Consider the following 228,054-nt stretch of genomic DNA (forward strand, 5'->3'; position numbering starts at 1 on the left):
TCGCTGGTGCACGGGGACGACGGCGTGTTCCGCCGCGTCGCGGCCAATGGCCAGCCGGCGCCGGCCATGCCCGCCGATCCGACCTTGCGCGTCATGCCCGGGGTGCTGGAGGGCAGCAATGCCAATGCCGCGTCGTCCATGGTCGGCATGATCGAGAATTCGCGCCGTTTCGAGATGCAGATGCAGGTCATCCGCGACGCGCAGACCAACGAGGACAAGGCCAACACCTTGCTCTCAGTCAGTTAAGTATTTCAGTAAAGCATTCATCGTGACGCGGCTATCGCGCCGCGCACCCAGGAGCCCCAAACACCATGCTACGTTCGCTGTGGATCGCCAAGACCGGCCTGGAAGGCCAGCAGACTTCGCTGGACGTCATTTCCAACAACCTGGCCAACGTCAACACCAATGGCTTCAAGCGCGGCCGGGCCGTGTTCCAGGACCTGATGTACCAGACGCTGCGCCAGCCCGGCGCCCAGGTCGGCGACGCCAACCAGCTGCCGTCGGGCCTGCAGCTGGGTACCGGTACGCGCGTGGCCGCCACGGAACGCCTGCACACGGAAGGCAACCTGACCAATACCAGCGACCCCATGGACATCGCGATCCAGGGGCAGGGTTTCCTGAACGTGCAGTTGCCCGACGGCACGGACGCCTATACGCGCGACGGATCGCTGCAGGTCGACCAGAACGGCCAGCTGACCACCGCCGGCGGCCTGGTGATCCAGCCGCCCATCAACGTGCCCAACAATGCGCTGTCGTTGACCATCGGCAAGGACGGCACCGTCTCCGTGACCCAGCCCGCCGCGCCCGGCACCAACGTGCAGATCGGCCAATTGCAGCTGGCCAATTTCATCAATCCCAACGGACTGCAGTCGGTTGGCGATAACCTGTACCTGGAAACGGACGCCTCCGGCGCGCCCAACATCGGCCAGCCCACGGTGGACGGCCTGGGCAGCATCCTGCAGCAGTACGTCGAAACCTCCAACGTCAATGTCGCGGAAGAACTGGTGAACATGATCACCACCCAACGCGCCTACGAAATGAACAGCAAGGCGGTCGAAACGTCCGACCAGATGCTCGCCCGCCTGACCCAGCTTTGATGAAACGACCCATGCGCGCCGTGCTTTTCCTTCGATCCGTGTGCTTCCTGGCGGTGGGCAGGCCGGCCTGGCGCGGCGTGGTGGCGTCTTTGCTGTTGACCGCCGGACTGGCGGGTTGTTCGCTGGTGCCGCCCGAGCCGGTCGTGCTGGGGCCGACGACGGCCATGCCGCCCATGCCCACGGCGCCGACGCCCTTGCCCGATGGGTCGATCTACCAGCCCACCGTCTACGGCAACTATCCGCTGTTCGAGGACCGCCGCCCGCGCAACGTCGGCGACGTCGTGACCGTGGTGCTGGAAGAGCGAACCGCGGCCGCCAAGAACGTCGCGACCAATACGACGCGCACGTCCAGCACCGACAATTCCATCGCCGCTTCGCCGGGTTTCCTGGGCAGCTGGTTCAATGCCAAGCTCGATACCAATACCACCGGCAGCAATGTGAACAAGGGCGCGGGCGACAGCAGCGCCAACAACACCTTCACGGGCGTGCTGACGACCACGGTGGTCGGCGTGCTGCCCAATGGCAACCTGCAGGTGGCCGGCGAAAAGCAGATCGCGATCAATCGCGGCAGCGAATACATCCGTTTCTCCGGCGTGGTGGATCCGCGCTCGGTGACCGGAGTGAATACCGTGTCTTCGACCCAGGTGGCCGACGCTCGCATCGAATACCGCAGCAAGGGCGTCATGGACGAAGTCCAGACGATGGGCTGGCTGCAGCGCTTTTTCCTGATCGCGAACCCGTTCTAATTCCGATATGACTTATCTCACAGCCTATCCCGACGCGCTCCGCCGCCTGGCGGGGGCGCTGCTGGCGGGCGTGCTGCTGGCCGCGGCCGGCCTGGCGCATGCCGAGCGGCTGAAGGACCTGGCCAGCATCCAGGGCGTGCGCGGCAACCAGTTGATCGGCTACGGCCTGGTGGTTGGCCTGGACGGGACCGGCGACCAGGTGCGCCAGGCGCCGTTCACCCAGCAGAGCGTCACCAACATGCTGTCGCAGCTGGGCGTGACCATGCCCAACAACAGCAATATGCAGCTGAAGAACGTCGCGGCGGTCATGGTGACCATGAGCCTGCCGGCGTTCTCGCGGCCCGGGCAGACCTACGACGTCAACGTGTCGTCGATGGGTAACGCCAAGAGCCTGCGCGGCGGCACCCTGCTGCTGACGCCGATGAAGGGCGCCGATGGCCAGGTCTATGCCCTGGCCCAGGGCAACATCCTGGTCGGCGGCGCCGGCGCGTCCGCCGGCGGATCCAGCGTGCAGATCAACCAGCTGAACGGCGGCCGCATCAGCAACGGCGCCGTCGTCGAGCGCGGCGTGCCGACGACCTTCGCGCGCAACGGCAGCATGTTCGTCGAGCTGAACGAACTGGATTTCGGCACCGCGCAGAACGTCGCGGCCGCCTTGAACCGGCATTTCGGCGGCGGCGTGTCGCAGGTCGTCGACGGCCGCACGATACGCGTGCAGGCGCCCACCGACCCGGCCGCACAGGCCGCCTTCATTTCGCAGATGGAAAACCTGCAGGTGACGCGCGCGCCCGCGAGCGCCAAGGTCATCGTCAATGCCCGTACCGGTTCGGTGGTGATGAACCGTACCGTGATGCTCGAAGAATCGGCCGTCGCCCATGGCAATCTGTCGGTGGTGGTCAACCAGACCAATGCGGTGTCGCAGCCCAACACCCCGTTCGGCGGCGGCCAGACCGTCGTGGTGCCGAACACGCAGATCGACGTCCGCCAGGAAAACGGTTCGCTGCAGCACGTGCGCACCAGCGCCAACCTGGCCGACGTGGTGCGGGCGCTGAACGCCCTGGGCGCCACGCCGCAGGACCTGCTGGCCATCCTGCAGGCCATGCAGACCGCCGGCGCCCTGCGCGCCGAGCTGGAGATCATCTAAGCCATGGCGCTCGGCTCCTCCCACACCGCGGGCGCCGGCCAGCCCTCCATATTCGACTTCGGCTCGCTCTCCAGCCTGCATCGCGACGTGACGACCCAGCCGGGCTCCGCCGAGAAGCAGGCCGAGGTGGCGCGCCAGTTCGAAGCCGTCTATATCCAGATGCTGCTCAAGCAGATGCGCCAGGCCACCATGAAAAGCGGCCTGCTCGATTCCAATGAGTCGCAGATGATGCAATCGATGGCCGACCAGCAGCTGGCGCTGCAACTGGCCAATCCCGGCATCGGCCTGGCGCAGTCGCTGCTGAAGCAGATGCAAGCCAACCAGCCGGCCGCCGGACAGGACGGCGCGGCGCAGGACGGCGCCGCCCAGGACGGCGCCCAGGCCATGAAGCCCCTGGACCTGGCCGCCCGCACGGTGACCTCCGGCTCGTCGAACCCGGAAATCGCCGCACTGCTGCGCGTGCTGCGGCGGGGCGGGGCGTCCGACCGCGCCCTGGCCGCGGCGGAAGGCGCGCCCGACCATGTGGTGGACTTCGTCGCCCAGATGGCGCCGGCCGCGAAGGCCGCGGAACGCCAGAGCGGCGTGCCGGCCCGCCTGATCATGGGCCAGGCCGCCCTGGAATCCGGCTGGGGCCAGCGCGAGATCCGCTATCCCGATGGCCGCACCAGCTACAACCTGTTCGGCATCAAGGCCGGCGACAGCTGGAAGGGCAAGACGGTCAATGTCCTGACCACCGAATACGAGAACGGCACGCCACGCAAGGTCACGCAGGCGTTCCGCGCCTACAACTCCTACGAGGAATCCTTCGCCGACTACGCGCGCCTGCTGGGGACCAATCCGCGCTACGACGCGGTCGCCGACGCGCGCGACGAGATCGACGCGGCCCGCCGCATCCAGGCCGCCGGCTACGCCACCGACCCCCGCTACGCGGACAAGCTGATCGGCGTCATGGGCCAGCTGCAGGGTGCCGGACGTCTGGCCAAGGTGTCCGACGCCGCCGGGCTGGACGGCAAGGCAGAGCTGCTGGGCAGCGATTTCGAGGGCGCCGGAGACCCCTAGGACAGGGAAACGCGGCGGCCGCACTGCCGGCGCGGAGCATCACTTTGCATTTCATTAAGTTTCGAACGCGCTTGCCGTTAAGCCAATATCCAGACGTTTCAACACGGTTATTCGAGAGGCATCCCGACCATGAGTTTGTACAGCCTGGGCCTGAGTGGTCTGAATGCGGCGCAAGCGGGGTTGACCACCACCGGCCATAACATCGACAACTCCACGACGGACGGCTACAACCGCCAGCGCGTGCTGACGTCGACGGCGGGCTCGACCGCCAGTGCGGCCGGCTTCTACGGTCGCGGCGTACAGGTCGACACGGTCCAGCGGCAGTACGACAGCTTCCTGTACAAGCAACTGGTAGGCTCGCAGAGCACCAGCTCCTCGTACTCGACCTATCTGGACCAGGTCACCCAGATCGACAACATGATGGGCGACGAAACGGTGGGGATCTCCCCGGCGCTGGCCGATTTCTTCGCCAGCGTGAACGCCGTGGCCAGCAAGCCGGCGGATGCCGCGACCCGGCAGGACCTGATCGGCAAGGGCCAGGCCCTGGTGTCGCAGATCAATTCCGCCTACCAGGACCTGCAGACCCAGCGCGACGGCCTGAACCAGCAGATCAGCCAGACGGTGAATTCCGTCAACGGCTACCTGAACCAGATCAACAAGCTGAACCAGGAAATCGTCGTGGCCCGCGGCCAGGGCGGCGGCAATGCGCCCAACGACCTGCTGGACCAGCGCGACCAGCTGCTGTCCGAACTGTCGAAGACGGTAGGCATCCGCTACACCACCCAGGGCGACACGGTCAGTATTTCACTGGAATCGGGCCAGGCGCTGCTGTCGGGCACGACGGTCTACTCCCTGCAGGCCATTCCGTCGGCGTCCGACCCGACGCGCACGGTGGTGGCCTACAACCTGCCGTCCGGCCCGGGCGGGGCCACGACCCCGGTCGAACTGAACGACGCCAAGCTCACCAACGGCACCCTGGGCGGCCTGCTGCAGTTCCGCTCGAACTCCCTGGACGTGGTGCAGAACCAGCTTGGCCAGATGGCGGCCGGCCTGGCGATGACCTTCAATGCGCTGCACCAGCAGGGCGTCGACCTGCAGGGCAACGCTGGCGGCGATTTCTTCTCGCTGCCGCCGTCCACCGCGCTGACGGGCGCCAAGAACACCGGTAACGGCAGCCTGACGGCGACCTACACCGACGCCAGCCAGCTGACGGCCAGCGACTACAAGATCAGCTACGACGGCACCAACTATACGGTCACGCGCCTGCCGGACAACACCTCGGTGACGGCGACGGCCACGGGCACGCCGCCTACCGCGCTGGACTTCGACGGGCTGACGGTCAGCATCTCCGGCACGCCGAACGCCGGCGACAACTGGACGCTGCAACCGACCCGCAACGCGGCGCGCGACCTGGGCATGGCGATCACCGATCCGGCCAAGATCGCCGCGTCCAGCACGACGAATCCGGGTTCGGCCAACGGCGACAACGCCCTGGCCCTGGCCAAGCTGCAGACCACGCGCAACCTGTCGGGCGGTTCGCTGAGCGTGACCGACATGTTCTCGCAGATCGTCAACAACGTCGGCCAGCAGACCGCCGATGCCAAGGCCAACGACAAGGCGCAGACGTCGGTGGTCAACCAGCGCACGGCGAACAACGCGTCGATTTCGGGCGTGAACCTGAACGAAGAGTACGTGAATCTTTCGCAGTACCAGGAGCAGTATCAGGCCGCCGCCAAGATCATCGACGTGGCGAGCACCGTCTTCGACGCCTTGCTGGGCCTGAAGTAAACCTGCCACCCGTATCAAGATAAAGCGCTTCCGGAGTAACACAGCATGATTCGCCTGAGCACCGCGACGATTTACCAGAGTGGCCTGAACGGCATTCTGAAGAACGAGTCGGACGTCAACTACCTGCAGCAGCAGCTCAGTTCCGGCCGTCGCGTGGTGACGCCTTCGGACGATCCGCTGGCGGCCGGACAGGCGATCACGGCTTACCAGAATCTGAATATGGCGGAGGCGTACGGCAGCAACCGCGACGACGCCAACAACTCGCTGGGCAATGAGTCCAATACGCTGTCCACCGTGGTGTCCACGCTGACCGACGTGTTGACGCGGGTGGTGCAGGCCGGCAACGGCACGCTGGCGGACCAGGACCGCAACACGCTGGCCACGGTGCTGGAGCATGCGCGCGACGCCTTGTTCGCCCTGGCCAATACCACCGACGGCAACGGCCAGTACCTGTTTTCGGGCACCGCAGGCAACGCGGCGGCCTATGTCAAGGATCCGACCACCGGCGCGGTCACCTACAACGGCAACAGCGGCCAGCGTGTGGTCCAGGTCGAACAAAGCCGCCAGATGAACAGCTCCGACGTCGGTTCGGACATCTTCAATCGCGCGACGCCGGGCAGCACCGCCTATGTCGCGTCGGCCGGCGCCGGCAACACGGGCACGGCGACCTTCGTGACGCCCAGCGTGGCGTCGGGCGGCGGCTCGGGCAACAACTTCAAGATCGATTTCGCGGCCGACCCGGTGACCGGCGACATGATGTACACGGTCACCACGACGGACGCCGCCACGGGCGCCACCACTACCAGTACGCCGGCCGCTTACACGCCGGGCGACGCCATCGACACGGGCGGTGGCGTCACCATGGTGGTCAACGGCGCGCCGGCCGATGGCGACAGCCTGTCCATCAACACCGCCGGCACGCCGTCCTATGTCGCGGCGCCTGGCGCGACCAACGCGGGTACGGCGACGAGTTCGCAGCTGACCGTCGCCCCCGGCGGCGCGTCGGGCAACAATTTCCAGATCGACTTCGCCAAGGATGCGGTGACCGGCGACGTCACCTACACGATCACCACCACGGATCCCGCGAGCGGCACCAGCACCACGACCGCGCCGACGGCGTACACGCCGGGCGACGCCATCGACACCGGCGGCGGCGTCAGCGTCGTCATCGATGGCAATCCGGAAGACGGCGACAGCTTCACCGTCAATCCGACCAATAGCGCCAGCGTCGATATGTTCGCCACGCTGGGCGAACTGATCACCGCGTTGAAGTCCCCGGCGCAGAACGATCCGGCGGCCCAGACCAAGCTGGTGAACCTGCTGGCGACGGCCAACAAGACTTTGTCGATCAACCTGGACAACGTGTCCACCGTGCAGGCCTCCGTCGGCGCACGCCAGAACGAACTGGATGCCTTGGACACGACCGGCACGCAACGGACCTTGACGCTGAACAAGACGCTGACCGACCTGACGCAGATCAACTACTACGACGCCATTTCCAACATGAGCATGCGCCAGTTGTCGCTGCAGGCGTCGATGTCGGCATTCAACGCGGTCAAGGGCACCACGCTGTTCAGCATGAATAAGTAGGCGAGCGACTTTCCTTTTTTATGAGACAAACGTTTCCCCATGGGGAACGACGGTTCTGTGGATAGATAACGATATGTTCACCAATATGAAAATCCGCACGTCCATCATCGCGTTGCTGGCGTTATACCTGGCCGCGATGCTGGTATCGAACGCCGTCGCATGGCTCGGACTGCAATCGAGCAATAGCAAGCTGGACGCGGTCAACAATATCTATAGCGACCAGGTCGTCAACCTGTATGCCTCCTATGCCCAGGTGCTGCGTGCGCGGCAGGTGCTGAACAATGCCTACGAGATGATCCAGGCCAATCGCAGCGACGACGGCATGAACCAGATCTCGCGCGCGGCCGGGTTCAAGGCCGATGCCGACAAGCGCATGAACCTGTTCAGCCAGTCGCCCAAGCTGCCCGCGACGGTGGACATGTCGCAGGCCATCATGGCGAACTACAAGGCCTACGCCGGGCTGATCGAAGAGCAGATCAACACGCTGCGTTCGAAGCAGATCGATGCCTACCTGGCGTCATCCAAGGCGTCGTCGGCCGCCAACCAGACATTGGATAAGTCGGTCCAGGGCATGCTGGACTACCTGGACAAGGCGACGGACGACATGGTGACGCTGGGACACCGCGATTTTTCGCTCGCGCGTACCGTGACCGTGGTCATGGTCATCTTCGCGCTCCTTCTGACCGTCGCCTGCTGGCTGGTCCTGAGCCGCCTGGTGTTGCGTCCGCTGCGCGAAGCCGGCCAGCACTTCGACAAGATCGCCGCCGGCGACCTCAGCCAGCATGTGGAAGTGCGCAGCACCAACGAAATCGGCCTGCTGTACAGCGCCGTCAGGCGCATGCAGGAAAGCCTGACGCGCACGGTGTCTGCGGTACGCCGCGGCGTGGACGAGATCAACGTGGGCTCGCGTGAAATTTCCGCGGGCAACACCGACCTGTCCAGCCGCACCGAGCAGCAGGCGGCGTCGCTGGAAGAGACGGCGGCGTCGATGGAGGAACTGGCCTCGACGGTCAAGCAGAACGCCGAGAACGCGCGGCAGGCCAACCAGCTGGCGGCCAGCGCGTCGGACGTGGCCGAGCGCGGCGGTTCGGCGGTGGCGGAAGTCGTGAACACGATGCAGGAGATCTCGGGCAGCTCGCGCAAGATCTCGGAAATCGTCAGCGTGATCGACGGGATTGCGTTCCAGACCAACATCCTGGCGCTGAATGCGGCGGTGGAAGCGGCGCGGGCGGGCGAGCAGGGCAAGGGATTCGCGGTGGTGGCGGGCGAAGTGCGCTCGCTGGCGCAGCGCAGCGCGCAGGCGGCCAAGGAAATCAAGTCGCTGATCGAGGATTCGGTGACCAAGGTGGGCGCGGGTTCGCAGCAGGTCGAACGCGCGGGCGCGACCATGCAGGAGATCGTGGCCTCGGTGAAGCGGGTGACCGACATCATGGGCGAGATCTCGGCGGCGTCGGAAGAGCAATCCAGCGGCATCGACCAGGTCAATCGGGCGGTGTCGCAGATGGACGAAGTCACGCAGCAGAACGCGGCGCTGGTGGAAGAAGCGGCCGCCGCGGCCGGATCGCTGCAGGAACAGGCCCAGCGCCTGGCCGAGGCGGTGTCCGTCTTCAGGATCAACGAAGGCCAGGTCATCGACGTGCCGGCGCAGCAGCTGGCCGGTGGCGCGGCCTACGCCCCGCTGGCAGCCGGCTGACGCGCTATATCACAGCAGGTCCTGCAGAAAAAGGCGGCCCGCGAGGCCGCCTTTTTTGCTTTCTGTCCACGGCCTTTTGCTTTTGGCCGCTGATTTTGCGCGTTCTGCCCTCGATCGGCCGATCAGCGTTGGAGATACGTGAAACAGACGATGCTCGGCAGGCCGCCATCGTCGAATCTATTCATCTCCACTGTTTCTAACCCAGCTCTCCATTCTTTCGAACGGCTCGATGGGATGTCGGCGTAGCGGTGCGGTGGGTTCGGTAGCGCATGCGACGGCGTGCCCCGGGCCCACACCCACGTGTCTTCGTCCTTTCCGGGTCCAACGACTCGCTCCGCTTCCTTTCACCCTCGCGCTTCCCGGTCCTTCAACAGCCTCCGTACCGTCATTCCCCACGGCCTGCCGGAATGGCTGATCCTGTTCTATACGGCGGGGGCCTACCTGGCGCTGGACGGTTTCTTCGCGATCCAGCGATTCCACACCATAGGCTTGAACGTGCAGGGGCATTTCGGCCTGGCGGAATACCTGAGGCAGGGTGTCTTCATACTCGAATACCTCGTCGCCATCCTGGCGCTATATGCCGCCACGCGGGTGCGGCCGGCCGCGGGATTGCTCTTGCTGTTGCTGCTGTGGCTGCTGGTGACGGTCGACCTGTCGGCGCACGCCGTCTACGGCCGGCCCGCCGGCATCGGCAACATCAGCGCATTGAACGCGTCGGCGGGGATGCTGGATGCGGCCTTGCAGGAATACGGCCATCTGATCGGCCTGGCGGCGGGCAAGGCGGCGATATTGTTCGTGCCGCTATTGATGAAATGCCTGGTTCCGCGTCGCTCGCGCGCCCCGTTCGCGTTGCTGGCCATCATGATCCTCGCGCTCGGCGGCATGTACGGCTACATCCTGACGCAGCGCGGACCGCCGGCCCTGATCGGCTTTCCCAAGGGCTTTTCCTATGGTTTCGGCTCCCTGGCCACCCAGGCCAACGATCTTCTGGACCATCCTCGCTATCGGCCGGCCCACGTCATGGCCGCCGACGATATCCATGATTTCCGCAACGTCATCGTGATCGTGGACGAGTCCGTGGAATACACGCATTTCGAGCAGGAGTTCCAGGGCAAGGGCGCGGCCTACGCCGATTTCGGCCTCGCCTACAGCGGCGGCAACTGTTCCGCCGCGTCGAACTACATCCTCAGGAAAGCATGGTGGCCCCGCGCCGACAGCGGGCACGTGGACATCGCCCGCACCGACAGCCTGTTCGCGCTGGCCCGGCAGCGCGGATACACCACCACGTATATCGACAACCAGGGGGTGCTGGACGATCCGTCGACGCGCAACTACATCAACCGCGACGAGCTCGCGGACATCGATCACGTCATCGCCAACAACGGCCCGCTGTACGAGCGCGACGCACGGGCCGCGAAGCAGATCCTGGCGCGCGCGGCCACGGGCAGGAACTTCATCCTGATCAACAAGGACGGCGCGCATTTCCCGTACGCGGACTACATTCCGCCGGCGTCGGTGTCGGGGGACAAGGTCACCGACTACCGGGCGGCGATCCGCCACAACTCGGCCGATTTCCTGGCGACGCTGCGGCACGGGCTGTCCGCCGATACCATCGTTTTCTACACGTCGGACCACGGCCAGAACCTGACGACGCGCGCCACGCACTGCAATACCGGCGACGAAGCCACCGCCGAGGAATACCGCGTCCCGTTCCTGGTGCTGGCGACGGACCCGGCCGTCCAGGCCCGCCTGCGGCAGGCCGCCCTGATCCAGCACGACAGGCTGACCCACCTGGAATTCTCCGAATCGGTGCGCGAGGCCCTGGGCTACCGCTTCGAAGGCGTGAAGTCGCTGTATGCCGCCGCGCCCATCGATACACCGTTCTGCGGCCTGTATGGGTCGCCCAAGGTGTTCTTCGGCGTCCGGCCGGCATGCAAGCCCTTGCCGGCGCCAACAGCAGCTATCCCGCCATCAGTCCCGCCAGCCGCTCCATCGCATTGATGCCTTCCTGGAACAGTTCCGCCAGCGACCCCGTGCTCTGCGGCAGCGCGACGGCCAGCAGGATGACGCCCGCCGACAGGGTGATGGGGAAGCCCACCGCGAACACCGACAGCTGCGGGGCCGCGCGGTTCAGTATCCCGAGCGCCAGCTGTATCGCCAGCAGCGACGCCAGCAGCGGCAGGGCCAGCAACAGGCCGGAAGAAAAGATCTTGGTGCCCAGATGCGCCACCATCTGCCAGCCATCGGCATGCAGGGATGCCGTGCCGATCGGCACCAGGGTAAAGGTCTTGATCAGCATGCCCAGCATCAACAGATGCACGTTCAGGCTCAGGAAGGTCAGCATGGCCAGGATGTTGAACAGCCGGGCCAGTACCTCCGTGTTCGCCTGGGTGGTCGGGTCGAAGATCGTGGCCAGCGACAGGCCCATTTGCAGCCCGACGAAATCGCCCGCCGTCTGCACGGCGGCGAAGCAGATGCGCATGCAGAAGCCCATGGCGATGCCGATGAAAACCTGCTGCGCGAGTATCCACAATCCGGCCAGCGAACCTGGCGACACGGTCGGCATGGGCGGCAGCGACGGCGCGATCGCCACCGCCAGCACCGCGGCCAGGCCGATCTTGGTGGTTCGCGGCGCGCTGCTTTCGCCGAACAGGGGCGCGATGCCGATCAGCGCCAGCAGGCGCGTGAATGGCCACAGGAAGGTGTTGATCCACCCGTACCATTGATCCAGCGTGAAGGTGATCATGGCGCCATGCCGCGACCTCGGGTCACGATACCAGGTTGGGGATCTGTTCCATGATCTGGCGGATGTAGTCGGTCATCATGCCGATCAGCCAGGGTCCCAGCAGCACCAGCGTGGCGGCGACGGCCACCAGCTTGGGAATGAACGATAGCGTCATTTCGTTGATCTGCGTCGCCGCCTGGAAGACGCTGATCAGCAGGCCCACCGCCAGCGTGACCAGCAGCAGCGGCCCGGCCACGACCATGATCATGCGCATGGCCTGGTACGTCATCGTCATTACGGTTTCGGCGTCCATGGCGGGCCTCCGGTCACTGGTAGAAACTGCGGGCCAGCGAGCCCAGCAGCATGTGCCAGCCGTCAGCCAGCACGAACAGCATCAACTTGAACGGCAGCGCGACCGATATGGGCGGCACCATCATCATGCCCAGGCCCATCAGCACGCTGGCCACCACCATGTCGATGATCAGGAAGGGGATGAAGATGGTGAAGCCGATCTGGAAGGCGGTCTTCAATTCGCTGGTGATGAACGCCGGCACCAGCACCTTCATCGGCACGGCCGAGGGATCGTCCATCGGCGCCTGGTTCGCCAGATTGGCGAACAGCGACAGGTCGGTCTCGCGCGTCTGGTGCATCATGAACGTGCGCAGCGGCTGCGCGCCGCGATCGATCGCGGTCTCGAAGGAAATCGTGCCGTTGGACAGCGGTTCGTAGGCGTCCTTGTAGATCTGGTCGAATACCGGCGACATGGTGTAGGCCGTCAGGAACAGCGCCAGGCCCACCAGCACCAGATTGGGCGGCGTGGTCTGCGTGCCCAGCGCGTTGCGCATCAGGCTGAGCACGATGATGATGCGTGTGAAACCCGTCATCATCAGCAGCGCGGCCGGGATGAACGTCAGCGACGTCAGCATCAGCAGCGTCTGCACGCTCAGCGAATAGGTCTCGCTGCCGTTCGGACCGGGCGTCGCGGTCAGCGCCGGCAAGGTGGCTTGCGCCGACGCCGCCAGCGGCGCGCACGCGAGCGCCAGCAGCGCCAGGCCGCACAGCACGCGGCGCAGGGGACCGGCTACGCCGTGTCGAGCGCGTAAGAATCGATTCATGGGACCATCCAGCCGTATCCGCCGCGTCAGCCGCGGCGCAAGGCCTGGGTAAGTTTGCTGGCGAAGGAAGCATCCGCGCCGCCGCGCCGGCGCGCGAGCAGGGAGGTCACCAGGGCGCCGGGCTGCTGCGCCGGCACGGCGGCGTCGCCCGCGGGCAGCGTATGCAGCAGATTCATCTGGCCGACCGTCACGCCGACCAGCAGCCAGGCGTCGGCGACTTCCACCAGCACGATGCGCTGGCGCGGGCCCAGTGTCAGGCTGTCGACGACGCGCATCGTGCCGCCCGCCGCGCGCCCGGCCAGGCCGGCGCGGCGCGCCAGCCAGCCGCAGGCCAGGATCGCCGCGATAACGACGACCAGGCCCACGATGACACGGAAGGTTGCGGCGTCGCCCATGTCGTGCTCAGCGCCGGCCGTTCAGGCGGTTGATGCGCTCGGCGGGCGTGATGATGTCGGTCAGGCGGATGCCGTACTTGTCGTCGACGACCACCACTTCGCCCTGGGCGATCAGGTAGCCGTTGACGAAGATATCCATCGGCTCGCCGGCCAGGCCGTCCAGCTCCACCACCGACCCTTGCCCCAGCTGCAGCAGGTTCTTGATGGTCAGCCGCGTGCGGCCCAGTTCGACCGTCAACTGGACGGGCACGTCCATGATCAGGTCGATGTCGGCGTTGGACTTTTCGGCGGAGCCGGTCAGGGGCTTGAATACCGACGCACCGGCCGGCTTGGCCGCGGGCGCGGCGGGGGCGGGCGCGGCGGCCGTCGCGCCCGCGCTGGCGGCGGTCTGCTCGGCCAGGGCGTCCGCCCAGTCGTCGGCGGGCTTCAGGCCGTCGGCCTGCGTCGGCGGCGCGGCGCGCGACTGTTCCGCCAGGGCGTCGGCCCAGTCGTCGCTGGCCGCGGCGGGTTTGTTTTGATCGGGCCGCTCGGCGTTCTGGTCAGTCATGGTCGGGGGCCTCGTTCTCGGGGTCCAGAGGTGTAAGCAGTTTGTGTACGCGCAGCGCGTACTGGTTGTTGAACACGCCGTAGCCGCAGTCCATGACGGGCACGGCGTCGATGTTGGCGGTCACGATTTCCGGCACGTCGACCGGCAATACGTCGCCCACCTTCAACTTCATCAGTTCGCGGATCGACGACGGGATGCGGGCGAATTCGGCGATCAGCTCGACGTCGGCGCTGCGGATCTGGCGCGACAGCTGGCGCGCCCAGCGCTGGTCCACGGCTTCCAGCGCGGTTTCCTGCAAGGGGCGGGTCAGCAAGTCCCGCACCGGTTCGATCATCGAATAGGGCAGGCAGATGTTCAGGTCGCCGCCGGTGGCGCCGAACTCGATATGGAAAGGCGTGACCACCACGACCTCGTTCGAGCCCGTGATGCTGGCGAACTTCGTGTGCATCTCGGAGCGCACGTACTCGAACTCGACCGGATACACGGCTTCCCAGGCTTTGCCATAGCTTTCCAGCGTCAGGTTCAGCAGGCGCCGGATGATGCGCTGTTCGGTGGTCGTGAAGTCGCGGCCTTCGACCCGGGTGTGGTAGCGGCCATCGCCGCCGAACAGGCTGTCGATGACCAGGAACACCAGGTTGGGGTCGTAGCTGAACAGGGCGGTGCCGCGCAGCGGCTTCATCTGCACCATGTTCAGGTTGCTGGGCACCGGCAGGTTGCGTTCGAAATCCGAGTACTTCAGGATGCGGATCGAGCCGACGGTGATGTCGGCGTTGCGGCGCATGAAGTTCAGCAGCACATTGCGCATGTGCCGCGCGAAGCGTTCGTTGATCAGCTCCAGCGTCTGCATGCGACGCCGCACGACCCGTTCCGGAGAGCTCAGGTCATAGGCGCGTACGCCGTCCTGTTCGCTCTGGCTGGTTTCCTTGCCGTCGCTTTCGCCGGTGACGCCCGCCAGCAGGGCGTCTACTTCGTCCTGCGATAGGAACGCCTCGTAAGCCATGCTTATTGCACCACGAATTCGGTGAACAGCACGTCGGTGACGTACTGCCCGTCAGGCAGGGGCGTGAAGGGTTTGTTGATCGCCTTCAGCAGGGCGCTGGCCAGGTCGACCTTGCCTTGCGGCGTCTGCACGCTTTCCGGCGTCTGCGCCGACAACAGCATCAGGACGCGGCTGCGCACTTCCGGCATGTACTTTTCGATGCGCTGGCGCGATTGCTCGTCGGCCACCCGCAAGGTCATGGCGACATGCACGATGCGCTCGCGGTCGGCGCTCTGCAGGGTCACCGTGAACGGCGTGATGGGTATGAAGATGGGCGCGGGCACGGCCTGCGGGGTCTGCGGCGGCGCGACGAAGGTCGTCGGCGAGGCGCCCACGGCGGGTTGCTGCGCCTGCCCCACATTGATCTGCACGGCGGAATTGGCCGCGTTGCGCTGCGAGCGTGTCGTGATCATCCAGGTCGTCGCGACGCTGGCGCCGGCGACGATCAGCAGGACCAGCAGGCCGATGATCGGGCGGAGGAAGCGCGACGAGCCGCTGTTACGCATCGGCAGGGTGCTGCGCGGCGGCATGGTGGGGGTTTTTGATGTCGCCATCTCGGATGGTGGTTGGTTTACCGGGAAAACGGATATCTATTGTTCGCTTGCATTTTGCCTCACTTGGGCAGGCAGGACGCAAGGGAAAAACAGGGCGAAAACTGGGTATCTCCGCCTATTGCGTGACGGGTTTCGATGGTGCCTGGGAAGGCGGTCCGTGCGGTCCGGCGGCGCGCGCTCATGCGAAGGTGTCGACCCGTCCGGCTTCCACGCCGCGCGCCGTGGGTACGGCGATCTGCACGGTATCGCCCGACGTGTCCGCCTGTGCCTGCGCGGCGCCGCCGCCGCCATGGCCGGGGCGGTCGCCGCCCTGGTTCATGCCGCCGAAGCCGGCCTGCGCGCCCTGGTCGCTGACGTTGGCCTGCCCCAGCGAAATGCCGGCCTGCGCCAGGCTCTGCTGCAGCTGCGGCAGGGCGGACTCGACGGCCTGGCGCACGGCGGCGTGGGCCGATACGAACGACGCTTCCGCCACGCCGTTGTTCAGCTTGATCGTGACGCTGAGCGGGCCCAGGTCGGGCGGGTCGAGGCGCAATTGCGCGGTTTGCGCGTCGTTGCCGGCGCGATGGGTCATCAGGACCAGCTGGCTGCCCAGTTCGGCGCCCCATTGGGGCTGGCCGACCGGCGTGTGGATGGCGGGGGCGGCGACGTTCGCGCTGGCGCTGGGCGCTGGCGCCTGCCAGGCGGACGCCAGGGCCTGGGCCATGTCGCCGGGCGTGGCGTGGGCGCCGACGCGCGGCGCGGTGGCGTCGGCTTGCGTATCCCTGTCGCCGTTGGCGCGGGTCGCGTTGGCCGCGGCGCGCAAGGCATCGTCCTGCGGCCGCGCGGCGGCATCCGTGCCGGCGTCGGTCCCGGTCCCGGCGCCGGCCTCGGCCTGCCGGCCGGCGCGAGGATCGACGGCCAGATCGGCGGCATGGGTGTGGTCGGCGCCGCGGCCGGCGGCGTGCGCGGTCTCGCCGGAATGGACTCCGGGGGCGGCGGCCGTCCGCGCATCCGCGGCGGCGCCTTGTGCGGCCACCCCGGGCAGGGGCGCGCCAAGGGCTTGCGCCGGCGCGGGATCGGCGTTTTGTCCATTCGCGGGCGTCGTGGCGCCTGGCGCCGGCGCCGTAGCCGTGGCGCCCGCGTCCGCGGTCGCCAGTTCGATGGTGCCGGTCAGCGCGGTGGCCGCGCCGGCCGTGGCGGTGACGCCGGCGGGCGCGCCGGCCTGGCCATCGGTGGATGCCGGCTTGCCCTGGTCCGCGCCACCGCCCTGCAGCTGCAGCGACAGGGTGGCGATCGCCAGCGCCTGTTGCGCCAGCGTCGGCGCGGCGTCGGCGCCGGCCGCGGCGGCGAGCTTGTCTTCGTCAAGATGGCCGTCGTCCGCCTTGGCGTCCTCGCCCGCGGGCGTGGTGTTCTGCGGCGGGGTGCTGGCGGCGTCGGCCGGCGTGCGCACGGCGCCGTCGGCGGGCGTGGCCGCATCCTGGCTGGCGCGCTGGCGCGCCATGATGTCGGAAAAGCGCGAGGCGTCCTTGCCGTCGCGCGCGCCGCGGCCTTCCGGGGCCGAGGCGGCGGGCCGCGTGGCGCCGGGCGTTGCCGCGCCGGCGGCCGACGGGCCGGAAGGGGGAGCGGAGGGCGTGGCCAGGGCAAGCATGGCAAGCGGGGAAGTCATGGTCGGCGTCCTCTTCAATGCAGTCCCCCGCCGCGCCGGACCAGGCGCGCGGAGTACTCGTCATTCAGGCGTTGTTCGCGGCGCGCGTCCTCGCGCGCCTGCACTTGCTGCTGGCGTTGCGCCAGCGCGTCGAAGGAGTTCAGCTTGCGGCGTTCTTCGCGCCAGTGTTCCTTGCCTTGCTCCAGATGCGTCGCGGCCTGCTCGAGCACCGCTCGCTGCTGGTCGATCGCATCGTCCAGCGTGGCGATGAAGCGTTGGTAATTGTGGCAATCGGCGGCCGACATGCCGGTCATCATGGCGGTCTGCAGGCGTTGCAGATAGTCGGCGCGGTAGTCGTGCAGCATGGTCAGCTGCTGCTCCGCCTTGTTGCGCGCGACATGCAATCCGCCCAGCTGCTTGGCCGCTGCGTCCGTGTGGTCCTGGGCCAAGGAGATCAGCATATCCAGGGGGAGTTGGCTAGGCATGCGATTCACCTGTCTGTAATGTGGCCTGCAGTTGCGCGACGGCCGTGCCGTAGTCCACTTTTTCGCCGACGTTCTGTTGCAGGAAGGCTTCCAGGCGCGGATAGCGCGCGATGGCGTCGTCCAGCGCCAGGTCGTGTCCGGGCGCGTATGCGCCCACGGCGATCAGGTCGCGGTTGCGCTGGTAGCGCGAGACCACCTGCTTGAAGCGCCGGACCACCGCGAACTGGTCGGTGCTGATCAGGGACGTCATGGCGCGCGAAATCGACGCCTCGATGTCGATGGCCGGGTAATGGCCAGCCTCGGCCAGGTGGCGCGACAGCACCACGTGGCCGTCGAGGATGGCGCGGGCGGAATCGGCGATGGGATCCTGCTGGTCGTCGCCTTCCGCCAATACGGTATAGAACCCGGTGATCGAGCCGGCCTTGCCGTTCGGCCCGGGCGCGCCCATGCCCGCGCGTTCGACCAGGGCGGGCAGCCGCGCGAATACGGACGGCGGATAGCCCTTGGTGGCCGGGGGTTCGCCGATGGCCAGCGCGATCTCGCGCTGCGCCATCGCGTAGCGGGTCAGCGAGTCCATGATCAGCAGTACGTCCAGCCCCTGGTCGCGGAAGTGTTCCGCGATACGGGTGGCGTAGGAGGCGCCCTGCAAGCGCAGCAGCGGCGACACGTCGGCGGGCGCGGCCACCACCACCGAGCGCGCGAGGCCGTCGGGACCCAGGTTGTGCTCGATGAATTCCTTGACTTCGCGGCCCCGTTCACCGATGAGCCCGACCACGATGACGTCGGCCTTGGTGTAGCGCGCCATCATTCCCAGCAGCACGCTCTTGCCCACGCCAGAACCGGCGAACAGGCCCATGCGCTGGCCACGGCCCACGGTCAGCAGGCCATTGATCGCGCGCACGCCGACGTCCAGCACCGTATCGATGGGCGCGCGCGACAGGGGGTTGATGGGCAGCGCGGACAAGGGCGCCGCGTCGGCGCCGACCAGCGGGCCGAGGTCGTCCAGCGGCCGTCCGCCGCCATCCAGCACGCGTCCCAGCAGGGCATTGCCCACCGGCAGGTGGCGGCCCAGCGCGGGCTTGGCATTGCCGTTCAGGATGGCCTTGCGGGGCAGGGGGATCTGCCGCTGCAGCGGCGGCTCGCCGGGAACGACGCGCGCGCCGGGCGGCAGGCCGGAGATGTCCGACTGCGGCATCAGGTAAAGCGTATGGCCGTCGAAGCCGACCACCTCTGCGTCGGCCCAATGGTCGTGGCCGGGCGCGATTTCGATGCGGCACACCGCGCCGACAGGCAGGCGCAGGCCGGTGGCCTGCAGCACCAGGCCGGTGGCGCGGGTCACGCGGCCGGTCGCCAGCCACGGGTCGGTGGAGTTGGCCCGGATGGAGCCGATCTGCAATTGCGTGACCCAGCGGTCCACCACCGGAACGGCGGGGACGCCGGGGATGGTGGGGGCGGCGTGGGCGTCGCTCATTCCTCGCTCTCCAGCGGCATGTCGCGGCCCAGCGAGGCCGCGACGCGGCGCCAGCGCGTTTCCAGCGTGGCGTCGATTTCGCCCAGCGAGGTTTCCGCGCGGCAGCCGCCGCGCGTGATCGATTCGTCGACCAGCACGCGCCAGGGGCCGGTCTTGAGTTCTTCGGCCAGGTGCAGGCGGACCAGTTCCAGGTCGAGCGGATGCAGCCACAGGCGCAGCGGCGCGGCCGCCGTGGGATTCATGTGCAGCACTTCACGGACGGCGGCAAGCAAGGCATCGGACTGGTTCGCGACGGTGATGCGCACGACCTGGCGCGCGATGTCCAGCGCCAGCGTCATCAGCGCCTGCCCGGTCTTTTCCTCGAGCTGCGCCAGGGACGTCGCCGTGGCGTCGGCGATCGCGCGCAGGCGTTCGGCTTCCTCCGCGCCTTGCTTGCGGGCATCGGCCAGGCCTTCGGCGTGGCCCGCCTTGCGGCCTTCCTGCAGGCCTTCTTCGTAGCCACGCGCGCGGCCTTCGGCGACGCCCAGGTCGTAGCCTTCGGCACGGCCTTCCTTCAGGCCGCGGGCATGGCCGGCGCGGCGGGCTTCTTCCTGTACCTGGCGGGGATCGGGGCCCGGGTCCGGCAGTATTTCCGGCGCGCGGGCGGCCGCGTCCTGTTCCTCGAACGACGCCAGGCGCCAGCGCTGCCAGGGCGCGTTGGCGGGCGGCGCTGGAACGGCACGGCGTTCAGACATACGCGTCGTCTCCCTGGCCGCCCAGCACGATCTGGCCGCTCTCGGCCAGGCGGCGCGCGACCAGCAGGATCTTCTTCTGCTCGGCCTCGACCTTGGACATGCGGATGGGGCCTTGCGCTTCCAGGTCCTCGCGCAGCATTTCCGCCGCGCGGCTGGACATATTGCGCAGGAACTTGTCGCGCAGGTCCTCGACCGCGCCCTTGAGCGCCACCATGAGGGTGTCGTTGTCGACTTCCTTGAGTATGAGCTGGATGCCGCGGTCCTCGACCTCGAGCAGATTCTCGAACACGAACATTTCGTCGACGATCTTCTGCGCCAGGTCGGCGTCGCGCTCGCGCAGGCTGGCCACGACGTTTTCCTCGTCGGAGGAATTCATCATGTTCAGGATCTCGGCGGCGGTGCGTACGCCACCCATCTTGCTGCGCTTGGCGCCCTGGCCGGCCAGCACGGCATTCAGCGTTTCCGTCAGCTCGGACAGCGCCGCTGGCTGCACGCCGCCGAAGGTCGCGATGCGCAGCATCACGTCGTTGCGCAGGCGTTCGGTCAGGCGGGTCAGCACGGCGGCGGCGCGGTCGCGCTCCAGGTGGACCAGGATGGTGGCGATGATCTGCGGATGCTCGTCGCCGATCAGTTCGGCCACGATGTGCGGATCCAGCCAGTTCAGGGCATCGATGCCGCTGCCGCTGTCGCCCGCTTCCAGGATGTCCTCGATCAGGCCGGCGGCGCGGTCGCTGCCCAGCGCCTTGGTCAGCACGCTGCGGATGTAGTCGTCCGAACCCAGCGTCACCGCGATGAACTGGTCGGATTCCTGGCGGAATTCCTCCAGCACCTCGGCCACGTCTTCGCGCGTCACCTGCTTGAGTTGCGCCATCGCGGCGCCGACCTGCTGGACTTCGCGCGCGCTCAGGAAGCGGAAGACCTCCGCCGCGGCGTCTTCGCCGAGCGACATCAGCAGCACCGCCGCACGCGTCATGCCATCGATGGGTTTATCACTTGGCATCTTTGCTCATCCAGGTACGCAGCACCATGGCCACCGCGCGCGGATCCTTGTTGGCCATATCGCGGGCGCGTCTCATGTTGTCCTCGAAACGATCCATTTCCTTGGCGCGCGCCTGTTCCTGGGCGTCGCGCAGCGCGTCCTGGCGCTCGATCTCGGCGATTTCCGGATCGATGGGCGGATTCATATACCGCTCGTAGATCGGACGGACCAGCGAGCGCCACACCCACACCGCCAGGATTGCCAGCACCAGCCAGCCCAGCACGGTCTTGGCCATCGAGATGTTCGACGGATCCTTCCACCACGGCGTCGCCGGTTCGCTGTCGTTGAACTGGCTGTTCACCACGTTCAGGGAATCGCCACGCGCTTCGGAATAGCCCATGGCTTCCTTCACCAGCGTGGTGAGCTTGTTCAACTGTTCTTCGGGCAGCGCCTTGGGTTCGCCTTCCTTGTCGGGCATGTAGTTGATCACCACCGCCACCGACAGGCGCTTCACCGCGCCGACCGGTTGCTTGATATGGCTGATGGTGCGATCGACTTCGTAATTGGTGGTGTTCTCGCGGCGCGACGTCGACGGACCCTGCTGCGCGGCCGCGCCGGTGGTGGACGTGGTCTGCTGCTGTTGGCCGGCCTGCCCGGGCTGTTGGGCGCCCGGCTGGCCGGGACGCTGCTGCGTCGCGGGCGGATTGGCGATGGGCGCCTGCGCGTTGGCCGGCGGCTCGTTGCTCAGCGCGCCCGGGATGCCCTGCGCGGGATTGACGCCGTTCTGCTGGGAATCGTTGGTCTGCTGGCTGCGCACCGCGCCCTGGCCCGGTTCCTGATTGGGCCGGTATACCTCCGACGTTTCCTCGCGGCGGGCGAAGTCCATGTCGACGCTGGCCTGGGCGTGCACATTGCCCGGGCCGACCAGGGGATTCAGGATCGCCAGGATGCGCTCGACGGTGCGCTGCTCGGTCTCGCGTACGTAACGCGTCTGGTCGGCATCCATGCCGCGGCCTTCGCCGCTGGGCGAGGACAGCAGGCGGCCGTTCTGGTCGACGATGGAAACGTTGCTGATATTCAGGTCGGGAACGCTGGACGCCACCAGCCAGGAAATGGCCGACACCTGCGAATCGCCGATGCTGCGGCCCGGGTAGAGCGTCAGCACGATGGAGGCCGTCGGCGGACGGCGGTCGCGCACGAACAGGGTCTGGCGCGGCAGCGCCAGGTGCACTCGCGCGTGCTGCACGGCGTTCATCGATTCGATGGAACGCGCCAGTTCGCCTTCCAGGCCGCGCTGGTAATTGATCTGTTCGGTGAACTGGCTGGCGCCGAAGCGGGTATTGTCCAACAGCTCGAAGCCGACCGAGCCGCCGCGCGGCAGGCCCTGGCCGGCCAGTTGCAGGCGGGCGTCGTAGACCTTCTCGGACGGCACCAGGATCGCCGTGCCGGTCTCGTTGAAGCGATAGGGCACGTTCATCTGGTTCAGGGCGGCGACGATGGCGCCGCCGTCCCGGTCGTCCAGATTGGAGAACAGCACCTTATAGTTAGGGTCGCGTCCCCACATCACCGCCGCGACGATCAATGCGATGACCGCCGCCGCCGCGCCCAGCAGCAGCGGTTTCGGAACGTTCCGCAGTTTCTCCAGCACGGGAAACCGCGAAATCAGGGAAGAGGTCAGTGTGGCCTGCTGGTTCATCGGCTGCCCCCGCTCGCCAAACGGCGCGAGTTCCGGGGATGTATGTCGGGGGTGGGCAAGTTACACATGCAACGTGCTTCGGGTATCGGAGCGTGGATTATGGCTGCGCGGTCCGACATCCCAAGGGGAGAAAAACCTGGGTTTTTGGCGTCATTTGCCATTTATGTCTTGCGCGGTACAAGCCTCCGGCGCCAAGCAGGGGAAATATCGGGTTTTTTGACTTCATTTGTGCCGTATGCTGTCGCCCCTGGAGCGGTAGTCTCTAGCCACCGACAAATAAGGATAGATTTGCCATGGCAATAGCCGGACTGGCCGGAATTGAGAACATGCTGGAGCGGATGCGCCAGGTCGTGCGGGTCGCCGAAGGCGGCGCCCTGGACGGCACCAACGGGATGCAGGCCGCCTCGAATGGCGCGTCGGCGATCGGCGGCGGTTTCGCGGCGGAGCTTCAGCGCTCGCTGCAACGGGTGTCCGGCGCCCAGAACGCGGCTGTTACGCAGGCCAAGGCTTTCGAACTTGGGGCACCCAACGTTTCCTTGAACGACGTCATCGTCGATATGCAAAAGGCCAACGTCGGATTCCAGACGGCGGTGCAGGTGCGCAACCGCCTGGTTTCGGCCTACAAGGAAATCTCGTCCCTGACGGTGTGAGACTTGCCTGTTTTGTGCAAGAATCCTGCCCGTGCGGCACGCTTCGGACTATTTCCGTTATCGCCGTTGACGGTGTGCGATGCTTGACACTCTTACATTGCTTGTCGTAGCCGTAATCCAGTTCGAAATCATCGGCGTCGTGCTGCTGACAACGTGGTTCATTTCCCGGCGCGCCCGCGGCGCGCTCGGAGGTGGCGGCGCCATGGCGCTGGTCGCGGCGATGTGCCTGTTGCCGATCTGGTATCTGTGGGATACCGGCATCGCGCACATCGTCGGATTCCACTGGATACTGCTCACGCTTATCGTGGTGGTGCCCTCGGGCCTGCTGCTATTCCTGGCTTTGCATCTGGTGCGTTCGGAAGCCATCCTGCGCGCGGTGCGCATTACCCGCAGCGGCCAGAGCGTGCTGGGGCTGTCGCAGGTCGCCGATTCCGAAGCGCTGGAAGAAGACCTGCGCCAGGCCATGCAGGAAGTCGGGCAACTCTACGTCCACTATCAGCCTATCTATAGCGCGGGCACGCGCACGCTGGTGGGCTTCGAAGCATTGTTGCGCTGGAACCACCCGCATCGCGGGCTGGTCGCGCCCATGCAGTTCATCCCGCTGGCGGAACAGACCGAGCTGATCGTGCCGCTGGGCGCCTGGGTGCTGGAAACCGCCTGCGCCGAAGCCGCCACCTGGCCGGAACCCTGGTATCTATCGGTCAACCTGTCGCCGGTCCAGCTGGAAAAGATCCAATTGGTACGCGACGTGCGGGCGGTCCTGGACCGCACCGGGCTGAAGGCGGAACGCCTGGAGCTGGAGATCACCGAAGGCGTGCTGGTCGCGGCGGAAGGCGGGGAAATCTCGCGCCTGGCCGAACTGCGCCGCGCCGGCGTGCGCATCGCCATCGACGATTTCGGCACGGGTTATTCCAGCCTGGGGTATCTGCGGCAATTGCCGTTCGACACGATCAAGATCGACCGGTCCTTCGTGCGCAACCTGGAAACCGATTCCAGCGCGCAGGCGATCGTCGGCACCATCGTCGAACTGTCGCGCCGCCTGAACCGCGAGATCGTCGCCGAAGGCGTTGAAACGGAAGGCCAGTACGCCATCCTGAACGCGCTGCAATGCCATCGGGTGCAGGGCTGGCTATTGGGCAAACCCATGCCGCCCGAGGAAATCGCCGCGCATTACTTCCCGTCGGCGACGGAAGAAGGCGAAGCGCGCGAAGTGCCCTGGATCGACCAGGCCGGCACCGCCTGAGCCTGGGCCGGCCGCGCCTCGCCGGCCGCACCTGGCCGGCCGCACCTCGCCGGCCGCACCTCGCCGGCCGCACCTGGCCGGCCGCACCTGGCCGGCCGCACCTGGCCGGCCGCACCTGGCCGGCCGCATATTTCTTTCAGCTGGTGGTGGCGCGCGCCTTTTCCAGGCGCCAGACGACCTGCTGCAGCCATGCTTCCTGACGCCCGCTCAGGGCGGCGAATTCCGCGCCGATGTGCGTCAGCGGATCCTGCAGCGTCAGGCTCGGCCGGATGGTGACCGGCTCGGCCGCCCCCGGCTGCGCCTCGTCCGTCGCCTGCGGCATCGGCTGGCCGGACAGCGGGATCACCGTGCGCACCTGCAGATCGGTGGTCATGTTGCCGAAGTCCCCGAAGTCCAGGTAGACGTCCCGCATGATGGCGCCCTCGGCCGGCATCTCGCTGGCCGGGCGCTCGACGCGCAGGCCTATGCCTTCGACCGAGATATCGCGGATGGTGAACAGCACCGGCTTGGATGCCAGGTCCGGCCGCCATTGCCCCGCGCAACGCACCGCCGTGCCGATGATCGACGCGCGGAACAGCTTGCGCCGCTGGATGCGCGACACGCGTTCCGGCAGCGGCGACACGAAGGCCGCGCTGCCGTCGTCGAAGCGCACCAGGTCGGGCCGCGGCACGCGGAAATGGATCTGCACGCCGCCGTAGCCGTTGCCATGGAATTGCAGCACCGTGCCCACCCGCAGGCCGCGGCTGTCGTTGGTGGCGAAGTCGGACCCCGCGAAATCGCGCGGCCGCCAGAAGAAATGGTCGGTCTGCTTATCGATGCCCAGGACCAGGATCGCGGTCTCGCGATCGGCGGCATCGCGCACCAGTGTCGTGCAATCCTGGTGCGTCAGTTCGAAGATGGCGGAGCGTATTTCCTCCGGCCGCGTCAGCAGAAAGTCCGATTCGGGCTCTTTCAACGGCATGGCGAATTCCAGCGTGGATATCAATCGTTACGGTCAGGGGGCAGGCCGGGTAGCGCCTTGTCGGGGCGCGCTTCCAGGCGATAAAGCCATGCCAATAGTTCGGCGACCGCCAGGTACAGCTGCGGCGGTATGTGCGCATCCAGGTCGACCTGCATCAGCAGTCCGACCAGTTCGGGCGACTGGTGCACGTACATGCCGTTTTCGCGGGCGGTGCGGATGATGGTGTCGGCCAGCGTGCCATAGCCCTTGGCCACGACACGCGGCGCGGCTTCGCCGTCCTGGTAGGACAGCGCGACCGCGGCGGCGCGGCCCGGCTCGTCGTGGCCGGCGGAGGGTGGCAGCGTCATGAACCCTCCCGGGCGCCAGGGCGGCTAGAAACGTTCATGGCGCCGGCTCCGGCGCCGGTGCATGGGCGCTGATGGACAGCTGCGTCAATTGCAGTCCCGCGCCTTCCATGCGCTTGCGCAGGTCGGCGCCGCCCGCGGTGATTTCGCGCTCGCCTTCGGGCGCGACGATCTGCAGGGACAGTTTCTGCCCGGACAGGGAGATATTCGCTTCGACCGTACCCAGGCGCGGCATGGTCAGCACCAAGCGGGTGGCCCAGCCGGCCGGTTCGTCGACGTCGCCCATATAGGCCGACGCGTCCTGCTGTTCGCGGCGGATTTCCCACCACATGCCGGTGCCGGGCCAGGCCGTGCCTTCCCATGCCAGGGTCTGGTTGGCCAGGACTTCCAGTTGCTGGCGCACCAGCAGGGTAGCGTCCGGATGGATGCCGGGCGGCGCCGCCGGCGCATGGGCGGGCGCGGAGCCCGACCAGGTCGGCGCGGAACCGGAGGTCGGTGTCCCGTCGGCCTGCGGCATCGTCGGCGCGGCGCTGGTCGGCAGGTTGAACCGGGGGTTGTCGGCCAGGATCGATTGCTTGGGGACGGGCGTCTGTATCGTTTCCGCCTGGCTGGCATCCAGGCCGGCCTGGGGCTCGGCGCGCAGTTGGTCGAGCCCGCGCTTGCCGTAGGCGGCATCGCTCAGATGCGACTCGTAGAACAGGCCGCTGGTCTCGATCGCCTGTTTCAGCGCCTGGGCCAGGGGGCCCGCCTGCGGAGCCCCGGGATGCAGGGCGGCGGCGCGCGCCGCGTCCGCGCCCTGGGTACCCGTGGCGGCGTTGCCGGCGCCGGGGCGCGCGCCATTGGCGAGTTGCGTCAGGTCGTCCGCCGCATCCGGCGTAGCCACGGCCGCCGCGGCCTTGCCGGCGCCGCCGGCGGCCGCGTCGCGGGCCGATCCCGCGGACGCCTGCGCGCCCGGGTTCTGGCTGTCCATGTCCTGTTGCGCGCCGTCGCCGCGTTCCTGCACCGGGCGGGGTTCACCCGCCACCGCGCCCATGCCGCCGGGGCGCGCGCCCGTGCCTTGCGGGGCGCCGTCGTGGCCCGTGTCGGTCGAACCGTCGCCCGACCAGAGCGGCGCCTTGCCGGCCAGGGCAGGGGCTGTCTCGGGGTACTGGGCGAGCAGGGTCAGGATGACGCGGGCGGTCTGTCCCAGCGTGGTGGGCGCCGATGGCGTGGTGCCGGTGCTGACGAAGCGGCTGCGCAGCGCGGCGGCCAGTTCGGCCTGTTCCGCGGCCTCGCGCAGGGCGGCGCGCTCGCGTCCCGTCAGGTTGCCCAGCTGGTCGTTGCCGCGTCCCTGCGGATCCGGCCTGACGCCGTCGGCGCCGCCGGGCGGAATGACCGCATCGCGTAGCGCGGTATTCGTGCTGCCTTGCTGTGCGAGCTGCGTTCCCAGCACGGCGTCCAGCCGCTGCACCAGCAGCGAACTGAGCGCTGTCGGGCCGATGCTCATGGGTGGGCGCTCATGCTACGGGTGCCTTGAACCCATAAGCGTTCAGCGCCGCCTGTTGCCGCTTCATGCGGCCGAGCAGCTCGCTCATGCGGGCCAGTTCGGGGATGGCCAGATCGCGTGTGTTCGCGTCGTTTTCCAGGATCTGCACCAGCATGTCATGCTTCTGGCGCCGCTCGGCGTCGTCCAGCGGTTCGGTCACGCCTATCGTGCGCAGCCGTTCGACGATCTCGCAATAGGTTTGCCCGAACTGCAGGACACTGGTCCAGTCCTGCGCGCGGGCGGAGTTCAACATCGCCGCGGTAACCGCGACGATCTCGCGATAAAGCTCGAGAATGATTTGCGAGGACGGAGACGACATAGAGAGTCTTGTGACAGCGTCGAATAGTGTTAATGGGCCCGGGACGATCAGCTCTTCGCCGCTTCGCCGGTGCGATCCACGGATGTCTGCCAGGCTTCCTGAAGCTGGGCCAGCAGCGTGTCGGCGGTTTCCAGCAGCTGGGCATCCCCCTTCAGGTTGGCGTTGATCAAGGTCCGCAGAACGTAGTCGTAAAGGTTGTTCAGGTTGGCCGCGATCTCGCCGCCGTTTTCCAGGTCGAGCGCCTGTTTCAGCCCTTCGTCCACCAGGCGGGTCGCCTTGCTGATCGCGATGGCTCGCGCGGAACCGTTGCCTTGTTCGATATGGATGCGCGCCTGCCCGATGGCGGCTCGCGCCGCCGTGTAGAGCAGCGTGATGAGCCTTTCGGCGCTCGCGCTCATGACTTGCGTTTCGAGTCCTACGTCCGCGTAGGAGCGCACGGAGTAGGCATTATCCGGACGGCGGTATGCGTAGGTCATTTGAATTATTTCTGGTTGGAGAGCGCGGCGAACTGCTGCGTCAGGTACGAGCTGGTGCTGTTCATCTGCGCGACGAAGGAATCCAGCTGCACGAACTGCGCGCGCAGGTTGGCGATATCGGCGTCGATGCGGTCGCTCACGCTGTCGTACTGGTCCTGCAGCGACTTCTTGGTTTCGGTCAGGCCGGCGGTGCGGTTGGACAGCAGGCCGTTCGTGCCCAGGATGCCCTTGATCGCGGTGCCGACGCTGGTGCCCAGGGCGGTCAGGATGTCGCCGACGTCCTTGGGATTGCTGGACAGGGAATCGTTCAGCGAGTGCAGGTTGTTGCTGTCGATCGTGTTCAGGTTCAGCACCAGCGTGCCATCGTCCGGCGACGTCGTGATGCCCAGGTCCTGGATCGTGCGCAGCGTGTCCGTACCGGACGCCAGCACGCGCATGGCGCTGGCCAGGCTGGACGAAATGGAACGGGTGGTGCTGTCCCCGGTCAGGGCCGAACCCTGGTCCGTCGTCGGATCGTACTTGGTCAGCGACGTCACCAGCGTCTGCAGCGTGTTGTACGCGCTGACGAAGCCCTGCACCGCCGACACCACGCCGGACGAGTCCGTGCTGACGTTCACCGTCACCGGGCCGTCGGTTACGTCGGTCAGCGAGATGGTGACGTTGTCGATGTTCTTGTCCAGCGTGTTGGAGCCGCTGACGATCTGCACGCCGTTGATGGTGGCCTTGGCATCCGCCGCCGCTTCCTGCTGCGTCATGCCGCCGGTGGGCGTCGCCGCGGCGTCGTAGCCGATGGCGCTCTGGATGTCGGTATTGGTCGACGTGATCTTGGTCACCGCCGCCTTGGTGCCGGTGTTCGTCGAGGTCAGCTGCAGATAGCTCTTGCCGTCGCCGTCGGTCAGGATGGCCGCGGTGACGCCGGCCTTTTCATCGGCGTTGATGGCCCGGGCGATACCGTTCAGCGAGGTGTCCTTGCTGACGTCGATGGTCTTGCTGGTGCCGTCGGCCAGGGTCACGGTGATGCTGCCGCCCGTGCCGATCTTGGCGGTGCGGTCGCCGATCGCGTCGGACTTCAACTGTTCCGCGGTGGCCAGCTGGTCCACCTGGACCTTGTACTTGGCCGGCGTGGCGCCCGGCTGGGTCTTCACTGTGAAGGCGGTGCTGCCGCCAACGACGGTCGCCGTCGTGACGTTGTAGGTCTTGGGATCGGCCAGCGTGCCCGCGGCCGTCTGCAGGGTCTCGATCGCCTGCTGCAGCGTGCCGTATGCGGAAAGCTGCGTGGTAACCAGGGTCTGCTGGTTCTGGATGGGCACCAGGGCCAGCTTTTCGTTGTCCTTGAGGCTGTCCAGGATGCCCTGCAGGTCCAGGTTCGAACCGGAGCCCAGGGAGGTGACTGGCGGTAGGGAAGAGGTTGCCATCGTGCTGTTTCCTTGATGCGCTTATTCTGTCAAACCGGCAGCCGGCCCGATAAGTCGGGCAAGCGGCATAAGGCCGGCTTGTTCGTGGCTTTCAGCGGTGGTCGGCGGTCGCCGGTGGGTCAGGCGCTGGTTTCGACGCCGCCGCCCTGCATTTTGGTGATCATCTTGGCGATGTTCAGGACCGTCTCGCTGGGGATGGTCTTCAACGTGTCCCCGGTTTTGGAGTCCTTGATGGAAATCACGACCCGATGGGTGTCGGGGTCGATGCTGAACTCCATCTGCGTGGACCAGGCGGTCATCTGCTCATTGATTTTCTGCAGGGCCCGCTCCAGGGAGGACTGTGGGTCGGACGAGTTTCCCGACGTGCCGCCGTCGCCGGCAGTGGCGGAGCCTTTCTGGGCATCCCCGGCGGGGGTCACCAGAACGGCCGCATCGGGCAACGGTGCAGGTTGAGCCTCGGCGGGCTGGACCGGAAGGGCCGCGGGGGCGATAGGGCTGACAGCCATAAGGACTCCACTTCTGCTGTGCGTCGGCGACGCGGGGTTTCTGGGTAGACAACCTCGTAACGGCAGAGGTAGGGAAAACTTAAACGGGCGGGGCGGCTGTTAAAATCGGGGTTGCTTCAGCTTCGCCTTCCGCCATGTCCCTCATCGCCCCGCCAGACGCCGGCGCCACGCTCACGCAGTGGCTGGCCTACCTGGAATCGCTCCACCCGAAAACCATCGATCTGGGCCTGGAGCGGGTCCGCCAGGTACAGCAGCGGCTGGGAATCGAGCTGGACTGCGTCAAGATCGTCGTGGGTGGCACCAATGGCAAGGGGTCGACCTGCGCCATGCTGGAAGCCATGCTGCTGGCCGCGGGCTTCAAGACCGGCCTGTACACCTCTCCGCACCTGATCGACTTCAACGAACGCGTCCGCGTGAATGGCGAACTGGCGTCCGACGCGGACCTGATCGTCCAGTTCCAGGCGGTCGAAGCCGCCCGCGGCGATATTTCGCTGACCTATTTCGAATTCACCACGCTGGCCGCGCTGCGGCTGTTCTCGCGGTCGCGGCTGGACGCGGTGGTGCTGGAAGTCGGCCTGGGCGGCCGACTGGACGCCGTCAACATCGTCGATGCCGATTGCGCCGTCGTCACCAGCGTCGACCTGGACCACATGGACTGGCTGGGCGACACCCGGGAAAAGATCGGCTACGAAAAAGCCCACATCTATCGTCCCGGCAAGCCGGCCATCTGCGCCGATCCCGTGCCGCCGCAAAGCCTGCTCGATCACGCCGCCGCCATCGGCGCCGATCTGTGGCTCTTCGGGCGGGACTACAACTATTCCGGCGACCGCCAGCAATGGGCCTACGGCGGCCGCGCCCAGCGCCGCGGCGCCTTGGCCTATCCGGCGCTGCGCGGCGCCAACCAGCTGTTGAACGCCGCCGCCGCCCTGGCGGTGCTGGAAGCCCTGCGCGACCGGCTGCCCGTGCCGCAACAGGCCGTCCGGCAGGGCTTGCTGCAGGCCACGCTGCCCGGCCGCTTCCAGATACTTCCAGGCCAGCCCACCGTCATTCTCGACGTCGGCCACAACCCGCACGCGGCCGCGGTCCTGGCGCAGAACCTGGACAACATGGGCTTCCATCCCTACACCTACGCGGTGTTCGGCATGCTCAACGACAAGGACGTCGCCGGCGTGGTGGCCAGGCTGGCGGGACGCATCGACCGCTGGTACTGCGCCGGCCTGCCCGGTCCGCGCGGCGGCACCGGCGAAGCCCTGGCGGAGCAGGTGCGCGCGGCGCTGCCGCCGCCCGCCGCGGGCGACGACGTACCGCTCATCTGTCCGCACGCCGATCCCGCGCAGGCCTATGCCGCCGCGCGCGCCCAGGCGGGTGAGAATGATAGAATCGTGGTGTTCGGATCGTTCTTCACGGTCGCCGCCGTGCTCCAGTACCTGGGGCGAAAAGCCTGAATTTTCCATCGCGCATCGGGCGCGCCGGCTGCAAGGAATTCGTGCTTCATGGGTTTGTTCAATCGCAAAGATTCCTCGTCGGACACGCCGGCGGGCCGTCCTCGTCCGTCGGTCTCCAGCGAAGCGCAGGCAGCCGAACTCCGTTCGCGCGCGCGGCGCCGCCTGGCTGGCGCGGTCGCCCTGGTGCTGGCGGCCGTCATCATCCTGCCCATGGTGCTGGATTCCGAACCGGCACGCGTCAGCGACGACATTCCTATCCGCATCCCCGACCGTAATTCGCCTTACCAGCCGGCGGTCTCCGATCCGCAGGCGCAGGCCGATGCCGGCGCGGGCAGCGGCGCCATGCCCGCCACCCCCGCCACGGCCGGCGTGGCCGCCCCCGGCGCCGCCGCCCCGCAGGGCCAGGGCGGACAGCCCGCCGCCGGCCAGGCGCCGTCGACCGGCGCCACGCCGCCCGCCGACGCCGGCAGGACTGGTACCCAATCCCGCGCCGACACGGCCCGGACCCCGGGCGATCCCGCGCATGCCGACACCGGCCGCGTCGAGACCAGCCGTGCCGATGCCGCGCGCACCGACGCCAGCCGGACGACCCCGCGCCCCGACACCCGTGCCGACGCCACGCGCCAGGAATCCAAGCCGGAAACCCGCACCGAATCCAAGCCGCCCGCCAAGCCCGAGCCCGCGCCCCGCACCGACGACGGCAGCAAGGCGCTGGCCCTGCTGGAAGGCCGCACAGGCAGTTCCACGCCGCCGAAGCCGGCCACCGATACCCGCGCCAACGCCGACACCAAGGGCAATTTCGTGCTGCAGATCGCCGCGTACACCACGCAGGCGGACGCTCAGGCCCGCCGCGACAAGCTGCATGCGGCCGGGGTGACCAATGCATTTGTCCAGGAAGCCAGTGTGGGCGGCAAACAGCAATACCGGCTGCGCGTGGGGCCGTTCCCTTCGCGCGAGGCGGCCCAGGCGGCCCAGGCGCGCTTGCGCACCTTGGGCTATGACAACGGTTTCATCGCCGCGCAGTGACCGGGTTCGATTTCGTCGTGCTGGCGATCATCGCCATATCGGGGCTGCTGGGCCTGGTGCGCGGCTTGCTCAAGGAAGTCCTGTCCCTGCTGGCGTACATCCTGGCGTTCGTGGCGGCGATCTGGTGGGGCCCGACGGTCTACGGATGGCTGGCCCAGTGGATAGAAACGACGGTGCTGCGCATGGGCGCGGCCTATGCGGCCGTATTCCTGGTCGTGCTGCTGGGGGTCGGCCTGGTCAACATGACCCTGTCCGCGCTGATCCGTACCACCGGCCTGTCGCCGGCCGACCATGGGCTGGGCGGCCTTTTCGGCCTGATCCGCGGCGCGCTGATCGTGCTGGTACTCGTCACGGTGGCCGGCTATACGCCGCTGCCGCAGGAAGCCTGGTGGCGCGACGCGATGTTCTCCCATACGGCCACAGAAGCCGTCAAACATACCAAAGTGTGGCTGCCGCCATCCCTGGCGTCCATGCTGCCTTATTGAATATGGCCTTATCGTGGCCATATTGAGCATATACGTATCGTTCGAAAGAACGCGGTAGGATCAACAGGAAATTGCCATGTGTGGAATCGTCGGCGTCGTGGGGCGCAATCCCGTCAACCAGCTGCTCTACGACAGCCTCCTGCTGTTGCAGCACCGCGGGCAGGATGCGGCCGGTATCGCCACGGCCCAGGGTAGCCAGTTCAATCTGTTCAAGGCGCACGGGCTCGTCCGCGACGTCTTCCGCACCCGCAACATGCGGGCGTTGCCCGGCAACAGCGGGGTCGGCCAGGTCCGCTATCCCACGGCGGGCTCCAGCGCCAGCGAAGAAGAAGCCCAGCCGTTCTACGTGAATGCCCCTTTCGGCATCATGATGACGCACAACGGCAACCTGACCAATTGGCGGGAACTGCGCGAGTCCCTGTTCCGCGTCGATCGCCGCCACATCAATACCAATTCCGATTCCGAAGTCCTGCTGAACGTGCTGGCCCACGAGCTGCAATCCGCGGCCAACGGCATTTCGCTGGATGACGACGCGATGTTCCGCGCGGTCACGGCGGTGCACCGGCGCGTGCGCGGCGCCTACGCGGTGGTGGCGCAGATCGCCGGCTACGGCCTGCTCGCGTTCCGCGATCCCAACGGTATCCGTCCGCTGTGCATCGGCCGGCAGGAAACCGAGCAGGGCGACGTCGAATGGATGGTGGCTTCCGAATCCGTGGCGCTGGAAGGCAGCGGCTTCAGCTTCGTGCGCGACGTGGCGCCCGGCGAAGCCGTGTTCATCGACCTGGACGGCAAGTTCTATAGCCGCCTGTGCGCCGAAAATGCCCAGCTGGTGCCGTGTATTTTCGAATACGTGTATTTCGCCCGCCCGGATTCGCTGATGGACGGCGTGTCCGTCTACGACGCCCGCCTGCGCATGGGCGAGTACCTGGCCGACAAGGTGGCGCGCAGCATGCGCCTGGGCGATATCGACGTCGTCATGCCGATTCCCGATTCTTCGCGTCCGGCCGCCATGCAGCTGGCCGCCCGCCTGAACCTGGACTACCGCGAAGGCCTGATCAAGAACCGCTATGTCGGCCGGACGTTCATCATGCCGGGGCAGGCGGTGCGCAAGAAGTCGGTGCGGCAGAAGCTCAACGCCATCGGCCGCGAATTCCAGGGCAAGAATGTGCTGCTGGTGGACGATTCCATCGTGCGCGGTACGACCAGCCGGGAAATCGTCGAAATGGCGCGCGCCGCCGGCGCCAACAAGGTGTTCTTCGCCTCCGCCGCGCCGCCCGTGCGTTTCCCCAATGTCTATGGCATCGATATGCCGACGCAGCGCGAACTCATCGCCACCGGCCGCAGCGACGAGGAAATCGCCCGCACCATCGGCGCCGATGCCCTGGTCTACCAGGATCTGGACAATATGCAGCAGGCGGTGCGCGACCTGAATCCCGCCATGTCGCGTTTCGAGGCGTCCTGCTTCGACGGCCAGTACATTACCGGCGACATCACGCCGGAATACCTGGAGCGCCTCGGCCAGAGCCGTGGCGAGGCCGACGAAGAGGCGCGCGGCGGCCTGTTGTTCAACATGGGCTACGCCGCCAACGACGCCTGATCTCCAGCCGCGTATATACAGAAAGAAACGGCGGACTGGGAATACCCGGTCCGCCGTTACGTTTCAGGGGGCCGGCCGGCTAGGCGCGGCCGGCTAGGCGCGGCCGGCTAGGCGCGGCGCAGCAGCGCCCGCAGGCTCAACAGCGCCAGGATGGCGAACAGCGCCAGGCTCCAGATCGCGTATTCGACGCCCAGCACCTTGACCATGGCGTCCATGCAGGTGGCATAAATCCCGAACACGGACGGCAGCGCCGCGTCGAGCCCGCTGCCGGCGATGAACTTGTCGGCAAAGGTCTGGGCGCACGACAGCAGCTTCGACGCCACGGTGTACTGGTAATACGCGGCCCATATGCCGCACAACGACAGGATCAGCCCCAGCAGCGCGCCCACGCGCCGCATCACCGGTCCCAGGAAGGCCAATACCAGGCAGACGATGCCGATGACGATATAGATCAGCCGCTGCAGGACGCACCACGCGCAGGGTTGCAGGCCGAAAGCGTATTGGGACACCAGCGCGATGCACACGGCGCCGAAAGCCAGGATGGCGATCAGTACCAGGGTGCGTTGCGAAGTCGACATCATGATGTTTCTTATCCTGTAGCGTCGGAAAGGGAGGTAGGCGGTATCAGTGCGCGGCGCCGGCCGCGCTGGCCTTGGCGGCTTCGACCATCACGCTCAACAAGAGTTCATGCACGCCGTCCCAGACGATCTGCACGCCCAGGCACAACAGCACGAAAGCCGACAGCCGCATGAATACCGCCGTGCCGTTGTCGCCCAGCCGGTACAGGAACTGGGCCGCGAAACGCAGGCAGACGTAAAGCGTCAGCGCGGTCACCAGGATGCCGGGCAGCGAGCCGACCAGCTTGACCAGGCTGACGATACGGTCCGGTTCGCGCAGGGAGGCGCCCACCGTGATCGCCGCGGCGATCGAGCCGGGCCCGCAGGAAATCGGGAAGGTGAGCGGATAGAAGGCGCGCGCCTTGGCCATTTCCGGCGTGAAGGACTCGGCGGCGCGGGCGGCGCTTTGGGCACCGGCATCGGGCGAGTTCACCAGGCGCCACGCGCTGGCGATGACCAGCAGCCCGCCGCCTACGCGGACGATTGCCAGGGAGAGTCCGAAGAAAGTCAAAAGCACGTTGCCGGCCACCATCGCGATGGTCAGCATCACGCCCACATTGATGGCCACCCGCTTGGCCAGCGCCGTGCGGGTCGCGTTGGAAGCGCCTTCAGTCAGCGTCCAGAAAATGGGGGCGACCGCTGGAGGATTCAGGAAAGGCAGCAGGGTGGCCAGCGCGAATAGGAAACTGCGACCGAATACGAGCAGATAGTCGTGCGCGAGCATGAGGAAAGGGGCCTGGCCGACGAGGAAAGGTGGATTGTAAGCGTCGGCCGTTCGTTCCGGCCACGTCAACGTGGATGTAAGGCGCTATCCGAAGCCGCAATCCCTCGTCGGATTTCATCCACGCCCCACGCGGCGACAAACAGATGCCCGCCCAACCCGGGACGCCGAGGATCCGGGCGGGCGGCCAGCCCTTCGCCGGTCCTCCAGCGTCGCCCCCCTGCGGGGAAGCGCGCAGCGCTTCGGGGGGACCCTCAAGCAGCCACGCGCTGCGTACCGTCGCCGGAAAGGGCGTCCAGGATCGCGCGTTCGAATTGCATCTGCGAGCGCGGCCGTTCCAGGGTCGAGCCTTCGATGATGAAGACGTCTTCCACGCGGTCGCCCAGCGTCATGACCTTGGCCATCTGCAGGTTCACGCCATGTCCGACGAACACCCGCGCCAGGGCATGCAGCAGGCCCGGCCGGTCCGTGGCCGTGACGGACAGCCGCCAGGATTTGCTGCGGTCGTCAGGCTGCAGCTCGGCTTGCGGCGGCACCGGGAATACGCGTGACATCCGCGATTGCCGCAGCCGGCCATAGGTCGCGCCGGCGCCCGCGGCGGCCGGAGAAGCCGCGCCGGCTTCCTTGAGCCGCGTGGCCAGTTCGTGCTCGACCAGCGACGCCTGCGCGCGCAGGTCGCTGGCGCCGTCCGGCAGCAGCACGATAAAGCTGTCAAGCGCCCAGCCATGGCGCGTGGTATGGATGCGCGCGTCCTGGATGCTCAGCGACTTGGCATCGAAATAGCCGCAGATCGCCGCGAACAGGTCGGGCGCGTCGCGGGTGTACACCATGACCTGCAGGCCTTCGCCCTGTTCGGTGGGCCGGGCCTTGACGACGGCCTGGTCCGGAGCCGGGCGGTGGTACAGATGGCGTGTATGCCAGGCGATGTCGGAAGCGTCGTGGCGCAGGAAATAGGCCACGTCCAGCTGTTTCCAGAACGCCTCGCGCGCGTCGTCGCGCAGGCCGGCCAGCCGCGTCAGCCGCGCCGCTTCCGCCTTGCGATGATTCAGCACCGTGTCGGCATCGTGATGCGCGCCACCCAGGGCGCCCAGCGTCAGGCGGTACAGGTCTTCCAGCAGCTTGCCTTTCCAGGCATTCCATACCTTGGGGCTCGTGCCGCGGATATCGGCGACCGTCAGCAGGTACAGGGCGGTCAGATGGCGTTCGTCCTTGACCGTGGCGGCGAACTCGCGCACGACGTCCGGATCGGACAGGTCGCGCTTCTGCGCCACGGTGGACATCAGCAGATGCTGCCGGACCAGGAATTCCACCAGCTCGGCGTCTTCCGGTGCCAGGCCGTGATCATGGGCGAACTTGCGCACCTCGCGCGCGCCCAGCTCGGAGTGGTCGCCGCCGCGTCCCTTGGCGATATCGTGGAAAAGCGCGGCGACGTAAAGCAGCCAGTGCCGGTCCAGCTCGGAAATCAACTGGCTGGCCAGCGGATATTCCTGCGCGTGTTCGGGCATGGTGAAGCGGCGCAGGTTGCGGATGACCGTCAGCGTGTGCTGGTCCACCGTATAGACGTGGAACAGGTCGTGCTGCATCTGGCCGACGATGCGGCGGAACACCGGCAGATAGCGCGGCAGGATGTTCAGCATCGTCATGCGGCGCAGCTCGTGCACGATGCCCGACGGCTGCTGCAGGATCTGCAGGAACAGCCGGCGATTGACCGGATTGCGCCGGAACTGTGCGTCGATGCGATGGCGCGAGTGCCAGATGGCCCGCATGGTGCGCGCCGACATGCCGTTCAGGTGCGAGTGCTGCTGCATGACCAGGAAGGCGCGCAACAGGAGCGTCGGATTGCGTTCGAACGCATCGTCGCGAATGATGTCCAGCCGGTCGTGCAGGCTGCGGAAATCGTCGTCGATATCGCGCGCGTCGCACGCCGGACGCGGAAACAGCCTTTCCTCGATATTCTGGACCAGGATGGAGTTCAGCTGCGTGACCAGGCGCGCGGCCCAATAATAGCGCTGCATCATCAATTCGCTGGCGCGCCGCGTGGCGGTCGCCTTGATGCCGTAGACCTCCGCCAGCGCCGGCTGCAGATCGAACAGCACGCGGTCTTCGCGTCGCTTGGACATCAGGTGCAGCTCGATGCGCAGGCGCTTGAAGGCCTGTTCGGCGCGCCGCAGGCCGCGCGCTTCGGACGCCGTGAGCAGGCCGGCCCTGGCGATCTCGCGCCAGGTCTCGCCGAAGCCCGCGGCCCGCGCCATCCACATGATGACCTGCAGGTCGCGCAAGCCGCCCGGGGATTCCTTGCAGTTCGGTTCGAGCGCGTACGGGGTGTCCTGGTAGCGCGCGTGGCGCTGCTGCATCTCGACCCGCTTGGCGCGGAAGAACCCCGCCGGATCCAGGCGCGCCCGCATCGCGGTGTCGAAGGTTTTCATCAGCGTGCGGTTGCCTGCCAGCCAGCGCGATTCCAGGAGCGCGGTTTCCACCGTGATGTCGGCATCCGCCTCGCGTTCGCAGTCGGCGATGGTGCGCACGCTGTGGCCCGGCTCCAGGCCCAGGTCCCACAGGGCGGCCACCAGCCGCTCGATGGCGGTTTCCTCGTCGGGCGAGGGCGGGTGCGGCAGCAGGATGAGCAGGTCGACGTCGGAATGCGGGTAGAGCTCGCCGCGGCCGTAGCCGCCGACGGCGGCCAGCACCGCGCCGGGCGGCAGCGGGCATTGCTTGATCAGGTCGCGCAGGGTCTGGTCGGTGATCCGGCGCAGTTCATGCAGCAGCGGATCGGGCCGCTCATGTTCCCGAAAGGCGGTGATGGCGGCTTCGCGCCGCGCGCGCATGCGGGCGCGCAGCGCGGGCAGGTCCGCGGCCACGTCGGGCGCCGCGAGCAGGGATTCGGCTTGCGTACTCATACAACGGTCCTTCCCGTGTGTCTGGGCGGCGATCGGCGCGGCGCGCGCGGCTAGGCGGCCGGTACCGCGACCGCTTCCGTCACGAAGGCGGGCGGCGCCGGCATGCCCGGCGATACCGTCAGCACTTCATAGCCCGTCTCGGTGACCAGGATCGTATGTTCCCACTGGGCCGACAGGCTGTGGTCGCGCGTGACCACGGTCCAGCCGTCGGACAGCTGGCGGATCTCGCGGCGACCCGCGTTGATCATCGGTTCGATGGTGAAGATCATGCCCGGCACCAGTTTCACGCCGGTGCCCGGCTTGCCGTAGTGCAGCACCTGGGGATCTTCATGGAAGCGGCGCCCCACGCCGTGGCCGCAGAATTCGCGCACGACCGAAAAACCGCTGCCTTCCGCATGCTTCTGGATGGCGTTGCCGATGTCGCCCAGGGTGGCGCCGGCGCGCACCTGGCGGATGCCCAGCCACATGCATTCGTAGGTGACGTCGGTCAGCCGGCGCGCCAGGATGGACGGTTCGCCGACGTAGAACATCCGGCTGGTGTCGCCGAACCAGCCGTCCTTGATGATGGTGACGTCGATATTCAAAACGTCCCCATTTTTCAGGACCTTGTCGCCGGGGATGCCGTGGCAGACCTGGTGGTTCACCGACGTGCAGATGGCGCCGGGGAAGGGCGGGTAGCCGGGGGGCGCGTAGCCGACGGTGGCCGACTTGACCTTCAATTCATTGGTCAGGTAGTCCAGCGCCAGGCGGTCCAGCTCGCCGGTCGTGACGCCGGGTTTCACGTAGGGCGTGAGGTAATCCAGCACGCGCGCGGCGTCCTGGCAGGCCAGGCGCATTTGGTCGAGATCGGCGGGGTCGGTGACTATGCCCATGTATCAGCTTGAGGATTGTCTTGGAAAAATAGTAGAATTATAGGCTTCCCTGGAAAAGCAGGGGAGTGTGCACTTCGATAGCACATCGAAAACGACATCGACGCGACATCGAAAACGCACTTCAATCGCGCGCCCAGCCAACGAGGGTGTCGACGGTACTGCCCGGCAACGAATACGAATGCCGCAGTGTCCGGACGATGCAGGCCTGGCGCAAGTCCAAACCCTTGGAGAATACTATGTCCCTCATGCGTGAAATGCTGGAAGCTGGCGTCCACTTCGGCCACCAGACCCGTTACTGGAATCCGAAGATGGCTCCCTTCATCTTCGGTCAGCGTAACAAGATCCACATCATCAACCTGGAACAGACGGTCGGCAAGTACGTCGAAGCCACCAAGTTCGTCAAGCAGCTGGCCGCGCGTGGCGGCAAGATCCTGTTCGTGGGCACCAAGCGTGCCGCGCGCGAACTGATCGCCGCCGAAGCCGCCCGCTGCGGCATGCCTTTCGTCGACGCCCGCTGGCTGGGCGGCATGCTGACCAACTTCAAGACGGTCAAGACCTCGATCAAGCGCCTGAAGGACATGGAAGCCGTGGTCGCCGAAGGCGGCGCGGAACGCATGATCAAGAAGGAAGGCCTGCTGTTCGAGCGCGAACTGGAAAAGCTGAACAAGTCCATGGGCGGCATCAAGGACATGAACGGCCTGCCGGACGCGCTGTTCGTGATCGACGTCGGTTACCACAAGATCGCCATCGCCGAAGCCCGCAAGCTGGGCATCCCGGTCGTGGCCGTGGTCGACACCAACCACTCGCCGGACGGCATCGACTACGTCATTCCGGGCAATGACGACTCCGCCAAGGCCATCGCGCTGTATGCCAAGGGCATCGCCGACGCCGTGCTGGAAGGCCGCGAGCAGAACCTGAACGGTCTGGTCGAAGAAGGCGGCGAAGGCCAGGAAGAGTTCGTCGAAGTGCAGGACGGCCAGGCCTGAGCAGGCGCCCGCGGGCGCACTGTGCCGGATGCGCTCCGCGGAGCGCATCCCCGAATCGAAACACAACATGCCCCGGCTTGCCGGGGCGTGCTTTAGAAAGAATGGAGCGAACATGGCTGAAATTACCGCCTCGATGGTCAAGGAACTGCGCGAAAAGACCGACGCGCCCATGATGGAATGCAAGAAGGCGCTGACCGAAGCCGAAGGCGATCTGGCCCGCGCGGAAGAAATCCTGCGCGTCAAGCTGGGCAACAAGGCCAGCAAGGCCGCCGCGCGCGTGACGGCCGAAGGCCTGATCGGCCTGTACATTTCGCCCGATGCCAAGCAGGGCGCGGTCATCGAAGTCAATTGCGAAACCGACTTCGTCGCCAAGAACAACGACTTCGTCGCCTACGTGAACACGCTGGCCGAACTGGTCGCCACCAAGAATCCCGCCGACGTGGCCGCGCTGTCCGACCTGCCGCTGGAAGGCGGCACGGTGGAAACGGTGCGCACCGCCCTGATCGGCAAGATCGGTGAAAACATCTCGATCCGCCGCTTCGAGCGCATGGAAACCGCCAACAAGCTGGCCAGCTATGTGCACGGCGGCAGGATCGGCGTGCTGGTCGACTTCAGCGGCGCCGACGGCGTCGGCAAGGACCTGGCCATGCACATCGCGGCCACCAAGCCCAAGGCGCTGAACGCCGACGGCGTCCCGGCCGCCGACATCGCCACCGAGCGTTCCGTGGCCGAGCAGAAGGCCGCCGAATCCGGCAAGCCGGCCGACATCGTCGCCAAGATGGTCGAAGGTTCGGTGCAGAAGTTCCTGAAGGAAGTCACGCTGCTGTCGCAGCCCTTCGTCAAGAACGACAAGCAGACCGTTGAACAGATGCTGAAGGCTGAAAACGCCGGCATCGCGCGTTTCGCGCTGTTCATCGTCGGCGAAGGCATCGAAAAGAAGACCACCGACTTCGCGGCGGAAGTCGCCGCCGCCGCTGCCGGCCGCGCCTGATAAGTTCCCGACACGACTTATCCGTCCGCATTGCAGTTCTTTTTATTACAGGCCGGCGCGTGACCGGCCTGTTTCTTGTCTTACACTTCCGTCGGATCGTTTTCAGGGATATCGCTCATGGCCAGCAGATCGTATAAGCGGGTTCTTCTCAAACTGTCCGGCGAAGCGCTGATGGGCGAGGACGCCTTCGGCATCAACCGCGCCACCATTGCCCGGATGACCGAGGAAATCGCCGAGATCGTCAATCTGGGCGTGGAGCTGGCCATCGTCATCGGCGGCGGGAACATCTTCCGCGGCGTGGCGCCCGGCGCGCAGGGCATGGACCGCGCGACCGCCGACTACATGGGCATGATGGCCACCATCATGAACGCCCTGGCCCTGCAGGATGCCCTGAAGCACCGCAGCGTCGACACCCGCGTGCAGTCGGCCCTGAACATCGAACAGGTGGTCGAGCCTTACATCCGCCCCAAGGCCTTGCGCTACCTGGAAGAAGGCAAGGTGGTGATTTTCGCCGCCGGTACCGGCAATCCCTTCTTCACCACCGACACCGCGGCGGCGCTGCGTGGCGCGGAAATCGGCGCCGAAATCGTGCTGAAGGCGACCAAGGTGGACGGCATCTACAGCGCCGACCCCAACAAGGACCCGACGGCCACGCGTTATTCCCGTATCAGCTTCGACGAGGCCATCGTGCGCCGCCTGGAAGTCATGGACGCCACGGCATTCGCCCTGTGCCGCGACCAGAAGCTGCCCATCAAGGTGTTCTCCATCAACAAGTCGGGCGCGCTGAAGCGCGCGGTCACCGGCGAAGATGAAGGCACACTGGTACACGTTTGAATCAAGGAGTCGCAATGAGCGTCGCAGACATCAAAAAATCGGCCGAGTCCCGGATGGCCAAATCCATCGAAACGCTCAAGGTCAATCTGTCCAAGATACGGACCGGCCGCGCGCACACCGGCATCCTGGACCACGTGCAGGTCGAGTACTACGGCTCGCCCGTGCCCATCAGCCAGGTGGCGAACGTCAACCTCGTCGATGCGCGCACGATCAGCGTGCAGCCCTATGAAAAGAGCATGGCGGGCCCGGTCGAAAAGGCCATCCGCGAATCCGATCTGGGGCTCAATCCGGTGTCCATGGGCGAAACCATACGCGTCCCCATGCCGGCGCTGACCGAAGAACGGCGCCGCGACCTGACCAAGGTCGTCAAGAACGAAGGCGAGGACGCCAAGATCGCCGTGCGCAACCTGCGCCGCGAAGGCAACGAAGCCTTGAAGAAGCTGGTCAAGGACAAGTCCATCTCGGAAGACGAAGAGCGCCGCGCGCAGGACGAAATCCAAAAGCTCACCGATCGCTGCGTGGGTGACATCGACAAGATGATCGCGCAGAAAGAAGCGGAGATCATGACCGTCTGACGCGGGCGCCGCGCGGTCTTTGCAACCTCATGACTATCAGTTCCACCCAGGCCGTCCCGCCGACGTCCGATATCCCGCAGCACGTTGCCATCATCATGGATGGCAACGGCCGCTGGGCCACGCGTCGGCATCTGCCCCGCACCGCCGGGCACGCCAAGGGCGTGCAGGCCGTGCGCCGGGTCGTGGAGGCCTGCGGCCGCCGTGGCGTCCGTTACCTGACCTTGTTCGCCTTCAGCTCCGAAAACTGGCGCCGTCCGGCCGAAGAGGTCTCGCTGCTGATGCGCCTGTTCGTGCAGGCGCTGGAGCGGGAAGTCGACAAGCTCGACGGGCAAGGCGTCAGGCTGCGCGTGGTGGGCGACCTTTCGCCCTTCGAGCCGCGCTTGCGTGAACTGATCGAACAGGCGCAGGCCCGTACCGCGCACAACGACCAGCTGCATCTTTCGGTGTGCGCGAACTACGGCGGCCGCTGGGACATCCTGCAGGCCATGCGCCGCATGCTGGCGGAAAACCCGGGGCTGGCGCAGGCGCCGGACGGCATCGACGAAGCCACGTTGAGCCGCTATCTGTCGATGGCCTGGGCGCCCGAGCCCGACCTGTTCATCCGCACCGGCGGCGAGCAGCGCATCTCGAACTACCTGATCTGGCAACTGGCGTACACCGAGCTGTTCTTCACGGACCGTTACTGGCCGGATTTCGGCGGCCCGGAGCTGGAAGAAGCCTTCGAATGGTATCGGACCCGCGAGCGGCGTTTCGGGCGCACCAGCGCCCAGGTCAATGCGGCCGGAAAACGCTAGCCTGGCCGGATCCGTTCCCCCGCCGCCACGCGGCCGCATGAAAAGGGGGCAGAATACGGTGTGCCCGCCATTGCGGCGGGCGGTCGCCCTGGTCCCGGAACAGGCCCCGAACACCTGACCAGGCACCTGCCCAAGCACCTGCCCAAGATTTGGAGACTCCATGCTGCGCCAGCGCATCGTCACAGCCGTCATCCTCCTCGCCGTTCTGGCCGCCACGATGGCGGCGCCCACCCCCTGGCCTTTCATGGTGCTGCTCGCCGTCGCGACCGCCTGCGCCGGCTGGGAATGGGCCCGCCTGACGCTGCCGGCGGGCGGCGGGGCCGGGGCGATCGCCGTGGGCGTACTGCTGGGCATCGCGGCGCTGTGCGTCACCTTCTGGTGGACCGGCGGCAGCCGCCACGATTTCGCCGCCGAAGCCTCCAGCGCGCTGCTGTTCAACTGGGTCGTGCCCCTGTCGGCCCTGTTGTGGATCTTCGCCGCCACCGTCGCCGTGGTGCGCGGACGCAGCGACGCGCCGCCGGCCAGCGTGCCGCTGACGCTGTTCGCCATCCTGGCGCTGCTGGCGGCCTGGGCCGTCCTGGCCCTGTTCTTCATGACGCACGGGGCGATCTTCCTGCTGTCCCTGCTGGCGCTGGTGTGGGCGGCCGATATCGCCGCCTATTTCGGCGGCCGGGCCCTGGGGCGCCGCAAGCTGGCGCCGCGCGTCAGCCCCGGCAAGACCATCGAAGGCGCCATCTGCGGCGTTGCGGCCGCCGTCATCTGGATCGGCGTCAGCAGCCTCTGGCCGGGTACGTTCGGCCATGCCCTGGTCCAGCGCTGGACGCTGTGGGGCGCGCTGCCCATCGCCGCGCTGTTGGGGGTGCTTTCCATCGTCGGCGACCTGTTCGAGTCGCTGCTCAAGCGGCGCGCCGGACGCAAGGATTCCAGTCATCTGCTGCCGGGGCACGGCGGCGTCTACGACCGCATCGATGCCATCCTGCCGGTGGCGCCGGTGGCCCTGCTACTCAGTGGAGTACTGTTTTGACAGCGTTTCAGCGTATCGCCGTGCTGGGGTCCACGGGATCGATCGGCGACAGCACCCTGGACGTCATCGCGCGCCATCCCGACAGGCTGGGCGTGCATGCGCTTTCCGCCCATAGCCGCATGGAAAAGCTGGCGGAACAGGCGCTCGCCAGCCTGGCCCGCGTGGTGGTCGTGCCCGACGAGGATGCCGCCACCCGTTTCCGCCAGGCCTGGGCGCAACTGCGGACCCAGGGCGCCACGCCGCCGGAGATCCGCGTCGGCGCGCAGGCGCTGGCCGACACCGCGGCCGACCCGGATTGCGACACCGTCATGGCGGCCATCGTCGGCGCCGCCGGCCTGCCGTCGGCGCTGGCGGCGGCGCGGGCCGGCAAGCGGGTCTTGCTGGCCAACAAGGAAGCGCTGGTCGCGGCCGGGTCGCTGTTCATGGCCGCCGTGCGCGACCACGGGGCCGAGCTGCTGCCCATCGACAGCGAGCACAACGCCATATTCCAATGCCTGCCGCATGGCGAGCGCGCCTCCGCGCCCACGCGGCCCGCCGCCGGCGTGCGGCGCCTGATCCTGACCGCGTCGGGCGGTCCGTTCCGCCAGCACGATCCGGACGAACTGCACGCCATCACGCCCGCACAGGCGTGCAAGCATCCGAACTGGAGCATGGGCCGCAAGATCTCCGTCGATTCGGCCACCATGGCGAACAAGGGGCTGGAAGTGATCGAGGCGCACTGGCTGTTCGCCATGCCCGCCGACCGCATCGAGGTGCTCATCCATCCGCAGAGCGTCGTCCATTCCATGGTCGAGTATGAAGACGGCTCGGTGCTGGCGCAACTGGGCCAGCCGGATATGCGTACGCCCATCGCCTACGGATTGGGTTTCCCCGACCGCCTGGCGAGCGGCGTCGGGCTGCTGGACCTGGCGCGCTGCGGCCGCCTGGATTTCGAAAAGCCCGATCTGCGCCGTTTCCCCTGCCTGGGCCTGGCCTTCGATGCGCTGGCGGCCGGGCAGGGCGCCTGTATCGCCTTGAATGCCGCCAACGAGATCGCCGTCGACGCTTTCCTGCGGGAAACGGTGCCCTACACCCGTATTCCCGCCGTGATCGCCCAAACCCTCGAGTGGCACGCCGGTCGGCCATCTGTTACGCTCAACAGCCTCGACGACGTCCTGGCGGAAGACGCCGCCGCGCGGGCACGGGCTGAACAGGTCCTGGCGCATTCCCGGGGCACCACCGCCACCCAGTCCGGGGCCCGTTGACGCCACGACGCGCCGCGCCCCTTCATTTGGTACGCCTCCATGCTCTTCACCTTGCTTGCCTTCGCCGTCGCGCTGGGTATCCTGATCACCTTCCACGAACTCGGCCACTACTGGGTGGCGCGGCTGTGCGGCGTGCGGGTACTGCGGTTTTCCGTGGGCTTCGGCAAGGTGCTGTTGCGGCGCATCGACCGCCACGGCACCGAATGGGCCGTGTCGGCCATCCCCCTGGGCGGCTACGTCAAGATGCAGGACGACCCGCCGCCCGGCGCCACGCCGGCGGAATCGGCCGAGTCGTTCAATCGGCAGCCGGTGGGCAAGCGCATCCTGATCGTCGCCGCCGGTCCCGTTTTCAACCTGATCCTGGCGGTTTTCCTCTATGCCGGCCTGAACCTGGCCGGGGTCGAAGAGCCGGCCGCCTTCATCGCCCAGCCCGCCGCCGGCACCTCGGCCGCCCAGGCCGGCTTGCAGGCCGGTGACCGTATCGTCTCGATCGATGGCGAGCCGATCACGTCATGGAACGATGCCCGCTGGCAGTTGATGGACCATATCTCCACCGGCGGGCGGGTGCAGGTGGGCGTGCGGACCGTGCAGGGCGCCGTCCACGAACGCGAGCTGACGCTGGGCGAAAACCGCCTCGATCCCTCCCAGGGCGACCCGCTGGCCGTGGCCGGCCTGCGCCTGCAGGAACCGCGTCCCGTGGTGCGTGGCCTGGTGGCCGGCTCGGCGGGCGAGCAGGCCGGGCTGCGCAGCGGCGACGTCGTGCTGGCCGTTGGTGGCCAGCCCGTGCAGGACGTCGGCTCGGTGATCCGCGTCGTCCAGCAGCACGTCGGCCAGCCGGTGCCCTTGGTGGTGCGGCGCGATGGCGCGGATGTCTCCCTGATGGTGACGCCCCGCGCGGAACGCCTGGAAAACGGCGAAACCGTCGGCCGCATCGGGGTGCAGCTGGGGGGCGACGTGCCCATGGTGACGGTGCGCTACGGCCCCATCGACAGCGTGTGGCAGGGGGCGACCCGCACCGCCGACACGGCCTGGTTCTCGCTGCGCATGATGGGTCGCATGGTCACCGGCGCGGTTTCCTGGCGCAATATCAGCGGTCCGGTGACCATCGCCGACTATGCCGGCCAGACGGCGCGGGTCGGTTTGGCCGCCTATATCGCCTATCTGGCGCTCATCAGCATCAGCCTGGGCGTCCTCAACCTGCTGCCCATCCCCATGCTGGACGGCGGCCATCTGCTGTACTACCTGCTGGAAATCGTCCGCGGCAGCCCGCCGCCTTCGCGCTGGCTGGACATCGGCCAGCGGGCCGGCCTGGGCCTGCTGGCGGGGCTGATGGGGCTGGCCCTGTTCAACGATTTCGCCCGGCTTTTCACCTAGGTGCCCGGGTCCGGCATGCCCGTATCGGCCCCTTCCGGCCCACGTCCGGCCCACGTCCGGCGATCGGGGCGGCAAGGGCGGAAGGCGTGTGCCTTTCGCTCGGGCGGGTTCTGCCTTAAAATCCTCCGCCATTTGCACCTATAACTCCGCCATTTGGACCACCAAGGATCCCCCAGGATGTTTTTCCGCTGGATGTTTAAGCCCAACAAGGGTATTTGGGCGGGCCTGATCGCCGTGCTGATGCTGCTGCCGGCGCTGGCCAACGCCTTCGAACCCTTCGTCGTCAAGGACATTCGAGTGGAGGGCATCCAGCGTATCGATGCCGGCACCGTATTCGGCTATCTGCCGTTCAAGGTGGGCGATACCTTCACGGAAGACACCGCCACGGAATCGGTGCGCCGCCTCTACGGCAGCGGCTTCTTCAGCGACGTGCGCATCGACACCAACAACAACGTGGTCGTCGTCGTGGTGCAGGAGCGCGCGACCATCGCGTCCATCACGTTCAATGGCATGCGGGAGTTCGACAGCAAGGCGATCCTGGAATCGCTGCGCAACGTCGGCTTCGCGGAAGGGCGCATTTTCGACCGTTCCATGCTCGAGCGGGCCGAACTCGAACTCAAGCAGCAGTACATGTCCAAGGGCAAGTACGGCGTGGAAGTCACCTCCACCGTGACGCCGCTCCCGCGTAACCGCGTCGGCATCAGCTTCGACATCTTCGAAGGCGACGTGGCGCGCATCCGCGAAATCCACTTCGTCGGCAACAAGGCCTTCTCGGAAAGCGAGCTGCTGGACCAGATCCAGATGACCACGCCCGGCTGGCTGACCTGGTACACCGATACGGACAAGTACTCGCGCGAAAAGCTGGAAGGCGACGTCGAGCGGATCCGTTCGTTCTACCTGGATCGCGGCTATCTCGAAGTGGCGGTGGAGCCCCCGCAGGTCACGATCTCGCCCGACCGCAAGGACATCTACATCACCTACACCCTGCATGAAGGCGAGCCCTACAAGGTGCGCAGCGTCAAGCTGGCCGGCAACCTGCTGGGGCTGGACAAGCAGATCGAGGCGCTGGTGCAGGTCAAGGCCGGCGAGACCTTCTCGGCCGCCAAGACCAACGACAGCGCCAAGGCCATCACCGACTACCTGGGCGAACTGGGCTACGCCTTCGCCAACGTCAACCCGAATCCGCAGCTGGATCGCGCCAAGCATGAGGCCGACCTGACGTTCTACATCGATCCGAGCCGCCGCGTGTACGTGCGCCGCATCCAGATCGGCGGCAACACCCGTACGCGGGACGAGGTCATCCGCCGCGAAATGCGCCAGGAAGAAGCCGCCTGGTACGACGCCGGCGACATCAAGATGTCGCGCGACCGTGTCGACCGCCTGGGCTACTTCAACGACGTCAACGTCAAGACCGATCCGGTCCCGGGTTCGCCCGACCAGGTCGACGTCAACGTCGACGTCAAGGAAAAGCCGACCGGCATGGTCAACCTGGGCGTGGGCTACGGTTCCACGGACCGCGCCATCTTCAGCGCCGGTATCAGTGAAGACAACGTGTTCGGCAGCGGCACCAACCTGACGCTGCAGCTGAATACCAGCAAGACCAACCGCGCCGCGGTGCTGTCGCATACCGACCCGTACTGGACCAAGGACGGCATCAGCCGCACCACGTCGCTGTACTACCGCCAGCAGCGTCCGTTCATCGACAACGACGGCGAATACCGCGTCGATACGTTCGGCCTGGGCATGAATTTCGGCGTGCCCATTTCGGAATACGACCGGATCATCCTGGGCGCGTCCTTCGAGCGCAACCGCGTCCACCTGGACAGCAACTCGCCGCTGGCCTATCAGGAATACGTCGACCAGTACGGCGCGTCGACCAATTCGGTGCTGTTGACCACCGGCTGGAACAAGGACACCCGCGACAGCGCCCTGGCGCCGACCAAGGGCTACTTCACCAAGCTGCAGGCCAACGTGTCGACGATGGACCTGAAATACACCATGCTGACCGGTCAGCAGCAGTACTACCTGCCGCTGGGCCGCAGCTACACGCTGGCCCTGAACGGCATGATCGACTGGGGCCAGTCGTACGGCGGCAAGGATTTCCCGGTCATCAAGGACGTCTACGCGGGCGGCATCGGTTCGGTGCGCGGCTACGAAGGCGCGTCCCTGGGCCCGCGCGACTCCCTGACGGGCGATTACCTGGGCGGCGCGCGCCGCATCGTGGCCAACGCGCAGCTCTACCTGCCGTTCCCGGGGGCGACCAAGGACAAGACCCTGCGCTGGTTCGTGTTCACGGACGCGGGCCGGGTGCAACCGGGCACCGGCCTGACCTGCACGGCCGGCAAGAACAACGAAGTCGAAGATCCCTGCGGATGGCGTTATTCCGCCGGCGTGGGCCTGTCCTGGCAATCGCCGCTGGGCCCGCTGCAGCTGTCCTACGGCCGGCCGCTCAACGCGAAGTCGGGTGACGATACCCAGAGCTTCCAGTTCCAGATCGGTACTGGTTTCTAAACGCAAATCAAAGGTGGCCGGATGTTTCCGGCCGCCCAATTGGGTGCCGGTTTAGTGGCACAATAGCGGTTTGCTTGACCTTATCGGAAGGTGAAATTTTCATGATGTCTATTTTCGTACGCAAATTGTCCCGTTCATCGCGCAAGAGCTCCGTTTCGCTGACGGCTGTGCTGGCGCTGGCGGGCGCGCTGCTGCTGGGCGCGTCGTACGCGGCGCCCGCCGCTGCGCAGGGGACGAAAATCGGCTTCGTCAATACCGAGCGTATCCTGCGCGAATCCGGCCCCGCCCGCGCGGCGCAAGCCAAGATCGAGTCCGAATTCAAGGCCCGTGACGCCGACCTGCAGCGCCTGGCGACCAATCTGCGCGCCCAGGCGGAAAAGTTCGACAAGGACGCGCCCGTCCTGTCCGAGTCCGATCGCATGAAGCGCCAGCGCGACCTCAGCAATATGGACGCCGACCTGCAGCGCCGCCGCCGCGAATTCCAGGAAGACTTCAACCGCCGCCGCAATGAAGAATTCTCGGCCATCGTGCAGAAGGCCAACGCGGCCATCAAGAATATCGCCGAGAAGGAAAACTACGACCTGATCGTGCAGGACGCCGTGACTGTCAGCCCGCGCGTGGACATCACCGACAAAGTGATCCAGGCCCTCGGCAAGTAAGCGTCGCCCATGCCGGTTCTGCTAGATCCCGCTCGCGCGCCCTTACTTGACGAGTTATTGGCGGATACCGACACCCAAGGCCTGACGTGGCAGATCAGCGCTCCACCGGATGGGGCGCTACCCCGGATACAGGGGCTGGGAACGCTGGCCTCCGCCGGGCCGGCTGAAATCAGCTTCCTCTCCAATCCCCGCTATCAGAACCAGCTGCCCGCCACGCGGGCCGGCGCGGTCATCGTGACGCCGGACGTGGAACAGGCCTTGGCCGCCCAGCCGGCGCCGGCGGCCTTCACCCGCGTCGTCACCGCGAATCCCTATCTGCTCTACGCACGCATCGCGCAGTGGTTCGACCGTGCGCGGCGTCCGGCATTGCCCGGCGGCGTGCATGCCACCGCGGTGGTCGCCGACGACGCGGTGATCGAAGCCGGCGCGCGCGTCGGGCCGCATTGCGTGATCGAGTCCGGTGCGCGCATCGGCCGCGACACCGTGCTCGGGGCCGGCTGCATCGTTGGCGCCGGATCCTCGGTCGGGGCTGGCGGACTGCTACATGCTCGGGTAACGTTGTATGCGGGCGTAACCGTGGGCGCGCGCGCCGTCATCCATACGGGCGCGGTCCTGGGCGCCGACGGCTTCGGTTTCGCGCCGGATCCGACGCTGGGCAAGGGCGCCTGGGGCAAGATTCCCCAGTTCGGCGGCGTGACCGTGGGCGATGACGTGGAAATCGGCGCGAATACCACCATCGACCGGGGCGCGCTGGAAGACACGGTGATCGGCGACGGCGTCAAGCTGGACAACCAGATCATGGTCGCGCATAACGTCCGGATCGGGGCGCATACGGCAGTGGCGGCTTGCGTGGGCATCGCGGGTTCCACCACCATAGGCGCGCGCTGCACCATAGGCGGGGCATCGATGTTGTCCGGCCACCTGACGCTGGCGGACGACGTCCATATATCGGGCGGCACCGCCATCACGTCGAATATCTCCAAGCCTGGCCGCTACACCGGGGTCTATCCCTATGCGGAACATGGCGATTGGCAGCGCAATGCGGCTGTCATCCAGCAGTTGGGCCAGTTGCGCCGCCGCGTGCGGACGCTGGAACAGGAATAACATCGCGGCGCGCGGCCAGCCCGCGTGCCGTAAGAAGAATCGCAATGCAGGAACATACTCATGGAACTCGACATTAAGGGGATCCTGGATCGCTTGCCGCATCGGTATCCGATGCTGTTGATCGACCGGGTGCTCGACATCCAGCCCGGCAAATCCATCGTTGCCTTGAAGAACGTTTCGATCAACGAGCCGTTCTTCACGGGGCACTTCCCGCACCATCCGGTCATGCCGGGCGTGCTCATCCTGGAAGCCATGGCGCAAGCCGCCGCGCTGTTCTCGTTTTCGGATGAGTCCGCGCTGAAGAATGACGCCGGGGGTTCGTCCACGGTGTATTACTTCGTCGGCATCGACGGTGCGCGTTTCCGCCGTCCGGTGCTGCCGGGCGACCAGTTGCGCATCGAAGTCGACGCCGAGCGCCTGAGCCGCAGCATCTGCAAGTACGCCGGCCGCGCGCTGGTGGACGGCCAACTCGTCGCCGAAGCCAAACTCATGTGTGCCATCCGCAACCTGGACGCATAAATGACCGATCGCATCCATCCCACCGCCGTGGTCGATCCGGCTGCTGAGATCGACAGTTCCGTCGTCATCGGTCCATACAGCGTCGTCGGCGCGCGGGTGCGCATCGGCGCGGGAACGGAGATCGGATCGCATTGCGTCATCGACGGCGTGACCACCATCGGGCGCGACAACCGTTTCTACCGGTTCTGCTCGATCGGCGGCATGCCGCAGGACAAGAAGTACGCCGGCGAACCGACACGGCTGGAAATCGGCGATCGCAACACCGTGCGCGAGTTCACCACCTTCAACACCGGTACCGTGCAGGACGGTGGCGTCACCACCATCGGCAGCGACAACTGGATCATGGCGTATGTGCACATCGCCCATGATTGCCACGTGGGCAGCAACACCATCCTGGCGAATGGCGTCCAACTGGGCGGGCATGTGCGGGTGGGCGACTGGGCCATCCTCGGCGGCCTGACCGGCGTGCATCAGTTCAGCACCGTAGGCGCGCACAGCATGACGGGCGGCAACAGCTCGCTGATGCAGGATACGCCTCCCTACGTGCTGGCGGCGGGCAACCCGTGCCGGCCGGTGGGCATCAATGTGGAAGGGCTGAAGCGGCGCGGCTTCACGCCTGCCGTCGTATCGGCGCTGCGCGACGCCTACAAGGCGATCTACCGGCGCGGCCTGTCCCTGGACGAAGCACGCGCCGAACTGCGCGCCCGGCAGGACAGCGAGCCCGAGACGCGCGAAGTCCTGCAGGTCATGCTGGACTTCCTGGATCAATCGCAACGCGGCATTATCCGGCCGTGACCACGCGTATCGGCATGGTGGCCGGCGAGCCCTCCGGGGACCTGCTGGCCGGCCGCATCATCGAAGGCCTGCGCGAATACGATGCCTCGATGTCCTGCGCCGGGATAGGCGGGCCGCGCATGCAGGCGCGCGGCTTCGACAGCTGGCATCCCATGCATGCGCTGACGGTGTTCGGCTACGTGGACGCGCTCAAGCGCATTCCCAGCCTGCTGGCCATCTACGGCGACGTCAAGCGGCGCATGCTGGCCGAGCCGCCCGCCGTGTTCGTCGGTATCGACGCGCCGGATTTCAATCTGAAGCTCGAATTGCAGCTCCGGCAGGCGGGCGTTCCGACCGTGCATTTCGTCGGGCCGTCGATCTGGGCCTGGCGCTACGACCGCATCCACAAGATCCGCCAGGCGGTCTCGCACATGCTGGTGCTGTTCCCCTTCGAAGTCGATATCTATCGCAAGGAAGGCATACCGGTCACCTATGTGGGCCATCCGCTGGCCGGCACCATCCCCATGGTGCCGGATCGCGCGGCCGCCCGCGCGCGCCTGGGCGTGGACGCCGGCGCCCGCGTGCTGGCGATGCTGCCGGGCAGCCGCTCGTCGGAAATCCGCGTGCTGGCGCCGCGTTTCCTGCAGGCCCTGCAGCAATTGCAGGCGCGCGATCCGGCCCTGCAATGCCTGGTGCCCATGGTGAACGCCGCCCGTCGCGCCGAATTCGAAGGCTTCCTGCGCCAGCATCCCGTCAGGAACCTGCGCATCGTGACGGCGGATGACGTCGCACCCGCCGAAGGCCATCCCGTGGCATGGTCGGTCATGGAAGCCGCGGACGCCGTGCTGGTGGCCAGCGGCACGGCCACGCTGGAAGCCGCGCTCTACAAGCGCCCCATGGTTATTTCCTATGTGCTGTCGCCCTGGATGCGACGTATCATGGCGTGGAAATCCGGGCAGCAGCGTCCCTATCTGCCCTGGGTGGGGCTGCCCAACGTGCTGCTGCGCGACTTCGCCGTACCCGAGCTGCTACAGGACGACGCCACGCCGGACAAGCTGGCCGAAGCCACCTGGCGCGCGCTGACGGATGAAGCCGGCGCTGCCCGTATCCAGGCGCGGTTCACGGATCTGCATGGCGAGCTGCTGCGCGATACGCCGGCACTGGCGGCCCGGGTCATCAACGAGGTGGCGCATGGCGCAAAGTGACATGTTCGGCGACGAAGGCCTGCGAGATGTGATCATCTCGGGGGTGGACGAAGCTGGGCGCGGACCGCTGGCCGGCGCCGTCTATGCCGCCGCGGTGATCCTGAACCCGGTGCGTCCCATCGAAGGGCTGGCGGATTCCAAGGTGCTGAGCGCCCCGCGCCGCGAGGAACTGGCGCTCGAAATCAAGGAATATGCCGTGGCCTGGTGCGTCGCCAGCGCCAGCGTGAAGGAAATCGACTCCCTGAACATCCTGCGGGCGACCTTGCTGGCGATGCGCCGCGCGGTGCTCGGGCTGGGCATCAAGCCGGGCCTGGCGCTGGTGGACGGCAACCAGGCGCCGCGCCTGCCTTGCGGCGTCAAGACGGTGATCCAGGGCGACGCCCTGGTGCCGGCGATTTCGGCCGCCTCGATACTGGCCAAGACCGCCCGCGATGCCGACCTGGTGCGCCTGCATGGCGAATATCCCAACTATGGCTTCGACCAGCACAAGGGCTACGGCACGGCCATGCACCTGGAACGCCTGCGCGCGCATGGGCCGTGTCCCGAACACCGGCGCAGCTTTTCCCCCGTCAAGGATCTGTTGATCCTGTCATGAAGCACATTGCTTCACGCGACAACCCCCTGGTCAAGACCTTGCAGCGCCTGGCCGCATCGGCGGGGCGGCGCGAATCCCAGGTACTGCTGGACGGCATCCATCTCTGCCAGGCATGGCTGCGGCATCACGGCGCGCCGGTGCGGGCCCTGTTCGACGTCGCACGGCTGGACCATCCCGAAATCGCCGAGCTGGCGCGCGCGCTGCCGGAGGAAACCTGCGTCAGCCTGGACACGCGTCTGTTGCGGGGCCTGGCCAGCGTCGAAAGCGACCAGGGCGTGGCCTTCGTCGTGCAGCCGCCGCAGCCGGCCTTGCCCGAGCGCATCGAGGAAACCTGTGTCCTGCTGGATCGCGTGCAGGATCCCGGCAATGTGGGTACCTTGATCCGCACCTGCGCGGGCGCCGGTATACGGCGCATCCTGCTGTCGGAAGGCTGCGCCGCGGCATGGTCGCCCAAGGTACTGCGCAGCGCGCAGGGCGCGCATTTCGCGCTTGCGCTGCACGAGCGGGTCGACGTTTCGGACTTGCTGCCCCGGCTGGGCGTGCCCCTGGTGGCCACGGCCCTGCAGGAATCGATCTCGCTTTACGACGCCAACCTTCCGGCGCATTGCGCCTGGGTTTTCGGCCACGAAGGGCAGGGCGTCTCGGCGGAATTGCTGCGCGCCGCCGACCTGCGCGTGCGCATCCCGCACGACGCGCAAGCCGTGGAATCCCTGAACGTCGCGGTATCGGCGGCGATCTGCCTGTTCGAGCAGAGGCGCCGTTTCCCGTCGGCGACGGTGGGCGGCTAGGCCGCCGGCGCGGCCGCGCCCCGCCTCAACCGCCTCAACCGCAACCGTCTCAGCCGCCGCGGTCCAGGCCGACTTCCTGCAGCACCGTGGTGGAAATCTCCTCGATGGATTTGGTCGTGGTGGACAGCCACTCGATGCCTTCGCGGCGCATCAGGCGCTCCGCCTCGGCGACTTCATAGCGGCACTGCTCGATCGACGCGTACGGGCTGTTGGGCCGCCGTTCGTGCCGCACTTCGGCCAACCGGTCGGGCTGGATGGACAGGCCGAACAGCTTGCTGCGATGGGGCGCCAGCGTCGAAGGCAGCACCCCGCGCTCGAAGTCGTCGGGCGTCAGCGGGAAGTTGGCCGCCTTGACGGCGTACTGCATGGCCAGGTACAGGCTGGTCGGCGTCTTGCCGCAGCGGGACACGCCGACCAGGATGACGTCCGCCTGGCCCAGATTTGTAACGAACTGGCCGTCGTCATGGGACAGGCTGAAATTGATCGCGTCGATCCGATTGCGATATTTCTCGCTGTTGGCGGCCATGTGCGAGCGGCCGATCGAGTGGCTGGACTTCAGGCCGAGCTCGTGTTCGATGTGGCTTACAAACGTTCCAAATAGATCCAGGAAGATACCGTTGGCCTGGCGCACCCGCGCCATGATTTCGGGATGCACCAGGGTGCTGAAAACGATGGGCTGCATGCCGGTTTCGGCGGCGTTGCGGTCGATGCGCAGGGCGGCTTCTTCGGCCTTCTGCAGCGTGTCGACGAAGGGCAGGCGGATCTGCCGGAACGTCACGTTCTCGAACTGCGCCAGGACCGAATGGCTGAAGGTCTCGGCCGTGATGCCGGTGCTGTCCGAGACGATGTAGACAGTGCGTTCGAGCGGTTGGTTGGTCATATGTAAAAAATTCCGACGAGGCTGGAAGTAGGGCGGATCCTAGCGGGTACAATCAGCCCCCGATAAGTCACCCCAATGCGGTCCCAAGGCCAGTTTGGCCAGCGCGCGTTTCCGTGCCCTGACCAAACTCGCTTTCTTTCCATTGTAAAAGGTGACTTCAATGTCGTACGTCGTTTCGTTCGAGCAGCTCCGCATGGCGGATGTGGACTCGGTAGGAGGCAAGAACGCATCACTAGGTGAAATGATCAGCCAGCTGGCGGGCGCGGGTGTGCGCGTGCCGGGTGGCTTCGCAACCACGGCCGAGGCTTTCCGCGATTTCCTGAAATCGTCGGGCCTGGACAAGCGTATCGCCGATCGTCTCGCCACGCTCAATCCGGAAGACGTACGCGAACTGGCGACGGCCGGGGCGGAAATCCGCCAGTGGCTGACCGACGCCCCGTTCTCGCCGGAATTCGAACAGCAGATCCGCACCGCCTTCGCCGCCCTGGATGCGGACGGCAAGGGCTCGTTCGCCGTCCGTTCGTCCGCCACCGCGGAAGACCTGCCCGACGCGTCGTTCGCGGGCCAGCAGGAAACCTTCCTGAACGTCGTCGGCATCGACGACGTGCTGGACAAGATCCGCCACGTCTTCGCGTCGCTGTACAACGACCGCGCCATCTCCTACCGCGTGCACAAGGGCTATGCCCATGCCGAAGTCGCTCTGTCGGCCGGCGTGCAGCGCATGGTCCGCTCGGACAAGGGCAGCGCCGGCGTCATGTTCACCATCGACACCGAATCCGGCTTCAAGGACGTGGTGTTCATCACCTCGTCCTATGGCCTGGGCGAAACCGTGGTGCAGGGCGCCGTCAATCCCGACGAGTTCTACGTTTTCAAGCCCACGCTGGAAAAGGGCATGTACCCCATCGTCGGCCGCCGCATCGGCTCCAAGCTGATCAAGATGGAATTCGATCCGGAACGTCCGCAGGGCCGCGCCGTGCGCACGGTGGATGTGCCGGTGTCCGAACGCAATCGCTATTCGCTGACCGACGATGAAGTCACCGAACTGGCGCGCTATGCGGTCATCATCGAAAAGCATTACGGCCGTCCCATGGACATCGAATGGGGCCGCGACGGCGTCGACGGCAAGCTGTACATCCTGCAGGCCCGTCCGGAAACCGTGAAGTCCCAGCAGACCGGCAACGAAGTGCAGCAGCGCTACCGCCTGAAGGCCACCGGCCGGGTCGTGGTGACCGGCCGCGCGATCGGCCAGAAGATCGGCGCGGGCCGCGTGCGCATCGTTGCCGACGTCTCGGAAATGGACAAGGTGCAGCCGGGCGACGTGCTGGTCACCGACATGACCGATCCCAACTGGGAGCCGGTGATGAAGCGTGCCGCGGCCATCGTCACCAACCGTGGCGGCCGCACCTGCCATGCCGCGATCATCGCGCGTGAACTCGGTATCCCGGCGGTGGTGGGCTGCGCCACGGCGACCGACGACCTCAAGGAAGGCCAGGCGGTGACCGTGTCCTGCGCCGAAGGCGATGAGGGCCGCATCTACGACGGCCTGATCGAAACCGAGGTCGAGGAAGTGCGCCGCGGCGAAATGCCGGCCATCGACGTGAAGATCATGATGAACGTCGGCAATCCCCAGCTGGCTTTCGACTTCGCGCAGATTCCCAACGAAGGCGTGGGCCTGGCTCGCCTGGAATTCATCATCAACAACAACATCGGCATCCACCCGAAGGCGGTGCTGGATTATCCCAACGTCGATGCCGAACTGAAAAAAGCGGTGGAGTCGGCCGCGCGCGGCTACGCCAGCCCGCGTGCCTTCTTCGTCGAAAAGCTGGCCGAAGGCATCGCCACCATCGCCGCCGCGTTCTGGCCCAAGCCGGTCATCGTGCGCCTGTCCGACTTCAAGTCCAACGAATACCGCAAGCTGGTGGGCGGTTCGCGCTACGAGCCGGAAGAAGAAAACCCCATGCTGGGCTTCCGCGGCGCCTCGCGCTATATCGCGCAGGAGTTCGACGAGTGCTTCCGCATGGAATGCGAAGCGCTGAAGCGGGTGCGTGGCGAAATGGGCCTGTCCAACGTCGAGATCATGGTGCCCTTCGTGCGTACGCTGAGCCAGGCCGGCCGGGTGGTGGACCTGCTGGGCAAGAACGGCCTGAAGCGCGGCGAAAACGGCCTGAAGCTGATCATGATGTGCGAAGTCCCGTCCAACGCCATCCTGGCCGAGTCCTTCCTGGACTACTTCGACGGTTTCTCGATCGGCTCCAACGACATGACGCAGCTGACGCTGGGCCTGGATCGCGATTCGGGCATGGAGCTGCTGGCGGCCGATTTCGACGAACGCGACGAAGCGGTCAAGTTCATGCTGCGGCGCGCGATCCAGGCCTGCCTGGCCAAGGGCAAGTACGTCGGTATCTGCGGCCAGGGACCCAGCGACCATCCGGACTTCGCGCAATGGCTGAAGGACGAAGGCATCCTGTCGATGTCGCTGAATCCGGATACCGTGGTCGACACCTGGCAGCGTCTGGCGGGCTGATGCCCGACAAGCTCGCGGCCGGCCACGCCGGCCGCGTTCAACGCGGCTGGCCGCTTTCGCGCGCCAGCAGCTCCAGCTTGCGCGTCACGCCCCAGCGGTAACCGCCCGCGCCGCCGTCCGTACGCACGACGCGGTGGCACGGAATGGCCAGGGCGATGTCATTGCTCGCGCAGGCACGCGCGACGGCGCGCACGGCCGCCGGCGCCCCGATGCGGCGGGCGATTTCCGCATAGGTAGCGGTGCTGCCCAGCGGGATTTCGCGCAGGGCTTGCCAGACACGTTGCTGGAAGGCCGTGCCGCGTACGTCCAGGGGCAGGGCGAGGCCTATCTTCGGGTTTTCGACGAAGCCGACCACCTGCGCCACCCATCTTTTGAATTCGTCGTCACCGCCTTCCAGTTCAGCCTGGGCATAGCGGTCCTGCAGCGCCTGCACCAGCGCCTGAGGGTCGTCGCCCAGGGAGATCTGGCAAATCCCCTTGCCGGTCGCGGCGACCAGCAGGGCGCCCAGCGAGCACTGGGCGACGGCGAAGCGGATGCTCAGGCCGGCGCCGCCACGGCGGAACTCGGTCGGCGTCATGCCCAGGATGGCGGGCACGCTTTCGTAGAAGCGGCCGCTGGAGTTGAATCCCGCTTCGTAGATGGCGTCGGTGACCGAGCGTCCGCGCGACTGCGCGCGGTCCAGCTCCTGGCGCGCGCGCGAGGCGCGGAGGGCTTGGGCGTAGGCCTTGGGGGTAATGCCGGTGACCGCCTTGAATACCCGGTGGAAGTGGAAACGGCTCATGCCGGCCTGTTCGGCCAGCGTGGCAAGGTCCGTCGCCGTCCCGCTTTCCATGGCGCGGCAGGCCTGTTCGACCAGCGCCGCATGGGGATGCACGGGTGGGGCGGATGGATTCATGGATCGCGCCGTGGAAGAAGATGCCGCCATCGTATCGCGCATGGCTATGTCCGTTGTGACCAGCACCCAGCATGCAAGATCCCCCCCACCCCCGCACTCCGGTTTTTGCGCCGGGCGTCGCACGCTGGGCGTCACACGCCGGGCGTCAGACCCCGGCCGTCAGGCCGGTTCGGGCAGGTGCGAGGCGGTGACGTAAAGATCCAGGAAGCGGCGCAGCAGTCCGGCGGCTTCGGGCGTGGGCCGCACGTCCGCGATCAATCCGGGGACATCCAGGTTCTCCCCGCCGTACTTTTCGGCATTGCGCGCCAGATTTTCCCGCACGAACTCCGGCGGGAACTCCGGGTGGAATTGGGTGGACACGATGGCCGGTCCCAGGCGCAGGATCTGGTGCGCGTCCAGCGCCGAACTGGCCAGCACCGTCGCCCCGGGCGGCGGCTGGATGACGGACTGCATGTGCATCATCTGTGCCGGGAAGTCGCGCGGTACCCCGGCCAGCAAGGGGTCTTCGGCCAGGTGCCGGACCAGGTGCGTGCCGACTTCGCGACCCGCGGGGTTGTAGCCCACCTGGCCGCCCAGCGCGTGCGCCAGCAACTGGTGGCCGTAGCAGATGCCGAACATCGGCAGCCCCTGGGCGGCGGCGGCGCGCAGCCATTGGCCGGTCTGCTCGCTCCACGGCGCGCGGTCGGTGACCATGGCCGGGGAACCGGTGATGAAGGCGGCGCGGTAACGCTCCGGATTGGCGGGCTGCGGGCCCATGAAAACCGGCACGATGTGGACGTCGTCGGGGGCCAGGCCCGCGGCCCGGCGGACGAAGCCCGCATAGCTGTCGTGGGCGGCCTTGATGGCGTCTTCCGGGTCGCCGGTATGGATGATGAGTACGGGAAGGTCTTTGGCGGTCATGATGTGTGGCGCCACGAAATGGCATGGCGGTGCACGATCATAATGGACCGGCGGCGCCCGCCCGTTGAATCGGCGTTGAGACCCCCGCGCGATTCACAGCGGGATCCATGCCGGCCATGCTCATCCGTGCGCCTGAATTTCTGCAAAATCGTACAATCGGTCGCTAACTGCAATAAAAGGCTCATGCGATGTGGATATGGTTCGGGCTGGCCGTGCTGGCGCTCATAGGGGAAGTCGCGACCGGCACGTTTTATCTGCTGCTGGTGGCCACCGGCCTGGCGGCCGGCGGCCTTGCCGTCGTGGCGGGCCTGGCGCTGGAAGGCCAACTGCTGGTCTGCGGCGCGGTGGTGATCGCCGGCCTGCTGGTGTTGCGCGGCACGGGCGTATTGAAAAAGCGTGAAGTCGACGCCCAACGCAATGCCGACGTCAACCTGGATATCGGCCAGATCGTGAAAGTGGACGATTGGGCGGGCGGCCGCACGGCCAGGGTCTGGTATCGCGGCGCGAGCTGGGACGCGGTGCTGGCGGCCGGCTGCGACCCCATCGCGGGCGAACAGGTCATCACCGAGGTGCGCGGCAGCCAGTTGATCGTCCAGCCCAGACCCTCCGTTTCCACTCTATCCGAAGGCTGATGCCATGCTAGATCCGTCCACCATCGTACTGCTCGTCGTCGTCCTGCTGGCGATCCTCATCGTCGTGAAGTCCATCGCCATCGTCCCGCAGCAGCACGCCTGGGTCGTGGAGCGCCTGGGCAAGTTCGACCGCGTGCTGTCGCCGGGCGCCGGCTTCGTCATTCCCTTCGTCGAGCGGGTGGCCTACAAGCATTCGCTCAAGGAAATCCCGCTGGACGTCCCCAGCCAGGTCTGCATCACGCGGGACAACACGCAATTGCAGGTGGATGGCGTCCTGTACTTCCAGGTCACCGATCCCATGCGGGCATCCTACGGATCGTCCAATTACATTTCGGCGATCACGCAGCTGTCGCAGACCACGCTGCGCTCGGTGATCGGCAAGCTGGAACTGGACCGCACTTTCGAGGAACGCGAGTTCATCAACACGACCATCGTCGCGTCGCTGGACGAAGCGGCGCTGAACTGGGGCGTGAAGGTGCTGCGCTACGAAATCAAGGACCTGACGCCGCCGAACGAGATCCTGCGTGCGATGCAGGCGCAGATCACCGCCGAGCGTGAAAAGCGCGCGCTGATCGCGGCGTCCGAAGGCCGCCGGCAGGAGCAGATCAACATCGCCACGGGCGAACGCGAAGCCGCCATCGCGCGGTCCGAAGGCGAAAAGCAGGCGCAGATCAACCAGGCGCAGGGCGAGGCCGCGGCCGTGCTGGCGATCGCCGAGGCGACCGCGCGCGCGGTGAGCCAGGTGGCGGAATCCATACGGCAGCCCGGCGGCATGGAAGCCGTCAACCTGCGCGTGGCGGAACGCTACGTCGACGCCTTCGGCAACGTGGCGCAGAAGGGCAACACACTGATCCTGCCGGCCAATCTCGCCGATGTCGGCGGGCTGATCGCATCGGCGATGACCATCGTCAAATCCACTCCAAGATAAGGCTGCATCCGGCGGGAGGTCGCCGGTAGCAGGCACCGCGCGCGATCAATGTCTCCCTCCGTCGTTCTGCTCATACTCACGGCGCTGACCAATTGCCTGATGCTGGTGGTGCTGGGGTCGCTGGCTCGCAGCGGCATCAGCGGTATCCGCGAATCCATACGCGGCGCCTTCCTGGTGTTCGTCTCATTGATCGGCTTCGCCGCGCAGCCCGCGCTGCCGCCCATCCTGGGTATCGTCCTGGCGAATTTCCTGATGGCCGCGGGCGTCGCCTATTTCTATGCGGCGGTGCTGCTGTTCTTCGGCCGGCCGGTGCCGCGGCGCACGCTGGCCTGTGCGGTGCTGGCGACCACGCTGGGCATCGTGCTGTTCTGGTATGTGTCGCGCGACACCAATACCCGCATCCTGATCGTTTCCATCCTGCATTGCGTGCTGATGGCGTGCATCGCGCGCGCCATCCAGCGCAACCGGCCCCGCAACCGGCCGGGCTACCCCTACGTATTCGCCTTGTCGGTGGCGTGGTTCGAATCGGTGGGCCACGGCCTGCGCGGGCTGATCTACGGCGTGCGCTGGGAAGTGATGCCCATGCTGGCGACGGATACGCCCCTGCACCTGATATTCCTGTCGATCGGCGTGCTGGCGGTGCCCAGCCTGACGCTGGGCATGGTGCTGATGGTGCATGACCGCATGCTGGAAGAGCGCGAAAGCGAAGCCAATACCGATTCGCTGACGGGCGTGCTGTCGCGCAAGGCGTGGTGGCTGCTGGCGGAAAAGACGGTGGCGCGGGCGACGCGGGCGGACCAGCGGCTGTCGTTGCTGATGCTCGACATCGACCGCTTCAAGGACATCAACGACACGCACGGACATGCCCAGGGCGACGCCGTCCTGAAGCACTTCGGCGCGCTGGCGACCACCGCCTTGCGGCAGGAAGACCTGTTGGGACGCCTGGGCGGCGAAGAGTTCGCCGTGCTGTTCCCCGACACCCGTATCGACGCCGCCGCGTTCGCCACGAATCGCCTGCAGGAGGCCATCCGCGCCAACGGCTGCGCGCCCGGCGGGGTGACGATCCCTTATACCTTCAGCGGCGGGCTGGTGGAATGGGACGGCGAGGAAAGCATGGAAGCCCTGGTGCAGCGCGCCGACCGCGCGCTGTACGCGGCCAAGCTGGACGGGCGCGACAGGGTGGAGATCAGGTAGGTCAGGCGATGGGTCACGCGTCATCGCGCTTCGACGCGCGCGTGTCGTGCTTCATCAGGCGTTCCTTTTCGCGCGCCCAGTCCTTGTCGCGGGCGGTGTCGCGCTTGTCGTGCAGCTTCTTGCCGCGTCCCAGCGCGAAGTCGAGCTTCACGCGTCCGGCCTTGTAGTGCAGGTTCAGCGGCACCAGGGTATAGCCGCGCTGTTCCACCTTGCCGATCAGCTTGCTGATTTCCTCGCTGTGCAGCAGCAGCTTGCGCGTGCGCGCGGCGTCGGGATGGATATGGGTGGACGCGGTGGGCAGCGGGCTGACGTGCATGCCCAGGATGAACAGTTCGCCATCGCGCACGATGACGTAGCTTTCGTTCAGTTGCACGCGGCCTTCGCGTATGGCCTTCACTTCCCAACCCTGCAGGACCAAGCCGGCCTCGAAGCGGTCTTCGATGAAGTATTCGTGTGACGCTTTCCGGTTTTCTACAATGCTCATTTGGACTCACGCCTGGTTCGGACCGCCCGCTGTTCAGACCCGCCGCGCGGCGTCGTCGGCGTATAGCCGGTAAAATCTTGCCATTCTAGCGATTTGCGACCGCCGATGCACAAAGTCCAGCGTTCCGTTCTTGTCCCCTACAGCGATGCCCAGATGTTCCAGCTGGTGGCTGGCGTCGAACATTATCCCGAGTTCATGCCGTGGTGCGGCGGCGCCGAGGTGCTGTCCCGCGACGAGCACGGCATGCAGGCGTCCATCGTCATCAGTTTCGCGGGCATCAAGCAGCGTTTCACCACGCGCAATACCCATCAGTTTCCCCATCGCATCGATCTCGAGCTGGTGGATGGGCCGTTTTCCATGCTGGTGGGCCACTGGGAATTCCAGGCGCTGGCGGCCGATGCCTGCAAGGTGCTCTTCACCATGGAATACGAATTTTCCAGCCGCCCGCTAGAACTGGTCGTGGGGCCGGTGTTCAACCGTATCGCGACCAGCTTCATCGATTCCTTCACCAAGCGCGCCCAGAGCGTTTATGGGGAATGAGTCCACCCTGACGGTCTGGGTTTGCCACGCGCGGCCGCATGCGGCCTGGCAGCGCGAGCTGCGGCTGCCCGCCGGGGCCACGGCGCGCGACGCCATCGCGGCCAGCGGCTTCGCGGATGCCTTTCCCGCCATCGATCCCTGGACCGCCGGCGTCGGCGTATTCGGCCGCGCCGTCCAGCCCGCCCAGCCTTTGCGCGACGGCGATCGCGTGGAAGTCTATCGCCCCCTGGTTTTCGATCCCATGGAATCGCGTCGCCGGCGCGCGGCGCACAAGGCGCGCGCCGGCAAGGCGGCACGGCCGCCGCGCACGCCTAAAGCGCCACGCTGACCCCCGCGGGCTCTTGTCACGGCGTTTCCGTTTACGTTAACGTAAAGAATCGGCTGTAAACGTCGACCGCAGAAAATCGACGTAAGACTTCGACGTAAAGCATCGACAATCGCCCGGCAGCCGGGGCGCGCCTGTGATCCAGCGCGCCGGCAGGCGCCGGCATTCCAGGAGGAGACCGGAACATGGACATGGACTTGAGCGACGATCAGCAGGCCTTCGCGCAGGCGGCGCGCGAATTCGCCCAGGGCGAGCTCGCGCCGCACGCGGCCAGTTGGGATGCCGCAGGCATATTCCCCAAGCAGACCTTCCACCGCGCGGGCGAGTTGGGCTTCTGCGGCATGTACGCGCCCCAGGATATCGGCGGCCTGGGCCTGCCGCGCCTGGATGCCACGCTCGTTTTCGAGGAAATGGCGGCGGTCGATCCGTCCACCACGGCCTTCCTGACCATCCACAACATGGCCGCATGGATGCTGGGCACCTGGGGCGGTCCGGCGTTGCGCGAAACCTGGGGTCCGCGCCTGTGCTCCGGCAGCCATCTGGCTTCCTACTGCCTGACCGAGCCCGGTTCGGGATCGGATGCCGCGTCGCTGCGCACGCGTGCCGACCAGGATGGCGGGGACTATGTGCTCAACGGGTCCAAGGCCTTCATTTCAGGCGGCGGCGACACCGATCTGCTGATCGTCATGGCGCGCACCGGTGGTGCAGGCGCTGGCGGGGTGAGCGCCTTCGCCGTTCCCGCGGACAGCGCCGGCATCACCTATGGCCGCAAGGAAGACAAGATGGGCTGGAACAGCCAGTCCACGCGCGCCATTGCCTTCGAGAACGTGCGCGTGCCGGCCGGGAACATGCTCGGCGAACCGGGGCAGGGCTTCAAGATCGCCATGCGCGGCCTGGACGGCGGGCGCATCAATATCGCGACGTGTTCGGTGGGCGCGGCGCAGGGCGCGCTGGACGCCGCGCGCCTTTATATGCGCGAGCGGCGCCAGTTCGGGACGCCCCTGGCCGATTTCCAGGCCTTGCAATTCAAGCTGGCCGACATGGCGACGCATCTGGTGGCCGCGCGCCAGATGGTGCGCCTGGCAGCCTGCAAGCTGGACGGCGGATCGCCGGATGCCGGCGCGTACTGCGCGATGGCCAAGCGCTTCGCCACCGACATGGGTTTCCAGATTTGCCTGGATGCGCAACAGATCCACGGCGGCTACGGCTATCTGAAGGACTACCCATTGGAACGGCTGGTGCGCGATACTCGCGTACATCAGATACTGGAAGGCACCAACGAGATCATGCGCGTGATCGTCGCCCGCCAGTTGTTGGAGAAAGGAGCAGACCTGCGATGAACCAGCCGGTGCTTTTCGAGGAACGTCCCACCGCGAACGGAATGCGCATCGGCGTGGCCACGCTGAATGCGCCGCAGACCTTGAATGGCCTGTCGCTCGACATGGCGCGCATGCTCGACGAAAGACTGCGCGCCTGGGCGGTGGATCCGGGCCTGGCGGTGGTGGTGCTGCAGGGCGCCGGCGACAAGGCGTTCTGCGCGGGCGGCGACCTGCACGGGCTGTATCGCAGCATGCGCGAAACGCCGCCCGGCAAGCCCTGGGCCAACCGCCATGCCCGCGATTTCTTCGAAACCGAATACCGGCTGGACTATCGCATCCATACCTATCCCAAGCCGGTCCTGTGCTGGGGCGATGGCTTCGTGATGGGCGGCGGCATCGGCCTGATGATGGGCGCCAGCCACCGCGTGGTCAGCGAGACCTCCAGGCTGGCCATGCCGGAAATCAGCATCGGCCTGTTCCCGGACGTCGGCGGCAGTTGGCTGCTCAATCGCATGCCGGGCAGCACCGGCGTTTTCCTGGCCCTGACCGGCGCCCAACTGAACGCCGCCGACGCGTTCTTCACCGGCCTGGCCGATTTCCACGTGCGGCAGGCCGACTGGCCGGTCCTGCTGGAGCGGCTGCTGGAACTGCCCTGGGCGGGCAGCGGCGTCGGCATCAATACCGACGAAGAGGCCCCGGCATTCGCCCCGCGCTCCATGAACGACGGCCTGCTGCGGCAGGCGCTGCTCGCGCTGGAGCCCTCGCAGGGCCTGGAGCCCGGGCCCCTGAAGCAGCATGCCTTCCAGATCAACAACCTGTGCTCCGGCACGGACCTGGAGGAAATCCACGAGAGCATCGCGTCGCTGGCGCAACACGACGATCCCTGGCTGTCGAAAGCTGCGCGCACCATGCTGGCGGGGTCGCCCGGGTCGGCGCGGCTGGCGTTCACGCTGTTGCTGCGCATGCGCCAACGCTCACTGGAGGACGTGTTCCGCGCGGAATACGTGGCCGCGCTACAGGCCGCCGCCCATGGCGATTTCGCCGAGGGCATACGCGCCTTGCTCATCGACAAGGACCGTAAGCCGCGCTGGAATCCCGCCGCCCTCGAGGCCGCGGACAAGCAATGGGTGCTCAAGTTCTTCGAAGAACCCTGGCCCGAAGGCCAGGCGCATCCGCTGGCGGACCTGGGCGCCGCCTGACGGCGCCTGCTTGCGGCGCGCGCGCCGGCATCACCTGCTTTTCGCACCGCGGCGGCCACGAGCCGGCGCGCGGCATCACAGGGCGGCGGCACGTCCCGCCGGCCGACAACAAGGAGACAGCCGTGAGCAAGATCGCATTCATCGGGTTGGGCAATATGGGCGCGCCGATGGCCTCGAACCTGGCCAAGGCGGGCCATGCGCTGGCCGTCCACGACCTGGTGCCCGCCAGCGTCGCCAGGCTGGCGGAAGCGGGCGCGCGCGCGGCCGCGTCGGCGCACGACGCGGTGGCCGGGGCCGACATCGTCATCACGATGCTGCCGGCCAGCCGCCATGTCGAAGGCCTGTACCTGGCCGACGACCTGCTTGCCCATATCGACACCCGCGCGCTGGTGATCGAATGCAGCACCATCGCGCCGGAATCGGCGCGCAAGGTGGCGGCGGCGGCGCAGGCGCGCGGCATTGCCATGCTGGATGCGCCGGTGTCCGGCGGCACGGCTGGCGCGGCCGCCGGCACGCTGACCTTTATCGTCGGCGGCGAAGCCGATGCCCTGTCGCGCGCGCGCCCGGTGCTGGAGCAAATGGGCAAGAATATTTTCCATGCCGGTCCGGCCGGCGCGGGACAGGTGGCCAAGATCTGCAACAACATGCTGCTCGGTGTGTTGATGGCCGGCACCGCCGAAGCCTTGGCGCTGGGCGTGGCCAACGGCCTGGACCCGAAGGTGCTCTCCGATATCGTCGCCAAGAGCTCGGGCCGCAACTGGGCGACCGAACTGTACAACCCCTGGCCGGGCGTGATGGACCATGCGCCCGCGTCCAAGGGCTATGCGGGCGGCTTCGGCAGCGACCTCATGCTCAAGGACCTGGGCCTGGCGGGCGAGGCCGCGCAGGCGACGCGCTCGGCGATACCCCTGGGCGCGCTGGCCCGCAACCTGTATGCGATGCATGGCGCGGCGGGGCACGGCGCGCTGGATTTCTCGAGCATCCTGAAGCTGTACAAGCCCGATTGAATTCATACGGGTACTATCTCGGCGATCCGTCCTTGGGTTGAGCGGTCATCCACGCGGGATGGCCCATTGAGGACGGTTTTTATTCGCATCGATTCGTCCGAGGTAGCATGCCGGCACCGCAACATCATCGTATACATCGCACCGGGTGGCTGCGCGCCGCCGTACTGGGCGCCAACGATGGCATCGTCTCGACCGCCAGCCTGATCGCCGGTGTGGCGGCGGCGCAGGGCAGCCATGGCGCCATCCTGACGGCCGGCCTGGCGGGCCTGGTGGCGGGCGCGTTGTCCATGGCGGCCGGCGAATACGTGTCGGTCAAGTCGCAGTCGGATATCGAGAACGCCGATCTCAGGCTCGAGCAGAGCTCGCTGTTGCGCAATTCGGCGATGGAGCTGGAGGAGCTTACCGACATCTACGTCAACCGCGGGGTGCCGCACGACCTGGCGCTGCAGGTGGCGCGCGCCTTGACCGCGCACGATGCGCTGGACGCGCATGCGCGCGACGAGCTGGGGATCTCGACCCACTCGCGCGCGCGCCCATTGCAGGCGGCCGTCGCGTCGGCGCTCAGTTTCGCCGCCGGGGCCGCGCTGCCGCTGGTGCTCGCCGTGCTGACGCCCCAGGCCGCGTGGCGCCTGCCGGTGGTGGGCATCGGCTCGGTGGCCTGCCTGGCCGCGCTGGGCGCCGTGGCGGCGTGGGCGGGCGGCGCGCCGAAAGGGAAGGCGGTGTCGCGCGTCGTGCTGCTGGGCGCCGCGGCCATCATCCTGACGGCGGGCGTGGGATCGCTGTTCGGCGTGGCGGGCTGAGGCGGCTCTGCTCCTGGCTATCTGTCACTGGTTCGCCGCGATTCGGCGATATTGGGGAATACACCCAGTGACAGCCTGAATGCCAGCTTTCAGAATACGCGCCACATCGTGGTTTGCCCAAGAAGCCGGTGATGCACGATACGCCCTGGAACATCCTTCCGTACGGCTGCCACGTGCAGAGCCGCTCAACCCTAGCGGAGATCTCTCGCATGACTATGCTGCAACGCCTTACCCCGATCGCGCTCACGCTGGGGGCGCTGACGCTCGCCGGCGCAGCGCATGCCGCCGATACCATCAAGATCGGCATCCCCCAGCCCATGACGGGTCCCAACACCCAGTACGGCGATCAGATCCAGGCGGGCGCGCTGACTGCCATCGAAACCATCAATGCCAAGGGTGGCGTCAAAGGCAAAAAACTCGAACCCATCCTGATCGACGACGGCTGCGAGCCCAAGCAGGCCGTGCCCGCCGCCAACCGTGTCGTCAATTCCGGCGCCAAGTTCGCCGTGGCGCACGCATGCTCGGGCGTGACGGTGCCCGCCGTGAATGTCTACGAGCAGGAACATATCGTCGGCATCACCCCCGGCGCGACCTCGCCGCTGGTCACCGACACCATCAAGCCGCATTACTTCTTCCGCACCATCGGCCGCGACGACCAGCAGGGTCCGTACGCCGCCAACTACATCGCCAAGACCGTCAAGCCGACCAAGGTCGCCGTGCTGCACGACAAGCAGACCTACGGTTCCGGCGTGGCCACGCAGGTGCGCGATACGCTGAAGAAAGACGGCGTGAACGTCGTCATGTTCGAAGGCATCAACGTCGGCGACAGCGACTATTCGGCCGTGATCACCAAGCTGAAGTCGGCGGGCGTGGACTTCGTGTACTTCGGCGGCTACCACCCCGAACTCGGCCTGCTGCTGCGCCAGTCGCGCGAGCAGGGCCTGAACGTGCAGTTCATGGGACCGGAAGGCACGGCCAACCAGGACCTGGTGGCGATCGCCGGTCCGGCCATCGAAGGCCTGCTGGTGACGCTGCCGTCGGACTTCACCAAGCTGCCCGGCAATGAAGGCATCGTCAAGGCCTTCCATGACAAGAAACGCGATCCGGACGGCGCCTTCCAGATGCCGGCCTATGCCGCCGTGCAAATCCTCGCGGACACCATCAACGCGGTGGGCGAGGATCCGACCAAGGTCGCCGACTACATGCATCAACACTCTTTCAACACCGCCATCGGCAAGGTCGAATACGATGCGAAGGGCGACCTGAAAAATTTCGAATTCGCGGTTTTCAAGTGGGATAAGAACGGCAAGAAAACCCAGCTGTAATGGCGACTGCCCCATGCCAGGGGGCCTCAATTCGAACGCCCAGGTTTCCGGCTCCGGGTCGTATTACCGGGGCCGGTGCTATTTGGAGCCTGCATAAGACATGTCTGACCTTCTCCCCCAACTAACGCAACAATTCTTCAATGGATTGTCGCTAGGCGCCATTTATGCCCTGATCGCCATCGGCTACACGATGGTCTACGGCATTATCGGCATGATCAACTTCGCGCACGGCGAGATCTACATGATCGGCGCCTACGTCGGCCTGGTGACGCTGACGGCGATCGGCACGCAAAGCGGCGCGCCGGTGCCCTTGATGGTCGCCGCCATGCTGATCGCGGCGATGGCCGTCACCGGCGTCTACGGCTTTGCCGTGGAACGGGTGGCGTACAGGCCCTTGCGCAGCAGTCCGCGCCTGGTGGCGCTGATCTCGGCGATCGGCATGTCGATCTTCCTGCAGAACTGGGTGGCGCTGGGGCAGGGCGCGCGCGACATGGCGGTGCCGAACATCATCTTCGGCGCCATCAGTTTCACGATGGGGGACAAGTTCGACGTCACCATTCCGTACTCGCGCGTCATGATCATCGTGGTGACGGTGGTGCTGATGATCGCGTTGTCGCTGTTCATCAAGTATTCGCGCATGGGCCGTGCGTCGCGCGCGTGCTCGCAGGACATGCACATGGCGAACCTGCTGGGCATCGACACCAACCGCGTCATTTCCTTCACCTTCGTGCTGGGCGCGGTGCTGGCGGCGGTGGGCGGCGTGCTGATCGCGGTGACGATCGGCAAGCTGAACCCCTTCATCGGCTTCATCGTCGGGATCAAGGCGTTCACGGCCGCCGTGCTGGGCGGGATCGGCAGCATTCCGGGCGCCATGCTGGGCGGCGCCTTGCTGGGCCTGGTGGAAACCTTCGCCGCGGCTTATATCTCGTCGCAGTACAAGGACATCATCGCTTTTCTGCTGCTCGTGCTGATCCTGCTGTTCCGCCCCACCGGTCTGTTGGGCAAACCCGAGGTGGAAAAAGTCTGATGGCGAATCAAATAAAAAACGCATTCATCGCGGCCATCCTGACCGCATTCATCGTGACGCCAGTGTTCGGCCTGCAGCTGGTGCGCCAGGGCGCGCGTACCCTGATGGACCCGCACTGGAGCAATGTGCTTATCGCGATGGCCGTGGTCTTCGTCGGCCAGTTGCTGCGTCCGTGGCTGGCCCTGCCGTTCAAGCGCATGAAACGCACCTTGCCGACGCTGCCGGCCGCGCCCGTGCAGGGCCACAAGTGGGTGATGGTGCTGGTCGTGGCCGTGGCCATCGTGTGGCCGTTCTTCAGCGACCGCGGTTCGGTGGACATCGCCACGCTGGTGCTCATCTACGTGATGCTGGGCCTGGGCCTGAACATCGTGGTGGGGTTCGCGGGGCTGCTGGACCTGGGCTTCGTCGGTTTCTACGCGGTGGGCGCCTATACCTACGCCCTGCTGTATCACTGGGGCGGCTGGACGTTCTGGGAATCGCTGCCGTTCTCCGGCGCCGTGGCGGCCCTGTTCGGTTTCGTGCTGGGTTTTCCGGTCCTGCGCCTGCGCGGCGACTACCTGGCCATCGTGACGCTGGGCTTCGGCGAAATCATCCGCCTGCTGCTGATCAACCTGAACTGGCTGACGGGCGGTCCCGACGGCATCTCGGGCATACCCAAGCCCACCGTGTTCGGATTCGAGATGGCGCGCACGTCCAGCGTGGAAGGGCAGAAGACCTTCCATGAACTGCTGGGACTGACCTTCCAGAACCAGCATGTGATCATCTACCTGTACCTGATGGCGCTGATGCTGGCGCTGATCACGCTGTTCGTCGCCACGCGGCTCAAGCGCATGCCCGTGGGGCGCGCGTGGGAAGCCCTGCGCGAAGATGAAATCGCCTGCCGCTCGCTGGGCTTGAATCCCACGCGGATCAAGCTGTCGGCGTTCACCCTGGGCGCCATGTTCGCGGGTTTCGGCGGGGCGTTCTTCGCCGCGCGTCAGGGGTTGGTGAATCCGGAGTCTTTCACCTTCATCGAGTCGGCGCTGATCCTGGCCATCGTGGTGCTGGGCGGGATGGGGTCGCAGATCGGCGTGATCCTGGCGGCCATCCTGCTGACCGTGCTGCCGGAGCTGGCGCGCGAATTCGCCGAGTACCGCATGCTGATGTTCGGCCTGGTGATGGTGTTGATGATGATGTGGCGTCCGCAGGGACTGCTGCCGATGAAGCGTCCTCACGTGGAGCTGGACAAATGAGCGACGTGCTATTGAAGGTATCCGGGCTGTGCATGCGATTCGGCGGCCTGCTGGCGGTCGATCACGTGGAGTTCGACGTCAAGAGCGACGAGGTGTTCGCCATCATCGGTCCCAACGGCGCCGGCAAGACGACCGTCTTCAACTGCGTGGGCGGCTTCTACAAGCCGACGGAAGGCGACATCCTGATGGATGGCCAGCGCATCACGGGCCTGTCCAGCCACATGGTGGCGCGCCATGGCCTGGTGCGCACGTTCCAGAACGTGCGGCTGTTCAAGCAGCTGACGGTGCTCGAAAACCTGCTGGTGGCGCAGCACACCCAGGTGGAGACGCGCTTGCTGCCGGGGCTGCTGAAACTGAAGTCCTATCGGCAGTCGGAAGCGGACGCGCTGTCGCGCGCGGCGCAGTGGCTGGATTTCATGGGCCTGCGGCAGTATGCCAACCGCGAAGCCGGCAACCTGGCCTATGGCCACCAGCGCCGGCTGGAGATCGCCCGCTGCATGATCACCAAGCCGCGCCTGTTGATGCTGGACGAGCCCGCGGCCGGCCTGAACCCGCAGGAAAAGCAGGACCTGCAAAGGCTGATCGATCGCCTGCGCCGCGAGTTCGGCGTCGCGGTGCTGCTGATCGAGCACGACATGAGCCTGATCATGGGAATTTCCGACCGCATACTCGTCATGGAGCACGGCAAGCCCATCATGACCGGCACGCCGCAGGCGGTGCGCAGCGATGAGCGCGTCATCAAGGCGTATCTGGGAGAAGAGTAATGCTGAAGTTGGACAACGTGCACACCTACTACGGGGCGATCCAGGCGCTGAACGGTGTGTCCGTGGAAGTGAACCAGGGCGAGATCGTGACGCTGATCGGCGCCAATGGCGCCGGCAAGACGACGCTGCTGATGACGGTGTGCGGCAACCCGCGCGCGCGGTCCGGCAGCATCACGTTCGAAGGCCAGGACATCACCAACAAGGAAACCTCGCGCATCATGCGCAGCGGCATCGCGATCTCGCCCGAAGGGCGGCGCGTGTTCAAGGACCTGACGGTGGCGGAAAACCTGATGATGGGCGGGTTCTTTTCGAAGCGGGCCGAGATCCAGCAGGGGCTGGAGTACGTCTACGAGCTGTTCCCGCGGTTGAAGGAGCGCGCCGAACAGCGCGCCGGCACCATGTCCGGCGGCGAGCAGCAGATGCTGGCGATCGGCCGCGCGCTGATGACCCGGCCGCGCCTGCTGCTGCTGGACGAACCCACCCTGGGGCTGGCGCCGCTGATCATCGCGCAGATCTTCGACATCATCCGCACCATCCGCCAGCAGGGCGTGACGGTGTTCCTGGTGGAGCAGAACGCCAACAAGGCCCTGGGCGTGGCGGATCGCGGCTACGTACTGGAAAACGGCCGCGTCGTGCTGCAGGACACCGGCGCCAACCTGCTCGCCAACGCGGACGTGCGCAAGGCCTACCTGGGCGGTTGAGGCTGCTTCGCGGTGTCGGCCTGATAGCGCTGGATGACCGCCAGCGCCAGGGCGTCGATGGAGTCGGTCATGGGGACGTCGAACTCCTGGCGGCGGTCGTGCGGGATGGCCAGTGGGAGTTCGGTGCAGCCCAGGGCCACGGCGACGGCGCCGCGCGATTCCAGCAGGCGCACGCAGGCCGCGGCGGGTTCGTAGGCTTCGGCCAGGCGGTTGGCCTTGACGGCCAGGATGGACTTCGTGCAATAGGCGACCTGCTCGTCCTCGCTGGGGACGATGCACTCGTAGCCATGGCGCTCCAGCGTGCGCTGATACAGCCCCAGCCGCAGGGTGGCTTCAGTGCCCATCAGCCCGATCCTGCCTTCGCGTATGCCGCGGCGGCGCAGGTCTTCCACCACCGATTCGATGATGTGCAGCACCGGCGCTTGCGAGGCCTGCACCATCTGGTCGTACCACAGGTGCGCGGTATTGCAGGGAATGGCGATCAGGCGCGCGCCGCTGCCGTTCAGGAAGCGGATGCCGCGCAGCAGATAAGGCAGGGGATCTTCGCCGCCGCGCGTGGCGGCCGTGCGGTCCGGTACGCGCGGATCGTTCAGCAGGACCGCGGGAATGTGGTCCTGGTCGCGGTCGGCCGGCATCAGGGCGGCCAGGCGCAAGGCGAAGGCGGCGCCGGCCATGGGCCCCATGCCGCCCAGGATGCCCAGGTAACAGCCGGGATGCGCATCGTTCACTGCAGGGACTCCGGATTCCGTGTGGGGGTCAGCACTTGGCCGGGGCGTTCGGTGCCGGCGGCGCCGTCCTTCCAGACCCGGCGGCCGTTGACCCATACGCCCTGGATACCCTGGCTGACCTGGATCGGCTGTTCGAACGTCGCCCGGTCGGATACGCGGTCCGCGTCGAACAGCACCAGGTCGGCATAATAGCCCGGCTGCAGCAGTCCGCGTTCGGCGACGCCGTAGTTGCGGGCGGCCTGGCCGGTCATCTTGTGGATGGCCTGTTCCAGGGACAGCAACGATTGCTCGCGCACGAGCGTGCGCAGGACGTTGGTGAAGGTGCCCCATTGCCGGGGGTGCGGATGCGGATCGAAGGGCAGGCCGTCGGAGCCCACCATCGCCAGCGGATGGGTCAGGATGCGCTTGACGTCCTGCTCGTCGAGCAGGAAATAGATGGCCCCGGCGGGGGACAGTTTTTGCAGCGTTTCCTCCTCGGTGAGCCCCAGTTCGCGCATCACGTCAGCAAAATCGCGGCCCTTGGCTTCCGGATAGCCCTTGGACCAGGTGATCATGGTCCGGCGCGAGATGCGCACGCGGTCCAGGCGCAGCATGGTGGACGTGGCGGGGTAGGGGTGGCAGTCCAGGCAGACCGGCTGCATGGCGCCGGCACGCTCCATCAGCGCCAGGGTTTCGGCCGATCGGCCATGGTTTTTCTCGCCGGCCAGCTTGTGGTGGGAGAAGACCACCAGGCAATCCAGGGCCTTGCCGATCGCCAGCGCTTCTTCCATGGCGGTGACGATGTGATCGGCTTCGTCGCGCAGATGGGTGGCGTACAGGCCGCCGCAGGCGCGGATGGGCGCGCCCACTGCGATGATTTCGTCGGTGGGGGCGTGCGCGGCGGGGGGATAGAAGGTGCCGGTGGACATGCCGAAGGCGCCGGCGGCCATGGCCTCTTCCATCATCGCGCGCATGGCGTCGATTTCCGCGCCGGTGGCGGGACGGCCGGTGTCGGCCATGGCGGCGACACGCAGGGTGGTATGGCCGACCAGCGGGATGACGTTGACCGCGGCGGGCGCCTCGCGCAGCGCATCCAGCCAGGCGGCGAAGGTCTTGAAGCGGAACAGCGACGGCGGTCCCAGCAGGTCCAGCGGCTGCGGGATCTGCCCGGCCACCAGCGGCGCGAGGCTGACGCCGCAGTTGCCGGTGACCACGGTGGTGATGCCCTGGGAAACCTTGGGCGTCATGTCGGGATGCGCCAGCAGATAGCCGTCGTCGTGGGTGTGCGAGTCGATGAAACCGGGCGCGAGCACCCGACCCCGCGCGTCGACGGCCGGCACGTCGGCGGCGTCGAAGCTGCCGATGCCGGCGATGCGTTCCCCGGCGATGGCGACGTCGGCGGTATAGCGTTGCTTACCGGTGCCGTCGATGACGGTGGCATTACGCAGGATCAGGTCGGCGTTCATATCGTTGCTCCAGCGCTTCGGGGGCTTCGCCCCCTTCAGTCGAGTTTCTCTATGTGGGCGGTCTCGATGATTTCCTGCCACTTCGCCGTTTCGCTATCGATCAGCTTCTTGAAGTCTTCCGGCGTGCCGCCGGCCGGCACGGCGCCCAGGGTGGCCAGGCCTTCGCGGACTTCCGGCGCCTTCAAGGCCTGGTTGATGTCGGCGTTGATCTTGGCGACCACCTCCGGCGGCGTGCCGTGCGGCGCGACCACGCCGCCCCAGGCCACGGTTTCATAGCCCTTCAGGCCGGCCTCGTCCAGCGTGGGGATCTCGGGCAGCAGGTCCAGGCGCTTCAGGCTGCTGACGCCCAGGGCGCGCACCTTGCCGCTCTTGACCAGCGGCACGGCTTCGGAAGAGTTGGCGAACAGATAGTCGATGCGGCCGCCCAGCAGGTCCTGGATGGCGGCCGGACCGCCGTTGTAGGGAATGAACATCACGTCGATCTTCGCCATGCTCTTGAACAGCTCGCCACCCATGTGGCCCGTCGTGCCCACGCCGGGCGCGCCGTAGGACAGCTTGCCGGGGTTCTTGCGGGCCAGGTCGATCAGCTCCTGCACGCTATGGGCGGGCGAATCGGCCGGCACGACCAGCACGTTGTACAGGTCCATCATGTGTACGACAGGCACCAGGTCCTTGTCCACGTCGTACGGCAGCTTCTTGAACAGCGAGCGGTTTACCGCCAGCGTGTTGATGTTGCCGTAGCCGATGGTGTAGCCGTCCGGCGCGGCGCGCTTGACCAGGTTGATGCCGATATTGCCGGCCGCCCCGGGGCGGTTTTCGATGACCAGGGTCCCGCCGGTCTGCTTGGCCACCTGTGCGGTGACCAGTCGCGACAGCACGTCCGGCGAACCGCCGGCGGCCGACGGCACGATGAACGTGACGGGATGGTCGGGCCAGTTGGCGCCCGCGGCGGACGCGCTGCCGGCGATGGCGATCAGGGCCGTGGCGGCGGCCCAGCGGCGGAACTGCTGGATGGTGGACATTGTCCGTTCCCCTTGCTTGGTTTGAGTGGCTGCTGTCGTGCGACCCGGGGGCGGGCGGGGCCGCCGTCCGGATCGAAGCGGGGAAGGTACCACCGGCCCCGCGCCGCCCGCATATCAAAAAATATGGAAAACCTATAATCGCGAGTTATCCAGGACTCCTTACATACCGGCCCACGGCGCGTACGCGCCGGGCCGCCAGAGGCTCAACCCGTGTCGCCATCCCGTGACGACGGCGCGCCGGACGCCGGTTCGCGCGGCGACTCCGGCGGCGCCCGACCGCCGCTGAACCTGCGCCAGATCGAGGTTTTCCGCGCCATCATGCTGTCCGGCTCCATCAGCGGCGCCGGCCGCATGCTGCACGTGTCGCAGCCGGCCATCAGCCGCGTGCTGGCCCTGATGGAAAACCGCCTGCGCTATCCGCTGTTCGAACGGTCGCGCAGCCGCCTGACCCCCACCGCGGAGGCGCGGCGCCTGTACGCCGAAGTGGAACAGGTGTACGGCGGCATCCAGCGCGTCAACGAACTCGCGACTACCCTGGGCGAGGCCGGCGCCGGCATGCTTCGAGTGGTGTCCAGCGCCAGCTACGGCCAGCGCATGGTGCCCATGGCCCTGCGCGCCCTGCGGGCGGCACGGGCGCGCGTCCGCGTCGATTACCGCACCGCGACCTTCGACGAACTCGCCGGCTATTTCCTGGGCGGCCATGCGGATATCGCCGTTTCCATGCGCCCGCCGGATCATCCCAACCTGGCGGCGGTCGAACTGGGCAGCGCGGAAGTCGTGTGCATCCTGCCGCCCGGCCATGCCTTGGCCAGCCGCGCGGTGGTGCGCGCGCGGGATTTCGCGTCGGTGGACTGGATCGGCTATCCCTCGGAAGCGCCGCTGGGCCGCGTGTTGACGCAGTTCTTCGACGGCGCGCCCGACCGTGCGGCGGCGGTGGAAGTGCATTCGCCCGTCCTGGCGGCCGCGTTCGTGCAGCAGGGCCTGGGTCCCGCCCTGGTGGACGCCTGGTGCGTCGGCCCGGAACTGCGCCGTTCCGTCGCCGTGCGGCCTATCGAGCCGGCGGGCAGGGTGGGCATCTGGGCCACCCACTCCACCATGCAGCCCTTGCCGCTGATGGCGCATCGTTTCCTGGAGGTGCTGCGCGCCGTGATCGCCGCCGAGCCGGCGCCGGTGTCCAGCGATCCGGTTACGTCCTGATGCCTCCGCCGCCCCGGCGCGGGTGTACATTGGCCGCAGCATCGCCGCCACGCGGACCGCGGGGGGAAACTCGCAGGGGAGCGCCGCCATGACGCACTACGAATTGATCGGTTCGCGGGGCTGCGGCTCGGCCATCGTCGAAGCCGCATTGCGCCTGTCGGGCCTGGACGCTCGCATCACCGACATTCCTTATCTCAAGCCCGGACCGGGCCGCGACCGCCTGCTGGGACTCAATCCGCTGGGGCAGGTGCCCGTGCTGATCCTGCCTGGCGGCGCGGTGATGACCGAAAGCGCCGCCATGATCCTGCATCTGAACGAAGCCGCGCCGCATGCCAACCTGGTGCCGGCGGCGGGGGGCCTGCCGCGCGCGCGGTTCTTCGAAATGCTGGTGCGGCTGGGGGCCGCGGTGTATCCGACCTTCACCTATGGCGACGATCCGGCGCGCTGGACCGGCGAAGGCGAAGCGGCGCAAAAGCTGCGCGCGGCCACCGACGACCGCCGGGAATTGCTCTGGCGCTCCATCGAGGAACAGGTCGGCGAACCACACGTGCTGGGCGAGCAGTTGACCGCGCTGGACCTTTATGTGGCCGTCATGACGCACTGGCGTCCCCGGCGCGCATGGTTCGACGAGCATTGTCCGCGCCTGGCCGCGGCGGCGGACCAGGCGGCGGGGCATGCCCGCGTCCGCGACGTGCTGCACCGGCATTTCTCCGGCGCCGGGGATTGATCGGCGGCAGCCGCCGGGCCTTGCTTTCAACGGCGGCAATTGGACAGAGGCCTGGTTTCGGCCTACTGTAATGCCTGCGTCGCGCCGTCTTTTTCGTCCGGAGATGTCTTCGGGCCGGTCGCCACGCTACGCAAGCCGCTCCCCCATGACTTCGCCATCGATCAAGCGCGACGTGCCGCATGGCGCGGATGCGCCGCCGCGCCATACGCGCGGCACGCCGGGTTACCGCAACACCAACTGGGCGCTGTTCGCCGCCGGCTTTTCCACCTTTTCATTGATGTACTGCGTGCAGCCGTTGCTGCCGCTGTTCGCCGACCACTTCGGCATTACTCCCACCCAGAGCAGCCTGTCGCTGTCGCTCACCACCGGGCTGCTGGCGGTGGCGATCTTCATCGTCGGGTTCTGGTCCAGCCGCCTGCCGCGCAAGGGCGTCATGGCCGTGTCGCTGTTCGCGTCCGGCATCCTGACCCTGGCGGTGGCCCTGACGCCGACCTGGCATGCGCTGCTGACCGTGCGGGCCCTGCAGGGGCTGGTCCTGGGCGGCGTGCCGGCCGTCGCCATGGCCTACCTGGCCGAAGAGGTCGCGCCATCGGACCTGGGGTTCGCCATGGGGCTGTACATCGGCGGCAGCGCCTTCGGCGGCATGGCGGGGCGGGTGATGACCGGCCTGCTGGCCGACTATTTCGACTGGCGCATCGCCATGATGGCGGTGGGCGTGCTGGGCATAGGCTCGGCGGTGCTGTTCGTGATGAGCCTGCCGGCGTCGCGGCATTTCACGCCGCAGCGGGGCGGCGGCTGGGGGGCGGCGCGCGACGGCATCATGACCCATCTGGTCGACGTCAATCTGCTGTCCCTGTTCGCCTTGGCCTTCCTGTTGATGGGCGGCTTCGTCACGATCTACAACTACGCGGGCTTTCGCCTGCTGGCGCCGCCTTTTTCGCTGAGCCAGGCGGCCATCAGCGCGATCTTCGCGGTCTATGTAGTGGGGATATTCGCATCGGCCCTGTTCGGCCGGCTGGCCGACCGCCACGGGCGCGGGGCCATGCTGTGCCTGGGCGTGGGCACGATGCTGCTGGGCATCCTGCTGACCTTGTCGTCCGCGCTGGCGGTGGTGGTGGCGGGGGTGATCCTGGCGACGTTCGGGTTCTTCGCCGCGCACGCGGTGGCCAGCGGCTGGGTGGGCCAGCTGGCGCGCGGCTACAAGGCGCAGGCGGCGTCGCTGTATCTGCTGGCCTACTACCTGGGTTCCAGCGTGTTGGGCTCGGTCGGCGGAACCTGCTGGGAATGGGCGGGGTGGAAAGGCGTGGCGGGCCTGATCGGCACGTTCCTGGTGCTGGGCCTGGCGCTGTCATGGCGTCTTTACGTGGTGCTCGGCGCGCGGCCGGCGCAGGCGCCGGCGTCCGCGACCAAGGCCCGGTAACCCCGTGCCGCCGGCGCCGCGGCGGCTAGCGCGGCTTCCGGTCCGCCCGCATCGATTCCCGCAGGATGATGCTCAGGCCCGCGGCCACGATGATCACCGCGCCCACCGACGTCATGAGATCCGGCGTTTCGCGCCAGAAGATCCAGCCCAGCAGCGTGGCCCAGATCAGGCCGGTGTAATCGAAGGGCGCGACCACCGACGCCGGCGCGATGCGGAACGCCTGCGTGATCAGGGACAGGCCGGCGGTGCTGAACAGCGCGACGCCGGCGAAGAAAGGCCAATGCGTGGGATCCGGCGAGCGCCAGAACCAGGGCAGGACGGCCGCGCTGCATACCAGCTGCGCCACCACGATGTAGAAGGCCATGGTCAGGAAACTTTCGCCCGGTCCGATGGCCCGCGCCGTGATCATCATGGCGGCGTACAGGACCGCCGTGACCAGCGGCAGCAGAGCCGCCGCCTGGAAGCTCGACGCGCCCGGCCGCACGATCAACAGCACCCCCGCGAAGCCCAGCACGATCACGCCCCAGCGCATGGCGTCCACGCGCTCCTTCAGCACGATCACGGACAGCACGGTCACGCACAGCGGCGCCGCGTACGAGATGGCGGTTGCTTCCGCGAAGGGCAGGTAGCGCAGGCTGCCGTAGAACGCGCAGGCTGACACCACATTGATCGCGCCGCGCAGCAGATGGATGCCGGGATGGCGGGTGCGCAGCGCCTGCCTGCCGCCCAGGGCCAGCACCACCGCGGCGACGAAGGGCAGGGCGATGGCCGCGCGCAGGAACAGGATCTGGGGCGGCGAATACATGCCCCCCAGCCATTTGGCGATGGCGTCGCTGATGGTCAGGCTCAGCATGCCCACCAGGATGCAGAGGATCCCGGCGGACGGCGGCATGCCGGCCGATGGCGGCATCCCGGCGGTCGGCGTGGCGCTCAACTTCCCGAGGTGGCGCGCAGCGCCTGCCAGGCCACCAGCGCCCAGGCCGCCAGGAATGCCGTGCCGCCCAGCGGCGTGATCGCGCCCAGCCAGCGGATGCCCGTGCCGGCCAGCAGATACAGGCTGCCGCTGAAAATCACGATCCCGGCGAACATCAGCCAGCCCGCGGCGTTCCACATCCCCGGCGCGTGGGCGAAACGGGGCGCCAGGGCGGCGATCGCCAGCAGGCCCAGGGCATGGGCCATGTGGTAAGTGACGGCCGTCTGCCAGACCTGCAGCATGTCGGCCGACAGGATGCGCCGCAAGCCATGCGCGCCGAACGCGCCCGCGCCCACGGCCAGGAACATGTTCAGGGCGCCGAGAAAAACGAATACGCGGTCAGGCATGGCATTCCAGGAAAGGGGCAATCGTCCGTCCCCGATTCTACATCCGGTCCGTCAGGGATGCGGCACGTTGTCCAGCGAGCGCAGGTTGCGCAGCTCGGGATACCACCACATCCACAGGCCCGCTACCGCGATGGTGCCGAAACCGCCCACCACGACGGCCGCCACCGCGCCGGTGACTTCGGCCATCACGCCGGCGCGGAACTCGCCCAGCTGGTTGGACGTGCCGATGAACAGCATATTGATGGCGCTGACCCGTCCCAGCATTTCGTTGGGCGTGTTCAACTGGACCAGCGACGTGCGCACCACCACGCTGATCGAGTCGGCGGCGCCCAGCAGCACCAGGGCCGCCACGGATACCGGGATGGACTGCGAGTAGCCGAACACGATGGTGGCCAGGCCGAACAGGAACAGGGCGCCGAACAGGGTCAGGCCGATATTGCCGTCCAGGTTCCTGCGGCTGAGGATCAGGGCCGTGCAGGCGGCGCCGATGGCGGGCGCGGCCCGCAAGGCGCCCAGCGCCCACGGTCCGGCCTGCAGGATGTCCTTGGCGAACACCGGCAGGAGCGCCGTGGCGCCCCCCAGCAGCACCGCGAACAGGTCCAGGGACAGCGTGCCGAACAGGATGCGGCGGCTGGCGATGAAGGTGAAGCCGGCGAACAGCGTCTGCCAGGTGGTCGGCTCCTTGCGCGCCGGCGGTCCTTCGGTCTTCATGCCCAGCATGGCGACCAGCCCGACGACATAGCAGGCCGCGGCGGCCGCGTAGACCCAGCCCGCCCCAAGGCCGTAGCCGACGCCGCCGAGCGCGGGGCCGGCAATCTGCGCGACCTGGTTGGACGAGGTCGACAGCGCCGTCGCGCGCGGAATCAGGAAGCGCGGGACGACCGCGGGAAGCAGCGCGGGCAGGGTGGGCGACTCGAAGGCGCGCGCCGAGCTGATGGCGATGATGGCGGCGTACACGATGACATGATTGGCCGCGCCGTTCAGGGAAACCGCGGCCAGCACGATGGCCGCCAGCGCTTCCACCGCCATGCAGATGGCGACGATCCTGCGGCGGTCGTAGCGGTCGGCGACGTGGCCCACGACCAGGGTCAGGGCCAGCATGGGACCGAACTGCGCCAGCCCGATCAAGCCCAGGTCCAGCGCGCTGCCGGTCAGCGCATAGATCTGCCAGCCGACCGCGACGGACACGATCTGGAAGGCCAGCGACGCCGCGAAGCGTGCCACCAGGAACCGGGTGAACGCCGGCCGCGCGAGCAGTCTTGCGGCGGTGGCCGGGTCGGTAGGTTCTGGCGTGGCCATGGAGGGCGGCGGGCTCGTCGACGAAGAAGCCGCCGATCGTAATCGAAAAACGCGGCGCCGCGCCCACGCGCATCGCGCGGGCATTCAGAAAACCGTCAAGTTTTGACGGTGGACGCTCCCGCACGCTCGTGCTACCTTGCGCACGCTTTTGCGGCGGCGCGAACCGCGCGGGGCTTTCTTTGTCGTTTCTGCTTGCGGGAGCGGGGCATGTACCCGATTTCTGTCTCCAAATCGGCGGTGCGTTCCGCCGACGGCCGCGGTCCCAACCGGTGGGACTGGGCCTTGTTGCCCCTGATCCTGGGCGTCCTGGCGGCGCTGGCCTTCGGCGCATCGCAGATGGCCAAGCCGTATGCGGTGGGCACGCCGCTGCCCATATCGCTGGATCCCGCGTATCTGCCTTACTACCTGTTGCGGACCACGCTGCGCATGTTCATGGCGCTGGGCGCGTCGCTGCTGTTCAGCTTCGTGTTCGCCGCGGTGGCGTCCAAGTCGCGCACCGCGGAAAAAATCCTGGTGCCGATGGTGGACATCCTGCAGTCGATTCCCATCCTGGGTTTCCTGTCCATCACGGTCACGGGATTCATCGCGCTGTTTCCCGGCAGCCTGCTGGGCGTCGAATGCGCCGCCATCTTCGCCATTTTCACGTCGCAGGCCTGGAACATGGCGCTGAGCCTGTACCAGTCGATACGCACGGTGCCGTCGGAACTGAACGAAGCCGCGCGCGTGTTCCGGCTCAGCGGGTGGCAGCGATTCTGGCGGCTGGAGCTGCCGTATGCCACGCCCGCGCTGCTGTGGAACATGATGCTGTCGATGTCGGGCGGCTGGTTCTTCGTGGTGGCGTCGGAAGCCATCACCGTATCGAACCAGGACATCAAGCTGCCCGGCATCGGGTCCTATATCGCGGTCGCCATCGACGCGCAGAACGTGCATGCCATCGTCTACGCCATCATCGCCATGGCGATCGGCATCCTGCTGTACGACCAATTGTTCTTCCGGCCGCTGCTGGCCTGGGCCGACAAGTTCCGCTTCGAGGATACGCAGAGCAATACCGCGCAGCAGTCGTGGGTGCTCGATCTGCTGCGCCGGGGCCGCCTGACGCGGGCCTGCAGCGAAGCGCTGGCCCACCGGGCGCAGGGCGTGCTGGGCTGGTTCCGCCGAGGTTATGACGGGACCTCGGTGCGTTCGCGCACCCGTACGCGCAGCGCCTATGTCGAGCGCGCCGTCGACGCGGTGCTGACCGCGCTGGTCCTGATCGCCGTCTGGCGGCTGGTGGTTTTCGTCCACGCGGAAGTCGGATGGACCGAAGTGGTGCGCGTGTTCGGCCTGGGCCTGATCACGCTGCTGCGGGTGCTGGTGCTGATCTGCCTGGCGTCGCTGATCTGGGTGCCGCTGGGCATCATGATAGGCCTGCGCCCCGCCTGGTCGCAGCGCGTGCAGGCGCTGGCGCAACTGCTGGCCGCGTTTCCCTCCAACCTGCTGTTCCCGCTGGCCGTCATCGTGATCGTGGCGTTCCAGCTGAATCCGGAGATCTGGCTGAGTCCGCTCATCATCTTCGGCACCCAGTGGTATATCTTGTTCAACGTGGTCGCGGGCGCCACCACCATACCCAGCGAACTGCGCTATGCGGCGGACAACCTGGGACTGAAAGGCTGGCTGAAATGGCGCCGCTTCTATCTGCCCGCGGTGTTTCCGAGTTTCGTCACCGGCGCCATCACGGCCAGCGGCGGCTCGTGGAACGCCAGCATCGTGGCCGAGGTCGTCACCTGGGGCAAGACCACGCTGACGGCCCACGGGCTGGGCGGCTATATCGCCGACATGACCTCGCGCGGCGACTTTCCCCGTATCGCACTGGGCATAGGCGTTATGTGCGTGTTCGTCATGGGCTTGAACCGGTTCCTGTGGCGCCGGCTGTATTTACTCGCCGAAAAGTGGAGCAGATAGCGATGGTGACCGAAAACAATCTGCTGGATCTGACCGGCGTCAGCAAAATGTTCCGCACCGCGGATGGCGCGGCGCGTTCGGTGCTGGAAGGCGTGGATTTCCACCTGCGCGAAGGCGAGATCGTCGCCCTGCTGGGCAAGTCCGGCTCCGGCAAATCGACGCTGCTGCGCATCATGGCCGGCCTGATCCCGGCCGACCACGGCAGCATCCGCTATCGCGGGCAGCCGCTGTACGGACCCGCCGCGGGCATCGCCATGGTGTTCCAGTCCTTCGCGCTATTCCCCTGGCTGACCGTGCGGCAGAACGTCGCGCTCGGACTGGAAGCGCAGGGCGTGGCGCCCGCAGAGCGCGAACAGCGCGCCGAGGCGGCGCTGGAACTGATCGGCCTGGCGGGTTTCGGCGGCGCCTTGCCGCGCGAGTTGTCGGGCGGCATGCGGCAGCGGGTGGGTATCGCGCGGGCGCTGGCCACCAACCCCGACGTGCTGCTGATGGACGAAGCCTTTTCCGCGCTGGACGTGCTGACCGGCGAGTCCCTGCGCGACGACATGCTGGAATTGTGGGAAGAGCGCCGCATGGGTACGCGCGGCATCCTGGTGGTGTCGCACAACATCGAGGAAGCGGTGATGATGGCCGACCGCATCCTGATTTTCGCCAGCGATCCGGGGCGCGTGCGCGACGAAATCCACGTCACATTGCCGCGTCCCCGCAACGCCGATTCGCCGGAAGTGCGCTACCTGGTCGATCAGGTGTATTCGCTGATGACGGCCAAGCCGCTGCCGGCATCGTCCACCGGCGCGCCGCCCGCGCCGGTGCACCAGGCCTACCGCCTGCCCGACGCCAACGTCGGCACCATGGAGGCGGTGCTGGAACTGCTGGCCGAACCCCCGCTGAATGGCCGGGCCGACCTGCCGCGGCTGGCCGAGGAAGCCGGCCTGCCCGACGAGGAATTGTTCCCCGCCTACGAAGCGCTGGGCCTGCTCGGGCTGGCGGTGGTGGAACAGGGCGATATCGCCCTGACGCCGGTGGGGCGCCGCTACGCCGGGGCCGAACAGCAGGAACGCCAGGAGATCTTCGGCCGCCAGTTGCTGGCGCATATTCCGCTGGCCGCCAATATCTGCCATTCGCTGCAGCAGGAGCCCACCGGCGAATTGCCGGACAAGCAGTTCCTGGACATGCTGGAAGAATTCCTGAAGGCCGACGAGGCCGAGCGGGTGCTGAAGGTGGCCGTCGAGTGGGGCCGTTACGGCGAGGTCTACGGCTACGACTACCACACCGGTCGGCTGCACCTGCCGACCACGCCGGCGGAATAGCGCTCCCCGGCGGGCGCCGTCGCGTGTGGCGGTCAGCCGCCGCGCGCTGGCACCAGCCGGATCCGCGTGATCTCCGACGGCGCGCCCACCCGCTTGGGCGGCCCCCAGTAGCCGGTGCCGCGGCTGGTATAGACCCATAGCCGGCCCATTTTTTTCAGTCCGGCGGTAAAAGGCTGCTGCAGCCGGACGAAGAAATTCCAGGGCAGGAACTGGCCGCCGTGGGTATGCCCGGAAATCTGCAGAGTGTATCCCGCCGGCTCGGCCGCCTCCGCGGTGCGCGGCTGGTGGGCGAGCAGGATGCGCACCGTCGCGTCGGCCGGCGCGCCCAGCAGGGCGCCGCGCGGATCGCTGCGCTGGGCCGGATCGAACTGGCCGGCGGAGTAGTCGGTCACGCCCGCCAGGATCAGGCGCGCGCCGTTGTGCGTGATGACGACATGGCGATTGGACAGCACGTTCAGTCCCAGGCGTTCGAACTCCGCCACCCATTCGCGCGCGCCCGAGTAGTACTCATGGTTGCCGGTCACCACGTAGGCGCCGTAGCGCCCGGTCAGGTTGGACAGGGGCGCCGTGTGGGGCGACAACTGGTCCACCGGCCCGTCCACCACGTCCCCGGTCACGGCGACCACGTCGGCGCCCAGGGCATTGACGGCCGCGACGATGGCCTCGACGTAGGGGCGGCGAATGGTGGGACCCACATGCACGTCGCTGATCTGGGCGATGGTGAAGCCCGACAGGGCCGGGGGCAGCCCGGCAATCGGCACGTCCACGGTGACGACACGCGCCAGGCGCCGGGCATTGAACAGTCCCACCAGCGTGATCAGCAAGGCCAGCGCCGGCACCACCAGGGCGGACGTGCCGCGCAAGGACGCCATATCGGCGGGCAGGCCGCGCAGGGCGCCAACCGCCCAGACCGCCAGCAACAGCAGGTCGCGCAGCAGTGTCAGCACGAACAGCGAGGAGAAAAACCCCATCGCCATCAGGCCCGTCCAGGCGGCCTGCCGAGACCATCCCGGCGCCATCTGGCGGGCGCGGGCGCCCAGCGGAATCAGCACGCAGGACGCGAGCAGGTACAGCACCGCGAGCCAGCGGACGGGATCGGGTACGGGGGCTTCAGGGATCAGGCGCAGCGCGATGTAGACGTGCAGGAGAATGCCAATGGCGAGAATGCGGGTAATCAGAGGGGGGCGACGCATGCAGGGGTCTCCGCCGAATTGAAAAATAGCCGGCGCGCCCTCATTATGCGATATGGCGCTGACGCGCCGCATTAATTCCACGCGAATTCCACGCGCCGCCAGGCAGCCCCCGTCACACGCGGCGGGCGGCATGCCCAGTGTCCCGAGTTTGTCGAGTCTGTCCCGAGAACGGTTTTGAAAGATATCGAGTTCCTGCTGTTGGAGTACGGCCCGCTGCTGGTATTCCTGAACGTCCTGCTTGAGCAGGCCGGGCTGCCCATTCCGGCGTATCCGCTGCTGATCGTTGCCGGCGCGATGGCCGTGCAAGGCAATCTGCCCTGGGAGCTGACGCTGGTGGCGGCCGTGGTCGCCTGCCTGATCGCCGATGCTGCGTGGTACGCCGGCGGCAAGCGTTTCGGCAGCGGGCTGCTGAATACCGTATGCCGCGTGTCGATTTCGCGCGACTCCTGCATACGGCAGACGCAGTCGCTGTACTGGCGCACCGGGCCGCGCATCCTGTTCGTGGCGAAATTCCTGCCGGGCGCGAGCGCGCTTTCCACGGTGATGTCCGGCTACGCCGGCCTGCCTTTCCGCAGGTTCCTCGCCTACGATGCCGTCGGCTCCGTCATCTGGGCGGGATCGGCCCTGATCGTGGGCGCCGTCTTCAACGACATGGTGGGGCAGGTGATCGCCGTGCTGGGCGAGTACGGCGGCTATGGTTTGATGGCGATCGCCGTGGTCCTGGCCCTGTACCTGGGCTACCGCTGGGGGCGCCGCAAGCGCACCATCCGCCGCTTCGCCCATGTGCGCCGCGTCACCTTGGACGAACTGGACGAAATGCAGGCCCAGGGCTGCGTGCCGGTGCTGCTCGACGTGCGGGCCTCCAGCGACGATCCCTTGCCCGGGGCCATCGCCTTCGATCCGCACGCGGCGATCGGCCAGGAAGGGCAGGCGTGGCCGCTGGACGCGCACATCGTCGTGTATTGCGCCTGCCCGGAGGAAATCTCCGCCGCGGTGCTGGCCGATCGGCTGCTCAAGGCGGGCTATCGAAATGCCAGCGCGCTGGCGGGCGGGTACAACGCCTGGGTGGCGCGGCAGCAGGCCGCGGCCGCGTCGCTGGCGGGCGACACGCCGGGCCCGGCGGCATCCGCGCCGGCGCGGGCGTCCGGAGGCTGATCGCCGTGGCGACCAGGCCGGCCGATCCGGCCAGGCAGGCCACGCAGGCCACGCAGGCCAGGCGGGCCAGCCAGGGCGATCCAGCCAGGCAGGCCAAGCCCGCCAAGCCCGCCGCGCTGCCGCGCTCCGCCGAGGCGCCGTCGTTGCAGAGCCGCCAGGATATCGATCCCAGCGTCGCCGAATTCCTCGATGCCCTGTGGCTGGAGGACGGCCTGTCGCGCAACACCCTGAATGCCTATCGCAACGATCTGGCCGCGTTCGACGTCTGGCTGGATGAGCACGAAGGCCGGCGCATTTCGGCGGCCCATACCGGCGATATCGAAGCCTGGTTCGCCTCCGTCCACACCGATACGCGCCCGACGACGGCCAACCGCCGGCTGTCGGCGCTGCGGCGTTACTTCCAGTGGGCGCTGCGCGAACGGCGCATCGCGCAGGATCCCTGCCTGGCCGTCCGTTCGGCGCGCCAGCCGCTGCGTACGCCCAAGACCCTGTCGGAAGCCCAGGTCGAAGCCTTGTTGCGCGCGCCCCGCGTGGATACCGGACTGGGCTTGCGCGACAGGGCCATGCTGGAGACCCTGTACGCCACCGGCCTGCGGGTTTCCGAACTGATGGGGCTGGCGGCGCTGGACGTCGACCTGAACCAGGGCGTCGTGCGGGTGGTGGGCGGCAAGGGCGGCAAGGACCGCCTGGTGCCGCTGGGCGCGGAAGCCGCGCATTGGGTGGACCGCTACGTCAAGCATGCGCGGCCGCTCCTGCTGGCGGGCCGCATGTGCGATGCGCTGTTCGTGACCGTGCGCGGCGACGCCATGCACCGCCAGACCTTCTGGCTGATGGTCGGCCGCTATGCCCGCGACGCCGACATCCGCGCGCCGATCTCGCCCCACGTCCTGCGCCACGCCTTCGCCACGCACCTGGTCAATCACGGCGCCGACCTGCGCGTCGTCCAGATGCTGCTGGGCCACGCGGACATCTCCACCACGCAGATCTATACCCACGTCGCGCGCGAGCGCCTGAAAACGCTGCACGCGCAGCATCATCCGCGCGGATGACGGCGGCGCTTCAGCGCGTCTTGCGGAAGGTCAGGTTGACGCGGCTGGCGCCCGTCGCGGGATGCACGCCGTCGCGCAGTGGCGCGATGCCGTGGAAGGCCAGGCGCGACGGACCGCCCCATACGGCCACGTCGCCGTGCACCAGCGGGAAACGCCGCGGGCGGTCGGCGCGCTGCAGGCCGCCGAAAAGAAAGGTGGCCGGCAAGCCCAGGGATATCGACACGATGGGCGCGCTCAGGTCCAGTTCGTCGCGATCCTGGTGCAGGGTCAGGCGGGCCCCGGGGCGATACAGGTTGATCAGGCAGGCTTGCGGCGCGAAATCCGCATAGCCGGCGTGCGCCGCGGCCTCGCGCGCCAGGCGCGCCAGGCTATCCGGCATGGCGGGCCAGGGCTTGCCGCTGAGCGGATCTTCCGCGCCATACCGGTAGCCACGGCGATCCGAAATCCAGCCCTGGTCGCCGCAGTTGGTCATCGCCACCGACATCCGCTGCCCGCCGGGCGTAATCAGGTGCCGGAAGGGCGCGTCCGCCGCGACGGCCTTGACCGCGGCCAGCAGTTCGGCCGCGCGCGAGCAGGCATAGCGCCGCAGCAGCACGGCGCCCGGCGCGATGGGTTCATCCCAGGGCGCTTCTTCGTCGGGGCTGCCGAACAGATCGGCGGTGGCCGGTGGCGGGGCGTGAGAATCAGCCATGCCCTCGATTGTAGGCCGCGCCACGCGGGGCGCTAGAATAGGCTTCGTTTTTCCTGCAGGCGCGACCACCATGGACTTGACTTTCGACTTCCCCCAGCGGCTTGCCCGCGGATACCAGGATTTCCTCTCTGGACGTTTCCATGCGGAGCGCAACCGGTATCGACAATTGGCGGAAGGTCAGAGTCCCGAGATCATGGTCATCGGCTGCTGTGATTCGCGCGTGGCGCCGGAACTGATCTTCGACGCCGGCCCCGGCGAAATCTTCGTTCTGCGCAACGTGGCCAACCTGGTCCCGCCCTACGAACCGGATTCGCACTATCACGGCACCAGCTCCGCCATCGAATTCGCGGTCAACGGATTGAACGTGAAGCATATCGTCGTGATGGGCCATGCATCCTGCGGCGGCATCCGTTCGTACTACGACGATGCCGAGCCGCTGGCCAAGGGCGACTTCATCGGCAAATGGATGTCGCAGATCGACGCCACCGCGCGCAAGGTCGACATGACCGGCGACCGCGTGGCCGACCTGCGCCGCCTGGAGCTCAAGGTGGTGGAGCACAGCCTGAAGAACCTGATGACCTTCCCGTACATCAGCCAGCGCGTGCAGCGCGGCGAGCTGCAGCTGCACGGCGCCTATTTCGGCGTGGCCACCGGCCTGCTGTTCGTTCGCGATTCCAAATCGGGCGAGTTCGTGCCGGTCGGCGAAGGCCCGGCCGACGACGGCGCGGCCTGAGGCCAGCACGCGATGCCGGCATCGTTTCCGCCACGTTCATCCCACCTGTCCTTCAGCGCGCCGCGGCGCCGTGTGCTGCGCGCGCTGGGCGCCGCGGCCGCGGGCCTGGCCGCCGCGCCCGTCGCGCGGGTCCGGGCCCAGCCGGCGCCTTTGCGCATCGGCGTGATCGCCAGCGTCGCCAACGAAGCCACGGAAATCGCCATCACGCAGGCGCGCGATGCCGGCGTCAACGCCAGGCTGGTGGAGTTCGCCGACTGGGTGATGCCGAACGTCGCGGTGGCGGACGGCTCCATCGAGGCCAATTTCTTCCAGCACCAGCCTTTCCTGGATCTGTTCAACCGCAGCCGCGGCGCGAACCTGACTTCCGTGGCCTATGGTTATTCGACCACGATGGGGCTGTTTTCCAAGAAAGTTAAGCGGGGCGAACCCATGCCGCATGGCGCGTCGATCGGCGTGCCGGCCGACCCGGTGAATACCGGCCGCGCCTTGCTGCTGCTGCAGTCCATGGGCCTGATCAAGCTGAAGGCCGGCGCCGCCGAACGGGCCACGCTGCTCGACGTGGAAAGCAATCCGCTGGATCTCAAATTCGTCGCGATCGAAGGCGCGCAGGCGGCCCGCGCCTTCGATGACGTGACGGCGTCGGCCACCTACACGACCTTCGCCAAGCATGGCGGGCTGGACGAAAAGGACGGCCTGGCCTTCGACAACAACGATCCCGACAATGTGCGGCGCTACGCGATACGCTGGGTCGCGCTGCCCGAACACGCCCAGGACGCGCGCCTGCTGAAATTCATCGAGGTCTACCAGCAGTCCCCGGAGGTCAAGGGCACGCTGCGGCGCCTGTACGGGGACCTGATCGACTTCCCCTGGTAGGGCGGGGGAAGCCGGGGGAGGTGATCAAACCCTGGCGATCAAACCCTGGTGATCAAACCTCGGCGGTCAATCCTCGGCGGGCGCTTCGCCTTCCAGCGCGAACAGGTCCCACACCGCCACGAACAGCGCCGCGATCAGCGGCCCGATCACGAACCCGTTCAGGCCGAACAGGGCCATCCCGCCCAGCGTCGAAATCAGGATCACCCAATCGGGAAGCTTGGTGTCCTTGCCGACCAGGATGGGGCGCATGATGTTGTCGACCGTGCCGATCACCAGCACGCAGAAGGCGATCAGGCCCACGCCTTGCCAGATGGCCCCGGTCACCAGGAAGTACACGGCCACCGGCACCCAGATCAGGGCCGCGCCCACCGCCGGCAGCAGGGACAGGAAGGCCATCAACACCCCCCACAGCAGCGAGCCCTGGATGCCCAGCACCCAGAACGCCAGGCCGCCCAGCAGGCCCTGCGTCGCCGCCACCGCCACGTTCCCCTTGATCGTCGCCCGGATGACGGTGGTGAATTTGCGCGTCAGGTGCTTCTTGTAGGCCTCGCTGAGCGGAACCGCGCGGTTGATGGCGCGCGACAGCGCCGCGCCGTCGCGCAACAGGAAAAACAGCAGGTACAGCATGACGCCGAAACTGACCACGAACTGGAACGTGTCCTGGCCGATGCTGAACGCCTGCGTGGCCAGGAACTGGCTGCCCTGCACGGTCGCGGCGCTGAGCTTCTGCTGCAGGCTGCGTATGTCCGACAGGTCGAACCGGTCCAGCAGAGCGTGCACGGACGGCGGCATGGCGTTTATCACGCGCTCGAAGTACAGGCCGAAATTCAGGTCGCCCGACTTTATCTGTTGGTACAGCGCCGTACCTTCCTGCACCAGCGAGCCGGTGATCAGGATCACTGGCAGAATGGCGATCAGCACGCACAGCATCAAGGTGATCAGCGCCGCCGTGTTGCGGCGCTTGCCCATGCGCGCCAGCAGGCGGCGGTGCAGGGGGGCGAAGATGATGGCCAGGATGGTGCCCCAGAACACGGCGCCGTAGAATGGCCAGAGTATCCAGCCGAAAGCGATCGACACAGCGATCAGCAGGAAGATGAAAGTCCGGTAATGCAGGTTGGAATTGCTCATTGTTGGGGATTCCCGCGATAGCGCGCACCGCCCGTACGACGATGCGCCATGCGCATGATGCCATTGTTGGCAGGCCCGTGCGCCATTCTTGCAGGTGGAGGACAGACATGACGGATTCCGTCGATCTCAAGGGCATCGGGCTGAAAGTCACATTTCCCCGCCTGAAAATACTGGATCTCTTTCGCAACAGCGAACAGCGGCATCTGAGCGCCGAAGACGTCTATCGGCATCTGATGAACGAAGGCGTGGAAATGGGGCTGGCGACCGTCTATCGCGTGCTGACGCAGTTCGAGCAGGCGGGGCTGCTGAAACGCAGCCAGCTGGGCGGCAACAAGGCGGTGTTCGAGCTGAACGATGGCGACCGCCATCACGGCCATCTGGTCAGCACGTCGACCGGCGACGTGGAAGAGTTCGTCGATCCGGAGATCGAACGCCGCCTCCGGCAGATTGCCGACGATATGGGCTACAGCCTGACCGAGTTCACGATCACGATCTTCGCCACGCCCAAGCAGGCCTAGGCCCAGGCTGGCGGCGCGTCAGCGGCTGGCGGTGGCGGTGTCGAAGAACCGCGCCAGCAGCGGCGTCTCGTCGCCGACGCGATGGGCGAGCAGGATCTGGCTGCTGGCATCCGGCGTATCCAGCGGCCGGTAGACCACCCCGGGAATACCGGTCTTGGCATAGGTCTCCGGCAGCACGGACACGCCCATGCCCGCCGCGACCAGGCCCACGATGGTGGCGCCTTCCCGGGCTTCCTGGCCGATCTGCAGCGCGAAGCCGGCACGGCTGGCCAGCACGCCCACGTGCTCGAACAGCCCGCAGCCCAAGCCGCGCGGGAACAGGATGAAGGACTCGCCCGACAAGGCCGCCATGGGCAGGGGGCCATCGCCGCGCGCCAGCTTGTGTCCCGCGGGCAGGGCGGCCATCAGGCGGTCGCTCCACAGTGTCAGGACCCGGATGTCGGGGGGCGGGCAGAACAGGATGGACGGGCGCAGGAAGCCGACGTCGATGCTGCGGTCGGCCAGGGCCTGCAACTGTTGGCCGGTGGACATGTGCAGCAGGTCGGCCCGGGCGCCCGGATGCCGGCTGCGGAATTCCTGCACGATGCGCGGAAAGGCCTCGAACATGGGCACGGAGGCGGTGAAGGCGATGCGGATCTCGCCGGCTTCGCCCTGCAGCGCCTGCCGCACGACGTCGCCGGCGCGTTCCAGGTGCTGCAACGCCCGCCGCGCCTGTTCCAGGAACAGCGTGCCGGCCTCGGTCAGCTCCACGCGCCGCTTGGTCCGGTGCAGCAGGGTGGCGCCCAGTTCGTCTTCCAGGGATTTCACCTGCATGCTCAGGGGCGGCTGGCTGACGTGCAGGCGCCGCGCCGCGGCGCTGAAGCTCAGTTCCTCTGCCACCGCCACGAAATAGCGAAGCTGGCGAAAATCCATGGTTATCTGAAAAACGTATAAATGTTGATGGGAAAAAGTATTGGACGCTATCGCTAAGGGTAAACCATTATAACGTTTGCAACAGAAGGTATTTATACGCAATTCTCAGGAGACCTGAATGCGAGCCCGCAGCGCGCTTACCAAGTTTGTCCGCGGCTTTGGCCTGGCGACCGCCATGGCCACCGCCGTGATGCCGGGGATCGGGCACGCCGCCGATTTCCCGTCGAAGCCCATCAAGATCGTCGTGCCTTATGCGCCCGGCGGCGCGGTCGACATCGTGACCCGGCTGGTCGCCCAGAAGATGGGTGAAACGCTCAAGCAAAGCATCATTATCGATAACCGCCCCGGCGGCGCCACCAATATCGGCATGGACATCGTGGCGCGATCGCCGGCCGACGGCTACACCTTGCTGACGGCGTCCAATTCGCTGGCCAGCAATGCGTCGCTGTTCTCCAACCTGAACTTCGACCCGGCCAAGGATCTGATTCCCGTCGGCGCGATCGGCTACGCGCCGCTGGTGGTGGTGGTGCCGGCCTCGTCGCAGTTCAAGACGCTGCAGGACATGATCGCCTACGGCAAGGCCAATCCGGACAAGCTGACGTTCGCGACCGCCGGCAACGGCAGCTCGGGCCACCTGGCCAGCGAACTGCTGAAGGACGAAGGCAAGTTCAACGCGCTGCACGTGCCCTACAAGGGCGGCGCGCCGGCCATCACCGACATGCTGGGCGGCCGGATCGACTTCATGGCCATCAATCCGGTCGAAGCCATTCCGCACATCAGGGCCGGCAAGATGACGACCCTGGCCGTGCTGGACAGCAAGCCGTCCGCGCTGCTGCCGGGGGTGCCGACGATCTCGTCCCTGGGCCTGCCGAACGCGGCCGCGTCCGTATGGTGGGGACTGTGCGCGCCCAAGGGCACGCCCGCCGACGTGGTCGCGACGTTGAACGACGCACTGCAGAAAGCCCTGGCCGATAGCGCCGTGCAGTCGCGGCTGTCGGAACTGGGCGCGGTCACCACGCCGGGCAGCGCGGCCGACTTCGGCAAGTTCGTGCAGGACGAGACGGTGAAGTGGTCCCGCGTGATCAAGGCCGGCAATATCAAGGCAGACTAGAAGGCCCACCCCCGAAGCGCTGGCGCGCTTCCCCCTCAAGGGGGCGACGCCTGCGGACCGGCGGAGCCGGATCCGCTGCGGTGGAAGGCCCACCCCCGAAGCGCTGGCGCGCTTCCCCCTCAAGGGGGCGACGCTGGCGGACCGGCGGAGCCGGATCCGCTGCGTCCTGGGTCGCACGGGCGGGCGGCGTTGGTTTCTCGGGGGGGCGGGGGCGTGTGGCGTTATGGAGAATCGAATGACTTACGCGGTACGGAATATCCAGCGCGCCGATGGCGCGCTCATCAAGCAGTTGGCGGCGGCGGGGACCGCGACGGTTCATGAGGCGCAGGGCCGCAGCGGGCTGCTGCAGCCTTACATGCGTCCCATCCAGACGGGCGTGGCGATCGGCGGCAGCGCGGTGACGGTGCTGGCCCATCCTGGCGACAACTGGATGCTGCACGTGGCCATCGAGCTGTGCCAGCCGGGCGACGTCATGGTCGTGGCCTGCAGCGCGCCGAATACCGACGGCATGTTCGGCGAATTGCTCGCCACGTCCATGCAGGCGCGCGGCGTCGTCGGCCTGGTGATCGATGCCGGCTGCCGCGACGTGCAGGCGTTGAAGGACATGCGCTTTCCGGTCTGGTCCAAGGCGATTTCCGCCAAGGGCACCATCAAGGCCACGCCCGGCTCGGTCAACCTGCCGGTGGTGTGCGGCGGCGCCATGGTATCGGCCGGCGACGTGGTGGTGGCCGATGATGACGGTATCGTGATCGTGCCGCGGCGCCGCGCGGCGGAAGTCGCGCAGGCTTGCGACGCGCGCCTGCAGAAGGAAGCCTTGAACCGCAAGCGCCTGGCCGCCGGCGAGCTGGGGCTGGACATCTACGGCATGCGCGATAAGCTGCGCGAAGCCGGCCTGGTGTACGTGGATAGCGAGAACGACCTGCCCTGAATCCGCGCTGCTTACGCGCTCAGGCAGCAAGGCCGGGCCCTGCACGGCCGCCGACTGGATGATCCAGCGGCGGCCGTCCAGGGCCCGTTGTCGTTCTTCGGAGTTCCTCGGGCCACCCAACTCTTATATAATATATAAGACAGTCGCCCCAAAGTAACCCGAACCCCGCAACCTTCTCATTGGATTCCCCGGCATGAAGCCCGCAGCGAACTCCGCAGCGCCCGTGATCGAGCCGCCGCTCGCCGATCCGCCCACCGTGTGGCAATTGTTCATGGGCTTTTTCTGGTTGGGGTTGACGGCGTTCGGCGGCGCCTTGCCGCTGGCGCGCCGCATGACGGTGGAAAAGCACCGCTGGATCTCCAGCGAGGAGTTCACCACGCTGCTGGGCCTGTGCCAGTTCATGCCCGGCGGCAACATCATCAACCTGTCCGTGGCCTTGGGCATGCGGTTTCGGGGCGTGCCAGGCGCCATCAGCGCGATGCTGGGCTTCGTGCTCGTGCCCACGATCGTCGTTATGATGCTGGGCGCGGTGTACGACCATTTCCAGAACGACCCGCACGTCAAGCACCTGTTCGCCGGCCTGGCGGCCGCGGCGGCGGGCCTGCTGATTTCGCTCACCTTGAAGATGGGCGCGCCTCTGCTGAAGAACCGCTGGGGGCTGGTGGTCGCCGTGCTGTGCTTCATTGCCATCGCGGTCATGCGCATGCCGCTGCTGCCCACCATGCTGGTGATCACGCCGCTCAGCATCCTGATCACCTGGAGGATGCGCCGATGACCACCGTCCTGATCCAGCTGGCCGTTCTTTTCACGCAGTTGTCGCTGATCGCTTTCGGCGGCGGCAATACCATCCTGCCGGAGATGCAGCGCCAGGTCGTCGACGTGCATCACTGGATGACGGCGGAAAACTTCACGGCGCTGTTCGCCCTGGCGCAGGCCGCGCCGGGACCGAACCTGATGATCGTGCCGATGATCGGTTGGCATATCGCCGGGCTGCCCGGCATGCTGGTCAGCAGCTTCGCCAAGTTCGTGCCGTCTTCGCTGGTGGTCATCGTGGTGATGCGCCTGTGGGATCGCTTCAAGGACAAGCCGTGGCGCGCGGTCGCGCAGGCAGGCATCTTCCCGGTCACGGTGGGCCTGCTGGCGGCCAGCGCGGCCTTGATCACCGAAGCCTCGGTCGATGGCTGGCTGCTGGGCGCGATCGCGGCGGCTGTGGCCTTGCTGGGTTGGCGCACGCGCCTGCATCCGCTGTGGCTGCTGCTGGGCGGAGCGCTGGTCGGACTGGCGGGGCTGCCGGGCGGTTTCTAGCTTGATCCATGTCAGGGCGCGGTGGGCGGGATGGCGTAGAATTTCCGCCCTGGCTTGAACCTCCGGCGTGTCGATGATCCGACGCGCCGGGCCGCGTGGAATACCCGATGTCTTCGCCGTTGACAGCTGCCCAGCTCGACATCCTGCGTGAGCAGGGCTTTGTGGTCGTACCCGATTTCCTGCCCGCCGCGCAGCGCGATGAACTGCGCGCACTGGCGCAGGCCCAGCTCGAACAGGCCGTCGCGCCGGTCGAATACGAGGCCGACCTGGCCTATCCCGGCGCGCCCGTTTCGCGCCAGGCCGAAGGCGGCGGCACCGTCAGGCGCCTGCTGGATGCGTATGCCCGCGATCCGCGCTTCGCGGCCTGGGCCACCGCGCCCGCCGTGGCGGAATCCTTGCAGCGCTATTTCGGCCAGACACCCGTGCTGTCCCGCGCGCATCACAATTGCGTGATGACCAAGCATCCGCGTTTCGGCAGCCTGACCGGCTGGCACCGTGACATCCGCTATTGGTCCTTCGATCGGCAGGACCTGGTTTCCACCTGGCTGGCCCTGGGGCGGGAGACCGCGCAAAACGGTGGATTGTGGCTGGTCCCGGGCTCGCATGTGATGGAGCTGCCGGCCGAGCGTTTCGATGGCGCGCAGTTCCTGCGCGAGGACTTGCCCGAAAATGCGGCCTTGATCGCGCGCGCCGTGTCGCCGGAACTGGCGCCGGGCGACGTTCTGTTCTTTCATTGCAGAACCTTGCACGCCGCCGGCCGCAACCAGAGCGACCAGGTCAAGCTGTCCGTGGTCCACACCTACCACGCGGCCGATACGCATCCCTTGCCGAACACCCGGTCGGCCAGCAAGCCGGAAGTTCCACTCGCGCCCGCGCCGCACTGATACGCCGCCCCTGATACGCCGCCGTCCGGCGCCCCGTTGAAACCTTCTCGCCGGGGGGATGTCATAACGACATCCCGTCACGAGTGTCAATCATGGTTTCATATCGCGAAAAACAGCGGAACCCCAGGCAACAGCGCTCCGGGCAGGAGAGCCCCGGGCTGGAGAGCCCCGGGCTGGACAGCCTGGACAGCGGCACCCGCGTCTCGCCCGCCACCCTGGCGGCGCTATTCGACGGCGGGCGGAAAATCTCGGCCTGGCGCCTGATCAAGCCATATTGGGTCTCGGAAGACCGCCACCGGGCCAGGGGCCTGCTGGCGTTGGTGCTGGCGTTGAATCTGGGAATCGTCTATGTGAACCTCAGGGTCAACACCTGGTACGCGACGTTCTATGATGCCCTGGATAAACGCGACCTTCCCGCGTTCACCCACCTGATTTTGGTTTTTACGCTGCTGGCTTTCATTTTCATTGCGTTGAGCACCGCACAGATCTACTTCCGCCAGATGCTCGAATTCCGCTGGCGCCAGTGGCTCACCGACGTATACCTGCGGCAATGGCTGATCAGCCGTTCCTATTACCGCATGGAACGCGACCGTATCGTGGACAACCCGGATCAGCGTATCGCCGAGGACCTGCGCAGCATGGCGAGCAATACGCTGGCGCTGTCCATCGACCTGATATCGACGATCGCCACCTTCTGCGTGTTCGTCTCCCTGTTGTGGATGCTGTCGGGCGCGCTGGCGTTCGCGGTGTTCGGCCATCCCGAGCATATCCCCGGCTATATGGTCTGGGTCGCCATCGGCTATGGCATCCTGGGTTCCTTCCTGGTGCACAAGATCGCGCGCCGGCTGGTCGACGTCGGCTATCGGCAGCAGAAAGTGGAAGCCGATTTTCGCGTGCTGCTGGTGCGCGTGCGCGAAAACGCCGAGCAGATCGCCTTCTACGATGGCGGGCCGCAGGAAGGCCGGCGCGCGCGCGTGGCCTTCAAGGCCGTGCGCAACAACTGGCGCGAAATCATGCGCTATACCAAGCGGCTGGTGTTCGCCAATTCCATCTATTCGCAGATCGCCGTGATCTTTCCGCTGGTCGCCGCCGCGCCGCGCTACTTCGCGGGCGCCTTCACCCTGGGCGTACTCATGCAGCTGAACAACGCCTTTGGCCAGGTCAGCGGCGCCTGTTCGTGGTTCATCAACAGTTATGCCACGCTGGCGGACTGGCGTGCCACCATCAACCGCTTGCGTGAGTTCAGCATGCGCATGGGGCAGGGCGATCCCGACCGGTTGACGCGCGAGCAGGGCCACGAGGTCGCCGCGCGCGGCCTGCAGATCTTCCGTCCCGATGGCCAGGCGCTGGACGTGCCGGCCGAGTTCCGCCTGCGTCCCGGCGAACGCTGGCTGGTGCGCGGCCCGTCCGGCGCCGGCAAGAGCACGCTGCTGCGCACCCTGGCCGGCCTGTGGCCGCATGCGTCGGGCTCGCTGACCATGCCGGCGGGAGCGGATATGCAACGCTATGCCGATGCCGGCGCGGGCGCCGGCGCCGCTCCGGGCGGGCAGCCTGGCCCGGATGGCGACAAGCGCCACGTCGCGCTGTTCCTGCCGCAAATGGCGTACGTGCCCGACGGCACCTTGAAGCAGGCCGTCTGCTATCCCGACAGCGCGGAAGCCTACAGCGACGCCGAGTGCGCGGACGTGTTGCGCCTGTGCAGGCTGGAGGCCTATGCCGGGCAACTGGACGTGGTCGATGCGTGGTCGCGGCGCCTGTCGCCCGGTGAAAAGCAGCGCCTGGCGTTCGCCCGCGCGCTGCTGCTCAAGCCCGACTTCCTGTTCATGGACGAGTCCACTTCCTCGCTCGATACCGACACCGAGCGCCATCTGTACGAAACGCTGCTGCAACGCCTGCCGCGCGCGGCCATCGTCAGCGTGGCCCACCGCGATACGCTGGCGCGCTTCCACACGCACGAAATGCGGGTGGGGCCGCAGGCGGGCGCGCAGCAACTGGCGCTGGCGGCGGCCGGAGCCTGAATGCCTGTATTGACGCGCCGATCGCTGGCGGCCGTCGCCGCGTCCCTGGCGGCCTGCCTGGCATTCGCCTTGTCCGGCGGCCACGCGCATGCCCGTGCCGATGTCGATGCAACGGCGCCGGCGCGCATCGTGGCGGCCATGTCGCCCGACATCGAGCCTTCGGCGCCTGCGCAGCGTGGCACCGCCATCGTGCGTGCGGCCACGCAAGCCGGCGACATCAGCGAAAGCTTCGTCATCGCGCCGGCGGTATTCTGGCGCGAGATCTTCCCCGGCATCCTGCTGCTGCTGGCGACCGCGGTAGGCGTGTCGCTGGGCTATTGGCAGTTGCGCCGCGAGGTCATGCGGCGGCGCGCGGTCGAAGCGCAATTGCAGGCGGCCCGCGATCTCGCGGACAGCGCGGCCCTGGCCAAGGCGACGTTCCTGGCGACCATGAGCCACGAGATACGGACGCCGCTCAGCGGGATCATCGGCATGCTGGACCTGCTCATGCGGGCATCGATGGGATCGGAGCAACGGCAGATGCTGGGGGCCATCAACGCGGCCACCAACTCGCTGCTGCAGATCCTGGACCAGGTGATGGATTTCTCCAAAATGGAGGCCAACCGCATGAGCCTGGAATCTGTGCCGGTGGACCTGCGCGCCATGGTGCAGAGCGTGGTCATGGTGATGGGCGAGCCCGCGCGCCGCCGCGGCGTCAAGACCCCCTATGAAATCGACGACAAGCTCGGCGACGCGCTGCTGGGCGATCCCCTGCGGATCCGGCAGATCCTGACCAACCTGATCAGCAATGCCGCGAAGTTCACCGCGCATGGCGAGGTGCGATTGACGCTGACCGTGGACGCGTCGGATGCGGGCCATCAGTCGCTGCGCTTCGTCGTGGCGGATACGGGCATCGGCATACCCAGGGAAAAACTGGCGCAGGTCATGACGCCATTCCTGCAGGCCGACACGTCGATTTCGCGGCATTACGGCGGCAGCGGGCTGGGCCTGTCCGTCTCCAGCCGGTTGGCCGCGCTGATGGGGGGCAAGCTGCTGTTGAGCAGCGCGCCGGAGCAGGGCACGCGGGCCACCTTCGTCTGCCGCCTGCCGATCGCAAGACAGGCGGACGCGTCCGCCGCCGCGCGCGCCGGCGCGATGCCGATGGCGGCGTTGCCCGCCAAGGCGATCCCATTGGGTGCGATCGCATCGAATGCGAATCCGTCGGAGGCGAACGCATCGGATGCAGGCCCATCGGCGGCCATGGACGCGCTGCCGGATGTCGAGCTCGGCCCGGACGCGCCGCGCCTGCTGGTGGTGGACGACCATGCGATCAACCGCGACCTGATCCGCAGGCAGCTCGCCGCGCTCGGGTATGCCTGCGACGCGCGCGCCGATGGCGCCACGGCCCTGCAGGCTTTGCGTTCGGGCCGCTATGCCATGTTGCTGACGGATTGCCAGATGCCGGCAATGGGGGGCGCCGAGCTGGTCCAGGCCTGGCGCCAGGAAGAATCGCGCTGCGGCATGGCGCGCCTGCCCATCGCCATGGTCACCGCGCGGCCTCGTGAGGAACCGTCGCGCGATCCGGACATCGATGCCCATATCCGCAAACCCGTCACGCTGGACCGGTTGCGGGCGGTCCTGCTCACGTGCCTGCCGCCGGAAGCGGTGACGGCCGCGCTTGAAATGGACTGCGCGCCGGCGGCGCCGCGAGGCGGACTGGCTCTGGCGGTGCTCAGGGAAAATTTCCGCCAGGACGATGCTGCCCTGAGCGGGTTCCTGCAGGCCTCGTTGACGGCCCTGCGGGCGGACCTGGACCAGGCGCGGTCCGGACTCACGCCGCAGTTCTGCGCGCGCTATGCGGACTGGCTGCATCGCGCGCTGGGTGCGTTGGGGATGCTCGGGCACTGGCCGGTGGTCGACCAAGGCAACGCGCTGGAGGCCGCCTTGCTCGATACCCCGGGTGCGGACCTGCTGCCCGACATGCAGGCCTTTCTGCGGGCCTTCGCGGCGACCATCGACGATATCGACAGGGAAGCCCGGCAGCTGTGACGCCGCGGTTTCAATCCGGCGGCGGCCCGGCGTTCAATGGCGGGGTGGCATTCGGCGTCGGCGCGGCGTTCAATACCGCGCGTCGTCGCCCGCCATGCCCATCAGTCCGGTCATTCTGTCCGGCACCTGGCTGAGCGCGGACCCCGTCATTTCCATGGGATGGTAGCCGCCGTCCGAACCGCGCAGCCGCAGGCGCAGGCGCCGCAAGGCGTACGATTCGGTGCCGGTGTTTAACCAGGCGCGCACCTGGTCGCGGTCGTCCTCGTGCACGTGGCGCAGCCAATCCCCCAGCGGCATGGGTTCGTTCGCCACGTCGATGCCGTAGGGCAGGCGGCCCAGCCAGTACAGGCGTTCTTCCGTGCGGCGGTATTCCCAGGCAACCTGGCCGCTCACGCGCAGGGCGGCCTCCAGTTGGCGGGTCAGCGCGGCGGTGCGTTTCAGGGCCTGTTCGCGGTCGGCCGAAAGCGCGGTGGTGACCAGGCTCAACAGCGACGCGCAGCCCAGGAAGCCTTGCACCGCCAGCAGCGGTTCGCCGGTGAAATGGTCGATATTGGCGTAGGGACCCATGCCGCTCAGGGTGTAGGAGCCGGCGACCAGCGCGAGTCCCGCGACGGTCAGGGTGCTGCCGGCCGCGCCCCACGCCAGCGCCACGATGGCCACGAACAGCAAAGGGCCGTAGCTCACGCCGAAGCCGTCATGCCAGATGAAGTGCGCGCCGCTGGGCGGATTGTTGAAAACCAGCGTCGTCCCGGCCAGCAGGGCGAAGGCGGCGATCAGGCCTATCCAGAGATGCAGCACATTCTGCTCGGCCAGCGCGCGGGGGCGGAAGCGCGACCAGGCCAGTATGGCCGGTGTCGTGATGATGCAGCCGACGAAGCCGGCCAGGCTCCAGACATACCAGTGCGCGGCGGATGCCGACGCGTCCACGGCGCGCAGGCCCAGCGCGGCCAGGACTCCGCCGCCGATGCTGCCCACGGCCAGCACCACGATGAACCACAGGGTGGCGCGCAGGGTCGTCAGCATGGCGGGCGCGTAGGTGCGCCAGCGCCACAGCGCCGCGACGGCGCCGCAGAACGCCAGGTCGGTCAAGGCGAAGACCAGCGCGACCGGCACCGATCGGTCTCCCACCTCGACGCCGATCGCGACGTGCAGCGCGGCGGCCAGGGCCATCCAGCCGATCCAGCGGCGCGGCGGACTGAGCATGAGCGCCGCCATCAACAGGCCCGCGGGCGGCCAGAACAGCGTGGACAGCGTGACCGAGTCGCGCTCGCGCATGCTGACGGCGGCCAGGCAGGCATAGCCCAAGGTGTATCCCAGCAGGCACAGTACGCGGTGTCGCGTCATGGCGTCAGGAGAGGAATGGGGATCGGACATCGGACGCATCTTACAATGCTGATCCGGGGGACAACACACCGTTCGCAAGGGAAGAAATGATGGACATTCAGCGCTTTCGCCGTTTGGCGGCATCGCTTGCCGCGACCGTGCTCTGGGCCTCATGCATCGCGCACGCACAGGCGGCATCGCGTCCCGCCGTCGAAGCCAGGAATGGCATGGTGGTGACCTCGCAATACCTGGCCTCGCAAGTCGGCGTCGATATCCTCAAGATGGGCGGCAACGCCGTCGACGCGGCGGTCGCGGTGGGCTATGCCCAGGCCGTCGTCAATCCCTGCTGCGGCAACATCGGCGGCGGCGGCTTCATGACCATCCATCTGGCCGACGGCCGGGATACCTTCATCAATTTCCGCGAAACCGCGCCGGCGGGCGCGTCGCGCGATATGTACCTGGACGGCAAGGGCCAGTTGATCAAGGGCGCCAGCCTGTACGGCTATCGCGCGGTAGGCACGCCGGGCACCGTGCTGGGCATGGATACGGCGCTGCGCAAGTACGGCAAGCTGTCGCGCCAGGCCGTCATGGCGCCGGCCATCAAGCTCGCGCGCGAAGGCTTCGTCCTGACACGCGCCGACACGGACATCCTGGATACCAGTACGGATATGTTCCGCCGCGATCCGGACGCGGCCAGGATATTCCTGCGTGCCGACGGCACGCCGCTGCAGCCGGGCGACCGGCTGGTGCAGGCCGACCTGGCGCGCACGCTGCAGGCCATCGCCGACCATGGCCCCGATGCGTTCTACAAGGGCCGCATACCGGCCGCCGTCGAGCAGGCCTCGATGCAGGGCGGCGGCGTGATCCGCGCCGCCGACTTCGCCGCCTACACCATCACGGAGAACGCGCCTATCACCTGCAATTACCGAGGCTATGTGTTCGTGTCGGCGCCGCCGCCCAGCTCGGGCGGCGCCACCCTGTGCCAGATCCTGAACATCCTGTCGGGCTACGACCTGCGCGCCATGGGATACGGATCGGCGCAATCCGTGCACGTCATGACCGAAGCCATGCGGCATGCCTACATGGATCGCAACACCTACCTGGGCGATCCCGCCTTCGTCGACAACCCGCTGGGCCGCCTGCTGAGCAAGTCGTACGCGGCGTCGATACGCGAAAAGATCGCCGGCGACCGCGCCACGCCTTCGAAAGAGGTGCAGCCCGGCATGGCGCCGCATGAGAAGACCGAGACCACGCATTACTCCATCGTCGACAAGGACGGCAACGCGGTGTCCACCACGTACACGGTGAACGGCCGCTTCGGCGCCGGCGTCATCGCGCCCGGCACCGGCTTCTTCCTGAACGACGAAATGGACGACTTCACCACGAAGATAGGGGCGCAGAACCTGTTCGGCCTGGTGCAGGGCGCCACCAACGCGATCGCCCCGGGCAAGCGGCCGCTGTCGTCCATGGCGCCGACGCTGGTGACGCGCGGCGGCAAGACCTTCATGGTGCTGGGTTCGCCGGGGGGCTCGCGCATCATCACCATTACGCTGGAAACCGCCATCAACGTCATCGACCACGGCATGGCGCCGCAGGAGGCGGTGGATGCGCCGCGCGTCCATCACCAATGGCTGCCGGACGAGGTCTATTACGAGAAATATGGCCTGTCGCCCGACACGCTGAACATCCTGCGCGGCATGGGCTACAAGATGGTCGAACAGACGCCTTGGGGCGCCGCCGAGCTGGTGCTGGTCGGGCTGCCCGACGAAGCCGCAGGCCCGGGCGCGGCCAGCTCGGGCAATGACGCGTCGGTATCGGGCGCGGTGCGGCCGGGCTATCTCTATGGCGCGAACGACGAACGCCGGCCCGCCGGGGCGGCTCTGGGGTATTGATGACGACCGAAGAAGACCTGGCGCGGAGCGTCAAGGAGCTGGAAATCAAATCCGGCTTCGCCGAGGATCTGCTGGAGCAACTGAATCAGGTGGTGCACCGGCAGCAGTCCCAGATAGAACGGCTGGCGCAGACCATCGGCCAGTTGCGCCGGCAGATCGACGACGCGGGCGACGCCAAGGGGGGCGCCGGCGGCCCGCGGGACGAGCTGCCGCCGCATTACTGACTGACCGCGGGCGGCAGGCACGGTCAGCGCCGTGTCGACAGGCGCGCCTGCAGCGCGTGAAAGCCCGCCAGGAAGACTTCCTGGCCGACGAAGCGCTTCAGCTCGGCTTCGCGCTCGGGCGGCGCGGTGAATTCGGCGCTCCACTCGCCGAAGCAGCGATCGCCGTCGGTGACGGGCGTCAGCTTCAGCGTCGCAACGTAGTCGGAAACGCCCATGGGGCTTTCCAGGATGGCGTAGGTGAAGGTGTAGTCGTAGTCGGACAGGGCCAGCAACTGTTCGCGGATCAGCCCGCCGTCGCGTGTGTGGAAGCGGCGCACGCAGCCCACGCGATCGGCGGTCAGTCCGTTCTCTATCATGGAATCGGCGATCACCGGATGCCACTGCGGCATGGCGTCGAAGTCCCGCACGGCGGCCCAGACGTCGCCGGCCGGGGCGTCGATGACGCTGGAGACGAAGACCGTGGTCATGCTTTCTTCTCCCCGGCGGGCCCGGCCAGCGTGGTCGCGCCCGCCATCCGGTTGATGTCGGCGCTGTCCAGGCCGATTTCCTTCAGCAATTGGTCGACGATGGGCGCCTGGGCGCGGAAGCGCAGGGCGGAGTTGACGACGCCGTCGGAAAACGTGCCGCCGTGGTCGTGGCCGCCCGCGCCGCCGCCGCCCATGCCGTCGACGTGCATGATGCGTATGCTGTCTATCTTCTCCATCGGCTTGACCGATTCGCGGATGATGCCTTCCACTTTTTCGAGCAGGCGCATGCGCAGGGCGGACGCGCGCGCTTCGGGCGTCAGGATGTTGGAGGACTCGTTCATCATGCGCAGCCCTTCGGCTTCGACCTCGTGGCGGATGCGGGCGGCGGCCAGGCGGATGCGATCGGCGTCGGCTTCCGCTTCGGCCTGGGCGCGCATCGCGTAACCGCGGTCTTCGCTGGCGGCGCGCTCGGCCTCCGCGGCGACGCGCACGCCCAGGGCTTCACGTTCGGCCGCCTGCGCGGCGGCGACGAGTTCGATGCGCTTGCGCCGCTCGGCCATCTCCAGTTCGCGCGCGGTGAAGATTTTTTCCTCGGCGGCGACGGCCAGCGCCCGCGCCGTGTCGGCCGCGGCCTGGGCTTCGGACTGGGATTTCGATTGCATGGCCACGGCGATGGAACGCTGCTGTTCGGCCAGTTCGACGGCCTTGCGGCGTTCGATTTCCGCCGCCTGCAGTTCGCGGTCCTTGTTGATGCGGTTGGATTCGACGATCTGTTCCGCGCGCAGGCGGGCTTCTTCCACCGCCTGCTGCGCGGCGATCTGCGCGCGCTGGCCTTCCTTGTCGCGCTCGGCCCGTTCGCGCGCCAGCGTCGCGCGCTGTTCGGCGCGGGCGATCTCCAGGTCGCGTTCCTGCGCCAGGCGCGCGCCTTCCGATTCGCGATCGATGTCCAGGGACAGCTTTTCCGCCTCCAGGTTCTTGTTGCGGATCGCGATCAGCGTGTCCTGCTCGATGTCGTTGCGCTGCTTTTTACGCCGCTCGATCTGTTCGGTCAGGCGGGTCAGGCCTTCGGCATCGAAGGCGTTGCTGGGGTTGAAGAACTCCATCGACGTCTGGTCCAGCTGGGTCAGCGAAGCGGCTTCCAGCTCAAGGCCGTTCTTGATCAGGTTCTCGGCGACGGCCTCGCGCACGCGCCGCACGTAGTCGCCGCGCCGCTCGTGCAGCTCTTCCATGGTCAGTTCGGCCGCCACCGTGCGCAGTGCGTCGACGAACTTGCCTTCCAGCAATTCCTTCAACTGCTCCGGCGCCATGGTGCGTTGTCCCAGCGTCTGCGCGGCGTCGGCCACCGCCTGCGCGCTCGCCTGCACGCGCACGTAGAACTCGGCGATGACGTCCACGCGCATGCGGTCCTTGGTGATCAGGGCCTTGTCGCGGCCGCGCGAGACCTCGAGGCGCAGCGTGCTCATGTTGACCGGGATGACATCATGGACGATGGGCAGCACCAGGGCGCCGCCGTCCAGCACCACGCGCTGCCCCCCCAGTCCGGTGCGGACGAAGGCGCGTTCCTTGGATGCCCGCAGGTACAGCCAGTGCAGCAGTCCGACGACGATGGCGGCCACGATCGCGATCGCGAGCACGATCAGCAGGAAAGTGCCGAATTGTGAGCCTGACATGATGAGCCTCTTTTATCGGGTGATTTGCTTGAACTGGCGCGCGGTTTCCGTCAGCGCGGTTTCGGCCGGCAGGCGCTCCATGCTGGAGGCGCCGAAGAAGCCGTGGCATTGCGGGCAGGCGGACAGGATGTAGGCGGCATCCTCCGGCGCGGAGATCGGGCCGCCGTGGCACAGCACGATCACGTCGTCGCGGGCGGCCCGGGCCGCCTCCGCCCAGGCCTGGATGCGTGGCACGCAGTCGTCTAGCGTCAGCGCGGTGCGCGCGCCGATGTCGCCGCCGGTGGTCAGGCCCAGATGGCACACGACGACGTCGGCGCCGGCCCGCGCCATATCGGCGGCGTTCGCTTCGCTGAATACGTATGGGGTGGTCAGCATGTCCAGCGCATGGGCGCGCGCGATCATGTCGATTTCCATGGCGTAGCTCATGCCTGTTTCTTCCAGGTTGGCGCGGAACACGCCGTCGATCAGGCCGACGGTGGGGAAGTTCTGCACGCCGGAGAAGCCCAGTGCCTGCAACTGGCGCAGGAAGGGTTCGGCCAGCATGAAGGGATCCGTGCCGTTGACGCCGGCCAGAACTGGGGTACGGTCGACCACGGGCAGCACTTCGCGCGCCATCTCCAGGACGACCTCGTTGGCGTTGCCGTAGGCCATCAGGCCGGCCAGCGAGCCGCGGCCCGCCATGCGGTAGCGGCCCGAGTTGTAGATCACGATCAGGTCCACGCCGCCGGCTTCCTCGCAACGCGCGGAAAGTCCCGTGCCGGCGCCCGCGCCGATGATGGGCTCGCCGCGGGCGATCATGCCGCGCAGGCGTTCGAGTATGGTTTCACGCGCGATGCGTGGCATGATCGTTCTCCTGGCCTGTGGATGAAAAAGCGGCGGACGGGAAAGCGCGGGGCGGCGCATGGATCTCATGGAAGGCACGCACCAGCGCATCGGCGAAGCGCGGATCGTTGATGTGATAGGGCAGCCGCTGCAATCGGCGCGTGGCCGTGGGGCGGAAGGCTTCCTCGATGGCGGAAAACAGGGCGCGGTCCGCGTCGGGATCCCAGAATGGCTGGCCGGGAATATCGATGGCGGACACGCCGCCTTCGGGCAGCAGGAAGCGCACGGGACCCGGCATGCGATTCAACTTGTCGGCCAGGAAGGCGCCGATGCGGCGGTTTTCTTCCGCGGTGGTGCGCATCAGCGTGACGTTGTCGTTGTGGCGGTACAGCTTGCGCGAGCGGAAGCGTTCCGGCACGGTCGCCATGGCCATGAAGTTCACCATGTCCAGCGCGCCGCATGAGCCGACATAGGGGATGCCGGTTTCGATGATGGCATCCAGGCGGCCGGGTCCGGCGGAAAACACGCCGCCCACGATTTCGTCGGCGATTTCGGTGGTGGAGACGTCGATCACGCCTTGCAGCAGATGCGATTCCACCAGCTTTTCCATGGAGTTGCCGCCGATGCCGGTGGCGTGGAACACCATGCAGTCATAATCGGTGCCCAATGCCGCCGTCACCGCCTGTACGCAGGGCGTCGTGACGCCGAACATGGTCAGGCCGACGGCAGGCCTTTGGGCGGGTGGCGGCGGCCGGCGATGCAGCACCATGCCGGCCAGCGCGTGCGCGGCGTTGCCGAGAACCTGGCTGCTGATGGGATGGATGCCGGCGACGTCCGTCACGGAATACATCATGCAGATATCGCTGGGGCCGACGTAGGGGCGGACGTCGCCGGACGCGACGGTCGACACCAGCACCTTCGGGACGCCGACCGCCAGGGCGCGCATGCCCGCGCTGATGAGCGCCGTGCCGCCGGAGCCGCCGGCGCCGATGACGCCGCCCAGGTCGCGGCGGCCCGGCAGGAAACGCGCCAGCGCCTGCGCCATGGACGAGACGGCGCTGCCGCGATCGCCGGTGAAGACCGCCTGCTCGCCGCCCGGATGGTGCCGCGCGACGTCGCGGGGATGGATCGACGCGGGTGAAGCCTGTCCGGACGTCGACACGTCGACGGTGACGGTGCGCAGGCCCAGGCGTTGCAGGCAGTCGCGCAGCAGCATCAGTTCACGTGCCTTGGTGTCGAAGGTGCCGACGATGTAGGCCGCGCGGTCGGCCAACGCGCCGGCGGGGGGCAGGATGGGGGAGTGGTTGTAGGGGGCGGGGTGGTCGCCGGGCCCGGTGGTTGCGCCGGATATCCCCGGCGTTCCCGGCGTTCCCGGTGTTCCCGATGTCCCAGATGTCCCGGATGTCCCGGATGTCCCGGATGTCCCGGATGTCCCGGATGTCCCGGATGTCCCGGGGGGCCCGGGGGTCCCGGGTGTCCCGGGTGTCCCGAATGTCCCGTATGTCCCGGATGTCCCGGATGTCCCGGATGGCGAGGCAGTTCCGGCGGCCTGCCAGCGGTTATAGCCATCTGGCGCCCGCGGCAGGGCCGGCGCCGTGCCGCCGTGCTCGCGGCGTATCGTCAGGACTTCCACCACGCCCGCATGCGGCGCCTCGCCGCGCGGCAATGGACCGGCGCCATCAACGGCGCCATCAGCGCCTCCTTCAGCGCCTCCTTCAGCGCCTCCATCAACGCGTCCCTCCACGCCGCCGCCCGTCCCCGACGCCACGCCCAGCAGCCGTTGCTGCAAGGCCCGATCCGCCGCCAATTGCGCGGCCGGCATGACGCGCGCCACCTGGCCATTGACCAATACCGCCACCGTATCGGCGACGTCGATCGCCACGCCCAGGTTCTGTTCGATCAGCAGTACCGCGATCCTGCCTTCGCCCGCCAGGGTCTTGAGCATCGCGGCGACCTGGTCCACGATGACCGGGGCCAGGCCTTCCGTCGGTTCGTCCATCACCAGCAGGCTGGGGTTGAACAGCAGCGCGCGACCGATCGCCAGCATCTGCTGCTCGCCGCCGGACAGCTGCGCGCCGCCGTTGTGGCGCCGTTCCGCCAGCCGCGGGAAGGTCGCATATACGCGATCCACTGTCCAGTCGCCACGCCGCGCGCTGCGCGACGCCAGCCGGAAATGCTCGTCCACCGTCAACGACGGCCAGACGTGGCGGCCTTGCGGCACATAGCCGATGCCCATTTCGGCGATGACGTGCGGCGGCTTGCTCAGGATGTCGCGGCCGTGCAGCCGGATCGCGCCGCGCGCCGGCACCAGGCCGGTGACGGCGTTGCACAGCGTCGTCTTGCCCATGCCGTTGCGGCCCACCACCGCCAGCACGCCGTGCGGCAGCGTCAACGACACGTCGTGCAGCGCGTGCGCGCTGCCGTAGAACACGTTCAGGTTGACGATGTCCAGCACCGGCGCATCCTTTCCGGCCGCTGCGCTGGCCGCTGCCCCCGCCGCCGCGCCGGGCGCGTGCCGGCCCGGCGCGGCTCCGCCGGCGTTCGCTCCGTGCGCGTCAATGGCCATGCTGGCGCTCCCCCATGTAGATCGCCTGCACGTCGGGATCGCTTTCGATCTCGGCGGGCGTGCCATGCCGCAGCACGCGGCCGTTGTGCATGACGGTGACCCGGGTCGCCACCGACAGCGCGATTTCCAGGTCGTGTTCGATGATCACGTAGCCGATGTGGCGCGGCAGCGCCTGCAGCAGCGCCACCAGTTCGCGGCGCTCGGCGGGCGACAGGCCCGCCGCCGGCTCGTCGAACAGGATCAGGCGCGGCGCGCCGGCCAACGCCATGCCGATCTCCAGCTGGCGCTGCTGGCCATGCGACAGCAGCGCGACCGGCGTATCCGCCAGCCGCGACAGGCGGGCGTGCTCCAGCAGCTCGTCCGCCGCCGCGTCGGACGCCGACGCGCGCCCCGTGCGCCGCAGGCTGAAGCGTCCGCGCGCCACGCCGCGCACCGCCAGGTACAGGTTGTCGCGCACGCTCAGGTCGCGGAACAGCAGCGACGATTGATAGGTGCGGCGCAGGCCGCGCCGGATGCGTTCCCAGGGCGGCAGGGCGGTCACGTCCTCGCCGAACAGCAGCACGCGGCCGGCCGTCACCGGAAAGTCGCCGGTGATCATGTTGAACAGGGTGGTCTTGCCCGCGCCGTTGGAACCCAGTACGGCATGGCGCCGGCCCGCCTCGACGTTGAAGGACACGCCGTCGATGGCCTTGAGCGCGCCGAACGCCCGGGTAATCCCGTGCAGTTCCAGCGCGTTGCCGGAAGAAAACCCCGTCGCCGCGTGCACGCCGTTCACTTGCACTCCGGATTGGTACGCGAGCCCAGGCCCATCTTGTCGAATTCGGCCTTCGACAGTCCCAGCCGCTGGTTGACGTCGGGGATGACCTTGACGAACTTGTTGTACAGCGTGCCGTCGCTGTTCTTCGCCACTTCCGTCAGGAAGATGTTGGCCACCGCATTGCGGTTCTCGTCGAGCTTGACGTTGCCGGTCGGCGTGGACACCGTCATGGTCGACAGCGTCTGCCTGAGCTTGGCCTGGTTGTTGGACAGGTCGGCCTTGTCCTGCTCCAGCGCATCCAGCACGGCCTTGGTATTGACATAGTAGGCGTGCGCGAACAGGCTGGGACTGGGCAGGCCGTCCTTGTAGGCGGCGCGATAGTCGGCGACGAATTTCTTCCAGGCGGGGTCGTCGTAGTTGTCGGCGATGGGCCCGGCCGAAGGCGTGCCGATCAGCGCGTCGCGCCGCTTGCCCTTGTAGCCCAGCACCGATTGATCGATGGTGATGGATCCGGCGATCAAGGGCTTGTCGCCGCCGGCCTGTTCGTATTGCGAAAAGAAGTTCACGGCATCCGAACCGCCCAGGGCGACGTAAATCGCGTCGATGTTGTCGGGCAGCCGCGCGATCACCGACGAATAGTCCTTGGTCCCCAGGGGCACCCAATGCTTGTCCACCACCTTGCCGCCGGCCTTGCAGAACTCGATCATGAAGCCCTGCAGCAGCGAATAGGGAAAGGAATAGTCCTCGGCCACCGAGACGATCCGCTTGTAGCCCTTGTCCTTGTAGGCGTAGCTGCCCAGGCCGGCCTGCCACTGCGCGCCGTCGGTGGAAAAGCGGAAGAAGTTCGGCGCGGGGTCCTGCAGCGTCGTGCCCTGCGCGGCGGACGACCCGTTGACGAAGGTCACCTCGGGGTGGGTCTTGGCATAGTTCTTCACCGCGATGCCTTCCGAGCCGGAAAGCGGTCCGATCAGGATCTGCACGCCGTCCTGCTCCACCAGCTTGCGCGCGGCGTTGACCGCCGTATCCGGATTGCCGTTGGACGAGGCCTTGATGATTTCGATCTTCTTGCCGGCCACCATGCCCTTGTGCTGCGCGACCGCCAGGTCCACGCCGCGCATGCCGTCCTGGCCGGGCACGGCGAACGGACCTTCCAGCGTGGCCAGCGCGCCGATCTTGATGACTTCCTGGGCCCGCGCGGGATGCGCGCCCAGCGCGGCGGCGAGCGCCAGCGCCAGCGTGCCGGCGGCCAGGACGGCGCGCCGCCTGGATGGCCGGGCGCGGAATGCGATGATCGCGTGGTTCATGTGTGTCTCCTGGTTCTAGTCGTTATGCCACTGGATAGAGGCGCGAGGCTTGCGCCTTTCGAATCGACCTGCACGGCGGGGCGAGCCGGCCCGCGCAAGCGCCGCAGGAGGCCCATCAGGCCATCCGGCGAAACCATCAGAACCAGGAGGAACACGCCGCCGATCACCAGGTTGAACCGTTCGCGGTCCACCAGATCGATGGCGAAGTTCTGCAGCAGGACGAAGAGCAGGGCGCCCAGGAAGGCGCCGGCCGGATGGCGCATGCCGCCCAGCACGGCGACGATCAGGATGTTGATCATCGCCGTGGTGTTGACCGAGCCGGGGGAGATCTGCGAGTTGTACCAGACCAGCAGCACGCCCCCCACGCTGGCGATCAGGCCGGCCAGCGCGTGCGCGGCGATGCGATGGGCGGTGACGTCGAAGCCCAGCGCCCGCATGCGGCGCGGGTTGTCGCGTATGCCTTGCAGCGCCATGCCGAAGGGCGCGCGGGCGATGTAGGCCACGCCCGCGTAGCCCAGCGCGGCGCAGGCGAGGCTGGTGTAGTAGAAGGCTGCCGGGCCGCGCAGGTCGGCGCCATGGATCGGCGGCGGCAGGATGCGCGCCAACCCCTGGAAGCCGTTGAACACCGTGTAGTTCTGCTGCACCAGGTAGAAGAACGCCACGCCGATCGCCAACGTGATCATGATGGTGTAGATGCCTTCGGTACGCACGGCGAGCACGCCGATCAGCGTGGCGGCCAGCGTGCCGATCGCCAGCGCCGCGAGCACCGCCAGCCACCAGGGCCACCCCAGGCTGTGCGCGGGATCGGCGTTGGTGCCCAGCAGGGCCACCGCATAACCCGCGATGCCGGCCACCGTCATCTGCGACAGCGTCACCATGCCGCCGTAGCCGGCCAGCAGGGCCAGCGACAGGGCGATCAGCCCCAGTACCAGCGATTGAGCGCCCACCTGGAAGGTGAAGAACGGCGTGGCCACCAGCGGGTACAGCAGCAGGGCGGCGATAATGGCGATATGCGCGATCGCCTGGCGCGGACGTACGCCCGCGCGGCGGGCGGCGGTGTGCGGCGCGGCCGCGGCGCCTGCCCCGTCCGCGGAACGCTTCAGGCCGGCGGCACCATTGAAATCCGCGCCCGCCGCGGGATACGCCGCCGGACCCTCTGACATGACGCGCCGCCATTTCGCCGCACTCATCGTCCTGTTGCTCCCGCTGTTGCTTTTCCTGTTGCTTCCATGCGCGCGTTCAGGCCCGCCTGCCCATCAGCCCCTGCGGGCGGAAGGCGAGCACGGCGACCATGATCAGGAAGGTGAACACCACCCCATAGGTCGGCGCGTAGGCCAGCCCGAAAGTCTCCGCCAGCCCGATCAGCAGCGCGCCGACGGCCGCGCCGGTGATGCTGCCCATGCCGCCGACGATCACCACGATCAGCGACGCGAGCAGGTAGCGCACGTCCTCGCCCGGCGCGATGGACAAGGCGGTGCCGCCCATGACGCCGGCGAAGCCGGCCAGGCCCGCGCCCACCGCGAAGGTAATCGCGAACACCTTTTGCACGTTCACGCCGCTGGCCGACAGCATGCGTTTGTTGTCGACGCCGGCGCGTATCATCATGCCGATGCGCGTGCGGTTGAGGAACAGCCACAGCGCCAGGCCGATGACGACCGCCGACAACAGCACCACCAGCCGGAATCCCGAGTACTTGCCGACGCCCGGCACGCCCACCGTGCCCATCAGCCAGCCCGGCGGGTCGAATTGATAGGCCTCGCCGCCCCAGATCCACAGGAAGACGTCGGCAAGGACGATGGACAGGCCCAGCGTCACCAGCGTCTGCCGCAGGTCCTGTCCTTCCATGTACTGGAAGACCAGCAGCTGCAGCAGCAGCCCCGCCAGCGCCGTCGCCAGGAAACCGGCCGCCAAGGCCAGGAACCAGGACCCCGACGCATCGCCGACCGTGTAGCCCACGTAGCCGCCCAGCAGGAACAGCGATCCGTGCGCCAGGTTGACGTTGCGCATCAGGCCGAACACCAGCGTGAAGCCGCTGGCCACCAGGAAATACAGGGCGGCCAGCGTCAGTCCGTTCAACAGCGACAGCCCGAACAGGCGCGCGTTGTCCGCGATGGCGGTCCCCGCCAGCGCCAGCAGGATGGCCGCGGCGGCAATGGCCAGCGTCCAGGTCGCGTAGCGTTTCACGTCGCTGCCCATCCGCCGGTTCAGGCCGCCCAGCGCGTGCTGCGCGCGCTGACGATCTGCGGGGCGCGATGGAACTCGCCATCCTTCATCACGGCCAGGATGCGCTTCCTGTCCTGCAGGATGCGGATATCGGCCAGGGGATCGCCGTCGATCAGCAGCAGGTCGGCAAGGTAGCCGTCGCGAATCTGGCCCAGCTCGTTACCCTGCATCATGATCTGGCCGCCCAGCGTGGTGGCCGACAGCAGGGCGTCCTGCGGCGACATGCCGACGTACTTGACGAAGTACTCCAGGTCGGTCGCGTTGGTACCGTGCGGCGTCCAGGCAAAGCCGTAATCGCCGCCGGGCAGGATGCGGATCCCGCGTCGATGCATTTTCTTCATGGACTCCACCGCCACTTCCAGTTCGCGGTGGTAGCCCATCTTTGCGGTGATCTCCGGCGTCAGGCCCCACTCGCTGGCGTGGTACGAGGTGTTCACCAGCCAGGCCAGACCCGGCGCCACGAACACCTGATCCTTCTTCGACTCCAGCATGTCCAGCGATTCCTCGTCGGTGAAGCTGGCGTGGTAGATGATGTCGATGCCATGGCGGACGCACTGCTTGATGGACTCGCAGGACCGGGCATGCGCGGCCACCCGCTTGCCGAAGCGCTTGGCCTCGGTCACGCACATGGCGACTTCCTCTTCGGAAAACTGCGTCATCTCGGCCGGCAGGCCGGCGATGTACTCGCCCGAAAGATTGATCTTCAACTGGTCGACGCCATACTTCACGAACAGGCGCACCATCTTGCGCATCTCTTCCGGGCCGTTGACGATGGCGCCGAAGCTCAGTTCCGGATAGGGCAGGTGGGGCGGCGTCGAATCGCCCAGGCCCCCGGTGGTGGTAATTTCCTGGCTGGCCGCCAGGTAGCGCGGGCCGACGATCTGGCCGTCGCGGATGGCGTTGCGCGTCACCACGTCCAGCCGTGGTTTCGCGGTGGCCGCGCCGACGCATGACGTCCAGCCCATATCCAGGTAGCGGCGCGCGACGTTGATGCACCACACCACGTGCTCTTCCACCGGCATGCGCTGGATGGCGTCCAGCGAAGGCTGGTCATTCCAGGAAAAATGCGTATGCGCTTCGGTCATCCCCGGCATCAGGAAGGCGCCGGCGCCGTCCACCACCGTCACGCCGCCGACGGGCAATGAACGCGTGGATCGCGACACGCGCGCGATGCGGTTGCCCTGCACCAGCACTTCCCCGGTATACGGAAGCGTGCCGGTTCCATCGAATACCCGTACGTTGGTGAATAGCACCTCTGCCATGGCGGTCTCCTGGCGATAGGGTGTGGCGACCAGCACGCGCGCGGATCAGCGCGCGTGTGCCGAATAGAAGTCTTTCAATTCACGCAGGCATTCGGCCGGCCGCTCGAAGGTGGTCCAGTGTCCGCAACGCGGATAGACGACCACGCGGCTGTTGGCGATCCTGTCGCCGATGGCGCGCACGGACTGCGGCGGCGCGACGCCGTCTTCATCGCCCGTCACCAGCAAGGTCGGGCAGGCGATGCGCTCGACGGGCGCGGGCTGGGCATCGGCCAGGGCCTCGCAACTGCGCGCGTAGCCCTCCGGATCCTGGCGCATCACGCTCTCGCGCACCAGTGCCACCGCCGCCGGCTGGTGCTGCCGGGTGTCGGCGGACGTCGCGCCCGCCACGATGGCGTCGGCGATCGCCTGCATGCCGGCCACACCCTCGTCGCGGGCGCGCTGGGCGCGGGCCCGTATGTTGGGGCGCGCGGCATCGGGTGGGCAGAGCATGGGGCCGAACAGCGCCAGGCTGCGCACCAGCTCCGGCGATTCGGTCGCCAGCTTGAAGCAGACGATGGTGCCCAGCGAATGTCCAAGCAGGTGGGCGCGCGTCACCCCCAGGCGCGCGCAGACATCGCGCACCGCCTGCGCCAGGCTATCGATGGTGAGCGGGCCTTGTACGGCATGCGATCGCGCGCTGCCGGGCATGTCGATGCGCAGGACGCGGAAGCGGTTCAGCGCTTCCATGACGGGCGTCCAGTTGTTCGACGATCCCCCCAGGCCGTGGACGCACACCGCCGCATCGCCCTGGCCGTCGACTTCCACCGCGATGCGGCTGACGAACTCGGTACTCATGGCGCGTCGCTCGCGGCGAGCACGATGACACAGGCGAGCGCGGGCATCGCGTCAGCCGGACAGGCGCCGGCTGGCCGTTGGATAACGGTCGTCACGTTTGTCTCCTCGACGAGGATTTTTTCTTGGAATAGTCAGCGATACAGCTGGTGAGACTCACGATCCGATTTAAGATACGTGTCTCGTTTTCCAAATCATGCTAGAAGACGGTCTTTTAGCTGTCAATAAAAATCTGGACACCCGAGCATGGGATATACCCCTAACGCAATGACCGCCGTGCCGCAGGCACCGACCCGGGGGCCGCGCGCGCGCACCTGGAAGCTGTTGATGGAAGCCGCCAGCAGCCTGATCGAGGAAGGGCATACCCCGACAGTCGCGGAAGTCGCCAAGCGCGCGCAGGTGTCGCGCGCCACCGCCTACCGCTATTTCCCCACGCGCAGCCGCCTGATCACGGCCATGGTGGATACGGCGCTCGGTCCGGTACGGTCCTGGTCATCGTCGCAGAGCGACGGACGCGCGCGCATCACCGAGCTGTTCGAATCGACCTTCATCCGTTTCAAGGAATTCGAACCGCACATGCGCGCGGCCGCGCAACTGGCGCTGGAGCACCAGGCGCTGGAACGCGCCGGCATCCTCGAAGAAGAACCCTACCGGCGGGGACACCGCATCCGTATCCTGGCGCACGCCGTCGAGCCCTTCCGTACCCGCGTGCCGGCCAAGGCGATCGATCGCCTGCAGAAAGCCCTGTCCATCATCTATGGGATCGAACCCCACATCATCCTCAAGGACATCTGGGGCGCCAGGAACAAGGAGGTGGAATCCATCGTCTTCTGGATGGTGGAGGCCTTGATCGAAGCCAGCCTGAAAGAGGCGCGCGATGCCGCGCCGTCCAAGGCCGGCGCATCCGCCGCCGTGTCGCGGCCGCCGGCGCGCCGCCGCGCCAATGGCAAGGACACGGCCTAGCCGCCCGGCCCACGGCAAGGATGCGGCCCGGCCGCCGCCGATTGGCCCCATGCCACGATCGCAGTACGATCGCCGCACGGCCTTGGGGCCGGTCAACGGAGCAGGCATATGGATCTGGGTTTGCATGGCAAGACGGCCGTCGTGACAGGCGGCAGCAAGGGGATCGGCCTGGCGGTCGCCAAGGCCCTGGTCAAGGAAGGCGTGCGGGTGGGCATCGTGGCGCGCAACGCCGAAGCGCTGGAAGCGGCGCGCACCCAGCTGACGCGGCAAGGCGGGCATGTGTGCGCGGTGCCGGCGGACCTGATCGACCCGGCCCAGGCGGCGCAGGCCGTCGCCCGCATCGAAGCCGAACTCGGCCCCATCGACATTCTGGTGAACAGCGCCGGCGCCGCGCGGCGGCACGATCCCGAAACGCTGGACGCCACGAAGTGGCGCGCCGCCATGGACGCCAAGTTCTTCACCTACGTCCACACGCAGGACGAGGTGCTGCGCCGGCTGCGCGCGCGCGGCGCCAAGGGCGCCATCGTCAATATCATCGGTTCCGGCGGCAAGACGCCCACCGCGACCCATCTGGCGGGCGGATCCGCGAACGCGGCGCTGATGCTGGCCACGGTGGGCTCGGCCTTCCACTACGCGCAGTACGGCATCCGCATCAATGCCATCAACCCCGGCGCCACGGTGACCGAGCGCGTACAGGAAGGCCTGGCTGTCGAAGCCAGGACCATGGGTGTCAGCGTGGATGAGGCGCGTCGCCAGGGAGAAGGGCGTATTCCGCTGGGACGCTATGCGGAGCCGGAAGAGATCGCCGACGTCGCGGTGTTCCTGGCCAGCGAACGGGCCAGCTACGTGATAGGTGCCGTGGTGCCGATGACCGGCGGCCTGGCGCCGGTCATCTGAATCGGAAGGCGGCCGCGACCGCCGCTATCAGGCGGGTATCAGGTCGTCCGGGCTGGACGGCTTGTAGGCTGCCATGCAGCTTTCCTTGTCGGGCATGAAGGGCGCGAAGTCGCCCACGTATTTATCCGGACCGGCCTTCATGTGATCGGCAAGCTGGGTCAGCGCGGCTTTCAGGCCGTCCCGATGCTTCATCCGTTCTTCGTGGGGCTTGATCAGGAAGGTCTTGCTCAAGGCGCCCTGCATGTCCAGCTTGAGCTTGTTGAATTCCTGGTCCCACGCGGATTCCTTGAGCTGGGACGAGACGACGCGCTTGGCCTGCGCCAGCCTGTCGCAGATCTGCTCCGTGGTGCCGGCGTTCCAGCCGGGATTCAGCACTTCGTTGGCGACGGCGACGTGCAGAGGCCTGGAATGGCTGGCGAAGGCAATGCTCATGCCGTTCGTTCCGTCGTCTTGCGGCAAGGCGTCGTTGGCGGCGGTACTGACCAGCACGGCGCCCAGGGACGAGACCAGAGGGAAGTTGATGGACATACGTCGATCTCCTGGTAAGTACGCCGCGAACGCGGCGACGCAGGTACGTTTCCGGGCTTATCGATAGGTTCCTGGCGGCGCGGCGCGGAACCGCCGCATGTCACGGTTACTCAGCGCGGTATTTCGCCGAGGTCCGTCATGCCATATCCGCTTTCCACGCCATTGCCCATGGCGCCGGCGCAGGGTTTCCTGCCGGTTTTCCACACGCGACACGCAGCCGCCCCGGGCAACGCGGACAATAACGAAACCGACGTCGACGCCGCGGGGCGTCGATCCGGTATCCGCTACGACGCCGACCGCGACGGCCCGCACCAGGCGTTCCGCGACGGCGGCCAGTTCACGGCGTACCGGCGCGAATTCCTGGACCGGCTGGAGTTCATCATTGACCTGTGCCGGCAGCGGCGCATGCCGGACGCCGGCGCCATCGAAGCGCGCTTCCGCACCTTGTACAGGCATCGCTTCGAAGCGGACTACTTCGACACGGAGCACGAGCTCCCCTTGATGGACAGCGCCGGCAAACGGGCGTTGGACGGCTTCTGCGACACGCTGGCGCGGGCGGCGGCGCGCCCGGATCGGCAGATGACCGCCATACGCGAACTGTCGCTGGGTGTCGTGGTCTGCGCGTCGGGCATCGTCGCCAACCTGATCGCCGCGGACCGCGAGCTGGCGCAGTCGCTGGAAGGGCTGTGCGGCAAGCTCTGGATGGTCAAGGAGCAGATCGTGCGCGAAGTCCTGCGGCAGGAGGTCGACCGGATATACGGCAGCTTCGAACTGGCCGAGGAAAACGAGCTCTACTACGTCAACGAGCTGTGGAACGCGATCGCCGGCGACCTGGGCCTGCCATCCGTCGAAGGCAACCCCGAGGACGCCGACGAATGCGGCTACGACGCGGGTTACATCGCTGCCTGCCGCGCCAAGGCCACGGCGGCGCTGGCGCCGGACCGCATCGCCTGCAGGATGGCGGAGGAATGCCTGTCCATGTTTCGCGGCCGTGCCATTTCCGATGCGGACGCGCCTTATGGTGCATGCACCGCGGAGCAATGGAGCCGCTTGTGCGACATCGTCGAGGATATCCGTCGCGACCTGGGCCTGACCGTCAGCCAGCTCGGGCTCGAGTCCTTCCTGCAGCTGCATGACGACGGCCGGCGCTACCGCGTGCGGGACGATCCCGCGCTGATCGCGCTGGCCTTGCTGAAGGCGATGAGCGCCGACGGCCTGCTGGCCGATATGCCGCTGCGCCTGGCGGATTTCGTGGCGGGCGACGGACGCCATGGCGAGGTGTTCATGTACGGCGCCCTGTTGGGATGGCGCTTGCAGCGCGACGCCCCGGTCTCCAACGACGCCTCGGCGCGGACGACGGCCGGGGCGCCGGCCGCGCCGCCCGACATATCGGGCGTATCCCTGCCATGGGAAGCCCACGTCGGCGCCGAACCGGTGAACCTGCACGCGCTGCGCGCGTGGCTGGCGGACGACGGCCACGCGGGTCCGGAGCTATGGCCCGGCGCGCCCGCGACCACCTTGCAGGCGACCAGCCTGGATGCGCTGATGAGTATTCCGGCGGAATGGCTGGGTTCGGCGCGGCCCCTGCTGGGCTTGCTGAATCGCCTGTCGACGCAGCAGGGTGTCGAGTACCTGGGCCACAATCTGCCCTATCTGTTGACCGACTTTCCGACCGGGGAACGTGATGCGCTGCTGGCCAAGGCCATACAGCTGGGCGAACCCGGCTACGTGCTGGCGCGTGCCTGGCAGTCCGAACTCTGGTTGGTGCTGCAGCTTGCCCACAATACGGCGATCCGGTATCTCCGGGACAACCTGACGTACCTGGCGGACCATGTTCCCATGCAAGGCCGCGGCCAGTGGCTGGACCGGATCATGCATCTGGGCGAGCCGGCGCGCGATCTGGCGCGTCTGTGGTGCCCAGATCCCTGGACCCTGCTGACGCAATCGACGCACGCCTTGCAGGGCACGCGGCTGGAGTACTGGGTGGGAAGCGACAACGTGCGTGCGCTGGATGCCGTGTGCCAGATGGCCGCGGAAGGCTGGGGCGCCGGCAGCGTGTCCAGGACGCCCGATCGGGTCGCCGGGTCTTCGGTATCCACGCCGCAGGGCCGCGCCTGCGGCTGGTGCCTGGACGAAGCAGGCAGGGTCGCGGTATCCAGGGACCCCGCCACCATCGATGCGGCCCGGCGCCTGCTGCGCCAGCTGTCGTTCGGTTCGCCGGCCAGCGAACGATATGGCCGCCGCTTGTCGGACCTGTTCCCCAGCAATGTGCTGTACGTGCTCGAAGCAGGGGAGGCGGCGAGGTCCCGGGCTTTTCGGGGCTTGTTGCTGGACCCGCAACTGCTCCCGCGGATCGGGCCGGACTTGCCGTCCATCCTGTACGGCAGCGGCGCTTATCCTGGCTATCCGATGTCCTACGTCCTGGCCACAGGCAAGAAGGATTTCATCGTTGCGTATGGGACCTTCCTGGCCGATATGGCGAACACGCCCGATGGCGCGCGCTGGATCGCGCGGCTGCTGATGCCCAAATGGCTGCCCGAACCTGAACCGGCGCCTGGCCGCGGCCGGGTGGCGTCACCGCATGGCGATCGGCCGGGCTGCCATGCCTTGCTCGATGCCTGCATCGCGGGTGCGACGCAGGCCATCGAGGCCTATCACCAGGTCCTGGCGCACCCCGCCATCCTGCCGCATGTCCGGCACGTCCTGCCTGAACTCGTGCTGGCCGCGCCGCCCATCGATCCCAAGACGGGGCATCGACGGTGGCCGGAGGCGCGGTACGAGATCCTGGACAGGCTGTTCAACATGAGCGCGCCCGGCTACCCCGCGTATCGCGACCTGGTCAGGGACCCGGCCATCCTGCCGCACATCGTGGATGCCGTGCCGCTCACCGCGATCATCATCCGTGCCCGCCTGGAAGGACGCGGCGTGAAGGTCGAGGTGGACGCTCATCGGCCGTCAACGGGTGTGCGTTCCCCAAGGACGTAATTCGACAGACGACGTATTCATGGGCGGCAACGGCGCCAGACCCGCCCTGGCCAGCGCGGCATTGGCATGCGGCAGCCAGGTGTTGTAGCGCAGCTCCAGTCCCAGCCTGACGCCCATGTTCAGCCGCGCCTGTTCGCTGCCGGATGCCCCGACCGCATCCAGGCGCTCGGCCAGGCGTTCCTCCAGCCCATCGAGGCCGGCGTGGAGTTCGGCTTCAGCCTCGGCGCATTGCTGCGGGCCCATCTGCCGCCGCACTTCCAGCAGGAAGGGCGCGAAATCCAGCATCAGGTATTCATGGAACCACTGCTGCTCGACGTTGAGGATGGCGTCGCGTGCCCTTGAGATGTCTTCGCGCGTGACGGGACTCAGGCTCGGGAAGTTTATCTCCTGGACGCTGAGCGGCAGGTCCAGTTCCTTGAGCAGGCTGACGTGATAGTCGAGCATGATTTCAATCGGATCGAATGGGATCTGCACGCTCGCGGCGGCTTGCGCGGATTGTCCCGGTTGGCCCGGTTGTCCCGGTTGTCCCGGTTGGCCCGGCCGGGCCGGTTGCGCTGGCCAGGGCTGGCGCGGCATCAGCACACGGCGCTGTTGCAGCCGATCGCGGTTCAGCTTGTGCAGCGCGATGATCTTGTCCTGCGCGATCGCTTCGATCATGTCCATGCGCAGGGTGTCCAGGCCCAGCTTGACGATGACGGACAGCTCGCCCGCAAACTTGCCGGCCAGGACGTCTTCCTTGAGCATCAGCATTTTCAGCCGGTTCCATGTCAGCAGGGCGTTGTCGCGGCACATGTTCGTGCCTTCTTCGCAGATCCGGAAGGCCTCCGCGCGCAGGTTCTCGCGGCCGGGCTGCGCGGCCTGTTCCAGCCAGCGGGCGACCTCGACGCGCGTGGCCGGCGCCGCGTAGATGTGCGAAAACGTCAGGGTGCGCAGGAAGCTGTCGAAGACGGCGACCGCTGACCGATCGCCGGCGGCGGTCCGCGCGATGTCGCGCCAGCGCGCCGTCAATTCGGGATTGGCCTGGCCTATCCATTGTTCTACGATCGCGCACAGCGACCGTGGCGGGTCGGCCCGTTGGCCCACGGCATGGGGAGGCGGCCCTGGCGGCGCGTAGCGGATGACGCGATTGCTGGCCTGACGCGGATGCAGGCGGGGCTGGCGTATCGGCCCGCCGGCCGTGGGTGGGGCCGACGATGAGGTGGCAGCGGCGCCCGATGGCGTGCCGAAGTAGTGCTGGCATAGCAGGCGCAGTTGTGCGCGCGCGCCGGCGGCGACCGCCGCGCGCAATGCGTCAAGGTTCTGCGAACCGGCGGCGGGCGATTGCATGGCCTGCGCCGCGGCGCCCGCCGGCGGCGGCATGGAAATGACGGGAACGGCCGCCACACCGGCGCCGAAGTCCAGCATGGGATGGCAGCCCAGTTGTTCCGTCACCGCGCGCAGCTGGCGCAACGCGGCGGCGCCGTAGTCGGTGGCATGCAGCTCGCGCAGGTGCGCTTCCGCTGCCATCAACAGCGGCGCGGCGGGATCGCCTATCACCACCGCGTGCAGCAGGTCCGCGAAACAGACCACGCGGGCCTGGTCGCCGGTCCCCTGGGCGGGCGGGTCGGCAAGCGGCGGCGTCAAAGGGGAAGGTGCGTTTCCGCGCGGGGGGATGTTCAAGTCGGGCTCCTGCTGGGCGGTCGCCGCCGCCGCGAAGGCGGCGTGACGGAGGGGATGTCGGGAAGCGACGTCGGGCGGCGAAGTACGGTGGCGATGTCAGGCGGCGATGTCGGGGCGGACTATCGAAATGGCGTTGAGTAGCAGTCCCCCATCGAAAGTTCTTGCCGGCCATTCCGAGGCCGCGTCTATGGGGGGATCGCAGGATCGCGGCACGGCGGCAGCCGGAACCGGAAGCCGGCGGAGTTACTCAGCGCTCTTGGTCCAGGAGTCCCCATGCCACTTTCCTTTTCGCCCGCCGCCGCGACGCCCGCGTATGGCTTTCTGCCGGCCTTCTTCGAACCCCGGCAAACGGCCGCACCGGACGATGTCGCGCGCGAACCCGGCCGGAGTGCATCGCACACCAGTTATGAGCCGAGCCGCGACGGATCGCATCAGGCGTTCTGCAATGGCCCGCGGTTCGCCCAATACCGTGGGGAAGTGCGCCGGAACATGGAGTACATCGCCGCCACCTGCCGGAGGCTGAAGATGGACGACGCGGTCGTCATGGATATGCGCTTTCGCCAGTTCTATGAGCGCCGTTTCGAACAGGCCTATTTCGTGGCCCATGCCGAGATCCTGGACGGCGCCGTCAAGCGCTCGTTCGACACGATCTGCGCGATGCTCGCGGATCCGCGCATGCGCCCGGAACACCTGGTGGCGGCGATACGCAATCTATCGTTGGGCATCGGCGTGTGCGCGCCGGGCGTGGCCGGCAATGTGATCGAGGTCGAAGCCGATCTGTCGCTGACCCTGGGCGGCCTGCGCAGCCGCCTGTGGCAGGCCAAGCATCGCGTGGTCCGCGCGGTCCTGCAGGAAGCCGTCACGGAACGATATAGGACAGAACCCAATTTCCGCGGCAACCAGCAGCATTACGTGAACAAGGCATGGGACCACCTCGCCGACGCGGTGGGGCTGGCGCGCGTCGGCGATCCGCTCGCGCCGTGGATGGGCTCGGAATTCCTGGCGAGCTGCCGCGCCAAGGTCCTGGCGGCCCTGACGCCAGACCGTATCGCGTCGACGATCGCCCAGGATCTGCTGTCCGGGTTCCGCAGCGCGGTGCTGGAAGATGCGGCGGCGTCTTCCGGCGCCTGTACGAGCGCGCGAACGGAGTCCTTCGGCGCGGTCTTCCGGGGGATCAGGCAGGAGCTTGGCCTGGCCGATGAACAACTGAGCCTGCACGCCTTCGTACGGCTCGATGCCGATGGCGAGCGCTACGACGTGCTGGACGATCCTTCGCTCATCGCGGTGGATCTGCTGAAGGCCATGGCCAGCCAGGGCCTGTTGGCGGGCGTGCCCGTGCCGGTGGGCGAGCCCGTGGAGCACGATGGCCGGTATCTGGCGCGTTATCGCTACGGCACGCTGGTGTCGTGGCGGCTGTGGCGCGCGTCGGCGGGCGAGGGCGCGATGTCATGGCGCGACCACGATGACGTCGAAGCCATCGACATCACCGACTTGGGGGAATGGTCCGACCTCGTGCTGCCGCCCGCCGCGGCGGTGCGTCGGCTGCTGGCCAGCGACGATCCCGCCGACCTGATGCGGGTGCAGGCCCGCTGGCTGGGGACAGCGCAGGACATCCTGGCCCTGCTGCGGCGCCTGGACCCGGAGCAGGCGAACCAATACCTGCTGCGGGATAGCCACTACCTGCGGACCGAGCTGCCGCCAGCCGAACGAGAGCGCTTCGCGCGCGAGGCCGTGCGACGCTGGGAGCAGGGCAAGGCGATCGCCAGCGCCTGGTATGCCGAGACCGGCCTGATCAACCTCCTGCCTCGCGACCAGGCCGTGCAAGCCCTGCAGGAGCGGCTGCCCCATGCGATCGAGCTGCCGGTCAACCAGCGCCGGCGCTGGATGGACGAAGTCATGCACCTGGGCGAGCCCGCGAAGGTCCTGGCGCGCGCGTGGTACCCCGATCCCTGGACCTTGCTGGCCGAGAAGAATCCCGAAACCGCGCGGACCCGGCTGCAGCATTGGCTGGAGAGCAACAATGCCGCCGCCATCGACGCGGTGCGGGAACTCATGACGGAAGACTGGACCATCCACGCCGACCGGAGCCGGCTGGGCAATGCGATTGCCCACACCTTCAGGGGCTACGACGGCAACCATCTGCTCAGATCCCTGGCCCGCGCGACGGGTAGCGCCGGCGCGGGCGCGCTGCACCGGCTGCTGCGTCATCTGCTGGCGATGCCCGGCTTGCGCGAGATGGTCGCCCAGGGCCTGCCCGGCCTGTTCCACGATCCGGGCGCGTTTCGTTCAGACGTGACGGAAATCGCCCTGAAGCGCGATGCGTCGACGATGGCGGCGCTGCATCGCATGCTGGTCGACGAAGCGATCCAGCCGGCGATCCGGCATTGCATGCTGGCGATCCTGGCGGGCACGCATCCCGGCAGCGAGAAGCTGATATGGCATGCCTTGTGCGCCGGCAAGGCCGGGATCATCAAGGCTTATGGCGCCTTGCTGGCCGACGTCGTGGCCGCGGAGCCGAAAATCGCCGCGCAACTGCCCAGGCTGCTCATGCCGAACGTGGACACCACGGCGGCGCCCGGCCGCTACCACGGCCTGTTGCAGGCCTCCAGGAACGGCGCGGTCGCCGCCATCCAGGAGTACGGCGCGGTGCTGACGCACCCCGCGATACTGCCGCACGTCGTCGAGTCGATGCCGCGCTTCATCCTGGGCGCGCCGAACACCGGCATCTGGTGGGCGGAACGGCGCGTGTCGCTGGAGCTGCTGTTCAATCCCAGGCTGCCCGGTTACGCGGACTGTGTCATGTTGGCCGCGCATCCGCGGGTGTTCCCGCGCGTGCTGGCCGCGCTGCCGCGCGACGCCACGATCATCCGCGCCCGATTGCGCCAGCATGCGGCGGCGCTGGGGCCGGCCGCTACCGCGGCGGGCGCCGGCGCGGTAGCGGAACCGGGACCGCCCGCGCGCCGGGCGGCTCCCGCGCCGACGGGGCCGGTCCGATACTGGATCGACCGCATGTTCCAGCGCTTTTGACGCCAGCGGCGTTACGCGCCGATGTCGACGCACAGGTATTTCAGCTCCACATACTCGTCCAGGCCATGGCGCGAACCTTCGCGGCCCAGGCCGGACTGCTTGACGCCGCCGAAGGGGCCGACCTCGTTGGAGATCAGTCCGGTGTTGATGCCGACGATGCCGTATTCGAGTCCTTCCGATACCCGCCACACGCGCGCGTTGTCGCGGGTGTAGAAGTACGCCGCCAGGCCGAAGATGGTGTCGTTCGCGAGCTTCAGGGCTTCTTCCTCGGTATCGAACCTGAACAGGGGCGCGACCGGGCCGAAGGTTTCCTCGCGCGCGAACAGCATGGATTGGGTCACGTCGCGCACCACGGTCGGTTCGAAGAACGTGCCGCCCAGCGCATGGGCCTTGCCGCCGGTGACGACTTTCGCGCCGGCGCGGGTCGCGTCGTCGATATGTTCGCGGACTTTCTTCACCGCGTTTTCGTCGATCAGCGGTCCTTGCGTGACGCCTTTTTCGAAGCCGTCGCCGACCTTCATCGCGGCCACTTTTTCGGCCAGCCGCCGGGCGACCTGATCGTAGATGCCGGACTGCACGTAGATGCGGTTCGCGCAGACGCAGGTCTGGCCCGCATTGCGGAACTTGGAGGCGAGTATGCCTTCCACGGCCTTGTCCAGGTCGGCATCGTCGAACACGATGAAAGGCGCGTTGCCGCCCAGCTCCAGCGACAGTTTCTTGATGGTGGGCGCGCATTGCGCCATCAGCTTGCGGCCGACTTCGGTGGAGCCCGTGAAGCTGAGCTTGCGCACGATCTCGCTTTCGCAGAGCGCGGCGCCGATATCGCTGGAGCTGCCGGTGATGACGTGCATGACGCCCGCCGGCACGCCGGCTTCCTCGGCCAGCACCGCCAGCGCCAGCGCGGTCAGCGGCGTCTGCTGCGCGGGCTTGACGATCATGGTGCAGCCGGCCGCCAGGGCCGGGCCCAGCTTGCGCGTGATCATGGCCGCCGGGAAATTCCACGGCGTGATGGCGGCGGTAACCCCGACCGGCTGCTTCAGCACCATCATGCGCTGGCCGGCCTTGGGGCTTTGCAGGACTTCGCCGTCCATGCGCTTGGCTTCTTCGGCGAACCATTCCAGGAAGGAGGCGGCATAGCCGATTTCGCCGGCGGCTTCCGTGATCGGCTTGCCTTGTTCGGCGGTCATGATGGCCGCCAGGTCCTGCTGGTGCTGCATCATCAACTGGGCCCAGCGCTGCAGGATGATCGCGCGCTCCTTGGCCGGGCGGGCGGCCCAGGCCGGCAGGGCGGCCGCCGCGCGTTCGATGGCGTGTTCGGTTTCCGCACGGCCCAGTTTGGGGACCGCCACGATGATGTCGCCCGTGGAAGGATTGTTCACGGGAATGGTCGGGCCCTTGCCAGCCTCATGCCATTTGCCGTCGATGTAGCAGGCGCTGCGCAGCAGGTCGGGGCGGGCGAGTCGTTGGGTCAATGCATTCACGGATGGTCTCCTGGTATTGGCGCCGGCGGCCGTGCCGTCGCGTGGGTTCGAGAGGGTCTCGCGTTGCGAATCCAGTTCTATGGTAAGCCCTGCGGCGCCGTCTCGCCGAAAGGTCGTCCCCGTTTTAGCCTTGCTTCCGCCATTTTTGTATGCAAAGATATGCATTAACCATATCGATGGCGCGCCGCTACCCGGTCAGCGCCGGACGTCCAACGACAGGAGACACAGCAAGTGTTCAAGACGCGGTTTCTATCCCGGCGCCTTTGCCTGATGGCGGCGATTGCCGCCATGCTTCCGGCCCTGGCCACGGCCCAAGGCGCCGCCGGCGGCTATCCGGACAAGCCGATACGGCTGATCGTCCCGTTCGCGCCCGGCGGCGGCACGGACAGCATCGCGCGCGACATGGCGCGCACCCTGGGCGAAAAACTGGGCCAGGCGATCGTGGTCGAGAACCGCGGCGGCGGCGGCGGCGCGATCGGCGCCAACCTGGTGGCGCATGCGGCGCCGGACGGCTATACGCTGTTGTTCGCCACGTCGACCTTCGTGACCAACGCCGCGGCGGAAGGCACCACCCTGTACGACGTGGAGAAATCCTTCCAGCCCATCGCCATGATCGGCCGCGGGCCGCTGCTGGTCGTCACCAACAAGGACGTGCCGGTCGACAACGTCGCGCAATTGCGCGAACTGGCGCTGAAGAAGCCCAACGAGATCAATTTCTGCTCGGCCGGCAACGGCAGCATCAACCATATGTCGGGCGAGCTGTTCAAGCAGCGCGCCGGCGTGCAGATGATCCACGTGCCTTACAAGGGCAGCGGTCCCGCCACGCTGGATCTGCTGGCCGGGCGCGTGCAGGTGTTCTTCGCCACCGTGCCGACCATCCTGCCGCAGGTCAAGGACGGCCGCGTCAAGCTGCTGGCCGTGACGAGCAAGGCGCGTTCGCCGCTGTTCCCCGATACGCCCACGATGGCCGAGGCCGGCATTCCGGATTTCGACGTCAGCACGTGGTGGGGCGTGCTCGCGCCGGCCGGCACGCCGCCGGAAGTGATCGCCAGGCTGAACGCCGCCGTGAACGATGCGGCGGCGGCCAAGCTGGTCAGCCAGCGCCTGACCGACGAAGGCGCGCAATCGTTCAAGGGCTCCCCGGCGGATTTCGGCGGCGTCCTGCATAGCGAACTGGCCCTGTGGAAGGGCGTGGTCAAGCAGTCGGGCATGAAGCTGGATTGAAGCGCCGGCCGCGCCGGCGTGGCGCGGCGGCGGGCCAGTCCCGCGGCCTTGCATCCATCCCTATCGAGGAAATCACATGAAAATCGTAGTGTTGCCCGGCGACGGGATCGGTCCGGAAACCATGGCGGTTGCCGTCGACGTATTGCAAGCCGTCGACCGGCGTTTCGGTCTGGGCCTGCAACTGGATCACGACATTGCCGGCCACGAGAGCCTGAAGCGCCATGGCGCGACGGTCACGCCGGCCCTGCTGGAGAAGGTGCGCGCCGCCGACGGGCTGATGCTGGGCCCGATGTCGACGTACGACTTCAAGGACGAGGCCAAGGGCGAAATCAATCCGTCGATGTACTTTCGCAAGAAGCTGGACCTCTACGCCAACATCCGGCCGGCGCGCACCTACAAGGGCGTGCCGGTACGCCTGGGCGAATTCGATCTGGTCGTCGTGCGTGAAAACACCGAAGGCTTCTACGCCGATCGCAACATCGAGTCCGGCGGCAGCGAAATGCTGATCACGCCCGACGTGGTCGTATCTCTGCGCCGGATCACCCGCCTGTGCTGCGAGCGCATCGCGCGCTCGGCCTTCGAACTGGCGATGACGCGCAAGAAGCACGTCACCATCGTCCACAAGGCGAACGTGCTGAAGATGGGCGACGGCATGTTCATTGACGAGTGCCATAAGGTCGGCAAGGAATTCCCGGAAGTGCGGGTCGACGACGTGATCGTGGACGCCATGATGGCGCACGTGGTGCGCGCGCCGGACCGCTACGACGTCGTGGTCACCACCAATATGTTCGGCGACATCCTGTCGGACCTGACGGCGGAAATGTCGGGCAGCCTGGGCCTGGGCGGGTCGCTCAATGCCGGCCGCGAACACGCCATGGGCCAGGCCGCGCACGGTTCGGCGCCGGATATCGCCGGCCAGAACGTCGCCAACCCGGCGTCGCAGGTGCTGTCGGCCGCCATGCTGCTGAACTGGTACGGGCAGCGCAAGGGCAAGCAGGCCTTCGTGCAGGCCGCATCGGCCATCGAGCAGGCGCTGGCCGACGCGGTCGCGGCCCGCGAATGCACCAAGGACGTGGGCGGCACCCTGGGCACCCGCGAAACGGGCGCCGCCTGGGTCAAGCGACTGGGCTGAGGCGCGATCCGTATCATTGATGAATACCTTTCATTACTGAACGGACGCCATGCGCGTTTGACCTGCCGCAGCGGTCTGACTAGACTGCAACGGCCGCGGCCGCGCGGGACTTGTCCCGCCACGGCCCGCGTGCCGAGGGCCGCCCCGGCCCCGCCATCAACGCGTAAAGAGACATCATCATGAGCGAAACAACGAAACAGCGCCTGCGCCGCCGGGTGGAGCAGCGCAATGGGCTGCTCGTTCCCGGCGCCTTCAATGCCATGAGCGCCCGTGTCGTGCAGGACCAGGGCTTCGAGGCCGTCTACCTGACCGGCGCCGGCCTGACCAATATGCACTACGGCGTGCCGGACCTGGGCATCATCGGCCTGCGCGACGTCGCCGACGCCACGGCGCGCCTGCGCGAGGCGGTCGACGTGCCCATCATCGTCGACGGCGATACGGGTTTCGGCAACGCCGTGAACGTATGGCACACGGTGCGCGCGCTCGAGCACGCCGGCGCCGATGCCATCCAGCTGGAAGACCAGTTGTTTCCCAAGCGTTGCGGCCATTTCTCCGGCAAGGAAGTCGCGCCGCTGCCCGAGATGCTTTCCAAGATCCGCGCCGCCGCCGATGCCCGCCGTGACCAGGATTTCCTGATCATCGCCCGCACCGATTCGCGCGCGGTGCTGGGTTTCGAGGCCGCCGTGGAACGCGCCCAGGCCTTTGCCGATGCCGGCGCCGACATCCTGTTCGTCGAGGCCACCGAAAGCCTCGAAGAAGTCCGCGCGCTGCCCAAGCTGCTGGACAAGCCGCAATTGATCAACATCGTGATCGGCGGCAAGACGCCCGCCCTGACCGCGCAGGAACTGGGCGAGATGGGCTACGGCATCATCCTGTACGCCAACGCGGCGCTGCAGAGCGCGGTTGCCGGCATGCAGCGCGCCCTGGGCCTGCTCAGGAAAGACGGCCTGCTGAAGGAAGACCCGACGCTGGTCGCGCCTTTCCTGGAGCGCCAGCGCCTGGTGCAGAAGCCGCTGTACGACGAACTGGAAAAGAAGTACACGGATAAGTAAGCCGCGCCGAAACGCCCCTGGGGTACCAGGCCGTATCCCGGGATCTCCGCAGGGGGATTCAGGCGGTCCCCTGGCTCGTATACCGAAAAAGGCGCCGTTCCCATGGATGGACGGCGCCTTTTTTTGTTGCCTTTCGCGACGCCCGGCCGGGATACTAGGCCGTACCGCGCGGCGTGGCGGGTGCTCCCGGGGAGAGGCTATGACGATGACGGCGGCGGTCCTGATGGTTGGCGCGGGTCCCACCGGCCTGCTTATGACGGCCGAATTGCAGCGCCGCGGCGTGCAATGCCTGCTGATCGACGCGCATGACCGGCCGATGGAGTGGGATCGCGCGACGGTCGTCCATCCTCGTTCACTCGAAATATTCGAGTCCCTGGGCATACTCGAGCCGCTGCTGACGGCCGGGGTCAAGCAGCGGCGCGCGCGCCTGCACGCCAACGGCGCGGTGCTGGGCGTCATCGACCTGCACCTGTGCGGCTCCCGCTATCCCTTCAACATCGGCGTTTCCGAGGAAGTTACCGAGGCCCTGCTGGCCGGCTATCTCGCTCGGCAGGGAGGTGGCGTTCAGCGTGGTACCTGGCTGGTCGCCCTGCGCCAGGAGGCCGGCGGCTTGCGCGCGACCATCGAACACGCGGGCGGCGCGAGCGAGGTGTTGGCGCAATGGGTGGTGGGATGCGATGGCCACCACAGCGCCGTGCGCACCCTGGCGGGCATCGAACAGGAGGGCCACGATATCGCCGAACCATGGGCGGTTTTCGATGCCGGCATCAGCGACTGGCCGGATGCCTTCGAGAGCAACTACGCTTACCTGGACGACATTCCGGTCATCCTGACCGCGCTGCCGGACCGGCGCTGGCGCGTCTATCTGCGGCCCCCGACGGCCGATTCCGACCTGGTGGCCGATGCGCTGGCGACCTTGCGCGGCTATTTGCCGGACGCCCGTTTTCACGACGTATCGCACCCGACACGCTTCAACTGCCACGCCAAGGTGGCAAAACAGTTCCGCGCGGGCAGGATACTGCTGGCGGGCGACGCCGCGCACACCTGCAGTCCGGCGCAGGGCCATGGCATGAATACCGGTTTGCAGGACGCCTATAACCTGGCCTGGAAGCTTGCCCTGGTGGCGCATGGCCATTGCGGCGAGGCTTTGCTGGACAGTTATCACGCCGAACGGCGTCCCGTCGCGGATAGGGTGCTGGCGTCCGGCGACGCAGCCGAAAATGCGCAGATGGTCGCCCGCGGGGAGCGCGACGCGCGCGATGCCGCCATCCGCCGCGCGTTCGAGGATGGCGAAACACGGCATCAAGAGGCCGTGGCCGAGGCGGAAATGAACATCGACTATGCGGCTTCTCCCATCGTGATGGGTGAGCCCGCGGCCGTGTTGGGCCCCGGGCAGCGCCTGTCGGACCGGATAGAAATCCTGTTGCCGGAAGGCGGCACCGGCCTGCTGCATCGCTACGTCACCGGCCAGGGCCACACGGTGTTCCTGATCGGCGGCCTGGAGACCGGCCCGCAGTCGCTGACGCGCATGCGGCGCCAGTTACGGCCGCTGTTTGACGGCTTCGTCATCGAAAACATGGTGGTGCTGGCGGCCAATTCGGGGGTGTCCGACGTGGACGCCTATCTGGAGCCCGATGCGGCGCGGCAAGTGGGCGTCGCCGACATGATGCTGCTGGCGGTGCGCGCGGACGGGCATATCGGCCTGCGCGCGACGAGCCGGCACGCCGAATCGTTGGCCGCCTATGTCGCGTTATTGAGCGGAGGTGCCTGAGTCGCGCCGCGCGACGGTGCCGGGGTCGAGCGCACCGGCATCCGAGCCCCGGGCCGGGGCCGTGCTGGAGACCGCCGCCGCGGCCGGCTGCTGCCCCTTGTGCCAGTCGCCGCCCAAGGCTTTCACCAGAAAGACCGACACCAGCAGATGCTGGCCCTTCAGCTGCGCGGCCTGCCGCTCGGTATTCAGCACCGACTGCTGGGCGGTGATCACATCCAGATAGGTCGTGGCGCCGCCGCTGTAGCGGTCGGCGGCCATGTCCAGCACCTTGCGCGCATCGGCCACGGCCCTTTGCGACTGCGCCGTCGCGCGGTCCAGGGCGGCGAGCCCGGTGATGCCGTCTTCCACTTCCTGCATCGCGCCCAGCACCACGCGGCGGTAGTTCGCCACGGTGGCGTCGTACCCGGCGCGCGCGAAATTGACGTTGGCGCGGGTGCGGCCGGCGTCGAACAGGGTCTGCACGGCGGACACGCCCACCGACCACAGCAGGCTGGGGGCATCCAGCAGCGCGCCGATCTCGCGGCTGTCCGCGCCTATGCTGGGGTTGAGCATGATGCTGGGATAGAAGGCCGCGGTGGCGACGCCGATCTGCGCATTGGCCGCGGCCATGGCGCGCTCGGCGGCGGCGATGTCGGGCCGGCGCTCCAGCAGGTCGGAAGGCAGGCCCAGCGGGATCGCCGGCGGCATCATGGCCGCCGTCAGCGGTTGGGGCGGCAATTCGAAATTGGGCGCCGGCGTGCCGGTCAGGGATGCGATCGCATGTTCGAACTGCGCGCGCTGCCGCGCCAGGACTTCCACCTGCGTCAGCGTGTTGTCCAGCAGGGCCTGTTGCTGGGCGACTTCCAGTCCGGACGCGGCGCCGCCGTCATAGCGCGCGGTGATCAGCTCCAGCGCGCGGCGCTGCAGGGCGACGGAGCGGTTGACCACGTCGATTTCGGTATCGAGCGCCCGCAGGTTGACGTAGTTGGCCGCCAGTTCGGCGGTCAGCACCAGCCGCGCGTTCGCCAGGTCGGCTTCGGCCTGCCGCGCGGTGGCCGACGTCGCTTCGACCGAACGCGACACGCGGCCGAACAGATCCACTTCGTAGCTGGCGTTGAACGAGAAGTTGTAGTCGTTCTGCACCGTGGAGTACTGCGGCGACGCGTAATTCGTCAGCGGACGATTGCCCGATATCTTGAAGCGCGACACGCGCGTGCCGGCGCTCAGCGCGGGAAACAGCCCGGAGCGGCTGACGTCGGCATTGGCGCGGGCCTGCGCCAGGCGCGCCGCGGAAATCGCCAGCGTGGGGTTGGCTGTCAGGGCCTGCGCCTGCAGGCGGTTCAGCGTGGGGTCGTTGTAGCGCAGCCACCATTCGCCCTTGTCCAGCGCATCGGCCGGCGTGGCCTGGCGCCAGGGCGACTCCAGCTTCCAGGTCACGGGAACATCCACCTTGGGCGTGGCGTAGTCCGGCCCGACGGCGCAGGCCGACAGCAGCAGCGGCGCCGCCAGCGTACCGATCCAGGCCCTCATTGCTCGCTTCCCGGCGCGCGGCCGCTGGTGCTGATGGCGGGCGTGGGGACCGGCGTGGGCGCCTTGGTCTGGGTCTGCGCCACCTGCACGATATCGCCTGTCGCCAGGGAGTCCGCCGGGTTCAGCACGATGCGGTCGGTGGCCTGCAGGCCGTCGGCGACTTCGATGGCCTGCCCGAAGTTGCGGCCCAGCGTGATGCGGCGCAGCTCGATGCGGCCATCGGCGCCGACCACGGCCACCATGGTGCCTTCGCGGCGGAACAGCAGCGTATTGGTCGGCACCGCCAGCGTGTCGCCGGCGGGCAGGTCCAGCGCCACCGACACGTAGGCGCCCGGCAGCAGCTTGCTTTCCGGATTGCGCAGGCTGATTTCCACCTGCATGGTGCGCGTGGCCAGGTCGATGGATGCCGCGGTGCGGGCGATGGTGCCGGTGAATTTCTGGCCGCCCAGCTCCGCCTGGGTGACGGTCACGTGTTCGCCCGGCTTGACCAGCTGCGCGTAGCGCTGCGGCACGTTGATGTACACGCGCAGGGGATCGGTCTGCGACATCAGGAACAAGGGGCGGCCGCTGCCCGCGTCGATCAGGTCGCCGACGTCGACATTGCGGCGCGTGATGATGCCCGAGAAGGGCGCGACGATGCGCTTGAATCCTTCCAGCTGGCGCAGCCGCTGCTCGTTGGCCTGCGCCGCCGCCAGGTTGGCGGCCGCCTGCGCCGCGCTGCCGCGCTTTTCTTCCAGGTCCTGCTGCGAAACCACGTCCTTGCGGCGCAGGGCTTCCCAGCGCGCCAGCGTGCTGTTGGCCAGCGCCAGGGCGGCCTTGGCCTGTTCGCGCGCGGCGACGGCCTGCGACAGCTGCTGGTCGATTTCGGGCGTTTCGATCTCGGCCAGCACGTCGCCTTTTTCCACGCGGCTGCCGATGTCCTTGGTCCAGCGTTTCAGGTAGCCGCTGGCGCGCGCCGACAGGGGCGCCTGCACGTAGCCCTGCAGGGTGCCGGGCAGGGCCAGCGACTGGCCGCTTTCCGGCGTGGTGGCCTGCGTGGTCTGCACGTACTGCTTCGCGCGTTCCTGCGTGCCCGTCGCCAGCTCGTTGGAACTCTGGATGCGGCTGACCACCGTGCGCGCCGCGCCCAGGGCCAGCAGCAGCAGGACGACCAGCACCAGCAGGCGGGTGCGCCGCACGATCTGGTCGCGCTTGAGCAACTCCCCCGCGCCGGCCGCGCCCGGATCCAGGGGATGGATGCCCAATTCGTTGTGTCGTTGCTCCGACATGCTCAGATCTCCCGCCGCGCGGTATCGGGCGCCAGCGGCGGGGTGCTGCCCGCGTCGGCGGCGCCGGCTTTGCGGCGTCCCAGTCGATGATGTACGCCGGCATAGACCACCGGCACGAAGAAAAGCGTGGATATCGTGGCGAACAGGAGCCCGCCGATCACGGCGCGGCCGAGCGGCGCGTTCTGCTCGGCGCCTTCGCCCAGGCCCAGCGCCATGGGGATCATGCCGATGATCATGGCCAACGCGGTCATCAGCACGGGGCGCAGGCGCGTCGCGCCCGCTTCCAGCGCGGCCGACAGCACGGGTGCGCCTTCCTCGCGTCGCTGGCGGGCGAAGGACACCAGCAGGATGCTGTTGGCGGTGGCCACGCCCATGGTCATGATGGCGCCGGTCAGCGCGGGCACGCTCAGCGTCGTGCCGGTGATGAACAGCATCCAGGCGATACCGGCCAGGGCCGCGGGCAGGGCGGTGATGATGATGAACGCATCGATCCAGGACTGGAAATTCACCACGATCAGCAGGTAGACCAGCACGATGGCCATCAGCAGGCCGACCCCCAGGCCCAGGAAGGAGCTCTGCATGGTTTCCACCTGGCCCAGGATCCGCACCTGGCTGCCGCGCGGCAGCTTGTGGCGGATCTCGTCGACCTGCCGCGACACCTGCGACGCGACGCTGGCCAGGTCCTTGCCCTGCACGCCGACGTAGACGTCGATGGCATTCTGGATGTTGTAGCGCGATACCACCGCGGGTTGGCGCGACGGGCGGATGTCCACCAGGTTGCCCAGCAATTGCGTATTGCTGCCGCCGGCGGCGCCGGGCGCGCCGACCGGCAGCGCCAGCAACTGGTCCATGCCGTCGATCTGGTATTGCGGCGCCTGTACCGCCACGTTGTAGACGATGCCGTTGCGCGGGTTCAGCCAGAACGCCGGCGACGTCTGCGTACTGCCCGACAATGCGATCAGGACGCTCTGGCCGACGTTGGCCGCGCTCAGGCCGACCTGCTGCAGGCGGGTCCGGTCCATCACCATATCCAGCGTGGGCAAGTCCAGGCGCTGGTGGATATGGGCGTCGACCGCGCCGGGTATCTGCCGGATTCCATTGACCAGTTCGCTCGCCAGGCGGGCATTGGCCTGCATGTCGGCGCCGGTGAATTTGACGTTGATGGCGGCCGGCAGGCCGAAGTTCAGGATCTGCGTGACGATATCCGCCGGCTGGAAGAAGAACTCCAGGCCGGGGAAGCGCTTGGGCAGTTCGGCGCGCAGCAGGGCGATGTAATCGTCGGTCGGCGCATGGCCGTCGCGCAGGGACATCAGGATTTCGCCGTCCAGCGAACCGAAGGTGCCGGCGTTGCTGTAGGACAGGTTGATGCCGCTGTTGGGCACCCCGAGGTTGTCCAGGATGGTTTCCAGATCCTTGGGCGGTATCAGCTCGCGGATGTGGTTCTCGACCTCGTCGGCCAGGCGCGCGGTTTCCTCGATGCGCGTGCCGGTGGGCATGCGCACGTGCAGGCGGATCTGGCCGGCGTCGACCGTCGGAAAGAAATCGCGGCCCAGGAAGGGATAGAGCAGGCAGGACAGCAGGCAGAAGCCCAGGAATACCGAGGCGAACACCTTGCGCCGCGCCAGTTGCGACGACAGCACCAGGGTATAGGCGCGGCGCATGCGCTCGAAGCGCTGGTCGAAGGCGCGGTAGACGCGCTGCAGCGCACTGGGGCGGGCGTTGGAGTCTTCCTTGCCGTGGTTGCGCATCAGCAGCATCACCAGCGTGGGCACCAGGGTCCGCGACAGGATATAGGACGCCAGCATGGCGAACACGACCGCCTCGGCCAGGGGCACGAACAGGAAGCGCGCCACGCCGGACAGGAAGAACATCGGCACGAAGACGATGCAGATACAGAGCGTCGAGACGAAGGCCGCCACACCTATCTCATTGGCCCCATCCAGGATCGCTGAATTCAGATCTTTTCCAAGATGCATGTGCCGCTCGATGTTCTCGATCGTCACGATGGCCTGGTCCACCAGGATCCCGACCGACAGGGCCAGGCCGCCCAGCGTCATCAGGTTCAAGGTCTCGCCCAGCGCCTTGAGCACCAGGATGGAAGCCAGGATGGACAGCGGGATGGTCAGGGCGATGATCAGCGTGCTGCGCCAGTTGCCCAGGAACAGCAGCACCATGGTGGCCGTCAGCAGGGCTGCGATCAGGGCTTCGAGAACCACGCCCTTGACGGCGGCCTTCACGAACACCGACTGGTCGAACAGCGGCGTCAGCTTGATCTCCGGCGGCAGGGTGGCCACCACGCTGGGCAGCAGGTCGTACAGGTTGGACACGATGTCCAGCGTCGAGGCGCCGCCGTTCTTCAGCACCGACAGCAGCACGCCGCGCACGCCGTCCTGGCGGACGATGTTGGTCTGCGGGTTGTAGCCGTCGCGCACGTAGGCCACGTCGCGCACATAGGTCGTGGCGCCGCCCGGCACCGCGCGCACCGGCAGGTTGTTCAGCCCGGCGATGGTGTCCGGCGAGCTGTTCATCTTCACGTTGTATTCGGTTTCGCCGAATTTGGCGGTGCCCGACGGCAGGATCAGGTTCTGCGCGTTGATCGCGTTGACGACGTCCGACGGCGACAGCCCGCGCGCCTGCAGGGCCTGCAGGTCCAGGTCGACCGACACCACCCGGTTCTTGCCGCCGTAGGGGAAGGGCACCGCCACGCCCGGGATGGTGATCAGGCGCGGCCGCAGCGTGTTGAGCGCCGCGTCGAACAGCGCCTGCTCGGGCATTGTCGGGCTGGACAGCCCCAGCTGGATGACCGGGATGCTCGACGCCGAATACTTGATCACCAGCGGCGGCGTGATGCCGGGCGGCAGTTGCCGCACCTGGGTCTGCTCGGCCGCCACGACCTGGGCGATGGCGGTCTGGATGTTGGCCGTGGGCTGGAAGAAGATCTTGATGACGCTGATGCCGGCGAGCGACGTCGATTCGATGTGCTCGATGTCGCTGACGGTGGTGGTCAGGCTGCGCTCGTTCTGGGCGGCGATGCGCTGGCCCATTTCCTGGGCGGACAGGCCGTTGTAGTTCCAGATGATGCTGATGACCGGAATGTTGATTTCCGGGAAGATATCCGTCGCCATGCGCATGAGCGTGAATGGCGTGGCGAGCAGGATGAGCAGCGCCATCACGATGAACGTATAGGGGCGCCGCAAGGCCAATTGCACTACCGACACTGCGGGCCCCCAACGGATCGGACGATATGACTACGAAAAGTAACAGGTATTCTTAGGCATACCGGACCAAAGCGCAAGGCGGATAAACGCGGGGTTTGCCCTGATATCCCCCTTTTTGGGGTGGCCGCGATACGGGCCCGCCGCCTGGACGGCCGTGGCCGAGGCGACGGTGGGTTAAGCTCTCGCCTCGCTGGATACCCTGAACCGCTGCTTACCAGACACTGCCCGACCCGACCATGCCCCTGCCGCCACGATCCTTTATCGCCACAATTGAAGACCTGCGCAAGATCGCCGAAAGACGCGTGCCGCGCATGTTCTACGACTACGCGGATTCCGGCTCCTGGACTGAATCGACCTATCGCGCCAACGAGGCCGATCTGCAGAAAATCCGCTTCCGCCAGCGCGTCGCGCGCAATATGGAAAACCGCAACATCGCCACGACGATGGCCGGCATTCCCGTCGCGATGCCGGTGGCCCTGGCGCCGACCGGATTGACCGGCATGCAGCACGCGGACGGCGAGATCCTGGCCGCGCAGGCGGCCGAGGCCTTCGGCGTGCCGTTCACGCTGTCGACGATGAGCATCTGTTCCATCGAGGACGTGGCCGAGAACACCACGAAGCCCTTCTGGTTCCAGGTCTACATGTTGCGCGATCGCGCCTTCATCGAACGCCTGATCGACCGCGCCAAGGCCGCCAACTGCTCGGCGCTCATGCTGACGCTGGACCTGCAGATCATGGGCCAGCGCCACAAGGACCTGCGCAACGGCCTGACCGCGCCGCCGCGCCTGACGCTGCGCAATATCCTGAATATGGCGGGCAAGCCGGCCTGGTGCTATCACATGCTGGGCACCAAGCGGCGCGCCTTCCGCAATATCGTCGGCCATGCCGAGGGCGTGGCGGACATGGCGTCGCTGGCGTCATGGACCGCCGAACAGTTCGATCCGACCCTGAACTGGGACGACGTGGCCTGGGTCAAGCGGCGCTGGGGCGGCAAGCTGATCCTGAAAGGCATCCTGGACGCGGAAGACGCGCGCCTGGCTGTGGACAGCGGCGCCGATGCGCTGATCGTCAGCAACCACGGCGGGCGGCAGCTGGACGGCGCGATGTCGTCGATCAGCATGCTGCCGTCCATCATCGATGCCGTGGGCGGCGCGATGGAAGTGTGGATGGACGGCGGCGTCCGTTCGGGCCAGGACATCCTGCGGGCGGTGGCGCTGGGCGCGCGCGGCACCTTGATCGGCCGCTCCTTCCTGTATGGCCTGGGCGCCGGCGGACGCGAAGGCGTGACCAAGGCGCTGCAGATCCTGGCGAACGAACTGGATGTCACCATGGCCCTGTGCGGGCACCGCGACATCCACGACATCGATCGCGGCATCCTGATGCCCGGGACCTACCCGGGCAGCCAGTCTAGAGATGAGACTGCACGATAAAGTCGTACAGCCGCTGGGCCGCCGCCGACAGCGCGCGTCCGCGGCGCCGGATCAGGCCCAGCGTACGTGAGATCGACGGTTCGACCAGCGGCACGCTGACCAGGGTGGCGTGCCCCAGGTGCGGCATGCCCAGCTTGGGCACCACGCCCACGCCCACCCCGGCTTCCACCAGGCTGACCAGCGCGGGCACGTGCTGCACTTCGCAGAACCAGCGCGGCAGCGCCGCGGTATTGGCCAGCGCCTGATCGATCAGCATGCGGTTGCCGCTGCCCTGCGCGACGGTGACGTAGTCGTGCGCGGCCAGCTCGGCCCAGCGCACCCGGCGCTTGCGCGCCAGGGGGTGTTCACGCGAACACGCCAGGACGAAGGGATCTTCGATCAGCGGTTCGAATTCGACGTCGGGCTCCTGCGTGCCGATGTAGGTCAGGCCGAAATCGGCTTCGCTGCGCGCCACCGTGGTCAGGATCTCGGCCGAGGTTTCGTCGCGTATGCGCAGCCGTATGCGCGGGTACTCGTCGTGGTAGGCCTTGATCACGCGCGGCAGGAAGTACGCCACGGCCGATGGCACGCAGGCGATGGTGACTTCGCCCGACATGCGGTCGGCCAGGTCGCGCGTGCCCAGCAGCGCGCTTTCCAGTTCGTTCAGGACGTGGCGGGCCTTGTGGACGAAGCCACGGCCGGCGGTGGTCAGCTCCAGCCGGCGCGTGGTGCGTTCGAACAGCCTCAGGCCGAGCGCGGTTTCCAGCTTTTCGATGCGCCGGCTCAGGGCGGATTGGGAAATGCACAGCACTTCCGCCGCGGCGCGGAAACTGCCGTGGTCGCTGGCGGCGACGAAGGCGCGCAGATCTGCCAGATCGAAGTTCATCAATGCGTGAAGCGCAATAATCCTAATAATCTTTGCACTTTACACGATTGTCCGGCTTCTTCATTCTCCGCACATATTCAAAAATGCGCCGCCGCGCGATCCCGCGCGGACGGCCGGATAAGGAAGGAGCAAAGCATGACGACGACCGGCGCCGCCGGCGTGCCGCCATTGACCCGCCATGTGGCGGAATTCGTGGTCGGCACGCGCGAACAGGACATCCCTGACGAAGTCCAGCAACTGGGCAAGAAAGCCATCCTCGACGCCCTGGGCGTGGCGCTTCCGGGGGCTATATCCCAGCCCGGGCGCGTGCTGGCCGGCTATCTGCGGGATCTGGGATGCGCGGGCCCGGCCACGGTGCTGGGCACCGCGCTGAAGCTGTCGCCGCGCTTCGCGGCGCTGGCCAACGGCACCGCCATGCACGCCGACGACTACGACGACACCCTGCAGGCCGAGACCGGCCGCTTCCAGGGTGTGCATCCGACCGCGCCGGTGCTGTCCGCCGTGCTGGCCGCCGGCGAGGCGCGCGGCGCCACGGGCCGTGCGCTGTCGCTGGCCTACCAGATCGGCGTGGAAGTGGCCTGCCGCCTGTTCGACGCCACGCACGTCAACCACATCCTGCACGGCTTTCATGCCACCGCCACCTGCGGCATGCTGGGCGCGGCGGCGGCCGTCGGACGCCTTTACGGCATGGACGCCGACGGCATCGCCACCACGCTGGGCATCGCGGCCAGCCAGGCGGGCGGGCTGCAGGAAAACTTCGGCCAGTCGGTCAAGCCCTTCCACGCGGGACGCTCGGCGGAAGTCGGCATCTTCGCCGCCGACCTGCAGCAGCGCGGCTTTACCGCCTCGCCCATCATCCTGGAGGCCAAGCGCGGCTTTTTCCAGGCGCTGGGCGGCGGTTACGAAGCGCCGCGGCTGATGGACAAGCTGGGGCAGCCCTGGTCTTTCGTCGATCGCGGCATCTGGCTGAAGGCGTTCCCCACGGGCAGCCTGGGACATCCGGCCATGACCAAGATGCTGGAATTGGTCAAGCGCCATGACGTACGTCCGGCGGACGTCAGGCGCGTCCGGGTCAAGACCAGCCAGAACATCCACCACACGCTGCTGCACCATCGTCCCACCACCGAACTGCAGGCCAAGTTCAGCCTGGAGTTCTGCCTGGCGGCGCTGCTGCTGGAGCGCAAGTGCGGACTGAACCAGTTCCATGACGAGTACGTCATGCGGCCGGACGTCCAGGCCGCCATCGCCAAGGTCGAATACACCACGTTCACGCCGGAGGAAGCCGCCCGCGAGCATCACAACATCGTGACGTCGTATGTGGAGATCGAGCTGAACGACGGCACGCGCCACGGCGAACGCGTCGACGCGGGCAAGGGCAACAAGGCCAATCCCATGTCGGAGGACGAAGTGGCCGATAAATTCCGCGAGTGCGCGGAATTCAGCCACTGGGACGCCGCACGGGCCGAACGGGCGATCGCGCTGGTGCGCGGCCTGGAAAACGTCAAGGACGTGCGGGAGATCACGCGCGAGCTGGCGGCGGGACCGAATTCATAACAACCCGACGGGTGCAAGGAGACAACCATGAATTTCGCAATCCGGGCGAAAGGCGCCCCTGCTCGCGTTGTGCGGGCACTGGCGCCCGCCATGGCCGCCATGGCCTTGATCGGCGGCCTGGCCCAGGCCGCGCCGGCCCGCGCCGACGAGTCCAAGTGGCCCGTGCGGCCCATCCGCCTGGTGCTGCCATTCCCGCCGGGCGGCGGCACCGATACCCTGGCGCGCATCATGGCCCCCAAGCTGAGCGACATCCTGGGCCAGCCCATCGTGGTCGACAACCGTGCGGGCGCATCGGGCAACATCGCCACCGACATCGTCGCCAAGGCCGATCCCGACGGCTATACGGTGCTGATGGGATTCAATACCGCGCTGACCATGAACCCGTCGCTGTTCAAGAACCTGCCGTTCGACGTGCAGCGCGACTTCAAGCCGGTCACCATGCTGGCGGCCGCGCAATACGTGCTGGTGGTCAACCCGGCGCTGCCCGTGCATACGGTGCAGGAACTGATCGCGCTGGCCAAGTCCAGGCCCGGGCAGCTCAACTACTCGTCCAGCGGGCCGGGCAGCCCCCTGCATCTGGCGGGTGAACTGTTCAAGGCGCGCACGGGCACCGACATCGCCCACATCCCCTACAAGGGCGGCGGCCCGGCCACCATCGGCTTGCTGGGCGGCCAGGCGCAGCTGATGTTCGGCAGCGTTTCCGCCGTCATGCCGCACGTCAAGGAAGGCAAGCTGCGCGCGCTCGCGGTAACGGGCATGAAGCGTTCCGACGTCGCGCCGGATCTGCCGACGCTGGACCAGTCCGGGCTGCCGGGCTTCAACGTGACGTCGTGGTACGGGCTGCTGGTGCCGGCGAAGACGCCGGACGCCATCGTGGCGAAACTGGCGGCGGCGGCGCAGAAAGTCATCCAGCAACCCGACGTGCGCGACGCGATGGCCAAGCAGGGCCTGGAACTCAGCATCGACACCCCACAGGAATTCGCGCAGACCATCAAGACCGAAACCGCGACCTGGGCGGACCTGATCCACAAGATGAACATCAAGGCGGAGTAGGGCGTACGCCTGGCCTTTCATGCAATCCCACATAGGATAGTTCGATGAAGAACAACGAAGTCTCCGCCGTCATGCAGAAGCTCAGCCGCTACATCTCGGGCGCGGCATCGCGCAAGGTGCCGGCCAAGGTGGCGGACCGTGCCAGGCTGCATCTGGTCGATACCTTCGCCGCGATGATTTCCGGATCGCGGCTGCTGCCCGGCAAAAAGGCCATCGAGTACGTCAAGCAGCTGGGCGGCCGTGAAGAAGCCGGCGTGATCGGCACGCGCATCGTCACGACGGTACAGAACGCCGCGCTGGCCAACGGCATGTTCGGCCATGCCGACGAAACCGACGACACGCATCCGCCATCGCTGACGCATCCCGGCACCAGCGTGGTTCCGGCCGCGCTGGCGATCGCGGAACGCGGCCGCCTGAGCGGCGAGCAGCTGCTGCGCGCCGTGGTGCTGGGTTACGACGTCTGCGCGCGCATGCTGCTGACGCTGAAGCCCATGCCCTATCTGCGCTCGGGCCACCACGCGGGCGCGACGGGCCAGCTGTTCGGCGCGGCCGCCGCGGCCGGCACGCTGCTGGCGCTCACGCCGCTGCAGGTGCGCTACATGCTGTCGTACACCGGCCAGCAGACCGCGGGCCTGTACACCATGTTCCGCGATCCCGAACATATCGAGAAAGCCTATGCGATGGGCGGCATGCCGGCCCACAACGGCCTGCAGGCGGCGATGATGGCGGCGGCCGGGTGGACCGGGGTGGAGGACATCTTCTCCGGCGAACGGGATTTCTTCCATACCTTCGCGCCCGAGGCCTTCGATCGCGAGGATCTGTCGCGCGACCTGGGCAAGACCTACGAGATGCTGCGCGCGTCGATCAAGCGCTGGCCGATCGGCGGGCCCATCCAGGGTCCCATGCACGTGCTGAACGACCTGATGGCGGAGCACGGCTTCGGCGCGGCCGACGTCGAGAAGGTGGTGGCCAACATGCCGGACAAGGAACTGGAGATCGTCAACAACCGGCCCATGCCGGACATTTCAGTGCAGCACCTGCTGGCCGTCATGCTGCTGGATCGCAAGCTGACCTTCAAGTCGGCGCACGATTTCGATCGGATGAAGGATCCGCGGGTGCTGAAAATGCGCGACCGCGTGCACGCCGTCGGCGATCCGTCGCTGACCGACGTCCAGCGCCGCTGGCGCTGCGTGATGGAGGTGCACCTGAAGGACGGCCGCGTGCTGCACGGCCAGACGATGGCGGCCAAGGGCAGTTTCGAGAACCCGCTGACCCCGGCGGAGGAGAACGAAAAAGCCATGGACCTGCTGGCGCCGGTGCTGGGCAAGGGCAGGGCGGCGACGCTGCTGGATACCTTGTGGAATATCGACAAGGTGAAGGACGTGCGGCAGCTGCGCAAGCTGTATATGAAGTAGCGCCTACGACGGGCCGTGGACGCGGTCGATATGTCCCAGGTCGCGGGCGGGGTCGATCCGGTCGCGTACCAGCTGCTTCAGCACCTTGGCGTCCGGAAAGCCACCCTGTGCTTTCCGGTCCCAGATCAACGCGCCGTCGCAATGCACCTGGAACACGCCCCCGGTGCCGGGGATCAGCGAGACTTCGCCGAGATCCGTGCCGAAGGTGGACAAAAGCTCCTGCGCCATCCAGCCCGCGCGCAGCAGCCAATGGCATTGGGTGCAGTAGGTGATGGCCACTCTGGCGGGGGCGTGGGCAGGGGCGGCGGTGGCGGTGAGGGTCATATGGGATCTCCGGCTTGCGGCTGCAGCGCCTGGATCAGCGCGCGCGCGTAGTTGGGCAGGGCTTCCAGCGTGCGCGCGCACAGCATCAGGCGCCGGTCGGCCCAGGGTTCGTCCAGTATAAGCAGCCGCGTCTGGCCTCGGCGCGTCCAGCGACGGGCCGCCGATTCCGGCATGATCCCCAGTCCCGCGCCCTGGATCACCAGGCGCGCCACCGCGTCGAAGCCGTGCACGCGCACGCGGGCCCGCAACGACCGGCCGATGCGTGCGGCATGATCGTCCAGGTAGATGCCGAGCGCGCTGGCGGCCGGCAGGCCGACGTGGTCATGGTCCAGCGTTTCGTGGAAGCGGGCGCGCGCGCGGCGGCCCAGCGCATGGCCGCGCGGCGCCAGCAGCATCAGCCGGTCGCGCCGGAATGGCGTGGCGTACAGGCCGCCCAGGTCGAGCGCGTCGGAGACGATGCCCACGTCCGCCGTGCCTTCGCGCAGTTCGGGCAGGATGCGGTGGCTGGGGTGTTCCTGCAGGTCCACGTCGATGCTGGGATGCCGCAGCAGGAAGGCACCCAGGGGCTCCGGCAGATGTTCCGTCACGGCGGACGTATTGCACAGCAGCCGCACGCGGCCCTTGAAACCGCTGGCGTAGTCGCCCAGGTCTTCCTGCATGCGGTCCACGTGCTGCAGCAGGCTGCGTGCATGGTAGGCCAGGGCCTGGCCCGCCGCCGTGGCCTGGACGCCGCGCCTGCCGCGGGTCAGCAAGGGGGTGCCCAGCGATGCTTCCAGTCCGCGCAGGCGGGCGCTGGCCGAAGCCAGCGCCAGGTGCGTGCGCGTGGCGCCGGCCGTGATGCTGCCGCTTTCGGTGGTATTCAGGAACAGCCTGAGGTCGGTCAGGTCGAAGCGCATCGGGGTCTCGGTCAGGTCGGGCGCATGGCCGGATGCGGCCACGCGCGGGCCGCCCCGGAGCCTTCGGCGGTTTGCACGGGCCTCGGCGGGCCTCCGCCTGGCCGGTCTGCCCCGGCGGCGGATCCAGCCTACGGCAAGGCCGAAGGCTGCCTCAGTGTAATACCGCTTTCCGCGCGCCGCGCCGGCGGGCATCATGCCGGGCATGTCTACCTTGTTCGATTTCTACCGCGATGGCGGGACTGCATTGATTCTGCTGGTGATGGCCAGCTTTGCGGTGGCCGGCCTGGTCAAGGGCGTGATCGGCCTGGGCCTGCCCACGGTGTCCATCGCGATGCTGAGCGTGGCTATGGCGCCGCCGCAGGCTGCGGCCCTGCTGATCATCCCGTCCATGGTGACCAATGTCTGGCAACTGGCCGCCGGCGGACGCTTCCTGTACCTGCTGCGGCGTCTCTGGACCATGCTGGCGGGGGTATTCGTGGGAACCTGGCTGGCGGGCGTCTGGCTGGCCGGGCGGGAAACCGCCTGGGCGGGCCACGCGTTGGGCGCGGCGCTGCTGCTGTATGCCGCCATCGGCCTGAGCGCGGTCCGCCTGCACGTGCCGCTCGATGCGCAGCGCTGGGCCGGGCCGGTCGTCGGCGCCACCACCGGCGCGATCACGTCGGTGACCGGCATCTTCGTGATCCCCGCCGTGCCTTACCTGCAGGCCCTGGGACTGGATCGCGACGCGCTGGTGCAGGCCATGGGCCTGGCCTTCACCGCATCGACCATCGCGCTGGCGGGCGACCTGATCCACGGCGGCCAGTTCGGCGGACGCGAAGCCTGGGCGTCGCTGCTGGCCCTGGTGCCGGCGCTGCTGGGCATGCTGGCCGGCCAATGGCTGCGGCAGCGCGTCAGCGCCACGGTTTTCCGCCGCTGCTTCTTCGCCGGCGTCGGTGCCTTGGGCCTGCATTTGCTGCTTGCCTAGCCGCGCGACGCCATCGGTAGGCTAAAGTCTGAGGACGTCGCGGCGCGGGCCGCGGCGCCGCATCACGACGGAGGCCCGGATGAACGACGATTACGCGCTGCTGACTCCCCAGGAAATGGCGGCCGCCGACCAGGCGGCGATGCTGGCCGGGCATGCCGGGATCATGCTGATGGAAAACGCCGGCGCGGCGGTGGCGCGGGCGGTGCGCGCCCGCTGGGCGCCCCGACCGGTGGCCGTGCTGTGCGGGCCGGGCAACAACGGCGGCGATGGTTTCGTGGCCGCCCGTTACCTGGCGGCCGCGGGCTGGCCGGTCACCGTCTCCTTGCTGGGCACCGTGCAGGCCTTGAAGGGCGACGCCGCCCATCATGCCGCGTTGTGGCCGGGCGACGTGCTTCCCCTGTCGCCCTCGGTGCTGGAAGGCGCGGAACTGGTCATCGACGCGATATTCGGCGCCGGGCTGGCGCGGCCGGTCGACGGCCTGGCGGCGGCCACCCTGCAGGCGGCGCAGGAGCGCGGGCTGCCTGTCTGCGCGGTCGATACGCCCAGCGGCGTGGACGGCGGCACCGGCGCCGTACGGGGCACGGCCGTGCCGGCGGCCTGCACCGTCACCTTCTTCCGCAAGAAGCCCGGCCATCTGCTGCTGCCGGGGCGCGCGCTGTGCGGCGAGCTGATCGTGGCCGACATCGGCATTCCGCCGTCGGTGCTGGAAACGATAGGACCGCAGGCCCACGAGAATGCGCCGGAGGACTGGCTGCGGCGTTTTCCCTGGCCGCGCATGGACGGCCACAAATATGCGCGCGGCCATGCCGTCGTCATGGGCGGGGAAGTGATGACCGGCGCGGCGCGGCTGTCCGCGCTGGCGGCGGCCCGCATCGGCGCGGGCCTGGTGACGGTTGCGGCGCCCGCCGCCGCCTGGACGGTCTATGCGTCGGCGCTGACCAGCATCATGGTGCAGCCCGTGGCGGACGATGCCGCCTTCCAGGAGTTATTGACGGACAGCCGCAAGAACGCCATCGCCATCGGTCCCGGCGCGGGCATATCGGACGCCACGCGCGCGCACGTGCAGGCCGCGCTGGCAACGCGGCGCGCCGTGGTGCTGGACGCGGACGCGCTGACGGCCTTCACCGACAAGTCCGCCACGCTGTTCCACGCCATACGCGGGCCCTGCGTGTTGACGCCGCACGAAGGCGAATTCGGCCGTCTGTTCGATCGGGCCGGCGACAAGCTGGCCAGCGCCAGGCGCGCGGCGCAGCGCAGCGGCGCGGTGGTGCTGCTGAAGGGCGCCGACACCGTCATCGCGGCGCCGGACGGACGCGCCGCCATCAACGCCAATGCGCCGCCTGACCTGGCCACCGGCGGTAGCGGCGACGTCCTCACGGGAATGATCACCGGCCTGCTCGCGCAGGGAATGGAAGCCTTCGATGCCGCCTGCGCGGCCGCCTGGATACACGGCGCGGCGGCCACCGCGCATGGTCCCGGCCTGATCGCGGAAGACCTGCCCGCGCTGATCCCGGGCGTGCTGTGCGGACTCAAAAGGAAAAGCTGACGTGCGGACCGCGATTACCCGCTTGCTCGGCATCGAGCATCCCATCGTGCAGGGCGGCATGCAGTGGGTCGGCCGCGCCGAACTGGTGTCGGCCGTGGCCAATGCCGGCGCGCTCGGCGTGCTGACCGCACTGACCCAGCCCACGCCCGAGGCCCTGCATGACGAAATACGCCGGACGCGGTCCATGACGGACCGGCCGTTCGCGGTGAACCTGACCTTTCTGCCCACGCTCAAGCCGGTGCCTTACGAGGCCTACCGGGACGTCATCATCGACAGCGGCATCAAAATCGTCGAGACCGCCGGCAACAATCCGGCGGCCCACATGCCGGCCTTCAAGGCGGCCGGCATCAAGGTCATCCACAAGTGCACCACGCCGCGCCATGCGGTCAAGGCGGAACAGATCGGCGCGGACGCGGTCAGCATCGATGGTTTCGAATGTGCGGGGCACGTGGGCGAGTCGGACCTGCCGGGGCTCATCCTCATCCCCGCCACCGTGGCGCGGCTGCGCATACCCGTCATCGCGTCCGGCGGCTTCGGCGATGCGCGCGGCCTGGTGGCCGCCCTGGCGCTGGGCGCCGAAGGCATCAATATGGGCACGCGCTTCATGTGCACGCAGGAATCGCCGGTGCACGAAAACATCAAGCGGGCCATCGTGGAAAACAGCGAAGCCGATACCTGCCTGATTCTGCGCAGCCTGCGCAACAGCAGCCGCGTGGCGCGGTCCGAACTCGCACAGAGCGTGCTCGACATGGAAAGGGCCGGCGCGGGCATCGACCAGATCGGGCCCAGGATCGCGGGCGCCAAGGGCCGGCGCGTCTATGAAGAAGGCGATACCGAGGCCGGCATCTGGACCGTCGGCATGGTGCAGGGCCTGATCGACGACATTCCCACCTGCGCGGCGCTCATAGATCGCATCATGGCCGACGCCGAGCGCCTGGTGCGAGACCGTTTGTGCGGGTTGATGGGCTGAGCGCGACGAACCATGCAACCGCGGGGATGCAGCCGCGGGGAACGCAACCATAAAGCGCCAGCGGCAACCCAAGCGCTCGCCACACGCTACCCAAGGAGATGACGTGACGCCATTCGAAACCGCCGGCGCCCACCCGGCGCCCGCCGCCGATCCATGCCTGCGGCAGGCACGCCACGGCGGCGTGCTGGTATTGACGCTGGACCGGCCCGAGCGCCGCAACGCGCTCAGCCTGCCGCTGTATGAAAGCCTGCTGGCGGCCCTGCAGGCCGCCGCCCGCGATGACGAAATCGGCGCCGTCGTGCTGACGGGCGCGGGTCCGTCGTTCTGCGCCGGCGGCGACGTCGTGCGCATGGCCAACAATGCGGGAACGACGCCCGCGCCTTTCGAGAGCCGCTTGCGCGATCTGCGGCGCCGCACCGGCATCAGCGAATTGCTCCATGCCATGCCCAAGCCGACCATCTCCATGATCCGCGGCCACGCGATAGGCGCGGGCCTGAGCCTGGCCCTGGCCTGCGACATGCGCTACGCGGACACGACCGCCCGCCTGCGGACCGGCTTCGTCGACGTCGGGCTGTCGGGCGACTTCGGCGCGCATTACTTCCTGCCGCGCCTCGTCGGCGCCGCCAAGGCCCGCGAGCTTTTCCTGACCTCACCCATGCTGGACGCGCCGGCCGCTGCGGCGCTGGGGCTGCTCAATGGCGTCTTCGAACCGGACGCATTGGAAACCGCCGTCATGGACACCGCTACCCGACTCGCACGAGGCCCGCGCGCCGCGATCGCCCACATCAAGGACAACCTGAACGAAGCCGCCCATCTGCGCCTGGACGAAGTCCTGGACCGTGAATGCTGGCGGCAGCTCCGCTGCATGGAAACCCCCGACCACCACGAAGCCGCCCGCGCATTCGCCGAAAAGCGTCCGCCACGGTTCGCCTAGCGGACGAGCGGGATCGCCCTTGAACCGGGGCGTACGGGTTCAGGGTCGTGCGCCGCCCGCGTAGGCCTGCGTGGCGCGCGGCCCGGGGGCGGGGGCTTGCGCGGTGGGGTAGTGTTGTTCCGCGCCGCTGGGCAGGGCGGCCACCATGGGGGCGCGCATCCATGCCGCGATGTCGCGCCAGACGATCTCGGCCTGCAGGTCCCGGAGCAGCATGTGGTAGCCGTCGCTGTACAGCGCGACGCGCGGGCGCGCGTCGACGGGGGCGATCTCGATACGGCGCAGGGTTTCGGTGACCACCTTGTCGGGCAGCACCTGTTCGTGGCGCCCGAACAGCACCAGCAGCGGAACGTTCGGCGGGATGGCGGGCAGGGCGTCTTCGGCGTTGCTCATCAGGTCCACCAGCCCTTTCAAGGCGTCGATGCGCGTGCGCTTGATGACCAGCGGGTCCTTGCCCAGCGCGCGCAGCATTTCGATGTTGTCGGACGGCATGATCTTCAGGCCGCGCGGCGGCTCGACTTCCATGCCGGGGACGGTGTTGTAGCCCAGCCATAGGGTGAAGCGGTAGAACGGGTTCATGACCTCCCGGCCCCACATGGCGGGGGCCGACAGGATGGCGCCGGCGATATGCGTGGACAGCGGTGCATGCTGTCCCATGCCCGGCGGACCGCCCAGCGCGGACGCCACCACGGCGCCGCCCATGCTTTCGCCCAGCACGTAGACCGGCACGCCGGGATGCGCGGCGGACACCGCGGCGACGGCGGCGTTCAGGTCGGCGACCATGGTGGCGGTATCCGCCCAGATCCCCGGCCTGGGCCCGGCGCCGAAGCCGCGTTGATCATAGGCATAGGTCACGATGCCCTGTCCCGCCCAGTAGCGGGCGGCCTGGTCGAACGCATTGGAATAATCGTTCATCCCGTGCAGCGCGACGATGGCCGCCCAGGGCGGCTGGGCCGGCTGCCAGTTGCGCAGGGGCAGGTGCGCCCCGTCGACGGACACCAGGGTATTGCCGTCGATCGCCGGCGTGACGCTGGCCGGGCCCATGGGCTGGAAGCTGGTGCTGCAGGCCGCCAGCGCCAGCGTGGCCAGCACGCAGGCGAACCGCGGCCAGGCCCGCGCGCGCGGATGCGGGCGGCTGGGCGGCGGAGCGGGCGGACGGGCGATCGGCATGGTGGATGACCTGGTTCGGCGTGGGCGGGTGGCGGCGAGCGGGGGATACACGCGCGCGACGCCACATCGGCAGCGAAGTCGATTCTAAAAGACGGCAGCGGCGCCGCCAGCGCAAACCCCGGGCCGGCGGCGTTGAATCTGGCGTACTATATCGCCCGTCGTATACCGCTGAACATAACGATGGGAGTTCCGATGAAGCTGCGAATGATCCTCCTGGCCCTGGGGCTGTGCGCCGCGCTGGCCGCCACGATGGCGCGCGCCGCCGACGTCCAGGTGGCCGTGGCGGCCAACTTCACCGCGCCGATGAAGGCGATCGCCGACGCCTTCCAGAAAAAGACCGGCGATACGGTCGTCGCGGCCTATGGCGCCACCGGCCAGTTCTACGCCCAGATGAAGAACGGCGCGCCCTTCGAAGTGTTCCTGGCGGCCGACGACAGCACGCCCGCCAGGCTGGACCAGGAAAAGGCCACCGTGCCCGGGACTCGCTTCACCTACGCCATCGGCGCGCTGGCGCTCTGGTCGGCCAGGGAAGGCTACGTCGACAAGGATGGCAAGGTCCTGAAGCGGGGCGGCTTCGCCCACCTGTCGATCGCCAACCCCAAGGCGGCGCCCTATGGCCTGGCGGCCATCCAGACGCTGGAAAAGCTGGGATTGATGGACACGCTGCGGCCCAGAATCGTCGAAGGCCAGAACATCAGCCAGGCGCAGCAGTTCATCGCCAGCGGCAATGCGGAATTGGGCTTCGTCGCCCTGTCCCAGGTCTACAAGGACGGCAAGCTGACCAGCGGTTCCGCCTGGATCGTCCCGGAATCGCTGCACGAGCCGATCCGCCAGGACGCGGTCATCCTGGAAAAGGGCAAGGACAACCCCGCGGCGCGGGCTTTCGTGGATTTCCTGAAAGGCCCGGAGGCTGAGAAAATCATCCTTTCCTTCGGCTACAAACGCTAAGACGATACAACCATGCTGACGAGCGAGGACGCGGCCGCCATCTGGCTTACGCTGAAGCTGGCGGCGCTGACCACCTGCCTGCTGCTGGTCATCGGCACGCCCATCGCCTGGTGGCTGGCGCGTACCTCGTCGCGCTGGCGCGGCCCGGTCAGCGCGGTGGTGGCGCTGCCGCTCGTCCTGCCGCCCACGGTGATCGGTTTCTATCTGTTGCTCGCGATGGGGCCGAACGGCTATGTCGGCAAGCTGACCCAGGCCCTGGGCATCGGTACGCTGCCGTTCAGTTTCGCCGGTCTGGTGGTGGGCTCGCTGGTGTATTCGCTGCCGTTCGTGGTCCAGCCCCTGCACAATGCCTACGCCGCGGTCGGCCGTTGGCCCCTGGAAGCCGCCGCCACGCTGCGGGCGAGCGCCTGGGACCGTTTCGTGACGGTGGCGCTGCCGCTGGCGCGTCCGGGCTACCTGACGGCCGCCGTGCTGGGCTTCGCCCACACCGTGGGCGAATTCGGCGTGGTGCTGATGATAGGCGGCAATATTCCTGGCCGCACCCGCGTGGTCTCGGTACAGATCTACGACCACGTCGAAGCCCTGGAATACAGCCGCGCGCACATCCTGGCGGCCGGGATGGTGGTGCTTTCCTTCCTGATCCTGCTGTTGCTTTACGCACGGCGCCGCGATCCCTGGAGCAAGGCGTGAGCGCGCTGGCGGGGCAGGGGCCGCGGCCGGCGGACGCGACGCCGGCGGTCATCGAAGCGGGCGGCGGGCGGACGATAGAAGCCCGATTCCGCCTGCGCTACGGCGATTTCGGCCTGGACGTGGGGCTGAACCTGCCGGGCGGCGGTGTGACGGCGCTGTTCGGGCCCTCGGGGTCGGGCAAGACCACGCTGCTGCGTTGCATCGCCGGGCTGGAAACCGCCGACCCCGGCTATCTGAGCGTCAATGGCGAGGTCTGGCTGGATACCTCGCGTGGCTACGTATTGCCGCCGCACCGGCGGCCGCTGGGCTACGTTTTCCAGGACGCGAACCTGTTCCCGCACCTGGACGTGCGCGCCAACCTGCACTACGGCTACAAGCGCGTGGCGCCGGCGGAGCGCCGCATACAGCCCGACGACGCGATCGCCTTGCTGGGCATCGGGCACCTGTTGGCGCGCATGCCGGCCAGGTTGTCGGGCGGCGAACGCCAGCGGGTGGGCATCGCCCGGGCGCTATTGACCAGCCCCCGCCTGTTGCTGATGGACGAGCCCCTGGCCGCGCTGGACGACCGCCGCAAGCAGGAGATCGTGCCTTACCTGGAACGGCTGCACGATGAGCTCGATATCCCGGTGATCTACGTCAGCCACGCGGCCCACGAGGTCGCGCGCCTGGCGGATCACGTGGTCCTGATGGACAACGGCCGCGTGGTGTCCAGCGGGCCGATCGCGGAAACGCTGGCCGACCTCGGCCTGCCACCGGCGCGCGGCGACGATGCCTCGGTCGTGGTGCAGGGCGTCGCCGCGGGGTACGACGAAAGCTACCGGCTGCTGTCGGTGGGCTTGCCCGGCAGCCGTTCCACCCTGCGGGTGGTGCACGCCGCCGCGCCGGCGGGGCGGCGCATGCGTCTGGTGGTCAAGGCGCGCGACGTCAGCCTGGCGCTGACCCGGCAGGACGACGGCAGCATGCTCAACATCCTGCCGGTCACCGTACAGGGCAGCACGCCGGCGGACAATCCCGCCCACGTGATGGTGCGCCTGGACGCGGACGGCACGCCCTTGCTGGCCCGCGTCACCCGCTATTCGCATGACCGCCTGGAGCTCACTCCGGGCTTGCGGCTGTGGGCGCAGATCAAGGCCGTTTCGCTGCTGGTTTGAAGGGACGCTAAAATCCGCCCGGATTAATACTTTCGGCGTCATGCCCCCGGGTTCGTGGATCTCATCCAGGTCAGCATCGTTATGCCGGTGTACAACTGCGCCGCGTTCCTGCCGGCATCGCTGGATTCCCTGCTGGGCCAGCGCGGGTTGTCACTGGAAATCATCGCGGTCAATGACGGTTCTTCCGACGACAGCCTTGCCGTGCTGCGCGAACGGGCGCGGGCGGATGCGCGCCTGCGCGTCATCGACCAGGCGAACCAGGGGCCGTCGGTGGCCCGCAATGCCGGATTGCAGGCGGCGCGCGGCGAGTGGATCGTGTTCGCCGATGCCGACGACTGGGTCACCCCGGATACCTTGCGGGAATGGCATGACCTGGCGCGCTCCGGCGACGTGGACGTCCTGATCGGCAACGGCTACCGCTTCGCCACCGAGCCGCTGGCGCCCACCAAGGGGCCACTGCTGCAGCGCCAACGCTGGGGCGAAGTCATGTCCGGCCCCGACTGGATCGTCCATTGCACCAGCCAGGGGGAATGGCCTCATTATGTCTGGTTGCAGCTGATCCGGCGTTCTTTGATCGAGCAGCATGGATTGCGTTTCACGCCGGCCCTGCTGCACGAGGACATACTCTGGACGCTGCATCTGGCGCTGGCGGCCCGGCGCGTGGGCTTCGCGCGCCGGCCCGCGTATGCCTACCGCCTCAACCCGGATTCCATCGTTCGTTCCCCATCCCAGGCGTCGCTGGCGCGTCGGGCGCAGAGCTACGTCCACATACTGAAGACCCTGGTCGACTGCGCGGGCGCCGTGCGCGGCGATCCGGCGCTGCGGCGTGCGCTGTTGCGGCACGCCAATGTGGAATGCACGCATCTGGAAAGCATCCTGCGCAAGGAAATGCATGGCGGGCCCTTGCGCCGCGATGTGGCCCGCCGGCTGCATGAGATGAAGATCTGGCGCGCGCTGTGGCGGGGCGCCAGCGGTCTCAGGCAACGCCGCCGCCTGGCCCGCTGCTATCTGACCGTCGCACGCTATCGCCGATGAAGTATCCTGCGGCGATGGCAACTTCATCGACCTCCAAAATGCCGAACGCCGCCGTGTCTGCCGGCCGGGCCGATGCGCGCTTTCGCCTGCGCATCCGCAAGGGCGAGCTGCTGGCGATCGGGCCCGGCAAGGTCGCGCTGCTGGAAGCCATCGCCGAGCATGGATCGATATCCGCGGCGGCGCGCAGCCTGGGCATGTCGTATCGCCGGGCGTGGCTGCTGATCGACGAATTGAACCGCGCCCTGGCCGAACCGGCGACGGAGTCCGGCCCGGGGGGCGCCAGCGGCGGCGGCAGCACCTTGACGTCGGTGGGCGCACGCATCATTGCCTTGTACCGGGGCATCGAGACGCGGGCCCAGGACGCGTGCAAGGACCAGATACGGGAATTGACCTCGCTGCTCAGTCAGGACCCGGGTTTACCCTCCGCCTGAGCCTGAGCCTGAGCCTGAGCCTGAGCCCAGGGCAGGGCCAGGGACCGGGCGGCGCGCGCCGCCGTTGCGTTCACTTCTTCCTGCGCGACGTTCGTCCCGTCCCCCCGGCATGGGTGTCGATCTGCGCCACAGCGGCGCTGAACAGGTCGATGAAGCGCTGGCTCGGATCCGACAGCACCGATCCCCGCCGCGTGATCAGGTTCAGCGAACGCCGCACCACCGGGTCGCGCAGCGGCGTGAGCAGCATGTCGTGCGCCGCGGCGGCCGGCCGTATGCTGGTCGGCACGATGGCCACGCCCAGGTCCTCGCGCGCCAGCGCCAGCGCGGTGATCGTGTTGGTCGCTTCGTATGCCGGCCGCAGCGCCTGGCCCGCGCCCATGAATACGTTCTCGGTCAGCGTGCGCACCGTGCTGCCCACGGTCAGGGTGATGATGGGTTCGGACAGGATGTCCTTCCAGCGCACGATGCGTTTGCGCGCCAGCGCATGTCCCGGCGGAAAGGCCACCGCCAGCGTGTCCTCGGTCAAGGCCTGGCTATCCAGTTCGCTGTTCTTCTGTATGCCGAACCCCAGCCCGAAGTCGATTTCGCGCGCGTAGATCCGGCCGATGATTTCCTCGTTCACGCATTCGCGGAACACCACCGACACGCGCGGGTAGTCGTCGCGGAAGGCTTTCAGTACTTCCGGCAGCACCGTTCCCGCCAACTGCGGCGCCAGGCCCAGTGAGATCCGGCCCGCCTGGTCCGCGGCCAGGCCGCGCCCGCACGCCAGCACGGCCTGCGCATCCGCCAGCATGCGTTCGGCGATGGGCAATACCTGGCTGCCGGCCGGCGTCAGCGCGACGCTGCGCGTGGTGCGCTCGACCAGCCGCGTATCGAGACGTTCTTCCAGCCGCCTGATCAGGATGCTCAATCCGGCCTGCGTCAGATGCAGCTGATCCGCGGCCCGCGAAAACCCGCCCAGGCGCGCGAGCAGCACGAAGGCTTCCAATTGGCGCAGGTTCAGATTCATAAAGTTCTGCAATGAGTGGATAGTTGACTGTTATTTTACTTATCAACCACGGCGCATGACACTGTCGCATCGCTTCCACGTGCAGGGCCAAGGACATGGGTTACACCGCTATCGAAAAGGTGCTGGCACGGACTTCGGGTAAACCCGGCGTTCGTGCGGGCGATCTGGTTTACCCGGAGCCCGACATGGTGATGATCCACGACGGCCTGGTGAAGGAAGCCAAGGTCGAACTGGACCGCATCGGCATCGGCCGCGTCATGCAGCCGCAGAAGGTCATGATGGTCAGCGACCATGACACGGTCTACGGCAGCGACCGCGCCGCCGAGCGCGGCGCCTTCAATCGCAAGGCGGCGGCGCAATGGGGCGTGGGCAACTTCTATGACGCGGGACGCGGCGGCCACGGCCATATCTTCCCGATGGAAGACGGCAAGGTCCTGCCCGGCATGTTCTATTTCGACAACGACACCCACGCCACCAATGCCGGCGCCGTCGGCGCCTTCGGCATGCGGGTGGGCAATGAGATCTCGCGCGTGCTGGCCACCGGGACGACCTGGGTGGAAGTGCCGCGCACGGTGTTGCTGGAACTGCGCGGCCGGCTGGCCGACGGCGTCATGGCGCGCGATATCGGTTTCTTCCTGGCGCGCCAGGTCAAGCGCAAGGTGCTGGACATCGACCTGGATTACCGCGTGGTCGAATATGCCGGCGACCTCGATGCCTTCGGCTTCGGCGCGCGCGTGGCCCTGTGCAGCACGCCCACGGAAATGCGCGCGGCCGGCGTTTTCGTGCCGCCGTCGGAGGCCATGCTGGCCTACTGCCGGCGCCATGCGCAGCGCGACTTCGAGCCCGTGTACAGCGATCCCGACGCGGAATATGAATCGCGGCACCTGATCGAACTGGCGCATATCGCGCCCCAGGTCTCCCTGCCGGGCAACGTCGGCAATGCGGTGGACGTGGGCGAAGCCGCGGGCACGCGCATCGACCACGCCTTCATCGGTTCCTGTGGCTCCGGCACCTACGAAGACATGCTGCGCGCGGCCAGCGTACTGAAGGGCCGGCGTATCGCCGATCACGTCAGGCTGTTCATCGTGCCCGGCACCGAAAAGTCCACCCGCCGGCTGGCGGAAGAGGGCGTCATGCAAGTGTTGCTGGACGCCGGCGCGATGCTGCTGCCGGCCGGCTGTGGCCCCTGCAACGACGCGGTGGTCGGGCCGCTGGCGTCGGGCGAAGCTTCCATTTCGACCGCCACGAACAACAACGCGGGGCGCTTCGGGCCGACCGACGCGCGCCTGTACCTGGGCAATCCGGCCACGGTGGCGGCGTCGGCGGTGGCCGGCTGTATCGCCGATCCGCGCGGGCTGGATGCCGATGCCGACCTGTATCGCCGTAGCGAGGCCGCCTATGAATGACTATCAATGGGTCCTGCGAGGCCGCTGCTACAAGTTGGGCGACGATGTGCCGCACCCCGGCGGGGTCATCCCCGCGCGCTTCATCACTGCGCGCGAGATGGATCCGGCGGTGCTGACGCCGCACCTGTTCGCGGAAACGGATCCGGGTTTCGTGGAGCGATGCCGTCCGGGCGACATCATCGTCACCGGCCGCAATTTCGGCATGGGTCCCAAGGGCAATGGCTATGTCGCGATGCAGGCCCTGGGCCTGGGCCTGGTCTGCGCATCGATGTCGGTGCAGGCGTACCGCGCGGCGATCAGCACCGGCCTGCGCGTGCTGAACCATTGCACCGACATCACGGCGTATTGCGAGACCGGCGACGATCTGGAAGTGGATTTCCTGAACGGGACGTTCAGCAACCACACGCAGTCGCTGACCCGCCAGCTGCCGCCGGTGCCCGAGGCCCTGCGCGAGCTGCTGGCCTGCGGAGGTAACGAAGGCTGGCTCAAGCATTGGTGGACGACGCGGCAGGACGCGCCCGCCGCCGCCGCGGGGCAGCGCTAGCGACAGTATCGATTCCGTGATCCACGCCAGCCGGCGGATGGGTCACCAGCATGTACAAGGATCCGCGCCTGCAGGCGCGGACAGTCCACCGGAAAGAAGGTGGAGACGACATAAGCATAGGTACCGGCGGACAAGCAGGCACGGACCGATGCGGGGGACCACCGCGCGCTCAGGCAGATCGCGCGGCGGTACTGTGTTCAATCGTCACAGGAGTGGCGTCGTGCCTTGCCGGTGCGCGCCTTTTTGCCATCATGTCCATATCTCGATCGCGTTTCCTGCGCGGAGCGCTGGCTTGTGCCGTCCTCTGCGCGTCGTCCACCCTGGTGCGGGCGGCGGATACTTACCCCAATGGTCCCATCCGGTTCGTGGTGCCGGCCACGGCCGGCGGCACCACCGATGTGCTGGCGCGCGTGGTGGCGCAGCACATGACGCAATCGTGGGGCGTTCCCGTGATCGTGGAAAACCGCGCCGGGGCCGGTGGGGTCATCGGCGCCTCGTACGTCATCTCCAGCAAGCCCGACGGCCAGACCGTGCTGATCGCGCCCAGCGCCTTCGGCGTGCGGTCCGCGCTGGACAGGCGGCTGCCCTATGATCCCTTGAAGGATCTTGCCGGGGTGGGCCTGATGGCGCGCTCGCCCAGCTTCCTGGTGGTATCGACCAGCCTGGGCGTGAAGTCGCTGGCCGAGCTGGCGGCCTATGCGAAGGCGCGGCCGGATGGCGTCGCCTACGGTTCCGCCGGGGCCGGCAGCACCGGGCACCTGCACGCGGCGCAATTCGCGGCGGTGTACGGGTTCTCGGGTGTGCACGTGCCGTATCGCGGCACCCCGGAAGCGGTGACGGACGTCATGCAGAACCGGGTGCAGTATGCCTTCGCGCCGGGTCCGAATGCCTTGCCGCTGGCGCGCGACGGTCGCCTGGTGGTCCTGGGCGCGACGTCCGCAGCGGGGCAGAAGTTCCTGCCGGGCGTGGCCGTGGTCAACAAACCTGGCATGGACGGCGTCAACGCCGACGACTGGTTCGGCGCCCTGGTGCCCGGCAAGACGCCGATGGATGTACGGCAGAAGCTCAGTGCCGAAATCGCCCGGATCCTGGCCTTGCCGGACGTGCGCAAGCGGCTGAACGATCTGGGCGCCGAGCCCGTGTCCAGCACGCCCGAGCAATTCGACACGATGCTCAAGGACTACGTGACGTCGATACGCAAGCTCGGCGAAGAGATGAATATCTCGCTGGAGTAAACCTGCGCGGGCAGCAGCGGCGGGGCCGCCGCCGCCCGCGACCGGCGGGTGTCGTCAGTGGTGATGATCGTCGTGGTGCCCGTGGTCGTCATGGTGATCGTGATGATCGTCATGGCGCACCACCACGACCGGGCGACGGTAATGTCCCCATTCGTTGTGGCCGCGATAGACCACGGGCGGCGGGGCGACGTACACCGGGCGCGGGGCGACCACGACCGGCGGCGGCGCGGTATAGACAGGCGTGCCTATGCCCAGGTTGATGCTGACCTGGGCCTGGGCCGCCGGCAGCGCGGCTGCCGCGGCCAGGCCCGCCAGCGTGGCCAGGATAGCGCGTTTCATTGGACGGTCCTCCGGCAACGGTCAGCCCTGGCTCGGGGCGGGTGCAGCCTTGTGCTGCTGCTTGCGCGCCGCGTGGCGCTCATGCGATTCGGCGAACACCTTGTCGGCGTTCTTCTTCTGGTCGTCCGGCATGGCGTTGTACAGCGGGGCGAAGACGGCGGCCAGTTTCTTCACGCCGTCGGAGTTGGCCTGCGTGATCTGGGCATAGGAGTCCAGGTCCTCGAGCGCGGACATGGAGTCGTGATCTTCGCGCTTGGAAATCAACTGGTCGATCTGGGCGGCGTTGTCGCGCATGGTCTGCGCGACCACCGTCCATTGCGGCTCTTCGGCCGAGGTGATTTTCAATTGGTCGTGCAGCTGCTTGATGTGCTGTTCGACGCGCGCGTTGGCCTGCGTCGTCGCGGCGGCGCCGGTGGCGGTCACGGCGGAGTTTTGCGCCAGGGCCGCGCTGCCGAATAGCAGCGATGCGGCCAACACGGTGATGCGCAGTTTCATCCTGTTCTCCTGAATAGATGCGATTGAACGCCGCGCCATGACCCGGGTTCGGGCCATGGCGGAAGCGGTGCCCAGCATACGCATTTGCCCGAGCGCGAATTTGTGCCGTCGCCCTTGTTTGGTGATGAATCGTACTGTCAGCTTCGCGGGCGCGACACGCACGGTCCCAGGGATGACGGCTCGCGCGTGCCGCCGCCGCCCGGCCGGACGCGAGGCGATGGTTTGCCATTGCTTACGACTGCGCCAGATTGTGGGCGCTCGTCGCGTGGCGGGACGCGTGTTCAGGACGCCAGCGGCCCGGGACGCGCGTCGCTGGCGGACGGGTCGCCCACCGTCTCGCGGCAGGCCTCGCGCAGGATTTCGACGAAGCGTTCTTCCGCTTCCAGGGCGACATCGCGCCGGCGGCGTATCAGGCTGATCGGCGGCAGCGACCAGTCAAAATCCCAGGCCACGCGGATCACGTCGCCGCTGCGCGCCAGGTCGTCCGCGATGTCCTCGGGAACGATGGATACCAGGCTGTCGTCATGGCGCATCAGCAAGGCGATGACGTCCATGGAATAGGTCTGTATGCGTGGCGACGGCGGCCGCACGCCGGCGCGGGTGAAAAGCTCGCTGATCATGTTGCCGATCGGGGTGGCCGGCGCGGGCAGTATCCAGTTCATCTCGGCCAGCTCGCGCCAGTCGGGCCTGCGCCGCGCGATGCGCCGGGCCAACTGCGGGTTGGCGACCAGCGCGGGCCGCTGGGGGTAGAGGACTTCATGATGCAGCTCGTCCATGCCTATCATCACCGAGGCCCGGCCGATGACGCAGTCGAGTTCATGCGCCCGCAGGCCTTGCAGCAGCTGGTCGGTGGTGGCGCGCTCCAGCCGCACGGTGATGCGATGGCCGTCGTACAGCCGCTCTATGGTCGGCACGAGTACGCGCGCCGAGATGAAGGGGATCGCGCCGACGTGCAGGTGCGCCGAATGCCCGCCGCGTAGTGCGTCCATTTCCAGCGCCCAATGATCGATGTCCTGCAGCATGTGCCGCGCGCGCACGACGGCCAGCTCGCCCAGGGGCGTGGGGTGCAGCCCGCGCGCGGTGCGCAGGAACAGCGGCCCGCCGAACAGATCCTCGATTTCGGCCAGCGACTTGGTCGCCGCCGGCTGGCTCACGCCCAGGGACTCCGCGACCCGCGTCAGCGAATCGCCAGGCGATATGCGGGTGAGCAAGGTCAGGTGGCGCAGCTTCAGGCGCGAGAGCAGGCGGGCGGAGACAGGTTGCACGGTGATCCCGGGGCAATTTTCGTGAAGCACGATAATAACCATATGGTTATGGATCCATCATAAAAAACATCGCTTCCGTTATTGCCTGCTACATATACTTTCAACTTTCAGGGATAAGGCGTCGGTCATGGCCACTTCCGCATTCACTACCCGCCCGGAGATCCGCGGCACCTTCGGCGTCGTCTCGTCAACGCACTGGCTGGCCTCGCAGGTCGCGATGAGCGTGCTGGAACGCGGCGGCAATGCCTTCGACGCGGCCGTCGCCGGCGGCTTCATGCTGCAGATCCTGGAACCGCACCTGAACGGCCCGGGCGGCGAAGTCCCCATGCTGTTCTGGAGCGAAAAGGAGCGCCGCATGCAGGCCCTGTGCGGCCAGGGCAATGCGCCCGCGCTCGCCACGCCGGCCTATTTCAAGGGGCTGGGCGTGGACATGGTGCCCGGGATCGGCCTGCTGCCGGCCACGGTGCCGGCCGCCTTCGGCGCCTGGCTGGCGCTGCTGCGCGATCACGGCACCTGGGAGCTGGCCGACGTCCTGCGCCCGACCATCGAGTACGCCCGCAACGGCTTCCCGCTGGTGCCGCGTATCGTGCAGGCCATCTACGCGGTCCAGTCCCTGTTCCGTGACGAATGGACGTCGTCCGCGGCGGTATGGATGCCGGACGGCCGCGTGCCGCATCCCGACAAGCTGTTCCGTTCGCCCGGCATCGCCAACACCTATACGCGCATCCTGGAAGAATCCGGCGGCAAGGGCGATCGCCGCGCGCGCATCGATGCGGCCATCGACGTCTGGTACCGCGGCTTCGTCGCGCAGGCCATCGACAAGTTCTACCGTACCGAGGCCATCCGCGACACCACCGGCGAGCGCAACACCGGCTTGCTGCGGCTGGACGACATGGCCGCCTGGAAGCCGCGCTACGAGGATCCCGTGACGACCCAGTTGGGCCGTTATACCGTCGCCAAGTGCGGTCCCTGGTCGCAGGGCCCGATCTTCCTGCAGCAGCTGTCGATACTGCGGCACCTGGGCATCGAGAAGACCTCGCCGGATTCGCCCGAGTTCGTGCACAAGGTCGCGGAAGCCGCCAAGCTGGCCTTCGCCGACAAGCTGGCGTGGTATGGCGACCCCGATGCGGTGGACGTGCCCATGCAGGCACTGCTGTCCGACGAGTACGCCCGCGCTCGCGCGGCGCTGATCGGCGATCGCGCTTCCAAGGAGCTGCGCCCGGGTAGTCCCGACGGCCGCTCGCCGCGCCTGCCCGACCTGGAAGCGGCGGTACGCACGCTGGCGGCGTCGGACACGCGCTTCGGCGTGGGCGAACCGACCTTCGCGCAACTGCCGCCCGTGCAGGAATGGCTGGAGCGCGAAATCTTCGTCGGCGACACCTGCCATATCGACGTGATCGATCGCGACGGCAATATGGTGGCGGCCACGCCCTCGGGCGGTTGGCTGTCTTCCAGTCCCGCCGTGCCGGAACTGGGCTTTTCCATCACGACCCGCCTGCAGATGACCTGGCTGGACGAAGGGCTGCCCGGCACCTTGCGTCCCGGCATGCGTCCCTGCACCACGCTGTCGCCCGGCATGGCGCTGCGCGACGGCGAACCCTATATGGCTTTCGGCACGCCCGGCGGCGACCAGCAGGACCAGTGGGCCGTGGCCTTCTTCCTGCGCCACGCGCTGTTTGGCATGAACCTGCAGGAATCCATCGAATGTCCGTCCTGGCACATCGACCACTTTCCCGGCTCGTTCTGGCCCCGTACGACCACGCTCAACCGCATCACCGCCGAATCGCGCTTTCCCATCGCCACGCTGGAAGCGCTGCGCGCGGCCGGGCATGAGGTCAAGGTGGGCGGCGACTGGTCGGAAGGCCGCATCAGCGCCTGCACCCGCGAACCCGAGGCGGGCGGCGGCCGGCTGCTGCGCGCCGGCGCAAATCCGCGCGGCATGCAGGGGTACGCGCTGGGCCGCTGACAACTTTTTTCTCGCAAGCCCAGGCACGCGGGCCAGGGCTTGTTATTGCAACCCGCCGCGCGACAACCGGATCGCGCGGCATATTCCGGGGATTCCCTTATGAAATCGATACGACGTTTCCTGAGCGCGGCGGCCGTCGCGCTGGCGGTCCTGCCAGGCCTGGCCCTGTCGGCCTATCCCGAGAAGCCCATCACGCTGATCGTGCCGTGGGCCGCCGGCGGCTCCACCGACATCCTGGCCCGTCTGCTGGCGCAGCATATGAGCACGAGCTTCGGCCAGTCCGTGGTCGTCGAAAACCGTTCCGGCGCGTCCGGCAACATCGGCTCGGCCTTCGTCGCGCGTTCCAAGCCGGACGGCTACACGCTGCTGATCGGCTCGATGAGCACCCATACGATGAACCAGGCGCTGTACGCCACCATGCCGTTCGACGGCGTGAAGGATTTCAGCCCGATCGCCGAACTGGCCCTGGTGACCAACACCATGGTGATCAATCCGGAAGTGCCCGCCAAGAACGTCGCGGAGTTCATCGCCTATGCCAAGGCCCATCCGGGCGCGGTGGCTTACGCCTCCGCCGGCGCCGGCTCGACCAACCACCTGAGCGCCGCGCTGTTCCAGAAGGCGACGGGCGTGCAGATGGTCCACATCCCGTACCGTGGCGGCGCGCCCGCCGTGCTGGACACGGTCGCCGGCCGCACCCAGCTGTTGTTCAGCGCCGGCACGCAGACGCTGCCGCACGTCAAGTCCGGCAAGCTGCGCCTGCTGGCCGTGACGGAAGACAAGCGCTCGCCGCTGCTGCCCGACGTGCCCACGGTTGCCGAGACCGTGCCCGGCTATGAGCTGGCCGTGTGGTACGGCGCCTTCGGCCCGGCCGGCATGGACCCCGCGCTGGTGCAGAAGCTGAACACCGAGATCAACCGCATCCTGGCACTGCCGGACGTCCAGAAGCAGATGGGCGACATCGGCGTGCAGGTCCTGCAGACCACGCCCGCCGGCTTCCAGAAGACCCTGGAACAGGACGCCGACAAGTACGGCAAGCTGGTCCGCGAACTGGGTATCAAGGCAGACGAGTAATGACCGACACCGCTTTTTCCATCAATGGCGTCCCGCTGCATCGCGCGGTGCTGGACGGCGTGGAGGCGGTCGCCGCGGCCTGCGCGGGCACCGATCCGGTGGCCTTGTTCGCCGCCATCGACGCCTACGCCAAGCCGGTCCTGCGGCAGACCTTGTGCACCGTGAACCGTTTCGATGCCAAGCGCGTCGCCGTGGTCCGCCTGTACAGTTCCGACACCGCGGCGTATCCGGTGGGCGGGTCCAAGGAAAAGGCGGGGACGCGCTGGGGCCAGCATGTCCTGCTGGACCGGCGCGTCTATGTGGGAGAGGGCGTGGACGCGATCCGCGAAGCGTTCGACGACCACCAGGCCATCCTGGCGCTGGGCTTGAAGTCGGTGATCAATGTGCCGGTGGTGGCGAACGACGTCTGCCTAGGCACCCTGAACCTGCTGATGCCCACCGAGCGCATCGATGGCGGCCAGGTCGCCTTCGCGCGCCTGGCCGGCCTGCTGGCCGTGCCGGGCTTCGTCGCGATGGGGCGCTGAGGCTTCCAGGCGCCGCCGTCACTGTCCCGGCGGCATCTTCGCCATCGCTTCCTTTATTTCCTCCGGCGTCAGGTCGACCTTGTGCGTGGCGATCGACCAGCGGTGGCCGTGGGGATCGTCGATCTGGCCGTAGCGGTCGCCCCAGAACATATCGGTGGCGGGCATCACCAGCGTGGCGCCGGCGGCGACCGCGCGTTCGATGACGCCGTCGGCGTCCTCGACGTACAGGTGCAGCACCATGGACTTGGGCTGGCCGGCCTGCGGCCCCAGCGAGCCCCATTGCGGGCATTCCCCGGCCATCATCATGGCCGAGTCGCCGATGCGCAGCATGGCGTGCATCAGCATCTTGCCATCCGGCGACATGAGCTTGGTTTCCAGCGTCGCGCCGAACGCCTTTTCATAGAAGTCGATGGCCGCCAGGGGATTGGCGCAGATCAGGTGCGGCGTCAGGGTATGCATGCCGGGCGGGATGGGGCGGGACGATGGCGTGGGCATGGTAAGGTTCCTCTCAGCTTGGGCGGCGGGCCGGGCCGCGGATACGGGCCTGTCTTACGACGAACGGGACACGGCTGATTCGACATCGCTCGGGCAGGGCGCGCGCTAAACTTTTATCACGCCAGCCATACCGCCCCAAGACACCGGAGTCATGATGAGAAAATCCAGGGCCAGGGTCCTGCCCATGCGCGCCATGCTGCAGGACGAAATGGAGATCGCCACGTCCGGGCGGGGTTTCGTCGAATTGACGCAGGACGTCCGCGCGATGGTGGCGGACAGCGGCGTGCAATACGGCCTGGTCCATGTGTTCACCCAGCACACCAGCTGTTCGCTGCTGATCACCGAAAACGCGGATCCCCAGGTCCGCGCCGACCTGGAACGCTATTTTGCCCGCATCGTGCCCGATGGGGATCCCCTGTTCCTGCATGACGACGAAGGGGCCGACGATATGCCGGCCCATGTGCGTGCCGCGCTGACCGGCGTGAGCCTGACCGTACCGGTCACCCGGTCCGATCTGGCGCTGGGCACGTGGCAGGGTATCTATCTCTGGGAGCATCGCGTGCGCCCGCATCGCCGCGTGGTGACCGTCACCGTGACCGGCTACGGCGAGCTGGCCAACGATAACGGCAACGGGTAGCGGCGACATGGAATTGCGGCAGCTGCGCGCCTTCGCGCGCATCGTCGAACTGGGCAGCATGGGCCGCGCGGCGGCGGAACTGGGCGTGGTCACGTCCGCGCTCAGCCAGCAGATCAGCCGGCTGGAAAGCGAACTGGCGACCCGGCTGTTGCAGCGCACGGCCACCGGCGTGATTCCCACCGACGCCGGCCGTGCCTTCCTGCGCCAGGCGCAACTGGCCATCCGCCATGCCGACGCCGCCGCCATGGCCGCCCGCGAGGCCCGGCTGGCCGGGCAGGTCAGCGTGGGCCTGGCTTCGACCACGGCCACCGTGCTCGCCCCGCGCTTCATCCATGCCATGCAGCAGCGCTATCCCGACGTCCGGCTGCGCATGACGGAGAGCCTGTCCGGCCATCTGGCGGCCATGCTCAATGCCCGCCAGGTGGACCTGGCCATCGTGTTCAATACCGACGCCGCCCAGCGCTGGACCGTGCTGCCGCTGCTGGATGAGCAACTGGCCCTGATCGGTCAGCCCACCACCCCCTGCTGGCCCGCCGCCGACACGGCCAGCCTGGGCGACCTGGCCGGCGTACCCCTGGTGCTGCCCAGCGCCGCGCACGGCTTGCGCAACCTGGTGGACGCGGCCTTCGCACGCCTGGGCGCGGAGCCCAATGTCGTCGCCGAAGTCGACGGCCTGGCCACGCTCATGGCGATGGTCCGGGTCGGCCACGTGGCGACCATCCAGCCGGGCGCCGCGCTGGCGGCGGACCCCACCCTGGGGCGTATCTGGCTGACCGGCGCCGACCTGCATCGCAAGAACCTGCTCGTCAGTTTGCCTGAAGACGAACTGTCGCCGGCGGGCCTGGCCGCCCGTATCGTCCTGGGGGACGTCGCCCGCGAGCTGGTCAAGGAAGGGGGCTGGCCCGGCGCAAGTCTTCAGAATTTGTGAAGACCTATTGAAGACTTGCCCCTTACGGCGGAGTGGCTTCTCGTCTACAGTCCGCACCTGTCCAAGGAGGGCTAGAAAGCCATGTGGGATGTATTGGTTATCGGCGGCGGCAATGCCGCCCTTTGCGCTGCGCTGATGGCGCGGGAGGCCGGCGCCAGCGTGCTGATGCTGGAGTCCGCTCCCAAGGAATGGCGAGGCGGCAACTCGCAGCACACGCGCAACCTGCGCTGCATGCATGACGAGCCGCAGGACGTGCTGGTGGAAGCCTACCCGGAAGAAGAGTTCTGGCAGGATCTGCTGAAGGTCACCGGCGGCATCACGAACGAACATCTGGCGCGCCTGGCGATACGCGCGTCTTCCACCTGTCGCCCGTGGATGCGCAAGCACGGCGTGAACTTCCAGCCGCCGCTGTCCGGGGCGCTGCACGTGGCGCGCACCAACGCCTTCTTCATGGGTGGCGGCAAGGCGCTGGTCAATGCCTATTACCGCAGCGCCGAATCGCTGGGCGTGCAGGTGCGCTACAACGCGCCGGTGGAACGCCTGGAACTGCGCGACGGCCGCTTCGTCGCGGCCTTCGTCGGCCAGGAGCGCATCGAGGCCAAGGCCTGCGTGCTGGCGGCGGGCGGTTTCGAATCGAACCGCGAGTGGCTGCGCGAGGCCTGGGGCCAGAACGAGCGCGGCGAATGGCCGGCCGACAACTTCCTGATTCGCGGCACCCGCTTCAACAAGGGCGTGCTGCTGAAGTTCATGATGGATGCCGGCGCCGACATCATCGGCGATCCGTCGCAGTCGCATTGCGTGGCCATCGACGCGCGCGCGCCGCTGTACGACGGCGGCATCTGCACCCGCATCGACTGCGTGTCGCTGGGCGTGGTCGTCAACCGCGACGCCGAGCGCTTCTACGACGAAGGCGAGGATTTCTGGCCCAAGCGCTATGCGATCTGGGGCCGCCTGGTGGCCGGGCAGCCGGGCCAGATCGGCTATTCCATCATCGATGCCAAGGCCGTCGGCCGCTTCATGCCGCCGGTGTTTCCGGGGACGCAGGCCGATACGCTGGAAGAGCTGGCGCGCAAGCTCGGGCTGGATGAAGCGCGCTTCATGCAGACCATGCGCGAATACAACGCCGCCTGCCGCGTCGGCACCTTCGACCACACCAAGCTGGACGACTGCCATACCGAAGGCATCGCCCCGGCCAAGACGCACTGGGCCCGTCCCATCGACCGCGCGCCTTTCTTCGGCTATCCGCTTCGTCCCGGCATCACCTTTACCTACCTGGGCCTGAAGGTGAACGACCAGTCCGCCGTGCATTTCAACGGCGTGCCCAGCGACAACCTGTTCGTGGCCGGCGAAATGATGGCCGGCAACGTCTTGGGCAAGGGGTACACCGCCGGGGTCGGCATGTCGATCGGTACCGCATTCGGCCGCATCGCCGGGACGCAGGCCGCGCAGGCCGCCGGCAAGAAATCATCCATGGGAGCCGCCCTTGAAACAGCTTGAAGCCCTCGTCAAACAGGCGAGCGCCATGCACGTCGTCACGCCCGACGCTTCCATCACCCCGGCCCGCACGGCCGAGGGCCATAGCGCCATGAAGGAAACCCCGGTCAAGTTCGTGTCCAAGCACGCGCCGACCACCGAGAACGAAGCCGAAGTCGCGCGCGTCATGCAGATCTGCAACGCCTGCCGCTACTGCGAAGGCTTCTGCGCGGTTTTCCCCGCCATGACGCGGCGCCTGGAGTTCGGCAAGGCGGACGTCAATTACCTGGCCAACCTGTGCCACAACTGCGGCGCCTGTCTGTACGCCTGCCAGTACGCGCCGCCGCATGAATTCGGCGTCAACGTGCCGCAGGCCATGGCCAAGGTGCGCGTGCAGACGTACACCGATTACGCCTGGCCGGCCGCGCTGGGTTCGCTGTACAAGCGCAACGGACTCACGGTGTCGCTGGCGACCGCCGCCATGCTGGCCCTGTTCCTGGTGCTGGCCATGATGTCGGCCGGTTCGCTGATCCACGCGCCGCTGGCCGGCAACTTCTACGCCATCTTCCCGCACAACACGCTGGCGCTGATGTTCGGCGTGGTGTTCCTGTTCGCCATCCTGGCGCTGGGCATAGGCGTGACGCGTTTCTGGCGCAATGTCTCGCCCGGCAAGGCCAGCGGTCCCGCGGTGGCCGAAGCCGCGCACGACGCCTTGCGGCTGCGCTACCTGGACGGCGGACACGGCAAGGGGTGCAACGAAAACGACGACGCCTTCACGCTGGCGCGCCGCCGTTTCCATCACTTCACCTTCTATGGCTTCATGCTGTGTTTCGCCGCCACCTGCGTGGCCACGCTGTACCACTATCTGCTGGACTACCACGCGCCGTATCCTTTCTTCAGCGCGCCGGTCCTGCTGGGCACGGTGGGCGGCATCGGCCTGCTGATCGGCCCGGCTGGCTTGCTGTGGCTGAACCTGCGGCGCCTGCCGGAGCAGGGCGACGTGAACCAGCGTCCGATGGATCGTGGCTTCATCGCCTTGCTGCTGCTGATCTCGGCCACCGGCCTGGCGCTGCTGGCGGGGCGCGATACCGGCGCGATGGGCCTGTTGCTGGCCATCCACCTGGGCACGGTGATGGCGCTGTTCCTGACGCTGCCGTACGGCAAGTTCGCCCACGGCATCTACCGCAGCGCGGCCTTGCTGAAGTGGAATATCGAGAAACGGCAGCCCAATTCTCTGCAGTTGGGCTCCGATTGAAGGAAAAAACCGCGCCATGGCGCGGTTTTTTTTGCCGGGCGATGTGGGCCGGGCGATGCGGGCCGGGTGATGCGGGCTGGTCGTCCAGGCCACGTCGTCCCGGCCTTATTCCTCGACCGGCTTCTTGCGGTAGTACCAGGTCAGCGTCGGCAGGGCCGAGCAGCCATGGATGAAGACCGACAGCGTGATGGTGCCCAGCAGGTAAGGCATCAGCGGCTTGACCTGCTGCGGCACCTGCTCCAGCGCGAACAGCAGATAGAAGAACGTCCCCACGCCGCGGAAACCCAGCCATGACGCCACCAGGCGTTCGCGCCAGGCCGCGGCGGTGCCCGCCATGGCGGCCTGCACGGCCACCGGCCGCGCCACGAAGAAAAGCAGGGCGACCATGGCAAGCAGCGGCCATGACATCAGGTCCCGCCAGTGCGCGGAGATGACGCTGCCGATGATCAGCATCAGGGCCAGCTCCACGATGCGTTCCATCTCGATGGAGAAGGCCATCATGGATTCCGCCAGATAGGCGTGGGCGAGTTCCGGATCCTTGGCGGCCTCCTTGCGCTCGCCGTGCGTGACGTCGTGCAGCGCGGCGCGTGGCGTCGACTCGCCGGTTTCCCGCATCTCGCGCCGGCGCAGGGCCACGCCGGCGCAGAACACCGCCAGGAAGCCATAGCCGTGCGCCATCAGCGTCAGGCCATAGCAGGTCGTCATCAATCCCAGGGCCAGGAAACCTTCGAAGCCCAGCGCCTTGGCGTAGCGTATGCGCAGGCGCGCCACCAGGGCTTCCGTCAGGGTGCCCATGGCCAGGCCGATGGCGACCGCCGAGACGATGCCCCAGGCCAGCTCGCCGGCCAGCAGCCACGGTTGGTCCAGCTTGCTGTCGGGCATACCGCACAGCATCATGCCCAGCAGGGCGAAAGGATAGGCGGCGCCGTCATTGGCGCCGCCTTCGCCCGATAGCGAAAAGCGCAGGGAATCGTCGTCGCCCGCCTCGCGGGGGCGCAACTCGCTGGCCAGCACCGGATCCGTCGGCGCCATCGCGGCGCCCAGGACCAGGGCGGGGCCGATGTCCAGATGCAGGCCGTAATAGGCCGCCGCGGCCATGATGGCGATCGTGATGACCATGGCCGGCAGCGCCAGGCGGAAGGGCGGCGACCACAGCCGGTGCCCCAGGGGAGCCCGCAGGTGCAGGCCGATGGCGAACAGCGACACGATCAGGCCGGTCTCGGTGATGATGCGCAGGACATGCGTGTCCTGGAAGATATCCACCTTGAGCAGGCCGACCCCCGCCGGGCCGATGGCGAAACCGACCAGCAGATACACCATGGCGCCGGTCATCGGAAGCCGCGCGATCAGGTTGCGGGCCAGGGCCATGGCGATCAGCAGGGCGCCGACCAGCAGGTACCAGACAGCTTCGATCATGGATGGATATTCCCCGTTTTTATCGGGCCATCCCGGCGGCCATGGGCGGCCGTGGGAGGCGCTGGCGCCCCACAGCACGCGCCATGCCCATCTTTATCCGTTCTTGCCGGCCTGGTTCGCGCCAGCTTCGTTCGTGCCAGCTTGATGGGCGGCCGCCGCCATATCGGCCAGCGACTTCCTGGCGTCTTCCAACAGGCGATCCGACAGGGCCGGGTCATCGATGGCGCGCGCCATGGCCACCGTGCCGACCAGGGCCGCCATGATCGTCCGCGCGCGGGCCCGCGCGTCCGGCGCCTGCGGGTCGGGCAGGTAGCGGACGATGATGTCCGCCATGCGCTCGAAGGCGCGCGTGGTGGCGGCGCGCGTGGCATCGCCGGCCCGTCCCAGCTCGCTGCCCAGCGCCGCCAGGCCGCAGCCGTTTTCCGGCGTGTCGCGATGGGCGACCGACAGATAGGACGCCAGGAAAGCGGCCAGGCGCCGTTCGGGCGGTTCCTGCGCGACGCGCTCCACCAGGTCGTCGAGCACGCCGTTGATGGACTTGCCGCAGGCTTCGGCCACCAGTTCGTCTTTCGACGTGAAGTGTTTGTAGAAGCCGCCGTGCGTCAGGCCGGCGGCGCTCATCAGGCCGGCCAGCCCGGTGGCTGCGATGCCGTTGCGGCGGAACTCCTGGCCCGCCGCGGCGATGATGCGCTCGCGGGTACGGGCGGCTTCTTCGCGGGATTTCCGCATGGCAGCACTCCCTGAAAAATTGTGGTTGACATTTAGATGATACCTGACATCTAATTAGATGTCGATTGACATCTAATCATACGGCAAGACGGCGGACCTGTCGTCGGCCGCAACCTGACGGAGTGACATCATGGAAATCAAAGGAAGCGTTGCATTGGTGACGGGCGCCAACCGGGGCCTGGGCAAGGCCATCGCGCAGGCGCTGCTGCAAGCCGGCGCCAAGGTGTATGCGGGCGCGCGCAATCCCGACAGCGTGGATCTGCCGGGCGCCATCCCCGTCGCGCTGGACGTGACGGACCCCCAGAGCGTGCGCGCGGCGGCCGAGCGCTGCGCGGACGTCCAGATCGTCGTCAACAACGCCGGGATCAGCGTGCCCGGGGCGGCCCTGAGCGCCGATGCGCCGGCACGCGCCCGCCAGCTGCTGGACGCGAATTTCTTCGGCATCCTGAACGTCAGCAGCGCATTCGCCCCGGTGGTGGCGGGCAATGGCGGCGGCGCCTTCGCCAATGTGCTGTCGGTGCTGAGCTGGCTGGTGATCCCGAATTCGACGATGTACAGCGCCTCCAAGGCCGCCGCGTGGGCCCTGACCAATGGCATGCGCGCCGAACTGAAGGAGCGGAACATCCAGGTGACCGGGGTGCACGTGGGCTATATGGACACCGACATGGTCCGGGCGCTGGATGCGCCGAAGACCGCGCCCGCCGTGGCCGCGGAAAAGATCGTGGCGGCGATCCGCGACGGCCAGGCGGAACTGCTGATCGACGACACCAGCCGGCAGGTCAAGGCATCCTTGAGCCTGGAGCAGGCTGCGTACCTGTAAGCGCCGGCCCGCGGTACCGTTAAGCCCGGTGCGGGCCGATGCGCGTCATCTGCGCATCGAAGTTGGCTTCGCATCGCGTATTGTCCAGATTCTTGCGCGCGCGCGCGGCCGATACGCCGGGCCCGCCCATCGCCACGTCGTAGATGCGGCGCGCCGATTCCGTCGAAAGGCGCTGGCGCGCCGCCTTTTTCAGCTTGCCGGGATTGTTGGCGACGTTGAATATCCGCAGGTCGCGGGGCAGGCGGGAAGGCAGCGCCCAAAGCTGGTTGCCCTGCGCATCCAGGCGGGTGAGCCGCTCCGGCAGGTTGTCCGGCAGGCCGGTCAGCCCATTGTGCGATAGATCCAGCACGACCAGTTGCGAGGGCAATGGGTGCGTGAGCGCCTTGATCGAATTGCGCGCCAAAAGCAGAAACTGGATATCGCAGGGGAGCGGGGGCACGCTCGTCAGCTGGTTATCGGACAGGTCCAGGCTGAATACGGCGGGGATGATGGGCGGCGGCTCCAGCAGGCCGAGTCCCTTCAGCGACAGCTTGGCGTTGTGGCCCTGGGCGATCGCGGCTTCGATGCGCTGGCGTGCGGTGATGCGGTCTTCGCCGGGCCGTGCGTCGGCGACGTACAGGTCCAGCGCCTTGGCGATGCGCGGGTCCACCTTGACGCCGCTGGCCAGCAGCACCGTATCGCCGGCCTTGGGAACCGATTCCATCGCCGCCGTGGCGCGCGCCAGGGCGCCGTGCGTGATACTGACGTGGGTTTCCTGGCGCTGCGTGTCGACCGGGCGCGCCTTGCCTGCTTGTATCGGGCTGATCACGATCATCTTCCCTTCCTTTCCATGGATTCAGAAGTGCGCTTCGTAGCGCCGCCGCCGGCCAGGTTCCGTGCGCGCGCCGTGGTATCTTTGCGGCGACACAGGATCCCTTATGGACAAGACGTTATTGAAGGGGCTGATGGTGCTGGAGGCCGTCACCGAGGTCGGCCATCGGCCGCGCACGATAGAAGAGCTGGCCAACCGGGTCGGCCTGACGCGCAGCAACACCCACCGCACCCTGCAGACCCTGGCGCACGCCGGCTATATCGTGAAGGATGAAGCCAGCGGCGAATACCGCGCGACCGTGCGGCTGTTCGAACTCGGCGCGCGCCAGTTGGCGCAACTGGATGTCCGCAAGCTGGCGCAGCCGGCCATGCATCGCCTGGCCGAGCGCTCCGGCGAAACGGTGCACCTGTCGGTGCTGGATGGCATCGAAGTCGTATACGTCGACAAGATCGACAGCCCGCAACCGGTACGCGCGTATTCGTACATCGGCGGCCGCGCGCCGGCCTATGCCGTCGCCACCGGCAAGGTGTTGCTGGCGCATCAGCCCGACGGTTATGTCGCGCGCTGCGCGGACGCCCTGCAGGCGCATACGCCCAGGACGATCGCCACCATGGCGGCCCTGGAAGAGGAAATCCGCAGGATCAGGCGCCAGGGCTACGCGATGAACCGCGGCGAATGGCGCGCCACGGTGGGCGGCGTGGCGGTCGCCATCTTCAACGGCCTGGGCCAGGCCGTCGCGGCCTTGGGCATATCGGGACCGCTGGAGCGGCTGACGGCGGCCCGCATGAAGGAGCTGGCGCCGGCCGTCGCCGAGTGCGCCGGCGAGGTCTCCGAGCTGCTGGGATACCGCGGCGACGCCTGAAGCCGATAGCGGGTTGCCGCCGCCCGGATCATCGTCGTCCCGGCGGCGTGACGCTCAACCGTTGTAGAACCGGCGCCCATGGTTGCGCAGCCACAGGCGCACCAGATGGCGTTTGCGGTGCTCCTCCGGATAGTCGACGAACCCGGTCCGGCGGTGGCCCAGCCGGGTGTTGTCGACGATCTGTATCTGGCCTGCCTCGAAGAAGAACTCGCGCGCGAAGCGCGGCTCCATCATGGTGGATTCCAGGGTGTAGAGCGCGGTCCGGGTCAGCTCGTCCATTTCCTGTCCGGCCATGGCATAGCCCGTCACCACATGGCGGTGCGACAGCCGGCACAGGGTGGCGCCGTCGCGCTCCTGGAACAACGGGTGGCTGATCAGCCGGGCGTCGTCCGGCGCGTGTTCGCGCTGGCGGTCGAACAGATAGGGCTGGTACAGGCGTTCGACCAGATCGGGATGCGCGGCCAGCATCTCGTTGTAGACCGAGTAGAAACTGACGATGCTGCTGACGCCGCCTTCCATGGCGGGGCGCAGGCATAGCAAGGCCACGTAGTCGGGCGGATACAGGTTATAGCTGTTGTCGGTGTGGAAATTCTGTTCGGCGTTGGTGATGTCCGGGCGCACGCCGTTGCCCGGCGGCTTGCCCAGGTCGCGCACGTCGTAGATCACCTTGCCGTCCCAGCTTTGCGCCACCGGGCGCGACACCATCTGGGACAGCAGCCAGTACACGGCGCGCGCCTCGTCGACGCTGTAGTCGTCCATGGGCAGCTTGTCGATGATGACGAAACCCACGCCGTCCGCCAGTTCCTGTCCGGCCCGCGCCATCATCGCGCGGCAGGCGGGCAGGTCGAAGTCTTCCAGCTGCAGCAGCGGCGTGGGCAGGGGATTGCGCCGCAGGGTCTCGACCAGTTCGTCGAGTTCCGCGCGGCTGGCGGCGTCCAGGGCGATGATGCCGTCGTCGGGCGCCAGTGTTTCGCGGCTCCAGACCACGGGCCCGGTGAAGGGCGTTTCGCGAAAGCGCGCGGATTCGTCGTGGTGTTCTGCAAGGATGCGTTCGATGGCGCCCATGTCTTCCTCCGTTGTGCCCCGCGGTCGCGCGGCTGTCGCCGTGGGTTCGAAAACAGTCTAGGCGTACGCCTTTATCGAAGAAAGCGATTTATTTTTGACTTGATTCATCGGATACTTCGATCAAGTCCCGGCGCCTTCGGCGGTGCCGGCCGCAGGCTTCCCACGCATCGGACCGCACGCGCATGCAGATACGGCAGCTGGAAACCTTCATCCGCATCGTCGATACCGGCAGTTTCGCGGCGGCCGCGCAGGCGCTGCATGCCACGCAATCGACCATTTCCGCCCGCATGCGCGAGCTGGAAGCCACCCTGGGCGTGGCCTTGTTCGACCGCAGCGGACATCGGGCGGTGCTGACGCCGCGTGGACGGGCGCTGTTGCCGCGCGCCCGGCAGATGGTCGGGCTGGCCGCCGACGTCGCCCGCGACATCGGCGACGCGCGCTCGGCCAGCGGCATCGTCCGCCTGGGCGTGGCGGGGCTGGTTGCGATGACCTGGCTGCCGCGCCTGATGGCGGCGCTGCGCGAGCGGTTTCCCACCGTCACGGTGCAACTGGAAATCGCGCTCACCACGCCGCTGGTGGACCGCCTGGCCAGCGGCGAGCTGGACCTGGCGATCGCCACCGGGCCGGTACAGGCGCCCCGGCTGCATTGCCTGTCGCTGGGCTACGACGAGTTCGTGTGGATGGCGCCGCCGGCCATGCGCCTGCCGCGCCATGCCTTGTCGCCGGCCGAGCTGGCCGCCTGGCCGGTGCTGGGCCTGTCGGAAGCCTCGCATCACTATCCGGTGATCGAGCAGTGGTTCAGCGCGGGCAGGGCGTCCTACCAGCCCGTGGTGTCGTGCAGCAACGTGCGCGTTCTGGCGGACCTGACCATGGCGGGGCTGGGCGTGAGCCTGCTGCCGCTGCGTTCCTGCGGCAAGGAACTGGAAAGCGGGCAGCTGCGGCGGATCGATACGCGTCCCGCCTTGCCGCCCGTGGAATTCGTCGCCGTCTACAAGCGCGACGTGCTCGATCCGCTGGTCGGCGCCATCGCCGAGCTGGCGCGCGAAACCAGCGAATTCCCCGCCGCCGGCGTCCCGCCTACTTCTTCGCGATCTCCTTCCCGCCCGCGGCGTGCACCACGGCGGTCCACTTCTTGAGTTCCGCCTGCAGCATGTGCGTCGTCTCGTCGGGCGTGGACGTCACGGCCTGCGCGCCTTGCTGGCGGAACTTCTGCTGCACGTCCGGCATGGCGCCGACGGCCTTCATCGCCAGGGCCAGCTTGTCGATGACGGCGCGCGGCGTACGCGCGGGCGCCAGCACGGCATAGGCATTGGTGACGTCGTAGCCGCGCACGCCCGCTTCCTGCAGCGTGGGCAGGTCCGGCATGCTGGGCGAGCGCTGCGCGCTGGTGACCGCCAATACGCGGATGCGCCCGGTGTTGACGTTGCCCTGCAAGGCGGGCAGCGTTTCGAACACCAGGTCGACCTGTCCGCCCAGCAGCGCCGCCACCGACGGGCCGCTGCCCTTGTAGGGCACGTGCATCAGGTTGGTGTGGGTGTCGGCCTTGAACAGTTCGACCGCCATCTGCTGCGGCGTGCCCGGGCCCGCGGACCCGAAGGTCAGCTGGCCGGGCTTCTGCTTCGCCAGCGCGATCAGGTCGGCGATGGAGTTGACCGGCACCTTGCTGTTCACGGCCACGACCATGGGCACCGTGGCGGCCATGGACACGCCGACGAAGGCCTTGCCCAGGTCGTAGGGGCTTTCGCCCAGCGCGGCATGGATGGAGTGGCTGCCCAGCGCGCCCAGCAGCAGGGTGTAGCCATCGGGGTCGGATTTTGCGACGTGGTCCGCGCCGATTTCGCCGCCGGCGCCGGCGCGGTTTTCCACCACGACGGTCTGGCCGAGTTTCTCCGTCAGGTACTGCGCGTAGATGCGGCCGGCGGCATCGCTGGCGCCGCCGGGCGGGAAGGGAACGACCAGCTTGATGGGCCGCGCGGGCCAATCGCCGGACTGCGCCTGCGCGGGCGCGGCGGCCGCGCACAGGGCGAGCGTGAATGCGCTCGCAAGGGTACGCCAGTGGTGATGCATGGTGTGTCTCCTCTTATACCCCTTGGGGGTTTGCGTATGCGCCGCATTCTTCGATGCGGCACGACGACTGCCTGTTTCAAGCCGTGCGCAGGCGCGCGGCGAGCGCGTTGCGGTCCACCTTGCCGATCGCGTTCTCCGGCAGGCGATCGATGGCGATGAAGCGTTCGGGTACGTAGATGCGGCCCAGCGCGCGCAGCATCTCGCCGCGCAGCGCCGTTTCGTCGATGCCCTGGCCGTCGCGGCCGACCACGAAGGCGACCGGGACTTCGCCCAGGTCCTCGTGCGGGCCGCCGACCACCGCGCAGGCGGCGACCGCCGGCAGGGCCGCCAGGGCGCGTTCGATCAGCGAAGGCGATATGTTTTCGCCGCCGCGGATGATCACGTCCTTGATGCGGCCGGTGATGCTCAGGTAGCCGTCGGTGTCGAAACGTCCCAGGTCGCCCGTGCGCAGCACGCCTTCGGCGATGCCGGGGTCCGGCGCGCCGATATAGCCGGTCATCAGGCTGTCGCCGGCGATGCAGATTTCGCCTTCGCCGCCCTGGGGCGCGATGCCGCCGTCGGCGCGGCGCAGGAATACGCGCTGGCCGGGCAGGACGGTGCCCACGGTGCCGATGCGGCGGTCGTGCGGCGGGTTCATCGTCGACGTGCAGGTGGCTTCCGACAGGCCGTAGGAAACGATCAGCGGGCAGCCCAGGAAGTCCTCGATGCGCCGGTGCAGGGCTTCGGTGATGGGCGCCGAGCCGCAGCGCGCGAAACGCAGGCGGGCCAGGTCGACGGGATCGAACGGCAGGTCCAGCATGCGCGCGTACATGGTGGGCACGCCGGTAATGATGGTGGGCCGGTGGCGTGCCAGCAGCGCCGGCATGTCCTCGGCGCGGAAGCGGCCGCCCAGGATCACCGCCGCGCCGGCGTAGAAGGGCGCCAGCAGCTGGTTGTTGATCGCATTGGTGTGATGCAGCGGCATGACGTGCAGCAGCCGGTCGTCGGGCCGCAAGCCCGTGTGGGCCGCCACTCCGCGCGCATTGCACGACAAGCCGCGATGGTTCAGCAGCACGCCCTTGGGCTTGCCGGTGCTGCCGGAGGTGAAGAGCAGCAGGGCGGGATCGTCGGGCGCCAGCCAGTCGGGCGGGTCCTCGTCGATCGGCGCCGGGGCGTCCCGGCGGCCGGTGTTCCGGTAGCCAAGGCCCGCCGGTCCGGCATCCCAGTCCAGTTGCCGCGCCGCCGGCAAGCCGCAATCCGCCGCCGACGCGCCATGCGCGGCGTCGGCGATCATCCAGGCCAGCCCGACCGTGTCCACGCGGCGCCGGGTTTCGTCGGCCGAGATGCGCGGCTCCAACGGGCAAGGGCATGCGCCCGCCATCAAGGCGCCGAGCAGCGCCCATACCTGGGCGGGCGAGCGCTCCATCGCCAACCCGACGAAGTCGCCGCGGCCCACGCCGCGTTCGCGCAGCCAGGCCGCGACCGCCTGGACGCGTGCCGCCAGCTCGCCATAGGACAGCGTGGCGTCTTCGTGGATGAGGGCCGGGCGGCCCACCCAGTCCGGGTCGCGCCAGCGCCGCCACAGCGCCGCGGGCAGGTTATGTTCCGTCGCCTGCTGATGATCGTCGCGCATGTGGGCCTCCCGTGGTTGCCGCCGGCCGTCAGCGCAGGCTGACGGCGGCGTCGCGTTCGAACTGGCCGTCGGGATCCAGCGCGCGCAGGGCGCGCAGTTCGCCGGCGGTCGGGGGCTCGGTGGGCCCGGCGCCGCTCGCGTCGAACTCGAAGCCGGTGCGCGCGCGGACCTCGTCCAGGCTGGCCTGCGGATGCCAGGACCGCAGGGCCAGGCGGCCGTCACGCTTGACGAATACCGCGATGGGCGTCACCACGCCATGGAAGCCGCCCCAGGAGGTCGTGAAGTCCAGCTTGCGCACGAAGGTGCGGGTCGAATGCTCCGTGCGCCAGGTGCAGGCGCGGCGCGCGGTCGGCAGCATGACGGCGCCGCCGCCGCCGCCCGGCAGCCGTACCTTGGGCCGGTGCCAGTCGCCGATGCTGGAATTGTTGGCGCAGCCTTCGCCGTCTATCTGCGCCGCGCCCAGGAAAGTCAGGTCCATGCGGCCGCGCGTGCACAGGTCGTAGAAATCCTCGTTGGCGAAGATCGACGCGGAATGCTCGGCCAGCACCGGATCCGAACTGGACAGCGGCACGTGCGATGGCCGCGGGTCCACGCCGCCGGCCACGTTGATATAGACGAAGTCCCAATCGTAGGCCTGCTTGGCCAGCAGGCAGGCCAGCATGGGGAACGTGGAGTTCACGCCGCTGAAGGTGATCTCGTCCGGCCGGATGAAGCGCGCCAGGTTGATCACGATGTAGGAGAAGGGCGACCAGGATTCATGCATGGGCGGTCTCCCGGATTTCGGGCGCTTCGGCCATGTGGGCATCCAGCGGCCGCGCGGCGTCCATGTAGCGTTCCACCGCCGGGTAATCGATGGCGTAGTCCGGCCAGCATGATCCCGGCCACGCGCCGTGCGGCACCACCGCCAGCGCCTGCACCATGAAATACGGCACCACGGTCGCTTCCGGCTCGCGCTCGAACACCGCGCTGTCCACCATGCGTTCGGCCACCACCAGCACGCTGCCGGCCGCGCGGCTCATGATGCGGTCCCAGTGATAGGTGCCGCGCACGCGCACATTGCCCTTGGCGTCGACCTCGCTGGCATGGATGACGGCGAAGTCCGGCCGGATCGCCGGAATCACCCAGGTCTTGCCGCCGCTGCCGTAGGGATCGTCCAGGCAGGCCCAGCGATTCAGCGCGGGCAGTTCGCTGCCGTGCAGTCCGCCGCAGGGCATGAACGGCACGCCATAGGCGGCCGCCCGCAGGCCCGCCGTCAGGCTGGCGCAGGCGTGCTCTTCCAGTTCCACCTTGCCCTGTTCGATGGCCTTGCGGTAGCCCGGCGCCAGGCCGAAGTTGCCTTCCATGGCGACGATGCCGGCGCGCACGCGCCGCAGCGTGCCGGCGCGGCACAGGATATCGACGTCGTAGCCGGGCGACTGCTTGATCAGTTCCAGGTCGCGGCGGCCCTGGCGGATCAGCTCGCGCACCAGCGCGAATGGGCCGCGGTGCAGGAAGCTGCCGCCCAACGCGACGGAAGCGCCGTCGGGAATCAGGCTGGCCAGTTCGGCCAGCGTGCGTTGCTTGTTCGGTTGATTGAAGCCGGATCCCATGATGCCGTGTCTCCCTGGATCTGCGTCCGTGAAAGGGTGCTTGCCGTGGTGGTGGCGTGTTGTTCTAAGGCGCGCGCGCGGCGTGCAGGTAAGCCGAGATGCGCTGCTTCAACCCGGGCGTGGCGGCCGACCGCACCAGCCGCGCCAGGTCCTCGTCGTCCGAGCGGTCGGCCAATGCGTCGTAGAGCGCGCCCCGGCTGGCGTCCGGCAGTTCGGCCGCGCGCGCGGCGGCGGCCTCGCACAGCGCCGGCCATTCGTCACGCGCGGCAATCGCGGTGACGAATCCGATGTCACGGGCATGCCCCGCATCGAAGGTCGCGGCGGTTTCCAGCAGCGCGCGAGCCGTCCGCGTGCCGACCAGGGACGCGAACCGCCGCGTGCCCAGCACCAGCCCGAACTTCAGGCCCGGCATGCGGAAGCTGGCGTCCCCAGTGGCGTAGCGCTGGCGGCACACGGCGATCAGGTCGACGCCGGCCCCGAAGTTCCGGCCATGCGCGAGCGCCACCGTCAGGCAGGGCGAGGCATGCAGCAGCTGCAGCAAGGTCTCGATGCGCACGAAGCGCAGCAGCAGGTCGCCTTCCGATTGCGTTTCCACATCGGAAAAGTCGAAGCCCGCGCTGAAGTTGCGGCCTTCGCCTTCCAGCACGATCACGCGGGTGTCCGCCCGGCGGGCTTCTTCGTGGGACTGCTCGACCGCGTCGATCAGGGCCTCCACCATGTCCGCCGACAGCGCGTTCATTTTTTCGGGGCGATTCAAGCGGATGCGTACCGTCCCGCCTTCGCGCCGGCGCTGCACCAGGGCGCTCGTTTCGCCGTTCATTTCGCCCCCTCGGCGGCCAGCTGCCGCGCGCGCAGGGGCCCCAGGATTTCCTCGTTGTGCTCGCCCAGGCCCGGCGGGCGCTGGCGGATGGCGCCGCCCTGGCCATCGAAGCGCACCGGCATGCCGAAGGTGCGCGTCTGCACGCCATTGGGCAATTCCACCGGCTGCACCCAGCCCATGTGCGCGACTTGCGGGTCGTCGAGCACCTGCGAGTACGAATTGATCGGCGCGCAGGGCACGCCGGCTTCGCGAAAGCGCGCCAGCCAATGGGCGGCGTCCTCGCGCGCGAAGATCGCTTCCAGCATTTCGCGCAGGACGTCCTGGTTGCGGGCGCGCAGGCTGGTGTCCGCGAAGCGCGGATCGGCGTACCAGTCCGCCTGGCCCACGACCGCGCAGACGTTCTTCCACAGCGCATTGTTGCCCGCCGCCATGCCGAAGTATCCATCGCGGCAGCGGAAAGCCTGGTACGGCGCGTTGCGCGGATGCGCGGACCCCAGCTTGGCCGGGTCGCGCCCGCTGCCGAAGAATTCCGACGTCTGCAAGGCGGCGATGCCCAGCGTCGCGCCGAGCATGGAGACATCGATATGCGCGCCCTGGCCGGTGACCTGCACCTGGCGCAGCGCGCTGGCGATGCTGAAGGCCGCGTACAGCCCGGCGGAAAAATCCGCGACCGGCACACCGCACTTGACCGGCGCGCCGCCCGCTTCGCCGGTGACGCTCATGATGCCGCTCATCGCCTGGATGGTCAGGTCGAAGCCGCCTTCATGCGCGCGCGGCCCCGACTGGCCGTAGGCCGAAATCGAGCAGTACAGCAGGCGTGGATTGCGTTCGCGCAGGGCGGCATAGCCGAGCCCGAGACGCTCCATGACCCCCGGGCGGTTGTTCTCCAGCAGCACGTCGGCGCCGGCGATCAGGTCGCGCGCCGTTTCGATGTCGCGGGCGTCCTTCAGGTTCAGCGTCACCGAACGCTTGTTGCGGTTCAGCGAAGCGAAGTTCTCGCTGTAGCCCTGGGTGATCGGCGGCCAGCTGCGCAGCGTATCGCCGCCTTCGGGATGTTCGATCTTGATCAGATCGGCGCCCATGTCGGCCAGCAGCATGCCGCAGAACGGACCCGCGGCGACGTTGCAGATCTCGATGACGGTGATCCCGGACAGCGGCGCAACCATCGAATCAGGCATATGCTTATTTCCTAATATTTAGGATTGAACAAACGATATTTGGAATTTCCGTCAGCGTAGCACTAGCGCCGGCCATGCGTCCACTGTCGCCGGGCCGGCCCACGCGCGCGCGGGCGGCGGCGGTTTTCCCGGATGGTGGCCTCGGTCTATCATCGTCGGACCATCACAAGGGAAGGGAGAGTCGACATGCAGTTCAAATCGCCGAAGTTCCGCCGTGCCGCCGCGGGTGGGGTGCTCATCCTCGCCGCACTGGGCGCCGGCGCGGCCGGGGCCGAGCCCGTCGCCGACATCATGGACGCGGCCAAGGCGCAGCAGCAGCCCATGCTGGACACGCTGCGCGACCTGGTCGGCATCGAGTCCGGCAGCCGCGACGTCGAAGGCGTCGAACGGATCGCGGCGCTGGTGGCCGACAAGCTCAAGGCCATGGGCGGTTCGGTGCAGATCATCAAGCCGACCGACGTTTTCCGCATGGGCGATACGCCAGAGAGCATCGGCCCGATGGTGCATGCCGAGTTCAAGGGCAAGGGCAGCAAGAAGATCATGCTGATCGCCCATATGGATACGGTCTATCGCAACGGCATGCTGAAGGACCAGCCTTTCCGCGTCGACGGCGATCGCGCCTACGGCCTGGGCATCGCCGACGACAAGCAGGGCGTGGCGCTGGTGATCCATACCGTCGCGCTGCTGCAGAAGCTGAACTTCGACGACTTCGGCACCCTGACGGTGCTGTTCAACGGCGATGAGGAAATCAGCTCGCCCGGCGCGCGCAGCACGATCACGCGGCTGGGTGCCGAGCAGGATGCGGTGTTCTCGTTCGAAGGCGGCGGCACGCACGGCGACCTGCGGCTGGCCACCAGCGGCATCGGCGCCGCCTACCTGACGGTGGAAGGGCGCACCTCGCATGCGGGTTCGCGTCCGGAAGGCGGGGTGAACGCCCTGTACGAACTGTCGCACCAGATCCTGCAGCTGGACGACCTGTCCAAGCCGGACGAAGGCCTGAAACTGAACTGGACGGTGGCGCAGGCCGGCACCAACCGCAATGTGATTCCCGGCAGCGCCAGCGCGCAGGCCGATGCGCGCGCGCTGCGCGTGGCCGACTTCGATGCGCTGCAGCAGGCCTTGCAGGAGCGCATCAAGAACAAGCTGCTGCCGGAATCCAAGGTCAGCATGAAGTTCGAAGTGCGCCGTCCGCCGCTGGAAGCCACCCCGGCATCGCGCGCGCTGGCCAACTACGGCAAGGACATCTACCAGCGTGAACTGGACATGTCGATCAAGGTGGTGGACCGCGCGGCCGGCGGCGGCACCGATGCGGCGTTCGCCGCGCTGAAGGCGCGCGGGCCCGTCATCGAAGGCTTCGGCGTCAACGGCTTCGGCGCGCACTCCAACGCCGCCGAGTACATCGAAGTGAAAACCATCGTGCCGCGCATGTACCTGGCGACGCGGATGATCATGGACATCAGCAACGGCAAGGCGCCGATGGGGCAGTAGAGAGCAGGGCGGCCGTCCCGGCGCCGTGCGCGCGGCCGCGGGTTCCCCGCGTCCTCAGCCGCGAAGCACGGCGGAGGCGATGGTGTAATATTCAGTACACTAACAACTTTGCGGCCACTCGCAGTCCTCTCATGGCAGACGCGGATATTCGACCCAAGGCAACAGCCCGGCGGCGGGGGCGGCCAAGCGCCTCGCCGGCGCTGGACGGGCCTGACGATACGGTATTCGCGCCTGCCAAGCAGGTGCTCTTCGCAAGGCCGGGCTATCTGGTCCGGCGGCTGAACCAGATCCACTACGCCATGTTCTTCGAGGAGTGCAGGACGCAGAACATCACGCCGGTGCAGTACGGCGTGCTGACCGCGCTCTCGCTCAGCCCGTGGATGGACCAGACCGCCCTCGGCATGGAACTGGGGCTGGACCGCACCACCACCGCGGACGTCATCAAGCGCCTGCAGGAGCGCGGCCTGGCGCAGCGGCGCGTCAATCCCAACGACAAGCGTTCGCGCCAGGCGATGATCACCGAGGAAGGCCTGCGCATCATGGGCCTGCTGCAGGCCGGCATGGCGCGGGCACAGCAGCGCCTGCTGGAACCGCTGTCGCCGCGCAACCAGCAGCTCTTCATGAAACTGCTGTCCACCCTGGTCGAAGCCAATAACCAGTACGGGCGCGCCCAGCTGCGCGCCTTCTGACGCACCCCATTTCCAGGCCTGCGCCAGCGTATCCAGGATTTCCCTAATTTGTCAGTACGCTGACTATAAAGTCAGTATACTGACCAGATTGATCGTCAGGGGACATGCATGGCCAGGGTGCGCAAGATCGCCTTCGAAGAGCACTACACCGCGGTGGGCTTCAAGGACTACACGAAAAGCTTTTCCCAGCACATCGATCCGGCGGTGTTCGCCGACATCGGCGCCAGGCTGGAAGACTTCGACGGCGTGCGCCTGCGCGAGATGGACGAGGCCGGCATCGACTACGTCATCCTGTCGCAGACCGGTCCCGGCGTGCAGGCGGAGCCTGATGCCGCGCTGGCCTTGAGCCGGGCACGGCAGAACAACGATTTCCTGGCCGAGCAGGTCGCGCGGCATCCGGACCGCTACGGCGGCTTCGCGGTGCTGCCCATGCATGACCCCGCGACGGCGGCGCGCGAGCTGGAACGCTGTGTGGGCCAGTACGGTTTCAAGGGCTCGCTGGTCAACGGACACACCAACGGGCGTTACTACGACGACCCTGCCTATGACGCATTCTGGGAATGCATGCAGGCGCTGGACGTGCCGCTCTACCTGCATCCCGTCGATCCCTACGTGACGCCGCAGGCCTACCAGGGCCATCCCGAGCTGGTCGGCGCGACCTGGGGCTGGGGAGTGGAAACGGCCACGCATGCGCTGCGGCTGCTGTTCGGCGGCGTGTTCGACCGCTTTCCCCGCCTGAAACTGATCCTGGGCCATATGGGCGAAGGGCTGCCGTTCCAGCGCTGGCGCTTCGACAGCCGCTTTTCGGTGTACTCGCATGGCATCACGCTGCAGCGGGCGCCGTCGGAATACATCGGCAGCAATATCGTCATCACCACGTCCGGGGTGTGCTCGCCGCCCGCCCTGACGGCAGCGATCGCCGAAATGGGCGAAGACGCCGTCATGTTTTCGGTGGACTATCCCTACGAATCGACACGCATCGCCGCGCGGTTCATCGAAGAAGCGCCGATGGACGAAGCCGTGCGCGAAAAAATCTGCAGCGGCAACGCCCGCCGGCTGTTCAAGCTCTGATACAGGAGACCGCCATGCAGCGCACCTATCGCATCGGCCAGATCGTTCCCAGCTCCAATACCACGATGGAAACCGAGATTCCCGCCATGCTGCTGGCGCGCCAGCAGATACGGCCGGAACGCTTCACCTTCCATTCGAGCCGCATGCGCATGAAAAAGGTGGTGAAGGAAGAGCTGGCGGCCATGGATGCCGAATCCGACCGCTGCGCCGTCGAACTGAGCGACGCCCGCGTGGACGTGCTGGGCTATGCCTGCCTGGTCGCCATCATGGCGATGGGGCCAGGCTATCACCGCCAGTCGGAGCAGCGCCTGAAGGCGCACACCGCGGCCAATGGCGCGGACGCACCGGTCATCACCAGCGCCGGCGCCTTGATCGACGCGCTGGACGTGATCGGCGCGCGCCGCATCGCCGTGGTGGCGCCGTACATGAAGCCGCTGACGCAGCTGGTCATCGACTACATCGCCAACGAAGGCTATGAAGTCGTCGATCACCGCGCGCTGGAAATCCCGGACAACCTGGAAGTCGGGCGGCACGATCCGTCGCGGCTGCCGGGCATCGTCGCCGGCATGGACCTGTCGCGCGCCGACGCGGTCGTGCTGTCGGCCTGCGTGCAGATGCCATCCCTGCCGGTCGTCGCCCAGGTGGAAGCCATGACCGGCAAGCCGGTCATCACCGCGGCCATCGCCACCACCTACGCCATGCTGAAGTCCCTGGACCTGGAACGCATCGTGCCGGGCGCCGGCGCGTTGTTGTCGGGCGCATACTGACTGCCGCCACTACGGGAGCCCCGCGATATGTCCAGCACTTTTCGATATGGCGCCAACATCCACGCCAACGGCATCCGCCAGCATTACCTGCGCTACGCGCCCCGCGCGGCAGGCGCTGCCGCCGCTGCCACCGGCGCGACGCCGGCCGGCGGGCTCGATCCGGTCATCATCATCCCCGGCATCACCAGCCCGGCCATCACCTGGGGCTTCGTCGGCGAACGCTTCGGCCAGGTCTTCGACACCTATGTCCTGGACGTGCGCGGACGCGGCCTGTCGCAGGCGGGCGATGAACTGGACTATGGCCTGGATGCGCAGGCCGATGACGTGAACGCGTTCGCCCAGGCGCTGGGCCTGGCCCGCTACAGCCTGGTCGGCCATTCGATGGGCGGACGCATCGCCATCCGCGCGGCCAGCCGCGCGCCGGCCGGGCTGGCGCGCGTCGTCGCCGTCGATCCGCCGGTATCCGGTCCCGGCCGCCGCGCCTATCCGGCGCAACTGCCGTGGTACGTCGATTCGATCGCCCAGGCGCGCGCCGGCATGGGCGTGGACGAGATGCGGAAGTTCTGTCCCACCTGGACGGAAGAACAGCTGCGCCTGCGCGCCGAATGGCTGCATACTTGCGACGAGCGGGCGATACGCCAGAGCTTCGACGAATTCCATACCCAGGACGTGCACGGCAACCTGCCGGCGGTCGCGGTGCCGCTGATGCTGGTCACCGCCGCGCGCGGCGACGTCGTCAAGGACGAGGACGTCGCGGAGATCCAGCAGTTGAAGCCCGGCACCTTGCACGCGCGCGTGCCGGATGCCGGCCACATGATTCCCTGGGACAACGAGCCGGGCTTCTACGCCGCGTTCGGCGATTTCCTGGGCGCCCGCCTGCCGGGCTAGGCGGCGCGGCGGCGTTCTCGCGCTGCCGGGTGCCGTTCAGTAAAGTGGCAGTGGATCGAGGAACGAAAATGCCAGTAGCCGACTACGAAATGATCCGCGCCTGGAAACAGGTGCTGACCCTATCGAATCTGCGTGCCGGCCAGGCGGTCACGATACTGACCGGCGCGGCCACGCACCCGCAGACCCTGGCCACGGCCCTGATCGCCTGCCAGGATATGGGCGCGGTGGTGAACCGCCTGGACCTGCCGCCGGTCAACGGGGAAAAGGCCTTGAGCCGCGATGCGCTGGCCTACCTGGGCACCACGCCCCTGACCGGCAACAAGGCGGCGATGGCGGCGCTCAAGGCCAGCGACCTGGTGCTGGACCTTATGACGCTGCTGTTTTCGCCGGAGCAGCACGAGATCCTGCAGGGCGGCACCAAGATCCTGCTGGCGGTCGAGCCGCCCGAGGTGCTGGCGCGGCTGGTGCCGACCGAAAACGACCGCGCGCGGGTGCAGGCCGCCGCACGCCGGGTGCGTGAAGCGAAGCAGATGACGGTGACGTCCGCGGCCGGCACGTCGCTGGTGTGCCCCCTGGGCGAGTTTCCCGCGATCAGCGAATATGGCTTCGTCGACGAGCCCGGCCGCTGGGACCACTGGCCCAGCGGCTTCGTCCTGACCTTCCCGGACGAGGGCGGCGCCAACGGCACCATCGTCATCGATCGCGGCGACATCGTGCTGCCGCAGAAGTCCTATGTGGCCGACCCCATCGTCCTGACGGTCGAAAACGGCTACGCCACCCGCATCGAAGGCGGGGTCGACGCGGAACTGCTGCGCACCTATATGGAGACCTTCAACGACCCCGAAGCCTATGCGATTTCGCATATCGGCTGGGGCCTGCAGCCGCGCGCGCACTGGAGCACGCTGGCGATGTACGATCGCGAAGCCACGCTCGGCATGGACGCGCGCGCCTACGAAGGCAATTTCCTGTTCTCGCTGGGACCCAACAACGAGGCGGGCGGCTCGCGCACCACGGCGTGCCACATCGATATCCCGCTGCGCCGCTGCACGGTCAGCCTGGACGGCAGGGAAGTGGTGCGGGACGGCAAGGTCGTGAACGAGGCCTGAGACAGGGGAGCGGAGCATGGAAAGCAAAGAGCAAACGTATCAACGGCAGGGCTTCGGCGCGGCGCTGCAGCCGCGTCCGCCCTACGGCCTGCTGATCGTCGACCTCGTGAACGGGTTCGCCGATCCGGCCGTGTTCGGCGGCGGCAATATCCCGCAGGCCATCGCCAACACCGTGCCGCTGCTGGAGCATGCGCGGCGCCAGGGCTGGGCCATCGCCCACACCCGCATCGTCTACGCCGACGACGGCGCGGACGCGAACGTCTTCAGCATCAAGGTGCCCGGCATGCTGACGCTGAAGGAACACGATCCGCGCAGCGCCATCGTGCCGGAGCTGGCGCCGCGCAACGGCGAGCTGGTGGTGCGCAAGACCGTGCCGTCGGCGTTCTTCGGCACCGGCCTGTCCGCCTGGCTCGCGCAGCGCGGCGTGCAGACCCTGCTGGTCGCGGGAGCGGTCACCAGCGGCTGCGTGCGCGCCAGCGTGGTGGACGCCATGCAATACGGTTTCCGGCCGCTGGTGGTGGCCGATTGCGTGGGCGACCGCGCGCTCGGCCCCCACGACGCCAACCTGTTCGATATGGAACAGAAGTACGCGACGGTGATGACGCGCGACCAGGCACTGGCGGCCATCGCCGCCAATTAGGCGTGGCCGGCCAGGCGCGGCCGGCCAGGCGCGGCCGGCCAGGCTAGACGGGATACACCAGGTCGTTGGCCAGGATCTCGGTGTCGTAGATCACCTGGCGCTCCTTCAGCTTGAGCACGCCATCGACGTGGGTGAACACGTCGTGATAGAAGCCGGCCAGGTGCAGGGTGGTGGGGCCTTCCACCAGCGTCTGCATCAGCAGGAAGGACGACTGCGCCTCGATGCCCGCCGGCGTTTCCTCCAGCACCCGCGTATTGGTCACCAGGTGCCGCATGTAGCGCGGCGCGAACATCTGCGTGCGCGATATGGCGACGGCGCGGTCCTGCATCATGCCGCGGCCTTCGGCGTAGACCAGGCCGACCAGCAGTCCGCGGTCGGCGTTCTCGCGCGCGGTCACGCGATACAGGCCGTCCTCGGTGAAGAAGTCGGGCCAGCTTTCGATCTGGTTGGCGTCCAGCGCGGCGCAATAGTCGGCGTGGAATTCCTCGATATGCTGGCGCAGTTCGATGGCGCGCGCCAGGTCGATGCGGCGGGCGGCATGGGCGAAATTCGTTTTCATTCTGCGGATCTCTGTTGATTCGTCTGTCAAAGTCCCATCACCGACCGGTAGTAGGCGTACATGGACCGGATCGCGGCTTCCGATATCAAGGTGTTGGACGTGCCCAGCTTGTTCGATTCGAGCTTCAGCACGTTGGTATCGGTGGTGGAGCGGCGCACGCCTTCCTGCACGAACTTCATCGCCTCGTTGTCCTCCAGTCCCAGGAAGCCCGCCGGCCCCATCAGGTTGCCCTGGCGCAGGCGGTGGCGGGTCATCTCCGGCGTGTCGTCCTCGTAGCCGAACATGGTCCACTGCATGATCATGCTGTCCGGGCCGTTGGGGATGATGTGGCGCACGCCCAGCGTATTCATCTCGCGCTGCACGATCAGGTTGGGCCAGATGGTCTGCATGGTGACCGACCACGGCGAGTCGAATTCCTTGACGAACTCCAGGAAGCGGTCGTCCTGCAGGCGCAGCCCGTCGTGGAAGGAGCGCATTTCCTTCTTGTTTTCCTCGCTGACGCTGGCGTATTTGTCTTCGCTCTTGGCCGACGCCATGGTGCCGTGGCGGCCGTGCTTGCCGTCGACCAGCATGGCGGACTTGTTGCCCGCGACCAGCAGTCCGAACACCACCAGGAAGGAATGCAGCAGGGTGGCGTGATAGGGATCCTTCAGGTTCTCGTGATACATCTTCCAGTTGCAGGGCAGCTCGTTGCGGTAGTAGCCCAGTATCTTCAGCGGCTTGCCCGGAAAGACGGTATCGAAGTCGGCCAGGATCTCCGGCGTCAGGTATTCGTCGATCGGCTCGACGTCGGCCACGTACGACGCGAAGACCACTCCGTGGCGCGTGGTCACGTGCAGGCGCCGCAGCCCGTGGTCGTCGTTGCGGAAGTCCTTGGGCATGCCGCCTTCCTTGTTGACTCCGCGCTTGAAGGGGATGCCCTGCAGGTTGCCTTTCAGGTCATAGGACCATTGGTGGTAGGGACACACGAACTCCTTGGTGTTGCCCTGCGTGTTGCGGCAGAACTCGGCGCCGCGATGGGCGCAGCGATTCTCGAAGACGTGGATGGAGCCGTCGTCGGCGCGCGAAACCACCACGGGCGTGGGCCCGACGTAGGAACGCTTGTAGTCGCCGGGATTGGGGATTTCCGCTTCCAGCGCGACATAGTTCCAGCTGCGGCCGCGGAAAATCCGCTCCATCTCGCGTTCGTAGATGGCGTTGCTGGTGTAGACCCAGTCGGGGATGGCGTGCAGCGCGTCCTCGGGCCAGCTGCATTGCGCCAGTTCGGCGTCCTTGGCGGGATCCGTGCGGCCGATCACGGTTTGGGATTGGTACATATCAGCTCCTTGCGCGATGCGTGACGCCGGCCTGGTTCAGGCCGGCGTGGCGGCCTGCTGGCAGGCCTTGATCCAGGGTTTCAGGGGGACGTCCGTGTCGGCGAAGCCGGCAGGGTCGACGCGGATGCCGCGTTCGAACAGCAGCCGCATCTGGCGCAGGTCCGCCGCGGCGTTGATCGCGACGCCGTGCACCGGCACGCCGTCGCGATGGCCCAGCCAGATGAGCCTGGGCGCGGCGTCGCCGGGCGCGGCCGTTCCGCGGCATACGTAGGACAGGCCGGCCACCGGCATGCCCAGCATCTGGATGTTGCAGCCGAACTGATCGGTCCAGAACCAGGGGTAGGGCGCGGCCGGCGGGTCGGCGTCCAGCATGGCGGCGGCGGCGACGCGGGCCTGTTCATTGGCGTTCTGCCAGGACTCCAGCCGCGCATGGCGCCCCAGCAGGTCGCGATGCTGGCTGGCGCAATCGCCGATGGCCAGGACGTGCGGATCCGCGGTGCGGCAATGGGCGTCGACGCGTATGCCGCCGTTGTCGGCATCGATCTCCAGGCCCGCCGCGCGCGCCAACGCGACGTCGGGTTGCAGGCCGATCGCGACCACGATGGCGTCGGCCGGCAGCACGACGCCGCTGTCCAGCGCCAGTCCGCCGGCGGTCGCATCGGTCGTGGCGGGCAGTATCGATGCGATCCGCGCGCCCAGGTGCAGCCGCGCGCCCAATGCGGTGGCGCGCGCCGCCAGCCAGGTGGAGAGCGGAGCGGGCAGGGCGTTGGGCAACAGCCGGTCGGCGCTTTCGACCACCGCCACGTCGGCGCCGCTTTCCAGCGCGGTGGACGCGATTTCCAGGCCCAGGAAGCCGCCGCCGACCACGGCGACGCGCGCGGCCCGGGCGCCGCCGCTCAGGCAGGCACGCAGGCCGCGCGCGTCGTCCAGCGTGCGCACGTAATGCACGCCGGGCATGCCGGGCGGCAGGGAAGGCAGCGTACGCGCCTGGCCCCCGGTCGCCAGCAGGCAACGGTCGTAGGCCAGCCAAGTCCCGTTCGACAGGCTGATCCGGCGCGCCGCGCGGTCCAGCGCCAGCGCTTCGACGCCGCGCAGCAGCGCGATGTCCTGTTCGGCGTAGTAGGCCTCGGCATGGATGGCCGCGGCCGTTTCCGCCGCCGCGTCGCGCAGCACGGCCTTGGACAGGGGCGGGCGTTCATAAGGCGGATGGAATTCGCGGCCGACCAGCGTCAGCTTTCCCGCATAGCCCTGCGCGCGCAAAGCCGCCGCGGCCATGGCGCCGCCCTGGCCGGCGCCGACGATCACGATGGAGTCGGGGTGCGCCATGCGCTCACCTGGAAACGTCGGCAAGAACGTCGCTGCCTTCCACCTTGACGGGGTAGACCTGGATATCGCGCGTGGCGGGCGCGCACATCGCCTTGCCGGTGCGGACGTCGAAGCGCGCCTGGTGCAACGGGCATTCGATACAGCCGTCTTCCAGATAGCCGTCCGACAACAGCGCATACGCGTGCGTGCATACGTTGTCCGACACGAAGAACTCGCCTTCGCTGCGGTACAGCGCCAGCTGCTTGCCGCCGGCCTCGACCGCCATGACCTCGTCGTCTGCCAATGCGTCCGTCGATGCGATTTTCGTCCAGTTCATGAGATTCTCGTCAGTATGCTGAGTAATTGTGGTCAGTGTACTGCTCATAAAAAGCCGCGCGTTCCTAGGGATTTCCCTGGCGTGGCGATCTGCGCGGCATACTCGGGTAATCATCGTTGACACTCCAAAACTCTCTCAGTATGCTGACTAACAAGTCAGTGTACTTACCTTTTTTCAACATCGTCGCGCACGTCCAACGCGATGCGCCCACGGTCCATGTCCAGGAGTCAGAGTGATGCAACGACGCCGTTTTCTTACGCAGGCCGCGGGGGCCGCGGGCGCGGGTCTGGCGGCGGTCGCCGCGCCCGCCGTGGCGCAGGCGAATCCTTCCGTGCGCTGGCGCATGTCCACCAGCTGGCCCAAGAGCCTGGACACCATCTATGGTTCCGCCGATGAGATGTGCAAGCGCGTCGCGCAATTGACCGACAACAAATTCGAGATCCGCGCGTTTCCGGGCGGCGAACTCGTGCCGCCCGCGCAGAACATGGACGCCGTCAGCAACGGCACGGTGGAATGCAACCACGTCCTGAGCACCGCGTACATCGGCAAGAACACCGCCTTGACATTCGACACCGGACTGTCGTTCGGCCTGAACGCCCGCCAGCACAATGCGTGGATCCACTATGGCGGCGGGCTGGAGCAGCTCCGCACGCTGTACAAGAAGTACAACATCGTCAACCACGTCTGCGGCAACGTCGGCGTGCAGATGGGCGGCTGGTACCGCAAGGAAATCAAGTCGGTGGCCGACCTGAAAGGCCTGAACATGCGTATCGGCGGCATCGGCGGCATGGTGCTGTCCAAGCTGGGCGCGGTACCCCAGCAGATCCCGCCGGGCGATATCTATCCGGCGCTGGAGAAGGGCACCATCGACGCCGCGGAATGGATAGGCCCGTACGACGACGCCAAGCTCGGTTTCAACAAGGTGGCGCCTTTCTATTACTCGCCGGGTTGGTTCGAAGGCAGCGCGTCGATTACCAGCATGGTGCACGACAAGGCCTGGGAAGCGCTGCCCGCGTCGTACAAGGCGGCGTTCGAATGCGCGGCCGGCGAACAGACGATGCGCATGCTGGCCAACTACGACGCCCGCAACCCGCAGGCGCTGCGTGGCCTGATCGCCAACGGCGCCAAGGTGCGCTATTTTCCCAAGGAAGTGATGGATGCCGTCTACAAGGCATCGCAGGAACTGTGGGAAGAGTTGTCCGCCAACAATCCGGACTTCAAGGCCTTGTATCCCGGCTGGAAGAAATTCCAGCAGGACGAGGCGGGTTGGTTCCGCGTGGCGGAAAACGCGCTGGACAACTACACCTTCGCCGAGGTGGCAAAGACGCAGTCCAAGTAAGCAGTACAGGGGAACAGAATGACGGTGGAACACGGCAGGTCCGTCAAGCCCGAAGGCGTGGGCGCGCGCGTGCCCCGCAAGGAGGACGCGCGCCATCTCCATGGCAAGGGCAACTTCGTCGCCGATATGGCGATGCCAGGCTTGTGCGAAGTGGCTTTTCTGCGCAGTCCGCTGGCGCACGCGCGCATCGCCGGCGCGCGGGTGGACGACAGCGTAGCGGGCTGCGTGGTATTGCGGCCCGACATGCCCGATTGCCGGGACATCGTGGCGGATTCGACGCTGCCCACCTACCAGGCCTCGGCCCAGGCGCCGCTGGCCAGCGGCAAAGTCAGGTTCGTCGGTGAACCGGTCGCCATGGCCTTCGCGCCCACGCGCGCCGAGGCCGAGGATCACATCGAACTGATCGATGTCGACTACGAGGACCTGCCGGTCTATGCCGACGTGTTCTCGGCCCAGGCGGCCACCGGCGATTTCCTGCACGGGGAATGGAAGGACAACGTCTTCGTCACGCTGACGGCGGATCGCGATTTCGACACGCTGGCGGCGCAGGCCGACGTCAAGGTGAGCCGGCGCATGCGGCTGGCGCGCCAGTGCATGGTGCCGATGGAAGGCAAGGCCGTGCTGGCCTATTGGGACCACCAGGCCGACCAGCTGGTGGTCTACAGCGCCACGCAGGTGCCGCACATGATACGGACGGTGCTGGCGGAATGCCTGGGCCTGGAGCAGGGCCGCGTGCGGGTGATTTCGCCGGACGTGGGCGGCGCCTTCGGCTACAAGTGCGTGCTGCAGCAGGAAGAGCTCTGCATCGCCTGGCTCGCCAAGACCTATAAGCGTCCGTTCCGCTTCATCGAGGACCGGCGCGAGCACCTGACCGCCGGCGCGAATTCGCGCGAGCACCATTATGAAATGACCGCCTACACCGACCGGCGCGGCAAGCTGCTGGCCCTGGATGCGCGGATCACCGTCGACGGCGGGGCCTATTCCGTGTGGCCGTTCACCATCGGGCTGGAGCCGGGCCAGGCGGTGGGCAATCTGCCGGGACCGTATGCCTTTCGCGGCTATCGCTGCGTGACGCGCGCGGTCGCCACCAACAAGCCCGGCTTCGTGCCGTATCGCGGCGTTGCGCGCACGGGCGTGTGCTTCGCCATCGAACTGATGATGGACGCGATCGCCCGCGAGGTCGGCCGCGAGCCCTGGGAAGTACGCCTGGACAATCTGGTGCAGGCCGAGCAGATGCCCTATGTGAACGTCGCCAACAAGCACCTGGACAGCGGTGACTACCCGGCCAGCCTGCGCAAGGCGCTGGAAATGATAGACGCGCCCGGCGTGCGCGCGCGCCAGGCGCGCGGCGAGGCCGACGGCCGCCTGATCGGCCTGGGGGTGGCCACCTATACGGAGCAGGCCGCGCACGGCACGTCCGTGTTCGCCACCTGGGGGACGCCCGTGATACCGGGCTTCGACCAGGCCACCGCCCGCATTACGCCGGACGGCGGGCTGGAAGTCAGGGTGGGCGTGCATTCCCATGGCCAGGGAATGGAAACCACCTTCGCCCAGATCGCCAACGAAATCCTGGGCATTCCGGTGGCGCGCATCAAGGTGCTGCACGGGGATACCGGCCAGACGCCTTATTCCACGGGCACCTATGCGTCGCGCTCGCTGGTGATGTCGGGCGGCGCGGTGTCGCAGGCCTGCAAGCGGCTGTTGCCGCGCGTGATGCACATCGCGGCGCACCTGCTGCAGACGCCGGAAGAGCAATTGAGCGTGGGCGAGGGCCGCTTCGTGGTGGGCAGCGCCCCCGACCGCGCGGTGTCCATGGGCGACGTCGCCGATGCCTGGTACCTCAAGCCGCAGCTGCTGCCGCCCGACGTCGACCCGCTGGGCCTGGAGGTCACGGTCGGCTACAAGCCCAAGGTGGACACCGGCTGCTTCACCTACGCCAGCCAGGCGGCCACGGTGGCCGTCGATCCGGCGACCGGCGGCGTCGAGATTCTCGACTACGTGGTGGTGGAAGACTGCGGAACGATGATCAATCCGATGGTGGTCGAAGGCCAGACCATGGGCGGCATCGCCCAGGGCATAGGCACGGCGCTGTATGAAGAAACGCCGTACGACGCCAACGGCCAGCCGCTGGCGTCGACGCTGGCCGACTACATGCTGCCGGGCCCCACGGAGGTCCCGCACCTGCGCATGCATCACTTCGAAACGCCGTCGCCGCATACCGAGTTCGGCGCCAAGGGCATGGGCGAAGGCGGCGCCATCGCGCCGCCAGCGGTGCTGTTCAACGCGGTCAACGACGCGCTGCGCGCGCTCGGCGCCGCCGAACTGGCGCACACGCCCCTGACGCCGATCCGCGTCCTGCAGGCCATCGCGCAAGGCAGCGGCCAGGCGCAAACCAGCCAGCCCAAGGCGGCCTGAGACACCCATGAAAGCGGCGAAATTCGATTACATACGCGCCACGTCGGTGGCCCAGGCGCTGGATGCGTTGGGGGAACACGGCGGCGCGGCCAAGCTGATGGCCGGCGGCCAATCGCTGGGGCCGATGTTGAACCTGCGGCTGGCGCGGCCCGCCGTGGTCGTCGATATCTCGGGCCTGGAAGACCTGCGCGGCGTGCGCCGCGACGGCGACATGGTGCGCATCGGCGCCGCGGTCACGCATGCGGAGATCGAGGACGGCGTGCACCCGGCGCTGCGCGATTCGCCCATGCGCGCCGTGGCCGCCGGGATCGCCTATCGCGCGGTGCGCAACCGCGGCACGCTGGGCGGCAGCCTGGCGCATGCGGACCCTGCCGCGGACTGGGTGGTGGCGATGGTGGCGCTGGGCGCGCGCATCGAGCTGGCTGGCCCGGGCGGCGTGCGCCATATCGAAGCGGACGGCCTGATGCAGGGCGCCTACACGACCGCGATAGGGGAAGACGAACTGATACAGGCCGTCCACGTTCCGGCCGGCGAGGCGCGGGCGCGCTGGGGCTACTACAAGTTCTGCCGCAAGACGGGCGAGTTCGCCGAAGCCAGCTGTGCCGCGTGGTTCGACCCGGCCCGGGGCCAGGCGCGCATCGCGCTGGGCGCGCTGGACGGGGCGCCGCGCCTGCTTCATTCCCTGGCCGCGCGCGTGGCGCAGGGCGGCGCGGCGGCGCTGGACCAGGTGGAAATCGCCAGGGAAGTGGCGGACGCCATGCCCGGCAAGGATGAAGCGCATCGCCAGTTGCATGCCGCGGCGGTCGGCCGCTGCCTGGCGCAGGCGACAGGCAAAGGATCGCGGACATGACCCAGGTCACGATGGAAGTGAACGGCCGCCAGGTGGCCGACGACGCGCCGGCGCGCATGCACCTCGGCGATTTCCTGCGCGACAAGCTGCGCCTGACGGGCACGCACCTGGGCTGCGAACATGGCGTGTGCGGCGCGTGTACCGTGCTGCTGGATGGCGAGCCGGTGCGCTCGTGCATCTCGTACGCGGTCGCCTGCGAAGGGCGCCGGGTGACGACGATCGAAGGCTATGACGCCGATCCGGTCATGCGGCGGCTGCGGGAAGCCTTCACGCGGCATCATGCCTTGCAATGCGGGTATTGCACGCCCGGCATGCTGGCGACGGCGCGCGACATCGTGATGCGCCTGCCGGACGCCGACGAAGCGCGGGTGCGGGTGGAGCTGTCGGGGAATCTGTGCCGCTGCACGGGATATATGGGCATCGTGGCGGCGGTGATGTCGGTGCTGGCCGGGCTGCGAGAGGCGCCGGATGCGGACGTGGATCGCCTGCGGGCGGCGCTGCGGGCCGGGGAGGGCGCCGCGCCCGCGGCGGCACCGCCCGCGGCGTTCGAGGCGTTCAGCGCCGCGCCGGCCGCAGCGGCCACGACCGCGCCAGGCGCGCAGCCGGCGCGCGTAGCGCCCGCCACGTCTGCCACGACCGCTGCGTCAGCAGCGTCAGCAACGTCAACAGCGTCCGCAACGTCAACAGCGTCAGCGACGCCGGCCGCAAGCAATTCTGAACCGACGTCCTCCGCCGGCAAGACCAACGAAATCGACGGCGGCTTCGACGTGCCGTTTCCGCCGGAGCGGGTCTGGGCTTTCATGACCGACCTGCCGGCCGTGGCCGCCTGCCTGCCCGGCGCGTCCATCCAGGAACAGCAGGGCGAGCGGGTCAAGGGCACGATCGCCGTGAAGTTCGGCCCCATGCGCGCCGCCTTCAACGGCGCCGCGCGCCTGGACCGCGACGACGCCGCCATGCGCGCCGTCTTTCGAGGCGCGGGCCAGGACACGGTCAGCCGTTCGCGCGCCAACGGCGACATCACCTACCAGGTGCGGGACGCCGGCAATGGCGGCGCGCGCGTCGACGTCAATCTCGCCTATTCCCTGCAAGGCCCGCTGGCGCAGTTCTCGCGCTCGGGGCTGGTGCAGGACTTCGTGTGCAGGATGATCGCCGACTTCGGCGCCAACGTCGCGGCGCGGCTGGGCGGCAATGCGTCGGCCGAACCCGCGCAGGCCTCTTTCAACGCGTCCGGCATGTTCTGGCAGATCGTCCGGGCGCGTATCAAGCGTTGGTTCGGCCGGGGCTGACGCGGCCTCGGACATGATGGGTCCGCGCGGCCGCGCAGGCCGCGACGGGCGTGATAACGAAAGCCAGCCGCGCGCCGTCGCGCGCGGATGAGCCCATACGAAAGACAAGGGGAAGTACATGCGAGCGAGCTTGGCAGTTGCATGGCGCCGCGTTTCGAAGGGCCTGGCCGGCCTGGCGCTGGGCGTCACCGCCACGGCGGCGGGCGCGCAGGCCACAGAACCTTTGAAGGTGCGCCTGGACTGGACGCCGTGGGGCGTGCAGGCGCCTTTCCACCTGGCGCAGCAGAAGGGCTGGTACAAGCAGGCGGGCCTGGACGTCACGCTGGAGGACGGCAACGGTTCCGTCACCACGGTGCAGATCGTCGGGTCCAGCGGCACTTTCGACGTGGGACATGCGGCGCTGGCGTCCATGATGATCGCGCGGGACAAGGGCCTGCCGGTCAAGGCCGTGGCGGTCTTCGCGCGGCAGAGCGATATCGGCCTGCTGGTGCCCGCCGATTCGGGCATTACCGGACCCGCCGGGCTGAAGGGCCGCAAGATCGCCTACACCGCGGGCTCGCTGGAAGCGCCCTTCGTCGATGCATTCCTGGCGGCGGGCAAGCTCAAGCGCGGCGACGTCGAGCTGGTCAATGTGGATGCCGCCAGCAAGGCCTCGACCTATGCGGTCGGCCGTGCCGACGCGGCGTTTTCGACGATCCCGTTCTTCCTTCCCGTGGTGTCGCAGACGCGGCCTTCGGCGGCGGTGCGCTTCGCCGACTACGGCTTGAACATGCCCAGCTTCGGCTTGTTCGCCAGCGAGGAGAAACTGCAGGCGCGCGGCGCGGCGATCGGACGCTTCGCCAGCGTCACGGCGCGGGCCTGGGAATACATCTATGCCGGGCATGAGGACGAAGCCGTGGATGCCGTGATGGCGCAGCGGCCGCAGGCGCGGCTGGACCGCAAGGTGCTGCGCGGCCAGATCGATGCGCTCAAGCCCTATTTCGGCGATCTGTCGGCGGGCGCGCGCATCGGTCCGCCCGTGCCGGACGACTGGGTGCAGGCGGTCAAGACCTTGTCATCGGTCGGCTTGATAGGCGCGGCCGGCGCAGGCGCGGCCGGCCCAGGCGCGCAGGCGGATCCCGCCGGCTTCTACGTCACGGGCCTGGTGCATCCGGAGCGCTACGACGCCATGGTGGGAAAATGAACACCGCGGCGGTGTCGGCTCGCGACGTCGGCAAGCGCTATCCCGGCGAGCGCGGCGTGCGCGCGCTGGATGCGGTCTCGGTGGAATTGCCGCCGGGCCGCTTCGTCAGCATCCTGGGCCCCAGCGGCTGCGGCAAGAGCACCTTCCTGCGCTGCGTCGCCGGCCTGGAAAGCATCAGCGAAGGCGAACTTCGCGTGGAAGGCTGGCCGGTGAAGGGGCCGCCCGACGGCATCGGCATGGTGTTCCAGCGCGATGCCTTGCTGGACTGGCGCACGATCCGCCGCAACGTGCTGCTGCCCATCGAATTCGCCCACAAGCCGCTGGCCAGCTATGCCGCCAAGGCGCGGCAGCTGCTGGAGCTGACCGGGCTGCAGGACTTCGCCGACTGCTATCCGCACGAACTGTCGGGCGGCATGCGGCAACGCGCCGCCATCTGCCGCGCCCTGATCGACGACCCCAGGCTGCTGCTGATGGACGAGCCGTTCGGCGCGCTGGACGCGCTGACACGCGACCAGATGAACGTGGAGCTGCAACGCATCTGGCTGGAAACCCGCAATACCGTGCTGTTCGTCACCCACGGCATCGCCGAGGCCGTGTTCCTGGGCGACACGGTCATCGTGTTTTCGCCGCGTCCCGGGCGCATCGTCGAAACGCTGGAGATCGACCTGCCGCGTCCGCGGCCGCTGTCGGTGCGCGAGTCGCCCGAGTTCGGCGCCTACGTGCGGCACATACGCGGCTTGTTCGAGGACATGGGCCTGATCGACGAGAGGAGCCACGCATGAAGGCGTCGTACCTCCGATGGGCGCATGGCGCGGCCGGCGCCGCTTCGCTGGTCCTGTTCCTGCTGATATGGGAAGCGGCCGTGCGGCTGCTGCACGTCAAGCCCATCATGCTGCCGCTGCCGTCCAGCATAGGCGTGGAGCTGTACAACGACGCCGCGTGGTATGCCGGCCAGGCGGGCTACACCCTGATGACCACGCTGGCCGGCTTCGCGCTGTCGGTGCTGGCCGGCGTGGGCGTCGCGGTCCTGCTGGTGGGATCGCGCTGGTTCGAAAGCGTGCTGCAGCCCCTGATCGTCGCGCTGAACAGCGTGCCCAAGGTCGCCGTGGCGCCCTTGTTCGTGATCTGGCTGGGCACGGGCGCCGAGCCCAAGATCGCCATCGCCTTCCTGATCGCCATTTTCGCGATCATCGTCGATACCGTGCACGGCCTGCGTTCGGTGCCCAAGGACATCCTGGACCTGGGGCGGGTGTTGAAGGGTTCCAGGCGCGACTTTTTCTTCAAGGTCCGGCTGCCGTGCGCGCTGCCGTCCATCCTGGCGGGCATGAAGGTGGCGATATCGCTGGCGCTGGTGGGCGCCATCGTCGGCGAATTCGTGTCGTCGCAGAGCGGCCTGGGCTACGTGATCATGACCGCGCAAGGCACCTTCGATACGGTGCGGGTATTCGCCGCGCTGTTCGTGCTGGCCTTCATCGGCCTGGCGCTGTTCGGCGCGCTGGCATGGCTGGAACGCAAGGCGACGCCCTGGCGGCAGCGCCAGGACGAGCACTGACGACGCAGGCCGCCCGGGCGCGGGAAAAAACATCAATGAAAAGGGGAAAACGATGCAGTCCTTGATGGCCCTGTCGCGTCTGATCGACGCGATCAACCTGCGCGTGGGCCGCGCGGTCACCTGGGTGACTCTGCTGGTGGTGCTGGTCAGCGCCGGCAACGCGGTGGTGCGCAAGGTGCTGCACACCAGCTCGAACGCCTGGCTGGAGCTGCAGTGGTACATGTTCGGGGCGATGTTCCTGCTGGCCTCGGGCTATACGCTGCTGAAGAACGAGCACGTGCGCGTGGACATCCTGTCCTCGCGCCTGCCGCGGCGCAAGCAGATCTGGATCGAGATCTTCGGCGTGGTGTTCTTCCTGCTGCCGGCGTGCGTACTGATCCTGGTGCTGTCCTGGCCGGTGTTCGTCGATTCCTTCGTCACGAATGAACAGTCTTCGAACTCCGGCGGGCTGGTGCGCTGGCCGGTCAAGCTGCTGATCCCGGCGGGTTTCGCGCTGCTGGTGCTGGCGGGGGTGTCGCACCTGATCAAGTGCGTGGGCTTCCTGCGGGGCCGCTGCGAGGATCCGGGCAAACGCGACGGCGCCCGTTCGGCCGAAGAGGAACTGGCCGAGGAGATCGCCCGCGAGGCGCAGGCCCGCGAAGCCGCCGCGCTGGCGCAGGCCGCGGCGCCGGCCGGCCCGGCCGATTCCCGCGACGGAGGGCGCTGAGATGGATTTCCTCATCGCCAACCTCGCGCCCATCATGTTCGCCACCCTGGTGGTGTTCCTGCTGCTGGGCTTTCCCGTCGCCTTCGCGCTGGCGGCCAACGGCATCCTGTACGGCCTGATCGGCATCGAGCTGGGGCTGCTCACGCCCGCGCTGTTCCAGGCCCTGCCGCAGCGCATCTTCGGCATCATCTCCAACGACACGCTGCTGGCGGTGCCGTTCTTCACCCTGATGGGCCTGGTGCTGGAGCGATCCGGCATGGCCGAAGACCTGCTGGAGACCATCGGCCAGCTGTTCGGCACCGTGCGCGGCGGCCTGGCCTTTGCCGTGGTGTTCGTCGGCGCCATGCTGGCGGCGACCACCGGCGTGGTGTCCGCATCGGTGATCTCGATGGGCCTGATCTCGCTGCCCATCATGCTGCGTTACGGCTACGACCGGCGCCTGGCCAGCGGCGTGATCGCCGCATCGGGCACACTATCGCAGATCATTCCGCCGTCGCTGGTGCTGATCATCCTGGCCGACCAGCTGGGCCGCTCCATCGGCGACATGTACCGCGCGGCGATGGTGCCGGGCTTCGTGCTGGCGGGGCTGTACATCGTCTACGTGGCCATCATGTGCGTGATCAAGCCCGCGTCGGCGCCGGCCCTGCCGGAAGAGGCCCGGCGTTTCCGCGAAGACAACGGCACGCGCGGCGGCCGCTCGCTGCTGGTGCTGATGGCGATCTCGGTGACGGTGGCCTGGGCGCTGGGCCAGTGGATGGAGAACGACACGGCGCCCGCCGACGAGCGCATCGTGCTCAGCCTGCTGTTGTGGGGGTTGACCGCCTTCGTCATCGCCATCGTCAACAAGGTGCTCAGGCTGGGCCTGCTGTCGGCGCTGGCCGAACGCGTCACCTTCGTGATGATCCCGCCGCTGTTCCTGATCTTCCTGGTGCTGGGCACCATCTTCATCGGCGTGGCCACGCCCACCGAGGGCGGCGCCATGGGCGCGGTCGGCGCCATCGCCATGGCGCTGGCGCGCAAGCGCCTGACCCTGGACCTGATGAAGCAGGCCATGGACACGACTACCAAGCTGTCCTGCTTCGTGGTGTTCATCCTGGTGGGATCGACGGTGTTCGGGCTGACCTTCCGAGGCGTGAACGGCGACCTGTGGGTGGAGCACCTGCTGACCGGCCTGCCGGGCGGGCAGTGGGGCTTCCTGATCGTGGTCAGCGTGCTGACCTTCGTGCTGGCGTTCTTCCTGGACTTCTTCGAACTGGCCTTCATCATCGTGCCGCTGCTGGGACCGGTGGCCGAGAAGATGGGCATCGACCTGATCTGGTTCGGCGTGATCCTGGCGGTGAACATGCAGACGTCCTTCATGCATCCGCCGTTCGGTTTCGCGCTGTTCTACCTGCGCTCGGTCGCGCCCAAGGATCCGTACCGCGACAAGGTCACGGGCCGCACGATCGCACCGGTGACCACCGGGCAGATCTACTGGGGCTCGGTGCCGTTCATCGTGATCCAGCTGCTGATGGTGGCGACGGTGATGCTGGTGCCCGCGATGGTCATGCATTACAAGGGCGACGTGTCGCAGGTCGATCCGGCGTCGGTGAAGATAGACGTGCAGGGCGGCTACGGCGGCAGCGTCTACGGCAACGATTCCGGCGACGCCGGCGCGGTCTTCAAATAGCCAGTCGGAAAAAGCGTTGAAAGAGCGAGGCCGACTCAGGGAAAACCCTGGGTCGGCCTCGCTTCTTTATTACTTTATCGGATTTGCTTATAACCGGAATACGAAATCACAACTTTCGTTTCGTGCAGCCCCTCCGTATCATCGGTCCCCGAAAGGCGGCCCGCCCCGGTCGCCGTCGGAATGGGAAGGAACCGCCGCATGGAACACGGACATCGCACTCAGCGCGAGAACCTGGAGGTCAAGAACACGACCTGTTATATGTGCGCCTGCCGCTGCGGCATCCGCGTGCATCTGCGCGATGGCGAGGTGCGCTATATCGATGGCAACCCCGACCATCCGCTGAACCAGGGAGTCATCTGCGCCAAGGGTTCGTCCGGCATCATGAAGCAGTATTCGCCGGCGCGCCTGACCCAGCCGCTGCGGCGCAAGCCCGACGCGGAGCGCGGCACCGCGCAGTTCGAGCCCATCTCCTGGGAAGAGGCGCTGTCCCTGCTGGAAACGCGGCTGGCCCATCTGCGCGCCACCGACCCGCGCCGCTTCGCGCTGTTCACCGGGCGCGACCAGATGCAGGCGCTGACCGGCCTGTTCGCCAAGCAGTTCGGCACGCCCAACTACGCGGCGCACGGCGGCTTCTGTTCGGTCAATATGGCGGCCGGCATGATCTATACGATGGGCGGATCGTTCTGGGAATTCGGCGGCCCGGACCTGGACAATGCCCGTCTTTTCCTGATGATAGGCACGGCGGAAGACCACCATTCCAATCCGCTGAAGATCGCCATTTCCAAGTTCAAGCGCGCGGGCGGGCGTTTCATCGCCATCAACCCGGTGCGCACCGGCTACGCCGCCGTGGCCGACGAATGGATACCCATCCGTCCCGGCACCGACGGCGCGCTGTTCATGGCCCTGATCCACGAGCTGATCGAAAGAAACGCCTACGACCATGAATTCGTCTCGCGCTATACCAATGCCGGCGAGCTGATCGACCTGCGCGAGGACAGCGACACCCATGGGCTGTTCGTGCGGGATCCGTCCAGCCCGGAAATCAATGCGCTGTTCCCGCAGAACCGCATGTGGTGGGACAAGCATACCGATCGCGCCGTGGTGAACCACGCGCCGGGCGCCGAACCGGTGCTGGACGGCCAATACACGCTGGACGACGGCACGCCGGTGACGCCGTCCTTCACCCGCCTGCGCGAGCGCGTGGCATCCTGTACGCCCGAATGGGCGGCGGGCATCACCGGTATCGACGCCGGGACGATACGCCGGCTGGCCGACGAATTGATCCAGGTGGCGCGCGACCAGAAGATCGAGTTGCCCATCCGCTGGACCGACGCCTGGGGCGTCGAGCATGAATCCGTGCGCGGCGCGCCGATCGCGTTTCACGCCATGCGGGGGCTGGCCGCGCATTCGAACGGTTTCCAGAGCATCCGCGCGCTGTCCATCCTGATGTCGCTGCTGGGCACCATCGACACCCCGGGCGGCTTCCGCCACAAGGCCCCGTATCCCCGCGCCGTGCCGCCTTCGGCCAAGCCGCCCAACAAGGCCAGCGACGTGCAGCCCAATACGCCGCTGCCCAACGGCCCGCTGGGCTGGCCGGCGGCGCCGGAAGACCTGTTCATCGACGAACAGGGCGGCCCCGTGCGCATCGATAAGGCGTTTTCCTGGGAGTATCCGCTGGCCGTGCACGGCATCATGCACAGCGTCATCACCAATGCCTGGCGCGGCGATCCCTATCCCATCGACACGCTGCTGATTTTCATGGCCAATATGGCGTGGAATTCGTCGATGAACACCGTGGAAACGCGCCGCATGCTCACCGACCGGCGCGAGGACGGCGAATACAAGATCCCCTTCCTGGTCGTGTGCGACGCTTTCCAGTCGGAGATGACGGCCTTCGCCGACCTGATCCTGCCGGATACCACCTATCTGGAACGGCACGACGCCATGTCGATGCTGGACCGGCCCATTTCGGAATTCGACGGGCCGGTGGATTCGGTGCGCATCCCGGTGGTGCCGCCGACCGGCGACTGCCGGCCTTTCCAGGACGTGCTGGTCGAGCTGGCCGGCCGCCTGAAGTTTCCCGCCTTCACCCGGCCGGACGGCGGGCGCAAATTCAGCGACTACAAGGACTTCGTCGTCAACTTCCAGACCGCTCCCGACTCGGGCGTGGGCTTCCTGATGGGCTGGCGCGGCAAGGACGGCGACAAGGCGCTGGTGGGCGAGCCGAATCCGCGCCAATGGGAGCAGTACGCCGAGAACAATTGCCACTACCACTACGTGCTGCCCGAAGGCATGCAGTACATGCGCAACTGCAACGGTCCCTACCTGAAGTGGTCGGTCGAGAACGGCATGCGCAAGTTCGGCACGCCCATCGTGATCCAGCTGTATTCGGACGTGATGCAGAAATTCCGCCTGGCGGCGCAGGGCAAGACCAGCGGTCGCCAGCCGCCCGACCACCTGCGCGCGCGCATCGAACGCTACTTCGACCCCGTGCCGTTCTGGTACGAACCGATCGAGCGCGAAGTCACCGATACCGAGGCCTTTCCGCTGGCCGCGGTGACCCAGCGTCCCATGGCCATGTATCACTCCTGGGACTCGCAGAACGCCTGGCTGCGGCAGATCCACGGCGAGAACTATCTGATGGTGAACCCGCGCACCGCGGGCGCCCAGGGCATCGAGGACGGCGGCTGGATCTACGTCGAGTCGCCCTGGGGCAAGGTGCGCTGCATGGCGCGCTACAGCGAGGCCGTCGAGCCCGGCACCGTGTGGACCTGGAATGCCATCGGCAAGGCCGCCGGCGCATGGAACCTGGGGCCGGACGCCAACGAGTCGCGCCGCGGTTTCCTGCTGAACCACCTGATCACCGACGAACTGCCGGCGGGCAGGGATGGCGTGCCGGGCAGGATATCCAACTCCGACCCCATCACCGGGCAGGCAGGCTGGTATGACCTGCGGGTGCGCATCTATCCCGCCGAGGCGGATGCCGACTTCACGCTGCCGCAGTTCGCACCGATGCAGCCCTTGCCGGGTTCGCTCAATGTGGTCACGCGGGTGGTGCAGACCTATTTCGCCGGCAAGGGCGAGTTCCTGGCCCGCCTGCGCCGCGCCGGCTCGAACAAGTAAGCAAGGACACGACATGACCCAGATGGCTTTGGTGATAGACCTGAATGTATGCGTGGGGTGCCATGCCTGCGTGACCAGCTGCAAGGAGTGGAATACCTCCGGCGAAGCGGGCAGCCTGGCCGACGAGCGCGCCTACGATGCCGATCCCAGCGGCAATTTCTTCAACCGCGTGCAGACCTACGAGGCGGGGGAATTCCCGCTGACGGATACGATCCATTTCCCCAAGTCCTGCCTGCATTGCGAAGACCCGCCCTGTGTGCCGGTGTGCCCGACGGGCGCGAGCTACAAGCGGGAAGCCGACGGCCTCGTGCTGGTCGACTACGACAAGTGCATCGGCTGCAATTACTGCGCATGGGCCTGTCCCTACGGCGCCCGCGAACTGGATCCGCAGCGCAAGGAAATGACCAAGTGCACGCTGTGCTCGGATCGGATCGGCAATACCGCGTTGCCGGAGCGGGACCGCAAGCCGGCCTGCGTGCTGGCCTGTCCGACCTCGGCGCGCCTGTTCGGCGACATCCATGATCCGGACTCGGAAGTGTCGCAGGCGATACGCGACCGCGGCGGCTACCAGTTGATGCCGGAGTGGGGCACCCAGCCGGCCAATCACTATCTGCCGCGCCGCAAGACGGAGTCGGCCACGAGCGCTGGGCAGGGCTGCGGGTCGGGCGCCTGCTCATGCGCGACGAAGCCGGCCACGGACATCCAGGGGCAACTGGAAAGCGGCCAGCTGGACCTGGCCGCCGTCGCGGCCTCCCACTGACGTCGCCACCGACATCGCCATAGCCATCGGTTTGCCGGCATCGCGGCAAGCGCAAGAACCAAGGAGTATCCATGCGGCCACCCTTTTCGGTCGTTTTTCTGACTACGTTGTGCGGCGCCGCGCAGGGCTTGCTGATCGCGCTGGTCGCGATGGAGCTGGCGGCGGCCGCGGGCTCGCTGACCCTGCCGTCGCAGGGATTTTTCGTGGCGGGCGCCGGGGCGGCCTGCGTGCTGGGGGCCCTGGGCCTGTTCGCGTCCTTTTTCCATCTGGGCCATCCGGAACGGGCATGGCGGGCCGTCGCCATGTGGCGGACCTCGTGGTTGTCGCGGGAATGCCTGGCTGTCCCTACCTTTCTGCTGCTGGCCTTTCTTTACGGCCTGGCCCACGCGCTGGCGTTTCCCTACAGCCTGGCCGTCGGGATCGTCGGTGTCGTGGCCGCAGCCGTGCTGTTCGTGTGCACAGCCATGATCTACGCCTGCCTGCGCTTCCTGCAGGAATGGGCCAGCCCCTTTACCCTGGTGAACTTCGTGCTCTTGGGTTGCGCGTCGGGTTTCACCCTGGCCACGCTGATCGCGGCGGTCTGGGCCGCGCCGCTGGTGGTGGTGCTGGGACCCTGCGCCTGCATCCTGATCGCCGCGAGCTGCATGTCGCGCATGGCCTCGCTGGCGCGCAACGCCCGCCTGCACCCCAAGTCGACCCTGCAGAGCGCCACGGGGATCCGGTCGGACAAGCTGGTCCAGAAGTCGCAGGGGTTCACCTCCAGCTCCTTCAATATGCGGGAGTTCTTCCACGGCAAGAGCGCCGCCATGCTGGCGACGGTGAAGACGGCCTTCGTGCTGGGTGCCTTCGTCATCCCGTTCATCCTGGTGATGCTGGGCTCCACGGCGGCGGCGTCCATCGCGATGCTGGCGGTCGCCTTCGTGATCCAATACCTGGGATTGCTGGCCGAGCGCTGGTTCTTCTTCGCCGAGGCCCGGCACCCGCAGAATCTGTATTACCAGCGGGCGGCGTGACGCGGGCGGCATAGCAATTGCGGCCGGGCAGCGTCGCACTGCCGTGAGGAGGCCGCCATGAGCCGGATGCAAGCCTATCGTATTCACCGTTTCGGAGGACCCGAGGTCCTCCAGGAAGAATGGGTGGATATACCGGAGCCCGCCCAGGGCGAAGGCCTGATACGCATCCTGGCGGCCAGCCTGAATCCGGTGGATCTCAAGACGCGGGAAGGCAAATATCCGCTGGTGCGGGCCGATCGCCTGCCTTACATCCTGGGCCGCGACTGCGCCGGCATCCTGGAGGAAACCCGGCAGCGCCTGCCGGGCATCGAACCGGGCGACGCCGTCTATGCCTTCGTCGGCCAGGGGCAGGGGGCGTACGCGCAGTTCGTGACGACTCCCTTGGAAGGCATCGCCCGCAAGCCCTTGTCGCTGGACTTCGCCACCGCCGCGGCCGTGCCACTGGCCGGGCTGACCGCCTGGCAGGGCATCTTCGATCACGGCGGGCTGAAGGGTGGCCAGCGCCTGCTCATCCATGGCGCGGCCGGCGGCGTCGGGCATCTTGCCCTGCAGTTCGCCAAGGCCAAGGGCGCCGAGGTCTTCGTGACGGCTTCCGGCGACAGCGCGAACTTCCTGCGCGGCCTGGGCGCGGATCGCGTCATCGACTACAAGACCCAGGATTTCGAGCGGGAAGTCAGCGACGTCGACGTGGTATTCGACCTGATCGGCGGCGACACCCAGGAGCGTTCCTGGAACGTGCTGAAGGACGGCGGCGCGCTGATCTCGACGCTTAATGAGCCGTCACAGGAACGCGCGCGCCAGAAAAACGCCCGCGCCGCCCGCTACACCGCCCGCCCGGACGGCCGCCAACTGGGCCGGATCGCCGACCTGATCGATCGCGAAAAGGTCCGCGTGCACGTGACCGGCGTCTTCGACTTCGCCCAGATGGAGCGCGCCCAGCGCCAACTGCAACAGGGCCACAACCGCGGCAAGCTGGTCGTGACCCTGACGCCACGGCCGGACACGGCGGACGGGCAGTAGCGATCGTCTCTGGCCGCCAGGCCTGCCACGCTGTTGCAACCGCCTTTCGCAGTGCCGCCCATGGCTAACGCCGCGCCAGTTCGCCGCGCAGGACTTCGGCGATCGTGCGCTGGCGCGCGGCGGGCATGCGATCAATAAGCGTGGACACGCTGATGGCCAGCCGGGGATAGCCTTCCGCATCGCACCAGGCCATTCCCACGCCGAGCGCGCCTGGCACCGCGGTGTTGCCGATGACCGACCAGCCGCGGTCGCGCGTGCTCTCCGCCAGGCGACGGATATGCGCCGCCGTCAGGCCGCCATAGCCGCGTAGCGCTGTTTCGTTGCGGGCGATCACGGCGGCGGCTTCGGCGGGAGGCAGCGCGGCCAGCAGCGCCAGGCCCGCGGCGCCCACGCCCAAAGGCTGGCGATGCCCCACGGTGACGGTCAGCACCTGCACCGGGTAATTGCCCAGCTCACGATGCAGGCACAGCGAGTCGTCGCCCGCACGGCAGATCAGGAAAGCCGAGTCGCCGATGGCGTCGCTGATGCGGCGCATCGCGGGGCGCCAGCGCCGTATCGCCTGTTCATGCGGATCGCCACTGTCGGCGTCGGTCTGCAGCACGCGATAGCGCGGCTTGTCGCCATCGCGCAGGGCATAGCCTTCGTCCACCAGGACGTCGAGGAAGCGATACACGGTCGAGCGTTGCATGCCGGTCTGCGCGGCGATTTCGGTCACGTGCAGGCCGCTGTCGCCCGCGCGACGCAACGCGCCAAGGATATGCAGGCCGCGTCGCAAGGTGCGCGGCCCGCCGTCGCGGTCAGGGGCGTTGGGGGTCTCATGCTTGCGGCGGCCCCGCGGCGGCGTAGCCTCAGTGGATGGCTTGTTCATTATTTGGACAAACGGTCTTTGCGCGCTCCTTGCGTAGAAGCATCATACGCGCAGGCAAACACAGATTTGTCCAAAATTTGAACAAACAGACGGAGACAGAAAAAATGATGCCAAGACGCTGCGCGCGTGTGCTGACGGCCGCCCTGCTGGGCGGCGGGATGAGCCTGGGCCTTGCCATGCCGGCCCATGCCCAGACCCAGACTCCGACCCCGTCCAGATACCCCAGCCATCCCGTGACCATGATCGTCGGCTATGCCGCCGGCGGTGCCACCGACATCGTGGCGCGCCTGCTGGCCAAATCCCTGACGCAGGAATTGGGGCAGACCTTCGTGGTGGAAAACCGCACCGGCGCCAACAGCAATATCGGCGCGGAAACCGTGACGCGCGCCGCGCCGGACGGCTATACGCTCTACGTCGGTTCGATCGCCAACACGATCAACATGACGCTGTATAGCAAGCTCAATTACGACGTGAACAAGGATTTCGCGCCGGTGGGCATGATGGCCTCCGTGCCCAACATCCTGGTGGTCAATCCCAAAGTGCCGATCAAGACCGTCAAGGAATACATCGCCTACGCCAAGGCCAATCCGGGCAAGCTGACCTGCGCGTCGTCGGGCAGCGGGTCGTCCATCCATCTTTCCTGCGAGCTGTTCAAGATAGAGACGGGCACGGACATCCTGCACGTGCCGTATCGGGGCAGCGGCCCGGCGGTGGCGGATCTGCTGGGCGGGCAGGTCGATTCGATGTTCGACAACATGCCGTCTTCCTTGCCTCACGTGCGGGCCGGGAAGCTGCGCGCGCTGGGGGTGACTTCGCAACAGCGCGTGCCATTCGCGCCGGATGTGCCGACGTTGGCGGAGTCGGGCTTGCCCGGGTTCTCGGTGGAGTCGTGGTTCGGGCTGATGGCGCCGGCCGGAACGCCGCCGGCGGTGATCGAGCGGCTGAATACGGCGTTGAACGAGGCCTTGAAGTCTGCCGACCTGCGGGCGGTGTACGACAAGAGCGGGTTCGTGCTGCCGCCCGAGGACAATTCGCCCAAGGCGTTTGGCAGGTTTATTGCCGCGGAGACGGCGAAGTGGGCCAAGGTGGTGAAGACGGCGAATCTGAAGGCTGAGTGATCGGCCCGTATGAGTGATCGGCCTGTATTCAAGGAGTTTCTGGTGTACCCCATCGATTTCTTTTTCCGTGCGGCGCAGCGCTATCCCGGCAATACGGCGCTGGATGGTCCGGACGGAAGCATTTCGTACGCCGACCTGGCGGATCGCGTGCGTGCCCTGGCCGCGGCGATGCAGGCCTTCGATCCCGCACCGCAGACCCGCGTCGCCATCTGTGCCGGCAATACGGCCGAACATATCCTTGCGCTGCTGGCCACGCTGGCGGCGGGCAAGATCTGGGTGCCGCTGAACTACCGCAGCACCCCCACCGAGATCGGCCGCATCCTGGAGGCGACGGAACCGTCCATCATCGCGCTCGATGCCGTTGGCGCGCCCCTGGTCGGCACGTCGATCTCCGCGCACCGCATCCGGCTGGATGGGGCGGCCGGCGCGCACGCGACGGAATACGCACTGTCCGCCTTGCTGGCGCGTCATGCCGGCGCGGCGCCCGTTGTCTATCCCATGGACCGCGACGCGGTGCAAGCCATCAAGTTCACCGGCGGCACCACCGGCCTGCCCAAGGGCGTGATGCAGCCGGCGCGTGCGTGGAACGCCGGCATCATCAACCAGATCAACGGCTGGGGCCTGGGCCCGCAGGACCGTTACGTGGTGGCCGCGCCCATTACCCATGGGACGGGCACCTACCTGCTGCCGCTGCTGGCCCAGGGCGGCGCCTTGCTGCTGGTCGACGCGGCCAGCCCCGCCACCATCACCGCGGCCTTCCGCGAGCGCGGCGGCACGCTCAGCTTCATGCCGCCGACCCTGATCTACATGATCATGGCGCAGGACGGCGTGTCCCGCGCCGACTTCCCGCATCTGCGCAACCTCATCTACGGCGGCGCCCCCATGCCCGTGGGCAAGTTCGAGCAGGCGCGCGCATTCTTCGGCCCCGTGCTCGGCACCACCTACGGCCAGACCGAGGCCCCGCAGATCGTCACCCTGATGCGCCCGGCCGACTTCGAGGACGCCGCCAACCTGGGTTCGGTCGGCCGCGTCACGTGGCTGTCGGACCTGGCGATCCTGGGGCCGGATGGCCAGCCCGTCGCCACGGGCGAGATCGGCGAGGTGGCCGTGCGCGGCGACCTGGTCATGACGGGCTATTGGCGCCTGCCGGAGAAAACCGCCGAGACCCTGGTCGACGGCTGGCTGCGCACCGGCGATACGGGCCTGGTGGATGAGCGGGGCTACCTGTTCCTCAAGGATCGCTTGCGCGACGTCGTCATCACGGGCGGCTTCAACGTGTATCCGGTCGACGTGGAAAACGCCCTGATCTCGCATCCCGACGTGCACGAGTGCTCGGTGTTCGGCGTGCCCGACGACAAATGGGGCGAAGCCGTGCATGCCGCCGTGCAACCGCGCGCCGGCGCCGTCATCGATGCCGAAGCGCTCAAGCGGCATGTGCGCGGGCTGCTGGGACCGGTCCATGCCCCCAAGCAGATTCATATCTACGAGAGCCTGCCCCGATCGTCGGTGGGCAAGGTACTCAAGAACGCGGTGCGCGACGCCGCTCTCAAGGAAATCGCATGACTGGATCATCGAACGGCACGAATCAAGCAGGTCGCACGAACGGCACGGACCATGGCAAGGGCACCGGCCCCGTCACCCGGCTGTGCGCGCATCATCTCACCGGCATGTCCTATCGCGACGCCGACCTGGTCGAGGACCTGATCGGCAAGACCACGTTCACCGAGGTGCTGTTCATGCAGATCACGGGACGCAAGGCGCGTCCGGTCGACCTGCGCATCGTCGATGCGGTGCTGGTGACCTTGATGGAGCATGGCCTGACTCCCAGCGCCATCGCCACGCGGTTGATCTATATGAGCGCGCCGGAGAACCTGCAGGGGGCGGTGGCAGCCGGCCTGATGGCCGTGGGCAGTTCCTTCGTCGGCACCATGGAGAACTGCTCGCGCCTGCTGGACCGCATCAAGGATGCCGCCGATCCGCGCGCCGAGGCGCTGGACATCGCCCGGGCCCATCGCGCGGAGAAGCGTGCCATGCCGGGCTTCGGCCATCATCTGCACAAGCCCGACGACCCGCGCGCGATCAAGTTGCTGGACATGGCCGAAGCGGAGCCGGAACTGGCCGGCACCTCGGTGCGCGCCCTGCGCACGCTGGCCGCCGCGGTGGACGAGGTGGCGGGGCGCCACATCACCATCAACGCGACCGGCGCGGTGGCGGCCCTGCTGGGCGAGCTGGGCATCCCCACCGCGCTGATGCGCGGTTTCGCCGTGATCTCGCGTGCCGCCGGCTTGGTGGCGCACGTGGCGGAGGAGCAGGAAAGCCCTTCCGGCCGTTTCATCTGGGACACCATCGACCATGCCATTCCCTATGTGGGCAAGGGCAAGAGCCATCAGACGCAGGAGTGACGGGCCATGGCGATGAACCAAGGCAAGGAAACGGTGCGCGACGTCCTGGTCACGGGCGGCAGCAACGGAATAGGGCGCGCGGTGGTGCGGCGTCTGTTGGCGGACGGCGCGCGGGTGATCAATTTCGATATGCGCGCGCCGGCGGAAACGCTGCCGGGCGAGACGCATGTGGCGGTCGACCTGAGCGATGCGGCGGCGACCCGCCAGGCCGCGGCGGAACTGGCGGCCGTGACGCCGGTGCTGCGCCTGGTGAATAACGCCGGCATCGTGCGGCCGGCGCCCTTGCAGGACGCCACGCCGGAAGACCTGGCGGCGGTCAGCGCCCTGAATCTGCAGGCGCCCCTGCTGTTGCTGCAGGGGCTGTTGCCGGGCATGCGCGCGGCGCGTTTCGGCCGGGTGGTGAATATCGCCAGCCGCGCCGCGCTGGGCAAGGCCGAGCGCAGCGTCTACGCGGCGACCAAGGCTGGGCTGTTGGGGATGACGCGCACGTGGGCGCTGGAGACGGGCGCGTATGGCGTGACGGTCAATGCCATCGGTCCGGGACCGATCGCCACCGAGCTGTTCACGCGCGTCAATCCGCCGGGTGCGCCGTCCACGCAACGCATCATCGACAACATCCCGGTGCGGCGCATGGGGCAACCCGAGGATGTCGCGCATGCGGTGGCTACGCTGCTGGACGACCGCGCCGGCTTCATTACGGGGCAGGTGCTTTATGTCTGCGGCGGCATGACGGTCGGCCTGGGGCAGGCGGCATGACGGCGCGCCTGGCGGGCAAGGTGGCGCTGGTGGCGGGTGCGGGGGCCAGCGGGCCGGGCTGGAGCATAGGCAAGGCCAGTTGCGTCACCCTGGCGCGGCAGGGCGCCCGCATTATCGCGCTGGATCGCGACGCGGCGGCGGCGGAGGATGCCGCGCGGGAAGTGGCCCATGCCGGCGGCATCGCCTTGCCCCTGTGTGCCGACGTCGGCGACGAAGCGGCGATGCGCCAGGCCGTGACCAGCGCCATGGCGGAATTTGGCCGCATCGACATCCTGCAGGCCAATGCCGGCATAGGCAAGGTGGGCGGCCCGGGCGACATTAGCGTCGAGGACTGGGAGCGCATCCAGCGCGTCAACGTGACCAGCCTGCTGATCGCCAGCAGCCTGGTGGCGCCCATCATGAAGGCGCAGGGGGGCGGCGCCATTGTCACCGTGTCTTCCATCGCCGGCATCCGCTACACCGGCTATCCGCACCTGGCCTACAGCGTGACCAAGGCCGCCGTCATCCATTTCGCCCGCATGCTGGCGCAGCAGTACGCCGCCGACGGCATCCGCGCCAACACCGTCATTCCCGGCCTGATCGACACGCCGCGCGTGCGCCACACGGTGGGCCGCATGTTCGACCCGACCGATGCCCAGGCCGCCAGCCGCGCCCGCGATCGCCAGGTACCCATGGGCCGCATGGGCACCCCATGGGAAGTCGCCAACGCCGTCGCCTTCCTGGCCTCCGACGAAGCATCCTATATCACCGGCACGGAACTGGTGGTGGACGGCGGCTTGGTGGGCAAGTATGCGTAGAAAGGCCTGACGGGAGGGCAGGCGGCCGCGCCAGGAATAAACTGCGGCTAGACCGAGTCCGCCATTGCTTATGCCCAACCATTCCGTCAGCGCTCCAGATCGCCACTTGCCGCAGGCGATCATCGGTCAATTGATCGACGAGGCCGGCACACGGCGGTCGCTGGACGTTTTGTTCGATGCGCTGGCGGGCGTGGTGCCGTTCGAGATGGTGTCGGTGCTGGTGTACCGGGGCAGGGGGCGGCCGGTTTTGCTGTATGACAGCTTCGCCGAGCCGGCGTATCGGCAGGGCCTGGACAATTACCTGCGGTTTTCCTATGTGTTGAACCCCTGCTACCAAGCCTATCTGGGTGGCTTGCGGAGCGGGGTGATGCGGATCCGCGACCTGCTTTCCGGCGGCACCGCCACGGCCGCGACCGCCGCCGCGGGGGCGGGCGGTGCCAGGGCGGGTGCGGTGGATGCCGCCCCGGTGGCAATCTCCGACGAAGAGGAAATCGGCTACGTCACGTTGGGCTGGCCGCCGAATCGCGTGGAAGTGCTGGCCCTGGTCCCGCTGCCCGGCGACGCCGCCGCCGAGATCGGATTGCTGCGGCCGCACGCGGCCGGCGGATTCAGCGAGCAGGACCTGTATTGCCTGCGCCAGTTGCATCCTGTCATGGCCGCGGTCATCGCCCGGTATTGGCGCGAGCACCGCGATGCCGCGGCGGATGCCGGCAGCCGCGCGCCGGCGGATACCCGCATCGACACCGCCTTCGACGACTTCGGCAAACCACGGTTGAGCACCCGGGAAGGCCAGGTCGTCCGCATGGTGCTGCAAGGCCATTCGTCGGAATCGATAGGCTTGCACCTGGGCATCTCCATCACCACGGTCAAGACGCATCGAAAGAACGCCTATGCCAAGCTCGGCATTTCCACCCAGTCCGAGCTGCTGTCGCTGTTCCTGAAGACGGCCCGCCTCCTCCCCGGGGAGGATGTCGCGACCAGGGACTAGGGCACATCATTGCCCCTTTCCCAGCACAACGAGGGGCTGTCTTGAAATACACACGCATGCCGATCGAGGCGCAGGCGCCGGAAGAAGTCGGCTATGGCCGCATCCGGAACAATCTGTCTGAAAGCTCCATCGCCGATCGCAAACTGGGCGAACTGGGCGTGGACCTGTCCGACCTCACCCTGCTGTACGGCGAGCACCGCGGCGACCGGGCGTTGCGCGAACAGATCGCGCGCCAGGCCGGCAGTCCGGCAATACACGTGGACGACGTGCTGGTGTGCGCCGGCGCGGCCGGCGCCTTGTTCATCGTCGCCAGCGCAATGCTGAAGCCGGATTCGCATCTGGTCGTGGTGCGGCCGAACTACGCCACCAATATCGAAACGCCGAAAGCGATCGGCTGCGAGATCAGCTACGTCGATCTGTCCTTCGAGGCCGGCTACAAGACGGATATCGACGCCATCGAGCGCGCCGTGCGGCCCGGCACCGCCTGCATCAGCGTGACCTGCCCGCACAACCCGACCGGTTCGATGATGTCCTGGGACGACCTGCTGCGCCTGGACGACATCGCACGGCGCAACGGCTGCGTGGTGCTGGTGGACGAAACCTACCGCGACCTCAGCCATGGCGAGCCTTACCCGACGGCGGCCAGCATCAGCGATCGTTTCATCGCCGTATCGTCGTTGTCCAAGGCCTACGGCACGCCAGGCATACGCGTCGGCTGGCTGATCACCCGCAACCGGCCGCTGTACGAGCTGTTCCTGGCGGCCAAGGAGCAGATCGGCATCTGCGGCTCGGTCCTGGACGAGGCGGTGGGCGCGGCGGTATTGGCGCAGCGCGAAACCTGGCTGAAGACCAGCAATCAACGCAACCAGCGCCACCGCGACATCCTGCGGGCCTGGATGCGGGACGAGCCCTATATGGAGTGGGTGGAGCCGGCCGGCGGCGTGGTGTGCTTTCCCCGGCTGAAGGTGCCGGCGTCCTTCGACCTGGACCGCTTCTACCGCAGCCTGCTGGAACGCCACGGCACCTACGTCGGTCCCGGCAACTGGTTCGACATGCCCCGCCATTACATGCGCATCGGTTACGCCTGGGTGACCGAACAGCAACTGCGCGACGGCCTGGCGGGGATATCCGCGGCCATCCGGGAACAGCTGGACGAACATCGCGGCGGATGACCCCCAACGACGGCAAGGGGAGCAATGCGAAAGCCGGTCATGCGGCAAGCCGGGTGATCCAGGGGCGCGGCAACGGTATCATCGTGGTTTTCCGGGCGGGCACGCTCCGGACCGATGGATGCAAAGCAAGGAGACCCCATGACCGTTGCCACACACCAGGCCCGCCGAGCGGGCCGCGGCTCGCGCCGTCTCGCTGCCGCCGGCCTGCTCGCGCTAGGCCTGGCGTGCGTCCGCGCCGATGCCGCGAACGGCGGCGCCAGCGGCCTGCATGACAATTTCTTCTGGCTCGGCCAGTTCAACAAGGCGTCGATCGTGATGACGACGGAGCAGGGCATCCTGCCGCCGGACATCGCGCAGAAAACCGCGCGCGCCGTCGCCCAGGTGATCGCGGAAGGCGACAAGCCCGGCGGCAAACGGCCCGGCGACTACCTGCAGCTGGAACCGCTGATCACCAAGATCGCGGGCGCCGACGCCACCCGCATGCACTCCGGCCGCAGCCGCCAGGACATCCTGGCCACCACCCGGCGCGTCATGCTGCGCGACCGCCTGCTCGATCTTTACGAGGCGCTGAATCAGGCCCACGCGTCGGTCAATGCGCTGGCCGAGAAGTACGCCGACGCCATCGTGCCGGCCTATACCAATGGCGTACAGGCGCAACCCACCACCTACGGCCATTACCTGCTGGCGTTTTCCAACGTGCTGGACCGTGACGCGGCGCGCCTGCGCCAGGTCTATGCACGCGTGAACCTCAGCCCCATGGGCGCGGCGGCCCTGGGCACGTCCAGTTTCCCGATCGACCGCAAGCGCCTGGCCGACCTGCTGGGCTTCGACGGCGTGGTGGACAATTCCTACGACGCCGCGCAGTTTTCGCAGATCGATATCGGCGCGGAAGCCGCCAGCCTGGCCAGCACCATGGCGCTCAGCGTGGGCGCCTTCGTGCAGGACATCCACACCCAGTATCACCAGCCCAAGCCCTGGCTGATGCTCACCGAAGGCAAGCTGACGGGCACCAGCAGCATCATGCCGCAGAAGCGCAATCCCTATGCGCTGAACGACGTGCGGCTGGCCGCCAGCGAAACCGTCGGCGACGCGATGGCCGCGCTGGTGGTGGCGCACAACGTGACGCCCGGCATGCCCGACTACAAGCGCGGGCAGGCGCAGGACGCGGTGGACTCCGCCACGGATATGTACCTGAAGCTGGACGAGATGCTGGGCGGCCTGGTGCTGAACCGCGAACGCGCCCTGGCCGAAGTGGACGCCGATTATTCGACCACCACCGAGCTGGCCGACGTCCTGCAGCGCGACGCCAACGTGCCGTTCCGCATCGGCCATCATTTCGCTTCCGAACTGGTCAGCTACGGCCGCCAGAACAACCTGAAGCCGGCCGACATCCCGTACGCGGAAGCGCAGCGCATCTATGCGGCGTCCGGCAAGGCGAACGGCGTGGACAACGCCAAGCTGCCGCTGGACGAAGCGCGCTTCCGCCAGGTGCTGACCGCGCAGAACATGATCGCTTCCAGCAAGGGCCAGGGCGGTCCGCAGCCCGCCGAAGTCGCGCGCATGCTCGCCGACGCCAAGCAGCGCCTGTCGGTGGACATGACCTGGGTGCAGAGCACGCGCGACCGCCTGACCACCGCGCAGGACAACCTGGACCGGGCCTTCGACGCGGTCGCCAATCCCCCGGCCAAGAAGTAGTCCGTCCCGGCGCGCGGCGATCAGACAGACCGCGCGACAAGGTCGCGCAGCCACTGATGCGCGGGATCGCGGTGCAGCCTTTCATGCCACAGCATGAGCATCTCGAAACCCGCCACTTCCAGGGGCGGCTCGACCACCTGCAGCGCATGGTTGCCGAGCACCAGCCGCGACGGCACCAGGGCCACCAGGTCGGTGCTGGCCAATACGGCCGCCAGGAACAGGAAATGGGGCACCGATAGCGCCACCCGGCGCGTCATGCCCAGCCGCGCCAGCGCTACGTCCGTCACGCCGTGGAAGCCGCCGCCATCCGCCGATACGATGGCGTGGTCGAGTTTGCAGAACTGCGCCAGGGTTGGCCGGCGCTTCAGCCCAGGATGCCCCTTGCGTCCGGCCAGCACGTAGCGCTCGATGAACAGTGAGCGCTGTCTTAGCCCGGGCGGTGCTTCGGCACCGATGTGGAAGGCAAGGTCCACGTCGCCCTGGTCCGCCTGCCGCGCCAGCATGGGAGGATTCAGTTCGAGTATCGCCAGGCGCGAGCGCGGCGCCGCCGCGCGCAAGGCCGCCATGGCCGGCAGCAATATGGTCGATTCGCCGTAGTCGGATGCCGCCGCCCGCCAGGTCTGTTCGGCCCGCGCGGGATCGAATGGACGGCTGGGCGCGACGGCCTGTTCCAGGGCTTCCAGGGCCAGGCGCAGCGGTTCGCGCAGTTCGTCCGCGCGCGCCGTGGGCCGCATGCCGCGTGGGCCGGGCAGCAGCAGCGGGTCGCCGAGCACTTCCCTCAACCGGGCCAGCTGCACGCTCACCGTGGGTTGCGCCAAATGCAGCCGTCGGGCCGCGCGGGTCACGTTGTGTTCGGCCAGCAGGGCATCCAGCGTGACCAGCAGGTTCAGGTCGAGGCGACGCAATGAATTGTTCATGGCAATACCAGGGATTGCAGAAATTCATTTTGAATATACCTGAGGCGTGCCTATCGTATGCCCATACGCACTTGCGAGCCTATGGAGCACCGCCTCATGAATGTCCTGATCGTCTACGCCCATCCCGAGCCTCGTTCCCTGAACGGGGCCATCAGGGACTTCTCCGTCGAACGCCTGCGCCAGGCGGGACATGCCGTACAGGTATCGGACCTGTACGCCATGCGCTGGAAGGCGGTGGTGGATCGTGCCGACAATACCGCGGCGCGGACCGATGCACGCTTCGACGTATCCGCGGATTCGGAGCAGGCTTATGCGAACGGCACGCAGAGCGCCGACATCGCCGGCGAACAGGAGAAGTTGAAATGGGCCGATGCTGTCATCCTGCAGTTCCCGCTCTGGTGGTTTTCGATGCCGGCCATACTCAAGGGCTGGGTCGATCGCGTGTATGCCTGTGGATACGCGTATGGCGTGGGCGAACACTCGGACACGCATTGGGGCGACCGATATGGCGAAGGCATCCTGACCGGCAAGCGGGCCATGCTCGTAGTGACGGCGGGCGGCTGGGCGTCGCACTACGCGCCGCGCGGCATCAATGGGGCGATCGACGACATCCTGTTCCCCATCCAGCACGGCATCCTGTTCTTTCCAGGCTTCGACGTGCTGCCGCCTTATGTGATCTACCGCACGAACCGCGTGGACGCGGCCGGCTTTGCCGGGATCCGTGACACCCTGGGCCAGCGCCTGGACGCGCTGGCGACCACGGAACCCATCCCGTTCCGCAAGCAAAACGGCGGCGATTACCTGATACCCGAGCTGACGCTAAGGCCCGACATCGCGCCCGGGCAGGCCGGAACGGCCATCCATCAGCGTCAGGCCGCGTCGCGGTCGCCGCGCGATTCCCAGAACACCACGCGTTGATGGATCCGGCGCATCAGCATGGATCCGGCCAGGCCGATGACGGCCAGCAGCAGCACGCCGGCGAACATGGTGGCCAGGCTCATGCTGACCGAGGCCGACGCGATCAGGTAGCCCAGGCCCTGTTGCGCGGACAGGAATTCGCCCACGACCGCGCCGATCAGCGCCATCGCCACGCCTATCTGCAGGCCCGAGAAGATATCGCCCGCCGCGGCAGGCAGCTTCACGTGCAGCAGCAGATAGGCCCGGCTGGCGGAAAACGCGCGGCAGGCGTCGAGCAGCTCGGTATCCGTGCGCTTGATGCCGTTGATGGTGTTGACGAACAAGGGAAAGAAGCACACCAGCGCGACCAGCACCACCTTGGACGACATGCCGAAGCCGAACCACACCAGGATGATGGGCCCCAGGGCCACCTTGGGCATGGCCTGCAGGCCGACCAGCAGCGGATACAGGAATCGTTCGAAGGTGCGGGATTCGGCCAGCAGCGCGCCCAGCAGCACGGCCAGGCCGCAGCCGATGACATAGCCGGCCAGCGATTCCGCCAGCGTGGCCCAGATGTGCGGCCACAGCGTGCCATCGGCGAAGCCGCCGTACAGCGCGTGGAACACCGCGCCGGGCGGCGGCAGCAGGTAGTCGGGGATGGCGAAGGCCTGGATGGACCAATGCCAGATCGCGATGAGCACGGCGACGCTGATCAGCGGATAAAGGAAAGAGGTGATGTCTAGGCGTTTCAGCATGGCGGGGGAGGCGGCGGCAGGGCGCGATCAGGCGGCCTGCGCATGGGTGAAGTGGCGGCGCAGATGCTGGCAGGCGGCATTGAAAGCCGCGTCGCCCAGCGTTTCCAGGGTGCGCGGGCGCGGCAGGTCGGGGCGATAGTCTTCGATGATGCGTCCGGGCCGGGGCGACATGACCAGCACGCGGTCGGCCAGGAACACCGCTTCCGGAATGCTGTGGGTGATGAACAGCACCGATTTGCGCTGGGTGCTCCAGATACGCTGCAATTCGAGCGTCAGGGCCTCGCGCGTCAGGGCGTCCAGGGCGGCGAAGGGCTCGTCCATCAGCAGCAGGTCGGGATCGGCCAGCAGCATGCGGGCGATGCCCACGCGTTGCTGCATGCCGCCGGACAGTTCGCCCGGATAGTTGCCGGCGAAGCCGCCCAGCGACACCAGCTCCAGCAGCGACCGCGCGCGTTCGCGCGCCGGTCCCGCCGGCAGGTCCATGGTGCGGGCCGGCAGCAATACGTTGTCCAGCACCGTCTTCCAGGGCAGCAGATTGGGCTTCTGGAACACCACGCCGGCGCGGCGGCTGGGCCGCGTCACGGTTTCTCCCCCCAGGCTGACGTCGCCCTCGGTGGGATGCAGCAGTCCGGCCGCCAGTTTCAGCAGCGTGGACTTGCCGCAGCCGGAAGGCCCCAGCACCGCCACGAATTCGCCCGGCGCGATATCCAGGTCGATGTCCGCCAGCGCCTGTATCCTGCCGCGCCGCGTCGGATAGGTCAGCCCGACGCGCTTGAAGCTCAATGCCGCGCTCATGCACCCGCTCCGTGCGCGGCCGCGGCGGTCGCCAGGAAGCGCTGCACGGCGTCCCAGGATTGCCGGTTCGCCTGGGCGTTGGCCAGCGGCGTGCCGCCGCCGGTCAGCACCACGCCCGCGACGGGATGGGGCTTGGCGATCAGCGTGGTGGGCACGTTGGGCACGCCGATGGCATGGCCGGCGCCCTGGCCGCATACGTGTTCGACCGGCCAGCGGTGGCCGTGGTCCTTGAGCGTGGCGGCGATCTGTTCGCTGAACAGGGTGGAAGGCCAGAAGCCGTCGTCGGTGCCGGAAACCAGCATGACGGGGCCCTGTATCTTTTCCACGGCGATGCGGGCGGCGGCCACGGATGCGGCGTCGCGCAGCGGCGTGTGGAAGGCCGGCGCCTGCCGTACCGGCTGGCCGTCGGTGGGCGTCTGGTTGAAGGCCGCCCAATCGACCTGGGGATTGTCCTGCCAGACATTGCGCAGCGGCTGTCCCTGCCAGGTCCAGGTCGGCGAATCCGGCGCTTCGCCGGGCGCGCCGGCGCGCAGCGTGCCGTGCACCACCGCGCTGGGCACATAGGCGATGGCGGCGTTGACCAGGTCGGGGAAGCGCGAAGCCAGCATCAGCGTCAGCTCGCCGCCGCGCGACTGGCCCGTCACGGCGACGAAGCCGTTGGCGGGGGCCAGGTTGGCGCGCGTCCAGCGCAGGGCTTTTTCGAAGTACTCCAACGGCGTGCGGGAGATATGCGCGGGCAGGCCGGGTGCCTTGAAGTATCCCAGGGCGAATGCCGTGTAGCCATGCGCGGCGTACAGCGCGGCGCGCTGGCGCGGGATGCCGCCGCCGGAGCCGTTCAGCACGATGATGACGGGGCGGGGCTCGGTGCCGGCGGGGCGGAACACGGTCCCCACCAGGCCGTCTTCCTGGATCTCGCGGCGCGTGACGCCTTCCACGACATAACGCTGCACCAGCGTCGCATGGGCGGCCTGGCCATCGGCGCTCTCGGCGTCGATGGCGATGGCCAGCGTGTCCACTTCGTCGCTGCGCGCGGGGTCGGTCGGGGGCTCGATGCGTTTCATGGCCCAGACCGCGGCCATGGCGTCGGCGCCGTCCCAGTCGCCGCTGGCGGGCGCCTGCTTGTCCAGGTCGACCGTGCCGTCGGCGCCGACCGTGAACGTCGCCGCGCTGCGCCAGACGCTGCCGTCCGGGTGGCGCAGTTCGGCGCGCAGGCGCGCCGGCCCTGGCGGAAAGCCGGCCAGGACGATGCGGCGCGCGACGTCGACGGCCGCGTCCGCCGGCTCGACCCGCAGCACGGCGCGGTTACCATGGTCGCCGCTCATTTGGCCGCCTTTGCCTGCGCGCGCACGGCATCGGCATCGAAATCGTTGATCTGCTTGATGAACTCGTTGGAAAAGATCTTGTCCACCGGCACGTTCGCCGACGGATATTCGCCCGCGGCCGCCATGGCCTGGATGCCGGCGGTGATGGCCTTCAGGTCGTAATAGCCGGGCACGCGCGGCTGGCCGGACGGGGTGTAGAGCACGCGCTGCAGGCGCCGGCTGAGCAGCGTGGCCTGGTCCTTCAGCGCCTGGGCCTCGTCGCCAGCCGGCTTGGACTGCGGAT

211 protein-coding genes and 2 pseudogenes (2 of these 213 only partly in view) are annotated in these 228,054 nt (G+C 67.5%); 128 read left to right on the forward strand and 85 right to left on the reverse strand.

Annotated elements, in window-relative coordinates:
• The 9 genes from CAL26_RS11730 to CAL26_RS11770 all read left to right on the forward strand — a co-directional run.
• On the forward strand, positions 1-246 hold the 3' end of the coding sequence (locus CAL26_RS11730; RefSeq protein WP_094847112.1) for a flagellar basal body rod protein FlgF. It extends 513 nt beyond the left edge of the window; only the last 246 of its 759 coding nucleotides appear in the window; its start codon lies beyond the left edge, outside the window; its stop codon occupies positions 244-246.
• A 65-nt stretch (positions 247-311) separates the two neighbouring features.
• Complete coding sequence (flgG, locus tag CAL26_RS11735; protein ID WP_094847113.1) at positions 312-1,097, forward strand: flagellar basal-body rod protein FlgG; 786 nt, start codon at positions 312-314, stop codon at positions 1,095-1,097.
• An 11-nt stretch (positions 1,098-1,108) separates the two neighbouring features.
• Entirely contained in the window at positions 1,109-1,843 is a 735-nt protein-coding gene (locus CAL26_RS11740; protein WP_094847114.1) for a flagellar basal body L-ring protein FlgH, read from the forward strand.
• A 7-nt stretch (positions 1,844-1,850) separates the two neighbouring features.
• Positions 1,851-2,987, forward strand: a complete 1,137-nt coding sequence (locus CAL26_RS11745) for a flagellar basal body P-ring protein FlgI (RefSeq protein WP_094847115.1) — start codon at positions 1,851-1,853, stop codon at positions 2,985-2,987.
• Positions 2,988-2,990: 3 nt separating this feature from the next.
• A complete protein-coding gene (flgJ, locus tag CAL26_RS11750) occupies positions 2,991-4,046 on the forward strand; it encodes a flagellar assembly peptidoglycan hydrolase FlgJ (RefSeq protein WP_094847116.1) in 1,056 nt (351 codons plus the stop codon).
• 129 nt (positions 4,047-4,175) lie between these two features.
• Positions 4,176-5,834 carry a flagellar hook-associated protein FlgK gene (flgK, locus tag CAL26_RS11755; RefSeq protein ID WP_094847117.1) on the forward strand — a complete coding sequence of 553 codons (1,659 nt, stop codon included), beginning with the start codon at positions 4,176-4,178 and terminating at the stop codon, positions 5,832-5,834.
• Positions 5,835-5,879: 45 nt separating this feature from the next.
• Positions 5,880-7,424, forward strand: coding sequence for a flagellar hook-associated protein FlgL (flgL, locus tag CAL26_RS11760; RefSeq protein ID WP_094847118.1), 1,545 nt, complete (start codon positions 5,880-5,882; stop codon positions 7,422-7,424).
• Between the two features lie 73 nt (positions 7,425-7,497).
• On the forward strand, positions 7,498-9,117 hold the full coding sequence (locus CAL26_RS11765) for a methyl-accepting chemotaxis protein (RefSeq protein WP_094847119.1): 1,620 nt from the start codon (positions 7,498-7,500) through the stop codon (positions 9,115-9,117).
• Between the two features lie 279 nt (positions 9,118-9,396).
• Entirely contained in the window at positions 9,397-11,118 is a 1,722-nt protein-coding gene (locus CAL26_RS11770; RefSeq protein ID WP_143277419.1) for a sulfatase-like hydrolase/transferase, read from the forward strand.
• Here the strand turns inward: CAL26_RS11770 and fliR are convergent.
• The 13 genes from fliR to fliF form a co-directional block, all read right to left on the reverse strand.
• The gene (fliR, locus tag CAL26_RS11775; RefSeq protein WP_094847121.1) at positions 11,078-11,863 is read right to left on the reverse strand and encodes a flagellar biosynthetic protein FliR; all 786 of its coding nucleotides are present in this window, start codon (positions 11,861-11,863) and stop codon (positions 11,078-11,080) included. The two genes, CAL26_RS11770 and fliR, sit on opposite strands and share 41 nt — an antisense overlap.
• Positions 11,864-11,885: 22 nt before the next feature.
• Entirely contained in the window at positions 11,886-12,155 is a 270-nt protein-coding gene (gene fliQ, locus CAL26_RS11780) for a flagellar biosynthesis protein FliQ (RefSeq protein WP_086064641.1), read from the reverse strand.
• Between the two features lie 13 nt (positions 12,156-12,168).
• Positions 12,169-12,957 (reverse strand): flagellar type III secretion system pore protein FliP, encoded by a 789-nt coding sequence (fliP, locus tag CAL26_RS11785; protein ID WP_094847122.1) that lies wholly within the window; start codon positions 12,955-12,957, stop codon positions 12,169-12,171.
• Positions 12,958-12,983: 26 nt separating this feature from the next.
• Positions 12,984-13,352 (reverse strand): flagellar biosynthetic protein FliO, encoded by a 369-nt coding sequence (gene fliO, locus CAL26_RS11790; RefSeq protein WP_094847123.1) that lies wholly within the window; start codon positions 13,350-13,352, stop codon positions 12,984-12,986.
• A gap of 7 nt (positions 13,353-13,359) precedes the next feature.
• Entirely contained in the window at positions 13,360-13,899 is a 540-nt protein-coding gene (gene fliN, locus CAL26_RS11795; protein WP_094847124.1) for a flagellar motor switch protein FliN, read from the reverse strand.
• Positions 13,892-14,899, reverse strand: a complete 1,008-nt coding sequence (gene fliM, locus CAL26_RS11800; RefSeq protein WP_094847125.1) for a flagellar motor switch protein FliM — start codon at positions 14,897-14,899, stop codon at positions 13,892-13,894. The genes fliN and fliM overlap by 8 nt, the downstream gene beginning before the upstream one ends.
• A 2-nt stretch (positions 14,900-14,901) precedes the next feature.
• Positions 14,902-15,492 (reverse strand): flagellar basal body-associated FliL family protein, encoded by a 591-nt coding sequence (locus CAL26_RS11805; RefSeq protein ID WP_094847126.1) that lies wholly within the window; start codon positions 15,490-15,492, stop codon positions 14,902-14,904.
• Positions 15,493-15,670: 178 nt separating this feature from the next.
• Positions 15,671-17,137: a flagellar hook-length control protein FliK gene (locus CAL26_RS11810; RefSeq protein WP_143277420.1), complete on the reverse strand. Its 1,467-nt coding sequence runs from the start codon at positions 17,135-17,137 to the stop codon at positions 15,671-15,673.
• Between the two features lie 14 nt (positions 17,138-17,151).
• The gene (gene fliJ, locus CAL26_RS11815) at positions 17,152-17,601 is read right to left on the reverse strand and encodes a flagellar export protein FliJ (RefSeq protein WP_094847128.1); all 450 of its coding nucleotides are present in this window, start codon (positions 17,599-17,601) and stop codon (positions 17,152-17,154) included.
• Positions 17,594-19,072 carry a flagellar protein export ATPase FliI gene (gene fliI / locus CAL26_RS11820; protein ID WP_094847129.1) on the reverse strand — a complete coding sequence of 493 codons (1,479 nt, stop codon included), beginning with the start codon at positions 19,070-19,072 and terminating at the stop codon, positions 17,594-17,596. Before fliI ends, fliJ begins: the two co-directional genes overlap by 8 nt.
• Complete coding sequence (gene fliH, locus CAL26_RS11825; RefSeq protein ID WP_094847130.1) at positions 19,069-19,806, reverse strand: flagellar assembly protein FliH; 738 nt, start codon at positions 19,804-19,806, stop codon at positions 19,069-19,071. Before fliH ends, fliI begins: the two co-directional genes overlap by 4 nt.
• Positions 19,799-20,806: a flagellar motor switch protein FliG gene (gene fliG, locus CAL26_RS11830; protein WP_094847131.1), complete on the reverse strand. Its 1,008-nt coding sequence runs from the start codon at positions 20,804-20,806 to the stop codon at positions 19,799-19,801. Before fliG ends, fliH begins: the two co-directional genes overlap by 8 nt.
• Positions 20,796-22,481 (reverse strand): flagellar basal-body MS-ring/collar protein FliF, encoded by a 1,686-nt coding sequence (gene fliF, locus CAL26_RS11835; RefSeq protein ID WP_094847132.1) that lies wholly within the window; start codon positions 22,479-22,481, stop codon positions 20,796-20,798. Before fliF ends, fliG begins: the two co-directional genes overlap by 11 nt.
• 293 nt (positions 22,482-22,774) lie before the next feature.
• Here fliF and fliE point away from each other — a divergent pair, with 293 nt between their 5' ends.
• Positions 22,775-23,131: a flagellar hook-basal body complex protein FliE gene (fliE, locus tag CAL26_RS11840; RefSeq protein WP_086064653.1), complete on the forward strand. Its 357-nt coding sequence runs from the start codon at positions 22,775-22,777 to the stop codon at positions 23,129-23,131.
• 79 nt (positions 23,132-23,210) lie between these two features.
• Positions 23,211-24,374: a putative bifunctional diguanylate cyclase/phosphodiesterase gene (locus CAL26_RS11845; protein ID WP_094847133.1), complete on the forward strand. Its 1,164-nt coding sequence runs from the start codon at positions 23,211-23,213 to the stop codon at positions 24,372-24,374.
• 136 nt (positions 24,375-24,510) lie between these two features.
• On the opposite strand, the gene CAL26_RS11850 is transcribed toward CAL26_RS11845, so the two are convergent.
• From CAL26_RS11850 to CAL26_RS11880, 7 genes are all read right to left on the reverse strand, one after another.
• The gene (locus tag CAL26_RS11850) at positions 24,511-25,335 is read right to left on the reverse strand and encodes a flagellar brake protein (protein ID WP_094849825.1); all 825 of its coding nucleotides are present in this window, start codon (positions 25,333-25,335) and stop codon (positions 24,511-24,513) included.
• Positions 25,336-25,355: 20 nt separating this feature from the next.
• On the reverse strand, positions 25,356-25,682 hold the full coding sequence (locus CAL26_RS11855; RefSeq protein WP_094847134.1) for an EscU/YscU/HrcU family type III secretion system export apparatus switch protein: 327 nt from the start codon (positions 25,680-25,682) through the stop codon (positions 25,356-25,358).
• Between the two features lie 34 nt (positions 25,683-25,716).
• Positions 25,717-27,165 carry a flagellar hook-length control protein FliK gene (gene fliK, locus CAL26_RS11860; RefSeq protein ID WP_094847135.1) on the reverse strand — a complete coding sequence of 483 codons (1,449 nt, stop codon included), beginning with the start codon at positions 27,163-27,165 and terminating at the stop codon, positions 25,717-25,719.
• A gap of 10 nt (positions 27,166-27,175) precedes the next feature.
• Positions 27,176-27,523, reverse strand: a complete 348-nt coding sequence (locus CAL26_RS11865; RefSeq protein ID WP_232464787.1) for a flagellar protein FliT — start codon at positions 27,521-27,523, stop codon at positions 27,176-27,178.
• A gap of 47 nt (positions 27,524-27,570) precedes the next feature.
• Positions 27,571-27,999, reverse strand: coding sequence for a flagellar export chaperone FliS (fliS, locus tag CAL26_RS11870; RefSeq protein WP_094847136.1), 429 nt, complete (start codon positions 27,997-27,999; stop codon positions 27,571-27,573).
• A 5-nt stretch (positions 28,000-28,004) separates the two neighbouring features.
• A complete protein-coding gene (fliD, locus tag CAL26_RS11875; protein ID WP_094847137.1) occupies positions 28,005-29,414 on the reverse strand; it encodes a flagellar filament capping protein FliD in 1,410 nt (469 codons plus the stop codon).
• Positions 29,415-29,533: 119 nt separating this feature from the next.
• A complete protein-coding gene (locus tag CAL26_RS11880) occupies positions 29,534-29,920 on the reverse strand; it encodes a flagellar protein FlaG (protein WP_094847138.1) in 387 nt (128 codons plus the stop codon).
• Between the two features lie 134 nt (positions 29,921-30,054).
• On the opposite strand from CAL26_RS11880, the gene folC reads away from it, so the two are divergent.
• From folC to purF, 4 genes are all read left to right on the forward strand, one after another.
• A complete protein-coding gene (gene folC, locus CAL26_RS11885) occupies positions 30,055-31,365 on the forward strand; it encodes a bifunctional tetrahydrofolate synthase/dihydrofolate synthase (RefSeq protein ID WP_094847139.1) in 1,311 nt (436 codons plus the stop codon).
• 48 nt (positions 31,366-31,413) lie between these two features.
• The gene (locus tag CAL26_RS11890) at positions 31,414-32,391 is read left to right on the forward strand and encodes an SPOR domain-containing protein (RefSeq protein ID WP_143277421.1); all 978 of its coding nucleotides are present in this window, start codon (positions 31,414-31,416) and stop codon (positions 32,389-32,391) included.
• Entirely contained in the window at positions 32,388-32,876 is a 489-nt protein-coding gene (locus tag CAL26_RS11895; protein ID WP_094847140.1) for a CvpA family protein, read from the forward strand. Before CAL26_RS11890 ends, CAL26_RS11895 begins: the two co-directional genes overlap by 4 nt.
• A gap of 76 nt (positions 32,877-32,952) precedes the next feature.
• Positions 32,953-34,473 carry an amidophosphoribosyltransferase gene (gene purF / locus CAL26_RS11900; protein WP_094847141.1) on the forward strand — a complete coding sequence of 507 codons (1,521 nt, stop codon included), beginning with the start codon at positions 32,953-32,955 and terminating at the stop codon, positions 34,471-34,473.
• A gap of 107 nt (positions 34,474-34,580) precedes the next feature.
• On the opposite strand, the gene CAL26_RS11905 is transcribed toward purF, so the two are convergent.
• From CAL26_RS11905 to map, 4 genes are all read right to left on the reverse strand, one after another.
• The gene (locus CAL26_RS11905) at positions 34,581-35,054 is read right to left on the reverse strand and encodes a disulfide bond formation protein B (RefSeq protein WP_094847142.1); all 474 of its coding nucleotides are present in this window, start codon (positions 35,052-35,054) and stop codon (positions 34,581-34,583) included.
• Positions 35,055-35,097: 43 nt separating this feature from the next.
• Positions 35,098-35,814, reverse strand: a complete 717-nt coding sequence (locus CAL26_RS11910; protein ID WP_094849826.1) for a MarC family protein — start codon at positions 35,812-35,814, stop codon at positions 35,098-35,100.
• 251 nt (positions 35,815-36,065) lie between these two features.
• Positions 36,066-38,708: a [protein-PII] uridylyltransferase gene (locus CAL26_RS11915; RefSeq protein ID WP_094847143.1), complete on the reverse strand. Its 2,643-nt coding sequence runs from the start codon at positions 38,706-38,708 to the stop codon at positions 36,066-36,068.
• 50 nt (positions 38,709-38,758) lie between these two features.
• Entirely contained in the window at positions 38,759-39,580 is an 822-nt protein-coding gene (gene map / locus CAL26_RS11920; RefSeq protein WP_094847144.1) for a type I methionyl aminopeptidase, read from the reverse strand.
• A 236-nt stretch (positions 39,581-39,816) separates the two neighbouring features.
• Between map and rpsB the strand changes: the two genes are divergently transcribed.
• The 16 genes from rpsB (at position 39,817) to CAL26_RS12000 (ending at position 55,557) form a co-directional block, all read left to right on the forward strand.
• Positions 39,817-40,566: a 30S ribosomal protein S2 gene (rpsB, locus tag CAL26_RS11925; protein WP_094847145.1), complete on the forward strand. Its 750-nt coding sequence runs from the start codon at positions 39,817-39,819 to the stop codon at positions 40,564-40,566.
• 112 nt (positions 40,567-40,678) lie between these two features.
• A complete protein-coding gene (gene tsf / locus CAL26_RS11930) occupies positions 40,679-41,557 on the forward strand; it encodes a translation elongation factor Ts (RefSeq protein WP_094847146.1) in 879 nt (292 codons plus the stop codon).
• A gap of 117 nt (positions 41,558-41,674) precedes the next feature.
• Complete coding sequence (gene pyrH / locus CAL26_RS11935; protein ID WP_094847147.1) at positions 41,675-42,391, forward strand: UMP kinase; 717 nt, start codon at positions 41,675-41,677, stop codon at positions 42,389-42,391.
• A 14-nt stretch (positions 42,392-42,405) separates the two neighbouring features.
• Positions 42,406-42,966 carry a ribosome recycling factor gene (gene frr, locus CAL26_RS11940; protein ID WP_094847148.1) on the forward strand — a complete coding sequence of 187 codons (561 nt, stop codon included), beginning with the start codon at positions 42,406-42,408 and terminating at the stop codon, positions 42,964-42,966.
• A gap of 29 nt (positions 42,967-42,995) precedes the next feature.
• A complete protein-coding gene (uppS, locus tag CAL26_RS11945) occupies positions 42,996-43,760 on the forward strand; it encodes a polyprenyl diphosphate synthase (protein WP_094847149.1) in 765 nt (254 codons plus the stop codon).
• A gap of 160 nt (positions 43,761-43,920) precedes the next feature.
• Complete coding sequence (locus tag CAL26_RS11950) at positions 43,921-44,784, forward strand: phosphatidate cytidylyltransferase (protein ID WP_094847150.1); 864 nt, start codon at positions 43,921-43,923, stop codon at positions 44,782-44,784.
• Complete coding sequence (locus tag CAL26_RS11955) at positions 44,781-46,028, forward strand: 1-deoxy-D-xylulose-5-phosphate reductoisomerase (protein ID WP_094847151.1); 1,248 nt, start codon at positions 44,781-44,783, stop codon at positions 46,026-46,028. Before CAL26_RS11950 ends, CAL26_RS11955 begins: the two co-directional genes overlap by 4 nt.
• Before the next feature lie 39 nt (positions 46,029-46,067).
• A complete protein-coding gene (rseP, locus tag CAL26_RS11960; protein ID WP_094847152.1) occupies positions 46,068-47,402 on the forward strand; it encodes an RIP metalloprotease RseP in 1,335 nt (444 codons plus the stop codon).
• A gap of 177 nt (positions 47,403-47,579) precedes the next feature.
• The gene (bamA, locus tag CAL26_RS11965; protein WP_094847153.1) at positions 47,580-49,913 is read left to right on the forward strand and encodes an outer membrane protein assembly factor BamA; all 2,334 of its coding nucleotides are present in this window, start codon (positions 47,580-47,582) and stop codon (positions 49,911-49,913) included.
• 101 nt (positions 49,914-50,014) lie between these two features.
• Complete coding sequence (locus CAL26_RS11970) at positions 50,015-50,572, forward strand: OmpH family outer membrane protein (protein WP_094847154.1); 558 nt, start codon at positions 50,015-50,017, stop codon at positions 50,570-50,572.
• A gap of 9 nt (positions 50,573-50,581) precedes the next feature.
• Positions 50,582-51,676, forward strand: coding sequence for a UDP-3-O-(3-hydroxymyristoyl)glucosamine N-acyltransferase (lpxD, locus tag CAL26_RS11975; protein WP_094847155.1), 1,095 nt, complete (start codon positions 50,582-50,584; stop codon positions 51,674-51,676).
• 60 nt (positions 51,677-51,736) lie between these two features.
• Entirely contained in the window at positions 51,737-52,195 is a 459-nt protein-coding gene (fabZ, locus tag CAL26_RS11980; protein WP_094847156.1) for a 3-hydroxyacyl-ACP dehydratase FabZ, read from the forward strand.
• Positions 52,196-52,990 (forward strand): acyl-ACP--UDP-N-acetylglucosamine O-acyltransferase, encoded by a 795-nt coding sequence (gene lpxA / locus CAL26_RS11985; protein WP_094847157.1) that lies wholly within the window; start codon positions 52,196-52,198, stop codon positions 52,988-52,990. It abuts the gene before it with no gap.
• Positions 52,987-54,174: a lipid-A-disaccharide synthase gene (gene lpxB / locus CAL26_RS11990; protein WP_094847158.1), complete on the forward strand. Its 1,188-nt coding sequence runs from the start codon at positions 52,987-52,989 to the stop codon at positions 54,172-54,174. The genes lpxA and lpxB overlap by 4 nt, the downstream gene beginning before the upstream one ends.
• Positions 54,161-54,769 carry a ribonuclease HII gene (rnhB, locus tag CAL26_RS11995; RefSeq protein WP_094847159.1) on the forward strand — a complete coding sequence of 203 codons (609 nt, stop codon included), beginning with the start codon at positions 54,161-54,163 and terminating at the stop codon, positions 54,767-54,769. The genes lpxB and rnhB overlap by 14 nt, the downstream gene beginning before the upstream one ends.
• Positions 54,766-55,557 (forward strand): TrmH family RNA methyltransferase, encoded by a 792-nt coding sequence (locus CAL26_RS12000; RefSeq protein WP_094847160.1) that lies wholly within the window; start codon positions 54,766-54,768, stop codon positions 55,555-55,557. Before rnhB ends, CAL26_RS12000 begins: the two co-directional genes overlap by 4 nt.
• Positions 55,558-55,606: 49 nt before the next feature.
• On the opposite strand, the gene ppsR is transcribed toward CAL26_RS12000, so the two are convergent.
• Positions 55,607-56,437, reverse strand: a complete 831-nt coding sequence (gene ppsR / locus CAL26_RS12005; protein WP_094847161.1) for a posphoenolpyruvate synthetase regulatory kinase/phosphorylase PpsR — start codon at positions 56,435-56,437, stop codon at positions 55,607-55,609.
• Between the two features lie 160 nt (positions 56,438-56,597).
• On the opposite strand from ppsR, the gene ppsA reads away from it, so the two are divergent.
• The gene (gene ppsA, locus CAL26_RS12010) at positions 56,598-58,961 is read left to right on the forward strand and encodes a phosphoenolpyruvate synthase (RefSeq protein WP_094847162.1); all 2,364 of its coding nucleotides are present in this window, start codon (positions 56,598-56,600) and stop codon (positions 58,959-58,961) included.
• Positions 58,962-58,998: 37 nt separating this feature from the next.
• Here ppsA and CAL26_RS12015 read toward each other — a convergent pair whose 3' ends face one another.
• The gene (locus tag CAL26_RS12015; RefSeq protein ID WP_094849827.1) at positions 58,999-59,856 is read right to left on the reverse strand and encodes a bifunctional transcriptional activator/DNA repair enzyme AdaA; all 858 of its coding nucleotides are present in this window, start codon (positions 59,854-59,856) and stop codon (positions 58,999-59,001) included.
• Between the two features lie 159 nt (positions 59,857-60,015).
• Positions 60,016-60,756, reverse strand: coding sequence for a glutamine amidotransferase (locus CAL26_RS12020; RefSeq protein WP_094847163.1), 741 nt, complete (start codon positions 60,754-60,756; stop codon positions 60,016-60,018).
• 188 nt (positions 60,757-60,944) lie between these two features.
• Here CAL26_RS12020 and CAL26_RS12025 point away from each other — a divergent pair, with 188 nt between their 5' ends.
• From CAL26_RS12025 to CAL26_RS12035, 3 genes are read left to right on the forward strand one after another with little or no spacing between them, the layout of a single operon-like run.
• Positions 60,945-61,388, forward strand: a complete 444-nt coding sequence (locus tag CAL26_RS12025; RefSeq protein WP_094847164.1) for an NfeD family protein — start codon at positions 60,945-60,947, stop codon at positions 61,386-61,388.
• A 4-nt stretch (positions 61,389-61,392) separates the two neighbouring features.
• Entirely contained in the window at positions 61,393-62,316 is a 924-nt protein-coding gene (locus tag CAL26_RS12030) for an SPFH domain-containing protein (RefSeq protein WP_094847165.1), read from the forward strand.
• A gap of 48 nt (positions 62,317-62,364) precedes the next feature.
• A complete protein-coding gene (locus CAL26_RS12035; protein WP_094847166.1) occupies positions 62,365-63,510 on the forward strand; it encodes a GGDEF domain-containing protein in 1,146 nt (381 codons plus the stop codon).
• Positions 63,511-63,523: 13 nt separating this feature from the next.
• Here the strand turns inward: CAL26_RS12035 and smpB are convergent, their stop codons facing one another.
• Positions 63,524-63,994, reverse strand: a complete 471-nt coding sequence (smpB, locus tag CAL26_RS12040) for an SsrA-binding protein SmpB (RefSeq protein ID WP_094847167.1) — start codon at positions 63,992-63,994, stop codon at positions 63,524-63,526.
• Between the two features lie 105 nt (positions 63,995-64,099).
• On the opposite strand from smpB, the gene CAL26_RS12045 reads away from it, so the two are divergent.
• From CAL26_RS12045 to CAL26_RS12095, 11 genes are all read left to right on the forward strand, one after another.
• Complete coding sequence (locus CAL26_RS12045) at positions 64,100-64,534, forward strand: type II toxin-antitoxin system RatA family toxin (protein ID WP_086064690.1); 435 nt, start codon at positions 64,100-64,102, stop codon at positions 64,532-64,534.
• Entirely contained in the window at positions 64,524-64,862 is a 339-nt protein-coding gene (locus CAL26_RS12050; protein WP_094847168.1) for an RnfH family protein, read from the forward strand. Before CAL26_RS12045 ends, CAL26_RS12050 begins: the two co-directional genes overlap by 11 nt.
• Positions 64,863-65,044: 182 nt before the next feature.
• The gene (locus CAL26_RS12055) at positions 65,045-66,199 is read left to right on the forward strand and encodes an acyl-CoA dehydrogenase family protein (RefSeq protein ID WP_094847169.1); all 1,155 of its coding nucleotides are present in this window, start codon (positions 65,045-65,047) and stop codon (positions 66,197-66,199) included.
• Complete coding sequence (locus tag CAL26_RS12060; protein WP_094847170.1) at positions 66,196-67,377, forward strand: enoyl-CoA hydratase/isomerase family protein; 1,182 nt, start codon at positions 66,196-66,198, stop codon at positions 67,375-67,377. Before CAL26_RS12055 ends, CAL26_RS12060 begins: the two co-directional genes overlap by 4 nt.
• Positions 67,378-67,499: 122 nt before the next feature.
• Positions 67,500-68,384, forward strand: a complete 885-nt coding sequence (gene mmsB, locus CAL26_RS12065) for a 3-hydroxyisobutyrate dehydrogenase (RefSeq protein ID WP_094847171.1) — start codon at positions 67,500-67,502, stop codon at positions 68,382-68,384.
• A 107-nt stretch (positions 68,385-68,491) separates the two neighbouring features.
• Positions 68,492-69,184, forward strand: a complete 693-nt coding sequence (locus CAL26_RS12070; RefSeq protein WP_094847172.1) for a VIT1/CCC1 transporter family protein — start codon at positions 68,492-68,494, stop codon at positions 69,182-69,184.
• A gap of 209 nt (positions 69,185-69,393) precedes the next feature.
• Positions 69,394-70,509 (forward strand): branched-chain amino acid ABC transporter substrate-binding protein, encoded by a 1,116-nt coding sequence (locus CAL26_RS12075; RefSeq protein ID WP_094847173.1) that lies wholly within the window; start codon positions 69,394-69,396, stop codon positions 70,507-70,509.
• Between the two features lie 100 nt (positions 70,510-70,609).
• Complete coding sequence (gene livH / locus CAL26_RS12080) at positions 70,610-71,536, forward strand: high-affinity branched-chain amino acid ABC transporter permease LivH (protein WP_094847174.1); 927 nt, start codon at positions 70,610-70,612, stop codon at positions 71,534-71,536.
• The gene (locus CAL26_RS12085; protein WP_094847175.1) at positions 71,536-72,768 is read left to right on the forward strand and encodes a high-affinity branched-chain amino acid ABC transporter permease LivM; all 1,233 of its coding nucleotides are present in this window, start codon (positions 71,536-71,538) and stop codon (positions 72,766-72,768) included. The genes livH and CAL26_RS12085 overlap by 1 nt, the downstream gene beginning before the upstream one ends.
• Complete coding sequence (livG, locus tag CAL26_RS12090; RefSeq protein WP_094847176.1) at positions 72,765-73,532, forward strand: high-affinity branched-chain amino acid ABC transporter ATP-binding protein LivG; 768 nt, start codon at positions 72,765-72,767, stop codon at positions 73,530-73,532. The genes CAL26_RS12085 and livG overlap by 4 nt, the downstream gene beginning before the upstream one ends.
• Positions 73,532-74,233, forward strand: a complete 702-nt coding sequence (locus tag CAL26_RS12095) for an ABC transporter ATP-binding protein (protein WP_094847177.1) — start codon at positions 73,532-73,534, stop codon at positions 74,231-74,233. Before livG ends, CAL26_RS12095 begins: the two co-directional genes overlap by 1 nt.
• Here CAL26_RS12095 and CAL26_RS12100 read toward each other — a convergent pair.
• From CAL26_RS12100 to CAL26_RS12110, 3 genes are read right to left on the reverse strand one after another with little or no spacing between them, the layout of a single operon-like run.
• Complete coding sequence (locus CAL26_RS12100; protein ID WP_256988376.1) at positions 74,218-74,961, reverse strand: aspartate/glutamate racemase family protein; 744 nt, start codon at positions 74,959-74,961, stop codon at positions 74,218-74,220. The genes CAL26_RS12095 and CAL26_RS12100 overlap by 16 nt on opposite strands.
• A complete protein-coding gene (locus CAL26_RS12105; RefSeq protein WP_094847179.1) occupies positions 74,958-76,406 on the reverse strand; it encodes an N-acyl-D-amino-acid deacylase family protein in 1,449 nt (482 codons plus the stop codon). Before CAL26_RS12105 ends, CAL26_RS12100 begins: the two co-directional genes overlap by 4 nt.
• Positions 76,407-76,441: 35 nt before the next feature.
• A complete protein-coding gene (locus CAL26_RS12110) occupies positions 76,442-77,428 on the reverse strand; it encodes a Bug family tripartite tricarboxylate transporter substrate binding protein (protein ID WP_094847180.1) in 987 nt (328 codons plus the stop codon).
• A 210-nt stretch (positions 77,429-77,638) separates the two neighbouring features.
• Between CAL26_RS12110 and CAL26_RS12115 the strand changes: the two genes are divergently transcribed.
• The 3 genes from CAL26_RS12115 (at position 77,639) to CAL26_RS12125 (ending at position 80,772) form a co-directional block, all read left to right on the forward strand.
• Positions 77,639-78,625: a LysR family transcriptional regulator gene (locus CAL26_RS12115; RefSeq protein ID WP_373454473.1), complete on the forward strand. Its 987-nt coding sequence runs from the start codon at positions 77,639-77,641 to the stop codon at positions 78,623-78,625.
• Between the two features lie 88 nt (positions 78,626-78,713).
• Positions 78,714-79,352, forward strand: coding sequence for a glutathione S-transferase family protein (locus CAL26_RS12120; protein ID WP_094847181.1), 639 nt, complete (start codon positions 78,714-78,716; stop codon positions 79,350-79,352).
• 145 nt (positions 79,353-79,497) lie between these two features.
• Positions 79,498-80,772 (forward strand): MFS transporter, encoded by a 1,275-nt coding sequence (locus tag CAL26_RS12125; RefSeq protein ID WP_094847182.1) that lies wholly within the window; start codon positions 79,498-79,500, stop codon positions 80,770-80,772.
• Between the two features lie 25 nt (positions 80,773-80,797).
• Here the strand turns inward: CAL26_RS12125 and CAL26_RS12130 are convergent, their stop codons facing one another.
• The 3 genes from CAL26_RS12130 to CAL26_RS12140 are packed head-to-tail and all read right to left on the reverse strand — an operon-like array spanning position 80,798 to position 83,391.
• Complete coding sequence (locus CAL26_RS12130) at positions 80,798-81,682, reverse strand: DMT family transporter (RefSeq protein ID WP_094847183.1); 885 nt, start codon at positions 81,680-81,682, stop codon at positions 80,798-80,800.
• A gap of 20 nt (positions 81,683-81,702) precedes the next feature.
• Positions 81,703-82,092, reverse strand: a complete 390-nt coding sequence (locus CAL26_RS12135) for a DUF423 domain-containing protein (protein ID WP_094847184.1) — start codon at positions 82,090-82,092, stop codon at positions 81,703-81,705.
• Between the two features lie 51 nt (positions 82,093-82,143).
• Entirely contained in the window at positions 82,144-83,391 is a 1,248-nt protein-coding gene (locus tag CAL26_RS12140) for an MFS transporter (protein WP_094847185.1), read from the reverse strand.
• A gap of 207 nt (positions 83,392-83,598) precedes the next feature.
• Here CAL26_RS12140 and CAL26_RS12145 point away from each other — a divergent pair, with 207 nt between their 5' ends.
• Entirely contained in the window at positions 83,599-85,332 is a 1,734-nt protein-coding gene (locus tag CAL26_RS12145; RefSeq protein WP_094847186.1) for an ABC transporter permease, read from the forward strand.
• 2 nt (positions 85,333-85,334) lie between these two features.
• The gene (locus tag CAL26_RS12150) at positions 85,335-86,642 is read left to right on the forward strand and encodes an ABC transporter ATP-binding protein (protein ID WP_373454474.1); all 1,308 of its coding nucleotides are present in this window, start codon (positions 85,335-85,337) and stop codon (positions 86,640-86,642) included.
• 32 nt (positions 86,643-86,674) lie between these two features.
• Here CAL26_RS12150 and CAL26_RS12155 read toward each other — a convergent pair whose 3' ends face one another.
• Positions 86,675-87,835: a metallophosphoesterase gene (locus CAL26_RS12155; protein WP_094847187.1), complete on the reverse strand. Its 1,161-nt coding sequence runs from the start codon at positions 87,833-87,835 to the stop codon at positions 86,675-86,677.
• 174 nt (positions 87,836-88,009) lie between these two features.
• On the opposite strand from CAL26_RS12155, the gene CAL26_RS12160 reads away from it, so the two are divergent.
• Together CAL26_RS12160 and xerD are read left to right on the forward strand one after the other, a co-directional pair.
• Positions 88,010-88,990, forward strand: coding sequence for a VTT domain-containing protein (locus tag CAL26_RS12160; RefSeq protein WP_094847188.1), 981 nt, complete (start codon positions 88,010-88,012; stop codon positions 88,988-88,990).
• Positions 88,991-89,106: 116 nt separating this feature from the next.
• The gene (xerD, locus tag CAL26_RS12165) at positions 89,107-90,039 is read left to right on the forward strand and encodes a site-specific tyrosine recombinase XerD (protein WP_094849830.1); all 933 of its coding nucleotides are present in this window, start codon (positions 89,107-89,109) and stop codon (positions 90,037-90,039) included.
• A 10-nt stretch (positions 90,040-90,049) separates the two neighbouring features.
• On the opposite strand, the gene alkB is transcribed toward xerD, so the two are convergent.
• On the reverse strand, positions 90,050-90,730 hold the full coding sequence (gene alkB / locus CAL26_RS12170; protein ID WP_094847189.1) for a DNA oxidative demethylase AlkB: 681 nt from the start codon (positions 90,728-90,730) through the stop codon (positions 90,050-90,052).
• Between the two features lie 70 nt (positions 90,731-90,800).
• Between alkB and CAL26_RS12175 the strand changes: the two genes are divergently transcribed.
• Positions 90,801-91,463: a carbonic anhydrase gene (locus CAL26_RS12175; RefSeq protein ID WP_094847190.1), complete on the forward strand. Its 663-nt coding sequence runs from the start codon at positions 90,801-90,803 to the stop codon at positions 91,461-91,463.
• A 12-nt stretch (positions 91,464-91,475) separates the two neighbouring features.
• Positions 91,476-92,336: a MetQ/NlpA family ABC transporter substrate-binding protein gene (locus CAL26_RS12180; protein ID WP_094847191.1), complete on the forward strand. Its 861-nt coding sequence runs from the start codon at positions 91,476-91,478 to the stop codon at positions 92,334-92,336.
• A gap of 66 nt (positions 92,337-92,402) precedes the next feature.
• Here CAL26_RS12180 and CAL26_RS12185 read toward each other — a convergent pair whose 3' ends face one another.
• A complete protein-coding gene (locus CAL26_RS12185) occupies positions 92,403-93,464 on the reverse strand; it encodes an AI-2E family transporter (protein ID WP_094847192.1) in 1,062 nt (353 codons plus the stop codon).
• Between the two features lie 107 nt (positions 93,465-93,571).
• Here CAL26_RS12185 and CAL26_RS12190 point away from each other — a divergent pair, with 107 nt between their 5' ends.
• Positions 93,572-93,982 carry a transcriptional repressor gene (locus CAL26_RS12190; RefSeq protein WP_086064717.1) on the forward strand — a complete coding sequence of 137 codons (411 nt, stop codon included), beginning with the start codon at positions 93,572-93,574 and terminating at the stop codon, positions 93,980-93,982.
• Between the two features lie 18 nt (positions 93,983-94,000).
• On the opposite strand, the gene CAL26_RS12195 is transcribed toward CAL26_RS12190, so the two are convergent.
• Positions 94,001-94,894, reverse strand: a complete 894-nt coding sequence (locus CAL26_RS12195) for a LysR substrate-binding domain-containing protein (RefSeq protein WP_094847193.1) — start codon at positions 94,892-94,894, stop codon at positions 94,001-94,003.
• A gap of 118 nt (positions 94,895-95,012) precedes the next feature.
• Here CAL26_RS12195 and CAL26_RS12200 point away from each other — a divergent pair, with 118 nt between their 5' ends.
• From CAL26_RS12200 to CAL26_RS12230, 7 genes are all read left to right on the forward strand, one after another.
• Positions 95,013-96,005 (forward strand): Bug family tripartite tricarboxylate transporter substrate binding protein, encoded by a 993-nt coding sequence (locus tag CAL26_RS12200; RefSeq protein WP_094847194.1) that lies wholly within the window; start codon positions 95,013-95,015, stop codon positions 96,003-96,005.
• 235 nt (positions 96,006-96,240) lie between these two features.
• A complete protein-coding gene (locus tag CAL26_RS12205) occupies positions 96,241-96,933 on the forward strand; it encodes a 4-carboxy-4-hydroxy-2-oxoadipate aldolase/oxaloacetate decarboxylase (RefSeq protein WP_094847195.1) in 693 nt (230 codons plus the stop codon).
• Between the two features lie 193 nt (positions 96,934-97,126).
• Positions 97,127-97,708 carry a chromate transporter gene (locus tag CAL26_RS12210; RefSeq protein WP_094847196.1) on the forward strand — a complete coding sequence of 194 codons (582 nt, stop codon included), beginning with the start codon at positions 97,127-97,129 and terminating at the stop codon, positions 97,706-97,708.
• Complete coding sequence (locus tag CAL26_RS12215) at positions 97,705-98,238, forward strand: chromate transporter (RefSeq protein WP_094847197.1); 534 nt, start codon at positions 97,705-97,707, stop codon at positions 98,236-98,238. The genes CAL26_RS12210 and CAL26_RS12215 overlap by 4 nt, the downstream gene beginning before the upstream one ends.
• A gap of 107 nt (positions 98,239-98,345) precedes the next feature.
• Positions 98,346-99,122: a phytanoyl-CoA dioxygenase family protein gene (locus tag CAL26_RS12220; RefSeq protein WP_094847198.1), complete on the forward strand. Its 777-nt coding sequence runs from the start codon at positions 98,346-98,348 to the stop codon at positions 99,120-99,122.
• Between the two features lie 92 nt (positions 99,123-99,214).
• Positions 99,215-101,140 (forward strand): ABC transporter ATP-binding protein/permease, encoded by a 1,926-nt coding sequence (locus CAL26_RS12225; protein ID WP_094847199.1) that lies wholly within the window; start codon positions 99,215-99,217, stop codon positions 101,138-101,140.
• On the forward strand, positions 101,141-103,168 hold the full coding sequence (locus tag CAL26_RS12230) for an ATP-binding protein (RefSeq protein WP_094847200.1): 2,028 nt from the start codon (positions 101,141-101,143) through the stop codon (positions 103,166-103,168).
• Between the two features lie 69 nt (positions 103,169-103,237).
• On the opposite strand, the gene CAL26_RS12235 is transcribed toward CAL26_RS12230, so the two are convergent.
• Positions 103,238-104,542, reverse strand: a complete 1,305-nt coding sequence (locus tag CAL26_RS12235; RefSeq protein ID WP_179283344.1) for an MASE1 domain-containing protein — start codon at positions 104,540-104,542, stop codon at positions 103,238-103,240.
• Positions 104,543-104,718: 176 nt separating this feature from the next.
• On the opposite strand from CAL26_RS12235, the gene ggt reads away from it, so the two are divergent.
• Together ggt and CAL26_RS12245 are read left to right on the forward strand one after the other, a co-directional pair.
• Positions 104,719-106,383, forward strand: a complete 1,665-nt coding sequence (gene ggt, locus CAL26_RS12240; RefSeq protein ID WP_256988621.1) for a gamma-glutamyltransferase — start codon at positions 104,719-104,721, stop codon at positions 106,381-106,383.
• On the forward strand, positions 106,383-106,607 hold the full coding sequence (locus CAL26_RS12245; RefSeq protein ID WP_094847203.1) for a SlyX family protein: 225 nt from the start codon (positions 106,383-106,385) through the stop codon (positions 106,605-106,607). Before ggt ends, CAL26_RS12245 begins: the two co-directional genes overlap by 1 nt.
• Positions 106,608-106,630: 23 nt before the next feature.
• On the opposite strand, the gene CAL26_RS12250 is transcribed toward CAL26_RS12245, so the two are convergent.
• The 11 genes and pseudogenes from CAL26_RS12250 to CAL26_RS12305 all read right to left on the reverse strand — a co-directional run bounded on the left by CAL26_RS12250 (position 106,631) and on the right by CAL26_RS12305 (position 118,512).
• Complete coding sequence (locus CAL26_RS12250; RefSeq protein ID WP_094847204.1) at positions 106,631-107,074, reverse strand: SRPBCC family protein; 444 nt, start codon at positions 107,072-107,074, stop codon at positions 106,631-106,633.
• Positions 107,071-108,744 (reverse strand): flotillin family protein, encoded by a 1,674-nt coding sequence (locus CAL26_RS12255; protein ID WP_094847205.1) that lies wholly within the window; start codon positions 108,742-108,744, stop codon positions 107,071-107,073. The genes CAL26_RS12250 and CAL26_RS12255 overlap by 4 nt, the downstream gene beginning before the upstream one ends.
• A gap of 12 nt (positions 108,745-108,756) precedes the next feature.
• Positions 108,757-109,587, reverse strand: a complete 831-nt coding sequence (locus tag CAL26_RS12260) for a phosphoenolpyruvate hydrolase family protein (RefSeq protein ID WP_094847206.1) — start codon at positions 109,585-109,587, stop codon at positions 108,757-108,759.
• Between the two features lie 61 nt (positions 109,588-109,648).
• A pseudogene (locus CAL26_RS28805) lies at positions 109,649-110,839 on the reverse strand (Tm-1-like ATP-binding domain-containing protein); the annotation flags it as partial.
• Between the two features lie 723 nt (positions 110,840-111,562).
• Positions 111,563-112,198: pseudogene (locus CAL26_RS28810) on the reverse strand (ABC transporter ATP-binding protein); the annotation flags it as partial.
• Positions 112,122-112,907, reverse strand: a complete 786-nt coding sequence (locus CAL26_RS12280; protein ID WP_218831541.1) for an ABC transporter ATP-binding protein — start codon at positions 112,905-112,907, stop codon at positions 112,122-112,124. The gene CAL26_RS12280 and the pseudogene CAL26_RS28810, both read right to left, overlap by 77 nt.
• Positions 112,904-114,193: an ABC transporter substrate-binding protein gene (locus CAL26_RS12285; RefSeq protein WP_094847207.1), complete on the reverse strand. Its 1,290-nt coding sequence runs from the start codon at positions 114,191-114,193 to the stop codon at positions 112,904-112,906. The genes CAL26_RS12280 and CAL26_RS12285 overlap by 4 nt, the downstream gene beginning before the upstream one ends.
• Positions 114,190-115,356 (reverse strand): branched-chain amino acid ABC transporter permease, encoded by a 1,167-nt coding sequence (locus tag CAL26_RS12290; protein ID WP_179283345.1) that lies wholly within the window; start codon positions 115,354-115,356, stop codon positions 114,190-114,192. The genes CAL26_RS12285 and CAL26_RS12290 overlap by 4 nt, the downstream gene beginning before the upstream one ends.
• 76 nt (positions 115,357-115,432) lie before the next feature.
• Complete coding sequence (locus tag CAL26_RS12295; RefSeq protein ID WP_218831542.1) at positions 115,433-116,377, reverse strand: branched-chain amino acid ABC transporter permease; 945 nt, start codon at positions 116,375-116,377, stop codon at positions 115,433-115,435.
• A gap of 20 nt (positions 116,378-116,397) precedes the next feature.
• Positions 116,398-117,678 carry a metal-dependent hydrolase family protein gene (locus CAL26_RS12300; protein WP_094847210.1) on the reverse strand — a complete coding sequence of 427 codons (1,281 nt, stop codon included), beginning with the start codon at positions 117,676-117,678 and terminating at the stop codon, positions 116,398-116,400.
• Between the two features lie 45 nt (positions 117,679-117,723).
• On the reverse strand, positions 117,724-118,512 hold the full coding sequence (locus tag CAL26_RS12305; RefSeq protein ID WP_094847211.1) for an alpha/beta fold hydrolase: 789 nt from the start codon (positions 118,510-118,512) through the stop codon (positions 117,724-117,726).
• 243 nt (positions 118,513-118,755) lie between these two features.
• Between CAL26_RS12305 and CAL26_RS12310 the strand changes: the two genes are divergently transcribed.
• Together CAL26_RS12310 and CAL26_RS12315 are read left to right on the forward strand one after the other, a co-directional pair.
• Positions 118,756-119,472 carry a TetR/AcrR family transcriptional regulator gene (locus CAL26_RS12310; RefSeq protein WP_094847212.1) on the forward strand — a complete coding sequence of 239 codons (717 nt, stop codon included), beginning with the start codon at positions 118,756-118,758 and terminating at the stop codon, positions 119,470-119,472.
• 108 nt (positions 119,473-119,580) lie between these two features.
• Positions 119,581-120,369, forward strand: a complete 789-nt coding sequence (locus CAL26_RS12315) for an SDR family NAD(P)-dependent oxidoreductase (protein WP_094847213.1) — start codon at positions 119,581-119,583, stop codon at positions 120,367-120,369.
• Positions 120,370-120,396: 27 nt separating this feature from the next.
• Here the strand turns inward: CAL26_RS12315 and CAL26_RS12320 are convergent, their stop codons facing one another.
• On the reverse strand, positions 120,397-120,897 hold the full coding sequence (locus tag CAL26_RS12320) for a hypothetical protein (RefSeq protein WP_094847214.1): 501 nt from the start codon (positions 120,895-120,897) through the stop codon (positions 120,397-120,399).
• Between the two features lie 138 nt (positions 120,898-121,035).
• Here CAL26_RS12320 and CAL26_RS12325 point away from each other — a divergent pair, with 138 nt between their 5' ends.
• On the forward strand, positions 121,036-123,882 hold the full coding sequence (locus CAL26_RS12325) for a hypothetical protein (RefSeq protein ID WP_094847215.1): 2,847 nt from the start codon (positions 121,036-121,038) through the stop codon (positions 123,880-123,882).
• Here the strand turns inward: CAL26_RS12325 and CAL26_RS12330 are convergent.
• On the reverse strand, positions 123,853-125,541 hold the full coding sequence (locus CAL26_RS12330) for an NEL-type E3 ubiquitin ligase domain-containing protein (protein WP_143277422.1): 1,689 nt from the start codon (positions 125,539-125,541) through the stop codon (positions 123,853-123,855). The genes CAL26_RS12325 and CAL26_RS12330 overlap by 30 nt on opposite strands.
• A gap of 273 nt (positions 125,542-125,814) precedes the next feature.
• Here CAL26_RS12330 and CAL26_RS12335 point away from each other — a divergent pair, with 273 nt between their 5' ends.
• Complete coding sequence (locus CAL26_RS12335; protein WP_094847217.1) at positions 125,815-128,568, forward strand: hypothetical protein; 2,754 nt, start codon at positions 125,815-125,817, stop codon at positions 128,566-128,568.
• An 11-nt stretch (positions 128,569-128,579) separates the two neighbouring features.
• Here CAL26_RS12335 and CAL26_RS12340 read toward each other — a convergent pair whose 3' ends face one another.
• A complete protein-coding gene (locus tag CAL26_RS12340) occupies positions 128,580-130,049 on the reverse strand; it encodes an NAD-dependent succinate-semialdehyde dehydrogenase (protein ID WP_094847218.1) in 1,470 nt (489 codons plus the stop codon).
• A 288-nt stretch (positions 130,050-130,337) separates the two neighbouring features.
• On the opposite strand from CAL26_RS12340, the gene CAL26_RS12345 reads away from it, so the two are divergent.
• From CAL26_RS12345 to CAL26_RS12360, 4 genes are all read left to right on the forward strand, one after another.
• Positions 130,338-131,273 carry a tripartite tricarboxylate transporter substrate binding protein gene (locus CAL26_RS12345; protein WP_094849833.1) on the forward strand — a complete coding sequence of 312 codons (936 nt, stop codon included), beginning with the start codon at positions 130,338-130,340 and terminating at the stop codon, positions 131,271-131,273.
• A 76-nt stretch (positions 131,274-131,349) separates the two neighbouring features.
• Positions 131,350-132,405, forward strand: coding sequence for an isocitrate/isopropylmalate dehydrogenase family protein (locus CAL26_RS12350; protein WP_094847219.1), 1,056 nt, complete (start codon positions 131,350-131,352; stop codon positions 132,403-132,405).
• Positions 132,406-132,584: 179 nt separating this feature from the next.
• Positions 132,585-133,457 carry an isocitrate lyase/PEP mutase family protein gene (locus CAL26_RS12355; protein WP_094847220.1) on the forward strand — a complete coding sequence of 291 codons (873 nt, stop codon included), beginning with the start codon at positions 132,585-132,587 and terminating at the stop codon, positions 133,455-133,457.
• 199 nt (positions 133,458-133,656) lie between these two features.
• Positions 133,657-135,228, forward strand: coding sequence for an FAD-dependent monooxygenase (locus CAL26_RS12360; protein ID WP_094847221.1), 1,572 nt, complete (start codon positions 133,657-133,659; stop codon positions 135,226-135,228).
• On the opposite strand, the gene CAL26_RS12365 is transcribed toward CAL26_RS12360, so the two are convergent.
• From CAL26_RS12365 to CAL26_RS12375, 3 genes are read right to left on the reverse strand one after another with little or no spacing between them, the layout of a single operon-like run.
• Complete coding sequence (locus tag CAL26_RS12365; RefSeq protein ID WP_094847222.1) at positions 135,208-136,737, reverse strand: efflux transporter outer membrane subunit; 1,530 nt, start codon at positions 136,735-136,737, stop codon at positions 135,208-135,210. The genes CAL26_RS12360 and CAL26_RS12365 overlap by 21 nt on opposite strands.
• Positions 136,734-138,005: an efflux RND transporter periplasmic adaptor subunit gene (locus CAL26_RS12370; RefSeq protein WP_094847223.1), complete on the reverse strand. Its 1,272-nt coding sequence runs from the start codon at positions 138,003-138,005 to the stop codon at positions 136,734-136,736. The genes CAL26_RS12365 and CAL26_RS12370 overlap by 4 nt, the downstream gene beginning before the upstream one ends.
• A gap of 2 nt (positions 138,006-138,007) precedes the next feature.
• Positions 138,008-141,223: an efflux RND transporter permease subunit gene (locus CAL26_RS12375; protein ID WP_094847224.1), complete on the reverse strand. Its 3,216-nt coding sequence runs from the start codon at positions 141,221-141,223 to the stop codon at positions 138,008-138,010.
• A gap of 236 nt (positions 141,224-141,459) precedes the next feature.
• Here CAL26_RS12375 and CAL26_RS12380 point away from each other — a divergent pair, with 236 nt between their 5' ends.
• Positions 141,460-142,653, forward strand: a complete 1,194-nt coding sequence (locus CAL26_RS12380) for an alpha-hydroxy acid oxidase (protein WP_094847225.1) — start codon at positions 141,460-141,462, stop codon at positions 142,651-142,653.
• Here the strand turns inward: CAL26_RS12380 and CAL26_RS12385 are convergent.
• Complete coding sequence (locus tag CAL26_RS12385; protein ID WP_094847226.1) at positions 142,631-143,518, reverse strand: LysR family transcriptional regulator; 888 nt, start codon at positions 143,516-143,518, stop codon at positions 142,631-142,633. The two genes, CAL26_RS12380 and CAL26_RS12385, sit on opposite strands and share 23 nt — an antisense overlap.
• Before the next feature lie 135 nt (positions 143,519-143,653).
• Between CAL26_RS12385 and CAL26_RS12390 the strand changes: the two genes are divergently transcribed.
• Genes CAL26_RS12390 through CAL26_RS12400 form a run of 3 tightly spaced genes read left to right on the forward strand, consistent with a single transcriptional unit; the run spans position 143,654 to position 147,540 of the window.
• Positions 143,654-145,072 carry an MmgE/PrpD family protein gene (locus CAL26_RS12390; RefSeq protein ID WP_094847227.1) on the forward strand — a complete coding sequence of 473 codons (1,419 nt, stop codon included), beginning with the start codon at positions 143,654-143,656 and terminating at the stop codon, positions 145,070-145,072.
• A gap of 27 nt (positions 145,073-145,099) precedes the next feature.
• Positions 145,100-146,125: a tripartite tricarboxylate transporter substrate binding protein gene (locus tag CAL26_RS12395; protein ID WP_094847228.1), complete on the forward strand. Its 1,026-nt coding sequence runs from the start codon at positions 145,100-145,102 to the stop codon at positions 146,123-146,125.
• 44 nt (positions 146,126-146,169) lie between these two features.
• Complete coding sequence (locus tag CAL26_RS12400) at positions 146,170-147,540, forward strand: MmgE/PrpD family protein (protein ID WP_094847229.1); 1,371 nt, start codon at positions 146,170-146,172, stop codon at positions 147,538-147,540.
• A gap of 3 nt (positions 147,541-147,543) precedes the next feature.
• Here the strand turns inward: CAL26_RS12400 and CAL26_RS12405 are convergent, their stop codons facing one another.
• Both CAL26_RS12405 and CAL26_RS12410 read right to left on the reverse strand, forming a co-directional pair.
• A complete protein-coding gene (locus tag CAL26_RS12405; RefSeq protein ID WP_094847230.1) occupies positions 147,544-147,864 on the reverse strand; it encodes a SelT/SelW/SelH family protein in 321 nt (106 codons plus the stop codon).
• On the reverse strand, positions 147,861-148,760 hold the full coding sequence (locus CAL26_RS12410) for a LysR substrate-binding domain-containing protein (RefSeq protein WP_094849834.1): 900 nt from the start codon (positions 148,758-148,760) through the stop codon (positions 147,861-147,863). Before CAL26_RS12410 ends, CAL26_RS12405 begins: the two co-directional genes overlap by 4 nt.
• Before the next feature lie 202 nt (positions 148,761-148,962).
• Between CAL26_RS12410 and CAL26_RS12415 the strand changes: the two genes are divergently transcribed.
• The 4 genes from CAL26_RS12415 (at position 148,963) to CAL26_RS12430 (ending at position 153,174) form a co-directional block, all read left to right on the forward strand.
• Positions 148,963-149,724, forward strand: coding sequence for a sulfite exporter TauE/SafE family protein (locus CAL26_RS12415; protein ID WP_094849835.1), 762 nt, complete (start codon positions 148,963-148,965; stop codon positions 149,722-149,724).
• Positions 149,725-149,803: 79 nt separating this feature from the next.
• Positions 149,804-151,270 (forward strand): NAD(P)H-hydrate dehydratase, encoded by a 1,467-nt coding sequence (locus CAL26_RS12420; protein ID WP_094847231.1) that lies wholly within the window; start codon positions 149,804-149,806, stop codon positions 151,268-151,270.
• Position 151,271: 1 nt separating this feature from the next.
• Positions 151,272-152,240 (forward strand): NAD(P)H-dependent flavin oxidoreductase, encoded by a 969-nt coding sequence (locus CAL26_RS12425; protein WP_094847232.1) that lies wholly within the window; start codon positions 151,272-151,274, stop codon positions 152,238-152,240.
• A gap of 103 nt (positions 152,241-152,343) precedes the next feature.
• Positions 152,344-153,174 (forward strand): enoyl-CoA hydratase-related protein, encoded by an 831-nt coding sequence (locus CAL26_RS12430; RefSeq protein ID WP_256988382.1) that lies wholly within the window; start codon positions 152,344-152,346, stop codon positions 153,172-153,174.
• Positions 153,175-153,213: 39 nt separating this feature from the next.
• Here the strand turns inward: CAL26_RS12430 and CAL26_RS12435 are convergent, their stop codons facing one another.
• Positions 153,214-154,341, reverse strand: a complete 1,128-nt coding sequence (locus CAL26_RS12435; RefSeq protein WP_218831543.1) for an alpha/beta hydrolase — start codon at positions 154,339-154,341, stop codon at positions 153,214-153,216.
• Between the two features lie 192 nt (positions 154,342-154,533).
• Between CAL26_RS12435 and modA the strand changes: the two genes are divergently transcribed.
• Genes modA through CAL26_RS12460 form a run of 5 tightly spaced genes read left to right on the forward strand, consistent with a single transcriptional unit; the run spans position 154,534 to position 158,596 of the window.
• On the forward strand, positions 154,534-155,289 hold the full coding sequence (modA, locus tag CAL26_RS12440; RefSeq protein ID WP_094847233.1) for a molybdate ABC transporter substrate-binding protein: 756 nt from the start codon (positions 154,534-154,536) through the stop codon (positions 155,287-155,289).
• A gap of 12 nt (positions 155,290-155,301) precedes the next feature.
• Positions 155,302-155,979 carry a molybdate ABC transporter permease subunit gene (gene modB, locus CAL26_RS12445; protein WP_094847234.1) on the forward strand — a complete coding sequence of 226 codons (678 nt, stop codon included), beginning with the start codon at positions 155,302-155,304 and terminating at the stop codon, positions 155,977-155,979.
• A 50-nt stretch (positions 155,980-156,029) separates the two neighbouring features.
• Positions 156,030-157,130, forward strand: coding sequence for a molybdenum ABC transporter ATP-binding protein (modC, locus tag CAL26_RS12450; protein ID WP_094849838.1), 1,101 nt, complete (start codon positions 156,030-156,032; stop codon positions 157,128-157,130).
• A gap of 54 nt (positions 157,131-157,184) precedes the next feature.
• Positions 157,185-158,165, forward strand: a complete 981-nt coding sequence (locus tag CAL26_RS12455) for a glycosyltransferase (RefSeq protein ID WP_218831544.1) — start codon at positions 157,185-157,187, stop codon at positions 158,163-158,165.
• Between the two features lie 38 nt (positions 158,166-158,203).
• Positions 158,204-158,596 (forward strand): winged helix-turn-helix domain-containing protein, encoded by a 393-nt coding sequence (locus tag CAL26_RS12460; RefSeq protein WP_256988384.1) that lies wholly within the window; start codon positions 158,204-158,206, stop codon positions 158,594-158,596.
• A gap of 70 nt (positions 158,597-158,666) precedes the next feature.
• On the opposite strand, the gene CAL26_RS12465 is transcribed toward CAL26_RS12460, so the two are convergent.
• Positions 158,667-159,605 carry a LysR family transcriptional regulator gene (locus CAL26_RS12465; RefSeq protein ID WP_094847236.1) on the reverse strand — a complete coding sequence of 313 codons (939 nt, stop codon included), beginning with the start codon at positions 159,603-159,605 and terminating at the stop codon, positions 158,667-158,669.
• Between the two features lie 95 nt (positions 159,606-159,700).
• Here CAL26_RS12465 and CAL26_RS12470 point away from each other — a divergent pair, with 95 nt between their 5' ends.
• From CAL26_RS12470 to CAL26_RS12480, 3 genes are all read left to right on the forward strand, one after another.
• Entirely contained in the window at positions 159,701-161,011 is a 1,311-nt protein-coding gene (locus CAL26_RS12470) for a 3-isopropylmalate dehydratase large subunit (protein WP_094847237.1), read from the forward strand.
• Positions 161,004-161,555 (forward strand): hypothetical protein, encoded by a 552-nt coding sequence (locus CAL26_RS12475; protein ID WP_094847238.1) that lies wholly within the window; start codon positions 161,004-161,006, stop codon positions 161,553-161,555. The genes CAL26_RS12470 and CAL26_RS12475 overlap by 8 nt, the downstream gene beginning before the upstream one ends.
• Before the next feature lie 251 nt (positions 161,556-161,806).
• Positions 161,807-162,790 carry a Bug family tripartite tricarboxylate transporter substrate binding protein gene (locus tag CAL26_RS12480; protein ID WP_179283346.1) on the forward strand — a complete coding sequence of 328 codons (984 nt, stop codon included), beginning with the start codon at positions 161,807-161,809 and terminating at the stop codon, positions 162,788-162,790.
• Between the two features lie 54 nt (positions 162,791-162,844).
• Here the strand turns inward: CAL26_RS12480 and CAL26_RS12485 are convergent, their stop codons facing one another.
• The 3 genes from CAL26_RS12485 to CAL26_RS12495 all read right to left on the reverse strand — a co-directional run bounded on the left by CAL26_RS12485 (position 162,845) and on the right by CAL26_RS12495 (position 164,889).
• Positions 162,845-163,129 carry a hypothetical protein gene (locus tag CAL26_RS12485; RefSeq protein ID WP_094847240.1) on the reverse strand — a complete coding sequence of 95 codons (285 nt, stop codon included), beginning with the start codon at positions 163,127-163,129 and terminating at the stop codon, positions 162,845-162,847.
• A gap of 21 nt (positions 163,130-163,150) precedes the next feature.
• A complete protein-coding gene (locus CAL26_RS12490) occupies positions 163,151-163,624 on the reverse strand; it encodes a Spy/CpxP family protein refolding chaperone (RefSeq protein ID WP_179283347.1) in 474 nt (157 codons plus the stop codon).
• A 281-nt stretch (positions 163,625-163,905) separates the two neighbouring features.
• A complete protein-coding gene (locus CAL26_RS12495; RefSeq protein WP_094849840.1) occupies positions 163,906-164,889 on the reverse strand; it encodes a LysR substrate-binding domain-containing protein in 984 nt (327 codons plus the stop codon).
• Between the two features lie 127 nt (positions 164,890-165,016).
• Between CAL26_RS12495 and CAL26_RS12500 the strand changes: the two genes are divergently transcribed.
• The 3 genes from CAL26_RS12500 to CAL26_RS12510 all read left to right on the forward strand — a co-directional run bounded on the left by CAL26_RS12500 (position 165,017) and on the right by CAL26_RS12510 (position 168,450).
• A complete protein-coding gene (locus CAL26_RS12500) occupies positions 165,017-166,855 on the forward strand; it encodes a gamma-glutamyltransferase family protein (protein WP_094847242.1) in 1,839 nt (612 codons plus the stop codon).
• A gap of 99 nt (positions 166,856-166,954) precedes the next feature.
• Entirely contained in the window at positions 166,955-167,926 is a 972-nt protein-coding gene (locus tag CAL26_RS12505; protein ID WP_094847243.1) for a Bug family tripartite tricarboxylate transporter substrate binding protein, read from the forward strand.
• Entirely contained in the window at positions 167,926-168,450 is a 525-nt protein-coding gene (locus tag CAL26_RS12510) for a GAF domain-containing protein (RefSeq protein ID WP_094847244.1), read from the forward strand. Before CAL26_RS12505 ends, CAL26_RS12510 begins: the two co-directional genes overlap by 1 nt.
• Before the next feature lie 18 nt (positions 168,451-168,468).
• Here CAL26_RS12510 and CAL26_RS12515 read toward each other — a convergent pair whose 3' ends face one another.
• Positions 168,469-168,945, reverse strand: coding sequence for a VOC family protein (locus tag CAL26_RS12515; protein WP_094847245.1), 477 nt, complete (start codon positions 168,943-168,945; stop codon positions 168,469-168,471).
• Between the two features lie 154 nt (positions 168,946-169,099).
• Here CAL26_RS12515 and CAL26_RS12520 point away from each other — a divergent pair, with 154 nt between their 5' ends.
• From CAL26_RS12520 to tcuB, 4 genes are all read left to right on the forward strand, one after another.
• Positions 169,100-169,582 carry a secondary thiamine-phosphate synthase enzyme YjbQ gene (locus tag CAL26_RS12520; RefSeq protein WP_373454475.1) on the forward strand — a complete coding sequence of 161 codons (483 nt, stop codon included), beginning with the start codon at positions 169,100-169,102 and terminating at the stop codon, positions 169,580-169,582.
• Positions 169,583-169,589: 7 nt separating this feature from the next.
• On the forward strand, positions 169,590-170,510 hold the full coding sequence (locus CAL26_RS12525; protein ID WP_094847247.1) for a LysR family transcriptional regulator: 921 nt from the start codon (positions 169,590-169,592) through the stop codon (positions 170,508-170,510).
• Positions 170,511-170,591: 81 nt separating this feature from the next.
• Positions 170,592-172,007, forward strand: coding sequence for an FAD-dependent tricarballylate dehydrogenase TcuA (gene tcuA, locus CAL26_RS12530; RefSeq protein ID WP_094847248.1), 1,416 nt, complete (start codon positions 170,592-170,594; stop codon positions 172,005-172,007).
• Positions 171,994-173,238: a tricarballylate utilization 4Fe-4S protein TcuB gene (gene tcuB / locus CAL26_RS12535; protein WP_373454476.1), complete on the forward strand. Its 1,245-nt coding sequence runs from the start codon at positions 171,994-171,996 to the stop codon at positions 173,236-173,238. Before tcuA ends, tcuB begins: the two co-directional genes overlap by 14 nt.
• 105 nt (positions 173,239-173,343) lie before the next feature.
• Here tcuB and CAL26_RS12540 read toward each other — a convergent pair whose 3' ends face one another.
• Positions 173,344-174,654: a cation:proton antiporter gene (locus tag CAL26_RS12540; RefSeq protein WP_094847250.1), complete on the reverse strand. Its 1,311-nt coding sequence runs from the start codon at positions 174,652-174,654 to the stop codon at positions 173,344-173,346.
• Between the two features lie 93 nt (positions 174,655-174,747).
• Entirely contained in the window at positions 174,748-175,383 is a 636-nt protein-coding gene (locus CAL26_RS12545; protein WP_094847251.1) for a TetR/AcrR family transcriptional regulator, read from the reverse strand.
• Between the two features lie 130 nt (positions 175,384-175,513).
• Between CAL26_RS12545 and CAL26_RS12550 the strand changes: the two genes are divergently transcribed.
• Complete coding sequence (locus CAL26_RS12550; RefSeq protein WP_094847252.1) at positions 175,514-176,203, forward strand: SDR family oxidoreductase; 690 nt, start codon at positions 175,514-175,516, stop codon at positions 176,201-176,203.
• A 19-nt stretch (positions 176,204-176,222) separates the two neighbouring features.
• On the opposite strand, the gene CAL26_RS12555 is transcribed toward CAL26_RS12550, so the two are convergent.
• On the reverse strand, positions 176,223-177,017 hold the full coding sequence (locus tag CAL26_RS12555; RefSeq protein ID WP_094847253.1) for a hypothetical protein: 795 nt from the start codon (positions 177,015-177,017) through the stop codon (positions 176,223-176,225).
• A 103-nt stretch (positions 177,018-177,120) separates the two neighbouring features.
• On the opposite strand from CAL26_RS12555, the gene CAL26_RS12560 reads away from it, so the two are divergent.
• Positions 177,121-177,876 carry an IclR family transcriptional regulator gene (locus tag CAL26_RS12560; RefSeq protein ID WP_094847254.1) on the forward strand — a complete coding sequence of 252 codons (756 nt, stop codon included), beginning with the start codon at positions 177,121-177,123 and terminating at the stop codon, positions 177,874-177,876.
• A gap of 54 nt (positions 177,877-177,930) precedes the next feature.
• Here CAL26_RS12560 and CAL26_RS12565 read toward each other — a convergent pair whose 3' ends face one another.
• Positions 177,931-178,941 carry a TauD/TfdA family dioxygenase gene (locus tag CAL26_RS12565; protein ID WP_094847255.1) on the reverse strand — a complete coding sequence of 337 codons (1,011 nt, stop codon included), beginning with the start codon at positions 178,939-178,941 and terminating at the stop codon, positions 177,931-177,933.
• Positions 178,942-179,123: 182 nt separating this feature from the next.
• Here CAL26_RS12565 and CAL26_RS12570 point away from each other — a divergent pair, with 182 nt between their 5' ends.
• Positions 179,124-180,077 (forward strand): LysR family transcriptional regulator, encoded by a 954-nt coding sequence (locus tag CAL26_RS12570; RefSeq protein ID WP_094847256.1) that lies wholly within the window; start codon positions 179,124-179,126, stop codon positions 180,075-180,077.
• Here CAL26_RS12570 and CAL26_RS12575 read toward each other — a convergent pair.
• From CAL26_RS12575 to CAL26_RS12600, 6 genes are all read right to left on the reverse strand, one after another.
• Positions 180,019-181,008, reverse strand: a complete 990-nt coding sequence (locus CAL26_RS12575) for a tripartite tricarboxylate transporter substrate binding protein (protein WP_094847257.1) — start codon at positions 181,006-181,008, stop codon at positions 180,019-180,021. The two genes, CAL26_RS12570 and CAL26_RS12575, sit on opposite strands and share 59 nt — an antisense overlap.
• Positions 181,009-181,084: 76 nt before the next feature.
• Positions 181,085-182,620, reverse strand: coding sequence for a class I adenylate-forming enzyme family protein (locus CAL26_RS12580; RefSeq protein WP_094847258.1), 1,536 nt, complete (start codon positions 182,618-182,620; stop codon positions 181,085-181,087).
• 28 nt (positions 182,621-182,648) lie between these two features.
• Complete coding sequence (locus tag CAL26_RS12585) at positions 182,649-183,383, reverse strand: CoA-transferase subunit beta (protein WP_094847259.1); 735 nt, start codon at positions 183,381-183,383, stop codon at positions 182,649-182,651.
• Positions 183,376-184,209: a CoA transferase subunit A gene (locus CAL26_RS12590; RefSeq protein ID WP_094847260.1), complete on the reverse strand. Its 834-nt coding sequence runs from the start codon at positions 184,207-184,209 to the stop codon at positions 183,376-183,378. Before CAL26_RS12590 ends, CAL26_RS12585 begins: the two co-directional genes overlap by 8 nt.
• A 64-nt stretch (positions 184,210-184,273) precedes the next feature.
• Positions 184,274-185,029, reverse strand: coding sequence for an enoyl-CoA hydratase/isomerase family protein (locus tag CAL26_RS12595; protein WP_094847261.1), 756 nt, complete (start codon positions 185,027-185,029; stop codon positions 184,274-184,276).
• A complete protein-coding gene (locus tag CAL26_RS12600; RefSeq protein WP_256988389.1) occupies positions 185,026-186,207 on the reverse strand; it encodes a CaiB/BaiF CoA transferase family protein in 1,182 nt (393 codons plus the stop codon). Before CAL26_RS12600 ends, CAL26_RS12595 begins: the two co-directional genes overlap by 4 nt.
• A 186-nt stretch (positions 186,208-186,393) precedes the next feature.
• Between CAL26_RS12600 and CAL26_RS12605 the strand changes: the two genes are divergently transcribed.
• The 7 genes from CAL26_RS12605 (at position 186,394) to CAL26_RS12635 (ending at position 192,856) form a co-directional block, all read left to right on the forward strand.
• Positions 186,394-187,695, forward strand: a complete 1,302-nt coding sequence (locus tag CAL26_RS12605; protein ID WP_094847262.1) for a M20/M25/M40 family metallo-hydrolase — start codon at positions 186,394-186,396, stop codon at positions 187,693-187,695.
• Between the two features lie 131 nt (positions 187,696-187,826).
• The gene (locus CAL26_RS12610; RefSeq protein WP_094847263.1) at positions 187,827-188,384 is read left to right on the forward strand and encodes a MarR family winged helix-turn-helix transcriptional regulator; all 558 of its coding nucleotides are present in this window, start codon (positions 187,827-187,829) and stop codon (positions 188,382-188,384) included.
• Between the two features lie 108 nt (positions 188,385-188,492).
• Positions 188,493-189,455 (forward strand): amidohydrolase family protein, encoded by a 963-nt coding sequence (locus CAL26_RS12615; RefSeq protein ID WP_094847264.1) that lies wholly within the window; start codon positions 188,493-188,495, stop codon positions 189,453-189,455.
• A 14-nt stretch (positions 189,456-189,469) separates the two neighbouring features.
• Positions 189,470-190,222, forward strand: coding sequence for a maleate cis-trans isomerase family protein (locus CAL26_RS12620; protein WP_094847265.1), 753 nt, complete (start codon positions 189,470-189,472; stop codon positions 190,220-190,222).
• A gap of 27 nt (positions 190,223-190,249) precedes the next feature.
• Complete coding sequence (locus tag CAL26_RS12625) at positions 190,250-191,110, forward strand: alpha/beta fold hydrolase (protein ID WP_094847266.1); 861 nt, start codon at positions 190,250-190,252, stop codon at positions 191,108-191,110.
• A 68-nt stretch (positions 191,111-191,178) separates the two neighbouring features.
• On the forward strand, positions 191,179-192,216 hold the full coding sequence (locus CAL26_RS12630; protein WP_094847267.1) for a 2,5-dihydroxypyridine 5,6-dioxygenase: 1,038 nt from the start codon (positions 191,179-191,181) through the stop codon (positions 192,214-192,216).
• A 16-nt stretch (positions 192,217-192,232) separates the two neighbouring features.
• A complete protein-coding gene (locus CAL26_RS12635) occupies positions 192,233-192,856 on the forward strand; it encodes an N-carbamoylsarcosine amidohydrolase (protein ID WP_094847268.1) in 624 nt (207 codons plus the stop codon).
• 43 nt (positions 192,857-192,899) lie between these two features.
• Here the strand turns inward: CAL26_RS12635 and CAL26_RS12640 are convergent, their stop codons facing one another.
• From CAL26_RS12640 to CAL26_RS12655, 4 genes are read right to left on the reverse strand one after another with little or no spacing between them, the layout of a single operon-like run.
• Complete coding sequence (locus CAL26_RS12640; RefSeq protein ID WP_094847269.1) at positions 192,900-193,415, reverse strand: aromatic-ring-hydroxylating dioxygenase subunit beta; 516 nt, start codon at positions 193,413-193,415, stop codon at positions 192,900-192,902.
• A gap of 26 nt (positions 193,416-193,441) precedes the next feature.
• Positions 193,442-194,731, reverse strand: coding sequence for an aromatic ring-hydroxylating dioxygenase subunit alpha (locus tag CAL26_RS12645; RefSeq protein WP_094847270.1), 1,290 nt, complete (start codon positions 194,729-194,731; stop codon positions 193,442-193,444).
• Positions 194,732-194,767: 36 nt separating this feature from the next.
• Entirely contained in the window at positions 194,768-196,057 is a 1,290-nt protein-coding gene (locus CAL26_RS12650) for an NAD(P)/FAD-dependent oxidoreductase (RefSeq protein WP_094847271.1), read from the reverse strand.
• A gap of 4 nt (positions 196,058-196,061) precedes the next feature.
• Entirely contained in the window at positions 196,062-196,373 is a 312-nt protein-coding gene (locus CAL26_RS12655; RefSeq protein WP_094847272.1) for a non-heme iron oxygenase ferredoxin subunit, read from the reverse strand.
• A 235-nt stretch (positions 196,374-196,608) separates the two neighbouring features.
• Here CAL26_RS12655 and CAL26_RS12660 point away from each other — a divergent pair, with 235 nt between their 5' ends.
• From CAL26_RS12660 to CAL26_RS12720, 13 genes are all read left to right on the forward strand, one after another.
• Positions 196,609-197,712: a TRAP transporter substrate-binding protein gene (locus CAL26_RS12660; protein WP_094847273.1), complete on the forward strand. Its 1,104-nt coding sequence runs from the start codon at positions 196,609-196,611 to the stop codon at positions 197,710-197,712.
• 18 nt (positions 197,713-197,730) lie between these two features.
• The gene (locus tag CAL26_RS12665) at positions 197,731-200,127 is read left to right on the forward strand and encodes a xanthine dehydrogenase family protein molybdopterin-binding subunit (RefSeq protein ID WP_094847274.1); all 2,397 of its coding nucleotides are present in this window, start codon (positions 197,731-197,733) and stop codon (positions 200,125-200,127) included.
• Between the two features lie 7 nt (positions 200,128-200,134).
• Positions 200,135-200,977, forward strand: coding sequence for an FAD binding domain-containing protein (locus tag CAL26_RS12670; RefSeq protein ID WP_094847275.1), 843 nt, complete (start codon positions 200,135-200,137; stop codon positions 200,975-200,977).
• Complete coding sequence (locus CAL26_RS12675) at positions 200,974-202,263, forward strand: xanthine dehydrogenase family Fe-S subunit (protein WP_094847276.1); 1,290 nt, start codon at positions 200,974-200,976, stop codon at positions 202,261-202,263. Before CAL26_RS12670 ends, CAL26_RS12675 begins: the two co-directional genes overlap by 4 nt.
• Positions 202,264-202,381: 118 nt before the next feature.
• Positions 202,382-203,446, forward strand: coding sequence for an ABC transporter substrate-binding protein (locus CAL26_RS12680; RefSeq protein WP_094847277.1), 1,065 nt, complete (start codon positions 202,382-202,384; stop codon positions 203,444-203,446).
• Positions 203,443-204,228: an ABC transporter ATP-binding protein gene (locus CAL26_RS12685; RefSeq protein ID WP_094847278.1), complete on the forward strand. Its 786-nt coding sequence runs from the start codon at positions 203,443-203,445 to the stop codon at positions 204,226-204,228. Before CAL26_RS12680 ends, CAL26_RS12685 begins: the two co-directional genes overlap by 4 nt.
• A complete protein-coding gene (locus CAL26_RS12690) occupies positions 204,225-204,998 on the forward strand; it encodes an ABC transporter permease (protein ID WP_094847279.1) in 774 nt (257 codons plus the stop codon). Before CAL26_RS12685 ends, CAL26_RS12690 begins: the two co-directional genes overlap by 4 nt.
• Before the next feature lie 52 nt (positions 204,999-205,050).
• Complete coding sequence (locus tag CAL26_RS12695; protein WP_094847280.1) at positions 205,051-205,704, forward strand: TRAP transporter small permease subunit; 654 nt, start codon at positions 205,051-205,053, stop codon at positions 205,702-205,704.
• 1 nt (position 205,705) lies between these two features.
• Positions 205,706-207,373, forward strand: coding sequence for a TRAP transporter large permease (locus CAL26_RS12700; RefSeq protein ID WP_094847281.1), 1,668 nt, complete (start codon positions 205,706-205,708; stop codon positions 207,371-207,373).
• A gap of 198 nt (positions 207,374-207,571) precedes the next feature.
• On the forward strand, positions 207,572-210,496 hold the full coding sequence (locus tag CAL26_RS12705; protein ID WP_094847282.1) for a molybdopterin oxidoreductase family protein: 2,925 nt from the start codon (positions 207,572-207,574) through the stop codon (positions 210,494-210,496).
• 13 nt (positions 210,497-210,509) lie between these two features.
• Positions 210,510-211,256 (forward strand): 4Fe-4S dicluster domain-containing protein, encoded by a 747-nt coding sequence (locus CAL26_RS12710; RefSeq protein WP_094847283.1) that lies wholly within the window; start codon positions 210,510-210,512, stop codon positions 211,254-211,256.
• A 71-nt stretch (positions 211,257-211,327) separates the two neighbouring features.
• Entirely contained in the window at positions 211,328-212,269 is a 942-nt protein-coding gene (locus CAL26_RS12715) for a dimethyl sulfoxide reductase anchor subunit family protein (protein WP_094847284.1), read from the forward strand.
• A 57-nt stretch (positions 212,270-212,326) separates the two neighbouring features.
• Entirely contained in the window at positions 212,327-213,289 is a 963-nt protein-coding gene (locus CAL26_RS12720) for an NADP-dependent oxidoreductase (RefSeq protein WP_094847285.1), read from the forward strand.
• Between the two features lie 64 nt (positions 213,290-213,353).
• Here CAL26_RS12720 and CAL26_RS12725 read toward each other — a convergent pair whose 3' ends face one another.
• Positions 213,354-214,157: an IclR family transcriptional regulator gene (locus tag CAL26_RS12725; RefSeq protein WP_094847286.1), complete on the reverse strand. Its 804-nt coding sequence runs from the start codon at positions 214,155-214,157 to the stop codon at positions 213,354-213,356.
• 107 nt (positions 214,158-214,264) lie between these two features.
• Here CAL26_RS12725 and CAL26_RS12730 point away from each other — a divergent pair, with 107 nt between their 5' ends.
• The 8 genes from CAL26_RS12730 to CAL26_RS12765 all read left to right on the forward strand — a co-directional run bounded on the left by CAL26_RS12730 (position 214,265) and on the right by CAL26_RS12765 (position 223,085).
• Complete coding sequence (locus CAL26_RS12730) at positions 214,265-215,275, forward strand: tripartite tricarboxylate transporter substrate binding protein (RefSeq protein WP_373454513.1); 1,011 nt, start codon at positions 214,265-214,267, stop codon at positions 215,273-215,275.
• Between the two features lie 42 nt (positions 215,276-215,317).
• Positions 215,318-216,838, forward strand: a complete 1,521-nt coding sequence (locus CAL26_RS12735; RefSeq protein WP_094847287.1) for a class I adenylate-forming enzyme family protein — start codon at positions 215,318-215,320, stop codon at positions 216,836-216,838.
• A complete protein-coding gene (locus CAL26_RS12740; protein WP_094847288.1) occupies positions 216,835-217,677 on the forward strand; it encodes a citryl-CoA lyase in 843 nt (280 codons plus the stop codon). Before CAL26_RS12735 ends, CAL26_RS12740 begins: the two co-directional genes overlap by 4 nt.
• Before the next feature lie 12 nt (positions 217,678-217,689).
• The gene (locus CAL26_RS12745) at positions 217,690-218,433 is read left to right on the forward strand and encodes an SDR family oxidoreductase (protein ID WP_094849843.1); all 744 of its coding nucleotides are present in this window, start codon (positions 217,690-217,692) and stop codon (positions 218,431-218,433) included.
• Positions 218,430-219,230 carry an SDR family NAD(P)-dependent oxidoreductase gene (locus tag CAL26_RS12750; RefSeq protein WP_094847289.1) on the forward strand — a complete coding sequence of 267 codons (801 nt, stop codon included), beginning with the start codon at positions 218,430-218,432 and terminating at the stop codon, positions 219,228-219,230. Before CAL26_RS12745 ends, CAL26_RS12750 begins: the two co-directional genes overlap by 4 nt.
• Before the next feature lie 70 nt (positions 219,231-219,300).
• On the forward strand, positions 219,301-220,218 hold the full coding sequence (locus CAL26_RS12755) for a helix-turn-helix transcriptional regulator (protein ID WP_218831545.1): 918 nt from the start codon (positions 219,301-219,303) through the stop codon (positions 220,216-220,218).
• 41 nt (positions 220,219-220,259) lie between these two features.
• Positions 220,260-221,390: an aminotransferase class I/II-fold pyridoxal phosphate-dependent enzyme gene (locus tag CAL26_RS12760; protein ID WP_094847290.1), complete on the forward strand. Its 1,131-nt coding sequence runs from the start codon at positions 220,260-220,262 to the stop codon at positions 221,388-221,390.
• A 138-nt stretch (positions 221,391-221,528) separates the two neighbouring features.
• Positions 221,529-223,085 (forward strand): argininosuccinate lyase, encoded by a 1,557-nt coding sequence (locus CAL26_RS12765; protein WP_094847291.1) that lies wholly within the window; start codon positions 221,529-221,531, stop codon positions 223,083-223,085.
• Positions 223,086-223,105: 20 nt separating this feature from the next.
• Here the strand turns inward: CAL26_RS12765 and CAL26_RS12770 are convergent, their stop codons facing one another.
• On the reverse strand, positions 223,106-224,002 hold the full coding sequence (locus CAL26_RS12770) for a LysR family transcriptional regulator (RefSeq protein ID WP_094847292.1): 897 nt from the start codon (positions 224,000-224,002) through the stop codon (positions 223,106-223,108).
• 96 nt (positions 224,003-224,098) lie between these two features.
• Here CAL26_RS12770 and CAL26_RS12775 point away from each other — a divergent pair, with 96 nt between their 5' ends.
• On the forward strand, positions 224,099-224,920 hold the full coding sequence (locus tag CAL26_RS12775; RefSeq protein ID WP_179283348.1) for an NAD(P)H-dependent oxidoreductase: 822 nt from the start codon (positions 224,099-224,101) through the stop codon (positions 224,918-224,920).
• Here the strand turns inward: CAL26_RS12775 and CAL26_RS12780 are convergent.
• The 4 genes in view from CAL26_RS12780 to CAL26_RS12795 are tightly spaced (at most 27 nt apart) and all read right to left on the reverse strand, a layout consistent with a single transcriptional unit that may run on beyond the window.
• Positions 224,872-225,654, reverse strand: a complete 783-nt coding sequence (locus CAL26_RS12780) for an ABC transporter permease (RefSeq protein ID WP_094847294.1) — start codon at positions 225,652-225,654, stop codon at positions 224,872-224,874. The genes CAL26_RS12775 and CAL26_RS12780 overlap by 49 nt on opposite strands.
• A gap of 27 nt (positions 225,655-225,681) precedes the next feature.
• Entirely contained in the window at positions 225,682-226,449 is a 768-nt protein-coding gene (locus CAL26_RS12785; protein WP_094847295.1) for an ABC transporter ATP-binding protein, read from the reverse strand.
• Positions 226,446-227,771 carry an acyl-CoA thioesterase/bile acid-CoA:amino acid N-acyltransferase family protein gene (locus tag CAL26_RS12790; RefSeq protein ID WP_094847296.1) on the reverse strand — a complete coding sequence of 442 codons (1,326 nt, stop codon included), beginning with the start codon at positions 227,769-227,771 and terminating at the stop codon, positions 226,446-226,448. Before CAL26_RS12790 ends, CAL26_RS12785 begins: the two co-directional genes overlap by 4 nt.
• On the reverse strand, positions 227,768-228,054 hold the final stretch of the coding sequence (locus CAL26_RS12795; RefSeq protein ID WP_094847297.1) for an ABC transporter substrate-binding protein. 787 nt of this gene lie beyond the right edge of the window; 287 of the gene's 1,074 nt are visible here — the last part of the coding sequence; its start codon lies beyond the right edge, outside the window — the gene reads right to left on this strand; the stop codon is at positions 227,768-227,770. The genes CAL26_RS12790 and CAL26_RS12795 overlap by 4 nt, the downstream gene beginning before the upstream one ends.

This window comes from Bordetella genomosp. 9 (genome assembly GCF_002261425.1).
GTDB lineage: Bacteria > Pseudomonadota > Gammaproteobacteria > Burkholderiales > Burkholderiaceae_B > Bordetella_C.

Coding starts and splice junctions, on each gene's coding strand:
- flgG (WP_094847113.1), top strand. CDS start 312: ATGCTACGTTCGCTGTGGATCGCCAAGACCGGCCTGGAAGGCCAGCAG.
- CAL26_RS11740 (WP_094847114.1), top strand. CDS start 1,109: ATGCGCGCCGTGCTTTTCCTTCGATCCGTGTGCTTCCTGGCGGTGGGC.
- CAL26_RS11745 (WP_094847115.1), top strand. CDS start 1,851: ATGACTTATCTCACAGCCTATCCCGACGCGCTCCGCCGCCTGGCGGGG.
- flgJ (WP_094847116.1), top strand. CDS start 2,991: ATGGCGCTCGGCTCCTCCCACACCGCGGGCGCCGGCCAGCCCTCCATA.
- flgK (WP_094847117.1), top strand. CDS start 4,176: ATGAGTTTGTACAGCCTGGGCCTGAGTGGTCTGAATGCGGCGCAAGCG.
- flgL (WP_094847118.1), top strand. CDS start 5,880: ATGATTCGCCTGAGCACCGCGACGATTTACCAGAGTGGCCTGAACGGC.
- CAL26_RS11765 (WP_094847119.1), top strand. CDS start 7,498: ATGTTCACCAATATGAAAATCCGCACGTCCATCATCGCGTTGCTGGCG.
- fliR (WP_094847121.1), bottom strand. CDS start 11,863: ATGATCACCTTCACGCTGGATCAATGGTACGGGTGGATCAACACCTTC.
- fliQ (WP_086064641.1), bottom strand. CDS start 12,155: ATGGACGCCGAAACCGTAATGACGATGACGTACCAGGCCATGCGCATG.
- fliP (WP_094847122.1), bottom strand. CDS start 12,957: ATGAATCGATTCTTACGCGCTCGACACGGCGTAGCCGGTCCCCTGCGC.
- fliO (WP_094847123.1), bottom strand. CDS start 13,352: ATGGGCGACGCCGCAACCTTCCGTGTCATCGTGGGCCTGGTCGTCGTT.
- fliN (WP_094847124.1), bottom strand. CDS start 13,899: ATGACTGACCAGAACGCCGAGCGGCCCGATCAAAACAAACCCGCCGCG.
- fliM (WP_094847125.1), bottom strand. CDS start 14,899: ATGGCTTACGAGGCGTTCCTATCGCAGGACGAAGTAGACGCCCTGCTG.
- CAL26_RS11805 (WP_094847126.1), bottom strand. CDS start 15,492: ATGGCGACATCAAAAACCCCCACCATGCCGCCGCGCAGCACCCTGCCG.
- CAL26_RS11810 (WP_143277420.1), bottom strand. CDS start 17,137: ATGACTTCCCCGCTTGCCATGCTTGCCCTGGCCACGCCCTCCGCTCCC.
- fliJ (WP_094847128.1), bottom strand. CDS start 17,601: ATGCCTAGCCAACTCCCCCTGGATATGCTGATCTCCTTGGCCCAGGAC.
- fliI (WP_094847129.1), bottom strand. CDS start 19,072: ATGAGCGACGCCCACGCCGCCCCCACCATCCCCGGCGTCCCCGCCGTT.
- fliH (WP_094847130.1), bottom strand. CDS start 19,806: ATGTCTGAACGCCGTGCCGTTCCAGCGCCGCCCGCCAACGCGCCCTGG.
- fliG (WP_094847131.1), bottom strand. CDS start 20,806: ATGCCAAGTGATAAACCCATCGATGGCATGACGCGTGCGGCGGTGCTG.
- fliF (WP_094847132.1), bottom strand. CDS start 22,481: ATGAACCAGCAGGCCACACTGACCTCTTCCCTGATTTCGCGGTTTCCC.
- fliE (WP_086064653.1), top strand. CDS start 22,775: ATGGCAATAGCCGGACTGGCCGGAATTGAGAACATGCTGGAGCGGATG.
- CAL26_RS11845 (WP_094847133.1), top strand. CDS start 23,211: ATGCTTGACACTCTTACATTGCTTGTCGTAGCCGTAATCCAGTTCGAA.
- CAL26_RS11850 (WP_094849825.1), bottom strand. CDS start 25,335: ATGCCGTTGAAAGAGCCCGAATCGGACTTTCTGCTGACGCGGCCGGAG.
- CAL26_RS11855 (WP_094847134.1), bottom strand. CDS start 25,682: ATGACGCTGCCACCCTCCGCCGGCCACGACGAGCCGGGCCGCGCCGCC.
- fliK (WP_094847135.1), bottom strand. CDS start 27,165: ATGAGCATCGGCCCGACAGCGCTCAGTTCGCTGCTGGTGCAGCGGCTG.
- CAL26_RS11865 (WP_232464787.1), bottom strand. CDS start 27,523: ATGTCGTCTCCGTCCTCGCAAATCATTCTCGAGCTTTATCGCGAGATC.
- fliS (WP_094847136.1), bottom strand. CDS start 27,999: ATGACCTACGCATACCGCCGTCCGGATAATGCCTACTCCGTGCGCTCC.
- fliD (WP_094847137.1), bottom strand. CDS start 29,414: ATGGCAACCTCTTCCCTACCGCCAGTCACCTCCCTGGGCTCCGGTTCG.
- CAL26_RS11880 (WP_094847138.1), bottom strand. CDS start 29,920: ATGGCTGTCAGCCCTATCGCCCCCGCGGCCCTTCCGGTCCAGCCCGCC.
- folC (WP_094847139.1), top strand. CDS start 30,055: ATGTCCCTCATCGCCCCGCCAGACGCCGGCGCCACGCTCACGCAGTGG.
- CAL26_RS11890 (WP_143277421.1), top strand. CDS start 31,414: ATGGGTTTGTTCAATCGCAAAGATTCCTCGTCGGACACGCCGGCGGGC.
- purF (WP_094847141.1), top strand. CDS start 32,953: ATGTGTGGAATCGTCGGCGTCGTGGGGCGCAATCCCGTCAACCAGCTG.
- CAL26_RS11905 (WP_094847142.1), bottom strand. CDS start 35,054: ATGATGTCGACTTCGCAACGCACCCTGGTACTGATCGCCATCCTGGCT.
- CAL26_RS11910 (WP_094849826.1), bottom strand. CDS start 35,814: ATGCTCGCGCACGACTATCTGCTCGTATTCGGTCGCAGTTTCCTATTC.
- CAL26_RS11915 (WP_094847143.1), bottom strand. CDS start 38,708: ATGAGTACGCAAGCCGAATCCCTGCTCGCGGCGCCCGACGTGGCCGCG.
- map (WP_094847144.1), bottom strand. CDS start 39,580: ATGGGCATAGTCACCGACCCCGCCGATCTCGACCAAATGCGCCTGGCC.
- rpsB (WP_094847145.1), top strand. CDS start 39,817: ATGTCCCTCATGCGTGAAATGCTGGAAGCTGGCGTCCACTTCGGCCAC.
- tsf (WP_094847146.1), top strand. CDS start 40,679: ATGGCTGAAATTACCGCCTCGATGGTCAAGGAACTGCGCGAAAAGACC.
- pyrH (WP_094847147.1), top strand. CDS start 41,675: ATGGCCAGCAGATCGTATAAGCGGGTTCTTCTCAAACTGTCCGGCGAA.
- frr (WP_094847148.1), top strand. CDS start 42,406: ATGAGCGTCGCAGACATCAAAAAATCGGCCGAGTCCCGGATGGCCAAA.
- uppS (WP_094847149.1), top strand. CDS start 42,996: ATGACTATCAGTTCCACCCAGGCCGTCCCGCCGACGTCCGATATCCCG.
- CAL26_RS11950 (WP_094847150.1), top strand. CDS start 43,921: ATGCTGCGCCAGCGCATCGTCACAGCCGTCATCCTCCTCGCCGTTCTG.
- rseP (WP_094847152.1), top strand. CDS start 46,068: ATGCTCTTCACCTTGCTTGCCTTCGCCGTCGCGCTGGGTATCCTGATC.
- bamA (WP_094847153.1), top strand. CDS start 47,580: ATGTTTTTCCGCTGGATGTTTAAGCCCAACAAGGGTATTTGGGCGGGC.
- CAL26_RS11970 (WP_094847154.1), top strand. CDS start 50,015: ATGATGTCTATTTTCGTACGCAAATTGTCCCGTTCATCGCGCAAGAGC.
- lpxD (WP_094847155.1), top strand. CDS start 50,582: ATGCCGGTTCTGCTAGATCCCGCTCGCGCGCCCTTACTTGACGAGTTA.
- fabZ (WP_094847156.1), top strand. CDS start 51,737: ATGGAACTCGACATTAAGGGGATCCTGGATCGCTTGCCGCATCGGTAT.
- lpxA (WP_094847157.1), top strand. CDS start 52,196: ATGACCGATCGCATCCATCCCACCGCCGTGGTCGATCCGGCTGCTGAG.
- rnhB (WP_094847159.1), top strand. CDS start 54,161: ATGGCGCAAAGTGACATGTTCGGCGACGAAGGCCTGCGAGATGTGATC.
- CAL26_RS12000 (WP_094847160.1), top strand. CDS start 54,766: ATGAAGCACATTGCTTCACGCGACAACCCCCTGGTCAAGACCTTGCAG.
- ppsR (WP_094847161.1), bottom strand. CDS start 56,437: ATGACCAACCAACCGCTCGAACGCACTGTCTACATCGTCTCGGACAGC.
- ppsA (WP_094847162.1), top strand. CDS start 56,598: ATGTCGTACGTCGTTTCGTTCGAGCAGCTCCGCATGGCGGATGTGGAC.
- CAL26_RS12015 (WP_094849827.1), bottom strand. CDS start 59,856: ATGAATCCATCCGCCCCACCCGTGCATCCCCATGCGGCGCTGGTCGAA.
- CAL26_RS12020 (WP_094847163.1), bottom strand. CDS start 60,756: ATGACCGCCAAAGACCTTCCCGTACTCATCATCCATACCGGCGACCCG.
- CAL26_RS12025 (WP_094847164.1), top strand. CDS start 60,945: ATGTGGATATGGTTCGGGCTGGCCGTGCTGGCGCTCATAGGGGAAGTC.
- CAL26_RS12030 (WP_094847165.1), top strand. CDS start 61,393: ATGCTAGATCCGTCCACCATCGTACTGCTCGTCGTCGTCCTGCTGGCG.
- CAL26_RS12035 (WP_094847166.1), top strand. CDS start 62,365: ATGTCTCCCTCCGTCGTTCTGCTCATACTCACGGCGCTGACCAATTGC.
- smpB (WP_094847167.1), bottom strand. CDS start 63,994: ATGAGCATTGTAGAAAACCGGAAAGCGTCACACGAATACTTCATCGAA.
- CAL26_RS12045 (WP_086064690.1), top strand. CDS start 64,100: ATGCACAAAGTCCAGCGTTCCGTTCTTGTCCCCTACAGCGATGCCCAG.
- CAL26_RS12050 (WP_094847168.1), top strand. CDS start 64,524: ATGGGGAATGAGTCCACCCTGACGGTCTGGGTTTGCCACGCGCGGCCG.
- CAL26_RS12055 (WP_094847169.1), top strand. CDS start 65,045: ATGGACATGGACTTGAGCGACGATCAGCAGGCCTTCGCGCAGGCGGCG.
- CAL26_RS12060 (WP_094847170.1), top strand. CDS start 66,196: ATGAACCAGCCGGTGCTTTTCGAGGAACGTCCCACCGCGAACGGAATG.
- CAL26_RS12070 (WP_094847172.1), top strand. CDS start 68,492: ATGCCGGCACCGCAACATCATCGTATACATCGCACCGGGTGGCTGCGC.
- CAL26_RS12075 (WP_094847173.1), top strand. CDS start 69,394: ATGACTATGCTGCAACGCCTTACCCCGATCGCGCTCACGCTGGGGGCG.
- livH (WP_094847174.1), top strand. CDS start 70,610: ATGTCTGACCTTCTCCCCCAACTAACGCAACAATTCTTCAATGGATTG.
- CAL26_RS12085 (WP_094847175.1), top strand. CDS start 71,536: ATGGCGAATCAAATAAAAAACGCATTCATCGCGGCCATCCTGACCGCA.
- livG (WP_094847176.1), top strand. CDS start 72,765: ATGAGCGACGTGCTATTGAAGGTATCCGGGCTGTGCATGCGATTCGGC.
- CAL26_RS12095 (WP_094847177.1), top strand. CDS start 73,532: ATGCTGAAGTTGGACAACGTGCACACCTACTACGGGGCGATCCAGGCG.
- CAL26_RS12105 (WP_094847179.1), bottom strand. CDS start 76,406: ATGAACGCCGACCTGATCCTGCGTAATGCCACCGTCATCGACGGCACC.
- CAL26_RS12110 (WP_094847180.1), bottom strand. CDS start 77,428: ATGTCCACCATCCAGCAGTTCCGCCGCTGGGCCGCCGCCACGGCCCTG.
- CAL26_RS12120 (WP_094847181.1), top strand. CDS start 78,714: ATGACGCACTACGAATTGATCGGTTCGCGGGGCTGCGGCTCGGCCATC.
- CAL26_RS12125 (WP_094847182.1), top strand. CDS start 79,498: ATGACTTCGCCATCGATCAAGCGCGACGTGCCGCATGGCGCGGATGCG.
- CAL26_RS12130 (WP_094847183.1), bottom strand. CDS start 81,682: ATGCCGCCATCGGCCGGCATGCCGCCGTCCGCCGGGATCCTCTGCATC.
- CAL26_RS12135 (WP_094847184.1), bottom strand. CDS start 82,092: ATGCCTGACCGCGTATTCGTTTTTCTCGGCGCCCTGAACATGTTCCTG.
- CAL26_RS12140 (WP_094847185.1), bottom strand. CDS start 83,391: ATGGCCACGCCAGAACCTACCGACCCGGCCACCGCCGCAAGACTGCTC.
- CAL26_RS12145 (WP_094847186.1), top strand. CDS start 83,599: ATGTACCCGATTTCTGTCTCCAAATCGGCGGTGCGTTCCGCCGACGGC.
- CAL26_RS12150 (WP_373454474.1), top strand. CDS start 85,335: ATGGTGACCGAAAACAATCTGCTGGATCTGACCGGCGTCAGCAAAATG.
- CAL26_RS12155 (WP_094847187.1), bottom strand. CDS start 87,835: ATGCGTCGCCCCCCTCTGATTACCCGCATTCTCGCCATTGGCATTCTC.
- alkB (WP_094847189.1), bottom strand. CDS start 90,730: ATGGCTGATTCTCACGCCCCGCCACCGGCCACCGCCGATCTGTTCGGC.
- CAL26_RS12175 (WP_094847190.1), top strand. CDS start 90,801: ATGGACTTGACTTTCGACTTCCCCCAGCGGCTTGCCCGCGGATACCAG.
- CAL26_RS12180 (WP_094847191.1), top strand. CDS start 91,476: ATGCCGGCATCGTTTCCGCCACGTTCATCCCACCTGTCCTTCAGCGCG.
- CAL26_RS12185 (WP_094847192.1), bottom strand. CDS start 93,464: ATGAGCAATTCCAACCTGCATTACCGGACTTTCATCTTCCTGCTGATC.
- CAL26_RS12190 (WP_086064717.1), top strand. CDS start 93,572: ATGACGGATTCCGTCGATCTCAAGGGCATCGGGCTGAAAGTCACATTT.
- CAL26_RS12195 (WP_094847193.1), bottom strand. CDS start 94,894: ATGGATTTTCGCCAGCTTCGCTATTTCGTGGCGGTGGCAGAGGAACTG.
- CAL26_RS12200 (WP_094847194.1), top strand. CDS start 95,013: ATGCGAGCCCGCAGCGCGCTTACCAAGTTTGTCCGCGGCTTTGGCCTG.
- CAL26_RS12205 (WP_094847195.1), top strand. CDS start 96,241: ATGACTTACGCGGTACGGAATATCCAGCGCGCCGATGGCGCGCTCATC.
- CAL26_RS12210 (WP_094847196.1), top strand. CDS start 97,127: ATGAAGCCCGCAGCGAACTCCGCAGCGCCCGTGATCGAGCCGCCGCTC.
- CAL26_RS12215 (WP_094847197.1), top strand. CDS start 97,705: ATGACCACCGTCCTGATCCAGCTGGCCGTTCTTTTCACGCAGTTGTCG.
- CAL26_RS12220 (WP_094847198.1), top strand. CDS start 98,346: ATGTCTTCGCCGTTGACAGCTGCCCAGCTCGACATCCTGCGTGAGCAG.
- CAL26_RS12225 (WP_094847199.1), top strand. CDS start 99,215: ATGGTTTCATATCGCGAAAAACAGCGGAACCCCAGGCAACAGCGCTCC.
- CAL26_RS12230 (WP_094847200.1), top strand. CDS start 101,141: ATGCCTGTATTGACGCGCCGATCGCTGGCGGCCGTCGCCGCGTCCCTG.
- CAL26_RS12235 (WP_179283344.1), bottom strand. CDS start 104,542: ATGTCCGATCCCCATTCCTCTCCTGACGCCATGACGCGACACCGCGTA.
- ggt (WP_256988621.1), top strand. CDS start 104,719: ATGGTGGTGACCTCGCAATACCTGGCCTCGCAAGTCGGCGTCGATATC.
- CAL26_RS12245 (WP_094847203.1), top strand. CDS start 106,383: ATGACGACCGAAGAAGACCTGGCGCGGAGCGTCAAGGAGCTGGAAATC.
- CAL26_RS12250 (WP_094847204.1), bottom strand. CDS start 107,074: ATGACCACGGTCTTCGTCTCCAGCGTCATCGACGCCCCGGCCGGCGAC.
- CAL26_RS12255 (WP_094847205.1), bottom strand. CDS start 108,744: ATGTCAGGCTCACAATTCGGCACTTTCCTGCTGATCGTGCTCGCGATC.
- CAL26_RS12260 (WP_094847206.1), bottom strand. CDS start 109,587: ATGCCACGCATCGCGCGTGAAACCATACTCGAACGCCTGCGCGGCATG.
- CAL26_RS12285 (WP_094847207.1), bottom strand. CDS start 114,193: ATGAACCACGCGATCATCGCATTCCGCGCCCGGCCATCCAGGCGGCGC.
- CAL26_RS12290 (WP_179283345.1), bottom strand. CDS start 115,356: ATGTCAGAGGGTCCGGCGGCGTATCCCGCGGCGGGCGCGGATTTCAAT.
- CAL26_RS12300 (WP_094847210.1), bottom strand. CDS start 117,678: ATGGCAGAGGTGCTATTCACCAACGTACGGGTATTCGATGGAACCGGC.
- CAL26_RS12305 (WP_094847211.1), bottom strand. CDS start 118,512: ATGAGTACCGAGTTCGTCAGCCGCATCGCGGTGGAAGTCGACGGCCAG.
- CAL26_RS12310 (WP_094847212.1), top strand. CDS start 118,756: ATGGGATATACCCCTAACGCAATGACCGCCGTGCCGCAGGCACCGACC.
- CAL26_RS12315 (WP_094847213.1), top strand. CDS start 119,581: ATGGATCTGGGTTTGCATGGCAAGACGGCCGTCGTGACAGGCGGCAGC.
- CAL26_RS12320 (WP_094847214.1), bottom strand. CDS start 120,897: ATGTCCATCAACTTCCCTCTGGTCTCGTCCCTGGGCGCCGTGCTGGTC.
- CAL26_RS12325 (WP_094847215.1), top strand. CDS start 121,036: ATGCCATATCCGCTTTCCACGCCATTGCCCATGGCGCCGGCGCAGGGT.
- CAL26_RS12335 (WP_094847217.1), top strand. CDS start 125,815: ATGCCACTTTCCTTTTCGCCCGCCGCCGCGACGCCCGCGTATGGCTTT.
- CAL26_RS12345 (WP_094849833.1), top strand. CDS start 130,338: ATGCTTCCGGCCCTGGCCACGGCCCAAGGCGCCGCCGGCGGCTATCCG.
- CAL26_RS12350 (WP_094847219.1), top strand. CDS start 131,350: ATGAAAATCGTAGTGTTGCCCGGCGACGGGATCGGTCCGGAAACCATG.
- CAL26_RS12355 (WP_094847220.1), top strand. CDS start 132,585: ATGAGCGAAACAACGAAACAGCGCCTGCGCCGCCGGGTGGAGCAGCGC.
- CAL26_RS12360 (WP_094847221.1), top strand. CDS start 133,657: ATGACGATGACGGCGGCGGTCCTGATGGTTGGCGCGGGTCCCACCGGC.
- CAL26_RS12365 (WP_094847222.1), bottom strand. CDS start 136,737: ATGAGGGCCTGGATCGGTACGCTGGCGGCGCCGCTGCTGCTGTCGGCC.
- CAL26_RS12370 (WP_094847223.1), bottom strand. CDS start 138,005: ATGTCGGAGCAACGACACAACGAATTGGGCATCCATCCCCTGGATCCG.
- CAL26_RS12380 (WP_094847225.1), top strand. CDS start 141,460: ATGCCCCTGCCGCCACGATCCTTTATCGCCACAATTGAAGACCTGCGC.
- CAL26_RS12385 (WP_094847226.1), bottom strand. CDS start 143,518: ATGAACTTCGATCTGGCAGATCTGCGCGCCTTCGTCGCCGCCAGCGAC.
- CAL26_RS12390 (WP_094847227.1), top strand. CDS start 143,654: ATGACGACGACCGGCGCCGCCGGCGTGCCGCCATTGACCCGCCATGTG.
- CAL26_RS12395 (WP_094847228.1), top strand. CDS start 145,100: ATGAATTTCGCAATCCGGGCGAAAGGCGCCCCTGCTCGCGTTGTGCGG.
- CAL26_RS12400 (WP_094847229.1), top strand. CDS start 146,170: ATGAAGAACAACGAAGTCTCCGCCGTCATGCAGAAGCTCAGCCGCTAC.
- CAL26_RS12405 (WP_094847230.1), bottom strand. CDS start 147,864: ATGACCCTCACCGCCACCGCCGCCCCTGCCCACGCCCCCGCCAGAGTG.
- CAL26_RS12410 (WP_094849834.1), bottom strand. CDS start 148,760: ATGCGCTTCGACCTGACCGACCTCAGGCTGTTCCTGAATACCACCGAA.
- CAL26_RS12415 (WP_094849835.1), top strand. CDS start 148,963: ATGTCTACCTTGTTCGATTTCTACCGCGATGGCGGGACTGCATTGATT.
- CAL26_RS12420 (WP_094847231.1), top strand. CDS start 149,804: ATGAACGACGATTACGCGCTGCTGACTCCCCAGGAAATGGCGGCCGCC.
- CAL26_RS12435 (WP_218831543.1), bottom strand. CDS start 154,341: ATGCCGATCGCCCGTCCGCCCGCTCCGCCGCCCAGCCGCCCGCATCCG.
- modA (WP_094847233.1), top strand. CDS start 154,534: ATGAAGCTGCGAATGATCCTCCTGGCCCTGGGGCTGTGCGCCGCGCTG.
- modB (WP_094847234.1), top strand. CDS start 155,302: ATGCTGACGAGCGAGGACGCGGCCGCCATCTGGCTTACGCTGAAGCTG.
- CAL26_RS12460 (WP_256988384.1), top strand. CDS start 158,204: ATGCCGAACGCCGCCGTGTCTGCCGGCCGGGCCGATGCGCGCTTTCGC.
- CAL26_RS12465 (WP_094847236.1), bottom strand. CDS start 159,605: ATGAATCTGAACCTGCGCCAATTGGAAGCCTTCGTGCTGCTCGCGCGC.
- CAL26_RS12470 (WP_094847237.1), top strand. CDS start 159,701: ATGGGTTACACCGCTATCGAAAAGGTGCTGGCACGGACTTCGGGTAAA.
- CAL26_RS12475 (WP_094847238.1), top strand. CDS start 161,004: ATGAATGACTATCAATGGGTCCTGCGAGGCCGCTGCTACAAGTTGGGC.
- CAL26_RS12480 (WP_179283346.1), top strand. CDS start 161,807: ATGTCCATATCTCGATCGCGTTTCCTGCGCGGAGCGCTGGCTTGTGCC.
- CAL26_RS12485 (WP_094847240.1), bottom strand. CDS start 163,129: ATGAAACGCGCTATCCTGGCCACGCTGGCGGGCCTGGCCGCGGCAGCC.
- CAL26_RS12490 (WP_179283347.1), bottom strand. CDS start 163,624: ATGAAACTGCGCATCACCGTGTTGGCCGCATCGCTGCTATTCGGCAGC.
- CAL26_RS12500 (WP_094847242.1), top strand. CDS start 165,017: ATGGCCACTTCCGCATTCACTACCCGCCCGGAGATCCGCGGCACCTTC.
- CAL26_RS12505 (WP_094847243.1), top strand. CDS start 166,955: ATGAAATCGATACGACGTTTCCTGAGCGCGGCGGCCGTCGCGCTGGCG.
- CAL26_RS12510 (WP_094847244.1), top strand. CDS start 167,926: ATGACCGACACCGCTTTTTCCATCAATGGCGTCCCGCTGCATCGCGCG.
- CAL26_RS12515 (WP_094847245.1), bottom strand. CDS start 168,945: ATGCCCACGCCATCGTCCCGCCCCATCCCGCCCGGCATGCATACCCTG.
- CAL26_RS12520 (WP_373454475.1), top strand. CDS start 169,100: ATGAGAAAATCCAGGGCCAGGGTCCTGCCCATGCGCGCCATGCTGCAG.
- CAL26_RS12525 (WP_094847247.1), top strand. CDS start 169,590: ATGGAATTGCGGCAGCTGCGCGCCTTCGCGCGCATCGTCGAACTGGGC.
- tcuA (WP_094847248.1), top strand. CDS start 170,592: ATGTGGGATGTATTGGTTATCGGCGGCGGCAATGCCGCCCTTTGCGCT.
- CAL26_RS12540 (WP_094847250.1), bottom strand. CDS start 174,654: ATGATCGAAGCTGTCTGGTACCTGCTGGTCGGCGCCCTGCTGATCGCC.
- CAL26_RS12545 (WP_094847251.1), bottom strand. CDS start 175,383: ATGCGGAAATCCCGCGAAGAAGCCGCCCGTACCCGCGAGCGCATCATC.
- CAL26_RS12550 (WP_094847252.1), top strand. CDS start 175,514: ATGGAAATCAAAGGAAGCGTTGCATTGGTGACGGGCGCCAACCGGGGC.
- CAL26_RS12555 (WP_094847253.1), bottom strand. CDS start 177,017: ATGATCGTGATCAGCCCGATACAAGCAGGCAAGGCGCGCCCGGTCGAC.
- CAL26_RS12560 (WP_094847254.1), top strand. CDS start 177,121: ATGGACAAGACGTTATTGAAGGGGCTGATGGTGCTGGAGGCCGTCACC.
- CAL26_RS12565 (WP_094847255.1), bottom strand. CDS start 178,941: ATGGGCGCCATCGAACGCATCCTTGCAGAACACCACGACGAATCCGCG.
- CAL26_RS12570 (WP_094847256.1), top strand. CDS start 179,124: ATGCAGATACGGCAGCTGGAAACCTTCATCCGCATCGTCGATACCGGC.
- CAL26_RS12575 (WP_094847257.1), bottom strand. CDS start 181,008: ATGCATCACCACTGGCGTACCCTTGCGAGCGCATTCACGCTCGCCCTG.
- CAL26_RS12580 (WP_094847258.1), bottom strand. CDS start 182,620: ATGCGCGACGATCATCAGCAGGCGACGGAACATAACCTGCCCGCGGCG.
- CAL26_RS12585 (WP_094847259.1), bottom strand. CDS start 183,383: ATGCATGAATCCTGGTCGCCCTTCTCCTACATCGTGATCAACCTGGCG.
- CAL26_RS12590 (WP_094847260.1), bottom strand. CDS start 184,209: ATGGGATCCGGCTTCAATCAACCGAACAAGCAACGCACGCTGGCCGAA.
- CAL26_RS12595 (WP_094847261.1), bottom strand. CDS start 185,029: ATGAACGGCGAAACGAGCGCCCTGGTGCAGCGCCGGCGCGAAGGCGGG.
- CAL26_RS12600 (WP_256988389.1), bottom strand. CDS start 186,207: ATGCCTGATTCGATGGTTGCGCCGCTGTCCGGGATCACCGTCATCGAG.
- CAL26_RS12605 (WP_094847262.1), top strand. CDS start 186,394: ATGCAGTTCAAATCGCCGAAGTTCCGCCGTGCCGCCGCGGGTGGGGTG.
- CAL26_RS12610 (WP_094847263.1), top strand. CDS start 187,827: ATGGCAGACGCGGATATTCGACCCAAGGCAACAGCCCGGCGGCGGGGG.
- CAL26_RS12615 (WP_094847264.1), top strand. CDS start 188,493: ATGGCCAGGGTGCGCAAGATCGCCTTCGAAGAGCACTACACCGCGGTG.
- CAL26_RS12620 (WP_094847265.1), top strand. CDS start 189,470: ATGCAGCGCACCTATCGCATCGGCCAGATCGTTCCCAGCTCCAATACC.
- CAL26_RS12625 (WP_094847266.1), top strand. CDS start 190,250: ATGTCCAGCACTTTTCGATATGGCGCCAACATCCACGCCAACGGCATC.
- CAL26_RS12630 (WP_094847267.1), top strand. CDS start 191,179: ATGCCAGTAGCCGACTACGAAATGATCCGCGCCTGGAAACAGGTGCTG.
- CAL26_RS12635 (WP_094847268.1), top strand. CDS start 192,233: ATGGAAAGCAAAGAGCAAACGTATCAACGGCAGGGCTTCGGCGCGGCG.
- CAL26_RS12640 (WP_094847269.1), bottom strand. CDS start 193,415: ATGAAAACGAATTTCGCCCATGCCGCCCGCCGCATCGACCTGGCGCGC.
- CAL26_RS12645 (WP_094847270.1), bottom strand. CDS start 194,731: ATGTACCAATCCCAAACCGTGATCGGCCGCACGGATCCCGCCAAGGAC.
- CAL26_RS12650 (WP_094847271.1), bottom strand. CDS start 196,057: ATGGCGCACCCCGACTCCATCGTGATCGTCGGCGCCGGCCAGGGCGGC.
- CAL26_RS12655 (WP_094847272.1), bottom strand. CDS start 196,373: ATGAACTGGACGAAAATCGCATCGACGGACGCATTGGCAGACGACGAG.
- CAL26_RS12660 (WP_094847273.1), top strand. CDS start 196,609: ATGCAACGACGCCGTTTTCTTACGCAGGCCGCGGGGGCCGCGGGCGCG.
- CAL26_RS12665 (WP_094847274.1), top strand. CDS start 197,731: ATGACGGTGGAACACGGCAGGTCCGTCAAGCCCGAAGGCGTGGGCGCG.
- CAL26_RS12670 (WP_094847275.1), top strand. CDS start 200,135: ATGAAAGCGGCGAAATTCGATTACATACGCGCCACGTCGGTGGCCCAG.
- CAL26_RS12675 (WP_094847276.1), top strand. CDS start 200,974: ATGACCCAGGTCACGATGGAAGTGAACGGCCGCCAGGTGGCCGACGAC.
- CAL26_RS12680 (WP_094847277.1), top strand. CDS start 202,382: ATGCGAGCGAGCTTGGCAGTTGCATGGCGCCGCGTTTCGAAGGGCCTG.
- CAL26_RS12685 (WP_094847278.1), top strand. CDS start 203,443: ATGAACACCGCGGCGGTGTCGGCTCGCGACGTCGGCAAGCGCTATCCC.
- CAL26_RS12690 (WP_094847279.1), top strand. CDS start 204,225: ATGAAGGCGTCGTACCTCCGATGGGCGCATGGCGCGGCCGGCGCCGCT.
- CAL26_RS12695 (WP_094847280.1), top strand. CDS start 205,051: ATGCAGTCCTTGATGGCCCTGTCGCGTCTGATCGACGCGATCAACCTG.
- CAL26_RS12700 (WP_094847281.1), top strand. CDS start 205,706: ATGGATTTCCTCATCGCCAACCTCGCGCCCATCATGTTCGCCACCCTG.
- CAL26_RS12705 (WP_094847282.1), top strand. CDS start 207,572: ATGGAACACGGACATCGCACTCAGCGCGAGAACCTGGAGGTCAAGAAC.
- CAL26_RS12710 (WP_094847283.1), top strand. CDS start 210,510: ATGACCCAGATGGCTTTGGTGATAGACCTGAATGTATGCGTGGGGTGC.
- CAL26_RS12715 (WP_094847284.1), top strand. CDS start 211,328: ATGCGGCCACCCTTTTCGGTCGTTTTTCTGACTACGTTGTGCGGCGCC.
- CAL26_RS12720 (WP_094847285.1), top strand. CDS start 212,327: ATGAGCCGGATGCAAGCCTATCGTATTCACCGTTTCGGAGGACCCGAG.
- CAL26_RS12725 (WP_094847286.1), bottom strand. CDS start 214,157: ATGAACAAGCCATCCACTGAGGCTACGCCGCCGCGGGGCCGCCGCAAG.
- CAL26_RS12730 (WP_373454513.1), top strand. CDS start 214,265: ATGCCAAGACGCTGCGCGCGTGTGCTGACGGCCGCCCTGCTGGGCGGC.
- CAL26_RS12740 (WP_094847288.1), top strand. CDS start 216,835: ATGACTGGATCATCGAACGGCACGAATCAAGCAGGTCGCACGAACGGC.
- CAL26_RS12745 (WP_094849843.1), top strand. CDS start 217,690: ATGAACCAAGGCAAGGAAACGGTGCGCGACGTCCTGGTCACGGGCGGC.
- CAL26_RS12750 (WP_094847289.1), top strand. CDS start 218,430: ATGACGGCGCGCCTGGCGGGCAAGGTGGCGCTGGTGGCGGGTGCGGGG.
- CAL26_RS12755 (WP_218831545.1), top strand. CDS start 219,301: ATGCCCAACCATTCCGTCAGCGCTCCAGATCGCCACTTGCCGCAGGCG.
- CAL26_RS12765 (WP_094847291.1), top strand. CDS start 221,529: ATGACCGTTGCCACACACCAGGCCCGCCGAGCGGGCCGCGGCTCGCGC.
- CAL26_RS12770 (WP_094847292.1), bottom strand. CDS start 224,002: ATGAACAATTCATTGCGTCGCCTCGACCTGAACCTGCTGGTCACGCTG.
- CAL26_RS12775 (WP_179283348.1), top strand. CDS start 224,099: ATGAATGTCCTGATCGTCTACGCCCATCCCGAGCCTCGTTCCCTGAAC.
- CAL26_RS12780 (WP_094847294.1), bottom strand. CDS start 225,654: ATGCTGAAACGCCTAGACATCACCTCTTTCCTTTATCCGCTGATCAGC.
- CAL26_RS12785 (WP_094847295.1), bottom strand. CDS start 226,449: ATGAGCGCGGCATTGAGCTTCAAGCGCGTCGGGCTGACCTATCCGACG.
- CAL26_RS12790 (WP_094847296.1), bottom strand. CDS start 227,771: ATGAGCGGCGACCATGGTAACCGCGCCGTGCTGCGGGTCGAGCCGGCG.